177 protein-coding genes, 1 tRNA gene and 4 pseudogenes are annotated in these 180,938 nt (G+C 57.6%); 116 read left to right on the top strand and 66 right to left on the bottom strand.

Annotated features, from left to right (window positions below):
- The first annotated feature begins 193 nt into the window (after nucleotides 1–193).
- From IEQ42_RS18050 to IEQ42_RS18080, 7 genes are all read left to right on the top strand, one after another.
- Nucleotides 194–829: an alpha/beta hydrolase gene (locus IEQ42_RS18050; protein WP_228732003.1), complete on the top strand. Its 636-nt coding sequence runs from the start codon at nucleotides 194–196 to the stop codon at nucleotides 827–829.
- Between the two features lie 625 nt (nucleotides 830–1,454).
- Nucleotides 1,455–2,384 carry a hypothetical protein gene (locus IEQ42_RS18055; RefSeq protein WP_210704454.1) on the top strand — a complete coding sequence of 310 codons (930 nt, stop codon included), beginning with the start codon at nucleotides 1,455–1,457 and terminating at the stop codon, nucleotides 2,382–2,384.
- Nucleotides 2,385–2,473: 89 nt separating this feature from the next.
- Nucleotides 2,474–3,463: a 2-dehydro-3-deoxygalactonokinase gene (locus tag IEQ42_RS18060; RefSeq protein WP_047302547.1), complete on the top strand. Its 990-nt coding sequence runs from the start codon at nucleotides 2,474–2,476 to the stop codon at nucleotides 3,461–3,463.
- Between the two features lie 19 nt (nucleotides 3,464–3,482).
- The gene (locus IEQ42_RS18065; RefSeq protein ID WP_210704456.1) at nucleotides 3,483–4,103 is read left to right on the top strand and encodes a 2-dehydro-3-deoxy-6-phosphogalactonate aldolase; all 621 of its coding nucleotides are present in this window, start codon (nucleotides 3,483–3,485) and stop codon (nucleotides 4,101–4,103) included.
- 46 nt (nucleotides 4,104–4,149) lie between these two features.
- Nucleotides 4,150–5,298: a galactonate dehydratase gene (dgoD, locus tag IEQ42_RS18070; RefSeq protein WP_042560405.1), complete on the top strand. Its 1,149-nt coding sequence runs from the start codon at nucleotides 4,150–4,152 to the stop codon at nucleotides 5,296–5,298.
- A gap of 172 nt (nucleotides 5,299–5,470) precedes the next feature.
- Entirely contained in the window at nucleotides 5,471–6,781 is a 1,311-nt protein-coding gene (locus tag IEQ42_RS18075; protein ID WP_150593066.1) for an MFS transporter, read from the top strand.
- 60 nt (nucleotides 6,782–6,841) lie between these two features.
- Nucleotides 6,842–7,645 (top strand): IclR family transcriptional regulator, encoded by an 804-nt coding sequence (locus tag IEQ42_RS18080; RefSeq protein WP_210704457.1) that lies wholly within the window; start codon nucleotides 6,842–6,844, stop codon nucleotides 7,643–7,645.
- Here IEQ42_RS18080 and IEQ42_RS18085 read toward each other — a convergent pair whose 3' ends face one another.
- Complete coding sequence (locus tag IEQ42_RS18085) at nucleotides 7,646–8,698, bottom strand: NAD(P)-dependent alcohol dehydrogenase (protein ID WP_210704459.1); 1,053 nt, start codon at nucleotides 8,696–8,698, stop codon at nucleotides 7,646–7,648. It lies immediately after the preceding gene.
- A 190-nt stretch (nucleotides 8,699–8,888) separates the two neighbouring features.
- Here IEQ42_RS18085 and IEQ42_RS18090 point away from each other — a divergent pair, with 190 nt between their 5' ends.
- Complete coding sequence (locus tag IEQ42_RS18090; RefSeq protein ID WP_210704461.1) at nucleotides 8,889–9,779, top strand: AraC family transcriptional regulator; 891 nt, start codon at nucleotides 8,889–8,891, stop codon at nucleotides 9,777–9,779.
- Between the two features lie 183 nt (nucleotides 9,780–9,962).
- Here IEQ42_RS18090 and IEQ42_RS18095 read toward each other — a convergent pair whose 3' ends face one another.
- Nucleotides 9,963–11,627: an electron transfer flavoprotein-ubiquinone oxidoreductase gene (locus IEQ42_RS18095; protein ID WP_210704463.1), complete on the bottom strand. Its 1,665-nt coding sequence runs from the start codon at nucleotides 11,625–11,627 to the stop codon at nucleotides 9,963–9,965.
- Between the two features lie 550 nt (nucleotides 11,628–12,177).
- On the opposite strand from IEQ42_RS18095, the gene IEQ42_RS18100 reads away from it, so the two are divergent.
- The 10 genes from IEQ42_RS18100 (at nucleotide 12,178) to IEQ42_RS18145 (ending at nucleotide 21,606) form a co-directional block, all read left to right on the top strand.
- Nucleotides 12,178–12,927, top strand: a complete 750-nt coding sequence (locus IEQ42_RS18100; protein WP_007908338.1) for an electron transfer flavoprotein subunit beta/FixA family protein — start codon at nucleotides 12,178–12,180, stop codon at nucleotides 12,925–12,927.
- 2 nt (nucleotides 12,928–12,929) lie between these two features.
- Nucleotides 12,930–13,859 carry an electron transfer flavoprotein subunit alpha/FixB family protein gene (locus IEQ42_RS18105; RefSeq protein WP_042560399.1) on the top strand — a complete coding sequence of 310 codons (930 nt, stop codon included), beginning with the start codon at nucleotides 12,930–12,932 and terminating at the stop codon, nucleotides 13,857–13,859.
- A gap of 80 nt (nucleotides 13,860–13,939) precedes the next feature.
- Entirely contained in the window at nucleotides 13,940–14,761 is an 822-nt protein-coding gene (locus tag IEQ42_RS18110; RefSeq protein WP_210704465.1) for a substrate-binding periplasmic protein, read from the top strand.
- Between the two features lie 9 nt (nucleotides 14,762–14,770).
- Nucleotides 14,771–15,127 carry a DUF4398 domain-containing protein gene (locus IEQ42_RS18115; protein WP_042560397.1) on the top strand — a complete coding sequence of 119 codons (357 nt, stop codon included), beginning with the start codon at nucleotides 14,771–14,773 and terminating at the stop codon, nucleotides 15,125–15,127.
- Complete coding sequence (locus IEQ42_RS18120; protein WP_042560396.1) at nucleotides 15,124–15,936, top strand: OmpA family protein; 813 nt, start codon at nucleotides 15,124–15,126, stop codon at nucleotides 15,934–15,936. Before IEQ42_RS18115 ends, IEQ42_RS18120 begins: the two co-directional genes overlap by 4 nt.
- A gap of 201 nt (nucleotides 15,937–16,137) precedes the next feature.
- Nucleotides 16,138–17,577, top strand: a complete 1,440-nt coding sequence (locus tag IEQ42_RS18125; protein WP_042560395.1) for an aminotransferase-like domain-containing protein — start codon at nucleotides 16,138–16,140, stop codon at nucleotides 17,575–17,577.
- 78 nt (nucleotides 17,578–17,655) lie between these two features.
- Entirely contained in the window at nucleotides 17,656–18,132 is a 477-nt protein-coding gene (locus IEQ42_RS18130; RefSeq protein WP_210704466.1) for a translation initiation factor 2, read from the top strand.
- 165 nt (nucleotides 18,133–18,297) lie between these two features.
- A complete protein-coding gene (locus IEQ42_RS18135) occupies nucleotides 18,298–18,552 on the top strand; it encodes a YkgJ family cysteine cluster protein (protein ID WP_042560393.1) in 255 nt (84 codons plus the stop codon).
- Nucleotides 18,553–18,593: 41 nt separating this feature from the next.
- A complete protein-coding gene (locus IEQ42_RS18140) occupies nucleotides 18,594–19,199 on the top strand; it encodes an START domain-containing protein (protein WP_210704467.1) in 606 nt (201 codons plus the stop codon).
- A 313-nt stretch (nucleotides 19,200–19,512) separates the two neighbouring features.
- Nucleotides 19,513–21,606, top strand: coding sequence for an LTA synthase family protein (locus IEQ42_RS18145; protein ID WP_210704469.1), 2,094 nt, complete (start codon nucleotides 19,513–19,515; stop codon nucleotides 21,604–21,606).
- Between the two features lie 63 nt (nucleotides 21,607–21,669).
- Here the strand turns inward: IEQ42_RS18145 and IEQ42_RS18150 are convergent, their stop codons facing one another.
- On the bottom strand, nucleotides 21,670–21,828 hold the full coding sequence (locus tag IEQ42_RS18150; RefSeq protein ID WP_181818456.1) for a DUF3309 family protein: 159 nt from the start codon (nucleotides 21,826–21,828) through the stop codon (nucleotides 21,670–21,672).
- Nucleotides 21,829–22,150: 322 nt separating this feature from the next.
- On the opposite strand from IEQ42_RS18150, the gene IEQ42_RS18155 reads away from it, so the two are divergent.
- The 3 genes from IEQ42_RS18155 to csrA all read left to right on the top strand — a co-directional run bounded on the left by IEQ42_RS18155 (nucleotide 22,151) and on the right by csrA (nucleotide 23,696).
- Complete coding sequence (locus tag IEQ42_RS18155) at nucleotides 22,151–22,966, top strand: SDR family oxidoreductase (protein WP_210704471.1); 816 nt, start codon at nucleotides 22,151–22,153, stop codon at nucleotides 22,964–22,966.
- 63 nt (nucleotides 22,967–23,029) lie between these two features.
- Complete coding sequence (locus IEQ42_RS18160; RefSeq protein ID WP_003226957.1) at nucleotides 23,030–23,362, top strand: YnfA family protein; 333 nt, start codon at nucleotides 23,030–23,032, stop codon at nucleotides 23,360–23,362.
- 148 nt (nucleotides 23,363–23,510) lie between these two features.
- A complete protein-coding gene (gene csrA, locus IEQ42_RS18165) occupies nucleotides 23,511–23,696 on the top strand; it encodes a carbon storage regulator CsrA (protein ID WP_047302530.1) in 186 nt (61 codons plus the stop codon).
- A 4-nt stretch (nucleotides 23,697–23,700) separates the two neighbouring features.
- Here csrA and IEQ42_RS18170 read toward each other — a convergent pair whose 3' ends face one another.
- The 10 genes from IEQ42_RS18170 to IEQ42_RS18210 form a co-directional block, all read right to left on the bottom strand.
- The gene (locus tag IEQ42_RS18170; protein ID WP_003236706.1) at nucleotides 23,701–23,928 is read right to left on the bottom strand and encodes a YheU family protein; all 228 of its coding nucleotides are present in this window, start codon (nucleotides 23,926–23,928) and stop codon (nucleotides 23,701–23,703) included.
- Between the two features lie 168 nt (nucleotides 23,929–24,096).
- The gene (locus IEQ42_RS18175; protein WP_150596250.1) at nucleotides 24,097–25,287 is read right to left on the bottom strand and encodes an osmoprotectant NAGGN system M42 family peptidase; all 1,191 of its coding nucleotides are present in this window, start codon (nucleotides 25,285–25,287) and stop codon (nucleotides 24,097–24,099) included.
- 167 nt (nucleotides 25,288–25,454) lie between these two features.
- The gene (gene ngg / locus IEQ42_RS18180) at nucleotides 25,455–27,203 is read right to left on the bottom strand and encodes an N-acetylglutaminylglutamine synthetase (RefSeq protein WP_210704472.1); all 1,749 of its coding nucleotides are present in this window, start codon (nucleotides 27,201–27,203) and stop codon (nucleotides 25,455–25,457) included.
- A gap of 3 nt (nucleotides 27,204–27,206) precedes the next feature.
- The gene (locus IEQ42_RS18185; RefSeq protein WP_210704473.1) at nucleotides 27,207–28,979 is read right to left on the bottom strand and encodes an N-acetylglutaminylglutamine amidotransferase; all 1,773 of its coding nucleotides are present in this window, start codon (nucleotides 28,977–28,979) and stop codon (nucleotides 27,207–27,209) included.
- A gap of 38 nt (nucleotides 28,980–29,017) precedes the next feature.
- Nucleotides 29,018–30,145 carry a tyrosine-type recombinase/integrase gene (locus IEQ42_RS18190; RefSeq protein ID WP_338109821.1) on the bottom strand — a complete coding sequence of 376 codons (1,128 nt, stop codon included), beginning with the start codon at nucleotides 30,143–30,145 and terminating at the stop codon, nucleotides 29,018–29,020.
- Entirely contained in the window at nucleotides 30,040–30,384 is a 345-nt protein-coding gene (locus IEQ42_RS27565; RefSeq protein ID WP_338109819.1) for a hypothetical protein, read from the bottom strand. The genes IEQ42_RS18190 and IEQ42_RS27565 overlap by 106 nt, the downstream gene beginning before the upstream one ends.
- Nucleotides 30,385–30,428: 44 nt before the next feature.
- Entirely contained in the window at nucleotides 30,429–31,355 is a 927-nt protein-coding gene (locus tag IEQ42_RS18195) for a DHHA1 domain-containing protein (protein ID WP_228732004.1), read from the bottom strand.
- Between the two features lie 51 nt (nucleotides 31,356–31,406).
- Nucleotides 31,407–31,919, bottom strand: a complete 513-nt coding sequence (locus IEQ42_RS18200) for a hypothetical protein (RefSeq protein ID WP_210704669.1) — start codon at nucleotides 31,917–31,919, stop codon at nucleotides 31,407–31,409.
- 10 nt (nucleotides 31,920–31,929) lie between these two features.
- On the bottom strand, nucleotides 31,930–32,514 hold the full coding sequence (locus IEQ42_RS18205) for a hypothetical protein (RefSeq protein WP_210704477.1): 585 nt from the start codon (nucleotides 32,512–32,514) through the stop codon (nucleotides 31,930–31,932).
- A 42-nt stretch (nucleotides 32,515–32,556) separates the two neighbouring features.
- The gene (locus IEQ42_RS18210; protein ID WP_210704479.1) at nucleotides 32,557–32,844 is read right to left on the bottom strand and encodes a hypothetical protein; all 288 of its coding nucleotides are present in this window, start codon (nucleotides 32,842–32,844) and stop codon (nucleotides 32,557–32,559) included.
- A 70-nt stretch (nucleotides 32,845–32,914) separates the two neighbouring features.
- On the opposite strand from IEQ42_RS18210, the gene IEQ42_RS18215 reads away from it, so the two are divergent.
- The gene (locus IEQ42_RS18215) at nucleotides 32,915–33,424 is read left to right on the top strand and encodes a hypothetical protein (RefSeq protein WP_210704481.1); all 510 of its coding nucleotides are present in this window, start codon (nucleotides 32,915–32,917) and stop codon (nucleotides 33,422–33,424) included.
- Between the two features lie 82 nt (nucleotides 33,425–33,506).
- Complete coding sequence (locus IEQ42_RS18220) at nucleotides 33,507–33,980, top strand: hypothetical protein (RefSeq protein WP_210704485.1); 474 nt, start codon at nucleotides 33,507–33,509, stop codon at nucleotides 33,978–33,980.
- Between the two features lie 40 nt (nucleotides 33,981–34,020).
- Here IEQ42_RS18220 and IEQ42_RS18225 read toward each other — a convergent pair whose 3' ends face one another.
- The 10 genes from IEQ42_RS18225 to IEQ42_RS18270 all read right to left on the bottom strand — a co-directional run bounded on the left by IEQ42_RS18225 (nucleotide 34,021) and on the right by IEQ42_RS18270 (nucleotide 38,497).
- Nucleotides 34,021–34,386: a hypothetical protein gene (locus IEQ42_RS18225; protein WP_210704486.1), complete on the bottom strand. Its 366-nt coding sequence runs from the start codon at nucleotides 34,384–34,386 to the stop codon at nucleotides 34,021–34,023.
- A 75-nt stretch (nucleotides 34,387–34,461) separates the two neighbouring features.
- Complete coding sequence (locus tag IEQ42_RS18230) at nucleotides 34,462–34,926, bottom strand: hypothetical protein (RefSeq protein ID WP_210704487.1); 465 nt, start codon at nucleotides 34,924–34,926, stop codon at nucleotides 34,462–34,464.
- Nucleotides 34,923–35,636: a hypothetical protein gene (locus IEQ42_RS18235; protein WP_210704489.1), complete on the bottom strand. Its 714-nt coding sequence runs from the start codon at nucleotides 35,634–35,636 to the stop codon at nucleotides 34,923–34,925. The genes IEQ42_RS18230 and IEQ42_RS18235 overlap by 4 nt, the downstream gene beginning before the upstream one ends.
- A gap of 7 nt (nucleotides 35,637–35,643) precedes the next feature.
- Nucleotides 35,644–36,207, bottom strand: coding sequence for a siphovirus Gp157 family protein (locus IEQ42_RS18240; protein WP_210704491.1), 564 nt, complete (start codon nucleotides 36,205–36,207; stop codon nucleotides 35,644–35,646).
- On the bottom strand, nucleotides 36,204–36,929 hold the full coding sequence (locus IEQ42_RS18245) for a hypothetical protein (RefSeq protein WP_210704492.1): 726 nt from the start codon (nucleotides 36,927–36,929) through the stop codon (nucleotides 36,204–36,206). The genes IEQ42_RS18240 and IEQ42_RS18245 overlap by 4 nt, the downstream gene beginning before the upstream one ends.
- Before the next feature lie 42 nt (nucleotides 36,930–36,971).
- Nucleotides 36,972–37,292, bottom strand: a complete 321-nt coding sequence (locus IEQ42_RS18250) for a hypothetical protein (RefSeq protein ID WP_210704493.1) — start codon at nucleotides 37,290–37,292, stop codon at nucleotides 36,972–36,974.
- 155 nt (nucleotides 37,293–37,447) lie between these two features.
- On the bottom strand, nucleotides 37,448–37,648 hold the full coding sequence (locus tag IEQ42_RS18255; protein ID WP_210704494.1) for a hypothetical protein: 201 nt from the start codon (nucleotides 37,646–37,648) through the stop codon (nucleotides 37,448–37,450).
- Nucleotides 37,645–37,839: a hypothetical protein gene (locus IEQ42_RS18260; protein ID WP_210704495.1), complete on the bottom strand. Its 195-nt coding sequence runs from the start codon at nucleotides 37,837–37,839 to the stop codon at nucleotides 37,645–37,647. The genes IEQ42_RS18255 and IEQ42_RS18260 overlap by 4 nt, the downstream gene beginning before the upstream one ends.
- The gene (locus IEQ42_RS18265) at nucleotides 37,836–38,258 is read right to left on the bottom strand and encodes a hypothetical protein (protein WP_210704496.1); all 423 of its coding nucleotides are present in this window, start codon (nucleotides 38,256–38,258) and stop codon (nucleotides 37,836–37,838) included. Before IEQ42_RS18265 ends, IEQ42_RS18260 begins: the two co-directional genes overlap by 4 nt.
- 171 nt (nucleotides 38,259–38,429) lie before the next feature.
- Nucleotides 38,430–38,497: transfer RNA gene (locus IEQ42_RS18270), tRNA-OTHER, on the bottom strand.
- A gap of 850 nt (nucleotides 38,498–39,347) precedes the next feature.
- Between IEQ42_RS18270 and IEQ42_RS18275 the strand changes: the two genes are divergently transcribed.
- A complete protein-coding gene (locus IEQ42_RS18275) occupies nucleotides 39,348–39,665 on the top strand; it encodes a DUF1654 domain-containing protein (protein WP_210704497.1) in 318 nt (105 codons plus the stop codon).
- Between the two features lie 72 nt (nucleotides 39,666–39,737).
- Here IEQ42_RS18275 and IEQ42_RS18280 read toward each other — a convergent pair whose 3' ends face one another.
- The 3 genes from IEQ42_RS18280 to IEQ42_RS18290 form a co-directional block, all read right to left on the bottom strand.
- The gene (locus tag IEQ42_RS18280) at nucleotides 39,738–40,106 is read right to left on the bottom strand and encodes a hypothetical protein (protein WP_210704498.1); all 369 of its coding nucleotides are present in this window, start codon (nucleotides 40,104–40,106) and stop codon (nucleotides 39,738–39,740) included.
- Nucleotides 40,106–41,227, bottom strand: coding sequence for a hypothetical protein (locus IEQ42_RS18285; protein WP_210704499.1), 1,122 nt, complete (start codon nucleotides 41,225–41,227; stop codon nucleotides 40,106–40,108). The genes IEQ42_RS18280 and IEQ42_RS18285 overlap by 1 nt, the downstream gene beginning before the upstream one ends.
- A 73-nt stretch (nucleotides 41,228–41,300) precedes the next feature.
- Nucleotides 41,301–42,155, bottom strand: a complete 855-nt coding sequence (locus tag IEQ42_RS18290; RefSeq protein ID WP_210704501.1) for an XRE family transcriptional regulator — start codon at nucleotides 42,153–42,155, stop codon at nucleotides 41,301–41,303.
- Nucleotides 42,156–42,241: 86 nt separating this feature from the next.
- Between IEQ42_RS18290 and IEQ42_RS18295 the strand changes: the two genes are divergently transcribed.
- From IEQ42_RS18295 to IEQ42_RS18375, 17 genes are all read left to right on the top strand, one after another.
- Nucleotides 42,242–42,418, top strand: a complete 177-nt coding sequence (locus IEQ42_RS18295; RefSeq protein WP_210704503.1) for a Cro/CI family transcriptional regulator — start codon at nucleotides 42,242–42,244, stop codon at nucleotides 42,416–42,418.
- A 59-nt stretch (nucleotides 42,419–42,477) separates the two neighbouring features.
- Complete coding sequence (locus IEQ42_RS18300) at nucleotides 42,478–42,678, top strand: hypothetical protein (protein WP_210704505.1); 201 nt, start codon at nucleotides 42,478–42,480, stop codon at nucleotides 42,676–42,678.
- A 20-nt stretch (nucleotides 42,679–42,698) separates the two neighbouring features.
- A complete protein-coding gene (locus IEQ42_RS18305; RefSeq protein ID WP_210704506.1) occupies nucleotides 42,699–42,905 on the top strand; it encodes a hypothetical protein in 207 nt (68 codons plus the stop codon).
- An 84-nt stretch (nucleotides 42,906–42,989) separates the two neighbouring features.
- Nucleotides 42,990–43,835: a phage antirepressor KilAC domain-containing protein gene (locus IEQ42_RS18310; RefSeq protein WP_210704507.1), complete on the top strand. Its 846-nt coding sequence runs from the start codon at nucleotides 42,990–42,992 to the stop codon at nucleotides 43,833–43,835.
- Nucleotides 43,832–44,164: a hypothetical protein gene (locus IEQ42_RS18315; protein ID WP_210704508.1), complete on the top strand. Its 333-nt coding sequence runs from the start codon at nucleotides 43,832–43,834 to the stop codon at nucleotides 44,162–44,164. Before IEQ42_RS18310 ends, IEQ42_RS18315 begins: the two co-directional genes overlap by 4 nt.
- Entirely contained in the window at nucleotides 44,161–44,946 is a 786-nt protein-coding gene (locus tag IEQ42_RS18320; protein ID WP_210704509.1) for a DnaT-like ssDNA-binding domain-containing protein, read from the top strand. Before IEQ42_RS18315 ends, IEQ42_RS18320 begins: the two co-directional genes overlap by 4 nt.
- Entirely contained in the window at nucleotides 44,943–45,647 is a 705-nt protein-coding gene (locus tag IEQ42_RS18325) for a replication protein P (protein WP_210704510.1), read from the top strand. Before IEQ42_RS18320 ends, IEQ42_RS18325 begins: the two co-directional genes overlap by 4 nt.
- A complete protein-coding gene (locus IEQ42_RS18330) occupies nucleotides 45,644–46,018 on the top strand; it encodes a hypothetical protein (protein WP_210704511.1) in 375 nt (124 codons plus the stop codon). Before IEQ42_RS18325 ends, IEQ42_RS18330 begins: the two co-directional genes overlap by 4 nt.
- Nucleotides 46,015–46,344 carry a hypothetical protein gene (locus tag IEQ42_RS18335; protein ID WP_210704512.1) on the top strand — a complete coding sequence of 110 codons (330 nt, stop codon included), beginning with the start codon at nucleotides 46,015–46,017 and terminating at the stop codon, nucleotides 46,342–46,344. The genes IEQ42_RS18330 and IEQ42_RS18335 overlap by 4 nt, the downstream gene beginning before the upstream one ends.
- Nucleotides 46,345–46,432: 88 nt before the next feature.
- Nucleotides 46,433–47,248 carry a hypothetical protein gene (locus IEQ42_RS18340; protein ID WP_210704516.1) on the top strand — a complete coding sequence of 272 codons (816 nt, stop codon included), beginning with the start codon at nucleotides 46,433–46,435 and terminating at the stop codon, nucleotides 47,246–47,248.
- On the top strand, nucleotides 47,245–47,715 hold the full coding sequence (locus IEQ42_RS18345) for a NinB/YbcN family protein (RefSeq protein WP_210704518.1): 471 nt from the start codon (nucleotides 47,245–47,247) through the stop codon (nucleotides 47,713–47,715). The genes IEQ42_RS18340 and IEQ42_RS18345 overlap by 4 nt, the downstream gene beginning before the upstream one ends.
- Nucleotides 47,716–47,914: 199 nt before the next feature.
- Nucleotides 47,915–48,250 (top strand): recombination protein NinG, encoded by a 336-nt coding sequence (locus IEQ42_RS18350; protein ID WP_210704520.1) that lies wholly within the window; start codon nucleotides 47,915–47,917, stop codon nucleotides 48,248–48,250.
- Nucleotides 48,251–48,456: 206 nt separating this feature from the next.
- Nucleotides 48,457–49,053 carry a hypothetical protein gene (locus tag IEQ42_RS18355; RefSeq protein ID WP_210704521.1) on the top strand — a complete coding sequence of 199 codons (597 nt, stop codon included), beginning with the start codon at nucleotides 48,457–48,459 and terminating at the stop codon, nucleotides 49,051–49,053.
- Between the two features lie 1,120 nt (nucleotides 49,054–50,173).
- On the top strand, nucleotides 50,174–51,079 hold the full coding sequence (locus IEQ42_RS18360) for a DUF4214 domain-containing protein (RefSeq protein ID WP_210704524.1): 906 nt from the start codon (nucleotides 50,174–50,176) through the stop codon (nucleotides 51,077–51,079).
- A 44-nt stretch (nucleotides 51,080–51,123) separates the two neighbouring features.
- A complete protein-coding gene (locus IEQ42_RS18365) occupies nucleotides 51,124–52,008 on the top strand; it encodes a DUF4214 domain-containing protein (RefSeq protein WP_210704525.1) in 885 nt (294 codons plus the stop codon).
- Between the two features lie 224 nt (nucleotides 52,009–52,232).
- The gene (locus IEQ42_RS18370; protein WP_210704526.1) at nucleotides 52,233–52,838 is read left to right on the top strand and encodes a glycoside hydrolase family 19 protein; all 606 of its coding nucleotides are present in this window, start codon (nucleotides 52,233–52,235) and stop codon (nucleotides 52,836–52,838) included.
- Nucleotides 52,835–53,338, top strand: a complete 504-nt coding sequence (locus IEQ42_RS18375) for a lysis system i-spanin subunit Rz (RefSeq protein WP_210704527.1) — start codon at nucleotides 52,835–52,837, stop codon at nucleotides 53,336–53,338. Before IEQ42_RS18370 ends, IEQ42_RS18375 begins: the two co-directional genes overlap by 4 nt.
- On the opposite strand, the gene IEQ42_RS18380 is transcribed toward IEQ42_RS18375, so the two are convergent.
- Entirely contained in the window at nucleotides 53,319–53,675 is a 357-nt protein-coding gene (locus IEQ42_RS18380) for a hypothetical protein (protein ID WP_210704528.1), read from the bottom strand. The genes IEQ42_RS18375 and IEQ42_RS18380 overlap by 20 nt on opposite strands.
- A gap of 433 nt (nucleotides 53,676–54,108) precedes the next feature.
- On the bottom strand, nucleotides 54,109–55,884 hold the full coding sequence (locus tag IEQ42_RS18385) for a dermonecrotic toxin domain-containing protein (RefSeq protein WP_210704529.1): 1,776 nt from the start codon (nucleotides 55,882–55,884) through the stop codon (nucleotides 54,109–54,111).
- A 251-nt stretch (nucleotides 55,885–56,135) separates the two neighbouring features.
- Between IEQ42_RS18385 and IEQ42_RS18390 the strand changes: the two genes are divergently transcribed.
- Entirely contained in the window at nucleotides 56,136–60,968 is a 4,833-nt protein-coding gene (locus IEQ42_RS18390; protein WP_210704531.1) for an NEL-type E3 ubiquitin ligase domain-containing protein, read from the top strand.
- A gap of 3 nt (nucleotides 60,969–60,971) precedes the next feature.
- Here the strand turns inward: IEQ42_RS18390 and mnmC are convergent, their stop codons facing one another.
- The gene (gene mnmC / locus IEQ42_RS18395) at nucleotides 60,972–62,951 is read right to left on the bottom strand and encodes a bifunctional tRNA (5-methylaminomethyl-2-thiouridine)(34)-methyltransferase MnmC2/FAD-dependent 5-carboxymethylaminomethyl-2-thiouridine(34) oxidoreductase MnmC1 (protein ID WP_210704533.1); all 1,980 of its coding nucleotides are present in this window, start codon (nucleotides 62,949–62,951) and stop codon (nucleotides 60,972–60,974) included.
- Between the two features lie 196 nt (nucleotides 62,952–63,147).
- Between mnmC and pap the strand changes: the two genes are divergently transcribed.
- The gene (gene pap, locus IEQ42_RS18400) at nucleotides 63,148–64,662 is read left to right on the top strand and encodes a polyphosphate:AMP phosphotransferase (RefSeq protein WP_210704535.1); all 1,515 of its coding nucleotides are present in this window, start codon (nucleotides 63,148–63,150) and stop codon (nucleotides 64,660–64,662) included.
- A gap of 103 nt (nucleotides 64,663–64,765) precedes the next feature.
- On the top strand, nucleotides 64,766–65,950 hold the full coding sequence (locus tag IEQ42_RS18405) for a thiolase family protein (RefSeq protein ID WP_210704536.1): 1,185 nt from the start codon (nucleotides 64,766–64,768) through the stop codon (nucleotides 65,948–65,950).
- A gap of 137 nt (nucleotides 65,951–66,087) precedes the next feature.
- Here IEQ42_RS18405 and IEQ42_RS27345 read toward each other — a convergent pair whose 3' ends face one another.
- Nucleotides 66,088–66,282, bottom strand: coding sequence for a DUF6316 family protein (locus tag IEQ42_RS27345; protein ID WP_228732005.1), 195 nt, complete (start codon nucleotides 66,280–66,282; stop codon nucleotides 66,088–66,090).
- Between the two features lie 211 nt (nucleotides 66,283–66,493).
- Between IEQ42_RS27345 and IEQ42_RS18410 the strand changes: the two genes are divergently transcribed.
- Nucleotides 66,494–67,447, top strand: a complete 954-nt coding sequence (locus tag IEQ42_RS18410; protein WP_210704537.1) for a DMT family transporter — start codon at nucleotides 66,494–66,496, stop codon at nucleotides 67,445–67,447.
- 87 nt (nucleotides 67,448–67,534) lie between these two features.
- On the opposite strand, the gene IEQ42_RS18415 is transcribed toward IEQ42_RS18410, so the two are convergent.
- A complete protein-coding gene (locus tag IEQ42_RS18415) occupies nucleotides 67,535–68,929 on the bottom strand; it encodes a class II fumarate hydratase (protein ID WP_210704538.1) in 1,395 nt (464 codons plus the stop codon).
- Nucleotides 68,930–69,123: 194 nt separating this feature from the next.
- Here IEQ42_RS18415 and IEQ42_RS18420 point away from each other — a divergent pair, with 194 nt between their 5' ends.
- The 7 genes from IEQ42_RS18420 (at nucleotide 69,124) to IEQ42_RS18450 (ending at nucleotide 77,017) form a co-directional block, all read left to right on the top strand.
- A complete protein-coding gene (locus IEQ42_RS18420; RefSeq protein WP_210622839.1) occupies nucleotides 69,124–69,639 on the top strand; it encodes a DUF2059 domain-containing protein in 516 nt (171 codons plus the stop codon).
- A 12-nt stretch (nucleotides 69,640–69,651) separates the two neighbouring features.
- Nucleotides 69,652–69,951, top strand: a complete 300-nt coding sequence (locus tag IEQ42_RS18425; protein WP_042560376.1) for a BolA family protein — start codon at nucleotides 69,652–69,654, stop codon at nucleotides 69,949–69,951.
- Nucleotides 69,952–70,115: 164 nt separating this feature from the next.
- Nucleotides 70,116–71,057 (top strand): oxygen-dependent tRNA uridine(34) hydroxylase TrhO, encoded by a 942-nt coding sequence (gene trhO, locus IEQ42_RS18430; RefSeq protein ID WP_042560375.1) that lies wholly within the window; start codon nucleotides 70,116–70,118, stop codon nucleotides 71,055–71,057.
- Nucleotides 71,058–71,092: 35 nt separating this feature from the next.
- The gene (locus IEQ42_RS18435) at nucleotides 71,093–71,695 is read left to right on the top strand and encodes a DsbA family protein (RefSeq protein ID WP_210704663.1); all 603 of its coding nucleotides are present in this window, start codon (nucleotides 71,093–71,095) and stop codon (nucleotides 71,693–71,695) included.
- Entirely contained in the window at nucleotides 71,688–73,514 is a 1,827-nt protein-coding gene (locus IEQ42_RS18440) for an ABC transporter ATP-binding protein (RefSeq protein WP_210704539.1), read from the top strand. Before IEQ42_RS18435 ends, IEQ42_RS18440 begins: the two co-directional genes overlap by 8 nt.
- A gap of 202 nt (nucleotides 73,515–73,716) precedes the next feature.
- Nucleotides 73,717–76,176, top strand: a complete 2,460-nt coding sequence (locus IEQ42_RS18445) for an EAL domain-containing protein (RefSeq protein WP_210704540.1) — start codon at nucleotides 73,717–73,719, stop codon at nucleotides 76,174–76,176.
- A gap of 79 nt (nucleotides 76,177–76,255) precedes the next feature.
- Nucleotides 76,256–77,017 (top strand): iron-containing redox enzyme family protein, encoded by a 762-nt coding sequence (locus IEQ42_RS18450; protein WP_215729693.1) that lies wholly within the window; start codon nucleotides 76,256–76,258, stop codon nucleotides 77,015–77,017.
- A 136-nt stretch (nucleotides 77,018–77,153) separates the two neighbouring features.
- On the opposite strand, the pseudogene IEQ42_RS18455 reads toward IEQ42_RS18450, so the two are convergent.
- The 5 genes and pseudogenes from IEQ42_RS18455 to IEQ42_RS18475 all read right to left on the bottom strand — a co-directional run bounded on the left by IEQ42_RS18455 (nucleotide 77,154) and on the right by IEQ42_RS18475 (nucleotide 81,979).
- Nucleotides 77,154–78,079: pseudogene (locus IEQ42_RS18455) on the bottom strand (GGDEF domain-containing protein).
- 361 nt (nucleotides 78,080–78,440) lie between these two features.
- Nucleotides 78,441–79,181: a YciK family oxidoreductase gene (locus tag IEQ42_RS18460; protein ID WP_210704541.1), complete on the bottom strand. Its 741-nt coding sequence runs from the start codon at nucleotides 79,179–79,181 to the stop codon at nucleotides 78,441–78,443.
- A gap of 30 nt (nucleotides 79,182–79,211) precedes the next feature.
- Nucleotides 79,212–79,883 (bottom strand): N-acetylmuramic acid 6-phosphate phosphatase MupP, encoded by a 672-nt coding sequence (mupP, locus tag IEQ42_RS18465; protein WP_210622846.1) that lies wholly within the window; start codon nucleotides 79,881–79,883, stop codon nucleotides 79,212–79,214.
- A 4-nt stretch (nucleotides 79,884–79,887) separates the two neighbouring features.
- Nucleotides 79,888–80,586: a bifunctional 2-polyprenyl-6-hydroxyphenol methylase/3-demethylubiquinol 3-O-methyltransferase UbiG gene (gene ubiG / locus IEQ42_RS18470; RefSeq protein WP_042560367.1), complete on the bottom strand. Its 699-nt coding sequence runs from the start codon at nucleotides 80,584–80,586 to the stop codon at nucleotides 79,888–79,890.
- A gap of 58 nt (nucleotides 80,587–80,644) precedes the next feature.
- A complete protein-coding gene (locus tag IEQ42_RS18475; RefSeq protein ID WP_210704542.1) occupies nucleotides 80,645–81,979 on the bottom strand; it encodes a TRZ/ATZ family hydrolase in 1,335 nt (444 codons plus the stop codon).
- 108 nt (nucleotides 81,980–82,087) lie between these two features.
- On the opposite strand from IEQ42_RS18475, the gene mtnA reads away from it, so the two are divergent.
- The 22 genes from mtnA to IEQ42_RS18585 all read left to right on the top strand — a co-directional run bounded on the left by mtnA (nucleotide 82,088) and on the right by IEQ42_RS18585 (nucleotide 107,656).
- Complete coding sequence (gene mtnA / locus IEQ42_RS18480; RefSeq protein WP_210704543.1) at nucleotides 82,088–83,164, top strand: S-methyl-5-thioribose-1-phosphate isomerase; 1,077 nt, start codon at nucleotides 82,088–82,090, stop codon at nucleotides 83,162–83,164.
- 424 nt (nucleotides 83,165–83,588) lie between these two features.
- Nucleotides 83,589–86,363, top strand: a complete 2,775-nt coding sequence (gyrA, locus tag IEQ42_RS18485; protein WP_210704545.1) for a DNA gyrase subunit A — start codon at nucleotides 83,589–83,591, stop codon at nucleotides 86,361–86,363.
- 231 nt (nucleotides 86,364–86,594) lie between these two features.
- Nucleotides 86,595–87,680 carry a 3-phosphoserine/phosphohydroxythreonine transaminase gene (serC, locus tag IEQ42_RS18490; protein WP_210704546.1) on the top strand — a complete coding sequence of 362 codons (1,086 nt, stop codon included), beginning with the start codon at nucleotides 86,595–86,597 and terminating at the stop codon, nucleotides 87,678–87,680.
- On the top strand, nucleotides 87,680–88,774 hold the full coding sequence (pheA, locus tag IEQ42_RS18495) for a prephenate dehydratase (RefSeq protein WP_007908404.1): 1,095 nt from the start codon (nucleotides 87,680–87,682) through the stop codon (nucleotides 88,772–88,774). The genes serC and pheA overlap by 1 nt, the downstream gene beginning before the upstream one ends.
- 12 nt (nucleotides 88,775–88,786) lie before the next feature.
- On the top strand, nucleotides 88,787–89,899 hold the full coding sequence (gene hisC, locus IEQ42_RS18500; protein WP_210704547.1) for a histidinol-phosphate transaminase: 1,113 nt from the start codon (nucleotides 88,787–88,789) through the stop codon (nucleotides 89,897–89,899).
- A gap of 28 nt (nucleotides 89,900–89,927) precedes the next feature.
- Nucleotides 89,928–92,135, top strand: coding sequence for a bifunctional prephenate dehydrogenase/3-phosphoshikimate 1-carboxyvinyltransferase (locus IEQ42_RS18505; RefSeq protein WP_241865830.1), 2,208 nt, complete (start codon nucleotides 89,928–89,930; stop codon nucleotides 92,133–92,135).
- Nucleotides 92,132–92,821, top strand: a complete 690-nt coding sequence (gene cmk / locus IEQ42_RS18510; protein ID WP_047302446.1) for a (d)CMP kinase — start codon at nucleotides 92,132–92,134, stop codon at nucleotides 92,819–92,821. The genes IEQ42_RS18505 and cmk overlap by 4 nt, the downstream gene beginning before the upstream one ends.
- 119 nt (nucleotides 92,822–92,940) lie before the next feature.
- Nucleotides 92,941–94,623: a 30S ribosomal protein S1 gene (gene rpsA, locus IEQ42_RS18515; protein ID WP_007908431.1), complete on the top strand. Its 1,683-nt coding sequence runs from the start codon at nucleotides 92,941–92,943 to the stop codon at nucleotides 94,621–94,623.
- A gap of 193 nt (nucleotides 94,624–94,816) precedes the next feature.
- Nucleotides 94,817–95,095 (top strand): hypothetical protein, encoded by a 279-nt coding sequence (locus IEQ42_RS18520; protein ID WP_210704548.1) that lies wholly within the window; start codon nucleotides 94,817–94,819, stop codon nucleotides 95,093–95,095.
- 151 nt (nucleotides 95,096–95,246) lie between these two features.
- Entirely contained in the window at nucleotides 95,247–95,543 is a 297-nt protein-coding gene (gene ihfB / locus IEQ42_RS18525; protein ID WP_003189779.1) for an integration host factor subunit beta, read from the top strand.
- A 27-nt stretch (nucleotides 95,544–95,570) separates the two neighbouring features.
- Complete coding sequence (locus IEQ42_RS18530) at nucleotides 95,571–95,810, top strand: lipopolysaccharide assembly protein LapA domain-containing protein (RefSeq protein ID WP_210704549.1); 240 nt, start codon at nucleotides 95,571–95,573, stop codon at nucleotides 95,808–95,810.
- A gap of 221 nt (nucleotides 95,811–96,031) precedes the next feature.
- The gene (gene rfbB, locus IEQ42_RS18535; protein WP_210704550.1) at nucleotides 96,032–97,108 is read left to right on the top strand and encodes a dTDP-glucose 4,6-dehydratase; all 1,077 of its coding nucleotides are present in this window, start codon (nucleotides 96,032–96,034) and stop codon (nucleotides 97,106–97,108) included.
- Nucleotides 97,105–97,998, top strand: a complete 894-nt coding sequence (rfbD, locus tag IEQ42_RS18540) for a dTDP-4-dehydrorhamnose reductase (protein WP_210704551.1) — start codon at nucleotides 97,105–97,107, stop codon at nucleotides 97,996–97,998. The genes rfbB and rfbD overlap by 4 nt, the downstream gene beginning before the upstream one ends.
- Nucleotides 97,999–98,171: 173 nt before the next feature.
- A complete protein-coding gene (locus IEQ42_RS18545) occupies nucleotides 98,172–99,227 on the top strand; it encodes an LPS O-antigen chain length determinant protein WzzB (RefSeq protein ID WP_210704552.1) in 1,056 nt (351 codons plus the stop codon).
- Between the two features lie 227 nt (nucleotides 99,228–99,454).
- On the top strand, nucleotides 99,455–100,333 hold the full coding sequence (gene rfbA, locus IEQ42_RS18550) for a glucose-1-phosphate thymidylyltransferase RfbA (RefSeq protein ID WP_228732006.1): 879 nt from the start codon (nucleotides 99,455–99,457) through the stop codon (nucleotides 100,331–100,333).
- A 37-nt stretch (nucleotides 100,334–100,370) separates the two neighbouring features.
- A complete protein-coding gene (locus tag IEQ42_RS18555) occupies nucleotides 100,371–100,931 on the top strand; it encodes an acyltransferase (protein ID WP_210704554.1) in 561 nt (186 codons plus the stop codon).
- On the top strand, nucleotides 100,928–102,073 hold the full coding sequence (gene rffA, locus IEQ42_RS18560; RefSeq protein WP_210704556.1) for a dTDP-4-amino-4,6-dideoxygalactose transaminase: 1,146 nt from the start codon (nucleotides 100,928–100,930) through the stop codon (nucleotides 102,071–102,073). The genes IEQ42_RS18555 and rffA overlap by 4 nt, the downstream gene beginning before the upstream one ends.
- Nucleotides 102,057–103,352 carry an O-antigen translocase gene (locus tag IEQ42_RS18565; protein ID WP_210704558.1) on the top strand — a complete coding sequence of 432 codons (1,296 nt, stop codon included), beginning with the start codon at nucleotides 102,057–102,059 and terminating at the stop codon, nucleotides 103,350–103,352. Before rffA ends, IEQ42_RS18565 begins: the two co-directional genes overlap by 17 nt.
- Nucleotides 103,352–104,260, top strand: coding sequence for a glycosyltransferase family 2 protein (locus IEQ42_RS18570; RefSeq protein WP_210704560.1), 909 nt, complete (start codon nucleotides 103,352–103,354; stop codon nucleotides 104,258–104,260). The genes IEQ42_RS18565 and IEQ42_RS18570 overlap by 1 nt, the downstream gene beginning before the upstream one ends.
- A gap of 40 nt (nucleotides 104,261–104,300) precedes the next feature.
- On the top strand, nucleotides 104,301–105,395 hold the full coding sequence (locus IEQ42_RS18575) for an EpsG family protein (RefSeq protein ID WP_210704562.1): 1,095 nt from the start codon (nucleotides 104,301–104,303) through the stop codon (nucleotides 105,393–105,395).
- Complete coding sequence (locus IEQ42_RS18580) at nucleotides 105,392–106,351, top strand: NAD-dependent epimerase/dehydratase family protein (RefSeq protein ID WP_338109820.1); 960 nt, start codon at nucleotides 105,392–105,394, stop codon at nucleotides 106,349–106,351. Before IEQ42_RS18575 ends, IEQ42_RS18580 begins: the two co-directional genes overlap by 4 nt.
- 144 nt (nucleotides 106,352–106,495) lie before the next feature.
- The gene (locus IEQ42_RS18585) at nucleotides 106,496–107,656 is read left to right on the top strand and encodes a glycosyltransferase family 4 protein (protein WP_210704564.1); all 1,161 of its coding nucleotides are present in this window, start codon (nucleotides 106,496–106,498) and stop codon (nucleotides 107,654–107,656) included.
- A gap of 650 nt (nucleotides 107,657–108,306) precedes the next feature.
- Here IEQ42_RS18585 and IEQ42_RS18590 read toward each other — a convergent pair.
- The 3 genes from IEQ42_RS18590 to IEQ42_RS18600 form a co-directional block, all read right to left on the bottom strand.
- Complete coding sequence (locus tag IEQ42_RS18590; protein ID WP_210704566.1) at nucleotides 108,307–109,485, bottom strand: DegT/DnrJ/EryC1/StrS family aminotransferase; 1,179 nt, start codon at nucleotides 109,483–109,485, stop codon at nucleotides 108,307–108,309.
- 85 nt (nucleotides 109,486–109,570) lie between these two features.
- On the bottom strand, nucleotides 109,571–110,197 hold the full coding sequence (locus tag IEQ42_RS18595) for an acetyltransferase (RefSeq protein ID WP_210704568.1): 627 nt from the start codon (nucleotides 110,195–110,197) through the stop codon (nucleotides 109,571–109,573).
- On the bottom strand, nucleotides 110,194–110,790 hold the full coding sequence (locus tag IEQ42_RS18600) for a sugar transferase (protein WP_210704569.1): 597 nt from the start codon (nucleotides 110,788–110,790) through the stop codon (nucleotides 110,194–110,196). Before IEQ42_RS18600 ends, IEQ42_RS18595 begins: the two co-directional genes overlap by 4 nt.
- A gap of 924 nt (nucleotides 110,791–111,714) precedes the next feature.
- Here IEQ42_RS18600 and IEQ42_RS18605 point away from each other — a divergent pair.
- From IEQ42_RS18605 to fabF, 6 genes are all read left to right on the top strand, one after another.
- Complete coding sequence (locus IEQ42_RS18605; RefSeq protein ID WP_228732007.1) at nucleotides 111,715–112,701, top strand: UDP-glucose 4-epimerase family protein; 987 nt, start codon at nucleotides 111,715–111,717, stop codon at nucleotides 112,699–112,701.
- Nucleotides 112,698–113,714 (top strand): MraY family glycosyltransferase, encoded by a 1,017-nt coding sequence (locus tag IEQ42_RS18610; protein WP_210704575.1) that lies wholly within the window; start codon nucleotides 112,698–112,700, stop codon nucleotides 113,712–113,714. The genes IEQ42_RS18605 and IEQ42_RS18610 overlap by 4 nt, the downstream gene beginning before the upstream one ends.
- A 121-nt stretch (nucleotides 113,715–113,835) precedes the next feature.
- Nucleotides 113,836–115,824 (top strand): polysaccharide biosynthesis protein, encoded by a 1,989-nt coding sequence (locus tag IEQ42_RS18615; protein WP_210704666.1) that lies wholly within the window; start codon nucleotides 113,836–113,838, stop codon nucleotides 115,822–115,824.
- 110 nt (nucleotides 115,825–115,934) lie between these two features.
- Entirely contained in the window at nucleotides 115,935–116,270 is a 336-nt protein-coding gene (locus IEQ42_RS18620; protein WP_210704577.1) for a ComEA family DNA-binding protein, read from the top strand.
- A gap of 211 nt (nucleotides 116,271–116,481) precedes the next feature.
- The gene (locus IEQ42_RS18625) at nucleotides 116,482–117,276 is read left to right on the top strand and encodes an SDR family NAD(P)-dependent oxidoreductase (RefSeq protein ID WP_210704578.1); all 795 of its coding nucleotides are present in this window, start codon (nucleotides 116,482–116,484) and stop codon (nucleotides 117,274–117,276) included.
- 32 nt (nucleotides 117,277–117,308) lie between these two features.
- Entirely contained in the window at nucleotides 117,309–118,583 is a 1,275-nt protein-coding gene (fabF, locus tag IEQ42_RS18630; RefSeq protein WP_210704580.1) for a beta-ketoacyl-ACP synthase II, read from the top strand.
- Here fabF and IEQ42_RS18635 read toward each other — a convergent pair.
- The 3 genes from IEQ42_RS18635 to eat form a co-directional block, all read right to left on the bottom strand.
- Nucleotides 118,580–119,137: a TetR/AcrR family transcriptional regulator gene (locus IEQ42_RS18635; protein ID WP_210704582.1), complete on the bottom strand. Its 558-nt coding sequence runs from the start codon at nucleotides 119,135–119,137 to the stop codon at nucleotides 118,580–118,582. The two genes, fabF and IEQ42_RS18635, sit on opposite strands and share 4 nt — an antisense overlap.
- A 138-nt stretch (nucleotides 119,138–119,275) precedes the next feature.
- Entirely contained in the window at nucleotides 119,276–119,443 is a 168-nt protein-coding gene (locus IEQ42_RS18640) for a DUF2897 family protein (protein ID WP_100847753.1), read from the bottom strand.
- A gap of 131 nt (nucleotides 119,444–119,574) precedes the next feature.
- Nucleotides 119,575–120,939, bottom strand: coding sequence for an ethanolamine permease (gene eat / locus IEQ42_RS18645; RefSeq protein WP_210704583.1), 1,365 nt, complete (start codon nucleotides 120,937–120,939; stop codon nucleotides 119,575–119,577).
- A gap of 397 nt (nucleotides 120,940–121,336) precedes the next feature.
- Here eat and kdpF point away from each other — a divergent pair, with 397 nt between their 5' ends.
- The 7 genes and pseudogenes from kdpF to IEQ42_RS18680 all read left to right on the top strand — a co-directional run bounded on the left by kdpF (nucleotide 121,337) and on the right by IEQ42_RS18680 (nucleotide 130,269).
- A complete protein-coding gene (gene kdpF / locus IEQ42_RS18650; protein WP_007899818.1) occupies nucleotides 121,337–121,426 on the top strand; it encodes a K(+)-transporting ATPase subunit F in 90 nt (29 codons plus the stop codon).
- Between the two features lie 8 nt (nucleotides 121,427–121,434).
- Nucleotides 121,435–123,129 (top strand): potassium-transporting ATPase subunit KdpA, encoded by a 1,695-nt coding sequence (gene kdpA, locus IEQ42_RS18655; RefSeq protein ID WP_210704590.1) that lies wholly within the window; start codon nucleotides 121,435–121,437, stop codon nucleotides 123,127–123,129.
- Between the two features lie 10 nt (nucleotides 123,130–123,139).
- The gene (gene kdpB, locus IEQ42_RS18660; RefSeq protein ID WP_210704591.1) at nucleotides 123,140–125,197 is read left to right on the top strand and encodes a potassium-transporting ATPase subunit KdpB; all 2,058 of its coding nucleotides are present in this window, start codon (nucleotides 123,140–123,142) and stop codon (nucleotides 125,195–125,197) included.
- 227 nt (nucleotides 125,198–125,424) lie between these two features.
- Nucleotides 125,425–125,970: pseudogene (gene kdpC / locus IEQ42_RS18665) on the top strand (potassium-transporting ATPase subunit KdpC).
- A 130-nt stretch (nucleotides 125,971–126,100) separates the two neighbouring features.
- A complete protein-coding gene (locus IEQ42_RS18670; protein ID WP_210704595.1) occupies nucleotides 126,101–128,752 on the top strand; it encodes a sensor histidine kinase in 2,652 nt (883 codons plus the stop codon).
- Nucleotides 128,753–128,800: 48 nt separating this feature from the next.
- A complete protein-coding gene (locus tag IEQ42_RS18675) occupies nucleotides 128,801–129,496 on the top strand; it encodes a response regulator (RefSeq protein WP_210704597.1) in 696 nt (231 codons plus the stop codon).
- A 182-nt stretch (nucleotides 129,497–129,678) separates the two neighbouring features.
- Nucleotides 129,679–130,269 carry an Ig-like domain-containing protein gene (locus tag IEQ42_RS18680; RefSeq protein WP_210704599.1) on the top strand — a complete coding sequence of 197 codons (591 nt, stop codon included), beginning with the start codon at nucleotides 129,679–129,681 and terminating at the stop codon, nucleotides 130,267–130,269.
- Between the two features lie 98 nt (nucleotides 130,270–130,367).
- Here IEQ42_RS18680 and IEQ42_RS18685 read toward each other — a convergent pair whose 3' ends face one another.
- Nucleotides 130,368–131,405: a patatin-like phospholipase family protein gene (locus IEQ42_RS18685; RefSeq protein ID WP_210704601.1), complete on the bottom strand. Its 1,038-nt coding sequence runs from the start codon at nucleotides 131,403–131,405 to the stop codon at nucleotides 130,368–130,370.
- A 216-nt stretch (nucleotides 131,406–131,621) separates the two neighbouring features.
- Here IEQ42_RS18685 and IEQ42_RS18690 point away from each other — a divergent pair, with 216 nt between their 5' ends.
- The 3 genes from IEQ42_RS18690 (at nucleotide 131,622) to IEQ42_RS18700 (ending at nucleotide 133,728) form a co-directional block, all read left to right on the top strand.
- The gene (locus IEQ42_RS18690) at nucleotides 131,622–131,900 is read left to right on the top strand and encodes a hypothetical protein (protein WP_042560325.1); all 279 of its coding nucleotides are present in this window, start codon (nucleotides 131,622–131,624) and stop codon (nucleotides 131,898–131,900) included.
- 80 nt (nucleotides 131,901–131,980) lie between these two features.
- Nucleotides 131,981–132,745, top strand: coding sequence for a CHAD domain-containing protein (locus IEQ42_RS18695; protein ID WP_210704602.1), 765 nt, complete (start codon nucleotides 131,981–131,983; stop codon nucleotides 132,743–132,745).
- 188 nt (nucleotides 132,746–132,933) lie between these two features.
- Entirely contained in the window at nucleotides 132,934–133,728 is a 795-nt protein-coding gene (locus tag IEQ42_RS18700) for an acyl-CoA thioesterase (protein ID WP_210704603.1), read from the top strand.
- A 23-nt stretch (nucleotides 133,729–133,751) separates the two neighbouring features.
- Here IEQ42_RS18700 and IEQ42_RS18705 read toward each other — a convergent pair.
- The 3 genes and pseudogenes from IEQ42_RS18705 to IEQ42_RS18715 form a co-directional block, all read right to left on the bottom strand.
- A pseudogene (locus IEQ42_RS18705) lies at nucleotides 133,752–133,982 on the bottom strand (terminase); the annotation flags it as partial.
- Nucleotides 133,983–134,209: 227 nt separating this feature from the next.
- Nucleotides 134,210–135,691: a methyl-accepting chemotaxis protein gene (locus IEQ42_RS18710; protein ID WP_210704607.1), complete on the bottom strand. Its 1,482-nt coding sequence runs from the start codon at nucleotides 135,689–135,691 to the stop codon at nucleotides 134,210–134,212.
- A gap of 185 nt (nucleotides 135,692–135,876) precedes the next feature.
- Nucleotides 135,877–136,683 (bottom strand): TatD family hydrolase, encoded by an 807-nt coding sequence (locus tag IEQ42_RS18715; protein ID WP_210704608.1) that lies wholly within the window; start codon nucleotides 136,681–136,683, stop codon nucleotides 135,877–135,879.
- 235 nt (nucleotides 136,684–136,918) lie between these two features.
- Between IEQ42_RS18715 and IEQ42_RS18720 the strand changes: the two genes are divergently transcribed.
- From IEQ42_RS18720 to IEQ42_RS18730, 3 genes are all read left to right on the top strand, one after another.
- The gene (locus IEQ42_RS18720; RefSeq protein WP_210704610.1) at nucleotides 136,919–138,340 is read left to right on the top strand and encodes an MltF family protein; all 1,422 of its coding nucleotides are present in this window, start codon (nucleotides 136,919–136,921) and stop codon (nucleotides 138,338–138,340) included.
- A 107-nt stretch (nucleotides 138,341–138,447) separates the two neighbouring features.
- Nucleotides 138,448–138,882, top strand: coding sequence for a DoxX family protein (locus tag IEQ42_RS18725; RefSeq protein WP_047302390.1), 435 nt, complete (start codon nucleotides 138,448–138,450; stop codon nucleotides 138,880–138,882).
- Between the two features lie 247 nt (nucleotides 138,883–139,129).
- Nucleotides 139,130–139,438 (top strand): class I SAM-dependent methyltransferase, encoded by a 309-nt coding sequence (locus IEQ42_RS18730; protein ID WP_210704611.1) that lies wholly within the window; start codon nucleotides 139,130–139,132, stop codon nucleotides 139,436–139,438.
- Here the strand turns inward: IEQ42_RS18730 and greB are convergent, their stop codons facing one another.
- From greB to IEQ42_RS18745, 3 genes are read right to left on the bottom strand one after another with little or no spacing between them, the layout of a single operon-like run.
- A complete protein-coding gene (gene greB / locus IEQ42_RS18735; protein ID WP_210704613.1) occupies nucleotides 139,439–139,936 on the bottom strand; it encodes a transcription elongation factor GreB in 498 nt (165 codons plus the stop codon). It lies immediately after the preceding gene.
- 34 nt (nucleotides 139,937–139,970) lie between these two features.
- Nucleotides 139,971–142,475, bottom strand: a complete 2,505-nt coding sequence (locus IEQ42_RS18740; RefSeq protein ID WP_210704615.1) for an ABC transporter permease — start codon at nucleotides 142,473–142,475, stop codon at nucleotides 139,971–139,973.
- Nucleotides 142,475–143,158 (bottom strand): ABC transporter ATP-binding protein, encoded by a 684-nt coding sequence (locus IEQ42_RS18745; protein WP_150593137.1) that lies wholly within the window; start codon nucleotides 143,156–143,158, stop codon nucleotides 142,475–142,477. The genes IEQ42_RS18740 and IEQ42_RS18745 overlap by 1 nt, the downstream gene beginning before the upstream one ends.
- Before the next feature lie 10 nt (nucleotides 143,159–143,168).
- On the opposite strand from IEQ42_RS18745, the gene IEQ42_RS18750 reads away from it, so the two are divergent.
- The 3 genes from IEQ42_RS18750 to IEQ42_RS18760 all read left to right on the top strand — a co-directional run bounded on the left by IEQ42_RS18750 (nucleotide 143,169) and on the right by IEQ42_RS18760 (nucleotide 145,204).
- Entirely contained in the window at nucleotides 143,169–143,774 is a 606-nt protein-coding gene (locus tag IEQ42_RS18750; RefSeq protein ID WP_210704617.1) for an arylesterase, read from the top strand.
- Nucleotides 143,775–143,831: 57 nt separating this feature from the next.
- Complete coding sequence (locus IEQ42_RS18755) at nucleotides 143,832–144,125, top strand: hypothetical protein (protein WP_007908575.1); 294 nt, start codon at nucleotides 143,832–143,834, stop codon at nucleotides 144,123–144,125.
- 107 nt (nucleotides 144,126–144,232) lie between these two features.
- On the top strand, nucleotides 144,233–145,204 hold the full coding sequence (locus IEQ42_RS18760) for a L,D-transpeptidase family protein (protein WP_210704618.1): 972 nt from the start codon (nucleotides 144,233–144,235) through the stop codon (nucleotides 145,202–145,204).
- A gap of 124 nt (nucleotides 145,205–145,328) precedes the next feature.
- Here IEQ42_RS18760 and oprI read toward each other — a convergent pair whose 3' ends face one another.
- Entirely contained in the window at nucleotides 145,329–145,580 is a 252-nt protein-coding gene (gene oprI / locus IEQ42_RS18765; RefSeq protein WP_003183784.1) for an outer membrane lipoprotei OprI, read from the bottom strand.
- A gap of 636 nt (nucleotides 145,581–146,216) precedes the next feature.
- Here oprI and IEQ42_RS18770 point away from each other — a divergent pair.
- Nucleotides 146,217–146,498 (top strand): GNAT family N-acetyltransferase, encoded by a 282-nt coding sequence (locus IEQ42_RS18770; protein WP_003226804.1) that lies wholly within the window; start codon nucleotides 146,217–146,219, stop codon nucleotides 146,496–146,498.
- A 60-nt stretch (nucleotides 146,499–146,558) separates the two neighbouring features.
- Here the strand turns inward: IEQ42_RS18770 and IEQ42_RS18775 are convergent, their stop codons facing one another.
- Nucleotides 146,559–147,635 (bottom strand): 3-deoxy-7-phosphoheptulonate synthase, encoded by a 1,077-nt coding sequence (locus IEQ42_RS18775; RefSeq protein WP_042560279.1) that lies wholly within the window; start codon nucleotides 147,633–147,635, stop codon nucleotides 146,559–146,561.
- Nucleotides 147,636–147,764: 129 nt separating this feature from the next.
- On the bottom strand, nucleotides 147,765–148,208 hold the full coding sequence (locus tag IEQ42_RS18780; protein WP_200616728.1) for a PilZ domain-containing protein: 444 nt from the start codon (nucleotides 148,206–148,208) through the stop codon (nucleotides 147,765–147,767).
- Between IEQ42_RS18780 and IEQ42_RS18785 the strand changes: the two genes are divergently transcribed.
- The 5 genes from IEQ42_RS18785 to cysB all read left to right on the top strand — a co-directional run bounded on the left by IEQ42_RS18785 (nucleotide 148,207) and on the right by cysB (nucleotide 152,172).
- Nucleotides 148,207–148,593 (top strand): thioredoxin family protein, encoded by a 387-nt coding sequence (locus IEQ42_RS18785; RefSeq protein ID WP_210704620.1) that lies wholly within the window; start codon nucleotides 148,207–148,209, stop codon nucleotides 148,591–148,593. The genes IEQ42_RS18780 and IEQ42_RS18785 overlap by 2 nt on opposite strands.
- Nucleotides 148,594–149,547, top strand: a complete 954-nt coding sequence (locus IEQ42_RS18790) for a putative 2-dehydropantoate 2-reductase (protein WP_210704622.1) — start codon at nucleotides 148,594–148,596, stop codon at nucleotides 149,545–149,547.
- A gap of 30 nt (nucleotides 149,548–149,577) precedes the next feature.
- Nucleotides 149,578–150,483: a 5'-nucleotidase gene (locus tag IEQ42_RS18795; protein WP_210704624.1), complete on the top strand. Its 906-nt coding sequence runs from the start codon at nucleotides 149,578–149,580 to the stop codon at nucleotides 150,481–150,483.
- 97 nt (nucleotides 150,484–150,580) lie between these two features.
- On the top strand, nucleotides 150,581–151,084 hold the full coding sequence (locus IEQ42_RS18800) for a universal stress protein (protein WP_210704626.1): 504 nt from the start codon (nucleotides 150,581–150,583) through the stop codon (nucleotides 151,082–151,084).
- Nucleotides 151,085–151,197: 113 nt separating this feature from the next.
- The gene (gene cysB / locus IEQ42_RS18805; RefSeq protein ID WP_042560273.1) at nucleotides 151,198–152,172 is read left to right on the top strand and encodes an HTH-type transcriptional regulator CysB; all 975 of its coding nucleotides are present in this window, start codon (nucleotides 151,198–151,200) and stop codon (nucleotides 152,170–152,172) included.
- A gap of 9 nt (nucleotides 152,173–152,181) precedes the next feature.
- On the opposite strand, the gene IEQ42_RS18810 is transcribed toward cysB, so the two are convergent.
- Both IEQ42_RS18810 and IEQ42_RS18815 read right to left on the bottom strand, forming a co-directional pair.
- A complete protein-coding gene (locus IEQ42_RS18810) occupies nucleotides 152,182–152,664 on the bottom strand; it encodes a GreA/GreB family elongation factor (protein WP_210704627.1) in 483 nt (160 codons plus the stop codon).
- Between the two features lie 2 nt (nucleotides 152,665–152,666).
- The gene (locus IEQ42_RS18815; protein ID WP_210704628.1) at nucleotides 152,667–153,074 is read right to left on the bottom strand and encodes a hypothetical protein; all 408 of its coding nucleotides are present in this window, start codon (nucleotides 153,072–153,074) and stop codon (nucleotides 152,667–152,669) included.
- A gap of 124 nt (nucleotides 153,075–153,198) precedes the next feature.
- Here IEQ42_RS18815 and earP point away from each other — a divergent pair, with 124 nt between their 5' ends.
- Together earP and IEQ42_RS18825 are read left to right on the top strand one after the other, a co-directional pair.
- A complete protein-coding gene (gene earP, locus IEQ42_RS18820; protein WP_210704630.1) occupies nucleotides 153,199–154,341 on the top strand; it encodes an elongation factor P maturation arginine rhamnosyltransferase EarP in 1,143 nt (380 codons plus the stop codon).
- Between the two features lie 48 nt (nucleotides 154,342–154,389).
- A complete protein-coding gene (locus tag IEQ42_RS18825; protein WP_007908599.1) occupies nucleotides 154,390–154,959 on the top strand; it encodes an elongation factor P in 570 nt (189 codons plus the stop codon).
- A gap of 81 nt (nucleotides 154,960–155,040) precedes the next feature.
- Here the strand turns inward: IEQ42_RS18825 and IEQ42_RS18830 are convergent, their stop codons facing one another.
- The 3 genes from IEQ42_RS18830 to IEQ42_RS18840 all read right to left on the bottom strand — a co-directional run bounded on the left by IEQ42_RS18830 (nucleotide 155,041) and on the right by IEQ42_RS18840 (nucleotide 157,265).
- Complete coding sequence (locus tag IEQ42_RS18830; protein ID WP_210622892.1) at nucleotides 155,041–155,460, bottom strand: organic hydroperoxide resistance protein; 420 nt, start codon at nucleotides 155,458–155,460, stop codon at nucleotides 155,041–155,043.
- Between the two features lie 319 nt (nucleotides 155,461–155,779).
- On the bottom strand, nucleotides 155,780–156,235 hold the full coding sequence (locus IEQ42_RS18835) for a MarR family winged helix-turn-helix transcriptional regulator (RefSeq protein WP_210704667.1): 456 nt from the start codon (nucleotides 156,233–156,235) through the stop codon (nucleotides 155,780–155,782).
- 73 nt (nucleotides 156,236–156,308) lie between these two features.
- Nucleotides 156,309–157,265, bottom strand: a complete 957-nt coding sequence (locus IEQ42_RS18840; RefSeq protein WP_210704632.1) for a LysR family transcriptional regulator — start codon at nucleotides 157,263–157,265, stop codon at nucleotides 156,309–156,311.
- Between the two features lie 109 nt (nucleotides 157,266–157,374).
- Between IEQ42_RS18840 and IEQ42_RS18845 the strand changes: the two genes are divergently transcribed.
- Nucleotides 157,375–158,124, top strand: coding sequence for a sulfite exporter TauE/SafE family protein (locus IEQ42_RS18845; RefSeq protein ID WP_181818510.1), 750 nt, complete (start codon nucleotides 157,375–157,377; stop codon nucleotides 158,122–158,124).
- Here the strand turns inward: IEQ42_RS18845 and IEQ42_RS18850 are convergent.
- Nucleotides 158,114–158,968 carry a LysR substrate-binding domain-containing protein gene (locus tag IEQ42_RS18850; RefSeq protein ID WP_210704668.1) on the bottom strand — a complete coding sequence of 285 codons (855 nt, stop codon included), beginning with the start codon at nucleotides 158,966–158,968 and terminating at the stop codon, nucleotides 158,114–158,116. The genes IEQ42_RS18845 and IEQ42_RS18850 overlap by 11 nt on opposite strands.
- A 97-nt stretch (nucleotides 158,969–159,065) precedes the next feature.
- Between IEQ42_RS18850 and IEQ42_RS18855 the strand changes: the two genes are divergently transcribed.
- A complete protein-coding gene (locus IEQ42_RS18855) occupies nucleotides 159,066–159,287 on the top strand; it encodes a DUF1127 domain-containing protein (RefSeq protein WP_210704633.1) in 222 nt (73 codons plus the stop codon).
- Between the two features lie 64 nt (nucleotides 159,288–159,351).
- Complete coding sequence (locus IEQ42_RS18860; RefSeq protein ID WP_210704635.1) at nucleotides 159,352–160,578, top strand: winged helix-turn-helix domain-containing protein; 1,227 nt, start codon at nucleotides 159,352–159,354, stop codon at nucleotides 160,576–160,578.
- A 131-nt stretch (nucleotides 160,579–160,709) separates the two neighbouring features.
- On the opposite strand, the gene IEQ42_RS18865 is transcribed toward IEQ42_RS18860, so the two are convergent.
- Entirely contained in the window at nucleotides 160,710–162,056 is a 1,347-nt protein-coding gene (locus tag IEQ42_RS18865) for a class II 3-deoxy-7-phosphoheptulonate synthase (protein WP_007964815.1), read from the bottom strand.
- A 150-nt stretch (nucleotides 162,057–162,206) separates the two neighbouring features.
- Between IEQ42_RS18865 and IEQ42_RS18870 the strand changes: the two genes are divergently transcribed.
- Nucleotides 162,207–162,962: a spermidine synthase gene (locus IEQ42_RS18870; protein ID WP_042560263.1), complete on the top strand. Its 756-nt coding sequence runs from the start codon at nucleotides 162,207–162,209 to the stop codon at nucleotides 162,960–162,962.
- Between the two features lie 114 nt (nucleotides 162,963–163,076).
- On the opposite strand, the gene IEQ42_RS18875 is transcribed toward IEQ42_RS18870, so the two are convergent.
- Nucleotides 163,077–163,868, bottom strand: coding sequence for a crotonase/enoyl-CoA hydratase family protein (locus IEQ42_RS18875; protein ID WP_042560262.1), 792 nt, complete (start codon nucleotides 163,866–163,868; stop codon nucleotides 163,077–163,079).
- Between the two features lie 422 nt (nucleotides 163,869–164,290).
- Here IEQ42_RS18875 and IEQ42_RS18880 point away from each other — a divergent pair, with 422 nt between their 5' ends.
- A complete protein-coding gene (locus IEQ42_RS18880) occupies nucleotides 164,291–165,964 on the top strand; it encodes a DEAD/DEAH box helicase (protein ID WP_042560261.1) in 1,674 nt (557 codons plus the stop codon).
- 151 nt (nucleotides 165,965–166,115) lie between these two features.
- Here the strand turns inward: IEQ42_RS18880 and IEQ42_RS18885 are convergent, their stop codons facing one another.
- Nucleotides 166,116–166,883, bottom strand: a complete 768-nt coding sequence (locus IEQ42_RS18885) for a DODA-type extradiol aromatic ring-opening family dioxygenase (RefSeq protein ID WP_210704636.1) — start codon at nucleotides 166,881–166,883, stop codon at nucleotides 166,116–166,118.
- Nucleotides 166,884–166,984: 101 nt separating this feature from the next.
- On the opposite strand from IEQ42_RS18885, the gene IEQ42_RS18890 reads away from it, so the two are divergent.
- Nucleotides 166,985–167,641: a thiopurine S-methyltransferase gene (locus tag IEQ42_RS18890; protein WP_210704639.1), complete on the top strand. Its 657-nt coding sequence runs from the start codon at nucleotides 166,985–166,987 to the stop codon at nucleotides 167,639–167,641.
- A gap of 195 nt (nucleotides 167,642–167,836) precedes the next feature.
- Here IEQ42_RS18890 and htpX read toward each other — a convergent pair whose 3' ends face one another.
- The gene (gene htpX, locus IEQ42_RS18895; RefSeq protein ID WP_042560258.1) at nucleotides 167,837–168,724 is read right to left on the bottom strand and encodes a protease HtpX; all 888 of its coding nucleotides are present in this window, start codon (nucleotides 168,722–168,724) and stop codon (nucleotides 167,837–167,839) included.
- A 304-nt stretch (nucleotides 168,725–169,028) separates the two neighbouring features.
- A complete protein-coding gene (locus IEQ42_RS18900) occupies nucleotides 169,029–170,240 on the bottom strand; it encodes a pyridoxal phosphate-dependent aminotransferase (protein ID WP_042560257.1) in 1,212 nt (403 codons plus the stop codon).
- A 225-nt stretch (nucleotides 170,241–170,465) separates the two neighbouring features.
- Between IEQ42_RS18900 and msrB the strand changes: the two genes are divergently transcribed.
- From msrB to IEQ42_RS18915, 3 genes are all read left to right on the top strand, one after another.
- Nucleotides 170,466–170,861, top strand: a complete 396-nt coding sequence (gene msrB / locus IEQ42_RS18905; protein ID WP_150593161.1) for a peptide-methionine (R)-S-oxide reductase MsrB — start codon at nucleotides 170,466–170,468, stop codon at nucleotides 170,859–170,861.
- A gap of 186 nt (nucleotides 170,862–171,047) precedes the next feature.
- Nucleotides 171,048–171,533 (top strand): glutathione peroxidase, encoded by a 486-nt coding sequence (locus IEQ42_RS18910; RefSeq protein ID WP_210704641.1) that lies wholly within the window; start codon nucleotides 171,048–171,050, stop codon nucleotides 171,531–171,533.
- The gene (locus IEQ42_RS18915) at nucleotides 171,530–171,991 is read left to right on the top strand and encodes a MarR family winged helix-turn-helix transcriptional regulator (protein WP_210704643.1); all 462 of its coding nucleotides are present in this window, start codon (nucleotides 171,530–171,532) and stop codon (nucleotides 171,989–171,991) included. The genes IEQ42_RS18910 and IEQ42_RS18915 overlap by 4 nt, the downstream gene beginning before the upstream one ends.
- Here the strand turns inward: IEQ42_RS18915 and IEQ42_RS18920 are convergent.
- A complete protein-coding gene (locus IEQ42_RS18920; protein WP_210704644.1) occupies nucleotides 171,975–174,296 on the bottom strand; it encodes a hybrid sensor histidine kinase/response regulator in 2,322 nt (773 codons plus the stop codon). The genes IEQ42_RS18915 and IEQ42_RS18920 overlap by 17 nt on opposite strands.
- Nucleotides 174,297–174,461: 165 nt before the next feature.
- On the opposite strand from IEQ42_RS18920, the gene IEQ42_RS18925 reads away from it, so the two are divergent.
- Both IEQ42_RS18925 and IEQ42_RS18930 read left to right on the top strand, forming a co-directional pair.
- Nucleotides 174,462–175,352 carry an ATP-binding protein gene (locus IEQ42_RS18925; protein ID WP_210622902.1) on the top strand — a complete coding sequence of 297 codons (891 nt, stop codon included), beginning with the start codon at nucleotides 174,462–174,464 and terminating at the stop codon, nucleotides 175,350–175,352.
- On the top strand, nucleotides 175,349–175,831 hold the full coding sequence (locus IEQ42_RS18930; protein ID WP_210704651.1) for a GAF domain-containing protein: 483 nt from the start codon (nucleotides 175,349–175,351) through the stop codon (nucleotides 175,829–175,831). The genes IEQ42_RS18925 and IEQ42_RS18930 overlap by 4 nt, the downstream gene beginning before the upstream one ends.
- On the opposite strand, the gene IEQ42_RS18935 is transcribed toward IEQ42_RS18930, so the two are convergent.
- Together IEQ42_RS18935 and IEQ42_RS18940 are read right to left on the bottom strand one after the other, a co-directional pair.
- Nucleotides 175,832–178,777, bottom strand: a complete 2,946-nt coding sequence (locus IEQ42_RS18935) for an HD domain-containing phosphohydrolase (RefSeq protein ID WP_210704653.1) — start codon at nucleotides 178,775–178,777, stop codon at nucleotides 175,832–175,834. It lies immediately after the preceding gene.
- A gap of 48 nt (nucleotides 178,778–178,825) precedes the next feature.
- A pseudogene (locus IEQ42_RS18940) lies at nucleotides 178,826–180,286 on the bottom strand (ATP-binding protein); the annotation flags it as partial.
- 270 nt (nucleotides 180,287–180,556) lie between these two features.
- On the opposite strand from IEQ42_RS18940, the gene IEQ42_RS18945 reads away from it, so the two are divergent.
- The gene (locus IEQ42_RS18945; protein WP_210704655.1) at nucleotides 180,557–180,805 is read left to right on the top strand and encodes a PulJ/GspJ family protein; all 249 of its coding nucleotides are present in this window, start codon (nucleotides 180,557–180,559) and stop codon (nucleotides 180,803–180,805) included.
- The last annotated feature ends 133 nt before the right edge of the window (nucleotides 180,806–180,938 follow it).

Genomic DNA, 180,938 nt, shown 5'->3' on the forward strand with positions numbered 1-180,938 from the left:
AGCACGATCAGAGGAAAGAGCCGTGAATTAAAGACAAGAAGGGTCTGTTTTTCGGCCGACTTGGATTTTTTGAACCTCAAGCAGCGAGGGCCTCAAAAATCGGTGGGTACTTCAGACCTTCCCTAAAAGAGACGTAGGAAACGTTGAATTAACCAAGCCCGAAGATAAGTGCGCCAAAATCATTGCCATCAGCATGAAGAAGGTATTTATTTTATTTGTCGGTGGGGCTGGAGATCAGGAACGTTACTACATGAGCGGGCCGAACTGGAACGTGACCCATGTTCAAACTAAAGTAGTGGCTGATGCTGATGCTGATGCGCTTTGCTATTTTTCGAAATGCGATATGAAAGCATTGGCCTATAATAAGTTCTTGACGGATGACGATCTGGCGAAAAATGTATTGGTTGAAGCTCCTGATAAAACGACACCTGTTTATATCATCGGGCATAGTTTGGGCGGTTGGAACGGTGCACACCTCTCCAGTGTTTTGACGGATAAGGGCTACAAAGTCAGAATGTTGATCACGATAGACCCCGTGGGCCAGGGAAAGATCGTCTATGGTATTTCAACCATTTACAGGCGAAAACCTGAGCCAAAGGCGGAGTTCTGGATAAATATCCGCGCGGCGAAAATCCAGAATCGGGACATATCGGATACTGTTGCAGACTTTGGTGAACAGTGGGAGATAACTTCAGGTCCCAATGTCAGTGGTCGAGTCGATGTCAATCACGCAGATGCGGATATTATGTTTGATCAAAAACTGGAGGGTGGGAAGTCGGCTCGTCAATTGCTGGCGGACTCGATACTCGGTTATCTCAGGGAGAAATAGACTGTGAATAGAATTTTTTTGGCAATCGCCATATTGCTATGCAGTTCATGTTCCTCGAATCATGGCAGGCAAATAGCGGTGCTTGACTTTCAAAGCGTTTCAATTACGCCGAGCGGGAGTTCGTTTTTCGTTTGGTTCTCGAGTGATACGGATCTGTAAGGATTATTCCAGTCTAAAATCGGCGAGGAGTTGGTTTGTACTCTGGATGATGATCTGGATTTTTCTATTGGTCATTACCAGAAACGATACGGTAGCGGTATCGTTGAGGCGAGTGAGAACTCTTCGAAAGGAAAATATATCGCCCGAGTTATTTTTCGAGAGACCGGAGACGTGCAGGGCAAGGAACTTATTCTTGAGGGCGATAGGTTGCGCAGTGCCTTGAGGGCGCACCCATTTATCGTATGTACGTTTAGAGTGAATACAACGAAATATAAAACCTACTTTTCGGAGTTTATGCGCATCCCTTCAGAGGACTTTACAAGGGCACTCGGCAGGTGAGGACGGCTGGATAACATGTAGTAAGAGATGTCGGTTTTTCCAATGTGATGTACGTTTCTGATGATAGTGTTTTTCGTGCTCTGGCTGGCCGCAACGAGCTTGTGCGTGTTATCGAACAGAGGGCTAAATGTTGAGTTTGCGAATTTTTAAATGGCTTTTGGTCGGTGGTTTTTTATCGTGTGCGGCTTGCATGCATCTGGATGTCCCTCCCGCCAGGCTTGAGTTTGTCTCGATCGATCACCTGAGTTCTTCCTATTACGATCTGCGTTTCACATCCGACAGAAATCTGATCGACTTGTATAAGGTGCATGGGCGACAAGGTCAGATCGGCACCTCGATCCAGTGCTCGCTGGATGGCGATCTGGACTTTTCCGTCGAACATCAAATCGCGCTTGAAGCTGCCGGAACTGTCAGTGAAATGCGATTGATCGAAGGTGATCGTCGTTATGAAATGTTTGCAAGTATCCGGGTCGAGAACCATGTCATCAATGATGGTCATAACGAGATCAGGCCCGTTGAGTTGGTGCAGCTCCTCAAACCGCAGGAATACATTCCATGCAAAGTGGTGATTACTGCGTTTGCGTTCGTGGCGTATTACTCAAAGGTCATGTATTTGCCCACCTCGCGGTTTATCGCCGCTGTGGAAAACCCGCGGGTGGCGCCTTCACGCCTGACGCTCAAACCCTCTGATCAACCGCGAACGTGGGTGCCCTTTGCGCCCCTGTGCATTCTGCGCTGGCGCTATGAACGGTCGCCGATGTATGACCAGATCGACAGTCTCGGTTTATGTAGCGACGTGCCCTATGCCGGCATGCTCGCTTCATTCGCGCCATACAAGACCAAATTACGACTTGTTTCAGAGGTAGATGAAACTCCCGCGCCGCTGGCGGCGTACACCATCATCAGAGGGGATGGGCGCCTGGAGCCCGGTGTAACCGATCAGGAAGGGCGGACGCATGAAGTCGGAGCCAGCGAACATGAAGTACTGCGCGTCATCCTCGATAAAAAACTGCAACCCGTAAAGCGATGGACGCCGTGGATTGAATACGTCCCATAATATGGGATGCAAAATTACATATTGAGATTTTCAGCTTGAGAGGTCTATAGTCCGTCGCACTCACTGCCAAAAACAAAACAGGTGAAGCGATGCTGGCGCAATTGATCGCGCTCGATTGGGGGACGACCTCATTACGTGCTTACAAACTCGCGGCGGGCGGTGTGGTGCTGGAGCAGCGCTCGCTGTCGTCCGGGATCATGCAACTGCCGAAGACCCCGCGAGTCATCAACGGGCGCGAATGTGCCGACGGTTTTGAACTGGCCTTTGATGAGGCCTGTGGCGACTGGCTTGATGCGCAGCCGGATCTGCCGGTGATCGCTTGTGGCATGGTCGGCAGCGCGCAAGGCTGGCGCGAAGCCGCCTACTGCGACACGCCGGCGAACGTCGCCAATCTCGGAAACTCCCTACAAACCGTTATCAGTCTTCGCGGCGCGCGAGTGCATATCGTGCCGGGCGTGATTCAGCGTTCCCGTCTGCCGAACGTGATGCGCGGCGAAGAGACCCAAGTGCTGGGCGTTCTGCAGAACCTCCCGGTCGAGGCGGGCGGTGATCTGTTGATCGGCCTGCCGGGCAGTCACTCGAAATGGGTCGAAGTGGTCGATGGCTGCATCACCCATTTCGATACCTTCATGACCGGCGAAGTGTTCGCGGTGCTCAGCGAACACAGCATTCTCGGCCGCACCCAACAGCAAGGCGCCGCTTTCGATGGCCAGGCATTTGACCGCGGTGTGCAGGTTGCGCTGTCGGCGGACGGTGAACTCGGCGTGCTCTCTACATTGTTCAGTGCCCGGACCCTGGGCCTGACTGGCGAACTCAGCCCGACGGCGCAGGCTGATTACTTGTCCGGCCTGATGATTGGCCATGAACTGGCTGCACTTGCCGCCGCTCAGCGCCGTCGCCGCAACAGCGTGCATCTTCCCTCGATCATCCTCATTGGCAATGCGCAACTGTGCACACGTTATAGCCGTGCCCTGGACGCCTGTGGCTTCGCCAACGTGACGCTGGCCGAGCAGGCCACCGAGCGTGGCTTGTGGCAACTGGCGCTGGCCGCCGGACTGATCGATTCCTCATCCCGTTAACCCCGACTGGAGGCCTGACATGCTCAAGCAAGCATTGGCGCAAAACGGTCTGATCGCGATTCTGCGTGGCCTGCATCCGCAGGAAGCTGCTGCTGTGGGAGAAGTCCTGTATGCGGCCGGATTTCGCGTCATCGAAGTACCGCTCAATTCCCCTTCGCCGTACGAAAGTATCGCCATCCTGCGTAAGGCCTTGCCACCCGATTGCCTGATCGGTGCCGGTACGGTGTTGACCCCGGAACAGGTCGAATTGGTGAAGGAGGCCGGCGGCCAGGTGATCGTCATGCCCCACAGCGATGCCAAGGTCTTGCGTGCGGCAAAAGCGGCGGGGCTTTACCTGTCGCCGGGCGTTGCCACGCCGACCGAAGCCTTCGCGGCGCTGGAGGAGGGCGCGGACATTCTCAAGCTCTTCCCGGCCGAGCAGATGGGGCCGGCGGTCGTCAAAGCCTGGCTGGCGGTGTTGCCCAGCGGGACGATTCTGGCGCCGGTCGGTGGCATCACCCCGGACAACATGCAGGTGTTCATCGACGCTGGCGTCAAGGGTTTCGGTCTCGGCTCGGGGCTGTTCAAGCCGGGGATGAGCGTTGAGCAAGTAGCGGCGAATGCCAAGGCCTATGTGGCTGCCTGGAAAGCCCTTCGCTAAGACTTTTTGGCGCTGCGAGCGCTACCTCTACAAGAGAGACAACAAGATGAAAATCACCAAACTCACCACCTTCATCGTTCCGCCGCGCTGGTGCTTCCTCAAGATCGAAACCGACGAAGGCGTGACCGGTTGGGGCGAGCCTGTGGTTGAAGGTCGCGCACACACGGTGGCAGCGGCTGTTGAGGAATTGTCCGACTACCTGATCGGCAAAGACCCACGCAACATCGAGGACATCTGGACGGTGTTGTATCGCGGCGGCTTCTACCGTGGCGGCGCGATCCACATGAGTGCGCTGGCCGGTATCGATCAGGCGCTGTGGGACATCAAAGGCAAGGCCCTTGGTGTGTCGGTCAGCGATTTGCTCGGTGGTCAGGTGCGCGACAAGATTCGCGTGTATTCGTGGATCGGCGGCGACCGTCCGGCTGACACCGCGCGTGCAGCGAAAGAGGCCGTGAGCCGTGGTTTTACCGCGGTAAAAATGAACGGCACGGAAGAACTGCAGTTTCTCGATACCTTCGAAAAAGTCGATCTCGCCCTGGCCAACGTCGCCGCAGTGCGTGATGCGGTCGGACCGAACGTCGGCATCGGTGTCGACTTCCATGGTCGGGTGCACAAGCCGATGGCCAAGGTGCTGATGAAGGAACTCGACCCCTACAAACTGATGTTCATCGAAGAGCCGGTGCTCAGCGAGAACTACGAAGCGCTGAAAGAACTGGCACCTTTGACCAGCACGCCAATTGCACTGGGCGAGCGGCTGTTCTCGCGTTGGGACTTTAAACGCGTGTTGAGCGAAGGCTACGTCGACATCATCCAGCCGGATGCCTCCCACGCTGGCGGCATTACCGAAACCCGCAAGATCGCCAACATGGCCGAAGCCTATGACGTGGCGCTGGCGCTGCATTGCCCGCTGGGGCCGATTGCGCTGGCGGCGTGTTTGCAACTGGACGCGGTTTGTTACAACGCGTTTATCCAGGAGCAAAGCCTGGGCATCCATTACAACGAGAGCAATGACTTGCTCGACTATGTAAAAGATCCGCAGGTGTTCGATTACGACAAAGGCTTTGTGAAGATTCCGAACGGGCCGGGGTTGGGTATCGAGATCAACGAGGAATATGTGATCGAACGCGCGGCGGTCGGTCACCGCTGGCGCAACCCGATCTGGCGCCATGCCGATGGCAGTTTTGCTGAGTGGTGAGTCCAGCCTGACACACCACTATTCCCTGTGGGAGCTGGCTTGCCAGCGATGGCGGCGGCACGTCCAACACTGATGTGACAGACACACCGCAATCGCTGGCAAGCCAGCTCCCACAGGGTTCCGTGCAAGTCTTAAGACTGTCCTCAAATAAACATAAGAAGAGGCATCTCTCATGCAACCGCAAACCCTCACCGGGCAGGCGTCTTTAGTCACGCCTAGCCGAAAGCGTTTTTTCATCATGGTGTTGCTGTTTATCACCGTGGTCATCAACTACCTCGACCGCAGCAACCTGTCGATTGCCGCCCCGGCCCTGACCAGCGAGCTGGGCATCGATCCGATTCACGTTGGCCTGATCTTCTCCGCATTCGGCTGGACCTACGCTGCGATGCAAATCCCCGGTGGCTGGCTGGTGGATCGCGTGCCGCCACGCATTCTTTATAGCGTCGCGTTGCTGTTGTGGTCGATCGCCACGGTGATGCTGGGTTTTGCCGCCAGTTTCATCGCGCTGTTCGTCCTGCGCATGGCAGTCGGCGCGCTGGAAGCTCCGGCCTATCCAATCAACAGCCGCGTCGTTACCACCTGGTTTCCCGAGCGTGAACGCGCCACGGCGATTGGTTTTTACACGTCCGGGCAGTTCGTGGGTCTGGCCTTCCTCACGCCGGTTCTTGCGTGGCTGCAACACGAATTCGGCTGGCACATGGTGTTTGTCGCGACAGGTGCGGTGGGCATTATCTGGGCGGCAATCTGGTACGCGGTGTATCGCGAGCCCCGGGATTTCAAGGGTGCCAACGATGCAGAAATCGAGCTGATCCGCGAGGGCGGCGGGCTGGTGGATATCCAGGCCGACAGCGCCAAGGTCAAAGCCAAATTCAGCTGGACCGATCTCGGCATTGTTCTCACTAAACGCAAGTTGTGGGGCATCTACCTCGGCCAGTTCTGCCTGAACTCGACACTGTGGTTTTTCCTGACGTGGTTCCCGACCTACCTGGTGAAATATCGCGGCATGGACTTCATCAAGTCTGGCTTGCTGGCCTCGTTGCCGTTTCTCGCCGCGTTCGTAGGCGTGTTGTGCTCGGGGTTCTTTTCCGACTTCTTGATTCGTCGTGGTTACACCATTGGTTTTGCGCGCAAGTTGCCGATCATTGGCGGACTACTGATTTCCACTTCCATCATCGGCGCCAACTTCGTCGAGTCGACGCCGCTGGTGATTGCCTTTCTGGCTCTGGCGTTTTTTGGCAATGGACTGGCCTCGATCACCTGGTCGCTGGTGTCGACACTGGCGCCGGCACGCCTGCTCGGCCTGACCGGTGGAGTGTTCAACTTCATCGGCAACCTGTCGGCGATTGCAACGCCGATCGTGATCGGTTTCCTCGCCAGCGGGGATTCGTTCGCCCCGGCGATCACCTATATCGCGGTTCTGGCGTTGATCGGTGCATTGTCCTACGTGCTGCTGGTGGGCAAGGTTGAACGTATCGAGTTGTAGTGCTTAGCGTCGGGCGACCATAATGCCGCCCGTTCCCTCGCTCAACGGTAAAGGCTGGATATGCAGGAAGACGCCCCGGAAAAAATCAAGGACGCCGCACCCACCGGCACCCAGACGCTGCTTCGCGGGCTGGGTGTGGTGCAGGCCGTGGCCAGCGGCGCGCGTGATCTCAAGGAGATTGCCCGGCTGATCGGCACCACGCGCAGCACCACCCATCGGCTGGCCAGTTGTCTGGTGGATGAGCGCTACCTGCGCGTGGTGCCGCAAGTCGGTTATCTGCTGGGGCCGAAGTTGATCGAGCTGGGCTTTCAGGCGCGTGAAGAGTTGCCGCTGGTGACGTTGGCCGGACCTTATCTGGATGAGTTGTCGGCACTGACCGGGGACACCGTTCACCTGGGGATTCGTGAAGGCGATGAAGTGCTGTATCTGCTGAAGAACCCGGGCCGCAACGGACCGGAAATGCGTTCGCGGGTAGGCCATCGTATGCCGCTGGCACGCACCGGGATCGGCAAGGCGTTGATGCTCGATGATTCGCCGCAGGACTGGCAGCGTCTGTACGACATCAGTCTGCCGGCGGGTGGGAAAAGTCAGTTCTGGCCGCAGCATCCCCAGCAGTCGTGGGAACAGCTTGAACAACGCATGACCGATTACGTGGCCGGTGGCTACGCGTTCGATCTGGAAGACAACGAACCGTCGATCCGCTGTGTGGCGGCGCCGATTCGGGATGCGAGCAAAGGCATTGTGGCGGCAATCAGCATCGCCAGCACCGTGCCCTATATGCCGCTGGAGAAAATGGCCGAGCTGATTCCCCTGATCAAAGGGGTCACAGCCCGGCTATCGGCGGAGCTGGGTTTAAAGGTGTGATTAAACCTTGAGCGTTGCCATGTCGATCACGAAACGGTACTTCACGTCGCCGGCGATCATGCGGGCGTAAGCCTCGTTGATCTGGCGGATGTCGAGCATTTCGATGTCGCAGGTGATGTTGTGCTCGGCGCAGAAATCCAGCACTTCCTGGGTTTCGGCAATGCCACCGATCAACGAGCCGGCGAGTACGCGGCGGCTCATCACCAGTTTGCCGGCGTGTACCGGTGGATCAACCGGCTCGATAAGGCCGACCAGAATGTGCACGCCGTCAAAGCGCAGGGTATCGAGGTACGGGTTGAGGTCGTGCTGCACCGGAATGGTGTCCAGCAGGAAGTCGAAGTAACCCGCGGCAGCCTTCATCTGCTCGGCGTCGGTGGAGACGATCACATGATCGGCGCCCTGACGACGACCTTCTTCAGCCTTGCTCGCCGAACGGGTGAACAGGGTTACTTCCGCGCCCATCGCCTTGGCGAACTTGATGCCCATGTGGCCCAGGCCACCCATGCCGAGAATCCCGACCTTGTCGCCAGCCTTGACGCCGTAATGCTTGAGCGGCGAGTAAGTGGTAATACCGGCGCAGAGAATTGGCGCGGCGCTGGCCAGGGCGAGTTTCTCCGGGATGCGGACGACGAAGTGCTCGCTGACGACGATGCTGTCGGAGTAGCCGCCCATAGTGTTGCTGCCGTCGACCCGGTCCGGGGTGGCGTACGTCATGGTCGGGCCTTCGAGGCAATACTGCTCGAGGTTCGACTGGCAGGCTTCGCAACTGCGGCAGGAGTCGACCATGCAGCCAACGCCGACCAGATCGCCTACTTTGTGTTTGGTGACATTCGCACCGATTGCGGTGACTTTTCCGACGATCTCGTGGCCGGGCATCAACGGGTAAACAGCGATGCCCCATTCGTTGCGTGCCTGGTGGATGTCGGAGTGGCAGACGCCGCAATAGAGAATTTCGATGGCGACGTCGTCGGCGCGAGGGCTGCGGCGTTCGAATTTCATCGGGGCGAGGGGCGTGGTGGCCGATTGGGCGGCATAGCCGATAGCGGTATACATGTGAAACCTCGCAAAAGCAGTGACAAGTGAGGCGGCGCATTTTGGGCGCCGCGCCACTGTCCGGCCATGGCGATTCCTCCGGGTCTCATGCCTAATCCTCCGGCATGCAGGTTTGTTCAGTCGCATTGGCAAAAGGATCTGCGATGATGCTTTCATGCCTTTTTCCGTTACTTTTTTCTGAAGAACCTCGATGCAATTAACTCGTCACCTTGATGCCAATGCCACCCTGGTTTCGCTGATTGAACCGCTGGCACTGCGCGACGGTTATTCCCCGACCGGGCTGCCGGGCGTGCAGGTGCTGCGCGCCAGTTGCGATGTTGCCCGTGGCCCGCATATCTATGAACCGAGCCTGATGATCATCGCCCAGGGCAGCAAACTGGCGTTTCTCGGGCCGCGCACCATGGAATATGGCGCCGGACATTATCTGATTCAGGCGCTGCCGGTGCCTTTCGAGTGTGAAACCTTTGCCTTGCCGGATGCGCCGCTGCTGGGTGTCTCGGTGGCGATCGACCGGGTTTTGCTCGGCGAGCTGGTGCTGGCCATGGGGCTGGCGCCGGGGCGGCATATTCCTGCGCAGACGCCGGAGTCGATGACGTCGGTGGTGCTCGACGATGACATGCGCGGCTGTGTCGAACGGTTGCTCAGTTGTCTGCACGATCCGCTGGAGTGTCAGATTCTGGGCCCAGCGCGAATTCGCGAGTTGCTGTTCGTCGCGTTGCGCGGACCGCAGGCCGATGTGTTGCGCGCGCTGGTTGAGCAGCAGGGGCAGTTCGCCCGAGTGGCGGCGTCGATCAGTCATTTGCACGCGCATTACACCGAACCGTTAAATGTCGAGACATTGGCCAGTTGCGCGAACATGAGCGTGTCGACCTTTCATGAGCATTTCAAGCGCAGCACGTTGTTGTCGCCGGTGCAGTATTTGAAACGCTTGCGGCTGCTCAAGGCGCAGACATTATTGGTGGCTGAGGGATTGGGTGTGGCGCAGGTGGCGCATCGGGTGGGGTATCAGAGTACTTCGCAGTTCAGTCGTGAATATAAGCGCTACTTTGAGCGCAGCCCCGCAGATGAACGCGCTGCTTGAGGATTTACACAATCCCTGTGGGAGCTGGCTTGCCAGCGATGAGGCCGGCACATTCAACATAGATGTCGCCTGATCCACTGCCATCGCTGGCAAGCCAGCTCCCACAGGGTTTGATGTGATGCACTGAATGGCGGGCAACAAAAAGGCCCCCGTTTCGGGAGCCTTGTTGTTCAGCGGTTCGGCTTACATGTTCGGGTAAGTCGGGCCGCCAGCGCCTTCCGGCGTCACCCAGGTGATGTTCTGCGAAGGGTCCTTGATGTCACAGGTCTTGCAGTGCACGCAGTTCTGGGCGTTGATCTGGAAGCGTTTCTCGCCGTCTTCCTTGGTGATCACCTCGTACACGCCGGCCGGGCAGTAGCGCTGCGCCGGCTCGTCGTACAGCGGCAGGTTTTTGCTGATCGGAATGCTCGGGTCGGTCAGCTTCAAGTGGCAAGGCTGTTCTTCTTCATGGTTGGTACCGGAGATGAACACCGAGCTGAGTTTGTCGAAGCTGAGTTTGCCGTCGGGTTTCGGGTAATCGATCTTCTTGCAGTCGGCCGCGAGCTTGAGGCAGGCGTAATCCGGCTTGTTGTCGTGCAGGGTGAACGGCAGTTTGCCGGCGAAGATGTTCTGATACAGCCAGTTGAAACCACCGCCGAGGATCGCGCCGAACTTGTGGATCGCCGGGCCGAAGTTACGGCTGGCGAACAGTTCGTCGTAGAGCCAGCTCTTCTTGAAGGCGTCGACGTAAGTGGTCAGCTCTTCAGTACCGTCCTTTTCAGCGAACAGCGCGTCAGCCACCGATTCAGCGGCGAGCATGCCGGATTTCATCGCGGTGTGGCTGCCTTTGATCTTGGCGAAGTTCAGGGTGCCGAGGTCGCAACCGATCAGCGCGCCGCCCTTGAAAACCATCTTCGGCAGCGAGTTCAGGCCACCTTTGCAGATTGCGCGGGCGCCGTAGCTGATGCGCTTGCCGCCTTCCAGATACTGAGCCAGCACCGGGTGATGTTTGAGGCGCTGGAACTCGTCGAACGGCGACAGGTAAGTGTTGCTGTACGACAGATCAACGATCAGGCCGACCACTACCTGATTGTTTTCCAGGTGATAGAGGAACGAGCCGCCGGTGTTCTCGGTGCCCATGATCTCCAGTGGCCAACCGGCGGTGTGAACCACCAGGCCTGGCTGGTGTTTGGCCGGATCGATTTCCCAGATTTCTTTCAGGCCGATGCCGTAATGCTGGGCGTCGGCATCGCTGTCGAGGTTGAAACGCTTGATCAGTTGTTTGCCGATGTGGCCACGGCAACCTTCGGCGAACAGCGTGTATTTGCCACGCAGCTCCATGCCCGGGGTATACAGGCCTTCTTTCGGATTGCCTTCGCGATCGACACCGAGGTCGCCGGTGATGATCCCGCGAACCACGCCTTGCTCGTCGATCAGCGCTTCCTGAGCTGCGAAGCCGGGGTAGATTTCCACGCCGAGGTTCTCTGCCTGCTGGGCGAGCCAGCGGCACAGGTTGCCCAGGGAGATAATGTAGTTGCCTTCGTTGTGCATGGTCTTGGGCACAAAGAAGTCAGGAATTTTCTGCGCGCTTTCGGCGTTTTTCAGCACGAAAATGTCGTCGCGGGTAACCGGCGTGTTCAACGGGGCGCCGAGTTCTTTCCAGTCCGGGAACAGTTCGTTCAGTGCGCGGGGTTCGAATACGGCACCGGAAAGGATGTGTGCGCCGACTTCGGAGCCTTTTTCGACCACGCAGACGCTGATTTCCTTACCGGCTTCGGCGGCCTTCTGCTTCAAGCGGCAGGCGGCGGACAGGCCAGCGGGGCCGGCACCGACGATGACCACGTCGAATTCCATGTATTCGCGTTCCACAGGCTATCTCCTACTCAAGGCTCAACAGTTTTTTTTCTAATATGGAGGTTTGATGTCGCTTCCGCTACGCCTTTACGTTAACGTCAAGGGGATAAAGGAGAAGCCACCTTTCTCTCTAGGGGGCGCATTATATCTACACCACTCCTAGCGTCCAATACAAACGTTTGTTTGAATCGGCTCCAGGCCAGATAAATCAAAGAAGCGCGGCTTATGAATGGTCATTTTGCTGTATTGACCGGAATAGGCGTTCCGGTCAAGATACGGGCGGTTTTGCGCTCGCCGTAGGCAGACTGGCGGTTTCAAGAGCACCTCTAAAGACAGGGCGTAGGCAATACAAGGTGATGCGCAGCGCAGGTGCGACGCGCAGTTTACACACCGTGAAGAGGCATGACTCGTCGGTCACCACTGACGAACGGTCACAGCACTTCGCAGCGTGGAACCACCGCGTATACAGGCCGGCGTTTTTAGAGGTGCCCTTGTAGCCCGATGAGCATCAACCGCCAGGTTCGCCTAGGCGACTTTCTTTTCACCGGAGAGTAACGAGGAATCCATGAAGGTTCTTGTAGCTGTCAAACGCGTTGTGGATTACAACGTCAAGGTTCGCGTCAAGGCGGACAATTCCGGCGTAGACCTCGCCAACGTCAAGATGTCGATGAACCCGTTCTGCGAAATCGCAGTGGAAGAAGCCGTACGCCTGAAAGAGAAAGGTGTTGCGACTGAAATCGTCGTCGTCTCCATCGGCCCGACCACCGCTCAGGAGCAACTGCGCACCGCGCTGGCTCTGGGTGCCGATCGCGCCATCCTCGTCGAATCCGCCGAAGATCTGACTTCCCTGGCTGTTGCCAAACTGTTGAAAGCTGTTGTCGACAAGGAACAGCCTCAACTGGTGATCCTTGGCAAACAAGCCATCGACAGCGACAACAACCAGACCGGCCAGATGCTCGCTGCACTGAGCGGTTATGGTCAGGGCACGTTCGCCTCGAAAGTCGAAGTCTCCGGTGACAGCGTTGCCGTGACTCGCGAAATCGACGGCGGCGCGCAGACTGTTTCGCTGAAACTGCCGGCGATCGTCACCACCGACCTGCGTTTGAACGAGCCGCGCTACGCGTCCCTGCCAAACATCATGAAAGCCAAGAAGAAGCCTCTCGAAGTGCTGACTCCGGATGCTTTGGGCGTTTCCACCGCCTCCACCAACAAGACCCTGAAAGTCGAAGCGCCGGCTGCACGCAGCGCAGGCATCAAGGTCAAGTCGGTGGCTGAACTGGTCGAGAAACTGAAAAACGAAGCGAAGGTAATCTAATCATGACTATCTTGGTAATCGCCGAACACGACAACAAAGTGCTGGCTCCGGCCACGCTGAACACCGTGGCTGCTGCTGCCAAAATCGGCGGCGACATCCACGTTCTGGTTGCTGGTCAAGGCGCTGGCGCCGTGGCTGAAGCCGCTGCGAAAATCGCTGGTGTGAGCAAAGTACTGAATGCTGATAACGCCGCTTACGCGCATCAGCTGCCGGAAAACGTTGCTCCGCTGGTCGCAGAACTGGGCGCTGGCTACAGCCACATCCTGGCTGCTGCCACCTCCAACGGCAAAAACATCCTGCCACGCGTTGCTGCGCAGCTGGACGTTGACCAGATCTCCGAGATCATCTCGGTAGAAAGCGCTGACACTTTCAAGCGTCCGATCTACGCCGGTAACGCCATCGCTACCGTGCAATCGACTGCTGCGATCAAAGTCATCACCGTGCGCGCCACCGGTTTCGATCCGGTTGCTGCTGAAGGTGGTTCGGCTGCTGTTGAAGCTGTAGGCGCTGCACACGACGCCGGTACTTCGAGCTTCGTCGGCGAAGAGCTGGCGAAGTCCGATCGTCCTGAGTTGACCGCTGCCAAGATCGTCGTTTCCGGCGGCCGCGGCATGCAGAACGGCGACAACTTCAAGCACCTGTACGCTCTGGCCGACAAGCTGGGCGCTGCTGTAGGTGCTTCGCGCGCCGCAGTCGACGCAGGTTTCGTACCGAACGACATGCAGGTCGGTCAGACCGGCAAAATCGTTGCGCCACAGCTGTACATCGCGGTCGGTATCTCCGGCGCGATCCAGCATCTGGCCGGTATGAAAGACTCCAAAGTGATCGTTGCGATCAACAAGGACGAAGAAGCGCCGATCTTCCAGGTAGCTGATTACGGTCTGGTAGCAGATCTGTTTGAAGCAATCCCTGAGCTGGAGAAGCTGGTCTAATCCAGCGGCTTCACTTATAAAGAGCCCGACCTTTTGGTCGGGCTTTTTTTTGTCTCGGGTTTGAGTGGGAGCGTTTGGCTATGGATCTGCGCTGCGGATTGTTGTTGGGATTGGCGCTGTTGCCAGGATTGGCCTCGGCCGCGGGCAAGTGCGAGCGCCTCATCGTCACCGGCAGCCCGGATGCTCCGCCGTATCTGTGGCAGGATCCGCAAAACCCCAAGCAGTTGATCGGTGCCAGCGCAGACCTGTTGCAGCAAGTGGCCAAGGACTTGGGCATCCAGGTCGAGTTGCTCTACGCCGGCAAGCGCTCGCAGGCCCTCGATGAGGTGCGCAGTGGGCGCATGGACATGCTGGCCGACGCGTCGCTGACGCTCAATGAGCTGGAGAACCTCGACTACATCCATCCGCCGCTGCTGGAAAACGACTATCTGGTGTGGACGCGCAAAGGCTCTACGCTGACCTACGGCGAAGCCAGCGACCTGCACGGCCATGCCGGTGGCGTGTCGGAAAAGTCTCGAATGACCCAGGCATTCGGCACTTTCGCCGCTCAGCAATTGACCCTGACCCGGACAGCAAACCTCACCCAGGCCTTTCAGAAACTTCTGCTGGGTGAAGTGGAATATGTACTCGCCGGACGCTACTCGGGCATGGCCGCCGCGCAGGCGTTGGGCATGGCCGATGACCTGCTGGCGTTTGAACAACCGATCGACAGACCCGGTCTGTTCCTCGCGGTTTCCCACAACTCGGCGTGCAACGATCCGTGGTTGCGCGGACAGCTGGCCAAAAAGATGACAGAATTGCCCGCGTCCGGACTGACGGAAGCCGCGCTGCAACGCAATATCGAGCGCTGGAAGGCGCAGCAGCAACAGCCGCAACAGCCTGTCAGTGCCCCAAAACAGTAGGGATTCTTAGTGAGTATTCGACCTCTTTTCGCGGCTGTGGCCGTTCTGGCCATGGCCGGTTGCGCGACCGATCCGGCACCCATTGAACAAATGCGTTTGACCGAGCAGGCCATCGCCCAGGCCAAGGCCGTCGGTGCCACTGGCGATGACGTGCCGGAAATGAAACTGGCCGAAACCAAGTACAACCGGGCCAAAGGCAACATGGCAGACGAATCCTTTCGGAACGCGCGCATGCGTTCCGAACAGGCTGAACTCGACGCACGTCTGGCAGAAGCCAAAGTGCTGACCCAGAAAAGCGAAGAACAGTTGAATGTGCTGAACACCCGCATCGTCCGTCTGCGCAAGCAACTGGGAGATGCCCAATGAGCCTTAAATCCAAGGTCCTCGGTGGTCTGATTCTCGTCGGTTGCGCGAGCCTGTTCGGCTGCGCCGGTCAGCACAGTGAGTCCGCGTTGCAAGAGGCCGGCGCCGACTTCCAGAAGGTCAAGGAAGATTCCAACGTGCTGCGCATTGCGCCGAAAGACGTGATCCGCGCCGGTGAGTCCCTGGCCCGTGCCGATCGCCTGTCCACTTACTGGGGCAGCGGTTCGGACGTGGTGCACTACGCCTACCTGAGCCAGCGTTATAGCGCGATTGCCCGCGAACACACCAATCAAGTGCTCAACGAAGAGCGTGCAGCCAAGCTCGAACTGGATCGTCAGCGCCTGCAACTGGCCCTGCGTGAATCAAAACTGCTGAGCGTGCAGCAGCAGGGCAAGTGGCTCGAAGAGCAGATTGTTGCGCTGGCCACCACGCAGACTGATCGTGGTCTGGTGATGACCTTGGGTGACGTGTTGTTCGACACCGGTGAAGCGGAGCTGAAAAACTCGGCCAACCGCGTTGTTCTGAAGATTGTGCAGTTCCTGCAGTTGAATCCGAAGCGCGTAGTGCGTATCGAGGGCTACACCGACAGCACTGGCGGCAAACAGGAAAACCTCAAACTGTCCCGCGACCGCGCGCAGTCGGTGGCCGATGTGCTGATGGACCTGGGCATCGACGACAAACGTATTCAGGTCGAAGGTTACGGTGACGAATACCCGGTGGACGCCAACGCTTCCGAGCGTGGGCGAGCACAAAACCGTCGTGTGGAAATTGTGTTCTCCGACGAAAAAGGCCAGCTCGGCGCCGCCCGTTGAGGGTTGCGTCTCTGGAAAGCCCGGACTGTCATGCAGTGCCGGGCTTTTTTACGCCTGTCCAATAGCGCGCAAATCAGTACAGTTGTGGCAGACAACGCACTGTATGGTCGTCTATGGTGACAACTGTCCCAGTACACTTCTAAACTGTTCCGGTATTGTTTCACACAAGAATAAAATGCCCGTGAAATCGAGTGCTGCGTCATGACCAATCTCTTGCTCTACCAACGTATTGCTCAGCAACTGGCCGAGGACATCCGCCGTGGTGTCTATCAACCGGGGGAGCGCGTGCCCTCGGTGCGCAAGATGAGTTCGCAGCTCAACGTCAGCCATGCGACGGTGTTGCAGGCTTACGCCAATCTCGAAGACCAGGGCCTGATTCGCGCCAGACCGCAGTCTGGTTATTACGTGCACCAGACGCCCGCGCTTACGGCACCGACGCCGGATATCGCCCGGGTCGAGCGGCCAGGGCTGGTCACGCGAAGCAGCATCATTCAGCAGGTTCTGGTCGAGTCGCGCCGCGAAGGCGTTTTTCCGTTGGGCGCTGCAGTGCCGAGCGTGGACTATTTGCCGGTGCGGGCGCTGCATCAGCAACTGGCCAAAGTTACTCGCTTCCACAGCCCGCGAGCGTTCAGCTACATGTTCAGCCCTGGCTTCGAACCGCTGCGCCGGCAAGTGGCGATCCGCATGCGCGACGCCGGTGTGGTGGTCGACCCGTCTGAAGTGGTGATCACCCACGGTTGTGTCGATGCGTTGCAGATGTCGCTGCGCGTGCTGACCCGTCCGGGCGATCTGATCGCCGCCGAGTCGCCGACCTATTACGGACTGCTGCAACTGGCCGACCTGCTGGGCCTGAAAGTCATCGAGATCCCCAGCGATCCCGCCACTGGCATGAGCCTCGAAGCACTGCAGCTGGCCGCTAACCAATGGTCGATCAAGGCGTTGGTGTTGACCACGCGCCTGAGCAATCCCCTGGGCGGCACCATGCCTGAAGAGCGGCAGAAACAACTGCTGCGCCTGGCGTCGGATTTCGATATCCAGATCGTCGAAGACGACATCTATGGCGAGTTGATGTTTGAACAGGGCCGCACCAAGGCCCTCAAGGCGTATGACCGACTTGACCGAGTGATCTATTGCTCGAGCTTCTCCAAGACCTTGTCGCCCGGTGTGCGAATCGGCTGGATGATTGCCGGTAAGTACCAGCAGGAAATCCAGCGCTTGCAGACCTTCAGCACCCATTCGGCGTGCAGCGTGACGCAGATGGCGATTGCCGCCTATCTTGAAAACGGCGGCTATGACCGGCATTTACGGTACATCCGCCAGGAATACCGGAAAAACCTCAGCGCCTTCCAGTTGGCGGTGCAGCAGCACTTCCCCGAAGGCACGCAAATGACCCGGCCCACGGGCGGTTTTATCCTCTGGGTGAGTCTGCCGGGGCGGGTCAATACTCAGGAATTGCACGTGCGCGCGTTGCAGCAGGGCATCAGTATCGCGCCCGGCCTGATCTTCAGTAATACAGAGCAATTCAACCACTGTATCCGCCTTAACTGCGGCATTCCGTGGAACCGCGAGGCGGAGCGGGCGTTGATGACCCTTGGAATGTTGGCAACCCAACTGTGTCAGGAAACGGCGGTCGGTTTCTGAACGAAGGTACGGACAGGCTTGTCTTGTGACGCTCAACAAGCGAGCATATGGCCCTCTGCCGTTAGTGTCGTTGGGTTCATGAAAACGATTTTTTCTGCCGCCGGGATTGTCCTTTGCTTGCTGATGATCAGTCATTCGCCGGGTGTCATGGCGGCTCCGATCCAGGAAAAACCGGCCGCGGCGGCGCCCCAGAAGAAACCGCTGGCGAGCAAAAAAAATACGCCGGCCAATGTGCAGAAGAAGAAAGCTGCGCCGGTAAAGAAGCGTCCACCAGTGGCTTCCAAGTCGAAATCTGCCAGCGAAGTGGCGAAAACCAAACTGCCGTCAGCCAGACTCGACTTGAGCTTGCCCAAGGACATGGTTGAAGAGTTGAAACCACTCGGCACAGTCAATCTGCCCAAGCGCGAACCGATCCTGCCGCAAATGTTTGGCGAGAAAAACAGCGGGTTCCAGCTCAATGGCCGTTTACTCAGCAACGAAATGCAGTTGCAACTGCGCAATGACGAGCGTCGTGAAGTCGACGGCGCAGCCCTGGATTTTGAATTCAAGCAGTAAATCCAATGCATCTGTGAGCCCTGAACCAGACGCTTTGTCGGAGACTGGTCAGTCACATTCACTTATCCGTAAAAACCCCGGCGCAGGGAATTTTAAACAGCCGTTTTAGCGGTTACCCTGTCCGTGTCCCTTTCACACATTGCCCCTCGCGAGGATTTGTTCGTCATGAAATGCCGTGAAGGCTGTGGCGCCTGCTGCATTGCCCCCTCCATCAGCTCGGCGATTCCCGGCATGCCTGATGGCAAACCTGCCGGCGAACGTTGCGTGCAACTCTCGGTCGAAAACCTGTGCAGCATTTTCGGCCGCCCGGAGCGCCCGGCTGTCTGTTCGGGCTTTGCCGCCGATGTCGAAGTCTGTGGCGATAGCCAGGAAGAGGCGATCAAGCTGATCGGCTGGTGGGAGCAAATGACGGCGGCCTGATGTGTCAAACGAACGGAACTTCAACAATAAGGAAAAAGACTATGGGTTCGCTGCATCGTATTGCTGTGTTGTGTGGTTTGACCGCCGTACTGGCCACCTCGCTGGCGCAGGCTGAAGACTGGAAAGTCGCCAGGAACGAGGACGGCATCAAGGTTTCCCTGAGCGAAATCCCGGGATCGGACTACAAGTCCTATCAGGGCGTAACGTTGATGAAGACCACTGTCGCCAAGTTGCGTGCACTGCAGGACGATGTGACAGGCGCTTGTGCATGGATTTACGAATGCAAAACCCAGAAGCTGCTCAAGCACGAAGGTGATCAGAGTTGGACTTACACCCAGTTCAATACGCCGTGGCCCGTGACTCCGCGTGATTCGGCAACGCATGTCACCACCGTCGAAGGCGCCGATGGCAGTCTGACTCGCACGCTTGAAGGTGTGCCGACGTACATTCCGGAAGAAAAAGGTTTTGTCCGCGTGGCCCAGGTCAAGGGTTTCTGGAAGTTCGTGCCCAAAGGCGATCAGGTTGAAGTGACCTATCAAGTGCACACCGAGCCAGGCGGCAGTGTCCCGGCGATGGTTGCCAACAAGTTCGTTGTCGATGCGCCGTTCAACACCCTTAAAGCTCTTAAAGAGCGCGCCGAGAAGTAATTCCCGTCTTAATGAAACGCCCCGATCGATTCGGGGCGTTTTGTTTTGCGGTTTATATTGTGTTTCCAGATATGCGTTGAACGAAATTTTCACAACGCGTTCAAGACAATCCGCCCGCGCTGTTTCCATGCTGTCCCGTGGTCATTACTTCAAATGAATGTGTCTGGTGACAGGGCAGTAATCAATGGCAATGGTGCCGGTGATCATGCAACATTTGCGCACTGCGCACGCCCCGGGGTCTGGAATGACCAATAGAGGGCATGGCGCCGCTGTATTTTTTGCAACTTCAACTTCCAATGGGTCCTAAAACGACATGGCAAACCCGGACGCCCTGAATCAGCAGCGATCTTCCAGTCGCCTGCTGCAACCGACCGTCAAATCGCATCTGGCCTACACGCTGCTCTGTGCGCTGGTCATGATGGTGATGTTTTCCGTGCTGCGCCTCGCGCTGCTGGTCTACAACCGCGAGATGATCCTCGACACCCCGGCTGCGACGTTCCTCGAAGCGTTCGCCAACGGCTTGCGCTTCGACCTGCGCCTGGTGGTTTACTTGAGCATTCCGCTGGTACTGGCGCTGTTCAGTGCCCGCGCCATGGCGGCGCGCGGCTTCTTCCGGCTGTGGCTGACCGTTGCGTCGAGCATCGCGCTGTTCCTCGGTCTGATGGAAATGGACTTCTACCGTGAGTTTCACCAGCGCCTCAACGGTCTGGTCTTCCAGTACGTGAAGGAAGACCCGAAAACCGTGATGAGCATGCTCTGGTACGGTTTCCCGGTGGTGCGCTATCTGTTGGCGTGGGCTATCGGCACGGTGATTCTGACGCTGGCGTTCAAAGGCGCCGACCGTGCCACGCGTCCGCGCGGGCCTTTCAGCGGTGGCACTGTCAGCTCCCGTCAGGTGGCGCCGTGGTACACCCGTCTTGCGGTGTTCGTGGTTTGTCTGCTGATTTGCGTGGTCGCTGCACGCGGCACCCTGCGTCAAGGCCCGCCAATGCGCTGGGGTGACGTGTACACCACCGACTCCAACTTCGCCAACCAGCTCGGCCTTAACGCCACGCTGTCGTTGATCGCTGCCGCCAAGTCACGCATGGGCGAGGACCGCGACAACATCTGGAAAGCCACGCTGCCGCAAGAGCAAGCGCAGCAAATCGTCCGCGACATGCTGGTGCTGCCGCAAGACAAGCTGGTCGATACTGAAACCGCCGCTGTGCGCCGTGACTACACGCCGGACGCCGACAAGACCCTGCCAATCAAGAACGTCGTCGTGATCCTGATGGAAAGCTTCGCCGGTCATTCGGTCGGCGCTCTGGGAAGCCCTGGCAACATCACGCCGTACTTCGACCAATTGTCGAAAGAAGGCCTGCTGTTCGACCGCTTCTTCTCCAACGGCACCCACACCCACCAGGGCATGTTCGCCACCATGGCGTGCTTCCCGAACCTGCCAGGTTTCGAATACCTGATGCAGACCCCGGAAGGCAGCCACAAGCTGTCCGGCCTGCCGCAACTGCTCAGCGCCCGCGACTACGATGACGTGTATGTCTACAACGGCGATTTCGCCTGGGACAACCAGTCGGGTTTCTTCAGCAACCAGGGCATGACCAACTTCATCGGGCGTAACGATTTCGTCAATCCGGTGTTCTCCGATCCGACGTGGGGCGTATCCGACCAAGACATGTTCAACCGTGGTCTGGAGGAATTGAAGGCTCGCGACGGCAAGGACAAGAAACCGTTCTATGCCTTGCTGCAAACCTTGTCCAACCACACGCCATACGCATTGCCGACGCCGTTGCCGGTCGAGCGTGTGACCGACCGTGGCAGTCTCAACGAACACCTGACCGCCATGCGCTACTCCGACTGGGCACTGGGTCAGTTCTTCGAGAAGGCGCGCAAGGAGCCGTACTTCAAGGAGACGCTGTTCGTGGTCGTTGGTGACCATGGTTTCGGCAATGAGCAACAGATCACTCAAATGGACCTTGGTCGTTTCAACGTGCCGATGCTGATGATTGCTCCGGGGATGCAAGAGAAGTTCGGCCAGCTTGACCACACAGTGGGCACCCAGATCGACATCGTGCCGACCATCATGGGTCGCATCGGTGGTGACGTCCTGCACCAGTGCTGGGGCCGCGACTTGCTCAATCTGCCGGAAGGCGACAAGGGTTTCGGCGTGATCAAGCCGTCCGGCAGCGATCAGACCGTGGCTCTGCTTACCGCCGACCGCGTGCTGGTTCTGCCCAAAGAGATGCCACCGAAACTCTATCGCTACGAACTGGGTGCAAACCCGAAAGGCGAAGTGATTCCGGCGTCGGAAGATGAGGCGGCACTGAAGCAGAAACTTGAGTCGTTCATTCAGACGGCGACTAAAAGCCTGATCGACAACACCGCCGGTGTTGTTGATGGCAAGCCAGACTGATTTGTCCGCGCAATAAAAAAGAGGCCCTTTTTCAAGGGCCTCTTTTTTTGTCTGTCAGATCGTTTATATCCGACCGAGTAACAGCAGCACCAGCAGCACGACCAACACCACGCCGATAATGCCCGATGGACCATAACCCCAACTTCTGGAGTGCGGGAAGACCGGCAGACCACCGATCAGCAACAGGATCAGGATAATGATAAGAATTGTGCCCATGGTGATTTCCTTGTTGATAGCGTTCGAGAAGTCTTGGTTTTTCAGGGCGACTGGAAACTAACTAATTCCAGACGGCTTACAAATTCCGACTGGTATCAATGAAAGAAAATTCAATGTTTTTTTAAGATATTTGGATTGCTTGCTTATTTCCTTTGAAGCATAAGATCAAAAGATCGCAGCCTTCGGCAGCTCCTACACCTTTCCCTGTAGGAGCTGCCGAAGGCTGCGATCTTTTGATCTTGCATTCAGCAACTTGATGGAGCGTGGGTGGACACCGTTCCTTCGCTACACTCGGCGAATCTTTCCCGGAACAACAAGGCTGTCTGCTATGCAAAATCGCATGATGATCACTGGCGCGGGCTCAGGCCTGGGTCGCGAAATCGCGCTGCGCTGGGCGCGTGAAGGCTGGCAACTGGCCTTGTCCGACGTCAGCGAACCCGGTCTGCAGGAAACCTTGAAACAGGTCCGTGAGGTTGGCGGCGACGGTTTTATCCAGCGCTGCGATGTGCGTGATTACAGCCAGCTCACCGCGTTCGCCCAGGCTTGCGAAGAGAAGCTTGGCGGTATCGATATCATCGTCAACAACGCCGGTGTCGCTTCCGGCGGGTTCTTCAGCGAACTGTCGCTGGAAGACTGGGACTGGCAGATAGCGATCAACCTGATGGGCGTGGTCAAGGGCTGCAAGGCGTTCCTGCCATTGCTTGAGCAAAGCAAAGGCAAGATCATCAACATCGCCTCCATGGCGGCGCTGATGCAAGGCCCGGCCATGAGCAACTACAACGTCGCCAAGGCGGGTGTGGTGGCATTGTCGGAAAGCCTGTTGATCGAACTGGCACAACAGGAAGTCGGCGTGCATGTGGTCTGCCCGTCGTTCTTCCAGACCAACTTGCTCGACTCGTTCCGTGGCCCGACCCCGGCGATGAAAGCGCAGGTCGGCAAGTTGCTGGAAAGTTCGCCGATCAGCGCAGCGGACATCGCCGAGTACATCTATCAGCAAGTAGCGGCCGGCGAATTCATGATCTTGCCCCACGAACAAGGGCGCATGGCGTGGGCGATCAAACAGAAGAATCCGCAACTGCTCTACAACGAGATGACCTCCATGGCCGAGAAAATGCGCGCCAAGGCCAAACAAAACAACGGTTGATCTTGTCCGTAACACTTCCCGTCGTTAGGGTGGCCGCAATGGTCACCCTGTCGAGACGCGATAATGCTCAATTACTTGTGGTTCTTCCTCGCGGCATTATTTGAAATCGCCGGTTGTTTCGCCTTCTTCATGTGGCTGCGTCAGGGCAAAAGTGCGCTGTGGGTAATCCCGGCGCTGCTCAGCCTGACGTTGTTTGCGTTGTTATTGACGCGCGTTGAAGCGGCCTACGCCGGGCGTGCCTATGCCGCTTACGGCGGGATCTACATCGTGGCGTCTATCGGTTGGCTGGCCGTGGTCGAGCGGGTTCGGCCATTGGGCTCGGACTGGATCGGCGTGGCACTGTGCGTGATCGGTGCCAGCGTGATTCTGTTCGGGCCGCGCTTTTCTGCTGCTTGAGATGAGGGCTGTTTAACAATTTGCGGGAAATGTCTGAAGGGCGGCGCGCTGAAGGGTTGTAGGGCATTACTGATTTGCCCGCGATGCATTGAACCGGCGCCGTAAGCCGCGCATCTTCATTGCTCGCTAACCCTGAAGGACGAATCTCATGCTTGTACTCAGCCGTGTCGTTGGTGAGTTGATTTCAATTGGTGACGACATCACCGTGCGCGTTCTGTCAGTGAACGGTGCAAGTGTGCGCTTTGGCGTGGAGGCACCCAAGAAGGTCAATGTGCATCGCGCGGAAGTCTACGAGCGGATTCAGCGTAAACAGGCCTTGGAAAAGGCCCGTTGAGGTTTCAGTCAAACAGATGCTTGGGCACGTCATGCTTGAGCATCAATTGGCACTGCTCGCTGTCGGGATCAAAAACAATCAATGCCTGGCCCTTGGTCAGCGCCTGACGCACGCGCAGTACGCGGGTTTCCAGCGGAGTGTCGTCGCCGTTGTCGGTACCGTCGCGGGTGACGAAATCTTCGATCAGGCGGGTGAGGGTGTCGACTTCAAGAGCGTCGTAAGGGATGAGCATGGGCACCTCGGCTAAATCAATGTCGCGATGCTACGGCGATTGATCTTCGCCTGCCAGTTTTGTGTTGCCTGATACGGCCGCATCGCGAGCAGGCTCACTCCTGCATTGGAGTGCGTTCCCCGTAGGAGTGAGCCTGCTCGCGATAGCCATAGTCCAGTCAATAAAAAATCAGCTATCTGAACGCTGCCCCACCAGACTGTCCACCGGTGGCACCCGCGTATCGCTTTCCATCTGCGTGTCGTGCTCGATCTGATGACTGAAGCGGTCCAGCGAAGCATTCGCCGGCGCTGCGTCGCTGGCGAATACCGGCGGGCTCAGGATATACGCCCCGAGCAAGCGGCTCAGCGCTGCCAGGCTGTCGATGTGCGTACGCTCATAGCCGTGAGTCGCATCGCAGCCAAAGGCGAGCAGGGCGGTGCGGATGTCGTGGCCGGCGGTCACCGCCGAATGCGCGTCGCTGAAGTAATAACGGAACAGATCACGGCGCACCGGCAACTCGTTTTCACTGGCCAGGCGCAGCAAGTGCCGCGACAAGTGATAGTCGTACGGCCCGCCGGAGTCCTGCATCGCCACACTCACCGCGTGTTCGCTGGAGTGCTGGCCCGGCGCGACCGGTGCGATGTCGATGCCGACAAACTCACTGACGTCCCATGGTAAGGCCGCCGCTGCACCGCTGCCGGTTTCCTCGGTGATGGTGAACAGCGGATGACAGTCGATCATCAGTTCCTGACCGCTGTCGACGATGGCTTTGAGTGCCGCGAGCAGCGCTGCGACGCCAGCCTTGTCATCGAGGTGACGGGCACTGATGTGGCCGCTTTCGGTGAATTCCGGCAATGGATCGAACGCCACCACGTCACCGACGTTAATGCCCAGCGACTCGCAGTCGGCCCGGGTTGCGCAGTAGGCATCCAGGCGCAGTTCGACGTGATCCCAACTGATGGGCATCTCGTCAACGGCGGTATTGAACGCATGCCCGGAGGCCATCAGCGGTAACACGCTGCCGCGAATCACACCGTTGTCGGTGAACAGGCTGACGCGACTGCCCTCGGCAAAACGGCTTGACCAGCAGCCGACCGGTGCGAGCGTCAACCGACCGTTGTCTTTGACCGCACGGACCGCGGCACCGATGGTGTCCAGGTGCGCGGAGACGGCGCGGTCTGGGCTGTTCTTTTTACCCTTGAGCGTCGCGCGAATGGTGCCGCGTCGGGTCATCTCGAACGGAATGCCGAGTTCTTCCAGACGCTCGGCAACATAACGCACGATGGTGTCGGTAAACCCGGTGGGGCTGGGAATGGCGAGCATTTCCAGCAGAACTTTTTGCAGATAGTTGAGATCCGGTTCGGGGGTTTGGAGGGTCATGGAAACTCCTGATGGTTTGAGCACATCGATGGTTTCGATGAGAAAAGAATTTGTATTGCCTGATCGGGCCTCATCGCTGGCAAGCCAGCTCCCACATGTTTTGTGTGTACTTGAGAACCTGTGGGAGCTGGCTTGCCAGCGATAGCGTCAGTCCAGCAACCAAGCAATCAAGAAACAACCGGCTGACTGTGCGGAAACAACAAATCCACAAAGCGTTCAGCCGTGGGCTGCGGCTCATGGTTGGCGAGACCGGCCCGTTCGTTGGCTTCTATAAACACGTAGTCCGGCTGATCCGCCGCCGGCACCATCAGATCGAGGCCGACCATCGGAATGTCCAGCGCCCGCGCCGCCCGCACTGCTGCGTCGACCAGCGTTGGATGCAGAATCGCCGTGACGTCTTCCAGTGTGCCGCCGGTGTGCAGATTCGCCGTGCGTCTTACGAACAAATGTTCGCCGGCGGGCAAGATGCTGCTGTAGTCGTAACCCGCCGCATGCAGCGTGCGCTGGGTTTCGTGGTCCAGCGGGATTTTGCTTTCGCCGCCCGTGGCCGCTTGCCGGCGTCGGCTCTGGGCTTCGATCAGCGCACCAATCGAATGCTGACCGTCACCGATCACTTCGGCCGGTCGACGAATGGCTGCCGCCACCACTTCAAAACCAATCACCAGAATCCGCAGATCCAGACCTTCGTGAAAGCTTTCCAACAGCACACGGCTGTCAAACTGTTTCGCTGTTTCGATGGCCTGTTGCACCTCTTCGATGCTCTGCAAATCCACGGCCACGCCTTGACCCTGTTCACCGTCGAGCGGTTTGACCACCACCCGCTGATGCTCATCAAGAAACTCCAGATTGTCGTCAGCGTTGCCAGCCAATTGCTGCGACGGCAATTTCAGTCCCGCGCCTTTGAGCACTTTGTGGGTCAGGCTTTTGTCCTGGCACAGGCTCATGCTGATCGCGCTGGTCAGGTCGCTCAGCGATTCGCGGCAGCGTACGCGGCGCCCGCCGTGACTGAGAGTGAACAGCCCGGCGTCGGCGTCATCCACCTGCACATCAATGCCACGCCGATGGGCTTCTTCGACGATGATCCGCGCGTAAGGATTGAAATTGGCTTCCGGTCCCGGACCGAGGAACAGTGTCTGGTTGATGCCGTTCTTGCGCTTGATTGCGAAGGTCGACAGGTTGCGGAAACCGAGTTTGGCGTAGAGGCTTTTCGCCTGACGGTTGTCGTGCAGAACCGACAGATCCAGGTAGCTCAAGCCGCGACTCATGAAGTGCTCGATCAAGTGCCGCACCAGCACTTCGCCGACTCCGGGCCGCGAGCACTGTGGATCAACTGCCAGGCACCAGAGACTGCTGCCGTTTTCCGGATCATTGAACGCCTTGCAATGATTGAGGCCCATGACGCTGCCGATCACCGCGCCGCTGTCCTCGTCCTCGGCCAGCCAGTACACCGGGCCGCCCTCATGACGCGGGGTCAGCAGCGCGGCGTCGATCGGCAACATGCCGCGCGCCTGATACAGCTGATTGATCGCCTGCCAGTCCGCTTCGCTTTGCGCGCGACGAATGCGGAAGCCACGAAACACGCGAGTGGCGGGGCGATAGTCGCTGAACCACAGGCGCAGAGTGTCGGACGGGTCGAGGAATAACTGCGTCGGTTCGAGGCCAAGAATCTGCTGCGGCGCGGCGACGTACAGGGCGATATCACGCTCGCCCGGCTGCTCGTTGAGCAGTTCCTGGGCCAATGACGCAGGGTCGGGAAACGTGTGACCGATCAGCAACCGGCCCCAGCCGCAGTGCACGGCAATCGGGGCGGTGTTGAGTTCGCTGCCGTCTTCAGCCAGACGCGCCTGTAATCGTTCATACGACGGTGTCTGGCCGCGTAGCAGGCGTTGGTTAATGGCTGTGGCGTGAGGTTTCATCAATCAGATTCCTTGTTCACTGAGCCACAGGTTCAGGGCTGCCAGTTGCCACAGCTTCGAGCCGCGCAATGGGGTCAGTTGGCCCTGCGGATCAGTCAGCAATTTGTCGAGCATGGCCGGGTTGAACAGGCCGCGATCCTGACTTGGATCGAGCAGCAGTTCGCGCACCCAGTTCAATGTGTCACCTTGCAAATGCTTGAGGCCAGGCACCGGGAAGTAGCCTTTCTTGCGGTCGATCACTTCACTTGGAATGACTCGTCGCGCAGCTTCTTTCAGCACCTGCTTGCCGCCATCAGGCAGCTTGAACTTGCCTGGCACACGGGCCGAGAGTTCAACCAGTCGATAGTCGAGGAACGGCGTGCGCGCTTCCAGACCCCAGGCCATGGTCATGTTGTCGACACGTTTGACCGGGTCATCGACCAGCATCACCGTGCTGTCCAGACGCAGCGCTTTGTCCACCGCGGCGTCAGCACCGGGCTGGGCGAAATGTTCTTTGACGAAGTCGCCGGCAGCGTCATTGGCGGTCAGCCATTTCGGTTGCACAGTGGCAGCGTAGTCGTCGTAGCTACGGTCGAAAAATGCATTGCGATACGCCGCATACGGATCGGCTGCGCCATCCACCTGCGGATACCAGTGGTAACCGGCGAACAACTCATCGGCACCCTGACCGCTCTGCACAACCTTGCAATGCTTGGCCACTTCGCGGGACAGCAGATAGAACGCGATGCAGTCGTGACTGACCATCGGTTCGCTCATCGCACGGAACGCGGCGGGCAGTTGCTCGATGATCTCTTTCTCGTCGATGCGCAGTTGGTGATGCTGGGTGCCGTAGTGCCTGGCGATCAGATCGGAATACTGGAACTCATCGCCGCGCTCGCCACCGGCATCCTGAAAACCGATAGAGAAGGTCGACAGGTTTTCCACACCGACTTCACGCAGCAGGCCTACGAGCATGCTCGAATCGACGCCGCCGGACAGCAACACACCGACATCCACCGCCGCACGTTGACGAATTGCCACGGCTTCGCGGGTGCTGTCGAGCACGCGGTCGACCCAGTCTTCGAGGTTGAGGTTTTTCTCGTCCTCGTGTGGGCCATAAGGCAGGGTCCACCAGGTTTTCTGCTCTGTGGTGCCGTCGGCTTCAACACGCATCCAGGTCGCTGGCGGCAGTTTCTCGATGCCGGCCAGCAGGGTGCGTGGCGCGGGCACCACGGCGTGGAAATTCAGATAGTGGTTGAGCGCTACCGGATCGAGGATCGGGTTGATGTCGCCACCCTTGAGCAGCGCCGGCAGTGCAGAGGCGAAACGCAAGCGCTGGCCGGTGCGCGACAGGTACAGCGGCTTCACGCCGAGACGGTCACGGGCGATGAACAGACGCTGCGCATCGCGCTCCCAAATGGCGAACGCAAACATGCCGTTGAGTTTCGGCAGCAGTGCTTCGCCCCAAGCGTGATAACCCTTGAGCAACACTTCGGTGTCGCCACCGGAATAGAAGGCATAACCCAGTTCTTCGAGTTCAGCGCGCAGTTCCGGAAAGTTGTAGATCGCGCCGTTGAAGGCCAGGGACAAACCCAGTTGACTGTCGATCATCGGCTGCGCCGAGCCGTCCGACAGGTCCATGATTTTCAGGCGACGATGCCCCAGGGCAATCGGCCCTTGGGCATGGAAACCCCACGCGTCAGGGCCGCGAGGGGCCAGGTGATGGGTGATTCTCTCAATGGCTGCAAGGTCTGCAGGTTGATGATCAAAACGTAACTCGCCAGCTAATCCGCACATATTGCAAAAGGCCTTGTGTCTACGGGGCCTCGTCGCATTTACCTAGAATCAAGTACCAATTTCGTACCGTTTTTCGGCAAATCCAGCTTTTCAAGCTCCGCGAAATCGCTCGAGGAACTGATCCACTTGGCATAGGTTGAAAGCAGAACTTGGACGCTGTGTCCGAGTTGCGCGGCGATGAATGCCGGGTTCATTCCGGACATCAAACACATTGTTGCGTAGGTGTGCCTGGTGTCATACATCCGGCGATATCGAATCCCCGCCTTACGCAGCGCCGTCAACCAATAGCGCTTAGCCCCTGTTTCGGATCGGATGTACAGCTCTGATCTTTCACCCGAACCTTCCGGCGCGAAAACATAATCAGAGCGCGCCGCCGTAAGAGGTCTTGCTTTTTCGAGTGCCTGTAAAGCGCGATCGTTCAATAAAACTTCCCTCGACACCTTCGTCTTCGTCCTCTCCTTGATCTTGCCGTACAGTCTGATGCGGCAAACCTTGGCGCGCCTTGAGCGCGTATCAACTTCGCTCCAGCGCAGGGCCATCGCCTCGCCCGGACGCATTCCTGTATAGAAAGAAAACTCAAAAAAACACGCGTAAATCGACTGTAAACCGCTCGTCACTTCGTACAGCTTGGCGATGAGTTCGTCAGCTTCCTCGCGGCTGAAAGGGTCAATCTCACGCTTCACGACCCTTGTCGGCGGGATTGAGTTGGCCGGATTTCTCACGATTAGCTCGTCGTTCACAGCCTGGGTCAGCAGACTGGTGACAAGGCGAATCGCTCCCTTCCGACGGATCGGCGAAGTCCACGTAATGCTGTTGACGATTTTGCGCATCAGCACGGGCGTGATCTTGTCGAGCGGGTATTGAGCGAGGTGCGGCACCCAGTAATTCTGCATCGTGCTGCGGTAGTTCTTCCGGGTGCTGTCCTCGATCTGTAGGCTGTTCAGCCAGTCCTGGGCATAGTCGAAGAAGATCGGCATCTGCCCAGTTGAGTCGTTCCGGCTGTTCGGGAACAGTTCCCGATATTTCTCAGGTGTGAGCACGCCCAGCTTTGCCAGCTGGGTCACTTGAGCACGTAAAGCCTCGGCTGCTGCGATTCCTTTTGGGCTTTGCGGGAGGGCGAGCGTTTCGCAGTGCCGCTTCTTGTTCCAGGAGAACCGGATCCTGATCGATTTCCCGACAAGCTCAACTCCGGTGGGCAGCTCCATTGGCTCTCTAGCCATTCGTCGTACCTCCATTTGCTGTACATGATTCGTCCGTCGATCTTCGACCAGACGCCGGCCGGGATGATGTTACGTTCCCGCTTTCGCTGCAGGGCTTTAGGTGTGGTGCCCAGCAGTTCGGCCATCCGCTTTTCGGTGACCTTGTCATGGCCGGACTCATCGCCCAGCTTCTCGGCTGCTGCCATTGTGATGCTCCATGCCGCGCGTGGCGGCAGAAGGTGGTGATGGGTTACAGAGTCAGTTCGTGGCCGAACGGAACGCGAAAGCCGGAAGCGTTGCGGTGACCACCACCGCCGTACTGCTTGGCGATCTCGGACACGTCTAGGCCTTCATCTGTGCTTCGCAGGCTGAAGGAACGTCCGTCAGGAGTGTCCCAGTAGCATGCGGCGAACGGCTCGCCCTGTGCCATGAGGTGGCCGGCATCGCTAGTCAACGTGTAAGGCAGGCTGGCGGCCGGCACATCGTGTCCGCCGATTACCAAGCGGCGCTTCGTCACCGCGACCAGCTCGGCCACGTCCTTGTGGTGCTTTCGCTCAATCGCTGCGCCATCAGACCGAAGTGTTTGCACGTCGGCGGCCATCAACTGATCCCAGACTTCGAAGTCATATGGGTAGCTGAAGAGGTTGGCCTGAATTTCTCGGGTGCCGTCCAGCCTGAACAGCCACAAATCGCGGTCCTCGATATGTCGCAGCAGCTGTGGTGGCTCTTGGTCGGGGAAGTAATGATCCCAAGCCAGCATCGCCCCGCTCCGATTCATGTCGAAGCAGCAGGCAATGGCTGGACCATTTTGCGAGTGAGCCATGTCGTGCGCCGTTTTCCAGCCAAGCAGCCGAGAGCCGTTATCGTGGCTGGTATCCTCTTCGATCCCAGCATGGAATGGCTCGAAGCGGGCCAAGTCTTCAGCAGCGCTCTTATGGTGGTCGAGCACAATGATGCTGTTCGCCGTGTACGCGAGCGCGGCCAGCACGTCGTACTTGTAGCTGAAGTCGACGAGGATCACATCCTTGCCGGTGACGTCCGGCGGCTCCTGCCCATAAACGCCGGGCACAAACTCGACATCGCTGCCGAGAGCTTGCCTGACAACCCAAGCAGCGCCGAAACCGTCAGCGCAGTTGCCGTGGTAGATGCACATCGTTTTGCGTTCAATCTCAGACATGGGATTTCCTCGCCCGCCGTACACCGGCAGGCTGTTGAGTTGGGGGAGGGGTTACTGCGGGGTGTTGGCGATCAGATCGGTCTTGCGGTAGCACTCGGCAGGGAAGCCGTACTCTCGGCAGGCGCAAACTTCTCCGCATTCCTCGTTGCGAGGCTCGATACGCAGAAGGCCATGCTTCGCGGCGATGTCTTGGATGTCACCGCCGTCGAAGCTGCCACCCTCGAAGCTGGCATTGATCATTTCGTTGGCGAATGCCTTCAGAGCGTCCGCGGCGATCTGCTCAGCTGGGTGTCGGTAGAGCGGAACAATCTCAGATCCGCCTTCAGCTAAGACCTTGAGTCCTACCACCTCGCAATTGGACGACCAGCAGCGAATGTTTCCGTTATCTGCGAACGCTGCATACGCCACCGGTTCGCCCTGGCGCTGGGTCAGCTCATCAATCCGCTGATCCGCTGCGTTCAGGCGAAGCTGCAGCGCGTCACGTTCTTTGATCGCGATCGCATGCTTGTTGCGCCAGTGCAGCACGGCGTCCAGCTCTTCGATCGTTTGAATTACGTTGCTCATGTGCAGAACCTCAGTTTTCGTTGCCGGTGTAGGTGCGCCAAGGAACCTTGACGCCGCTGACCAGAAAACCCCAAGTGCCCTGGTAGGGTCCGCTGATGAATAGGGTGAAGGCGCCGCCGTCGACAACGCTGTCGATCCGGTGGTACTCGCCGTAGCTGAGTGAGGCGGTGTCGCCTGGGCGGCGGTCGATGTACTCGGTTGCCTCGAACGGCGCGTCGAACGATTGACGCAGTTCAGCGGTTTTCATGAGGAGTTGTTGGAGTGCAGGGTCATCAGCTTGGAGCAGCCGCTGCTCCGTGTAGCCGCCGCGCAGGATGATCGTGCGAGCATTCCAGGGATGGTCGTGCAGATCACGGTCATTGTCCGGACGCTTGATGTGGTGAATCCGCACTGACCACGGGCACCACCAGAGCCGCGACCTGTGACTGTCTCGGTCATACGGATTGAACAGCCACCAGCGGCCCATGTACATCTCGGCGCCGTCGGCTGACATGATGTGCAGATAGGGCGTGCGCTGAGCGCGGGCGATGAGCCAGTCAGAAACCGCCTGGCGTGCAAGCAGCTTGGCGAGCAGGCGCCAGAAGATATTGAGCATGAGAGCGTCCTATGCCGGGTCATGCCCGGGCGGTGGAAGGGTTCAGGATTTTTCGAATTGGCGGAAATGCGCGCATAGATTCTTGCGCTGCTGGATTCCGAGCATCAGCGTGCTGACCTTGGTGCCTTTGAGGAATACCGTGGCGGGAGGCAGCTTCACGTCACAGGGCAGCACCTGTTCGCCGCGTGCCAGCGATTCTTCAACGTGGCGCGCCATCTCTGACCAGACGTGAATCTCAATTCGAACCTCTGCACGCACGGCCTCGATGATCCACATTGGAAGAGTGACCAGGCGCTCGTCGCGGGAGGCCGGTGATTGATCTGTGGGCATGGCGATACCTCGCTAGATGGTGCAATCGAAGTGATAGGGTTACGCTTGGGCCAAAGTTTTGGAGCTAATAATGTTCACTGGAAAAATCGACAAGGAAATGCCTCAAAGGCTGCTCACCGTGATCTACAACATGTATCTGGAAAAGCACGGGCATGGAGTTCGTAACCTCGATGAATTCACCGTTTCACTTACTGCGCATGAGCTTTTCGCAATGCGTGTTCCTGACCTGTATGAAGAGATGGGGAACGTTGTGAAACCGTTGCTAGTCGAGAACTTCCAGGAACTAGAAGCGAGGGGCTATTTGAGAAAGGGGCAACCGCTGAGATACCACCTGACCGAGAAAGGCTATGACCACGCCTCAAAGGACAGATGGCAAAACTTTGTCGAGTATTGGAATTCGAACCCAGGTTTGAACACCCTTGTCGCAATCATCAGTGCTGCGATCGCGACGTTGAGTCTGGTGGTGGCTGCGATTGCGCTGGCGAACACTTCAGCGCCCATTCCCTACCCAGTTCCTACGTTTCTCTATAAAGCCGAAGCCCAGTTGCCAGTGCAGGGCCATGATCGAATCACGAATTGATAGGCTGACAATTTCGCCGGCTGGCGTGATTCGTTGAAGTGGGGTATTTGTTGCTGGGAATTAATTAGGGGATGGACGTTAAATGGACACGTTTTGGGCGCCGCTTATATTGGCGATAGTAGTCGCAGCAGTGGGCGCCTACTTTGCGGTTGTCAGGACCAAGAGAGAAAGGCTCTGGACGGAACGTTACGAGCGGATCGGATCAGCCTTACAAAAAACAGACATAATTCAGCGATACCTGGACAGTGAGGTGAACGGTGAGCATCAGATTCACGGGCTAACCAGGCATGAAAAATCTGAACTGAATGCCGGTTGGCCTATAGCGAGATACCAGCTCGGGACAGACATAATTATGTTGGAAATGCTTTTTACTGAGGAGGAATTTCAGCAAACCGCCAAGCGCTGGGATGGCTTGCAAAAGAAGCTTTTCGCACTTATTGAAGAATCATCTTCCCATGATGCTCCCGAGTACTACTCAGACGCGCGAGCTAAAGCCGAAAAGCTACGAGCTGCGCTCATTGGTCTATCCAGAGAAAAATGTCTAGGTTGGTTTTGAGGAAAGCCTTGCTCGACTAAATGCGCAACGAAATTAGTTTCTATTCCGGGGTTTCGATTTCATCGTCCGGCTCGGGCGGATCGTCGGCGAGCGACTTCAAGCCTGCCGCTTCAATGAGTTGAGACACCTTTTCACTAACAACGGTAGGTGTCGTGACACACGCAAGCATTTGTGCCGCTGTTTCAAAGTCGGCGGCGATCACGTTGCGCAGCAGGTTCTGATACACCTCCTGTTGGTTGTTGAAACCATGTTCTTTCATGAGACGCTTGAGGTCTGGCATGAAAACGCCGGCGACCTCAACAGTGAACCGGCCGATCCCTTTCTTGGCATCGTCTGCCGCTTTCTTTTCGCGCTTCTTGCGTTGCTTGATGGCTTCCGCCGTCGGCTCCTGCTGTTCTTCGGCCATGGCTTACCTCTTCTATTCCGCTGGCCGGGATTCCCAGCCAGGTCTGTCGTTTGCGTTGCTGGACTCGAAACCGTTTCACGCTGCTACCTTGACCTGATTCCATGCGCCGACCGCGCTGAAGATGCGGTAGGCCTGAGCCTCGTCGAGGGAAACAACATCAGGAATCGCGATCCAGCCCGAGGCAACCAAGTGCTGCGGGTTGGCACTGTCGCGAATCTCTTGGTAGCAATGCTCGATCACTTCTTCCAAGTGGTCAGAGAGGTACATGCCTTCCGGCGCGACCTCTACCGACTTCAGGTAGTGGTTGCCCATCTGGTCAAGGCAGAGCGCGCTGAGAAAGATGGTCCAGCGGTGAGTGATTTCACAGACGGCTTGGCCGATCTTGCCGGGAGCGATGTTCTTCAGGGACTTGTAATTGATCATCCCTTGCCGGCCGCTGGGGTCGATGTTGACCACCGCAACGTGATTCGTTCGCACCAGTGAGCGGCACGACCGTTCGACGCGGGCCTTGAGGTTGTTCGGCTTTCGAACCTTGCTCATGCTGCCTCCAGAGCTTCCCGTTGCAGGGGGTAGTCGATTTCGTATTCTGCGATCAGCCGCAGCAGCACTTTTGGATTAATCTCCAGCCTTCTGGCGCATGCTGCACGGGAGCAACCGATATCGCGAAGGGCTGTGATGCGCTCAACCAGAGCTACATCCTTCGCTCGGATTTTCTGGCGGCTGAACTTAAGGCCGTTTTGACTGGCGATGCGCTTGAGCGTTGTCCGTCCGATACTGAGCTTTGCGCACATCTGATCTTGCGTCAGGCCCTCGATAATCAGGTCTCGAATCACCGGCACCAGCGTCAGATCCTCCTGATGTGCTGCAGCGGACACCCGGCTGGCGAACTTGATGCCGTACTGGGCGGCGATGTGAATCGCGCGACGATTGCTGATGTGCAGATCTTTGGCAGCCGCAACGATTCCCTTGGTGTGGTAGGCCTTCATCTTTTCGGCGATGTCTGCCTCAAACGCCTGCGCCTTGGCTGTCTTCGCCATGCGCACTGCATAGTTTCGCTTCGCTGGGCATGGTTCAGACCCTGATGAGGGCACAATGCGTTCGCTGTTGAACGGGCCGGGGTTGAACTGGCTTCGGCTGATCGGCACGACGTCGATAACGCGGCCGGCGGCGAGATATCCGCCCACCGCATCGGCCAACCAGGCGCGGTCGGTGTTCTTCTGCTGGATGCTGCTGAGTTCCAAGCTGATCATGGCGTCCTCACTTAATCCGGATGGCGCTATCACCGCGCTCAAGGTGTGCCCAAGTTGGCTCGGGAAGAAGCTCATGCTCCGCGTCTTCTCCCGCATCCATCCGCTTGCGAACAGTAGCGTTGTGGTCGCGGATTTCCTTGAGCTTGGCGGCAATGGCGGTTTTGTCCGGCGCGATGCTAGTCTTCACCGCGGTCAGCTCGTCCGGCACCGCGTCCTCGTTGTCGACGATGACCTTCTCTTTGCCCAGCGCCAGGGTGATGGTGAACAACGGTCGCTTGATCGACTTGAGGTTGGCGGCTTCCATGTTGCGGCGCAGGTAGTCGCTGATTTGCGAGACGCTGTTGGTCTTGATGCGCTTGAGCTCAGCGAGCCGCTCGATCTCATTCTCGATCGCGCTTACGTCGCTTTCGATGTTCCGACGCAGCATGACGATGTTGTCGGCCTTAACTTCGAACTCGCCTTGGATCTCGTCCATCGCGTGCTGGAGGGCCTCCTTTAGGCCCTCATCATCGGTGTCGGCCATTTCCTGCAGTTCTGCCAGCTTCCCGGTGAGTGCGTAGAGTTGTGTCATGCTGCTGACTCCTGTTTCGGTTCAGAGAGTTTTTTCCATTCAAGGGAGATCCGCGCCGCGCCTTTCTCGTCCTTGCGGAGTGTGAGCTGGCGGACTGCAACGTCGTGGATCTTTTTGAGTTCGTGCGGGGTTTGGGCGCCCTGCATGGTGTCGATGACCGACTTGATGTAGTCGAGGCGGTCCTGCTGCTGCTTGGCGATCTCTGCGTCTTTGTCGACTGCCTGCTCAATAGCCTGCTCTTCTTGGCGCTGCTGGACGTAGTCGCGATCGTCGAACATGCCAAGGAACACGTCAGCGCTGAAGCCGAGCATCGACAGGGATTTCTTGATGGCGTCCGTTAGCGACTTTTTCGGGGCCTCACCATCAGTGGTCGTCCCGAACTTCGATTTGTAAAGGTAGGGCGTACACCCATATTGCTCGAGCTCGCCGCGCTCCCCGTCGAGCTTGAACCAGAACAGAATCTTGATCGTGTGGTTCAGTTCGAATCCCAGGCTGACGCGTTTGTCGCCTTCACCGCTGAACATCTCGGCGCCTTTGTCGAAGCGTTCCTCGGCGACTTTCCAACCGAATCCGATACCAACCGGGCCAAATACCTCAGTGGCCTTCATGATCATGGCCGTGCCGTTGAGGCTGGTGATTTGCTGGCCGCCGACCTTGGCGTCCTTGGTGTAGCGGGTGTCGGTCTTGTCGACCTGGTCCCAGATCCGCATATTTGTGGACATGAGTTATCTCCGCGCCACCGGAGAGGGGCGCTGTGAAGGTGGTTATTGGGTGGCTTTGGCGATGGTTTTTTCGAATCGAGAGGCTAGCCCTGCATTCACCTCAGCCTTCTCCAGGCTTTCGGTGGTGCCCTTGGCGCGGTGCAGCGCTTCATAGTGGCGAAGGGTTCCGGCGGCTACGATGAGATCAGCCAGAAGGCCAGGCGCCTGTGCGATTAGCCTCGCGTCGGCCTCTTCGTACACGAAGTCGACTACCTGCTCCTGATCCGCGTTGTAATCGATAGCCCAGCCACGCTGGCCGGGCCAGCCTTGGCCGCCGGCCTTGCGAGCAAACCAAGGTCCGGGCGTGTGCTTTTGTTCAGGCATGAGGAATCCTTGCCGCGATGCACGCAGCGTTGAAGGTGTGGGTTATTGGGTGATGCGATCAGCGAGGGCGCTGAGCAACATCAGGAGGGTGCAAACGGATAGGGCGGAGAAAGATCCGCGCCAGATGAGTAGGCGCCGGGTGCGCTGGCGGGTGGTCACAGTTCGACCATCCGACCCCTGAGATCGAAACCCCAGTCGCCTTCCATGAATGCAGCGTTGTCGCGGGCATGGAGCGGCCAGTCGCCTTTAACTGGGCATTCAAGTTCGCAGACAAGCGTTTCGCGTGGACGCTTGAGAATCCGGTCCAGCTGTTCAAGTTGCTCGTCGATCAGCGTTTTCACGATGGGCGTGCTCATGCCGCTCTCCCTGGCCGACGCGCAACCGCACGATTCAGCCTTTCGCAGTAGTGGTGGAATTCTTCGATGGATATCTTGTTCGCCTGCAGGAAGCTGGTGATGTTGCGCAGGACCAGCACCTCATAGAGAGGAGGGCAGGTTTCGCAGGCAAGCTCATCGAGATCGTTGTCGATTGCTATGTGCGGGCTCACAGCGCGTCATCCTCGGCCTGAGCCTTCAATGCATCGTCTGCCAGCGGCTCGAGCAACGTCTCGGCGATCTCGCCAAGCTTGCCCAGCGGGTGGTCGCTGTGGCCCAGCAGCTCGGCAGTGGCCACCTTGTCGGCTAGTCCGCGTTCTGCGGTGATGACCAGCCAGCCCAGCGCGGAGGTGTGCACCTCACAATCAGCCAGCCGAGCATTGATGTGCTCATCAACCGCCAGAGCGAACTGCGCAGCGGTGACGCCTTGAGGCTTGCGCATGCGGCGCTGGAAGGACACCCCACAGCCGCGCAGCAAGTCTTCGGCGGCGTTGTACAGCCACTCGGCCCGCGCATCATCCCGAGGGCTCTCGCTCACAGGCGGCGGCAGGCGGTTTTCGTAGGTCAACTGAGCAATCAGTGCTGCGTTCATGGTGTCGCCTCCAAGGCGAAAACCGCATTGGCCAGAAGCCAGGCGCGGGTGACCAAACCCAGCCGTGAGACTGGCCTGGCGTCTGCCGATTCGGTTTTGATTTAGGGGAGTTGATGCAGGGGGCCGCATTGCGCGGTGCTGTCTGGTCGTCCGCATCGGGGATTGATCTGTTCGGCTGAGCGGGATTTGAACCCGCGACCTCCCGTGCACTGGCCTCTACCGAACTGAGTTACCAGCCTCACAATCCATTGGCATGCCTGCCGCCGGTCTGTGCAGATCAATCCCCGATACGCTCTCATCGAGAGAATCGGGTGGGTTCAAGGCAGCTTTCAGCGTGACCACCCACGCTCTCAACCATCGCTGCATAAGGGCAGTTTTCGTCAGGCTGACGTGGCGCTGGTCCATGCATTCCGTTTCAAACGCTGCCAATGACAGCTACGCGGTTTGCAGAGGGGCCTGACGTTCTTTCAGCATCAGCTCGTGCTCAATGCAGAACTGAATCTCTGCGTCGTATCCAGCGCGGCTCAGAACCTGCTGTCCGCTCTGGTCGTAGATCGCTCGGTGGAAGCCAGAGCCATTCCGGCGCGGCGTCCGCTCAACCGTATACCCGTAGCGCTGGTAGCAGTCGTTGGGGCTGTTTGGATTTGGCATCGTCTTGCCCTCCGGGGCGGTTGATTTCCCGTCTGGCCCTGTCGCCAAGGCCAGCCAGTGAAATCTGTTCTCTCCACCACGCGCATCGCCTCGGTTTCCCCACCTGGCCGGGTCACACATTTCGTGTTCAGTGTTATTCCCGGCTGGCTTGCGTGGTTTCGCGTACTCACATCTGGTGAGCACGGCCAGTTCCAGAGCTGGCATGGCATCGACTATTTGTTGCTCGCGCTTACCGGATCGGGTCCGGGGTAGTCGATGGCGAGGATCCTGAGGTTTTAAAGAGCGACGGGTCTGTTGAGGCCCTGTTCCGCTGCACTTGGGTTTTAAGTGCAAGTCGGCTTGCATCTATAAAAGCATGCTGGTGTTTTGAATGCAAGCAAGCTTGTATATTTATTTTGTACTGTACGGACATACAGTAATCAAAAGGGAGGATTTCAGATGGCGAAGAAGCAGGCGAAACCAGCAGAGCGACGGGAAATTAGTGGGATTGAGCGGCTTGGCCTGAGGGTGTCGTCGATGATCAATCACCCGATTGCGCAGGATCAGCGCTGGGTAACGATCCATCGGCTCGACACTGATGGCGACCGAGAGTGGGATGAGGTGATGGGGTTGCTGGCCCAAACGGACGGCATAGAAATGACGTTCAACGATGAGGACGAGTCGGTGACGCTGAAATGGGAGGCGTCATCTGAGAACGATCACGAGGCCGAAGTGCCTGACGAATTCATGAAGGTGGAGGAGGTCGCTCCATTCTGACAGGCATTGAAAAGCCCGCTTGTATGGCGGGCTTTGTGAGTCAGGCGATGATTGTACGTTACTGCCCCGAAGTTATGGCTTAAAGAGCCAGTCGCGCGATTCCGCATTCGCCCTGAGGATTTTCGCTTTCTTTTCGATTTCCTTCTTTTCGAACTCACTGAAATCGATCAGAACGTGCTCCGGGAACTCTTCCGGATCAGATACCGCCGGCAATCCCAGCGCTTGGCATTCGGCTGTAGTTATAGAAACTACGCCCGCCGATCGGCAATCTTCCCTGGCAGTGAAGTGAGCGTATGAAGCCTCTGGAGTGATCAAGTCACCATCATAAGAAGAGAGCTTCTTGTCATCCTTCGGAGTCGGACGGAAAACCTGAGATGTAATTTTTCCGTCTTGCACAAAGCTTGGGTGAACCTGTCGCAGCAACTGAGTTTGATCGTCCATTACACTTCACCCTTTGCTGCTTTGGAAATGAAATCTATCAGCGAATCGACGTCAGCCCTAGCTTCGAGATTCAGCTCCATGTATGTGTCTGCGCCGTCCTTGATATTGAGGCCGTGCAGCTCAGCCGTTTTGTTCTGCGGAATAATTTCGAGGCTGAGATCCTGATTGCCGGTTCTCCATTCAAACTGGAAGCCACCTTCGGCAGTGGGATAAATAAATGGCGTGGGCAGAGTAGCTGGGTACTGATCTCTAAAAAATGACTCTATCCAGTCAAACTCTTCAGGGCTTGGGACCACGCCGCGACCGTCAAGCCAGCCGACTCGTAAAAGTCTGAGCTCATCCAATCGTGCGAGCGGATCATTCGATTCGATGATCACAGCGTCCTCAATAAGGTCCAGGGAGTGAAGCTTTTCCATGCGGTCAAATCGACCAACACCCGATACTGAAATTTTAAGCCCATCACGAAACCCGCGCGTAGCCTCAAGGATAGTGTCGAGGTGTATTGCATCCATCTTCGCGGTAATCTTTTTGCCATCAGGCAGGAGCAGCTCAAAACTCATTTTTGCTTGGTCTATTTCAGGCACCAAGCCGCGGACGGTGACTTCATCCGTGAGAATCTGATTCTGTGACGCTAGCAGAAGTCTCCGCCGAGTTAGTTTTGAGAGCCTAGCAGGTCTATCAGTTCCCGGTCGAAACTCCAATACCTCCCCATCACGCAAGCCTCTGCCGAATCTGTCGAAGTATCCAAGCAGCGTTGCGGGTACATGTTCGGTGATCGGAGTGCCACGCTCGGCGGCGTCTATCGCATTACCAATCGACTGCACCGCCTGGAAAAAATAGTCCTCGTTGGCGGCAGCAAAAAGGCCCGCAGTAGGATCATTGTATTCAATCACGATGTTGGGGACAGCGCTTCCCTCTCCGACCGAGGACAGGTTTATCGATAAGTGATCCGTAAATCCCTTTGGCGTCCGAACCCGGCCGTGCTGCTGAACAAATTTCCATTTAGCTACGGCCACCACGAACTCTTCCAGCGCTGCCAAATCCTTTAGCAGCTCGAGTGGGATCGTGTGGTCATCAAATCTTGCGCCGACGAGTCGAGGTGCGACAAATGGCTTCTTCATATGACTTCCTTATCTCAGGTGATGGCTCGGTTTTCGCGGCGCGAGCACACCGCACGCTAAAAACTGCCAGGTGTCAGGCCTTGCGACCATTCCATATGAACAGGACCTTGGCGTGAATAGTCACGTCGTCCACTCTGGCGGTTTGGTTTTCGTAATGCTGGTTATCGGAAATCAGCCGGTAATGCTCCTCATCCAGTCGCATCATCCGCTTGATGTACAGCTCCTGGTGCCAGGTCACCACGTAAATCCCTTCGCCGATGAACTCCTTCACACCTCGGTCAACGATCACCAGATCTTTGTCATTGATCGTTCCTTCCATGCTCTGACCCCAGCCGGTGATCATCGCCAATGCGGACGCTGCAGTGTAGGAGACGCCTTTCTCGCGCAGGATTTCCTCTCGAACAACTAGGTTCCGCACCGCCTCGTTGTAGTCGGCCGGAACCTGTCCATGCCCCATGGCGCCGCGCACGTCGTACTGCGGAATCAGGATCTCGTCGTTTTTCGGGCGAAGGCTCGCGAGGTTACCCTGCTGATATCCATCCGGCACGTCACCTGGCTCTTCGGCTGCAGCAACGATCCTCTCGCGGGCTTCATCTGACAGCCCCTTCACTTTAGTGAGCATCTGCCGGACAAGGTCAACGGATGAGGCGGAGGAGTTCTCGGCGCCAGAGTCGGATTCTGCCGCAACACTCTTTCTGCTGGGCGGCTCACCTTTCCCAGAAAGCAGCCAGTCGACAGTTGTGTCGTACCCCTCGGCTATCGAAACCAAATTCTCATTTCTGATGTTGCTCGTGTCACCAGCAAACCACTGGCGAACAGCCTCATAGCTGACCCCACAAGTGGTCGCAATGTCTCGCTTGAAGCTACGGGCGCTTACCTCTGGCCTTCTGGCTAAAACGAGTTTCGTAATTCGATCAGTAATTTTCATGCGAGCAATCTACAAGAGAGCTTGTCAAGCATGCTTGCCTTGCAAACACAAGCATGCTTGAATATGGGTAAGCAAAGGAGGTCGGCATGACCAAAACACAAGCAATTAAGCACTTCGGCTCCGTTTCGGCGCTGGCAAAAGCACTCAGCGTGACCTACGAGGCCGTACGCCAGTGGGACGACGTGCCCGAGTTGCGCCAGTACCAAATCGAGCGAATCACCCTGGGTGAGCTGAAAGCAGAGCTGAAAACTCAAGCCGCTTAATCATGCCGCCCCCATCACTCATCAGTTTCGATCAATTCAGAAGCCACAAGGAGCAACACATGTACGCCGACCAATCACACAAGCGTGACACGCCTCGGAAGGTGCGTTTCAACAAAACCCTTGACCGAATCCTGCACAGAGCAGCGGAGCGCGCAGAGATGCAGCACGCCACCTATCTGTACGAAATGATCGAGTGGGCTGTTGAAAACGGTGCAATCGAAGCGCTGAGCAAGGACGAGAAGAAGTCTAGCGCTGCATAGAGGCCCTTTGGAGGTGACCAGTGCCTGAAATTGACTACGAGCACCTGAGTGATGGTGCGAAGCGGCGAGTCGCGGCCTTTGCACTGAAGAAAGGCTTAGGCATCGACGAAGCACTCGAGGCGATTGCCATCGAGTTTCTGGCAATGGGAGGACCCTCACTTATGAGGCGACCCAAAGCCAAGCTGTACCAATTGACGCCCAAAGAGGGCCTCAAAAGTGACACTTAAAGATCCCAAATCACAGGCACAAAAAAACCGACGGATCAGGTCGGTTTCATGTGCAGCACTTAATACAACGTTCTGGAGCGAATAATGCACCACTCAAGCCTAACGAGCAATACCCCCGCGAATGTCGCGACACAATTTGCTGTTTCTGAAAATGTGTCGCGTACCGAAATCGTCAGCCTTATAGATGGCGAGGCGGTCACAACTACTCTCGCCATCGCTGCAGGATGTGAGGTGGATCACGCCAGCGTTATCAAACTGGTTCGCGCATACGAGTCTGATCTTCAAGAGTTTGGACTTCTGGATTTCAAATCCGAAAGTACAGGTGGGCGCCCGACAGAGTTCGCTCTCCTCAATGAGCAGCAGGCGACGCTGATCCTGACTTATATGCGCAACAGTACGATTGTTCGCGAGTTCAAAAAGCGCCTCGTTAAAGACTTCTGGCGCCTGGTTCATGCCAAACCTACCTTCGATTACATCGCCGCACTCAACGATCCGCGCACTTTGCTTGCCCTGCTCACCGACAACGTAAAGAAGGTCGTCGCACTGGAGGCTGACAACACCGAGCTTTCCTACGAAAACCTGATGCTTGAGCAGAAGGTCGCTGCAGACGCGCCCAAGGCAGCCTTTTTCGATGCCGTCACGGTCACACACGAAACCTATTCGGTGGCCGAGGCCGCCAAGCTGATCGGTACCGGCCAGAACCGCCTGATGGCATTTCTGCGTCAGCGCCGATGGGTAACCCTCCGTAAAAACGAGCCTATGCAGGGCCCTATTGAGTCCGGCTACCTGACAGCGAAGCTCAGCACTTTCGAGCATCCCGAGAACGGCAAGACCACCGTATCTACACCACGCGTGACTGGGAAAGGTCTGACGAAGCTTCAGGCTCTGTGGGCTCGCCGTGACGCCGATCTGTTGGGAGGTGCTCTGTGATTACCACCGACCGCCTCCAGCTCATGCTTCGTGTTGCCGATCGTGCGCTGGCTCACCAGATCGCCTTGGATGAAGTGTCCGAGGCGTCGCGCCGGCTTGCCCAGGGCTATGACGACTTCTTTGAAGAGCATGGTCGTCCATTTGAAGACAGCCGCCCAATCAATCCGGAAGTGGAACAGTTCCAGCCGGTGATTGGCGCGACTCGTCACCTCTATATCGCCCGCTGCAACGCCCGCCAGGCCGCCAACACAGCAAAGCGCAAGCTCAAGCTGGCCGTTCGTGCTGTCGAGCGTCACGACGCAGCCTCTACGTCTCAGGAGGCCGCATGATGGCCAGAATCCGTACTGTCAAACCCGAGTTTTGGTCGAGCGAGCAGGTTATGGCCTGCCGCCCATTGGCTCGTCTTCTGTTCATCGGCCTGTGGAATTTCTGCGATGACGGCGGAAACCATCCGTTGTCGCCGAGGACCATTAAGGCCCTTGTCTTCCCCGGTGATGACATCACCACTGACGAAGTGAGCGAGCTTCTCGGCGAGCTTGAAGGCTCTGAACTGACGAAAAGCTACACCGTAGCCGGGAAGCTTTACGTCCATGTTCTGGGTTGGAGACATCAAAAGATCGAGAAAAAGAACTTCAAGTACCCGGCATTCACGACCGAATTCGACGACCAGTCGGAGAGCGGTCGTCGACAATTCGCCGAGGAGTCGTCGACTGGTCGCCTACCGGTAGACCCCGGAAGGGAAGGGAAGGGAATAGGAGAAGATCAACACAACTCACTACACGCGAGCGAAACTGATTTTGCCGATCCGAGCCTGCCGACCGAAATGTCACTGGAGTGGGTGCCTGACGAAAAGCTGCTGAAGAACTATGCGCTCCGCATGGCCCTGCCGGTGACCCTGTTCACAGCTGAGGCAATCGGCGGATTCGTCTGTCACTACTCGGCCTCTGGTCGCGCCGAGACTCAGGCTGCCTGGGTGAGTCTTCTGGTGAAGTGGATCAAGCGTGACGTCGCGTCCGCCAGCAATGTTCGACAGTTCCCTGTTCGGCCTTCGGCAGCTGAACCTGACTTCGACAGCAGTGCGTGGGCCGCAGGCCTTGTGGTGAGCCCATGAAGCCAGCCAACCAACTGATGGCGACCATGGGCAACCTTCCGCCAGCCATTCACGCCGAGCCGCTCCACGTGACGACGGAGACGGTCGACGTGGTGAACGATCTGTTCCGCCGGCTGCGCGGGATCTTCCCGGCTTGGCGCCAAGCGTGGCCGTCCACTGAAGCGCTGGACGCCGCCAAGGCCGAGTGGATCAAAGAGTTTGCCGACGAAGGCATTCGCACGTTGGAACAGATCGAGTTCGGTATCCAGAAGTGCCGCAAGCTCAAGAAGCCTTTCGCGCCGAGCGTTGGTGAGTTCATCGCTATGTGCGTGCCCAGCCCTGAAGACTTCGGCATGCCTGCGCCGGCTGATGCGTGGATCGAAGCACTGATGGGCACCTACAGCCATGAAGCGGTGAAGATCGCAGCAGAAGCGACCGGCCTATTCGACCTGCGCGCAGCAAAGCAGGAAGACAAGGGCTTGCGCGCCAGATTCGACCGCAACTACGAGGTGATCCTACGCCGTGCTCAGGCCGGCCAATCACTCGACGGCAAGATCCTGACCGGCATTGGCCACGACAGCCAAAAATCGCAGCTGCAGCGGGCCGATGAATTGGCAGAGCGAGAGGCCAATGAGCGAATTATCCAGCAAGGAATCCCGGTAGACGGCGCCTCGGCGCGCGAGCTGCTGATGGCGAAATTCGGAAAGAGGGCGGCGCAATGAGTCTGACCAGAAGTCAAATTATCAACAGCATGTGCATGACCATGCGTCACGATTTTGGCCTGAGAAAGCCAGAAGGGGAGTCGCTATCGGCCCGCATAGCGTCCGGCATGACCGAGGACGAACAATCCGCCCTGTTGCGGGACATGACGAAGCTCTACAGCCACCACATTGCCCCGATCCTGGATGAGCTCGAAAAGGCCCGAGAGATCGCTGGGGAATTCGCTTCGCTGGCTGAGCGCTGGCGCGAAAAGGCTGTGGCCCGTGCCGCGTCTCCAGCGCAGCTTGAAGCTGGCCTGATGGCTCTAGCCCGATGCATTGGGCCGGATACGACGAATTCAGTACTCGCCGCCATGAAGGGGATGCCGCAATGACCGACAAGATGCGTGAAGCGGTTGCGAGAGCAATCTGGAACATCCGCCGCGAAGAGGAAGACCGGTGCGACATGGATCTTGAGGATATGGGCGCCGGTCATTCCGTGTGGACCGAGGCTGATGCCGCTATCGGGGCAATGCGCGAGGCTCTAGTAATTGAGCTGCCACAAATCGTTGCCTACGAGGCCGGGTACGACTCTCTGCGTGACAACGATTACGCCAGTAACCCGGATGAGCTCTTCGACGCTGATGAGGTGTTTGCCCTGCACCGCAGCATCGAGGTTCAAGAAGCCATCGAAGCAGCAGGCCTGAAGGTGAAGCCATGATCACTAAAACCCAACTCGGAGTCGCCTGCGGCGTTGCTGGCTTCTGCGTCGGTATCTATTGCGTCCTGATCACAATGGCGGTGGCGGCATGAGCGAATACAAGCGACTGAAGCACCTTGCTCTTGCTCAGCCAGTGCAGGAGTGGAGAAGCGAAGAGGGCGAGCCGTCGATGATGAACGGCGAGCGCATGTACTACGTGATCGGCCCCGGCGGCGTGAGCTGCTGGGAGCATGGCGCGCACGACCGGGTTTCGGCGTCCTACATTGCTGCCGCAAGCCCAGCGGTAGTGCTGGGGCTGATCGCCGATAACGAGCGGCTTCAAGGTTGCGAGGATGTATTGCGCCAACTTTCCAGCCACGTCGGTGCTGGAGGCTACAACGCGCCAGAAGTAGACCCTGAGACCTTTGCTCGCAAGATCATGGACGGCATCAACATCCTCAATGATCCGCTGGCCCAACTGGTGATTAAGAAGGGTGAGCAGATCGACCAGCTCCGCGCCGAAGTCGCCGGCCTCAAGACCGGCTACGAAGCCTACGAGCGGGTGAATGCTGAGCTGAAGGCTGAGAGCGAACGTCTTGAGCGTAACCGCGACATGTGGAAAGGCCAGGTAGAGCGGCAGGCCGAAGAGCTGACAATGCTGCGCAAGCGTATCGACGATATGTCGCCGTTCAAGGGCGCGCCGTTTACCGGTCCAGATACCAAGTGCCTTGCATGCGGTGGCTATCACTACGGCATGGGTGGGCTACCGTGCCCGAACATGCGCATCACGGCTCAGGCTGATCTTCCAGAGACTCGATCAGGCCAGATTGGCGCCGCCCTGGGCCAGGGAGGCCGTGGCGGGCAATCGACCTCAAAAACGTCTCAAAGCGCCGATCCAGAAGGGTCGAAGGGTGGCGGGCAATGACCGACAAGATCAGCGTCAACAGCGCCACAAAGCTCTCCGAGGCCATCAACGCTCTGACAGCCATGTACCGGGACAAGAAGTTCGTGGTGGTCTCCCTGCGCCCAGGCAAGGACCGGACCTTGGATCAAAACGCATTGTGGTTTGCGCTTTACCAGCGAATCGCCCAGATGACCCAGATCGGTGACGTGGAGGACGCCCGCAAGTACTGCAAGCTGCACTTCGGCGTGCCGATCATGCGCAATGCCGACGCCGACTTCCGCAACGGCTGGAACCTGATGTTCCTGCACCTGGACTACGAGACAAAGATCGAACTGATGGGGCCTTGCTCGCTTTTCGGCCCGGATGGCTTCCCAGTGACTCGCCTGTTCAATCGCGCCCAGGGCATCGCATACACGGACCAGATCGTTGCCGAGTTCAGCGCCAAGGGTGTGGTGTTCACTGATCTGCTGGGCGAGGTGGCGGCATGAGCTTGCTCAACTGCGAATGTCACCGCTGCATCGCCGAGTTCAAGCTGGGCTCAAAAGGTCCATTTGGCTGGCTGCCACTTTCATCCACAAAAATGATCCTTTGCCCTACCTGTGGCTGCAAGCGCTGCCCAAAGGCAAGTGACCATGACTTGGCATGCACGGACAGCAACGAGCCCGGCCAGCCTGGGAGCGTGTACCAATGACCATTGAGCGCAAACAACCCAAGCCCAAGACCTGCAAGAACCCAGCATGCAGGGCCTCATTCGTCCCGCAGCGCCTTGGGCAAGCGGTGTGCAGCCCTAAGTGTGCGCTGGCCACCGTAGAGGTGCAGAAGGCCAAGGAGAAGAAGTCGCTGGCCCAGGCCGGCCGCCGGGAGTTCAAGGTCCGCAAAGAGGCCCTGAAAAGTCGCGGCGATCACCTCAAGGATGCCGAGAAGGCGGTACGCGACTACCGGCGCACCTATGAGCTGAGCATCGGAAGCGGCTGCATCAGCTGTGGAGAGTCGCAGGAATCGATTCTGGCAGGCCAGCTTTGATCGGGAGGCTGAACTGCTCGGCGCAGTGGCCGACGGATCGATCACCGCCGAGATGCTCGAACGAGGGTGGCCAAGCCAGCTCCTATAACACGGCTGACAGTAGCGCTGTCCTGGGGACGTGAGAAAAATGACAGACAGTCGCAATATGACTTTCGGTTTTCAACTAGATATAGTGGCCCTATGATCTCACTAGGGAAGGGCGTTGAATGCCTCGCAAAGCAATTGGGAAAACGGTCACACGATTAAGTCGGTCTGAGATTCACAGCGATAAAACACTCGCGAAGAAAAAATACCAGTTTCTAGCGTCTGTGAAATTCACCAACGTTACCTCGGTGCTGCTTCCTGGCGATGTCAATCCTACGGATTTCATCGAGTTTACGTTCGCCTCGCTAAAGAAGCTGCTCAAACAGAATGAGAAAAACGCGATTGCCGCTGTAGAAGCCAGTGAGGAGCAGGAGAGGCTCGCGAGCAAAAAACTCCGCAGCGCCTCAACAAAATTGGCAAAGGCGGATGTGGCTCTCAAGAAATCTAAAGAGGCGGCTCAGCAATTTAGGGGCAGGGTAGAGGCTCTAGAACTAGTCAAAATAGAGCAAGAAGAGCAGATCTCAGAGCTACAGGGAAGGCTGCAGAGGCTAAGGGACGAAGAAAGTATCTTGCAGCGAAACTATGATCGATTGCTGAAAAATATTGAGGAGGAGCCAGAGCAGACGCATCGCCCTGCCGGCCTTCAAAGCCCAGATTGGAGCAGTATAACTAATCGTAAGCCGATGCCAGGCAGTTACAAAACAGGTAAACGCGGCTGACGAACAACGCGGCAAGAATCCTCGGAGAGCTACTCTTCTATCCCAGTGAGATTGTGGCTTAAGTTACACGGCAGTCTGGCACGCACGGGATTGGATTTTCTCGGTCAGCGTCCGACTGTACGGCCACTGGAAGTACACAAGGAACCCGACCCGTTCGGGGTTTTCTTCGTCTGGAGATTGAAAAGACGAAGCCCCGGCGAGCTGTAATCACCAGGGCTTCTATTTTCTGCGATGGGGACGCATCGAGAACGTCCGGCAATGCTATCAGCGGGAATCAAAAAGCAAAACCCCGGCGGTTCGCTATCGCCGGGGTTTCTATTTTCTCCTGCGCCCTTTATCGCGGAAGAACGTGAGGCAGATCCTAGCCCAAATATCTAGGTGTGGACAGGGTGCCCTGCAGTAATGTCACAATGATATGTCGTCGCTTGGAAAACCTACGCTCAAGGAATGAGGATGCACCGATATCTTGTTATTGCGCTTTCAACGCTGCTGTTGGCTATATATGGATTTACATTTTTAACCACGCCCTCAGGACTGAACGGTTTACCTGGGTGGGCTCCATATAGCCTCTAAACTAAATTCTTGAAATATGCCCGCCACGCGCGGGCTTTTTTTCGTCTGGAAACAACACATGGGGCTTGTACCTGGCCGCCTGCATCGCCCAGGAATCCAGGGGAACGTCGCTGAATTCGGAGTTAGAAAGAACGGATCGATCAAAAGGTGGGCAGGGTTTATACCTGCAGTTGCACTTGCGTTTCTATCCGCCGGACCTTGTCTCACTCCTCCAGCGGATCGATCAGATGTCGCACCTGATTTCTGATATTTCCCATATGAATTCACAGTGATTTTTCGTCACATTCATAGCTCCAGAAACAGCGAAGCCGGCACTGGGTGGGCTTCTCAGCCGTTTCGTATGGTGGGCCCAGGGGATTTGAGCCTCTGTCTTAGCCCTTCGATCGCCCGGCGTGTGGGAACTATTCCCATCGAGGGAAATCTATGATGTTCGTTCTACTTATTTGTATCACCCGCGATACAAGCTCAGCCTTTATGTTTCATGCTGCGCGATGGGGACTCCATTCCGCGTTCGAGCATGAAGGTCTGTCTCAACCAAGGAAGATTGATGGCAATCCTAAAACTTTATCAGCCCCTTGATATGAATACCCTTCAAGCGTGGGACGGCACCTTTCCGATCGTTGAAGCCGACCATATACAATCCACTGACGGGCTAAGAACTCAAGACTACTTCGGTTCGTTTCAATTCACTGATGGCGAAATGTCGGGGGGCGTACTGACCGCCACGACCGCTTATGAGAATGGCGCGTCTTACGAAGTAACCGGTTTGAATCTCGACGCAAGGGTTATGGCCGAATACATTGGAAACTTCGACATCAATGGAGCCATGGCTGAAATACTCAAAGGCGACGACACCCTCATCGGCTCTGCTGGAAACGATGTGCTCAAAGGCGGCGGTGGTAATAATGGGTTCGATGGCGGTACCGGCATAGACACAGTGTTTTACGGCGGTGGTAAACATGATGTCTCGATTCCGTCCAGCGGGAGTACCTACACCGTCAGTCATGACGGCGGCATCGACACTTTGAACAATATCGAGCGTATCGACTTCGGCCCAGGCTCTGTTTTGGCGCTGGATGTAAAGGCTGGCGAAAACGCAGGTTCGGCCTACCGCCTGTATCAGGCAGCGTTCGATCGCAAACCTGATATCAGTGGGCTGAAGTACTGGATCAAAGAGCTGGACACTAGCGCCAGCCTTCAACAAATTGCTAAAGGCTTTGTCGACAGCGCCGAATTCATGACGCTCAATCCCAGTAAAGATGTCACCTCAATCATCAACAACTTGTACCAGCACGTGCTGCACCGCAACGCCGACGAAGCGGGCGAGCAGTATTGGAAAAGTGCCATGGCCGAAGGCATGAGCACGCCAGAGGTACTGGTTTCGTTTTCCGAGAGCCAGGAAAACATCAGCAATACCGCTGCGGCACTCAACAGCGGCCTTTGGCTGGTCTGACACCTCAATGCATTTTTTTCTCTATTTGAGAATATGGAGTTCTCTTGGCAAGCGTTATCTATAATCAGCCGTTCACCAACTTTGATCCGAACAAAGCCGCCAATGTCGGCCTAACAGGTTCGGTCACGGACGCTACCAGCACTCACATTGGCATACGTGATGGCTCTTACTCCGTCGATATGAAAGGCATATTCATATACAGCGGTACCAAACTGATGGGGCGCGTCTCTGAGATATCGTATTCCAAAGACGGCTCGACTTACATGACCGCATCTGAATTGGGTTACAACCTGTCTGGCTCGGTTCCAGCGTCCTTCTATGAAGGCGATGACAAATATCTCGGTTCCAGCGGCAACGACCTATTCAACGCCTGGTTGGGCAATGACAAGTACGACGGTGGTGCTGGCACCGACACCGTTTACTACAGCGCGTCCAAGAGCGACTTTACCGTCAAGGCCAGCGGCAATGGTCTGATTCTGGACGGCCTGGGTAAGACTGACTCGCTAGTCAACATCGAACGCGTCAAGTTCGACGACGGCACCTTGGCGGTGGATATCAATGTTGGCCAGAACGCTGGTTCTGGATATCGCTTGTACCAAGCGGCGTTTGATCGCAAGCCTGACAATTACGGGCTCAAATACTGGATCAATGATCTGGACAATGGCCGCAGCCTGCAGCAAGTAGCAAAGGGGTTTGTCGACAGCGCTGAGTTCAAGGCCCTGAATCCGGGTCAGGACCAGAACTCTTTAATCAACAACTTCTACCAGCACGTGTTGCATCGCGACGCCGATGCTGGTGGCCTGCAGTATTGGAATGGCAAAATGAGCGGTGGCATGACTGCAGCTGAAGTACTGGTGTCGTTCTCTGAAAGTCAGGAGAACATTGCTAACGTTGCACCGGACCTGAATAACGGCTTGTGGTTGATGTAGCGCATAGGGCCTAGTCTGCTGGCTATAACGCACCCGGACTTATGTCGCAATTCCTTACTGCGTTGCCTGGGGCTGTCAGAAAGATGCGAGGCGGTAAGGGGCGTGATGGATTGGATCGCCCTTTGCCAGCCTGGCTTTTCTGGGTCGGCGTCAGGATAGGCGGCGCCAAGCAGTACACCGCAACCCCGACAACTTCGGGGTTTTTTACGTCTGGAGATCAATAAATGCCCATCACCGAGCAGCAGCTGCTGCAGATTCTCCCGAACGCCGGCCGCCAAGCCGGCGTTTTTGTTCCTGTGCTGAACACGGCCATGGGCAAATACGGAATTGTCACTCGCCTGCGCATTGCCGCTTTCATTGCCCAGATCGGCCATGAGTCTGGCCAGCTGACGCGCCTGGTGGAAAACCTGAACTACAGCGCTGAGGGCCTGATGAAGACTTGGCCAAGCCGGTTCGACCTGGTGCGAGCAACGGCAGCAGCCCGCAAGCCCGAGCAGATCGCCAACATCGTGTATGCCGGTCGCATGGGCAACACCGAGCCGGGTGATGGCTGGAAATATCGAGGTCGTGGTTTGTTCCAGGTGACCGGCAAGACGAACTATGCAGCGTGTGGCGATGCCCTGGGCCTGGACTTGGTCAATCGGCCGGAGTTGCTGGAGCAGACTCAATACGCCGCCCTGTCGGCCGCATGGTTCTGGTCGGTGAATGGCTTGAATACCCTGGCCGATGCCGGCGACCTGGCCAAAATTACCCGCCGCATCAATGGCGGGCTCAATGGTCAGGCCGACCGCCAGGGGCTGTACGACAAGGCGCTGAAGGTGCTGGCATGACGCCCGGTCAAGTCCTGGCCGCTATCCTGCTGGCGCTCGCCATCGGATTTGGCGGTGCCTGGCAGGTGCAGGACTGGCGCATGGGCGAGCGACTGGCCGTGCAGGACGGCTTGCACCAGTCGGACCTGACAGCTATCGGCAATGCCGCTTCCGCCCAGACCCGTATCGAGCAGGACAAGCGCCTGGGCCTAGAAGGCCGTCTTCAATCTATAGACGAAGCGCATTTCAAGGAATTTAGTGATGCACAGAAAAATATTTCAAGGCTGCGTGATCGCCTGGCTACTTCTGATCTGCGGCTGTCAGTCCTCCTTGCCGCGGATTCAGCCAGTGGCTGCGACGTGCCTGCCGCCCCCGGCGCCGCCAGCGTGGTTCATGCAGCCCGTCGAGCCCAGCTTGACCCAGCGCATGCTCAACGAATTATCGCCATCACCGACACCGGCGACCAAGGACTGATCGCGTTGCGGGCGTGCCAGGCTTACGTCAGGGCTTTGGCCCCCTGAGTACGGTCAGTTCCAGCAGCAACCGCTGATTCTCCCTGAGCAGGTGGTCGCGCTGCTCGGTAACCAGATCGATAGGGCGAAAGCTCAAGTTGTCAGGTTCCCGATCCCCCATGGCTGCCATGCGCTCAAGTGCTTTCGCGAGCGCCGCCTCTGCTGCTGCCTTGCCGGTAGCGAGCAGGTCATTCATCTGCACCAGTCCGGCGATATTCTTTCGCGCCTTGTTCAGCTGCGCCTGTGTTCCGCTGAGTTCGTCCTCAAGCAGAGCGCATTGATGTTTGTACATTTCCAGAGGCGTAGGGCAGCCAAGCCACGCCGAGGTGTCTTCGTCGATGTTCATGGTGGGGAAACTCAAATACTGTATGTGCGTACAGTAATCGAGTGCTTGCAGATTTGGGAGTGGTGTTCGTCGGCAGGACGCCGGGGAGGGTTTGGAGCTCGTACCACTTTTCGTACCAATCAATGTTCCCTTGAGGGACTCTCCGGGGTCTCAGAAGGCGCTGAAACCCCTTGCCTAGCGCCTTTGGAATACGCCAGCTAATCCACACATAAAATCCTTACCGGTTTTTCCGTTGGGGAGGGGGTCAAACGCTACCTCGCCAAAGGGCGGGTACTCAGAAACTGACCCGCCCCGGTATGTGGAGTTTTAGAACGATAAGTTATAAGCATACCGGTGAGACAAATGGCTGCCATCTTTCGAGCGCTGAAGCATGTGTCATCCAGCTCTGGTCATGGTTTGTTTTGACGAGTCGCCCGACCTGTACGGTGGAAGCTTATTTAGCCAATTCCCAGCCTCGGTACATGACGTACGGGCGATAAGCGCTTTTATTGAAGGGGTGGACGACTCGCCAATCCAGGAGGCTTGGCTTCACTTCATAGGCGCTGTCCTTGATCCAGATAAAGTACCTGCTGTTGAAGAGCAGGATCTGCGCACCGTCTTCATAAGGTTGCCCTGAAATCTTCAGTCGGCTTGCCACAACGTCTCGTTGCTGGTACCCGGCGAGATCGCGTTTCCATAGAAAAAGGCGTTTGTTTTCACGATTGCCTACCAGCTCGAACGCGTTGAAGTAATCCGGTAACCGGGTTTGAGCATCGGAGTTTTCTTCGTCTTCGGCAGCAGAGGACGTGGGCTGCTGATTTCGCAGCTCCTTCAGCTCCAGCAGTTGCAGCAATCCCTTCTTTTTTTCTTCAACTGTCCAGTCTTCTACCCCGGTAAACAATTCGCTCAGCAGAGCATCCACAGGGGATGACCGCAGGCGCATGCGGAAGGAATAAGTGAGTTGTTCGGACACCGGCGGGCGTGGGTGCAAATGACTATTTGCACGACGATTGGCATGGTTTGGCAGATTGACTTCATTGACGGGCACGGCAATTCGTTTGGTATCGGCAATAAATGTATTCAGGTTCAGGGTGGAAATATGGGCGAACAGGTTTTCGGCTTTCAACTTTGTCAAGGATACATATTCCCTGCCGGACAAATCGATGGTCGCTACGCTCCGTTCTTTCCTGTCAACTGTACCGGTATTCTTTGCTTTCTGTAATGCCTTTAGTTCAGCCAGGCAGGCCGCTTGGTCGACAAGGTTCATCTGGGATGCTAAAAATTTTGGCAGAGGTGTGTCGTTTTGCAGTAGATGTTCAAACTTCTCACGAAAATCATCCGGGCTGTTGTACACATAAAAGCCCGGTCCCCTGTCATTGGGTACATATAATATGTACTGGTTTTTCGTCGGGTCGTCTTTGCTCACTATCAGCATGACCGTGTTGGTGTCGTACTTGCCAAAAAGTTGAACGCTGTAAAACAGGATGCGTTCTTTTTCTGGGACGCTACCATTGGCAATGTCGACTTTTTTATCTGTCAGGTTCTTTAGCGTCGACCAGGTTTCTTCATCGATATCCTTGCTGAAGAATTTGGTGTATGCCGCCAGTTTCATGTTGAGCATGGCCAGTTGCACGGCATCTGCTCGGGCTTGCGCAGTATTGAATTTTTCCTCGATCATTTTCTGGTATTCGTTGCCTAGATCAAGGCTGCGGCTCAGCGCAGAAAATTCCTGGGCGGTGATTTTCTCCTTGGGAATTTCGTCATCAGGCGCGTCGTGAGGATTGAACACGATTTCGCTGTCGCTTGAGTAGTAATCGGCGGCGGCTTCGGTGTCCGTGAAGTTCAACATGGCAGCCTGCAGCAGGGTAATGCTGTAATCCGCATCATCGCTGGAAGTTTTGGGCTTGAGCTTGATTTTGTGTCTGGCCGTGACCCAGGAAGGGTATTTGGTTCGCATCATCATATTGAGCTTTCGCTTGCAGAAGATGCTGGGTGTCTCGAGTGTTGAAAGTGATTGGTCGACAGCGTTCTGAAGAATAAACGCCTCTTCCAGCGCCGCACGATATTCATCAATCTTGCTTTTGTGCGAAGGTTCAAAGTTTCCCAGAGATGTGGACAGGAAGTTTTCTACAGGCGTTTTCTTGTCCTGATCCGTGATTTTTTCTAAAGCGTTGTTGACGGCTTCAGCGGCGTGATCGTTATTTGTCGAGTTGTCTGTCAGTGATGTCATGTAAGAAAGCTCATCTATTGGGTGTGGAGCTAGCCTACGGATGTTTCATGGATAAATATAACTTCAATATTGAATGGTTTTAGGGTGTGTTTGTGCAAGACTTTGAAAGCTTGATATAGATATGTAGTGCACGATTGTTGTCGTTGTGTGCTGCATATGATTTATCTGCAATATATCGTTGTTGTCGGGTTGTAATTTTGTTTCAAGTCGATAGGTTTATTGGCTCCAACCTGCAATAAAGGATTATTGCCATGAAAACCGAAACGGAAAACTCCGGTCCGCAGCCGCCTGTTCTGAGCAATATTATGAATGTCTTGCTTGAAGCCACCGGCGATCTGGACAGCGCCGAAGCATTGCAAAAAAGCCTGCCTGACATTTTGCTCAAAGGCTCGGCCTCTACATTGATCGCTCTCGATCAAACCGCCCGCGACCTTTACACCGTTCAGCTCAAAGTCGAAGAGGATTTGCGTCAGCTCAAACCCTTGCATGATTTCTGTATCAGCGAATTGACCAACGCACTGAGCAGCAGGTGGCCGGCGGTTTTTGATGTTGAAAAAGATCTGTTCAGCCTGCCGGGTTACGAATGCGGTTGCTCGCCGACATCGACCGACGAGGCGGGTATCGAAACTTACCCGCATATCACACAAACCTTGCTGCAAGCTGCGATGCAGAACTTCACCAAAGACGAGGAGACTGACGATTATCCTCCCGGCAGCCAGGTGCGTGTTGTGAGTTCACCCTCGGGGGTGGCCGGGTTGACGCCGGCGACATTTGCAAAATTCTGCCGTGAGCTGGATCTGGGTAAACGTTACCAAGAGCATTTTCAAAAGGTGTTCGGCCTCGTCGACAGCGCAGGCAAGGTGGTGGCAACCAGCCCGATGACCCGCGACATCGCTACGATGAAAAAACACCTGTTGCAAATGGACACGCATCTGGCCGGGCTCAAGCAGCACATCACATCGGCAGGCCTGCAAACGGTGCAAAGGCTGATTACCGCTGACGGCGTGATATCCACGAAAACCCTGCGTTACAAGAACCGTCCACTGATCATGCAAGGCATCGAGATACTCGACAGTTGCATCTGGGGCGTCGTGGTGTTTTCCGAGCGTTCGTTCGAGTTGTATCCGCACGAATGGTGCCTGGTGTACATGGCAAACGAGCCGGAGCGCCCGTTGTACGAGTACGCGAGTTTTACCGCGTTCAAGCAGTACCTCACGCAAAAAATGAGCGAGAAAAGCTATCAGCAATACCTGGCCAACAGCCTTGACGAAGATGACAAGGCGGACTTTTCCAGGAAGTTTGCCAAGACCGCCGATCTGGGGCACATCAGGCAGTTGACGATCAGCGTCCCGTTGTTTGAATTCATGGTGCAAAGCCACGTAGGCAAGTTGCAGATCGATGCGCGCAAGCTCGCCGTGCCGACGGCTGATATTGATGAAGACGTGCGCAAAAAACGCCTGCTCGATTATCTCGAACTGGGTGTGACGTTGGCGACGGTTGCGGGTTTGTTCGTTCCCGTTGTCGGGCAGTTGATGATGGGCGTTGCGGTCGGGCAATTGCTGGCGCAGGTGTACGAGGGGGTCGAGGACTGGCAACGTGGCGATCACCAGGCAGCGCTGGCGCACCTGCTCAGCGTCGCGGAAAACATTGCGTTGATGGGCGTCTTTGTCGGGGGGCAGAAAGTGTTGGGGACATTGGCAGGTAAATTACAGCGGGCCCACCCGGAGTTTTTCGGCCAGTTCACCGCCATTCTCGATCCGAAGGGGCAGCCGCGATTGTGGAAACCTGCTCTTGAGGCTTACGAACATCAACTGCCCGCAGGGTTCACGGTGGCGGAGGACGCCGTGGAGCTGTACCAGATTCGCGACAAAAGCGTTGGTCGTGTCGATAACCAGATCCTGTCCGGTGTTTTCGACCCGGCCACGAAGCGCTGGCAACTCGAACACCCTGTACGCGCCCAGGCCTATTCCCCCGTGCTGGAGCAACACCTTGAGGGAGGCTGGCGACTCCCGGCTGAAGATCCCGAACAATGGAACAGCGCACCCTACACCCTCAAACGCATCGATCCACGGCTGAGTGAATTCGTCGATCAGGATCTGGACGTGATCCGGCGACTCGGCGGCTGCACCCATGACGAGTTGAACCGCGCCTATATCGATAATCTGGCGTTGTCCCCCCGGTTGCGAGACACCGTGGAACGCATGCGGATCGAGCGGCAACTGGATCAACTGATCCGCGAACTGGAGAACGGAGACACTCACTCCGGCCAGCCCTTGCCAGAACAACTGCACGACTTGCCGAAACTGCGCAGCTGGCCCACAGATCGTTACATCGAAGTCACCGATGCCGAAGGTGTTGTCAGCGCAACCTATCCGTCCAACGCTGCCCATGACGCTGCGCTGCGTTTGGTGGTCAGCCAGGCACAGCTGCAGGAAGGGCGGTTGCTTGAGACTGTGATCAAGGGGCTGCCCCCCAAAGAGGTCGAAACATTGCTCGGGGCCAAGGTCAGCGTCGGACGCCAGCGAGAGGCACTGGCGCAGACGCTGGGGGCGAGTTTCAAGGCTGATCGTCGTGGGGTTTTCGACCGCATGTATCAACGCTACGACCAGAGTGACGCTGACGAAGTGAGGAAGTTGCGCAGCGTATTTGCAGAGATCCCGGCGCGTTATGCCCAACGTCTGATTGATCAGGCGTCGAGTGTCGACCGTGTACATTTGCGAACGACCGGGCGGGTGTCTCTGCGCTTGGGAAGAAAAGTCCGCAGTGGCATGGCCGCGGTGCGGGTAGATCGCGCGCTGAGCGGGTTCCATGTGCCGCATGTCGCCAATCCCGACAGTGAAAAACTGGCCATCCAGTTGTTGCCTCGATTGAGTGGCTGGGATGCGGGGCTGCGTCTGACGGTGCGTGACAGGAGATTGACCGGGCCGGTTCTGGAAGCGATCGGCGATGAGTCGGCGCCCCTCTTGAACACGTGCACGCTGGTCAAGTCCAGCGCGGGCTATGAAGCGTTCGCCGGCGACGGTGAATCCCTCGGCCGTGTGGCGACAGGCCCTGACAGCCTCTATGCCGCTATCCTCAAGGCACTGCCACCGCGCCAGCGCCTCGCCGCCGGTTTTCCTGATCCTGTAGCCGCCGACAGTGCGCGGCTGCGTGCAAAACTGCTCGATGTCGGGCTGGATGACCGTGAGACCTGCGCGCAGATATTGGCCGACGGCAAGCTTGCGCCGCGGATCATTGAACCTGCCTGCCTTCAGGGCGATTCTGCGCCAGCGACGACGGCTCATCCGCGTGGGTTGCTGCGCAAGGTCAGAAAGCTCTACCCGCTATTCTCTGAGGCGCAGGCCCATAGATTTCTCGAGCAACTGGGCGACGACCTGCTGACCCGGGCGACCCGAGTGCGGGCGCTGCGTCGTGATCTGGAGCAACTGCGCGATGTGCTGGAGGTCTGGAGCAATGATCAAGCGGACATCAAGGCGCTGGGCGGCGAGCCGCTTGAAGTGCAGCGCAGCCGTTGGTATACCGCCGAATTGATCGAAGACAGTTTTCGGCGGATCTTTCAGGCGACCGATGAAAGTGGGGTATCCCGTTATGTGCTGGGTCTTGACGGGCTTCGTGTCGGGCGATTGCCCGAATTACCCGCCGGCTTGAACTTCGATCATATAAAGAAGCTGTCGCTGCAAAACATGGATCAGGGCGACAACATTACTTCGTTCCTCAAGTCCTTCAAGCATGTCGAGTCGCTGGAGCTGGACAGTAACAATCTCTCCCGTCTGCCTGAAGTGCTTTCGCACATGCCCGATCTCCGGCGCTTGAGCATGGCCGACAACCAGATCAAGCTGACTGAGTACACCTTGGCGAAGTTGAGCTACCTGCGTGATCTGCAAAGCCTGAACCTCAATGGCAACCCGCTGGGGGCGACGCCGAACGTGAGCAATATGTTCGACCTGCGTTGCCTGACCCTGCGCGACACTGGCGCCACCGAATTGCCCTTTGGCCTGGCGCGCCTGCCTTCGCTGGAGTGGGTGGATCTGCGTGATAACGCAATCAAGGTTCTGCCCAATTGGTTGTTCAGCACATCGCGACGTTTCAGCAGGGCACTCGATCTGCGAGGTAACCCCTTGTCGTTGAGCAGCCGCACGCATTTGCAGGACTGCCGAAATAATGTAGGCATCGGTATGGGCTTTCTGGAGAACGATATAGCGCGTCTGGACGAGCAGCAGGCGCGAGCATTGTGGTTCACCGATGGCGCGGGTGAAGATTGGGCGCGACGTGACCGGATCTGGGCTGCATTCAATGATGACCCGCGGGCCCAGGGCTTGTTTCATCTAATGGCGGAACTGGGCAGTACCGCCGACTCGCAACGGGTCAATGAAGATATGCGGCGTCGGGTCTGGGAGGTGCTGGAGGCCGCTGAATCCGATGAGACGCTCGGTGAACAGGTCCTGAGCCTGGCCGCCAACCCGATAAATTGCACTGACAGTGCTGCGGTGAACTTCAGCAATCTCGAAGTTGCCGTGGAGGTGAGCCGCGCACGGCGGCTGGCGAAGGGTGGGAATAGCGTAAAACCTTTGCTTGCCCTTGGCCGGGGCCTGTTTCGGCTGGACAAACTGGATCAGATTGCCCGTGAACATGCGCTCACCCACACGGCTGCCGATCCGCTGGAGGTAACCCTGGCATATCGTATCGGGCTTGCCGAAGAACTGGCGCTCCCGGGTCAGCCGGAACACATGCTGTTCAGCGGATTGGGCCAGGTCACTGAAGCGGATCTGACACTGGCGAAGGACAGGGTGATTACCGCTGAACTGTCTTCCGAATGGCTGACTTTCATGGTGCGCCAGCCGTTCTGGTGCGAGTACCTCAAGCGGACAATTCCCCGACAATTCGCCAGCCTCGACGAGGTTTTCATGCCCGCCATGGAAAAGCTGTTCGAAAACGAGAGCAAGCTGCCCTCCGCCGACTACCTGATCCAGATGGACGCGATCAAGCTCAAGCGCGAGCAGGCCGAAGAGGCGGTGCTCAAGCGCCTGACCAACGATGCGATACGCCTGGTGGATCTGGGCATCTGTGCGATGCCCGAGGGGTAACGGTCATTTGCCGCGAATCAGTTGGCGTAATGCAAAACGATTGGGATGACAGGCCTCGGCCACGCTGCGTGGCACCGGCAACGGCTCATTGTCCAGCCACGCGGCGAGCAGCTCACCCGACAGCGGCGCGGTGATCAGTCCGCGTGAGCCGTGGCCGCTGTTGACGTACAGACCGTCGAGCCATGGGCAGGCGATGTCCGGCACTTGCCGGGCATCCTTGCTCAGCGCGGCATACGCCTGAGTGAAGGCCTCACGGTCGGCGAGCGGGCCGACAATCGGCAAATAATCCGGACTGGTGCAACGAAAGGCTGCGCGCCCCTCAAGGTCTTCAGCATTGAGTTCGTTGATGGCCAGACGGGCAACCAGGTCGCTGGAGATCTCTTCAAGCATCGCCAGATTGCCCAGGTGTTCGGCGGTGGTCGGGGTCAGGTCATCGCTATTGAAATCGAAGCTGGCGCCGAGGGTATGTTCGCCCAGTCGCGCGGGCGCAACGTAGCCTTCGGCGCACACCACGGTGGACAACGCCTGACTTTGCCCGGTCTGCGCCAAACGGGTGATCTGCCCGCGAATGCGCTTGAGCGGTAACTCGGCGCTTTGGGCGAAACGCTTGATCTCGGCAGCGCCGGCCAGCACCACGACCGGCGCGCTGGCGAGCAAATGGTCACCGTCGAAGGCTTGCCACTGGTCATCGACCCTGCGCAGTTCGACAGCTTCCTGATGGCTGAGCAATTTGATCTTCGGGTGCGTCGCTTGTGTCTGGCACAACGCGGGCGGATGCACCCAACCCCCTTCGGGATAGTACAAGCCGCCATGGGCCAGACCGACACCGGCGCGGGTTTGCGCCTCGGGCTGTTCGAGCCACTGCAACAGATCTTCGGGGAACGCGGCGGCCAATTGCGCGTGGCGTTCGGCTTCCTTGGCGTTGAACGCCAGTTGCAGCACGCCGCAATCGTCCCAGTCGGTGCCGCGTTGCAGGGTTTCAAGCAGGCGTCGGGTGTAACCGAAACCGATGACGATCAGTTGCGACAGCGCGGTGCCATGGGCAGACAGTTTCAAATACAGCACGCCCTGGGGATTGCCCGACGCTTCTTGCGCAACGCCAGCATGACGCTCCAGCAAACTCACTTGCCAGCCGCGTGACGCGAGGCTGGCCGCCGTGGCGCAGCCGGCCAGACCGGCACCGATCACCAGGGCTCGCCGCTCACCGGTCAATGGCCTCGGCCGCGCAAACCAGGGTTTCTCGGCGGCGGGCGGCGCAACGCCTTCGGGCCAGCCGAGGAACTCACCGCGCAGGATTTCCCATTTGTGGCCGATGCCCGGCGTGCGCTTCATCTTGAACCCGGCGGCATTGAGCAAGCGCCGCACCCAACCGGTGCTGGTGAAGGTGCTGATGGTCGAGCCGGGCGCCGCCAGACGTGCCAGTTCGGCGAACAGTTCGGCCGTCCACATGTCGGGGTTTCTTGCCGGAGCGAAGCCGTCGAGGAACCACGCATCGATCTGGGCATCGAGCTGCGGCAATTGCTCAAGGGCATCGCCGATCAGCAGTGTCAGTGTGACGCGGCCATCGGCCAGCGTGATGCGCTGGAAGCCCTGATGAATGGCCACGTAATGCTTCAATAACTGCTCGGCCAGCGGCTTGAGTTCCGGCCACAGGGCCAGAGCACGGTGCAGATCCGCCGGACTCAGCGGGTACTTTTCGACACTGACGAAATGCAGCTGTGCACCTGCCACGGAATGCTGTTCGAACACTTGCCAGGCGCAGAGAAAATTCAACCCGGTGCCGAACCCGGTTTCGCCGATAACCAGTCGTCCACCTGCCGGCAGTGCCGCAAAACGCTCAGCCAGACGGTTCTGCTCAAGGAACACATAACGGGTTTCATCGAGCCCCGACTGATCGGAAAAGTACACGTCATCGAAGACTCGTGAACGCGGGCGTCCGTTTTCATCCCAGTCGAGTTGGGCGTGGGGCGATACAGGTTTCATGGCAGGCTCGGCAACGACAAGGCGGCCATTCTAGCCGATCAGGCGCAGGGCGCTTGATCCATGGCAATTGGCGTCTTGACGGAATCACGGAAGATCGCGGTCCTCCATAATCAGGAGGTCTGTGTGGCGTGGGAATTTGTGCCCTGTATCCGTGCCCAATCCGCTAGTCTTGCTGAATTCTGGAAGGAGCCGTCCAATGTTTGAATCCGCTGAAATCGGTCATGCCATCGACAAAGACACCTACGAGGCTGCCGTCCCTGCACTGCGTGAAGCACTGCTCGAAGCCCAGTTCGAATTGCAGCAGCAAAAGCGTTTCCCGGTGATCGTATTGATCAACGGCATCGAAGGCGCGGGCAAGGGCGAGACGGTCAAGTTGCTCAACGAGTGGATGGACCCGCGACTGATCGAGGTGCGCACCTTCGACCAGCAGACCGATGAAGAGCTGGCGCGACCACCGGCGTGGCGCTACTGGCGGATGCTGCCGGCCAAGGGACGGATGGGGATTTTCTTCGGCAACTGGTACAGCCAGATGCTCCAGGGCCGGGTGCATGGTTTGTTCAAGGACCCGCGGCTGGATCAGGCGATCGCCGGCGCCGAGCGTCTGGAAAAGATGCTTTGCGATGAAGGCGCGCTGATCTTCAAGTTCTGGTTTCACCTGTCCAAAAAACAAATGAAGGCGCGGCTCAAGGCCCTCGCCGACGATCCGCTGCACAGCTGGCGCATCAGCCCGCTGGACTGGCAGCAATCGCAGACCTACGACAAGTTCGTCAAATACGGCGAGCGCGTGCTGCGCCGCACCAGCCGCGACTATGCGCCGTGGCACGTCATCGAAGGCGCGGATGCCAACTATCGCAGTCTGGCGGTGGGCAAGATTCTCCTTGAAGGTTTGCAAGCTGCCCTGAAGCGCCCGGACGTTTATCCTCACGAAGTCAGCGCCGCGCCGCTGGGCACTGCGGTCGATCAATTGAACCTGCTCGACAGCCTGGACCTGAGCCAACACCTGGACAAGAAAGACTACGAAGAACAATTGATCACCGAGCAGGCACGGCTGTCCGGGCTGATGCGTGACAAGCGCATGCGTCGGCACGCCTTGGTGGCGGTGTTCGAAGGTAACGATGCGGCGGGCAAGGGCGGGGCGATTCGTCGGGTGGCGGCGGCACTCGATCCGCGCCAATACAGCATCGTGCCGATTGCCGCGCCGACCGAAGAGGAACGCGCGCAACCGTATCTTTGGCGTTTCTGGCGGCATCTGCCGGCGCGGGGCAAGTTCACCGTGTTCGATCGTTCGTGGTACGGCCGGGTTCTGGTGGAGCGCATCGAAGGTTTCTGCCCGCCGGCCGACTGGTTGCGCGCCTACAGCGAGATCAACGACTTTGAAGAGCAGCTCGCCGATGCTGGCATGATCGTGGTCAAGTTCTGGCTGGCGATCGACAAGGACACACAAATGGAGCGTTTCCAGGAGCGCGAAGAGATCCCCTTCAAACGCTTCAAGATCACCGAAGACGACTGGCGCAACCGCGACAAGTGGGACGCCTATCGCACCGCAGTGGGCGACATGGTTGATCGCACCAGCACCGAGATCTCGCCGTGGACGCTGGTCGAGGCCAATGACAAGCGCTGGGCGCGGGTCAAAGTGTTGCGCACGATCAACCTTGCGTTGGAAGAAGCCTTCGAGAAATCCGACAAGAAGGCCAAAAAGCACAAGGACTGAAACGATGGGCACGCATACGCGGGGTGAATGATTGTCGCGGTCGGTAATGGGGTGGACTTATGCTCAGGTCCACTCTCAACCGATAACAACAATGAGGTATGCCATGCGTGAAGTGGTGATCGTCGACAGCGTACGGACCGGCCTGGCCAAATCCTTTCGCGGCAAGTTCAACCAGACCCGTCCCGATGACATGGCGGCCCATTGCGTCAACGCGCTACTGACACGCAATGACATCGACCCGGCCAGTGTCGAGGATTGCATCGTCGGTGCCGGCTCCAACGAGGGCGCGCAGGGCTACAACATCGGTCGCAACGTCGCGGTGCTTTCGCGTCTGGGCACCGGCACCGCCGGCATGACCCTCAATCGTTTCTGCTCCTCGGGCTTGCAGGCTATTGCGATTGCCGCCAACCAGATCGCCTCGGGCTGCAGCGACATCATCGTCGCGGGCGGCGTCGAATCGATCAGCCTGACGATGAAAAGCGTCAACACCGATCACCTGATCAACCCGCTGCTCAAGCAACAAACGCCTGGCATCTATTACACGATGGGCCAGACCGCCGAAGTGGTTGCACGTCGTTATGGTGTCAGCCGTGAGGCGCAGGATCGCTACGCGCTGCAAAGTCAGTTGCGTACGGCTCACGCCCAGGCGGCCGGTTTGTTCGACGATGAAATCGTGCCGATGGCGGTGAAGTATCGCGTCGAGGACAAGAACACGGGCGAGGTGCAGATCCTCGATGGCGTCGTCGAGCGCGACGACTGCAACCGTCCGGACACTACTTATGAAAGCCTTGCCGGTCTTAAACCAGTGTTCGCCGACGATGGTTCGGTGACGGCTGGCAACTCGTCGCAACTGTCCGACGGCGCGTCGATGACGCTGGTGATGAGCCTGGAAAAGGCGCTGCAACTGGGGCTCAAGCCGAAGGCGTTTTTCCGCGGTTTCACCGTGGCCGGTTGCGAGCCGGACGAGATGGGCATCGGCCCGGTGTTCTCGGTGCCGAAACTGCTCAAGGCCAAGGGCTTGCAGGTGGCTGACATCGACTTGTGGGAGTTGAACGAGGCGTTTGCTTCACAGTGCCTGTACAGCCGTGATCGGCTGGAGATCGATAACGACAAATACAACGTCAATGGCGGCTCGATCTCCATCGGCCACCCGTTCGGCATGACCGGGTCGCGGCAGGTCGGGCATCTGGTGCGGGAGTTGCAGCGGCGTAACTTGCGTTACGGCATCGTCACCATGTGCGTAGGCGGCGGGATGGGGGCGACGGGGTTGTTTGAGGCGGTGCGTTAAGCCCTGAGATAGGTTTGGCCTGAAAGATTGCCATCGCGGGCAAGCCCGCTCCCACAGGTTTTGCCGGTGTTCACCAAATCAGTGTTCACTATAGAACCCTGTGGGAGCTGGCTTGCCAGCGATTGGATCGACACCGCTTACCTGTTGGAATCCTGAAATTGCATCCGCGCGATGTAGGCCTTTATCTCCTGCTCAGCCTTCTCATGGCTGTCAAACGGCCCTTCAAGGGTATTTTCCCGAGTGCTGAAAAACAGTTCGCCATTGACCCGACACACTCGGTCACTGCGAAAGTGCGTGGCGGGGGCGGGGTCTTGGGCGCGCATGCCTAACATGATCGGTCTCCCTGTTAAGGCAACTTGGGCTGGATCGAATGAGCTTATGTCTGAACCACTTGGCACGCCTGACCAGCCGATCAACGGCGTTGCGTCAACTTGATGCAGCGACCTGTACAGTTTCATTTGCGGCCCGGCTCTAACTGTCCCTGTGTTGCATCAGGCGCGAGGCCTAGAATGAGCGCTCCAGTCAGCAGGCTTTGGGGTTCGCATGCACATTTCATCTGGGCGCTGGGCCTACGGTTTGTTCCTGGCGCTGCTGACGGCGTTTCTGTGGGGCATCCTGCCGATCAAACTCAAACAGGTGTTGCTGGTGATGGACCCGGTCACGGTGACCTGGTTTCGTCTGCTGGTGTCCGGCGGCTGCCTGTTCATTTACCTGGCCGCGGTCAAGCGCCTGCCGAGCTGCAAGGTGCTCGGGCCCAAGGGCGGCTGGCTGGTGCTGATGGCGGTGCTCGGGCTGGTCGGCAACTATGTGCTGTACCTGATGGGGCTTAACCTGCTCAGCCCCGGCACTGCGCAACTGGTGGTGCAGATGGGCCCGATCATGTTGCTGATCGCCAGTCTGTTTGTGTTCAAGGAGCGTTTCAGCATCGGGCAGGGCATTGGTCTGGCGGTGTTGCTGATCGGTTTTGTGCTGTTTTTCAATCAGCGGCTGGCGGAGTTGCTGACCTCATTGTCGGATTACACCGCGGGCGTATTGCTGGTGCTGTTGGCATCGACTGTGTGGACGTTTTACGCCTTGGGCCAGAAGCAATTGCTGTCGGTGTGGAATTCGTTGCAGGTGATGATGGTGATTTACCTGTTTTGCGCGTTGTTGCTGACACCCTGGGTGCATCCACTCGAAGCGCTTGAGTTGAGCCCGGTGCAGGGCTGGCTGCTGCTGGCGTGCTGCATGAACACGCTGATTGCCTACGGCGCGTTTGCCGAAGCATTGGCGCACTGGGAGGCCTCGCGGGTCAGTGCGACGCTGGCGATCACGCCGTTGGTGACGTTCGTGGCGGTGGCGATTGCCGCCGGGATCTGGCCGGAATACGTGCATGCCGAGCAGATCAATGCGCTGGGGTATGGCGGGGCGGTGCTGGTGGTGCTGGGTTCGGCGCTGGTGGCGTTGGGGCCTTCGTTGATTGCCGGGCTCAAGGCGCGGCGGCTGCGGATGGCTTGAAGGTCAAAAGATCGCAGCCTGCGGCAGCTCCTACAGTTGGAATGCGTTCCCCTGTAGGAGCTGCCGCAGGCTGCGATCTTTTTGCTTCTAGCCCTTGGCGCCAGCCTCGATCATGTTCTCCGGCCGCACCCACGCATCAAACTCTTCATCAGTCAGATAGCCCAACTCCAGCGCCGCTTCGCGCAAGGTCAGACCTTCGCTGTAAGCCTTCTTGGCGATTTCTGCCGACTTGTCATAACCGATGTGCGGGTTCAACGCCGTCACCAGCATCAGACCGCGCTCCAGATGCTGGGCCATGACCTGCGCATCCGGCTCGAGTCCTGCAATGCAGTGCTGCTGGAAGTTGCTGCAACCGTCACTGAGCAAGCGGATCGATTGCAGCAGGTTGTGGATGATCACCGGTTTGTACACGTTCAGCTGCAAGTGGCCCTGGCTCGCGGCAATGCCGATCGTCACGTCGTTACCGAGCACCTGACAGGCGAGCATCGACAGCGCTTCGCACTGGGTCGGATTGACCTTGCCCGGCATGATCGAGCTGCCCGGCTCGTTGGCCGGCAAGCGCACTTCGGCGAAACCTGCGCGGGGGCCCGAGCCGAGCAAGCGCAGGTCGTTGGCAATTTTCATCAGGGCCACGGCGAGGGTTTTCAGCGCGCCGGACAGACTGGTCAGCGGTTCATGACCGGCCAGCGCGGCAAATTTGTTCGGCGCGGTGACGAAGGGCAGGCCAGACAACGCAGCGAGCTCTGCCGCAATGGCCTCGCCAAAACCGTGCGGCGAATTCAGCCCGGTACCGACGGCGGTACCGCCCTGTGCCAGTTCACACACCGCCGGCAGTGCCGCGCGGACCGCTCGCTCGGCGTAATCCAGTTGCGCTATGAAGCCCGACAATTCCTGACCGAAGGTAATCGGCGTCGCGTCCATCATGTGCGTGCGGCCGGTTTTCACCAGTTTCATGTGCCGTGCGGCCAGTTCAGCCAAGCCACCTGACAGCTCGGCAATCGATGGCAGCAACTGCTCTTGTACGGCTTTGACCGTGGCGATGCTCATGGCAGTGGGGAAGCAGTCGTTGGAGCTTTGCGAGCGATTGACGTGATCGTTCGGATGGACCGGGGTCTTGCCGCCGCGTGGATTGCCGGCCAGTTCGTTGGCACGACCGGCGATCACCTCGTTGACGTTCATGTTGCTTTGAGTGCCGCTGCCGGTCTGCCAGACCACCAGCGGGAACTGGTCGTCGTGCTGGCCGTCGAGAACTTCGTCGGCAGCCTGCTCGATCAGGCGGGCAATGTCGGCGGGCAGGTCACCGTTGCGGTCGTTGACCCGCGCGGCGGCTTTCTTGATCAGGGCCAGGGCGTGCAGTACCGGCAGCGGCATGCGTTCCTGACCAATGGCGAAGTTGATCAGCGAGCGTTGCGTCTGAGCACCCCAGTATGCGTCGTCCGGGACCTCGATCTGGCCCAGGCTGTCGGTTTCGATACGGCTCATCGTGCACACTCCTGTTGGTCTGTTTGCGCAGTTTAGGCCGGTGTCGGCTCTGGTGGTTCCCTTGAATCGATTGTTGACCGCTAAAACCCCGTCAATCAAGCGCGGCAAGGCTTTGGGGGTTGAGCCGCGATGAATGTTAGGCGCAGAATGAGCGCCCTTGGGGTTTTACCTCGCCTAGCTGAAAAGGAAACTCGATGACTCGTCTTCGTGCCATCTGCACCGCAGTAGCCCTGGTTTGCGCCAGCGGCCAGGCCCTCGCCGATACCGCCAGCCACAACGCCAGTGCCGAAGCTTTCCTGACTCTGGCGCACGCTGACAAACTGGGCACCCCGGTGTACATGCAAGTACAGCAAATGTTTGCCCAGCGTTTTGAGCAGACCAAAGCCCCGGAAGCCAAGAAAGCCGTGCTGGAAACCTATCAGGCCAAGGCCAACGCTGCGCTGGACCAGGCCATCGGCTGGAACAAGCTCAAGCCGGACATGGTCAAGCTCTACACCAGCAACTTCAGCGAGTCCGAGCTCAAGGACCTCGTCGCGTTCTACAAGTCGCCACTGGGCAAGAAAGTCCTGGAAAAAATGCCGCAGCTGACTCAGCAATCGGCCCAGATGACGCAGGGCAAGCTGGAAAGCGCCGTGCCGGTAGTCAACAAGCTGCTGGAAGACATGACCAAAGAGCTGGCCCCTGCAGCTCCTGCGGCCAAGAAGAAGTAAGCGGAGTTCGTGATGACCATGCAACAACGCATCGAATCCACGCTGGCGCTGCTTCAGCCTGAGCACCTGCAAGTGCTGGATGAAAGCCATATGCACAGTCGTGGGTTACAGACTCACTACAAGGCCGTGGTCGTCAGCGCGCAGTTCGAAGGGCTGAACCGGGTCAAGCGCCATCAGAAAGTCTACGGCACGCTCGGCGAGCTGATGGGCGAGTTCCATGCGTTGGCGCTGCACACCTACACCCCGCAGGAATGGGCAGAGACTGGCGCCGCCCCCGCGTCGCCAACCTGTGCCGGAGGAAAGCAGCGATAAGCTTCAAGCGGTAAGCTGCAAGGCAAACAGGTTTTGGCTTGTCGCTTGAAGCTCGCCGCTCGAAGCTGCTTTTTTGCTAGAATCCGCAACGCGCCGCTCACCCGGCGCGTTTTTTTTCGCATCCGGTTCACCCTTTACGAGGGTAGCCACCTGGAGAAATACCCATGACACAACCGATTGTCGTGGCGGCACTGTATAAGTTCGTCACCCTCGAAGATTACGTCAACCTGCGCGAGCCACTGCTGCAAGCGATGGTCGACAACGGCATCAAAGGCACCTTGCTGATTGCCGAAGAAGGCATCAATGGCACGGTTTCCGGCACCCGCGAAGGCATCGATGGCCTGCTCGCCTGGCTGAAGAACGATCCGCGCATGATCGACATCGACCACAAAGAGTCGTACTGCGACGAGCAGCCGTTCTACCGCACCAAGGTCAAACTGAAGAAAGAGATCGTCACCCTCGGTGTTGACGGCGTCGACCCGAACAAAAAGGTCGGCACCTACGTTGATCCGCAAGACTGGAACGCGTTGATCAGCGACCCTGAAGTGCTGTTGATCGACACGCGCAACGATTACGAAGTGTCGATCGGCACCTTCGAAGGCGCCATCGATCCGAAAACCACCAGTTTTCGCGAATTTCCCGACTACATCAAAGCGCACTTCGACCCGGCCGTGCACAAGAAGGTCGCAATGTTCTGCACCGGTGGCATCCGCTGCGAAAAGGCATCGAGCTACATGTTGGGCGAAGGCTTTGAAGAGGTTTACCACCTCAAGGGCGGCATTCTGAAGTACCTCGAAGAGGTGCCGCAGGAAGAAACCAAGTGGCAGGGCGACTGCTTTGTGTTCGACAACCGGGTGACTGTGCGCCACGACCTCACCGAAGGCGACTACGATCAATGTCATGCTTGCCGCACACCGGTCAGCGTTGAAGATCGCACCTCCGAGCACTACGTCGCTGGCATCAGCTGCCCGCATTGCTGGAACACGCTGAGCGAGAAGACTCGCCGCAGCGCCATCGACCGGCAGAAGCAGATCGAACTGGCCAAGGCCCGCAATCAGCCGCACCCGATCGGCTTTAACTACAAGCAAGCATCCACCGAGGCTTAACCATGTCTGCGCGCCTGCTCTATGTGATGGATCCGATGTGTTCCTGGTGCTGGGGATTTGCTCCGGTGGCCAGGGCACTGGTCGAGCAAGCGCAGGCAGCCGGGGTCGAGCTGCATCTGGTGGTGGGCGGATTGCGCACCGGCAGCGGTTCGGCGCTGGAGCCGACCACTCGCCGCTACATTCTTGAACACTGGCAAGCGGTCACCGAGGCCACGGGACAGCCGTTCAAGCTTGACGGTGCCTTGCCCGAGGGTTTTGTCTACGACACCGAGCCTGCCTGCCGTGCGATTGTCACTGCACGCAGCCTGGCGCCGGATTGTGCGTGGAAACTGGTCGGACTGATCCAGCAGGCGTTTTACGCTGAAGGTCGCGATGTCACTCAGGCCAGCGTGCTGGTCGAGTTGGCGGAGCAGGCGGGCGTGCCGCGCATCGAGTTCGCTGCGTTGTTCGACCATGCCGATCAACACAAAGCCACTCAGGCCGATTTCAGCTGGGTGCAGGACCTCGGCATCGCCGGTTTCCCCACGTTGCTCGCCGAACGCAACGGCCAGTTGGCACTGCTGACCAACGGTTATCAACCGCTCAGTGAGCTGTCGCCATTGCTGGGCCGATGGCTGGAGCGCGCAGCCTGTGCCTGACCGGGCCGATGACACGCCAGCCGCAAAGCGTATCGACCGGCTGAGCTGGGCAGAAGTCCGGCGACTGGCACTCACTCACAAAAAATCCCTGTGGATCGCCAACGGCGTCGCCGTTCTGGCCACGCTGTGCAGCGTGCCGATTCCGTTGCTGCTGCCACTACTGGTGGATGAAGTCCTGCTTGGCCACGGCGATGCGGCGCTGAAGGTGATGAATCACCTGTTACCGACGATGTGGCAGCAAGCGGCGGGCTATATCGGCCTGATGCTGGTGGTCACCTTGACCCTGCGTTGCGGCGCGTTGGGCTTCGGCGTGTTGCAGTCGCGGCTGTTTGCGCGTTTGGCCAAGGACATCGTCTATCGCATCCGCGTGCGCTTGATCGAACGGCTGAAGCGTATTTCCCTCGCCGAATATGAAAGTCTGGGCAGTGGCACGGTGACCACCCATCTGGTCACCGATCTCGACACCCTCGACAAGTTTGTCGGTGAGACCCTCAGCCGGTTTCTGGTGGCGATGCTGACGCTGGTCGGCACCGCGAGCATCCTGATGTGGATGCACTGGAAACTGGCGCTGCTGATTCTGCTGTTCAACCCGTTGGTGATCTACGCCACAGTGCAGCTGGGCAAACGCGTCAAACACCTGAAGAAACTCGAGAACGACAGCACCGCGCGTTTCACCCAGGCGCTGAGCGAAACCCTCGACTCGATTCAGGAGGTCCGGGCGGGCAACCGTCAGGGTTTCTTCCTCGGCCGGCTCGGTTTGCGGGCGCAGGAGGTGCGTAACTACGCGATCAATTCGCAATGGAAAACCGACGCCTCCAACCGTGCCAGCGGCCTGCTGTTCCAGTTCGGTATCGACATCTTTCGCGCGGCGGCGATGCTCACCGTGCTGTTCTCCGACCTGTCGATCGGGCAGATGCTCGCTGTGTTCAGTTACCTGTGGTTCATGATCGGCCCGGTGGAACAACTGCTCAACCTGCAATACGCCTATTACGCGGCGGGCGGTGCGCTGGCGCGGATCAACGAATTGCTGGCGCGGGCCGATGAGCCGCAGTATCCGGGCGGCGTCGATCCGTTCAAGGGCCGTGAAACTGTGGGCATCGAGGTGCAAGGCCTGAGCTTCGGTTACGGCGATGAACCGGTGCTGGATCAGTTGAACCTGTCCATCGCGCCCGGTGAGAAAGTCGCGATTGTCGGCGCCAGTGGTGGTGGTAAAAGCACCCTGGTGCAATTGCTTCTGGGGCTGTACACGCCGCTGGCCGGGACGATTCGCTTTGGCGGTTCGACCCAGCAGGAAATCGGCCTGGAGACGGTTCGGGAAAACGTCGCGGTGGTGTTGCAGCATCCGGCGCTGTTCAATGACACCGTACGCGCCAACTTGACGATGGGCCGCACGCGCAGCGACGAAGCCTGCTGGCAGGCGCTGGAAATTGCTCAGCTCGAACCTGCGATCCGCGCGTTGCCGGATGGACTCGACAGCATCGTCGGCCGTTCCGGCGTGCGCTTGTCCGGTGGTCAGCGCCAGCGCCTGGCAATTGCACGGATGATCCTCGCCGAGCCAAAAGTGGTGATCCTCGACGAGGCCACTTCGGCCCTCGACGCCGCCACCGAATACAACCTGCATCAAGCCATGGCGCGGTTCCTACATGGCCGCACCACGCTGATCATCGCGCACCGGTTATCGGCAGTGAAGCAAGCTGATCGGGTGCTGGTATTCGACGGCGGACAAGTGGCCGAAGATGGCGATCACCAGCAGTTGATTGCCGACGGCGGGCTGTACGCCAAATTGTATGGCCATTTGCAGCAGATTCAGCGCCCCTGAGTTTCTCGCCCTTTTTTGCCCTCAGTGTGTGAATATCATTGAGTAAACCTGCTCGGAAAGCCTCTAAAGATCAGTCGGTTGCACGATAAGCGTTGCAGACGGCCGAGCTGCCCCTTTGACATATCAAAAATTAGCCTAGGCTGAGCTGTCAGGAGCGGGATTTTACGGTTGTTCATCTGGCAGTACTTGCGCAAGGGATCTCATGGAGCAAAAGCGGACTTTCGCAACGCCACGATTGTTGGGCATCGTCTGGCCATTTATTGCCGTCGTGTTGTTTCAAGCGTTATTGGGGGGCGTGAGCCTTTACGTGCTGTCGGCCGTTCGCGGCTACGTTGCGGGAGAAAGTCTCTGGTCCAAGGGCCAGAAAGATGCCATCTACTACCTCAATCTGTACGCGGACAGTCGCGACGAAAAAATATTCCTCAAATACCAGGCCGCGATTGGCGTCCCCCAGGGCGGTCATCAGCTGCGTCTGGCGCTGGATCGTCAACCGCCGGATCTGGCCGCTGCACGCGAAGGCATCCTCAAGGGTGGCAACCATCCGGACGACGTCTCCAGCGTGATCTGGCTGTACCTCAACTTCCGTCATTTCAGTTATCTGGAGACTGCCATCGACCGCTGGACGGTGGGTGACGCTTATCTGATCGAGCTGGATGATCTAGCACGCGAGATGCACCGCAGTATTTCCGAGAATACCGCCAGCAGCGCCGATATCCTGCGCTGGAAGGCGCAGATCTTTGCGATCAATGATGCTGTGACTCCGGCGGCGAAAGCCTTCAGTGATGCCTTGGGCGAAGGCTCGCGGATGATCCTGCGACTGTTGCTGGCGATCAACCTGGCCACGGCACTGGGGTTGATCGTGCTGGCCTTGCTGCGCACCCAGAAATTGCTCAAGCAGCGCCACGCCTTTGCCGAGGCGCTGCAATTGGAAAAGGATCGCGCGCAGGTCACCCTGCAATCGATCGGCGATGGCGTCATCACCACCGACGTGACGGGGGCCATCGACTACATGAACCCCGCCGCCGAAGCCATGACCCACTGGAAAGCCGAACAGGCCGCCGGTTTGCCGCTGGCGGCGCTGTTCAATTTGCTTGATGACAACGCCCAGGCCGAAGGTCTGACGCTGATCGAACACATTCTCAGCGGTCAACTCGGTGGCGGCAGTGAACACTCAAAGCTGATCCAGCGCCTGGACGGCAGCACGTTGTCGGTGACGCTGGTGGGCGCACCGATCCGCAATGCGGGCAAGGTCAGCGGCACGGTGCTGGTGCTGCACGACATGACCCAGGAACGCCAATACATCGCCAATCTCTCCTGGCAGGCCACCCACGATGCGCTGACGGGGCTGGCTAACCGCCGTGAGTTCGAATATCGCCTGGAGCAGGCGCTGCACACCCTCACGCGGCAAGCGGGGCGGCACGCATTGATGTTCCTTGATCTGGACCAGTTCAAACTGGTCAACGACACCTGCGGCCATGCGGCGGGCGATGAACTGTTGCGACACATCTGCACGCTGCTGCAATCAGGCCTGCGCGAGGGCGATACGCTGGCGCGGCTTGGCGGTGACGAGTTCGGTATTTTGCTGCAGAACTGCTCGCCGGAGGCGGCGGAGAAAATTGCCGAGGTGCTGCGTCATACCGTGCAGAACCTACATTTTGTATGGAAGAGGCGACCATTCCAGACCACGGTCAGTATCGGCCTGGTGCATATCACGCAAATCCCGACGACCCTCGAAACCTCGCTGCGAGCAGCAGATATGGCCTGCTACATGGCCAAGGAAAAGGGCCGCAACCGGGTGCAGGTCTATCACGCCGACGACTCCGAACTGTCGCTGCGCTTCGGTGAAATGGCTTGGGTGCAGCGTTTGCACATGGCGCTGGAAGAGGACCGTTTTTGCCTCTTTGCCCAGGAAATCTCCCCCCTCAAACCAAGTGAGGGCGAGGGTGGGCACATTGAGATTCTCCTGCGTCTGCATGATGAAGCAGGGCGAATGATTCTGCCCGACAGTTTCATTCCTGCTGCAGAACGTTATGGCTTGATGAGTCAGCTGGATCGCTGGGTAGTGCAAAACGTGTTCAAGGTGATTGCTCAATGTATTGCGCAAGAACATGAAGGCCCATTAGCGATGTGTGCGATTAATCTGTCAGGCATTACTATAGGAGATGACGCGTTTTTGAACTTTCTGCGAGAGCAGTTTGTTATCTATTCAATACCGCCTGAAATGATTTGTTTTGAAATTACTGAAACCAGTGCAATTTCAAACTTGGGCAGTGCAATTAGATTTATTAATGAACTCAAAGGCTTAGGTTGCTACTTCTCGCTGGATGACTTTTGTGCCGGAATGTCTTCGTTCGCTTATCTGAAACATTTGCCTGTAGACTTCCTGAAGATCGACGGGAGTTTCGTAAAGGACATGCTGGACGACCCGATTAACCGCGCAATGGTCGAAGTGATCAATCACATCGGGCATGTCATGGGTAAGCAGACAATTGCCGAGTTTGTTGAAACAACTCAGATCGAGCAGGCATTGCTTGAAATTGGTGTGGATTACGCACAAGGTTATGTTATTGAGCGTCCGCAGTTGTTTACCTGTGACAGTTTGCAAAGTCGGCCCGCCAGACCGCAACCGCTGTTATTCAAAGCGCCTGGCACGTTCCGTTGAAATCTTTCGCCGATCCTTACAATCACAAATCAAAAGGAGCCGAACAGTGATCGACACATTCAACCGAACCGGACCACTCATGGAAGCCGCAAGTTATCCAGGCTGGGCACAGCAGCTGATAGATGATTGCAGCGAGAGCAAGCGCCGGGTTGTCGAACATGAACTTTACCTGCGCATGCGTGATAACAAACTCAGCGCCAAAACCATGCGCCAGTACCTGATCGGGGGCTGGCCGGTTGTTGAGCAGTTCGCCTTGTACATGGCGCAGAACCTCACCAAGACCCGGTTTGCCCGTCATCCCGGCGAAGACATGGCGCGGCGCTGGCTGATGCGCAACATTCGCGTCGAACTCAATCACGCCGATTATTGGGTGCACTGGAGTCGCGCGCACGGTGTAAGCCTTGAAGATCTTCAGGCCCAGCATGTGCCGCCTGAACTGCATGCCTTGAGCCATTGGTGCTGGCATACCAGTTCCGCCGATTCACTGATTGTGGCCATCGCCGCGACCAACTACGCCATCGAAGGCGCGACCGGGGAGTGGTCGGCGCTGGTCTGTTCCAATGGCGTGTACGCTGCGGCATTCCCTGAAGAGGATCGCAAGCGTGCGATGAAGTGGCTGAAGATGCACGCCCAGTACGACGATGCTCACCCATGGGAGGCGCTGGAAATCATCTGCACCCTGGCGGGCATGAGCCCGAGCGAGGCCTTGCAGATCGAATTGCGTCAGGCCATCTGCAAGAGCTACGACTACATGTACCTGTTCCTGGAGCGGTGCATGCAATTGGAAACGTCCGAACGCTTGCTGGTAAGCCGTGAGCGCAGGGCCGTGCTCGAAAACTGATTACCGGCTTCGCCAAAAGCTAATGTGGGAGCGAGCCTGCTCGCGAAGAGGGCGTGTCAGTCAGCACTCGGTTGACTGACACACCGCTTTCGCGAGCAGGCTCGCTCCCACACTGTTTTGTGCTGTCTGGAAGGATTCAGCCCGCCATTGCCAACCGATTACGCCCCTCACGCTTGGCCACGTACAGCGCACTGTCCGCGCGGCGCAACAGGCTTTCTGCCGATTCACCCGGTAGCAGGGTGGAGCAACCCAGGCTGACCGTCAGCTCGATCAGTTGACCATCGGCGTAATACTCCGCCGCTTGCGCCGCATAACGCAGACGCTCGCCGACCATCGCTGCCGCTTCCCGGCTGGTGTTGGACAGCATGATCAGAAACTCTTCCCCGCCATAACGAAAGACCATGTCGACGTTGCGCAACTGGCTCTTGATCGACGCAGCTACGGCTTTGAGCACGTCATCTCCTGCGCTGTGGCCGTGACTGTCGTTGACGCGCTTGAAGTGGTCGATATCCAGCATCAATACCGACAGCGGCTGCACATGCCGACGAGACATCTCGATCTCGCGTTGCAGCGTCTGCTCCATCGCGATGCGATTGCCGGCGCCGGTCAGCGGATCACGCAACGCGCTCTGGGTGGCCGCTCGGTACAGCAGGGCATTGCGCATCGGATATAGCAGCGACGACAGTAGCGATTCGAGATTGCCCTGATCCTGCTCGTTGAAGCGGTGATTACGGCGGAACACCACTTCGCCCATGTGCTCGCCTTCGTGGCTCAGGCTGTAGCTGACGGAATGGTGACCGCGGGCGCCGAACTCCAGGCGCAAGTCGCTGCCCTTGTGCTCGTAGCTCAAGGCGTCCAGCGGCACAAGGCGTTGAACCTCGCGGAAAAACAGACCGAGTATGCGTTGCGGTTCGAGACTGGTTTGCAATTGCAGGCTCATTTGCTGGCGCAATTGCGTCAGGCTGGTCGGGCGTTCCAGAAGTGGAGGAAGCTGACCGAAGCCCAGGCGTTGCAATTTGGCACTGTCAAAGTCAATTGATTGGTCTGGGAGGGTGATTTCATTTGGCGTGAGCCCCTAAGCAGTAAGTCTGTCTTACAGGCTGGGTGAGAGCGACTATGGGCTGCGCGTCGTACTGATCCATCAGTCCCGTAGGACGTTTGGCGTGAGTTTAGTCTGCCTGATGACGATTAGTAAGCTAGCGAAACAGGCGTTGTCCCATTGCCTTCACACGGCATGCTTTGTGGGAAATTAGAGCGAAAGTCGTGCCATTCAGTTCGGTTTTATTTAAACCCATATGAATCAATGGCTTGTGTAATCGCGAGGAGGGGAGGTGCTGGATATTTGACTTTATTGTGACGGCCGGTACCGGCAAATGACTGCCGCGGCAGTAATCCGCCGCGGCTACAAATGCGACGTATGGCATTACTGTGCGTTGAATGCCTGGCCGTTGATACCGGTGCTGTCGGGGCCCATCAAGTAGAGGTAGACCGGCATGATCTCCTCGGGCGTCGGGTTGTTCAGCGGGTTTTCCCCTGGATAAGCCTGGGCGCGCATGCTGGTGCGAGTGCCGCCCGGGTTGATGCTGTTGGAGCGCACCGGCGCCACGCCGTCGATCTCATCCGCCAGGGTTTGCATCAGGCCTTCGGTGGCAAATTTCGACACACCGTACGCGCCCCAGTAAGCACGGCCCTTGCGACCAACGCTGCTGGAGGTAAACACCACCGACGCGTCCTGCGACAGCTTGAGCAGCGGCAGCAGCGTGCTGGTCAGCATGAACATGGCGTTGACGTTGACCTGCATGACACGCATGAAGTTTTCCCCGGACAACTGCTCGATCGGCGTGCGCGGGCCGATGATCGAGGCGTTGTGCAGGAGGCCGTCCAGGTGGCCGAACTCGGTCTCGATCATCGCTGCCAGTTCATCGTATTGATGGGGCAGGGCGGTTTCGAGGTTGAAGGGGATGACTGCTGGTTGCGGATGGCCGGCAGCTTCGATTTCGTCGTAGACCTGCGTCAGATTGGCTTCGGTCTTTCCCAGCAGCAGCACGGTGGCACCATGGGCGGCATAGGTTTTCGCGGCGGCCGCACCAATGCCACGACCGGCACCGGTGACCAGAATGACCCGATCCTTGAGCAATTCGGGGCGAGCGGAGTAATCAAACATAAAAACCTCAATCCGTTAATAGCTAAAAGATCAGCAGCTGCAGAGCGCGCTATCCAGCACCTTGCGCAACTCCAGCGGATGATCCACCACCACATCCGCGCCCCAATGCCGCGGGTTGTCGTCCGGATGGATGTAGCCGTAGGTTACCGCGGCCGTTTTGGTCCCGGCATCGCGCCCCGACTCGATATCGCGCAGATCATCGCCCACAAACAGAACGGTCGATGGATCCAGATCAAGCATCTTGCACGCGAGAATCAGCGGCTCCGGATCCGGCTTGCTGTTCTTCACGTGATCAGGGCAGATCAGCAGCGCCGAGCGCTCGGCCAACCCCAGTTGCTGCATGATCGGCTCGGCGAAACGCACAGGCTTGTTGGTGACCACGCCCCAGATCAGGTTGGCCTTTTCGATGTCGGCCAGCAGTTCGCTCATGCCGTCGAACAGTTTGCTGTGCACCGCGCAGCCGACGAGGTAGCGCTCAAGGAACTCCAGGCGCAGTTCCTCAAAGCCCGGCGACTCCGGGTCCATCGAGAACGTCACCGCGACCATGGCTTTGGCGCCACCGGAAATCTCGTCGCGGATGTGCTTGTCGTTGATCGGCGGCAAGCCCCGATCCGCGCGCATCGCCTGGCAGATGGCAATGAAGTCCGGCGCGGTGTCGAGCAGAGTACCGTCCATGTCGAAAAGAACTGCTCTGATGGCCATCGGCTTATTCCTCGCGCAGGGTCTGGATCATGTAGTTGACGTCAACGTCGTTGGCCAGTTTGTAGTGCTTGGTCAGCGGGTTGTAGGTCAGGCCGATGATGTCCTTGACGGTCAGGCCGGCCAGACGGCTCCAGGCCCCCAGCTCGGACGGACGAATGAATTTCTTGAAGTCATGGGTGCCGCGCGGCAGCAGCTTCATGATGTATTCGGCGCCGATGATCGCGAACAGGTACGCCTTCGGGTTGCGGTTGATGGTCGAGAAGAACACCTGGCCGCCCGGCTTGACCATGCGGTAGCAGGCGGCGATGACCGACGATGGATCAGGCACGTGTTCGAGCATTTCCAGGCAAGTCACGACGTCGAACTGCTCGGGCATTTCCTCGGCCAGGTCTTCGGCGGTGATCTGGCGGTACTCGACGCTGACGCCGGACTCCAGTTGATGCAACTGCGCGACCGCCAACGGCGCCTCGCCCATGTCGATGCCCATGACGGTGGCACCGCGCTGGGCCATGGCTTCACTGAGGATGCCGCCGCCGCAACCGACGTCGAGGACTTTCTTGCCGGCCAGATTGACCCGTTCGTCAATCCAGTTGACCCGCAGCGGGTTGATGTCGTGCAGCGGTTTGAACTCGCTTTCACGGTCCCACCAGCGATGGGCCAGGGCTTCGAATTTGGCGATTTCGGAGTGGTCGACGTTGCTCATGGTTCAATCCTCTAAAACTTGAAAAAGGCTGTAGCCCCGCGGGTTGGCTGCGAGGTGTTTACGATTCGGTGTGGCCGCTGATGCGCTGGCCCCAGGCCCGGGCGGTGGCGCCCAGTTGCTGTTCATCCATGCGCGTCAGGCGCCGGTCGTCGAGCAGTTGCTTGCCGGCGACCCACAGGTGTTTCACGCAATCGCGGCCGGTGGCATATATAAGCTGCGAAACCGGGTCATAGACCGGCTGCTGCGCCAGGCCGGACAGGTCGAAGGCGACGATGTCCGCGGCTTTGCCGATTTCCAGCGAGCCAACCTGCGCCTCGATTCCCAGTGCGCGAGCACCGTTGAGCGTGGCCATGCGCAACGCACGATGGGCGTCGAGCGCAGTGGCAGAACCGGCGACAGCTTTGGCCAGTAGCGCTGCGGTACGGGTTTCGCCGAGCAGGTCGAGGTCATTGTTGCTCGCCGCACCATCGGTGCCGACCGCGACATTCACACCAGCCTGCCACAAACGCTCGACCGGACAGAAACCGCTGGCCAGCTTGAGGTTCGATTCCGGGCAGTGGATCACGCTGGTGTTGCTTTCTACCAGCAGCGCCAGGTCGTCATCGCTGATCTGCGTCATGTGCACAGCCTGGAAGCGCGGGCCGAGCAGGCCCAGTCGGCCTAGACGGGCCAGCGGCCGTTCACCGCGCTGCTCGACCGCTTGCTGCACTTCGAACGCCGTTTCGTGGACGTGCATGTGAATCGACGCGTCCAGCTCCTCGGCGATCACGCGGATTTTCTCGAGATTTTCGTCGCCGACGGTGTAGGGTGCATGAGGGCCGAAGGTGATCTTGATGCGCTCGTGATGCTTCAAATCGCCGAACAGCTCGACACCTTGGCGAATGGCCTCGTCGGCGCTGGAGGCACCGGGAATCGGGAAGTCGAGGATCGGAATGGCGATCTGCGCGCGAATGCCACTGTCATGCACGCGTTCGCTGGCGACTTTGGGGAAGAAATACATGTCCGAAAAGCAGGTGATGCCGCCCTTGATCTGCTCGGCGATGGCCAGATCGGTACCGTCACGAACGAAGTCTTCATCGACCCATTTGGCTTCGGCCGGCCAGATGTGGTTTTCCAGCCAGGTCATCAGCGGCAGATCATCGGCCAGGCCACGGAACAGCGTCATTGCCGCGTGGCCGTGAGCGTTGATCAGGCCGGGGCTGAGCAGGACATCCGGCAATTCGCGCACTTCAGCGGCGTTACACTTCAGTGCGTCGCTGCGCGGGCCGATAAACACGATGCGACCGTCGCGAATGCCCAGGCCATGCTCCTTGAGCACAACGCCTGCGGGTTCGACGGGTACCAGCCAGGTCGGCAGCAATAATAAGTCGAGCGCAATGGCAGGTTTCGGCATCGAGGGTCGGTTCCAGTGCTTTTGTAAAGGATGGCGAAGTATACCCGAGCGTCTTCGCGGGGGGATCGCTATAATCGGCGGCTTTTGTTCATGAGTGCGGGGTGTGGGATGCGCGATCGACTGTTGGCTGCGGAGAAAGTGAAGGCCATCGATTGGCGAGATGGCGCGCTCCACCTGCTGGATCAGCGTATTTTGCCGTTCGAGGAAACCTGGATCGCTTACACCAGCGCCGCCGGCGTGGCCGAGGCGATTCGTTCGATGGTGGTGCGTGGCGCCCCGGCCATCGGCATCAGTGCGGCTTATGGCATCGTTCTCGCGGCGCGTACGCGGGTGGCCGAAGGCGGCGACTGGTACGCCGCGCTGGAAGAGGATTTTGCCCTGCTGGCCGCTTCCCGGCCGACGGCGGTCAACCTGTTCTGGGCGCTGGGCCGCATGCACGATCGGCTTGATCGCCTCAAAGGCAATGCCGATCCGCTGGCGGCACTGGAAGCCGAGGCCATCGCCATCCACGAAAGTGATCGCGAGGCCAACCTGACCATGGCCCAGCTCGGCGTCGATCTGATCCGCAAGCATCAGGGCAACGCTCAGGCGATTCTCACCCACTGCAACACCGGCGCTCTGGCGACGGGTGGTTTTGGTACGGCGCTTGGGGTCATTCGTGCAGCATTTCTCGAGGGCATGGTCGAGCGCGTTTATGCCGACGAAACCCGGCCGTGGCTTCAGGGTTCGCGCCTGACAGCATGGGAACTGGCCAACGAAGGCATCCCGGTCACCCTGAATGCCGATTCTGCCGCCGCGCACATCATGAAAACCAAAGGCGTGACCTGGGTGATCGTCGGTGCTGACCGGATCACCGCCAATGGCGACGTGGCCAACAAGATCGGCACTTATCAACTGGCGGTCAACGCCATGCATCACGGTGTGCGTTTCATGGTGGTGGCGCCGAGTTCGACCATCGACATGAATCTGGCCAGCGGCGACGAAATTCCGATTGAAGAGCGCGATGGTGCCGAATTGCTGGAAGTCGGCGGCAAGCGTGTTGGTGCTGACGTTGAGGCGTTCAACCCGGTGTTTGACGTGACACCGGCGGATCTGATCGATGCCATCGTTACCGAAAAGGGCATCGTCGAGCGGCCGGACACGGCAAAAATGGCCCAGTTGATGTGCCGCAAGCGGTTGCATTGATTGGCTTGACGTCTGCGTTGACCTCTTCGCGAGCAGGCTCGCTCCCACTGGTTTTGTGCTCGCCGCCGATCCTGTGGGAGCTGGCTTGCCAGCGATGAAGCCCTAAAAGTCAATAAACATCCTCAAACCAAGCCCGAATTCTGCATTCAAAGAAGCTCTGAGCCTCTCTCGTCCCCGTTAAGCCTGTCACCAGTCAACTAACTATGCTCCATGCGCGTCTGGGGGATAGGTGCGTGGCGGCCTTTGTGATAACATCCGGCGTTTTCCGAGGCCGCTCCACGGAGCTGTCTTTACTGCGCAAATCCACTCTGCGGAATGTTGATTTGTCGTAAGTCGGCGCACGGCACTCTGCCTTGCCCGACGAGCTTCGTTGCTCCCACATGGATATGACGAAGTTTCACCAGAAAAAGGAATCAGGCTTCTCATGGGCGAACTGGCCAAAGAAATCCTCCCGGTCAATATCGAAGACGAGCTGAAGCAGTCCTACCTCGACTACGCGATGAGCGTGATCGTCGGCCGTGCACTGCCGGATGCGCGCGATGGCCTCAAGCCCGTGCACCGTCGCGTACTGTTCGCGATGAGCGAGCTGGGCAACGACTACAACAAGCCGTACAAGAAATCTGCCCGTGTTGTCGGTGACGTGATCGGTAAGTATCACCCGCACGGTGATACGGCGGTGTACGACACCATCGTCCGCATGGCTCAGCCTTTCTCCCTGCGCTACCTGCTGGTCGACGGTCAGGGCAACTTCGGTTCGGTGGACGGCGACAACGCCGCGGCCATGCGATACACCGAAGTACGCATGACCAAACTGGCGCACGAGCTGCTGGCCGACCTGCACAAGGAAACCGTGGACTGGGTGCCGAACTACGACGGCACCGAGATGATCCCGGCGGTCATGCCGACGCGGATTCCCAACCTGCTGGTCAACGGCTCCAGCGGTATCGCCGTGGGCATGGCGACCAACATTCCGCCGCACAACCTCGGTGAAGTCATCGACGGTTGCCTGGCGCTCATCGACAACCCTGAGCTGACCGTCGATGAACTGATGCAATACATCCCCGGTCCGGACTTCCCGACCGCCGCGATCATCAACGGTCGCGCCGGCATCATCGAAGCCTACCGCACCGGTCGCGGACGCATTTACATGCGTGCCCGCTCGATCATCGAGGACATCGACAAGGTCGGTGGTCGTCAGCAGATCGTTATCACCGAACTTCCTTACCAGTTGAACAAGGCGCGTCTGATCGAGAAGATCGCCGAGCTGGTTAAAGAGAAGAAGCTCGAAGGCATCACCGAACTGCGCGACGAGTCCGACAAGGACGGTATGCGCGTCGTGATCGAGCTGCGTCGCGGTGAAGTGCCTGAGGTGATCCTCAACAACCTCTACGCCCAGACCCAGCTGCAAGCGGTGTTCGGCATCAACATCGTCGCGCTGATTGACGGCCGTCCGCGGATCCTCAACCTCAAGGATCTGCTGGAAGCCTTCGTCCGTCACCGCCGCGAAGTCGTCACCCGCCGTACCGTGTTCGAACTGCGTAAAGCCCGTGAACGTGGCCACATCCTTGAAGGTCAAGCGGTTGCCCTGTCGAACATCGACCCGGTCATCGCCCTGATCAAGGCTTCGCCGACCCCGTCGGAAGCCAAGGAAGCGCTGATCAAGACCGCGTGGGAATCCTCCGCCGTGGTCGCGATGGTTGAGCGTGCTGGTGCTGATTCGTGCCGTCCTGAGACGCTCGATCCGCAATACGGTTTGCGTGAAGGCAAATACTTCCTGTCGCCAGAGCAGGCGCAAGCCATTCTGGAGCTGCGTCTGCACCGTCTGACCGGTCTGGAACACGAGAAACTGCTGGCCGAGTATCAAGAGATCCTCAACCAGATCGGCGAGCTGATCCGCATCCTCAATAGCGCCGTGCGCTTGATGGAAGTGATCCGCGAAGAGCTGGAAGTGATCCGTGCCGAGTACGGCGACGTGCGTCGCACCGAAATTCTCGATGCGCGCCTCGATCTGACCCTGGGTGACATGATCCCGGAAGAAGAGCGCGTCGTGACCATTTCCCACAGTGGCTACGCCAAGACCCAGCCATTGGCTGCGTATCAGGCTCAGCGTCGTGGCGGTAAAGGCAAATCGGCGACCGGCGTCAAGGATGAGGACTACATCGCTCACCTGCTGGTTGCCAACAGCCACACCACGCTGCTGCTGTTCTCCAGCAAGGGCAAGGTTTACTGGCTCAAGACCTACGAGATCCCGGAAGCGTCCCGCGCTGCCCGTGGTCGTCCGCTGGTCAACCTCTTGCCATTGAGCGAGGGCGAATACATCACCACCATGCTGCCGGTCGATCTCGAAGCCATGAAGCGTCAGGCTGACGAAGAAGAAGCCGAAGGCGCCGAGGCTGATGTAGACGAAATCGAAAACAGCAACGAGACCGACGAAGAGCGCCGCGCGCGCATCAAGGCTGCCGACCGCAAGAAGGCACCGTTCATCTTCATGTCGACCGCCAACGGTACGGTCAAGAAGACCCCGCTGGTGGCCTTCAGCCGTCAGCGTAGCGTTGGTCTGATCGCGCTGGAGCTGGACGAAGGCGACATCCTGATTTCCGCGGCTGTCACCGACGGCGAGCAGGAGATCATGCTGTTCTCCGACGGCGGCAAGGTCACTCGCTTCAAGGAATCCGAAGTTCGCGCCATGGGCCGTACCGCGCGCGGTGTGCGTGGTATGCGTCTGCCGGAAGGTCAGAAGCTGATTTCCATGCTGATCCCGGAAGAAGGCAGCGAGATTCTCACCGCTTCCGAGCGCGGTTATGGCAAGCGTACCGCCATCACCGAGTTCCCTGAGTACAAGCGTGGCGGTCAGGGCGTTATCGCCATGGTCAGCAACGAACGTAACGGCCGTCTGGTCGGTGCGGTTCAGGTGCAGGACGGCGAAGAGATCATGCTGATCTCCGATCAGGGCACGCTGGTGCGTACCCGTGTCGACGAAGTGTCGAGCCTGGGTCGTAACACTCAAGGTGTCACGCTGATCAAACTGGCCAAGGATGAAACCCTGGTCGGCCTGGAGCGGGTTCAGGAGCCTTCGGAAGTCGAAGGTGAAGAGCTCGAAGGTGAAGAGGGCGAGGAGTTCGAAGGCAATGTCGTGATCGACGACGCAGTCGAAGACCAGCAGCTCGACGCCGCAGCAGACGAAGAACCGCAAGAATAAGCGGACAAGCGAGGGGGCGGATGAGAATTCGCCCCCTTGTTATTTGTCCGGTATGAATTTTCGACATCATGGAGATCCCCTGTGGGAGCGAGCCTGCTCGCGAAAGCAGGCGCTGCGGTACCTTCGAAGCACCGCGGTGATGCGTTCGCGAGCAGGCTCGCTCCCACAGGGCCGTGTTGATCAATAGTGTGATTTATTGCGTGATACCACCAAATCAGAGCGAGATTGGATGTGAGCAAGCGAGCCTATAACTTCTGCGCCGGTCCTGCGGCGCTTCCTGAAGCTGTCCTGCAGCGCGCCCAGGGTGAACTCCTTGATTGGCATGGCAAGGGCTTGTCGGTCATGGAAATGAGCCATCGCAGCGATGAGTTCGTGTCCATCGCCACCCAGGCCGAGCAGGATCTGCGTGACCTGCTGAATATCCCGTCGAACTATAAAGTGCTGTTTCTGCAAGGTGGCGCCAGCCAGCAATTTGCACAGATTCCACTGAACCTGCTGCCTGAGGGCGGCTCGGCCGACTATATCGACACCGGTATCTGGTCGCAGAAAGCCATCGAAGAAGCCTCGCGTTACGGCCATGTCAACGTCGCCGCCACCGCCAAGCCTTACGACTATTTCGCCATCCCCGGCCAGAACGAGTGGAACCTGTCGAAAGACGCCGCTTACGTTCATTACGCCCCGAACGAGACCATTGGCGGTCTGGAATTCCAGTGGATTCCGGAAGTCGGCGACGTGCCGCTGGTCGCTGACATGTCTTCGGACATTCTGTCGCGTCCAGTCGATGTCTCGCGTTTCGGCATGATCTACGCCGGCGCACAAAAGAACATTGGTCCGAGCGGTATCGTCGTCAACATCATTCGTGAAGACCTGCTGGGCAAGGCCCGTGCGCTGTGCCCGACCATGCTTGACTACAAGGTCGCGGCCGACAACGGCTCGATGTACAACACGCCGCCGACGCTGGCCTGGTATCTGTCCGGTCTGGTGTTCCAGTGGCTCAAAGAGCAGGGTGGTGTCGAAGCCATCGCCAGGCTGAACGATGCCAAGCAGCGCACGCTGTACGACTTCATCGACGCCAGCGGTCTCTACAGCAACCCCATCAACAAGTCGGATCGCTCGTGGATGAACGTGCCGTTCCGTCTGGCCGATGATCGTCTCGACAAGCCGTTCCTGGTCGGTGCCGAAGAGCGTGGTCTGCTCAACCTCAAGGGCCACCGCTCTGTGGGCGGCATGCGCGCCTCCATCTATAACGCCGTCGACATCACCGCCGTTAACGCGCTGGTGGCGTACATGGCTGAATTCGAGAAGGAACACGGCTGATGTCCGAGCAAGAACTCAAGGCACTGCGCGTTCGCATTGACGCTCTGGACACCAAAGTCATGGAGCTGATCAGTGAGCGTGCGCGTTGCGCCCAGGAAGTTGCGCGAGTAAAGATGGCCTCGCTGGCCGAAGGCGAAGTGCCGGTGTTCTATCGTCCTGAGCGCGAAGCCCAGGTGCTCAAGCGAGTGATGGAGCGCAATCAGGGGCCGTTGGGCAACGAAGAAATGGCGCGGTTGTTCCGCGAAATCATGTCTTCGTGCCTCGCGCTGGAGCAGCCGCTGAAAGTGGCTTACCTCGGCCCTGAAGGCACCTTCACTCAGGCTGCGGCCATGAAGCACTTCGGTCACGCGGTGATCAGCAAGCCGATGGCGGCGATCGACGAAGTGTTCCGTGAAGTGGCGGCCGGTGCGGTGAATTTTGGCGTGGTGCCGGTGGAAAACTCCACCGAAGGCGCGGTCAACCACACCCTCGACAGCTTCCTCGAACACGACATGGTGATTTGTGGCGAAGTCGAGCTGCGCATTCACCATCACCTGTTGGTCGGTGAAAACACCAAGACCGACAGCATCAGCCGCATCTATTCCCATGCTCAGTCGCTGGCCCAGTGCCGCAAGTGGCTGGATGCGCATTACCCGAATGTCGAGCGCGTGGCGGTGTCCAGCAACGCCGAGGCGGCCAAACGGGTCAAGGGCGAGTGGAATTCGGCGGCGATTGCCGGCGACATGGCTGCCGGTCTGTATGGCCTGACGCGTCTGGCCGAGAAGATCGAAGATCGTCCGGACAACTCCACACGCTTCCTGATGATCGGTAACCAGGAAGTACCGCCAACCGGCGACGACAAGACCTCGATCATCGTGTCCATGAGCAACAAGCCCGGCGCGCTCCATGAGCTGCTGGTGCCGTTCCATGACAACGGGATCGACCTGACCCGCATCGAAACCCGGCCGTCGCGCAGCGGCAAATGGACCTACGTGTTCTTCATCGACTTCGTCGGTCACCACCGTGATCCGTTGATCAAAGGTGTGCTGGAAAAGATCAGTCAGGAAGCAGTAGCACTCAAAGTGCTGGGTTCCTACCCGAAAGCAGTTCTGTAAGGGGCGGTAGTAATGAGTGGCAATTTCCTCGCTCTGGCACAGCCGGGCGTGCAACAACTTTCGCCTTACGTTCCGGGCAAGCCTGTGGATGAGCTGGCGCGCGAGCTGGGTCTGGACCCGGCAAAAATCGTCAAGCTGGCGAGCAATGAAAACCCGCTGGGTGCCAGTCCCAAAGCCTTGGCGGCGATCCGCGAAGAGCTGGCCGAGCTGACTCGTTATCCCGATGGCAACGGCTTTGCGCTGAAGTCCTTGCTGGCCGAGCAGTGCCGCGTCGAGCTGAATCAGGTCACCCTGGGCAACGGCTCCAACGACATTCTTGAGCTGGTGGCGCGTGCCTATCTGGCGCCAGGCCTTAACGCCGTGTTCAGCGAACATGCGTTCGCGGTGTACCCGATTGCTACTCAAGCGGTCGGCGCTCAAGCCAAAGTGGTGCCGGCCAAGGATTGGGGGCATGACCTGCCTGCGATGCTGGCGGCCATTGATGCCGACACTCGCGTGGTGTTTATCGCCAACCCGAACAACCCGACCGGCACCTGGTTCGGCGCTGAAGCGCTGGACGAGTTCCTGCAGGATGTTCCGGAGCATGTGCTGGTGGTCCTGGATGAGGCCTACATCGAGTACGCCGAAGGCAGCGACCTGCCGGATGGTCTGGATTTCCTCGCGGCGTATCCGAACCTGCTGGTTTCGCGCACCTTCTCCAAGGCTTATGGTCTGGCGGCATTGCGCGTTGGCTATGGTCTGTCGACTCCGGTTGTGGCGGACGTGCTGAACCGTGTTCGCCAGCCATTCAACGTCAACAGCCTGGCCCTTGCGGCAGCCTGTGCGGCGCTGAAAGACGAGGAGTACCTGGCGCAAAGCCGTCAGCTCAACGAGTCCGGCATGCAGCAGTTGCAAGCGGGTTTCCGTGAGCTGGGTCTGGGCTGGATCGAGTCCAAAGGCAACTTTATTTGCGTCGATCTCGCTCAGGTGGCGGCTCCGGTGTTCCAGGGTTTGCTGGCCGAAGGTGTGATCGTGCGTCCGGTGGCCAATTACGGCATGCCGAATCACCTGCGGATCACCATTGGTCTGCCGGCCGAAAACAGCCGTTTCCTTGAAGCGCTGCGCAAGGTTCTGGCTCGTGGGTGATGTCACTGCGCTGCAATCTGCTGCACCTATGATCGGTCGCCTTGTGGTGGTTGGTCTGGGGTTGATCGGTGGTTCGTTTGCCAAGGGTTTGCGTGAAAGCGGTGTTTGCCGCGAAGTGGTCGGGGTCGATCTTGATCCGCAATCGCGCAAGCTGGCGGTTGAGTTGGGTGTGGTGGATCGCTGTGAAGACGATCTGACGGCTGCCTGTCAGGGCGCTGACGTGATTCAGTTGGCGGTGCCGATTCTGGCCATGGAAAAAGTCCTCGCGCGTTTGGCGAGCATGGATCTGGGTCAGGCGATTCTGACTGATGTCGGCAGCGCCAAGGGCAATGTGGTGCGCGCGGCGACCGAGGCGTTTGGCGGCATGCCTGCGCGGTTCGTGCCGGGCCATCCGATTGCCGGCTCCGAGCAGAGTGGGGTGGAAGCCTCCAATGCCGAACTGTTCCGTCGTCATAAAGTGATCCTGACGCCGCTTGAGCAAACCGATCCGGCTGCGCTGGCGATCGTTGATCGGTTGTGGCGCGAATTGGGGGCTGACGTCGAGCACATGCAGGTCGAGCGTCACGATGAAGTGCTGGCTGCAACTAGTCATCTGCCGCACCTGCTGGCCTTCGGTCTGGTCGACTCGTTGGCCAAGCGCAATGAAAACCTTGAGATCTTCCGTTACGCTGCCGGTGGTTTCCGCGATTTCACAAGAATCGCCGGAAGCGACCCGGTGATGTGGCACGACATCTTCCTCGCCAACCGCGAGGCTGTTCTGCGCACACTCGATACATTTCGCAGCGACCTCGACGCCTTGCGCGACGCGGTCGATGCAGGGGATGGGCACCAATTGTTGGGCGTTTTCACTCGCGCCCGGGTTGCCCGTGAGCATTTCAGTAAAATCCTGGCCCGCAGGGCCTATGTGGACGCTATGAATTCCAACGATCTGATCTTCCTGGCTCAACCTGGTGGCCGCCTGTCCGGTCGGATTCGCGTACCGGGCGATAAATCCATTTCCCACCGCTCGATCATGCTCGGTTCGCTGGCCGAAGGCGTCACCGAAGTCGAAGGTTTCCTTGAGGGCGAAGACGCCCTGGCAACCTTGCAGGCGTTCCGCGACATGGGCGTGGTCATCGAAGGCCCGCATCATGGTCGCGTGACCATTCACGGTGTCGGCCTGCATGGCCTGAAGCCTGCGCCGGGCCCGATCTATCTGGGCAACTCCGGTACATCGATGCGTCTGCTGTCCGGCCTGTTGGCGGCGCAGAATTTCGACAGCACCCTGACCGGCGATGCTTCGCTGTCCAAGCGTCCGATGAATCGCGTGGCCAATCCGCTGCGTGAAATGGGCGCCGTGATCGAAACTGCAGCTGAAGGTCGTCCACCGATGACCATTCGTGGCGGACACAAACTCAAAGGCCTGACCTACACCATGCCGATGGCCAGCGCTCAGGTGAAATCCTGCCTGCTGCTGGCGGGTCTTTACGCTGAAGGCAAGACCACTGTCACCGAGCCTGCACCCACCCGCGACCACACCGAGCGCATGCTGCGTGGCTTCGGGTATCCGGTGAGCGTTGAAGGCGCGACGGCTTCGGTCGAGTCCGGCGGCAAGTTGACCGCAACTCATATCGAAGTGCCGGGCGACATCTCGTCTTCCGCGTTTTTCCTGGTGGCGGCTTCGATCGCCGAGGGTTCCGAGCTGGTGCTTGAGCACGTCGGTATCAATCCGACCCGTACCGGTGTCATCGACATCCTGCGCCTGATGGGCGCGGACATCACGCTGGAAAACCAGCGTGAAGTCGGCGGCGAGCCAGTGGCTGACCTGCGCGTGCGAGCAGCTAAGCTTAAGGGTATCGAGATTCCGGAGGAGCTGGTTCCGCTGGCCATCGACGAGTTCCCGGTGCTGTTCGTGGCCGCTGCCTGCGCCGAAGGGCGTACCGTGCTGACCGGCGCCGAAGAGCTGCGGGTCAAGGAATCGGATCGTATCCAGGTCATGGCGGACGGTTTGCTGGCGCTGGGCGTCAAGTGCGAACCGACCCCGGACGGCATCATCATCGACGGCGGCCAGATCGGCGGCGGCGAAGTGCATGGTCACGGCGATCACCGCATTGCCATGGCATTCAGCGTGGCTTCGTTGCGCGCTACTGCACCGATTCGCATCCATGATTGCGCCAACGTCGCGACATCGTTCCCGAACTTCCTCGCGCTCTGCGCTCAGGTCGGCATTCGTGTGGCACAAGAGGCTCAGTCGTGAAAAACATTGCACCGGTCATCACCATTGATGGGCCAAGCGGCTCGGGCAAAGGCACTGTAGCCGGGATTCTGGCCAAGCGTCTTGGCTGGAATCTGCTGGATTCCGGTGCGCTTTACCGCTTGCTGGCGTTTGCTGCGCACAATCACGGTGTCGACCTGACCAATGAAGAGTTGCTGAAGAAACTTGCCGCTCATCTGGATGTGCAATTCATTGCGGCGACCGACGGTCAGCTGCAGCGCATCATTCTGGAAGGTGACGAAGTCAGTGATGTCATTCGCACTGAAAGCGTCGGTTCCGGCGCCTCTCAAGTGGCTGCATTGCCCGCCGTACGCGAGGCGCTGCTGCAGCGTCAACGCGCGTTCCAGGAAGCGCCGGGTCTGGTGGCCGATGGTCGCGACATGGGCACGGTGGTTTTTCCGACCGCACCGCTGAAGATTTTCCTGACCGCCAGTGCCGAGGAGAGAGCGCGCCGTCGATATTTGCAGTTGAAGGGCAAAGTCGAGGGTGTTAGTCTGTCGAGTCTGCTAGATGAGATCCGTGCACGCGATGAGCGTGATACCCAGCGCGCAGTAGCCCCGCTCAAGCCGGCGGCTGATGCCATACAGCTGGATTCCACGGAGTTGTCCATCGATCAGGTGCTTGAACGCATCATGAGCGAGATCGCCATTCGCGATATCGCCGGGTGACCAAGAAGGTCGCAGGGGACCAGTCATAGTCCTGCGGCGCTTCTTCTATATGAAACTAACCCACACCGTCTGGGGTGTGGAGATGGGCGTATCCTTCGCCCTCATTTACAGGAATTAAAATGAGCGAAAGCTTTGCGGAACTCTTTGAAGAAAGCCTAAAAACCCTGAACCTTCAGGCAGGCTCCATCATCACCGGTGTTATCGTTGATATCGATTACCAAGCTCGCTGGGTAACCGTTCACGCTGGCCTGAAGTCTGAAGCACTCATCCCGCTTGAGCAGTTCTACAACGACGCTGGCGATCTGACTATCAATGTCGGTGACGAAGTTCACGTTGCTCTGGACTCGGTTGAAGACGGTTTCGGTGAAACCAAGCTGTCCCGTGAAAAAGCCAAGCGCGCTGAATGCTGGATCGTTCTGGAAGCTGCCTTCGCAGCCGAGGAAGTGGTCAAGGGCGTTATCAACGGTAAGGTTAAAGGCGGCTTCACTGTCGACGTTAACGGCATCCGTGCGTTCCTGCCAGGTTCCCTGGTTGACGTCCGTCCAGTGCGCGACACCACGCACCTGGAAGGCAAAGAGCTGGAATTCAAGGTCATCAAGCTGGACCAGAAGCGCAACAACGTTGTCGTTTCCCGTCGCAGCGTCCTGGAAGCCGAGAACTCCGCCGAGCGTGAAGCTCTGCTGGAATCCCTGCAGGAAGGCCAGCAAGTCAAAGGTATCGTCAAAAACCTCACCGATTACGGCGCATTCGTCGATCTGGGTGGCGTGGACGGCCTGCTGCACATCACCGACATGGCCTGGAAGCGCATCAAGCATCCTTCCGAGATCGTCAACGTTGGTGACGAAATCGACGTTAAGGTTCTGAAGTACGATCGCGAACGCAATCGTGTTTCCCTGGGCCTGAAGCAACTGGGCGAAGATCCATGGGTTGCTATCAAAGCCCGTTACCCAGAAAGCACTCGCGTTACCGCTCGTGTAACCAACCTGACCGACTACGGCTGCTTCGCTGAGCTGGAAGAAGGCGTTGAAGGTCTGGTACACGTTTCCGAAATGGACTGGACCAACAAGAACATCCACCCTTCGAAAGTCGTACAAGTCGGCGACGAAGTGGAAGTTATGGTTCTGGACATCGACGAAGAGCGTCGTCGTATCTCCCTGGGCATCAAGCAGTGCAAATCTAACCCATGGGAAGATTTCTCTGGCCAGTTCAACAAGGGCGATAAAATCTCCGGCACCATCAAGTCGATCACCGATTTCGGTATCTTCATTGGTCTGGACGGCGGCATCGACGGTCTGGTTCACCTGTCCGACATCTCCTGGAACGAAGTTGGCGAAGAAGCTGTTCGTCGTTTCAAGAAGGGCGACGAGCTGGACACCGTTATCCTGTCGGTTGACCCAGAGCGCGAGCGTATCTCCCTGGGTATCAAGCAACTGGAAAGCGATCCGTTCTCCGAGTACGTTCAAGAGAACGACAAAGGCGCCATCGTTAAAGGCACTGTGAAAGAAGTTGACGCCAAAGGCGCCATCATCGTTCTGGCCGACGATATCGAAGCGACTCTGAAAGCCTCCGAAATCAGCCGTGACCGCGTTGAAGACGCGCGCAACGTTCTGAAAGAAGGTCAGGAAGTAGAAGCCAAGATCATCAGCGTTGACCGCAAGAGCCGCGTAATCCAGCTCTCCATCAAGTCGAAAGACGATGCTGAAGAGAAAGAAGCTATCCAAAGCCTGAAGGCTGAAGAAGCTCCTGCTGGCGACACCACCATGGCGGCACTGCTGCGCCAGGCAATGGCCAAACAGAACTAAGTTCTGCTTGATCATTAAAAAGGGCGACTTCGGTCGCCCTTTTTTGTGCCTGCGATTTGATGCGACGCTTCAGCGCGTGAAACCATTTCCTTTGCTCGTGGGTCTGTTTCTTTAATCGGATCAATCGTCTATTCACGACTAAGCTTGGTCTTAAGCGTGTAGTCGTCGGGCATGGCCTGGCATAAGGAAGTGGATGAACAAGTTTATTGTCGTTGCAGTGGTGCTGGCGTTGGCAGGTTGCACCACAAGTGCGAAGACCCATGCCGTGCGCGGCGTCAGTGGTATCGAGATCGACTGCTCAGGGCTGGGCTCTGGCTGGGAGAAGTGCCAGAAGCGTGCGGCGAAGGAGTGCAAGGGAGCAGGCTACAAAGTGATTACACGATCCGACGATGCCAAGGATGAGGATGAATACCCGTTCGGCTTCAACCCTGCGGGCTTCGTGACTCGAACCATGCTGGTGATCTGTCGCTAATCTCGCGCTGGGCCGGTGTGGTGTTGATGCCCTGGAAAAGGGCGTTTCAACGCCGGGAAAGATATGTCAATCCCTGGGCTGTTCAAAATCTTCCGGGCGTGCTAAAACCTTTCAAGCGCTGATCTAGCTGCTTGAAAAAGAAGGGAAAAATATGACGAAGTCGGAGTTGATCGAACGAATTGTCACCCATCAAGGGCTGCTCTCATCCAAGGATGTGGAGCTGGCCATCAAGACCATGCTTGAACAAATGTCCCAATGCCTGGCCACTGGTGATCGCATCGAGATCCGTGGGTTCGGCAGCTTCTCGCTGCACTATCGTGCCCCGCGTGTGGGCCGCAATCCGAAGACCGGCCAGTCGGTGAGTCTGGACGGCAAATTCGTTCCGCATTTCAAGCCGGGTAAGGAATTGCGCGATCGGGTGAACGAGGAAGAGGAGGAGGGGGTTTGACAGTCGCTATCTCTCAGGGAGCTACTCATGCGTAACTTCAAGCGCATACTTCTTGGCGTTTTTATTCTTTTGCTGGTGTTGGTGATCCTGGCTTTTGTGCTTGAGAACCAACAGTCGGTATCGTTATTGTTTCTGGGGTTGTCTGGCCCGCAGTTGCCAGTGTCGCTGGTTGTTGTATTGGCGTTGCTCATTGGCATGTTGATAGGGCCTGTGCTGGGCTGGTTCTTGGGGCGTTCGTCCAGAGTTGCACGTAAACGGCTGGTCTGAAGCGGCAGGTCAGGGCGTCTGTCGAGATTGCATCTCTGTCTGTCTTTATCCATTAGTAAAACGTTCGTTAAGCTGTAAAATGCGACCCTTGTTCGATAGTGCCTTATTGCATGTCGTTTCAGACTGACTTTGACGGATGCCACTGCTTAATGGCTTCTGCATTCATGGATTAGACAGTGCTCGTTGTTGGCTCTGTCCGCAGCTCAAGGGTATCGTTTCGCGTGAAAATTCTAGTTACCGGCGGCGCCGGGTTCATCGGCTCGGCAGTCATCCGTCACATCATCTCCAATACCACCGATTCTGTCGTTAACGTCGATAAGCTGACCTATGCCGGTAATCTTGAGTCCTTGGCAGAAGTCAGTCAGGATTCGCGCTACGCATTCGAGCGCGTGGATATCTGCGATCGCGATCAGATCGACCGTGTTCTACGTGAGCACCAGCCGGATGCAATCATGCACCTGGCCGCGGAGTCTCACGTCGATCGTTCGATTTCCGGCCCGTCAGAGTTCATCCAGACCAACATCATCGGTACTTACACTTTGCTGGAAGCCGCACGCCACTACTGGGCGGCGCTGGATGATGCGCGTAAAGCCAACTTCCGCTTCCACCACATTTCGACTGATGAAGTTTACGGAGACCTCGAAGGTCCGGAAGATCTCTTCACCGAAACCACGCCGTATCAGCCAAGCTCGCCATATTCGGCCAGCAAGGCCAGCTCCGATCATCTGGTTCGTGCCTGGGCGCGTACCTATGGCTTGCCAACGCTGGTCACCAACTGTTCCAACAATTACGGCCCCTGCCACTTCCCGGAGAAGCTGATCCCGCTGATCATTCTCAATGCGCTGGAAGGCAAGCCTCTGCCGGTCTATGGCAAGGGCGACCAGATTCGCGATTGGCTGTATGTGGAGGATCACGCCCGTGCGCTTTACAAGGTTGTCACCGAAGGCAGCATCGGTGAGACGTACAACATCGGTGGGCATAACGAAAAACAGAATATCGAAGTGGTGCATACCCTTTGCGCTCTTCTTGATGAGCTGCGTCCGGATTCCGCTCACCGCCCGCATGCAGGTTTGATCACCTACGTGCAAGACCGCCCTGGGCACGATCAGCGCTACGCGATTGATGCGAGCAAGATCCAGCGTGAATTGGGCTGGACACCGGAGGAGACTTTCCAGACCGGTATCCGCAAGACCGTTGAGTGGTATCTGAACAATACCGAGTGGGTAGAGCATGTCAAAAGCGGCAGCTATCAGCAGTGGATTGATCAAAACTATACAGGTCGCGCTCCTAAAGCATGAAAATTCTACTTCTGGGGAAAAATGGCCAAATCGGTTGGGAATTGCAGCGTGCGCTCGCTCCGTTAGGAGAGTTGGTCGCCTATGGGCATAATCCTGCTCAAGGGTTGGCTGTTGATCTTGCCGATGCTGAGGCGCTGCGTGCGGTAATACGCGCAGTCGAGCCGGACCTTATCGTTAACGCTGCCGCGTACACAGCTGTCGATAAAGCGGAGTCAGACAAGGAGCAGGTTGATCGCGTAAACGCTCGATCTTGCGAAATCATGGCACAAGAGGCGAAGGCGCTGGGCGCCTGGCTTGTCCACTACTCAACGGATTACGTGTTCAGCGGTCTGGGTACCGAGCCTTGGAAAGAGACTGACTCTGTTGCGCCATTGAATCAGTACGGAATGAGTAAAGCGGCTGGTGAGCAGGCAATCGTTCAGTCGGGCTGTCGATATCTGATTCTTCGCACCAGTTGGGTCTATGCCCGGCGAGGCAACAATTTCGCGAAAACGATGTTGCGGCTTGCCGAAGATCGCGAGGAGTTGAGCGTGGTATCCGATCAGGTAGGCGCGCCAACGGCAGCCGATTTGATTGCTGACGTCACCATGCTGGCGATACAGAAGGCTTTGGTCGATCCCGCTCTGATGGGTATTTATCATCTAGCGGCGCAGGGGGAGACTACTTGGTATTCCTATGCCCAGTATATCTTCGATTTTGCCCGGGCAAATGGCGAGAATCTAGCTGTTTCAAAGGTCAATCCTGTTGATTCCAGTTCTTATCCCACACCAGCGCGCCGACCGATGAATTCCCGCCTGGATACCCGAAAGCTCCGGGAGCGCTTTTTCATACACTTGCCATCTTGGCAATCAGGTCTGGATCGAGTGCTAGGAGAGATCTTGGGGAAATGAGTAAATTACGAATGTATAAATGATTTTTTATCGGCTTAAGTGATTGCAGTAATCACTTAAACCACTAACAAGAGTCGCGTTTGTCAGATTCAATTTAACGCGAGCCGGGATGATGCGAACTCGGTGGTCACGCTATAAAAGTCATTAAATTTTCTATTCAAGGGCATCAGGATATGCAAGTCAATTCCCGAAACGAAGTTGCTGATGAAGGGCTTGATTTTTATGCCCTCGTTTCTACAATTTTGCGGCAAAAAGTTGTTATTTTGTGTTTTGCTGCATTGGGAGTTGCCATTGCGACTGCCTATGCATTTGTTGCACAGCCAATTTATGAGGCAAGATCTTTCATAACGCCGCCTACACAGAATGACATCCAAAGTCTGAACAAGGGCCGTGCCACGCTCAAGCTTCCGCCATTGGCTGTAAAGGATATTTACTCGGTATTTCTGAAAAACTTGCAGGCCGAATCCTTACGTCGCGAGTTCTTCGACACGACCTACCTGCCGGCCCAAGGGCAGAGCGATGATCCTAAAGGCAAGTTTTATGAAAGGCTGAACAAGGACCTTACGATCGCGCCGGTCGGCAAAGAGGTGAATGATCGATTCAAAGTTGTGATGCAGGATCCGGACGCACGGCGCGCGCAGCAGTGGGTAGATCAATATATCGCCAGAGCGCAGGAGCTGTCCCTGCAAGAGATCAATAAGAACCTTGCAGGTGAGTTTGACGTCGCTGCACAGGATTTTAATCAGAAAATAAGCCTGCTTCGAGACGAAGGCGAGAGGGCCAGACAGGATTCGCTGGCGAAACTACGCGAGGCACTGATCGTCGCCAAAGCCATTGGTCTGGAAAAGCCGCCTATTGTCAGCGGAAATCTAAATCAGTCGCTCAATATCGCGGGTAACATGGACGGTGAACTTACCTACATGCGCGGCACTAAGGCCCTCGAAGCCGAGATAGCAAATCTGCAAGTGAGAAAGTCTGACGATCCATTCATCGAGAAGCTGCGTGGTTTTGAAGCGAATTACAAATTTTACAAAAAATTGTCCCAACAATTTCGGAAGGTTAATACATTCCGCATGGATGGTGATGTTCAAATTTCCGGAGAGCCTGTGAAACCGAAAACTGCTCTGATCGTTCTGGGCGGTCTGATTGTCGGCCTCATGCTGGGAATCGTCGTCGCACTACTCCGCAATGCGCTTCTGATCAATCGGAAAGAACTGGCAGGCGTATAGGTTGGCACTAATCGATAGTTTGTATCTATCGGTTTTTTAGTTTGGGTTTTTTTGTCTATGAATCATGAGTTTCTGAGCCGTTCAATACTGGTTCAGAAGCCAAGGAACAACATGCTTTGCATCTGCTTCCGGCCATTCATCATTGAAACAAATGTACAATTGTGCACGGTCAGATGATTAATGTTCCAATGTTAGTGAAAGCCTAGGATCAGGCGAGAGGGTTGAAAATGAAAGGCATCATTCTGGCGGGTGGTTCAGGTACACGTTTGTATCCGCTGACAAAGGGAGTATCCAAGCAGCTGCTGCCTATCTACGACAAGCCGATGATTTTTTATCCGCTTTCGGTGCTAATGCTCGCCGGTATTCGCGAAATCCTTGTCATTACCACCCCAGACGATCTCGCCGGTTTTCAGCGCTTGCTGGCTGACGGCGCTCAATTCGGTGTGAGTCTCAGTTATGCAGTTCAGCCTAGTCCAGATGGCCTGGCCCAGGCATTTCTTATTGGCGAAGAGTTCATCGGCGAAGACTCCGTATGCTTGGTTCTTGGCGACAATATTTTCTATGGCCAAGGCTTCACCACGATGCTTCAGGATGTTGCTACCCGCAAGAGTGGCGCAACCGTGTTCGGCTATCAGGTAAAAGATCCTGAGCGATTCGGTGTAGTGCAGTTTGACGATGGTCGAAAGGCAATATCCATTGAAGAAAAGCCCCTGAAGCCGAAGTCCAGTTACGCAGTTACGGGCCTCTATTTTTACGACAACGATGTCATTGAAATTGCTAAAAATGTAAAACCGTCGGAACGAGGCGAGTTGGAAATTACCTCGATCAACCAGGCCTATCTTGACCGTGGTGATTTGCAGGTAGAGCTCCTTGGCCGAGGCTTTGCGTGGCTGGATACGGGAACACACGAAAGCTTGCTGGAAGCTTCTCATTTCGTTGAAACCATTGAAAAACGTCAGGGATTCAAAATCGCCTGCTTGGAAGAGATCGCGTTCAAGAACGGCTGGTTAAGTACTGCCGAACTGTACAAAACAGCGAATGAGCTGAAGAAAAATAATTACGGGCAATACCTGCTCGGACTCATCAAAGAACATGATGAACAGTGATTTTTTCGGTATTGATGCTCTTTATTGCAGGTGAGTCATGGCGTACTTGAATGCAGCACAGCTAGAAGAAATGGGTTTCAAGAAACTCGGCAAAGGAGTCAAAATCAGCGATAAGGCCAGTATCTATAACCCAGAACTGATAGAACTAGGCGACCATACGCGAATCGATGATTTCTGTGTGGTGTCAGGTCGTGTGATATTTGGTAACTACAACCATATTACTCCGATGTGTTTAGTAGCGGGCGGGGAGCCTGGGATAGAGTTTTCGGATTTCTGCACATTGGCGTATGGCGTAAAAGTATTCTCGCAATCAGATGACTACAGCGGCGCCACCTTGACCAACTCGCTCGTTCCGAAAAAATTCAAGAACGAGAAGTTTGAGAAAGTGACGCTCGAACGGCACGTCATAGTGGGGACGGGAGCTGTAATCATGCCCGGCGTAATTATCAGAGAGGGCTGCTCTGTAGGTGCAATGGCCTTACTGACTAAAAGTACCGAGTCATGGGGTATTTACGCAGGCATTCCGGCCGTTCGAGTGAAAGAGCGCAAGCGGGATCTTTTGGATCTGGAACAACAGTTTTTGGATGAATCAAAATGACAGTACCATTCAACAAGCCACCTTATACTGGTAACGAAGACCAGCATGTCATCACCGCAATGCGAAGCGGAAAGATGTCGGGTGATGGCGATTTCACGCTTCGTTGCCAGGCATGGTTCGAGGCGAGGGTGGGTTGCAAGAAAGCGCTGCTGACACCTTCCTGCACTCAGGCACTCGAGATGGCGGCGTTGTTGATCGATATACAGCCAGGTGATGAAGTCATTATGCCTAGCTATACATTCGTAAGCACAGCGAACGCTTTTGTCTTGCGCGGAGCAAAGATTGTCTTCGTTGATGTTCGTGCCGACACCATGAACATTGATGAATCGTTAATTGAAGATGCAATTACTGACAAGACGAAAGCCATTGTTCCGGTTCACTACGCTGGCGTGGCCTGCGAGATGGACACAATCATGTCCATTGCCAAGCGGCATAATCTGTTCGTGATTGAAGACGCTGCCCAAGGCATGATGTCGACCTATAAAGGGCGAGCATTGGGCACAATAGGCCACATGGCGGCCTATAGCTTTCATGAAACAAAAAACTACACCAGTGGTGGCGAAGGCGGCTTGCTTCTGATCAATGATGATCAGTTTGTTGTCAGAGCCGAAATCATCCGTGAGAAAGGCACCAATCGTAGTCTTTTCTTCCGCGGAATGATTGATAAATATACTTGGGTCGATGTCGGCAGCAGCTATCTTCCAGGGGAACTTCAAGCAGCTTACCTTTTTGGTCAGCTCGAAAAAGTGGATCAAATCAATAAGGCCAGGCATGTTGTTTGGAATTATTATTACCAAGCATTGCAAAAAGCATCGAATGATGGCTGCATTGAACTTCCTAGTCTTCCGGATGGATGCGTCGGCAATGCGCATATGTTTTATATAAAAGTCCGGGACATTGGAGTTCGAACTCAGGTTTTGGATATTCTAAAGAACCAGGGTGTTGGCGCTGTTTTCCATTATATCCCGTTGCACTCTGCACCTGCCGGACTGAGATTGGGTCGCTTTCATGGCGCAGATGTACATACTACTATTGAGAGTGAGCGCCTGATACGTCTGCCAATCTGGTATGGCATGCACGAATCGGAAATGGAGCAAGTAGCTGCGGCTGTGATCGGTGCGGTAAATGCAACTTTCCAGTAAGGTTGCATTGGGTGCTTCTGACAAAAAGCGTGCGCTCACCAGCGCCGCTTTTACCACCATTGCTCAGATTTCCAAGATCGGGGTGGGTTTCGCCTTTATTAAACTTATCGCGGTTTATCTCGGTGCCGGCGGTATGGGGCAACTTGGCCACTTCATGAGCGCAGTAACACTTCTGTCGTTACTTGCGGGTGGAGGGATTGTCAATGGTCTGATCAAATATGTTGCCCAGTATAAAAAGCAGCCGAAAAGACTGATGGACACAGTTGCAGTGTCAAAAGCTTATTCTTTGATATTTTGCATACTTATCTGTTTGTTGGGGTGCGTGTTTTCCAAGTTGTTATCGGAATATATATTTAAAACTCCGGACAATTACTGGATTATTATTTTTCTTTCTGTCGCTCAATTCGGATTTGCATTCACGAATCTGGTGACGGGGGTGATCAATGGGCTGCGGGACACCAAAACGTATGCAGTTATTCAAATTGTTGGGAATGTACTAGTACTGCCTGTGAGCTGGATTCTGATCAAGAATTTTCACCTTATCGGTGCTGCGCTATCGATGGTGTTTTTTTTCTCGTTTTACACGATACCGGCATTGTATTTTTATCGGCGGTCTATCTTCTTTAAGTTTTCGATCGGTTTGAAGTACGAGGCCGAAGGATTCAAGCGGCTACTGGCGTTTACATTGATGGCAGTGGTAGGTGCAGTCAGTGTCCCACTGATAGAGATAGTAATTCGCGAACGCATCATTGAGAACGTTGGTTTTGTAGCGGCTGGCATATGGCAGGCATCCATCAAGCTATCAAGCGCTTATATGGGTTTCTTTACCATTTTTCTTGCCGTTTATTTCATGCCAATGGTGTCAGAGAAGGCGGAAGTTGCTCATATTACGCCTTTGGTTTTAAAGTTTATGAAACTAGTCATGGCGATTTTTATATCCGGGGCGTTGGTTTTTTATGCTTTGAGACAATACCTTATACCTTTACTGCTTTCTGCAGAGTTTGTAGATCTTGAAGCCTTGATAAAATATCAGTTGTTGGCTGATTTTTTCCGTATTTCAACCTATGTCATAAGTTTCGTTGTGGTCGCAAAGGCTGCTCTGAGGATTTACCTGATAAGTGAATTGACTCAAGGTTTGGTTTTTTGCGGATTAAGCCTCTCTTTTCTGCACAGCGGACTGGGGGTTAAAGGAGTTTTTCTCGCTAATTTGATAATGAATATTGTGTATTTTGTGGTTTCGATTATTGGGTTTATGATTTATAGGCGGAGGAGTGTTTGATGTTGACCGGGAGCGTAGTGGTATCCTGCTATAATCAGGAAGATTATATAGAAGAGTGTCTGGATAGCATACTTTCTCAAGAAATAAACTTTGACTGTGAAATCATAGTTTCGGATGACTGTTCAACTGATCGCACTCAGGAAAGGCTTCGCGCCTACTCTGATAGGCATCCGGGTAGAGTCAAACTTCTGCTCAGAGATAAAAATGTTGGCGCGGCGTTGAATTATCACGGCGTGCATAAAATGGCATCCGGCGATGTTGTTTACCACTTTGATGGTGATGACGTCATGCTGCCAGGGAAGCTACAGCAGCAATATGATGTTTTTAAGAATAACTCAGACGTGAATGTCGTATTTCACAAGGCAGTTTATTTTTCGGACGATAATTCGTATACGTCAGAAACACAATTCCCTGAGACTGCTACAGAGATGGTGTCGTTGATCTCGCTGGAAGAAATGGCTCGTTGGGGGGCTATTGCGGTTCACAGCTCTTACGCCTATCGACGGAGTTCCAGGCGTGCGGTGATCGATCGTGAATTTATGGAATGGTTTTTTGTAATAGATTCTTTACTTCCCGATAAAAAGGCCGCTTATATAAATGCGCCGTTGGTAAGATATAGATGTAACCTGTCAGCAGGTTCTTACTTGTCTACAACTGCCGGTAAGATTAAGTCCTATACAATATATCTTAATGATTTGTATGGCTATTTTGATTCGCGGCCGGAATTAAGGGGTGATCTTTACTCTAATTTTCTCGTCACCTTCTTAGCAATGGCAAGGTCAACTCATAAATGTACCGCCAAGAGCATGATGTTTTTATTGCGGAATTTACATTGTTTTCGACTACACAAAATTGTTGAGACAGTAAACGTCCGAAAACGTGTCGGGCCGGAGAACAAGGTGCGGTGATGGATGTGCATTGTGGGGCGGCAGCAATTGAGGCGATGGGATGTTAAGTCTAGATCTTTACGGTACGGCGTTTTATTTGGTTAGCGCTTTTCTGTTCCTGTTTGCTGCGTTCCAAACTCTAGTGCGGAATCGTAGCGTTGTAGATGTCAATCGAGCCATTGAGCTCTTTGCTGTGTTTTTTGCAATCGCCATCGTTTCTCATGATGTGTCTAATCGACCGTTTGATATGGAGGGTGATACGGCGGTTTATATAAATTTTTTTAATGATTTGAATTCCGGCCTGGAAAATCCCTTTCAAACATTTGAGCCGGGATTTATTGGGGTTGTGCGAGTTTTTGGGTATTTGTCACTCGACTACCAGAGTTTTTTCTATCTCATTACATTTATGTTTTTGTGGTCGTATTATTTTCTGATCAAAGCAGTATTTGGTGCTCAGTCGCGTTGGTCGTTGCTTGTTTTTGCAGCGGTTTTGTTTTACCCGTTTTTCTTTTCGTTGACTGCTAATGTTATTCGGCAAGGCTTTGCCATGTGTTTTATAAATTTATCACTATACTGTACTGCGAGAGGGTACTGGAATCGTGGTGTGATCTTTACAATGATTGCGACTCTATTTCATAAATCATCCATCGTCTATTTTCCAGTCATTCTATTTCGACGGTTGGTCCTTAAGATTGGGGTTTCTGGTCTAGTTATATTGTGGCTCGGTTTCTCTTTGGCTTCATATCTAAAGTTGTTTGTTTTGTTGGTTGCGGCATTGTTTGATTTGTCGTTCAGTTATGGTTTGGCTGTTAACTATAATGATGTTGGTGATATTGATTATATTACTGGGTTCAGATGGGATTTTTGGGCGTTTTCGTCGGTTGCTGTAGTCTTGCTGGTGGTTCTGAAAATGCTTGGAGGGGAGCTAAATAAGCGAGAGACGTATATTTTCTATGTCTGCGCTTTGCTTTCCTGTCTTCATATCGCAATGTTTGATGTGGCTTATAATGATAGATTTGGTGTCTACTCCTGGATCTACTATCCGTTGGAGCTGGCGTATGTCATTCGTGCGATCAGCAATAACTTTGCGAAAGGTCAGCGACGTTTTTACGCTGAACAAAAGTCTATCACTATCAAACAAGGAGAGAAATTGTGATATTGTTGACAGGTGCTAAAGGATTCATTGGAAGCTCATTGCTTTTGCGTCTCTGTGAAGCTGGCCATAAAGTTAGAGTGGTGACCCGTTCCTCCTTCGAATGCGAGCTCGATAACGTTGAAATCATCTGTGCTGATTTGACCAACCCCGATACCGATTTTAATGCCTTACTCTGCGGCTGTGATGTGGTTTTTAATTGTGCAGGTGAAATCCACAAAGAAGAGTCTATGCGCTCTCTTCATGTTGATGCTACGGAGCGATTGGTCGCAGCTGCAAATCAAGTGGCGCAGAAAGAGCATCCCATACACTTTGTTCAATTGAGCAGTGTAGGCGCGTACGGGCCTGCAAGAGGAATGACGCGAATCGTAAACGAACTTACGCTCGAAAATCCACAAGGTGTTTACGAAGAAACGAAAACCGCCGGGGACTCGCGAGTAACCGAAAATAGAAACAATCAGTTTTTTAGTTATACTATTTTGCGACCCTCCAATGTGTTTGGCCCGAGTATGACTAATAAGTCCCTTAGGCAGTTGGGTGAAGTTGTGCGGAAAGGGTTGTTTTTTTACATCGGTTCCGCCAAAAAAGACTCGGTGGCCACCTATATACACGTTGACGATGTTGTCTCTGCGTTGATGCTGTGTGGGTTCGACTGCAAGGCAAAAGGTGAAATATTCAACCTCTCCAATGATTGTGCTTTATCCGATCTGATAAATGGGATGGCTGACGCGCAGGATGTTTCGAGACCTCACAGGAGTGTCCCCGAAGCCCCATTGCGTCTGATGGCCAGCATTGCCAATCGTTTTCTACGACTGCCTGTTACTCAAGCCAGGATCGACACGCTGGTAGCCAAGACTTCTTATCCGTCGACCAAGCTGCAAGAAATCCTTGGTTTTGTCCCTGAAAGAAATGTGCCTGCCAGCATTGGTGAACTTTTCCCAGAAAAACCAGTAGCCTGATCAGGGGCATATTGATTGTTTTACGAGACCGGTTGCCTCAGAATGTAAGCTATAATTCTGGGCATGTCTTAAGACTACAAGTATTGGAATTTGCTGGGTTTACGTGGGTATGGTCGGCGCCAAGTCATTGAAGGGAGATTTTCATTGCAAACTAATGAATTAAAGATTGCTCGAGTTTCGACAGTTCCGCTCTTTGTGGTCGCCCACCTACAAGCTCAGATCCAAGCGTTGAGCGCTGCCGGTATGGCGGTCACGGTCATTACCAGTCGCGACGAAATGAGTGATGAGCTTACGAAAAATAAGAACTTGACCTATGTGCCTGTAAATATTGAGCGAGAAATCAATCTCGTCCAGGATTTTTTAAGTCTCGTCGCTCTGATTCGTATTTTCAGAAAAAACAAATTCGATATCATTCATTCAACTACTCCCAAAGCCGGATTGCTTTGCGCGATTGCAGGTGTTTTTTCGGGTACGAAGATTCGATTGCATACGTTTACAGGGCAGCCGTGGGCTACCATGACTGGTGTCAAACGATCAATATTGAAATTGTGCGACAGAATTATCGGTTTGTTGAACACTCATTGTTATGCTGATAGTGAAAGTCAGAAAAATTTCCTCATTTCCTGCGGGATAATCAACGCTAAAAAGATCTCGGTAATAGGTGTGGGTTCTATTGCCGGTATCGATTTGAATCGGTTTGATCCATCCCGGTACACTTCGGAACAGCTAAGTCTGTTGCGTGCCGATCTGGATATTCCAGAATCGGGTAAAATTCTTTTGTTTGTTGGTAGAATTACACCTGACAAAGGCATTAAGGAACTTGTTTCTGCATTTGCCGAGATCGTGAATAAAGACAGCAATATCTATCTTGTGTTTGTTGGGCCATTCGAGTCTGCCGGAGAGAATATCATCGCGCAGATTGCAGATGTGAACGTGCGGAAAAATATTAAGACAGTTGGCTATTGCAATGAGCCGGAAAAATATATGGCGCTCGCCGATCTGCTATGTCTCCCAAGTTATAGGGAAGGATTTGGCACAGTCGTTATCGAAGCCGCAGCCATGGGAACGCCCACGATTGGTACCGATATCTATGGTTTGTCAGATGCAATAGTCGATGGTGAAACGGGGGTTTTAGTTCCAGTCAGAGACGCTGTTGCGCTTGAGGCAGCGATTCTGTCTACTCTGAACAATGCCCCGTTAATTTCGGCGATGGGTACTGCTGCCCGAGATCGTGCGTGCAGCGATTTTGGCGCGAACAATTGTTCAGATTTGTTGATCAATGAGTACAGGGGCTTTTCAAGCTGACTGTTGATGTACGTCGAGTGCCTAAGCGAGTCTTGCTTTCTGAAGCGACCGGGTTCGTTGGGTCGGCATTGGTCGATGCAATGAGACCGTGCCGTGCAGGAGTTGTACCCAGGGAAATCGTCGGCATCAAGTAGCCGCGATACCGTTCGAGCAGACGCAACCGAACGTCCTGGGCTCGCCTGGTTGAGCAGTCGAATAGGATTACCGTCGGATTAGGCGCCCCGCCGAATTTTACGCGCGTAGAGGTGGGCTGGTCGATGCTCGATCAGGCTCTGATTCCGCCGGAATTCAGAGTGTCGGTGGGTGCGTTTGGTATCGATGCGACGTGAATTGATACGCATGCCTCCGAAGTGCTCGTGAACTGTTTTCCTCTATTCAGATGTCGAAACAGGGCACATGTCGCGTCAACGAAACAATACCTAACAGGTCCAGAGTCGCTGTGGCGAAACCCACGCCACCTCGATCGAGATTACTGCCAGCGTCACCCTCATAAATGCGCTTCCGGAATCCCAGATACAAAAGCACGATGTTGAGAAATTCGACGGTGTAATCGGGCCAGGTTCAGGGAAATAACACAGTTCTTCGCAACACCCGAACCGGCAGTAAGCCGGCCTGGGAGACCCGATAGAAGTTCCAAGGCCGAAGTAGCGCTAGGGCTTACTGGCTTGCTGCATTACGCTGCAAATCACGTCGCAGGTCTTATCGATTTCGGCTTCAGTCAGCGTCGGATGCACCATGAACATCAGGCTTGTCTCTCCCAACTCTTTCGCTACAGCCAGTCGTTCCTCTGGGCGCCAGCCGGTATCATCAAACGCTTTCTCGAGATACACCTCAGAGCAGGATCCAGAAAAACATGGGACTCCAAGCTCGGAAATAGCGGACAGAATCCGGTCGCGGTTCCAGTCGGCCTTCAGCTGCTCTGGCTCTACGAACACATAACATTTATAAGCAGCGTGAACGCAGTTTTCAGGAACCACTGGAGCACGCAAACCTTTAAGCTCACGAGAAACCGACCAAATGCGTTCCGCATAATTGATTCGGCTGGCACGCCACTCGGCCATGCGCCGCAGCTGAATCCGGCCTATGACTCCTTGCACTTCTATCATTCGCCAGTTCGTACCGAAGCTTTCATGCAACCAACGGAAGCCTGATTGATGCTCGCGTTCGTAAATGGCTTCCCAGCTCTTGCCATGATCCTTGTAAGACCACATTTTCAACCAGAGACTACGATCATTCGTCGTAACCATCCCACCCTCACCCCCGGTGGTCATAATCTTGTCTTGGCAAAATGACCAGGCACCTATATGACCAATGGAGCCCACAGGACGCCCGTTATACGTAGCACCATGTGCTTGGGCGCAGTCTTCGATTACCTTGAGGTCATGGAGGGCTGCAAGCTCCATGATCGGGTCCATATCGCATGGCCAACCAGCCAGATGCACGCAGATCACACCGCGGGTACGGGGAGTCAGTACAGCCTGGATTGTCTGCGCGGTAATGTTCTGGGAGTCGCGGTCGACCTCGGCAAAGACCGGGATTGCACCGGCATTGACGATGCTGGAAACCGACGCCAGAAAAGTCCGGGGGGTGACGATGACTTCGTCTCCGGGCCCGATTCCCAGACCATTTAAAGCAAGATCAAGTGCAACAGTACCGTTCGCCAGGGCGATGGCGTATTCCGTGCCTGCCCAAGTGGCAAACTCCTTCTCAAATTCGCGGCACTCTTGCCCGGTCCAATAGTTAACTTTATTGGAAAGAATCAGATCGCGAACGGCATCGGCCTCTTCCTCTGTGAACGAAGGCCAAGGAGAAAATGGGGAATTCAACACGGTTTTTACCTGCCATCCGTAATTTAAAAAGAACCGTCGAAAATTCGAACGGCTAATCAGTCACATTTATCCGATGCCTGGACATTCAGGACCTGACAATCGCTCGAGCGGGAACCCCAGCCACAGTGCTGTTATCAGAGATATCGCAGACCACTGCGGAACCGGCACCAACCATCACGTTGGAGCCTATCCTGAGCATCTGCCTGACGCAGGCGCCGATACCTATCCAGCTGCCGTCACCTATGTTCACGAAGCCTGCCAAGCGAGCCCCTGGACTGATATGCACGCACAAACCAAGAATGCAGTCATGATCAACGCTGCAGCCCGTGTTCAGAATCGCCCCTTCACCGACTGTCGCATAGGCATTGACCACTGCCGATGCAAACACCACGGTTCCAGCCCCAATCTTAGCGTATTGGCTTATGACCGAAGAGGGGTGGACCAGCGAAGGAATTTGCGCACCTGAAGCCTTCAGTTCGTCAATTTTGCTGCGGCGGACACTGTTGTTGCCAATTGCTACCAGGACACCGTCGAACTCTTGCGCGCGGCGGAGCAAGTCCTGGGTTGTTCCAACTACCGGCCACATCCCGATGGATGAAACCTGAGGCCATGCATCATCAAAGAACTCGATGCCTCGCCATCCACAACATTCAGCCGTGTCGGCGACAACCTTGCCGTGACCACTAGCACCGAGAATAGCCAATCTCTTCATTTTTTGGACCCGGTGAACTTGGTCATTGTGACTTCACCTTGAGCACTGATCCCATCCCTGATCAAAACTTTTTTGACAGTGAGAAAGATAATCTTGAGGTCGAGCCAAAGTGACTGATTATCTACATACCACACATCCAGTTTGAACTTTTCCTCCCAGGACAGTGCGTTGCGGCCATTTATCTGAGCCCACCCAGTGACGCCCGGGCGTGCGTCATGCCTACGAACCTGTATTGTATCGTACAGAGGCAAGTACTCCATCAACAGTGGACGAGGCCCAACCAGACTCATATCCCCCTTTAGGACGTTCCACAACTCAGGCAACTCATCCAGGCTGCTGGATCGAAGAAAGCTGCCAAAACCCGTCATTCGCTGCGAGTCGGGCAAGGGGTTACCGTTGGCGTCCAGCGCGTCCCGCATCGTGCGAAACTTGACCATTTCAAAGGGTTTACCACCTAGACCCGGCCTGACCTGTCGAAACAAAATCGGTGATCCCAATCGCTTGCGAATCAAGTATGCGACTATCACGATCACGGGAGACAAGACAATCAACCCGGCCATGGAGGCCACAATATCGAATAAGCGTTTTGACATCGGAGATCCTTGAAAAACATATTATCGTTGGAGAAAAAAGCGTTGGAAATCATTTCATCAAACGCTTGAAATGCTCGCCGGAAAGCTCGAAACCGATTTGAAATGACAGTTCTTTTTCGATAGAACTCAGCCCAATTCTCAGCCATGGTGCTGCGTCTCTCAATCGAGACATCCAGCAACGCCGGGATCGCATCCGCAAGTGCCTACGGATCATCCGACTTGCTACAACGCCACAACCAGCCTAGCGCACCGGATCTGCGGCATCGCCGTTCACAGCTATTAAAATCGGCTTCCTGTCTGCAATGTATGCTTGGGTTCTGGGGGGATCGTGTTGGTGAACACACGAACCGAAGCAATAACTTGATCGTCGCCACGCTGCTGGCGGATCAGGCTCAGCGGCTCAGGTCTGCGCATCGCCAGCCGGCAGGCGACGAATTTCGCCGCTTATGATGCCACACTGAGGCGTTTTTTTGCCCCTCCGTTTAGCTGCCACACGTTTTTCACCCTAGCGACTTTGCTACCATCCAGGCTCATTGGCCATTCGCCTCCCAGGCTCACGAGAAAATGCCAAAACCAAAAGGCCCCCCGGTCACGGTTCGAGAAACTTCAATACGCGCGGAGTCCTGGAGAACCTCCAGAATTTTAATTCGTTGGTAGAGCAAATGAAATTCGAACACTTGCAGATTCAGCGGCAAAACCATGGACCTATACATAGGGTGGCGCCCAGGAATGCGCTACTGGCCATCAATACCATGGCTTGAGCCCATGCATGAATGCGTGGCTACTCTCGACACGAATAAGACTCGCGGGGTCGATGGTTTCTCGCTGTACGATCGTGCGCTTTGGCTTGTAAAAACATAAAAATAGTTTGTTGTTCCGATGAGCCGAAAAATACGTGGCTCTCGATTACGAGGAGGTTTCAAATTGACTGTTGATATAGATCACTTACCTCTGCGAGTCCTGGTCACCGGGGCAAATGGCTTCGTTGGATCTGCATTGGTCAGAGCTCTGGATAACCACTCGGGTTTTTTGCCGGTTTCCGTCGTGCGTTCAAAGGTAAATTCGCCTGTAGCAAACACCCAATCATTCTGTATCCCCGATATCTCATCCTCAACCGAATGGGGGAATTGTTTAAAGGGCGTAGCGGTTATCGTTCATGCTGCTGCACGGGTGCATGTGATGAAGGAGGTCGCCGTGGATGCGTTATCCGAGTTTCGGAGGGTCAATGTCGAGGGCACGGTCAATCTTGCCCGGCAAGCTGCGCAAGCCGGGGTTAAAAGGTTTGTCTTTATCAGTTCCATTAAAGTGAATGGCGAGGCGACGGAGCCTGGTCACCCGTTCACTGCTGACGATGTTCCGGCGCCATCCGACCCCTACGGCATTTCCAAGAAAGAGGCGGAAGAGGCGTTACTCGCCCTTTCGCGCGAAACGGGGATGGAGGTTGTAATCATTCGCCCCACCTTGATTTATGGTCCGAGCGTCAAGGCAAATTTTCTGAACATGATGACGTGGCTCAAAAAAGGCATACCTCTGCCTTTTGGCGCCATTAATAATAGGCGCAGTTTGGTTTCACTCGAAAACTTGGTCAGTTTGATTTTGGTTTGCCTGACGCATCATAATGCCGCCGGTCAAATATTCTTAGTCAGCGATGGCGTTGACCTGTCTACGACTGAGTTGCTGACCCGCACCGCCGAAGCTCTAGGTGTCAAAAGTCGTTTGCTTCCCGTGCCTGAACGATTGTTGATTTTCTGTGCAGCTGCTTTGGGGCGGCGAGCATTGTCTCAGCGGTTGTGCGGATCACTGCAGGTTGATATCAGTAAAACCCAAACTTTATTGGGTTGGAATTCGCCAGTTTCGGTACAAGATGCCTTGAATAGAACGACTAAAGATTTTTTGGAATATCGTAGATGACTAACTTGTATTGGATTTTATCGTTGGCGCTTGCTGGTGCACTCATTGGAACAGCTGCATTGCGTCGATATGCCCTCTCCAATAGTCTGATAGATATTCCGAATGCGCGAAGTTCTCATGAACTACCTACCCCAACGGGGGGCGGTGTGGCCATTGCCGTCTCATTTGTATTGAGCGCGGTTTTGCTTGCACTGACAGGATTGGTTCAATGGTCCCTCATAGGGGCAATCGCGGTGTCTGGGGGCGGAGTCACTATCATCGGTTTGCTCGACGATTACTCCCATACTCCAGCCCGTTGGCGGTTATTTTGCCATTTTGTCGCTGCGATCACGGGATTGATTATTATCGGCGGATTGGCGCCTATTCCCGTATTCGGGATGTCGTTGGATTTGGCTTGGGCCGGTTACGTGTTTGGAAGTTTTTATCTTGTCTGGTTGTTGAATCTTTATAACTTCATGGACGGTATAGATGGATTGGCAAGTATGGAAGCCATATTTGCTTGCCTGGGCGGGGCGCTACTTTATGTTGTTTCCGGACACATCGAATTTGTGTGGGGTCCGATAGTGCTGTCCTTGGCAGTGGCGGGTTTTCTGTATTGGAATTTTCCCCCGGCGCGTATTTTTATGGGGGATGCGGGTAGCGGGTTCCTGGGGCTTACGCTGGGTCTCTTGTCTTTGCAAGCAGCGTGGGTCGACCCTGCATTATTATGGGGGTGGCTCATCCTGCTGGGCGTATTCATCGTCGATGCGACCTCTACCCTTGTTGTCCGACTGGTCAAGGGTGACAAGGTTTACGAGGCTCATCGCAGCCATGCCTACCAATATGCATCACGTCAGTTTGGTGGGCACTTAGCCATCACTTTGTCCGTTACCTGTATCAACCTGATCTGGCTGTTACCGGTTGCCATTTTGGTGGCCCTTGGAAGTTTGGAGGGGGTTGTCGGTTTGTTGATAGCCTACGTACCGTTGACTCTTTTGGCCTTGCGGTTCAAGGCAGGTCAACGCGAAGGTTGAGTCGGTTCTTCTTCCCGGTGCGATTTTCAGGGTGCGCAGGGTAAAGAGCCTTGATGTCAATTGAGATAAACCCTCTTGAGCTTTAAGCTTGTCGCTTGATTATTTTGAAAAGGATATTGAAATGCTTCGCCAATGGCTACTTCAGCTTCCTCGGCGGCAAAAAAGGCTGATGCAGGTTGCGACCGATGTAGTGTTGGTCTGGATTGCGCTTTGGATGGCCTTTGTCGTTCGTCTTGGAATTGACGAAATGATAAATCCGGTGAGAGATCACACGTGGTTGTTCCTGTGTGCTCCTGTCATCGCGATTCCGCTCTTCATTCGTTTCGGTCTGTACCGCGCGGTTCTACGTTACTTTGGTAACGATGCGCTGATCGAAATCGTAAAGGCCGTAAGCCTGTCAGCGCTCATACTCGGGCTTGTGGTCTATTGGTATAGCAATCATGAGCAAGTTGTACCCCGCTCAATCATTTTCAATTATTGGTGGCTCAGTCTGCTGACGATTGGTGGTCTGCGGCTGGCGATGCGTCAGTATTTCCTCGGTGACTGGTTTACCGCTGCTCAGCACGTACCGTTCACTAACAGAGACAATGGTTTGCCCAAGGTTGCCATTTATGGCGCCGGTGCGGCAGGCAACCAGCTCGTTGCGGCGCTGCGCATGGGGCGAGCCATGCGTCCGGTCGCCTTTATCGATGACGACAGCACTATTGCCGACAGGGTTATTTCGGGATTACAGGTTTACAAGCCCAAGCATATCCAGCGGATGATCGAGGCGACTGGCGCTCAGGAAATCCTCCTGGCCATACCCTCCACCAATCGTGGAAGACGTCGTGAAATTCTGGGATATCTGGAAGGTTTTCCGTTGCATGTGCGAAGTGTTCCCGGTTTCATGGATCTGGCGAGCGGTCGTGTGAAAGTCGATGACATTCAAGAGGTGGACATCGGCGACCTGCTTGGCCGTGATGCCGTACCCGCACAGGCCGACCTGCTTGAACACTGCATCAAGTCACAAGTGGTTTTGGTGACCGGCGCCGGTGGTTCTATCGGCTCTGAACTGTGTCGGCAAATCCTCGCCCTGCGGCCCACTACGCTTTTGTTGTTTGAACACAGTGAGTTCAACCTGTACAGCATCATGTCGGAGCTGGAGCAGCGGATCGCGCGCGAATCGTTGCCTGTAAAGTTGCTCTCTATCCTTGGCTCTGTGCGCAACCAAGACAAACTGCTGGACGTAATGAGGACATGGCGAGTCGATACGGTGTATCACGCCGCGGCCTATAAACACGTTCCGATGGTTGAACACAATATTGCCGAAGGCGTACTCAATAATGTCATCGGTACGCTGAACACCGCGCAAGCCGCATTGCAAGCCGGCGTTGCCAACTTCGTACTCATTTCCACGGACAAGGCAGTCAGGCCAACCAACGTGATGGGTAGTACAAAGCGTTTGGCTGAAATGACGCTCCAGGCCCTGAGCCGCGAGCTGGCCCCTGTCTTGTTTAACGATACCTCGAATGTGTCCCGCGTCAATAAAACCCGTTTCACGATGGTACGTTTCGGGAACGTGCTGGGATCTTCCGGGTCGGTTATTCCGTTGTTCCATAAACAGATCAAGTTAGGTGGGCCCCTCTCGGTCACTCATCCGAAGATCACCCGCTATTTCATGACTATCCCTGAGGCCGCCCAACTGGTGATTCAGGCAGGTTCAATGGGGCAGGGCGGTGACGTTTTCGTTCTGGATATGGGCGAGCCGGTGAAGATTGTCGAGCTGGCAGAAAAGATGATTCGCCTTTCTGGTCTGAGTGTGCGATCGGAAAAGAATCCCCATGGTGATATCGCCATTGAATTCACGGGGCTTCGTCCTGGTGAAAAACTTTACGAAGAGTTGCTGATTGGCGATAACGTGGCGGCGACTCTGCACCCCATGATCATGACTGCCAGCGAGGATTACCTTTCCTGGGATTTACTCAAGGCAAAGCTGGTTGAGTTGTTGGCGGCAGTCGATCAAGACGACTACACCCGAGTCCGCCAACTCCTGCGCGAAACCGTCTCCGGCTACACCCCCGACGGCGAGATCGTCGACTGGATCTACCAGCAACGCCGCCTCGAGCCTTGATTGTTTCACATTCTGTAACGCACGCATTTTTGACTTGAGCCCGTCATGACCTACATTTGGAGAGCAGCTTCGGAAAAGCTGCTTTCTCAAATGATGATGGAGCGTCACTAATGCGTACTGGTTATTTCTATTCCCTGATGTTTGCTCTGCTCACTAGCGCCTCTATTGCCGTGGTTGCGGCGCCTGTCTCGCCGCCTGTGCCGCCAGAAGCGTCGATCGTGATCGACACTGCGGCGTCTTCGAAAAGTGCAAAAATCAATCTCAACGACGCCGACTCGGCAACGCTGCAAAAAGAACTGTCTGGTGTGGGCGAAGCCAAAGCCAAAGCGATTGTTGCATATCGTGAAACAAACGGGCCGTTCGCATCCGTGGACGAGTTGCTTGAAGTCAAGGGTATCGGCAAGGCGATCCTGGATCGTAATCGCGACAAGCTGGAAGTGAACTAAGCTTATTGTTCAACGCCAAGGGGCCGGTCATTGACCGGCCTTTTTGTTTTTCTGGTAAGGCGTTTGACTGAGGAAACCAAGAGCACGTCTGTCGGACAGCTGAAAATTATGGCTATCATATTATATTGAGATTATGCCTATAATAATTTCCACGCGCTCTGTATCAACGAGATCCAGAGGTCTATCTCTCAAGCTTTTCAGGAGTCCGGTCATGAATTCTGTTGCGTCCCAAGGTACAGCTCTCGTCACTGGCGCATCGTCTGGTATCGGAGCGATTTACGCAGAACGCTTGGCATCGCGCGGTTTTGACTTGTTGTTAGTGGCCCGCGACCAAGAGCGTCTGGAAAGTGCGGCAAGCAAGTTGCGTGACGCCTATGGTGTTCAGGTCGAAGTGCTCAAGGCGGACCTGACGCAAAAGGATGACGTGCTCAAACTCGAGCAGCGTCTGCGCAGCGATTCGAGCATCAGCCTGCTGGTCAACAACGCCGGCGTTGCGGCTGACGGTCTGTTGGCCAATGCAGATTTAGAGAATCTTGAGCGGCTGATCCAGCTCAACGTCACCACGGTCACTCGTCTGGCATCGGCCGCTGCAGCGAGTTTTGCCAAGGCGGGTCGCGGCACGATCATCAACATAGCCTCGGTCGTGGCGCTGTTTCCGGAGCGTTTCAACGCCACTTATAGCGCCAGTAAAGCCTATGTGCTGAGCCTGACCCAATCGCTGAACGCTGAACTCGACGGCACCGGTGTAAAAGTCCAGGCGGTACTGCCCGGCGTTACCCGCACTGAAATCTGGGAGCGTTCCGGAATCGATGCCAGCGGCATCCCGGCTGAAATGGTCATGGAGGCTGGCGAGATGGTCGATGCCGCGCTGGCAGGTCTCGATCAGGGCGAGCTCATTACCATCCCGTCCCTTCCGGATGCGGGTGACTGGCAAGCCTTTGTGGCTGCGCGGTTGGTGATGGCGCCGAACCTGTCCCGCAGTTCGGCTGCCAGCCGTTACAAGTAAGATTTTCTGAATCAGTTGGAGGTACATGCGGTATGGATCAGCGTCGAATAGTCGTCACGGGCATGGGCCTGGTTTCACCCTTGGGCAGCGGTGTCGAGGTTGTTTGGCATCGTTTGCTGCAGGGGCGTTCGGGGTTGCGCAATTTGCCTGAAGCAGTGGTCGCTGACTTGCCCACGAGTGTTGGCGGCCAAGTGCCGACCCTGGAAGAGGACGCCGAGGCCGGTTTCGACCCGGATCGCGCCACCGCGCCGAAAGAACAGAAGAAGATGGACCGCTTTATCATGTTTGCCATGGAGGCCGCGCGGCAGGCGTTGGAGCAGGCTGATTGGCATCCAGCCGATGCGACGGATCAAGAGCGCACCGCGACAATCATTGGTTCCGGTGTTGGTGGTTTCGGTGCGATTGCTGATGCCGTGCGTACGACTGATAGTCGTGGCCCGCGTCGTTTGTCGCCGTTCACCATTCCGTCGTTTCTGGTCAATCTGGCAGCCGGGCACGTATCGATTCAGCACCACCTCAAAGGACCGTTGGGGGCGCCAGTGACTGCTTGCGCTGCCGGCGTTCAGGCGATTGGTGATGCGGCGCGATTGATTCGATCCGGTGAAGCCGATATCGCCGTGTGCGGCGGGGCGGAAGCCTCGATCGATCGAGTCAGCCTTGCCGGTTTCGCGGCTGCGCGGGCGCTGTCCAGTGGTTACAACGACACTCCGCAGCGAGCCTCACGTCCATTCGACAGTGGACGTGATGGTTTTGTCATGGGCGAGGGCGCCGGCCTGTTGGTGATCGAGTCTCTTGAACATGCCTTGGCTCGTGGCGCGCAGCCCCTGGCGGAACTGGTCGGTTACGGCACCACGGCCGATGCCTATCACCTGACCGCTGGGCCGGAAGATGGCAGTGGTGCACGGCGGGCAATGGAGCTGGCTTTGACTCAGGGCGGTATCACGCCGGATCAGGTCCAGCATCTGAATGCTCACGCGACGTCCACGCCGGTTGGCGACCTCGGCGAGTTGGCGGCGATCAAGGCGTTGTTCGGTACAGAGAACAAAATTGCCGTGACCTCGACCAAATCCGCCACCGGTCACTTGCTGGGTGCTGCGGGCGGACTTGAGGCGATCTTCACGTTGTTGGCAATTCGCGATCAGGTGGTGCCGCCGACGCTCAACTTTGATAATCCGGACCCTGCCAGCGAAGGCGTGGACATCGTCCATGGCCAGGCCCGGCCGATGCCGATCGAGTATGCGTTATCCAACGGGTTCGGCTTTGGCGGTGTGAATGCGAGTGTGTTGTTCAAGCGTTGGCAGGCTTAATATTTGGCTTGTTTGAGGTGCTCGCGGGTGACATCGAGAATGCGTTGAGCGAACTCGGTATCCGCGACACTGCGTGACAGCAGTAAAGCGCCAACCAGGGTCGACATGATGACGATGGCCCGGTCGGCGCCATTGTCACCTTCGAGGGTTTCTTCGATCTGATTCAGTCGTGCGTTGAGCACGGCGTCACTGGTTGGACTGGGTTGTCCGCGCAATCCCAGTTCCGCAGAGATGGTCAGCAGGGGGCAACCTTCTTGTGGCGATGTCTGATGCCATTCGGACAGGTAAGTGTCGATAAACACTTGCAGCGGATGTTCCTGGGCAAAGATTTCAGCGCATAGCCCATCAACCTGGTCGCCTGCCTCTTGCAGTGCCTTTTCGACCAACTCGTCCTTTGATCGGAAGTGCGAGTAAAAACCGCCGTGGGTCAGCCCCAGCGCTTTCATCAACGGCTGAAGGCCGGTCGCACCGATTCCATCCTTGCGGAATCGCGCCGAGGCTTCCTTGATTATTCGTTGATGTGTCTGGGCTTTATGGTCCTGCGAGTAACGCATCTGGATCTCTCCGCAACAATACCCGCATATTAACCATGGAAAATTAAATGGCGAGTGTACTTCTACTTCTAAAAAACACGCAGAAGGGCAGATACGGATCTGAAAAACAAACCCCGCCAGTTAGGCGGGGTTTTTTCTTTAGCGGTCTTGGGCTTCTTTCGCGTCCGCTTCGGCATTGCGTTGCGCGACGCGCTTGCGTTCTTCATCGGTCAGTTCGACCTTGTTGGCGGTGTCTCGCAACATCATCAACCCGCCCACAATCGAGCCGATTGCAACGACAAGAATCAACCAGGCATACCAAGGCATAACGGCTCTCCTTAAAGGCAGATCGGTGGGCGAGGATTTCGCCGTTAACCGCTGCATACAACTTTTGAGCGAAGTGAACTCGCAGTGGTTCCATTCTAGGCCCGTTATGCCCGGTGCACCCGATCAATCCCTCAATGACCCGTGAGCATCGCGTCGGCTGGTGCGTTGGCACGCAGTTGGCCAGTCAGCATGAAATAACCAAACCCCACCGCCATGAAACCGAGGAATATCAGCCCGATCAGTGTGTTGAACCACGCCATCGCCACCAGACACACCACCGCCAGTACCAATGCAATCATTGGGATCAACGGATAGCACGGCGCACGGAAGGTGCGCTCAAGGTTTGGCTCGGATTTACGCAGTTTGAACAGGCTGAGCATGCTCATGATGTACATCACGATCGCGCCGAACACCGCCATGGTGATCATCGCGGCAGTAAGGGTCATGCCGCCGAGGTTGATCAGGCCGTCGCTATAAATAGCTGCGATACCGATCACGCCGCCGGCAATGATCGCCCGGTGCGGCGTCTGGAAGCGCGACAGTTTCGCCAGCGATGCGGGCAGATAGCCGGCGCGGGCGAGGGCGAAGAACTGGCGTGAATAGCCAAGAATGATCCCGTGGAAACTCGCCACCAGACCGAACAGGCCGATCCATACCAGCATGTGCAGCCAGCCGGAGTTTTCGCCGACCACGGTTTTCATCGCTTGCGGCAGTGGGTCGTTGATGTTGGCCAAGGTGCGCCAGTCGCCGACGCCGCCGGCAAAAAACATCACGCCCATGGCCAGTAACACCAGAGTCAGGATGCCGCTGATGTAAGCCTTGGGGATCGTGCGTTTCGGATCCTTGGCTTCTTCGGCGGCCATGGCTGCGCCTTCGATGGCGAGGAAGAACCAGATAGCGAACGGAATCGCGGCGAACATCCCGGCAATCGCTGGCGCACCGAAAACGTCCGAGCCGGCCCAGCCATTGAGCGCGAAGTTACTGAAGCTGAAGGCCGGAGCGACGACGCCCATGAACACCAGCAATTCAGCGACGGCGAGCACGCAGACGATCAACTCGAAGGTCGCCGCCAGTTTCACCCCAAGGATGTTCAAGCCCATAAAGACGATGTACGCACCGACTGCCGCGTGTTTCGGATCGAGCGCCGGAAATTGCACATTCAGATAGGCACCGATGGCCAGCGCAATCGCCGGTGGAGCGAAGACGAACTCGATGAGCGTCGCCAGCCCGGCGATCAATCCGCCTTTTTCACCAAACGCCCGACGGCTGTAGGCAAACGGCCCGCCAGCGTGAGGAATCGCGGTGGTGAGTTTGGTGAAGCTGAAGATAAAGCAGGTGTACATGGTCGCGACCATGAACGAGGTCACCAGAAAACCCAGCGTCCCGGCCACGCCCCAGCCGTAACTCCAGCCGAAGTATTCCCCGGAAATCACCAGCCCCACGGCGATACCCCACAAGTGCAGCGTGCCCAGCGTGGGTTTGAGTTGTGTGTTCATGCGTTTGCTCCCTGAACGGTTGGAAAGCTCGGGGGAGGGCGTGTGCAGTGGGCGTGCCATTTTGTATTGGCGGGTCGTAAAGGGCTGAAAGCTGTCGTATCGGGGATGTTCGTTGCTGAATGTGCAAGGTTTATGCGCCAGTAGGGTGCGATGTTGCCCGTTCTGCCGTCTTCGCGAGCAGGCTCGCTCCCACAGGGGGAATGCATTTCAATGTGGGAGCGAGCCTGCTTGCGACAAGGCCAGCCCAGCCCCGGCAAAACCTGGCCGTAACGCGAGCATAAACCCACTCTTTACGCTTTCTTTATGCCCCGCGCTCACCCTCGCTCTCGTTCCTTTACAGCCTCCTTCCCGACAATCACTGCACACGCGGCAATACGCCGTAACACGGAGATCTTCCATGAGCGTTCTGGACGGGGTGTCACTGCTATTGGCAGTGGGGCTGTTCATTTATCTGTTGGTTGCGCTGTTGCGCGCGGATCGGAACTAGGAGCGGCTATGCACAGTTATGACTATTGGCTGATCCTCGCGTTCTTTGCGTTGGTCTTGCTGCCGGCGCCGTTCCTCGGGCGCTTTTACTACAAGGTGATGGAAGGCCAGCGTACCTGGCTGACGCCGATTCTCGGTCCGGTCGAGCGCGGCTGTTTTCGCGTGGCCGGGGTCAATCCGCAGGATGAGCAGAGCTGGCAGAAGTACACGCTGGCGCTGCTGGCCTTCAACCTTGCCGGTTTCCTGCTGCTGTTCGCGATTCTGCTGTTTCAGGATCACTTGCCGCTGAACCCGCAGAACCTGCCGGGCCAGGAATGGACTCAGGCGTTCAACACCGCGGTCAGTTTCATGACCAACACCAACTGGCAGTCCTACAGTGGTGAAGCGACCCTCAGCTACCTGAGCCAGATGGTTGGCCTCACCGTGCAGAACTTCGTCAGCGCCGCCACCGGCCTCGCCGTGTTGGTCGCTTTGTGCCGTGGCATCGGCCGCAAGTCGAGCAAGACACTGGGCAACTTCTGGGTCGACATGACCCGCGCCACCCTCTACGGCTTGCTGCCGCTGTGCCTGCTGCTGGCGCTGTATCTGGTCTGGCAGGGCGTGCCGCAAACCTTCGCGCAGTATGTGAATGCGGTGACCCTGCAGGGCGTTGATCAAGTGATCCCGCTCGGTCCGGCTGCCAGTCAGATTGCGATCAAGCAACTGGGCACCAACGGTGGTGGCTTCTTCGGCGTCAACTCGGCGCATCCGTTCGAGAACCCGACCGCGTGGAGCAATCTGTTCGAAGTTGCCTCGATCATCCTGATCCCGGCGGCGCTGGTGTTCACTTTCGGCCATTACGTGAAGGACCTGCGTCAGAGCCGCGCGATCATCGCCTGCATGTTGGCGCTGTTCCTGATCGGCGGCGCGACTTCGCTGTGGGCTGAGTACCAGCCGAATCCGACCCTGAACAACGCTGCCGTCGAACAGACCGCACCGCTGGAAGGCAAGGAAGCGCGTTTCGGCACCACCGCCACTGTGCTGTGGTCGGTGACCACCACGGCGGCGTCGAACGGCTCGGTCAACGGCATGCACGACAGCCTCAATCCGCTGAGCGGCATGGTTGCGCTGGTCAACATGATGGTCGGCGAAGTGATCTTCGGCGGCGTCGGTGCCGGGCTTTACGGCATGTTGCTCAACGTGTTGATCGCGGTGTTCCTCGCCGGTCTGATGATTGGCCGTACGCCGGAATACCTGGGTAAAAAACTCCAGGCGCGAGAAGTGCAATTGCTCGTGGTCACGCTGCTGGTGATGCCGGTCGGCGTGCTGGTACTCGGCGCGATCGCCGCCACCCTGCCAGGCCCTGCGGCGAGCATCAGCAACCCCGGCCCCCACGGTTTCAGCCAGTTGCTCTACGCCTACACCTCGGCCGGTGCGAACAACGGTTCGGCGTTTGGTGGTTTGAGCGCGAACACGCCGTTCCACAACCTGATGCTCGGCCTGGGCATGTTGATTGGTCGCTTCGGCTACATCCTTCCGGTTCTGGCCTTGGCCGGCAGCCTGGCAATGAAGAAAACCGCACCGATCGGCCAGAACAGCTTCCCGACCCACGGCCCGCTGTTCGTGACCCTGTTGACCGTGACCATTTTGCTGGTGGGCGGCCTGACCTTTCTGCCGGCTCTGGCGTTGGGTCCAATCGCTGAACACCTGAGCCTGGGCTTCTAAGGAGTCAATGATGAATATGCCCGCAATCAAACCCGCTGCCGCCAAAGCACCGGAACAAGCGAAAACCGCGATCTCGGCCCTGTGGCGTCCGGCGCTGGTGCAAGCCTTCGTCAAACTCGACCCTCGGCAACTGAAGCGTTCGCCAGTGATGCTGGTGGTCGAACTGACCGCGATTTTCACCACGGTGCTGTGCTTCATTCCCGATGCTGATTTGCCGACGTTCGTCGCCGCGCAAATCGCCCTGTGGCTATGGTTCACCGTGTTGTTTGCCAACTTCGCCGAAGCCTTGGCCGAAGGCCGCGGCAAGGCCCGCGCCGACAGCCTCAAGGCTGGCAGCGAAGGCTTAAGCGCTCGACGCAAACAGGCTGACGGCAGCTTCCAGGTTGTGCCGGCGACAAGTCTGCGCAAGGACGATGTGGTTCGCGTCGAAGCGGGGGAGATGATCCCCGGTGACGGTGAAGTCATCGAAGGCATTGCTGCGGTCAACGAAGCGGCGATTACCGGTGAATCGGCGCCGGTCATTCGCGAGTCCGGCGGCGACCGCTCGGCGGTCACCGGCAACACCCGACTGGTGTCTGACTGGCTGCTGGTGAAGATCACCGCCAACCCCGGTGAATCGACTCTCGACCGCATGATCGCTTTGGTCGAAGGCGCCAAACGCCAGAAGACCCCTAACGAAGTCGCGCTGGATATCCTGCTGATCGGTCTGACGCTGATCTTTCTGCTGGTGGTGGTGACCCTGCAACCCTTCGCCCACTTCGCCAACGGCAGCCTGCCGTTGGTGTTTTTGGTGGCGCTGTTGGTGACGCTGATTCCGACCACCATCGGCGGCCTGCTGTCGGCGATCGGTATCGCCGGGATGGATCGTCTGGTGCGCCTGAACGTGATAGCCAAGTCCGGTCGCGCGGTGGAAGCCGCGGGCGATGTGCATGTGTTGCTGCTCGACAAGACCGGCACCATCACCTTCGGCAACCGTCGGTGCAGCGCGGTGTATGCCGCGCCTGGCGTGACGGGCCGTGACTTGGCCGAAGGTGCGTTGCTTGCGTCGCTGGGTGACGAAACCGCCGAAGGCAAATCCATCGTCGAGTACCTGCGCGGCCTGCATCCGCAACCTGAGCCTTCGCCGCAAACCCTGACTGTTGTGCCGTTCAGCGCTGAAACCCGCTTGTCCGGTGTCGACTACCAGGGCCGCATCTATCGCAAAGGTGCGGTGGATTCGCTGCTGAGTTTCATCGGTCAACAACGCGCCGATCTGGCGCCGGCACTGTCGCGGGAAATCGACAAAATCGCTCAGAGCGGCGGCACACCGTTGCTGGTCTGTGTCGACGGCAAATTGCTCGGCGCGATCCACCTCAAGGACGTGGTCAAACCGGGCATCCGGGAGCGTTTTGCCGAGCTGCGCAAACTGGGGATTCGCACGGTGATGGTCACCGGTGACAACCCGCTGACCGCTGCTGCGATTGCGGCTGAAGCGGGCGTCGATGACGTCCTCGCCGAAGCCACTCCGGAAAAGAAACTGGCGCGTATTCGCCTCGAGCAGAACGACGGTCGTCTGGTCGCGATGTGCGGTGACGGCGCCAACGACGCCCCGGCGCTGGCCCAGGCCGACGTCGGCATGGCGATGAATGACGGCACGCAAGCCGCACGCGAAGCGGCGAACATGGTCGACCTCGACAGCGATCCGACCAAGCTGCTGGACGTGGTGCAGATCGGCAAGGAATTGCTGGTGACCCGTGGTGCGCTGACGACCTTTTCCATCGCCAACGACATCGCCAAGTATTTCGCGATTCTGCCGGCGTTGTTCGCCTCGATCTACCCGCAACTGGGCGTGCTGAACATCATGCACCTGAGCAGTCCGCAGAGCGCGATTCTGTCGGCCATTGTGTTCAACGCGTTGATCATCGTAGTGCTGATTCCGCTGGCTCTGCGCGGTGTGCGTGTTCAAGCGGCAAGTGCGGCGGCGTTGCTGCGACGCAATCTGCTGATTTATGGCGTGGGCGGGATTCTGGTGCCGTTTGTGGGGATCAAGGCGATCGACATGCTGCTCACGGCGTTGCATCTGGTGTGAGGCTGAAGAGCCCCTCACCCTAACCCTCTCCCGGGGGGAGAGGGGACTGACCGAGGCGTTTTGGCGAGTTACGCCGACGTGAGATACCGAGCCGAAATCAGGTCTTGAAAACACAAGGATCGGCTCCCTTTCCCCTCGCCCCCTTGGGGGAGAGGGCTGGGGTGAGGGGGAAGAAATTTCCCTGACACGCCACCAAAAGTTTGCCCAACGAATTCGAGGATTATGAAATGTCCACAATGATACGTCCGGCCCTGAGCCTGCTGGTGCTGATGACCCTGGTCACCGGCGTTGCCTATCCGCTGGTCGTCACGGGCGTCGCGCAGGTCGCGTTTCCCGAGCAGGCCAACGGTAGCCTGGTGCACGACGCCGCCGGCAAAGTCCGCGGTTCATCGCAGATCGCCCAGGATTTCGTCGGCGATGCATGGTTCCATCCGCGCCCATCGGCCGGCGCCTTTGCCACTGTTTCCAGTAGCGCAAGCAACCTGGCGCCGAGCAATCCGGCACTGGCCACCCGCGTAATCGACGACGCGAACAAGTTGCAGGTTCCAGGTCAAGGCCCGGTGCCGCTGGCGCTGCTGACTACTTCCGGCAGCGGCCTCGATCCGCACTTGCCTCCGGCGGCAATTGCCTATCAACTGGCGCGTGTCGCGCAAGCACGTAACCTGCCGGTATCGACCGTGCAGTAACTGCTTGATGCGCAAATCGAGCGGCCGCTGGTGGGGCCGCCGGTGGTGAATGTGCTTGAGTTGAATATGGCACTGGAAAAACTCTGAATCGGCGGCGCGGCCATTCGCGAGCAGGCTCGCTCCCACAGGGGACTGCATACTCCTCGTGGGAGCGAGCCTGCTCGCGAAGAGGGCCACTAGAACACTGCATAACCATCAGCAAGAGAGAACTTCAAGCATGAGCGACTCCGGCCGCGCCGACGCACTGTTAGCAGACCTGCCCCGCGACGGCCGAGGCCGGCTCAAGGTTTTCCTTGGCGCCGCGCCCGGTGTCGGCAAGACCTACGCCATGCTCCAGGCCGCCCATACCCAACTGCGCCAAGGTGTGAAAGTCATCGCCGGCGTCGTTGAAACCCACGGCCGTGCCGAAACCGAAGCGTTGCTCGGCGGCTTGCCGCAGCAGCCTCTGGTGCGCTCGGAATACCGTGGCGTGATGCTCGAAGAAATGGACCTCGACGGCCTCCTCGCCGCCAAACCGAAGCTGGTGCTGGTCGATGAACTGGCCCACAGCAACGCCCCAGGCAGTCGTCATGCGAAACGCTGGCAAGACATTCAGGAACTGCTCTCGGCCGGCATCGACGTTTACACCACGGTCAACGTCCAGCACCTCGAAAGCCTCAACGATCAGGTGCGCGGCATTACCGGCGTGCAGGTGCGCGAAACCCTGCCGGACTGGGTGCTGCAAGAAGCCTTTGAGTTGTTGCTGATCGACCTGCCGCCGCGCGAATTGCTCGAGCGGCTGCGCGAAGGCAAGGTCTATGTGCCGGAGCAGGCGCGGGCGGCGATCGATGCATTTTTCACCCAGACCAACCTCACCGCATTGCGCGAACTGGCGATGCAAACGGCAGCGGCGCAAGTCGATAACGACCTCGCCCAAGGCTATCGCCAAATGGGTCAGGCCGCGCCGGCGGTGCGCGGGCGTTTGCTGGTCGGCATTGATGGTGATGCCCAGGCCGAGCGTCTCGTGCGTCACGCCAGTCGCGTTGCACAGCGTCGGCATCTGCCTTGGAGTCTGGTGCACGTCGACAACGGCAGCGTGCGCGACGAGCAATCACGTTTGCGTCTGCAAAGTGCTCAGCAACTCGCCGAACGCCTCGGTGGCGAAGTGGTGTTGCTGCGCGCCGGCGAGGTGGCGAAAACCCTGATCCAGCATGCTTCCGAGCGCCGCGCGAGTCTGGTGCTGGTGGGCCAGTCCCGGCCACGACTGCGCCGTCGTCTGTTCGGGGGAGGGCTGGCCGCGCGGTTGTTGCGTCAGGCTCATGGGCTGGAAATCAACGTCCTCGACAGCGATCAACAACAGGATCAACCGCGTACTCGAAATCCACTGACACTGGTTTGGTTCGACTACATGCTGGCGCTGGTTGCCACTGTGTTGGCCACTGCACTGGCGTGGGCAGTGTCGAGTGTGTTGCCGCTGCCGAACATCTCGCTGGTGTTCCTGGCGGCCGTGTTGCTGGTGGCGGTGCGCAGCAGTCTCGGCCCGGCGCTGGCCTGTGCGGCGTTATCGTTTCTGACCTACGATTTTTTGTTCATTCCGCCAAATTTTTCGTTCAGCATCCAGCGCGAAGAAGACGTGCTGACCTTGCTGTTCTTTCTGTTGATGGCGGCGCTCACTGGCAATCTGGCTGCTCGTCAGCGTCGGCAATTGCAGGCGTTGCGCGACACTCAGGAAGAAACCTCCGAGCTGCTCGACCTGTCGCGCAAACTCACCGCCGCCACCGACCGCCAGGCCGTGGTCAATGCTGCCGCGCAGCACCTCAATGGCTGGAGCGATCTGCAAATCTGCTTGCTCAATCGCGACGGGCAGGCTGGCTGGAAAGTTGAAACCGGTGGGCCGCTGCAATTCACCGAGTCCGAACGCGCTGCCGCCGATTGGGCCTGGCAGCACGATCAACCGGCCGGTGTGGGTACCGGCACGCTGCCGTTCGGTCGCTGGTGGTGGTGGCCGCTGTCGGTCGAGGACGGTCCGCTGGCGCTGCTCGGGGTGTGCGCCAAAGAGGGCCAGACCTTGAGCGGCCAGCGTCGCCGCTTGCTCACCGCGCTCAGTCAGCCACTGGCACAGGCGTTGGCTCGCGCGCAGTTGGCGGATGATCTGGAAGCGGCGCGCTTGCACGGCGAAACCGAGCAATTGCGCAGCGCGCTGCTGGCCTCGGTTTCCCATGATTTGCGCACGCCGCTGACGTCCATGCGTGGCAGCATCGACAGCCTGTTGGCCCTCGGCGAAGCGATCCCGCTGGAGGATCGCCGCGAGCTGCTCGAAGGCACCCGTGATGAAGCCGAACGCCTCGACCGCTACATCCAGAACCTGCTCGACATGACGCGCCTGGGCCATGGCGCGCTGAAACTCGCGCGCGACTGGGTGTCGCCGGCCGATATCGTCGGCAGTTCGCTCAATCGTCTGCGCGCAGTGCTCGCGCCGTTGCAGGTCAGCACCGAGGTGCCGGCCGAGTTGCCGTTGCTATACGTGCACGCGGCGTTGATCGAGCAGGCGCTGGTCAATGTGCTGGAAAACGCCGCGCGTTTCTCGCCACCCAACGGCCGATTGCAGTTGAATGCCGGCGCGAACGACAACGAAATTTACTTCTCGGTCAGCGACGAAGGACCGGGGATTCCCGAAGACGAGCGGGCGAAGATTTTCGATATGTTCTACACCGCCGCACGCGGTGATCGCGGCGGCCAGGGCACCGGCCTCGGCCTGGCGATTTGTCAGGGCATGGTCGGTGCGCATGGCGGACGAATCAGCGTTGCCGATGGCATTGACGGGCGCGGCACCTGCATCACCTTGCACTTGCCATTGCAGGCGCAACCGGGGATGGACGATGAAGCCTGAATCCGACTGCGCTACTCTCTTGCCAATCTTTTGTGTTGATGTGAATTCATGAGCCAGACCGCGACCATTTTGGTCATCGACGACGAACCGCAGATCCGCAAGTTCCTGCGCATCAGCCTCGTTTCACAAGGCTACAAAGTGCTCGAGGCCGGCACCGGCGCCGAGGGTCTGGCGCAAGCCGCGCTGAATAAACCGGACCTGCTGGTGCTCGACCTCGGCCTGCCGGACATGGACGGCCAGCAAGTGCTGCGCGAATTTCGCGAGTGGGCCACGGCGCCGGTGCTGGTGCTGTCGGTGCGCGCCAGCGAAGGGCAGAAGGTCGAGGCATTGGACGGTGGCGCCAACGACTACGTGACCAAACCGTTCGGCATTCAGGAGTTTCTGGCGCGGGTGCGCGCGTTGTTGCGTCAGGCGCCAGTGGGAGAAGCGCAGCAGGCAGCGCTGAATTTCGGCCCGCTGACGGTGGACCTGGCCTATCGACGGGTATTGCTTGATGGCGTCGAAGTGGCCCTGACGCGCAAGGAATATGCGGTGCTGGCACAACTGGCGCGGCATCCGGGGCGGGTGATCACCCAGCAGCAATTGCTCAAGGATATCTGGGGGCCGACGCACACCGAGGACAGTCATTACCTGCGGATCGTGGTCGGGCATTTGCGCCAGAAACTGGCGGATGATCCGACGCGGCCGCGGTTTATTGTGACGGAGGCGGGGGTTGGTTATCGCTTGATGGAGGGAGCGAACTGACTCTGTACTGACGGTTGGCAGATTTCATCTGCGTGCTTTTGGCACATACCATTGGTCGGGACTGTCATTTCTATCAGGTGCCAAGGGGCAGCCAGCGACTGTAGGTTTCTTTGGCCGAGTTCGCCAACGAAAGCTCCCTGGAGACTCGGTAATCAACTTTCGGTTATCGGCACGGAGTGCTTATGGACAACCTCAAAAAATTCGAAATGGATGAATCTTCTGTTTCCATTACTGGATCAGCTCATTCGTTACAGGCGCATTCCGCTTTAATGCCTGAAGCTTCGGCAGATACGACTTATCAGCGTCAGCCTGTCGTCGGTAAAAAACCCTATAGCTTCAAAGTCGATAACTCTCGCGTTGCTCATGTCGATGATCAAGGGCTGGTCACTGCCTTGAGTGCGGGACAGGTGACGGTGACCGCCACTGATGCGAATGGCGAGCAGAAGAGTTACCTGGTGAGCATCCCCAAGGGTAATCGCTATTTCTTTTTCGGCTCCGGCCAATTGAGCAGCTTGCAAGCTGATGCGAACCGCGAAAGAGTCAGGCTGGCAGATATCAATGAGTTAAGAATTCTTCACCAGCGCTTTGGCTATGCGTGGCCATTGAATAACGGACAGTTCTGGTCGACGACGGGATCTGCGGATAATCCAGAGCCTCCTCCTCCTCGTCCCATTGAAACTGGAATCAACGTGTACACGAAGAATATGAAAAACGGTGCTGAGCAGACAAATGACACGGGTCACGTCTTTGAAGCACTGGGTAGGAATCTTTAAAGGTTTGGATTCAGCGCACCGAGGCTGATTCAGGGAGCTGATTACCAGCTCCCTGCGCGCTGCATGCATCGAGGATATCTACGCTGATGTGGGCGCACTCAGCCTTGCTCGCTTTCATACCGATCCAAAGTATCCCGAGCAATTTCCCTTCCCAGCGCGATCAACTCCGGCGCCTTGTAAAACTCGAAAAACCGGCACACCCGCTTCGGCACGTTGATCAGGATGTCCGGCGGATACCCGGCAATCTTGTACTGCGCCAACGAGGTCTGCATCACCTCGAAACTCTGGTTGATCAAGTCCAGCAATGACGCCGGCCCCACGTTATCGATGATGAATGAACCGGTCGCGGATTTCGGTGCGCCTTCACGCTCCGGGGCGGCTGCCGGTTGCTGGTTTTCCGGTTCGGCGCCTTCAATCCAGGGATTGATTTCAGCGGCCTGCGCGCGCAGCGCTTCCTGTTCCAGTTTCAACATTTTCTCGGCCTGGGTGCGACGGAACGGCATCTTCGAACCGAGCGAATTGATCAGGCTGTCGAACCGCGAGCGGAAGGCCGGCGGGCGCTGGATCACCGGTAACTTGTAATGCCGCTGGTTGGTCGAGTTGAGATTGACCGCGATGATCAGATCGCAATGACTCGACACCACCGGCACGATCGGCAGCGGGTTGAGAATCCCGCCGTCAACCAGCATCCGGTTGCCTTGCATCACCGGGGTGAACAGGCTGGGAATCGCCGCCGAGGCGCGCATGGCCTGATGCAGGCAGCCCTCCTGAAACCAGATCTCCTGCTGGTTGGTGAGGTCGGCGGCGACTGCGGTGTAAGGAATACGCAGGTCTTCAATGTTGATATCGCCGACGATCTTGCGGATCTGGCCGAAGACCTTTTCACCGCGAATCGCGCCGAGACGGAAACTCACGTCCACCAGGCGCAGCACGTCAAGGTAATCCAGGCTTTCGATCCAGTTCTTGTATTCATCGAGCTTGCCGGCGGCGTAGATCCCGCCAACCACCGCGCCCATCGAACAACCGGCAATACAGGCGATGTCATAACCGCGTCGTTCGATCTCTTCAATGACTCCGATATGGGCGTAACCCCGGGCGCCACCGGAGCCCAGCACCAGTGCGACACGCTTTTTCATCAAACTTCCTCCCGACAAGGTTGCACAATGCACCCATCGGGCAGGGGGCTCAATCGCCGAGGTCGTTCAGCGCGCCGATGACGTCGTTTTTTCGATACTGTTTGACCACTCGGCGCTATCCTCTGGCCATCGCCTATTCATGGGGCGGCAAGGCACTTTTTCGCAGCCTTATCGTCTTACCTGCACGACTGTTGACCTATCTTTGAGGTGTGAGTGATGAAAGCCTGGATCTGTGTACCGTTGTTGGCCCTGGCATTGGCCGGTTGCGCCGGTAAAACCGCTTACCGCGACAGCTGCGGCAGCCAGCTCGACACCGCGTGGCATGAGCTGGACCTGGCCAAGGCCGAAGGCTTTGCCGGCACCGTGAGTTATTCCAAAGCGCTGTCATTGCTGACGGCCGCCAAGACCCAGCAACAATTCGAAGGCTTCGAAGGCTGTGCGAACAAGGCCGAGAAGGCGCGTTTCTATATTCGCGAATCCCGCGCCGGCCGCTAAGCTGCTGACTTGGCACAAGTCGGCTGAGGCTGTGACATTGCAGACTCAGTCGACAGGCTTTTTGAATCAGGGAGCAAGTGATGTCTGCGTTGGTTGACGGCTTGGTGGCTCATGTCCTGAGCCTGGAAGTACGATTGCTGGCCTGTCAGGCGCGCCTCACCGCGCGTACCGACCCTGAGGCGCTGCACGATCTGCGCACCACAGTGCGACGCTTGCGCAGCCTGTTGCGGCCGTTGCGCGGCTTGCCGGGTGTCGAGCAACTGGAAGACGCAGCGTCGGCGGTCGGCCAGTTGACCACGCCGTGGCGTGATCGCGAAGTGCTGGCGGCGTATCTGCTCGAACACGATCAACCCGAAGCCGCCCAGCGACGCATGGCGCAGATGGCCGAAGCCTACCCGGCGCTGGCGGCGAGCCAGGAAGTGGCCTCGCTGCTGATGATCCTCGACGCTTTCCCGCGCTTCTTGCGTGCCTCGCAGCGTCAGGGCCTGCTCAAGCGTCTGGGTAAGCGCATCGAAAAACGCCTCGGCAAACAATGGGAAAAACTCGACGAAGCGCTGCACGATCCGGCCCATGACCGGCATCGTCTGCGCCTGCTGATCAAGCGTGTGCGTTATGGCATCGAAGCCTATCCCGAACTGGATCGCTTGCCCGAGTCAACGCTGGAACGGCTGAAGTCCGCGCAAGGGGCTTTGGGTGATTGGCACGATTGCTGGCAGTGGCTGGCGCGGGCCGAGCTGGAACCGGACCTGCAGCCATGTGTCGCGACCTGGCAGGCGACCATGATCAAGTCTGAAGCCAAGGCCGATCGGGTGCTCGAAAAGCTCAGTTCTTCCTGCTTTAAATAATCCCGCAATCTCCCTGTAGGAGCTGCCGAAGGCTCGGGCCGCGATCGGCAGCTCCTACAGGAGTTTTTCATTGTGTTTGAAATCAGTGTAAGGCCTATCTGTCTGCCCATTTGACCGGAATAGACGCTGCGGTGCTCTGCGTGGCTGGTTAAGATCCCCGCATTCATTTTTCGTTTTTTGAGGTTGTCATGCGCTTTAGCGATCTGCTTGATGCGGTCCGTCGTGACTCGACGCTGACTATCCCTGCCGAATGGGGTCAGGGCCGCGCGAGTTTCGGTGGCCTGGTGGCTGCGCTGCAATACGAGGCCATGCGCGCCAGGGTGCCGGCGGATCGCCCGGTGCGTTCGCTGGCGATCACCTTTGTCGGCCCGGTCGAGCCCGAAGTGCCGGTGCAATTCGAAGTTGATGTTCTGCGAGAAGGCAAAGCCGTCAGCCAGGTGCTGGGCCGGGCGATGCAGAACGGTCAGGTGGTGACGATCGTCCAGGGCAGCTTTGGTGCCTCACGACCATCAGAGGTAGCGGTTGAAGCGTATCCCGCGCCGCAAATGAAGCACTGGGACGAATGCCAGGAGTTGCCGTACATCAAAGGCGTGACCCCGGAGTTCATGCGCCACCTGGCGATGCGCTGGACCAACGGCGGCATGCCGTTCACCGGCACCCCATCGCGGCTGATGGGCGGTTGGGTACGTCTGCGTGGGGATGTGAAAGAAGAGCCGGTCAGTGAGGCGCATCTGCTGGCGCTGGTGGATGCGTGGCCACCCGCGCTGTTGCCGTATCTGAAGAAGCCTGCACCGGGCAGCACGTTGACCTGGACCATCGAATTCGTTCAGCCGCTACGCGACTTGAGTACGCTGGACTGGTGCCAATATCTGGCAGACATCGAGTACGCCGCAGACGGTTACGGTCATGTCGCCGCCAAGCTGTGGAGCGCGCAAGGGGAACTGATCGCCATGAGTCGCCAGACTGTCACGATCTTTGCCTGACTCGATGCCGACGGTGGCGCTCACGCTTCCAGGTGGTGGCCGTGGCGCTGTAAACCCAGCGCCGCGACGATGCCAATCACACCGATGGCCACGCTGACCAGGCTCAGACTGAACACGCCGGAAACGATCAACAGAAACGCCACGATGAACAACGGCACTGCGATCAAGTGCAGCACCTGATGGGTCGGATGCTGGTGATTGCCCGGGTGCGCGCGCCATTGCCACGCGGGAAGGTTGGGGTGACGTTTGCCCATGTCTGCTACTCCTCGATCCGTGTTGAACACATGGCTGAAGAATAGGCCGGGGCGTGAAGGGCGGCGAATCAAGCTTGGCTATGAACGCGATAGGCTTCATCGCAGGAATTGATATTGACCGGGCTGACGCCATCGCGGGCAAGCCCGCTCCCACAGGATTGAGCGATGCCCACTAATTTGTGTCCGCTAAAGACCCCTGTGGGAGCGGGCTTGCCCGCGATGGGCCCTCAGAGTTTCAACTGTCCAATGGCTTTGCTCAACTCGCCAGCCAACGTCGCCAACTCATTGCTGGTCGTCGCCGAATCCACTGTCTGCTGCACGGTGTTCTCGGTCACGTCGCGAATGCTCACCACCGCCCGATTCATCTCCTCGGCGACCTGACTTTGCTGCTCTGCCGCCACGGCGATCTGCGTGTTGCTCTCACGCATCTGCGCCACCGCTCCAGTGATTTCCGCCAGTGCCTCGCCCGCTTCCTGCGCCTGCTGCACACAATCGTCAGCCTTGTACGAACTCTCCTGCATGAAATCTACCGCATCACGCGTGCCGGCCTGCAACGCCGACACCATGCTGGTGATCTCGTCGGTGGAGGTCTGCACGCGTTTGGCCAGGTTGCGCACCTCATCGGCGACCACCGCAAACCCACGGCCCATCTCACCGGCGCGGGCCGCCTCGATGGCAGCGTTGAGCGCGAGCAGATTGGTTTGTTCGGCGATGCTGTGAATCACGCCGACCACGCCGTTGATCTTCTGGCTGTCCTCGGCCAGCCGTTGAATCATCTGCGCGGTCTGTTGCACGCCGCTGGACAGGCCGGTAATCGAATGCTGAACCCGTGCCACCACTTGCTGGCCGCTGCCGGCGAGGGCATCGGCGGTTTGTGACAGATCGCGGGTGGCGCCGGCGTGCTGGGCGATGTGGTAAACGGTGGCGGTCATTTCGTTGATCGCCGTGGCCGCCTGATCGGTTTCACTCTGCTGGCCGAGCATGCCGTGACGCACTTCGTTCATGCTCGACGCCAGGCGCGCAGCCCCGACATCCAGTTGCCGTGCGGTATTGGCGACAGTGGTGACGACGCGCTGATAACCGGCCTGCATCGCATTGAACGCATTGGCCATCTGCCCGACTTCATCCTTGCCGGCCAGCGGCACGCGGGCGCAGAGGTCGCCGCTTTTTTCAACGTGCAGCATCACGTCTTTCAACGTGTTCAGTTGGCTGAGCAGGAAGCGGATCAGCAGCTGCGAAGCGCCAAGCATGGCAAGCATCAGGATGAACACCGCCACCGCGTAATTGGCGAAGCGTTCTCCGAACACTTGAGTCAGGCTCGGGCCATAAGCGACGACCGCGACTTGCTGACCGTCGGCGCGGCTGAAAACTTCGGCGCCGATCAGCAGGTTGTCGCCGAACAGTGGCAGGTGATTGATCTCGTGCCAGCCATTGCTTTCGGTGATTTCCAGCAGCGGCTGATTGTTGAGGCGCGGTACTTCGCCGCGTTTAAACGTCAGCACTTGCTCGGCCTTGGGCAGCGGTTGCCCGGCAGGCCAGGCCTTGAGCAACTGCGCCTGAGTTTGCGCCGACGATTGGGCTGCGTGACTGCGCGCCTGCTGTTCGAGTTGAACGGCATACAACACCAGCAGCAGGGTGGTGACGAAGGCGACCGCGTTGACCGCCCAGAATTTGTATTTCAGCGAGATGTTGCTAAGCCAGGCACCCATGGAGGTCTTCTCTGATAGCGGAAACAGTTTTGGCAAGGTGCCAGCATTGTGCCGCTATGCAGGGGAGCCGATTTGATGTGGGTCAACAGATCCGGTGGTGAAAGAAAAAGATCGCAGCCTCGGGCAGCTCCTACAAGGGAATGCCGTCCATGTAGGAGCTGCCGAAGGCTGCGATCTTTTGATGTTCAGGCCAATTCAGGGAGACCAAAAAATATCCGGCTGCAAGCGGTCGTGTGCGCCGCCAGATCTTCCTCGGTCTCACCCCGATGCAACGCCACCTCACGCAACACCTCAGTCAGATACGCCGGCTCATTGCGTCCGTTCTTCGGTTTCGGTCGCAGGGTGCGTGGCAGCAAATACGGCGCGTCACTCTCGAGCATCAGCCGCCCGCGCTTGATCTCCTTGACCAGCGGATGCAGATGCGTGCCTCGGCGCTCGTCACAGATCCAGCCGGTAATGCCGATGTGCAGATCCAGGTCGAGATAGCTGAATAGCGCCTTTTGTTCGCCGGTAAAGCAATGCACCACGGTGGCGGGCAGTTGATCGCGGAAATCCTTGAGAATCTCCAGCAGGCGCTGACTGGCATCGCGCTCGTGCAAGAACACCGGCAATTGCAGTTCAACGGCCAGTGCCAGATGTTCTTCGAGGACTTTTTCTTGCTGCGGGCGCGGCGAGAAATCGCGGTTGAAATCCAGCCCGCATTCACCCACCGCGACCACATTGGACTCCTTCAGCAAACTGCGCAGGCGTCGGGCGCTGTCAGCGTTCCAGTCACTGGCCGAATGCGGGTGAATCCCGGCGGTGGCGAACAGTCGTTGACCGCTTTCATCCAGATGCTGACAGAGTTCCAGCGCCTGCTCGCTCCCCTCGACGCTGGTGCCGGTCAGCACCAGTTGGCAGACCCCGGCGGCATAGGCGCGGTCGAGTACGGCCTGGTGTTTGTCGGCGAAACTTGGGTTGGTCAGGTTGACGCCGATATCGATGAGTTGCATGGTTGCTACCTCGGGCCGAAGGCCGGAAAGCATACCAGAGCTGTAGATTCATAAGAAAAGCCAAGAACTACAAAGAGTTATCGCTGTCTTTTGATGCCGCGAAACAGCTTGGGTTGGCAGCATGCCATCACTGTGCCAGTCTCTCGCACGTTGCCAGCGCTCCAGGCGCTCTGTTTTCGTCGGTGATTTCAACCGTTGCGCGGTGATTTCGCCCCATATCCTTTCCGGAGAGTGGATGATTCGTCCCTCGGTTTTGCTGCTGTTGTGTGCATCTTTGCTACTGCCAATGACGGCGGTTGCGCGTCTGCCCGGGCCGCTACAAGCCGTGCCCGCCGCCAAAGTCCGCGATCTTTCGGAGATTCGCAGCAGCCGCGTGTTGCGGGTGCTGGTCAACCAGAGCCGTAACAGTTCCGGTGAAGTCCAGGGCCAGGCCATCGGCGTCGAATACCATCGCCTGCGTGCCTTCGAGCAATACCTCAATGGCCACTCCCGGGATGGCCAGGAAATTACCCTCAAGATCATTCCCAAAGCCAAGGATCAACTGCTCGGCGCGTTGCAGCGTGGGGAAGGTGACCTGGTGGCGCCCGGGGAATTGCTCGAACTGCAACCGGGTTATGCGGTGGCCAGCAGTGAACCGATCGCCAGCAACGTGCCGTTGGTGCTGGTGGGCATCAAAGGCCAGCGGCGCTACACCAAGGTCGAGCAACTCGCCGGTAAAACCCTGGCGCTGCCCACAGGTAGCGCAGCAGGGGAGGCGATCAGTCAGCTCAATCAAAAACTGGCGTTGCACAAACTCGCGCCGATCAAGATCGAATGGGTCGATCCGACGCTGGCCGTCGAGGATGTGCTGGAGATGGTTCAGGGCGGCATTTTTCACCTGACCGTCGTTGAACTGCCGATCGCCGAGCGCTGGGGCAAGATCCTGCCCAAGCTGCGTGTTGATCGACAACTGGTGATCAGTGAGCCGGGTGAGGAAAACTGGTTCGTGCGCCGTGATGCGTCGATGTTGCGGGCCAGCGTCGACCGCTTCATCAGCGGTTACAAGAAACCGGCGAACGAAGACGCAGCGTTTCTGCGCATTTATCGCAGGCTCTATAAGGTTCACTATCCGTTGGCCAAGGCCGACCGTCAGCGTCTGGAAAAACTGCGTCCGACCCTGCAAAAACACGCTGCTGCACAAAATATGGATTGGTTGAACCTGGCAGCGCTGGCGTTCAAGGAATCGGCGCTGCGACCCAACGCCCGCAGCGGCAGTGGCCCGACCGGGCTGATGCAGATCACGCCATCCGCCGCCCAGCGCGTCGGCGTGAACAATATCCAGAATCTTGATGCAAACGTGCAGGCCGGGGCCAAGTACCTGGCGCTGATCCGCCGCAAGTTCTTCAACAGTCCCAAACTTAACGAGCGCGAACGCATGGCGTTCACGCTGGCGGCCTACAACATCGGCCCTGAGCGAGTGCAAGGCATGCGCGCCGAAGCGCGGCGCCGTGGACTCAATCCCAACCAGTGGTTCTTCCAGGTCGAGCGTATTGCCATGGAGCAGGTAGGAATGGGTGCCGTCAGCTATGTTAATAGCGTGAACAAGTATTACTTGGCGTTCGATCGGGAGCGGGAGTCGTTGGAGCCCGGTGGACAGAAAGTTGTCTCACGGAAATAATCAAATAAATCGATTGTTATGGCGAAATATTTGCGCTTTAAACATGAAAATAACTGATTAATATAGCGGCCAAACCACACACACTTTCGCAAAACAAGGAACGCAGCATGAGCTCTCTGATCAACAAGGTACTGTTCACCCGCGCTGGCTACGGCCTGACCATCCTGCGCATCGTGGTCGGCGTGATTTTCGCCGCACATGGCGCACAAAAACTCTTCGGAATGTTCGGTGGGTATGGACTTGCCGGCACTGCGCAGTACATGGAGAGCCTGGGTTTGACGCCGGGTTACGCCATGGCCGTTCTGTCGGGTGGCACCGAGTTTTTCGCTGGCCTGGCGCTGATCATCGGCCTGCTGGTCCGTCCGGCAGCATTGGGTTTGACCGTCCTGTCGCTGGTGGCGATCTTCACCGTGCACATCAGCAACGGTCTGTTCATGGCCAACAACGGTTACGAGTTCGCCTTGGCTTTGCTCGGTGGCAGCCTCGCGGTGCTGATCGAGGGCGCCGGCAAGCTATCGGTGGACCGCGCCATCGCCGGTTGACCGCTCTGGCTCAAGCAAAAGGCCCGCATTGTGCGGGCCTTTTTTGTTGTGGCTGATTCTTGACACTGATCGGTCACGTTCTCTAGGATGTTGCCCATGCGCCGATTTAAACAGCTACTTGCGGGGCGCCAGGTGACTCGATCAGTCACTGTCAGAAGCCGGAACAGGGCTTCGAAATACCGCTAAAGCGCTGGTTCGGTGTTGCCTCTCACCTGCCATGCAGACTTTTGAGGCAGAGACACGACCAATGAATGCATTACGCCCTCCAGCACGTCCCGCGCCGATCACGGCACATATCACCCAGCGCAATCCAAAAATCCTCCTTGGCGGTAAACATCAGCCGACGCTGTTGCGTTATCTCGATGGCTGGCCACGGCGCAGCGGCGGTCCTGCCGCGTTCCTGATCCAGTTCGTTGAGGACGGCGAGTCGCTGAAGCGTTTTGCCAGTGACAGTTTCGATCTGGCGGTGATTCAGTCGCCGAGTCAGGAAGAGGCCTCTGAAATGATCAGGCAACTGGTGCGTGTCGCGCGGCAGGGGCTGATTACCCGCCGCTGATTACGGGTAATCGATCGCCACGATGTAAACGCATTGTTCGCCGGTCGGGGTCTGCACGCGCACTTCGGCATCCAGCGCCTTGCCAATCAAGGCGCGGGCCAACGGCGAATCAATGCTGATCAGGCCCAGCTTCAGATCCAGTTCATCCGGGCCAACGATGCGGTAGCGCGATTGCTTGCCTTCTTCGTCCTCGATGGTGACCCAGGCGCCGAAGTAGACCTTGTTCGGATCGCTGGGTTTTTCGCTGACAACCTTGAGTGCTTCCAGGCGTTTGGTGAGGAAGCGCACACGACTGTCGATTTCGCGCAGCATCTTCTTGCCGTAGGTGTATTCAGCGTTTTCCGAACGATCCCCCTGAGCCGCCGCCTCACTGACCGATTGCGTCACTTGCGGGCGGCGCACGTGCCACAACTCATGGAATTCGGCGCGCATCCGCGCTTCACCCTCAGGGGTGATAAGCGCGGTGCCGGCGGTGCGGGGAGGGCGATAACGGCTCATGGCAACTTCTTGTGGTGACGAGCGCTTGAGTCTATCAACCCTCGCGCAACACTGTCAGCGGACTTGCATTGAGTGCCCGGCGCGTGCCGAACACGCCAGCGCCGCCAATCAGCACTGCGCCAATCAGCGGTAGCACCAGCAGCCACGGATGCGGATGCCACGGCAGATCGAACGCGTAGCGATACAGCACCAGACTCACCACTTCCGAGCCAATTGCCGCGAGCAAACCGCTGACCGCGCCGAGCAGGCCGAACTCGATGCGCCGCGCCTTGATCAGCAATTGCCGCTCCGCACCCAATGCACGCAGGAGCGCGCCTTGGCGGATGCGTTCATCCAGCGTCGCTTGCAACCCGGAAAACAGCACGGCCATGCCCGCCGCCAGGACAAACAACAGCACGTATTCCACCGCCAGAGTGACCTGGGCGAGGATGCTGCGCAGTTGCTCAAGCAAGGCTTCGACCTGAAGGATGGTCACCGCCGGGAAGGCGCGCGACAGTTCGACGATCTGCTGGTCGTGACCCGCGGCCAGATAGAAACTGGTCAGGTAGGTCGCTGGCAGATCCTTCAATGTGCCGGGCTGGAAGATCATGAAGAAGTTCGGCTGGAAGTTGTCCCAGTTGATATCGCGCAGGCTGGTGACTTTCGCTTCGCGATTGACTCCGCCAACACTGAACACCATGTGATCGCCCAGCTTGAGCTTGAGACTCTCGGCAACTTTGCCTTCCACTGACACACCCGGTACATCACCGGTTGGCTGATCGGTCCACCACGATCCGGCGGTCAGTTTGTTGCCGGCCGGCATATCCGCGGCCCAGGTCAGGCTGAGGTCACGTTGCACCGCGCGGTCGCCGGCAGAATCCTTGCTGACGATTTGGCGCACCGGCTCACCGTTGATGCTGATCAGCCGCCCCGGCACGACCGGGTACAGTGGCGCCGCTTGCGCAGACACCTTGATCAGGTGATCGGTGAAAGCCTGCTTGTCCGCCGGCAAAATATTCAGGGCAAAGTAGTTCGGCGCGTTTTTTGGCAGCTGGTTCTGCCAGGTGTCGAGCAGTTCACCACGCAACAGCGCGATCAGCGCCATGGACAACAGGATCAGTCCGAAGGCCAGCGATTGACCCGCTGCGGCCAGTGGGTGGCGCAAAAGTTGGCCGAGGCCAAGACGCCACGGCAACGATGCACGGGCGAGCATCCGCCGCAGGCTTTGCAGCAACAACAGCAGCAGGCCACCCAGCACCAGCGCAGCGACGACGCCACCGCCGAGCAGTGCGAACGTCAGCAGCAGATCAAGGCTCAGGCGCCACATGATCAGACCTAGAGCGCCCAAAGCGGCGCCGTAAACCATCCAGGTACTCGATGGGATCGGCAGCATGTCGCGGCGTAGCACGCGCAATGGCGGTACACGACCCAGCGCGGCGAGCGGCGGCAGGGCGAAACCTGCCAGCGCCACCAACCCGGTGCCGATCCCGGCGATGGCCGGAAACAGGCCGCCCGGTGGCACATCACTCGGCAACAGATCATGCAGCAGCGCAAACAAACCCAACTGTGCCAACCATCCAAGCAAAGCGCCGCTGAGGCTGGCGAGCAGACCCAGTACCGTCAGTTGCAGGCTGAACAACACCATGGTTTCGCGGCGTGACAAGCCGAGGCAACGCAGCAACGCACTGGCATCGAAACGACGGCTGGCGAAGCGATTTGCCGACAGAGCGACGGCCACCCCGGCCAGCAATACCGCGACCAGGCTGGCCATGTTCAGATAGCGTTCGGCTTTGCCCAGCGCACCACCAATCTGTCGGTTGCCGTCGCGGGCATCCTGAATCCGCTGGTTCGCCGCGAGTCCCGGTTTGATCAACTGTCGATAGGTTTCCAGCGCTTGCGGCTCGCCGCGCCACAGTTCGCGGTAGCTCACCCGACTGCCGGGCTGCACCACTGCGGTGGCGGCAAGATCGTCGAGATTGATCAGCACCCGTGGCGTCAGGCTGTAGAAGTTGCCGGCGCGATCCGGCTCGTAGGTCAGCACCCGGGTCAGCTTCAATGTCTTCGAGCCGACATCGATGCTGTCGCCGATCTTCAGATCCAGCGCAGTCAGCAGACGTGCCTCGACCCAGGCTTCGCCCGGTTGTGGTTCGCCGCCGGTCTCTTCAGTGGCGAAGGGCGCCGGGGCGCTTTTCAGTTCGCCGCGCAATGGGTAAGCGCGATCAACCGCTTTGATACTCGACAACTGAATGCCGTTGTCGGTGGCGATGACGCTGGAGAACTCCACCACTTGCGCATGGTTCAGACGCAGCTCGGTGCCGCTCCTGATCTGCTCCTCACGGGCCGGCGAGCTGCCTTCAAGCACCAGGTCTGCGCCGAGAAACTCGGTGGCACGCAACATCATGGCGCCGTTGAGGCGAGCGCCGAAATACCCGATGGCGGTACTCGCGGCCACCGCCACGACGAGGGCGAAGAACAAAACCCGCAATTCTCCGGCGCGGGCATCGCGCAGCAGTTGGCGGAGGGCGAGGCTGAACAGACGCAACATCGGCAGACGTGCCATCAAGGCTCCAGGGGGGCGACCAACAGCCCGGCTTCAAGACGGATCAGACGCCGGCAGCGATGGGCCAGGCGTTCGTCGTGGGTCACCAGCACCAGAGTGGTGCCACGTTCCTTGTTCAATTCGAACAGCAAGTCGCTGATGCGCTCGCCGGTGTGGCTATCGAGGTTGCCGGTGGGTTCATCGGCGAACAACACGTCAGGTTCGGCAGCAAACGCCCGGGCAATCGCCACGCGTTGTTGCTCGCCACCGGACAATTGGCGCGGTGAGTGCGTCAGGCGCTGGCCGAGGCCGACCCGTTGCAGCAATTGGGTGGCGCGCTCACGGGCGTCTTTGCGGCCATCAAGCTCCAGCGGCAACATGACGTTTTCCAGGGCGTTGAGGCTGTCGAGCAATTGGAATGACTGAAAGACGAAACCAACGTGCTCGGCACGAATGCGCGCGCGCTGGTCTTCGTCGAGACCGCTCAGAGCCTGGCCGGCCAGCGTGACTTCGCCGCTGCTGGGCAAGTCGAGCCCGGCGAGCAGGCCCAGGAGGGTGGATTTGCCGGAACCGGACGCGCCAACGATGGCCAGGCTGTCGCCCTTGTTCAGTTCCAGGCTGAGTTCGTGCAGGATAGTCAGTTCACCTTCCGCGCTGGAAACCACTTTGCTGAGGTTCTTCGCGGTGAGAATGCTTGCGCCCATGGAGAATCCGATGCGTGTATGGTTTTTGAGTGCTGGCCTGGCCTTGATGTGCATGGCCCAGAACGCAGCGGCGGGTACTGTCCTGATCGTTGGCGATAGTATCAGCGCCGGTTTCGGCCTGGATACCCGTTTGGGGTGGGTGTCGTTGCTTGAGCAACGGCTTGAACAGGAGGGTTTCGACGATAAAGTGGTCAATGCCTCCATCAGCGGCGACACCAGTGCCGGAGGCCTGGCGCGGCTGCCCGCGCTGCTTGCAGAGCATAAGCCTGATCTGGTCATCCTCGAACTGGGCGGCAATGACGGCCTGCGCGGAATGCCGCCAACGCAATTGCAACAAAACCTTGCGGCGATGATCGACAGTTCGCGACAAAGCGGCGCGAAGGTGCTGCTGCTGGGCATGCAGTTGCCGCCCAACTATGGCAAGCGCTACACCGATGCTTTTGCCGAGGTTTACGGCAAACTCGCCGACGACAGGAAAATCCCGCTGGTGCCGTTTTTCCTCGACGGCGTGGGCGGTCATCCGGACCTGATGCAGGCCGATGGTCTGCACCCGGCGGCCGGGGCTCAAGGCAAGTTGCTGGAAAATGTCTGGCCGACGCTGAAACCGCTGCTTTGAGGCTTTTCTAGCGGCAGGCTTTCGGCTAATGTGGCGCCCCCTTAATCGGAGGCCCCGATGTCGCGTTCTGCCTGGTCCCTTTTTGCCTATCAACTGATCGAGCCTGACGAGCAGCTGGATCTGTTCGCCTGCCAGGAAGTGCGGGTGCATCTGGTGACCCGTCAACTCGAACTCGGTGGCTCGGCCGATCGCACCTTGTGCGGCAGCCTGCTGCCGGCGCAACCGCGCTGGTCGAGCGTTGATCGCCGGGTGTTTCAGGACCAGCGCCTGTGCTCGCTGTGCCGGGCGATCCTTGAGTCGCAGAAGCGCGGCACTTCGCCGATCTGGCCCGAGTTGCGTTTCGAGCTTTAAGAAAAAAGAGCGCAGGCACGGTCTATCGGCCTGTCTCCCCGAATATTCCAAGTGCAGTGTACAATCGCGCTCTTATACCCTTGTTGATCACGCGAAGGATTTTCCGGATGTTGCCGCGCTTTCCTGCCGTCACCCGCTGCCTGTCACTTGCCGCCCTGTGTGTGGCCGGTCCCGTTGCTGCATTGGAGCTTCCCTTGCCACCACCCGGTGAAGACATCGTCGGCCAGGTGCAAGTGATCAAAGCCAAGTACGAAGACACCTTCGCCGATCTGGGCACCACCTACGATCTGGGCTATTCGGAAATGGTCGCGGCCAACCCGGGCGTCGATGCCTGGCTGCCAGGTGCCGGTACCGAGATCGTTCTGCCGACGCGTTTCATTCTGCCGCCGGGCCCGCGTGAAGGTATCGTCATCAACCTTGCCGAATACCGCCTCTATTACTACCCCAAAGGCCGGAACGTGGTGTACACCTTCCCGCTGGGTATCGGCCGTGAAGGCTGGGGTTCGCCGATCGCGCACACCACCATCATCGCCAAAACCCCTAATCCGACCTGGACGCCTCCGGCGTCGATCAAGGCTGAACACGCCGCTGATGGTGATCCGCTGCCAAATGTAGTGCCGGCCGGCCCTGACAACCCGCTGGGCCCGTTCAAGTTCACCCTGGGCACGCCGGGTTACCTGATCCACGGGTCGAACAAGAAGTTCGGCATTGGCATGCGCACCAGCCACGGTTGCTTCCGCATGTTCAACAACAACGTGCTGGAAATGGCTGGCATGGTGCCGGTCGGGACTTCGGTGCGCATCCTCAATGATGCGTACAAGTTCGGTCGCAGTGGCGGCAAGGTCTATCTGGAAGCGCACACGCCGATCGACGACAAAGGCAATCCGTCAGTGGTCGACAAGCACACGGCGGTGATCAACGCGATGCTCAAGCGTGAAGACATCACCAACAACCTGCGCATGAATTGGGATGTGGTGCGCGATGTAGTTGCAGCCGAAGATGGCCTGCCAACCGAAATCGGTACGCCTGGCACCTCGGCGCCGATGGTCTCCAGCGCCCCGATCGATCTGCAGCAGTAAGCTCAGACAAAGAACCCGCCGATGCGTGAGCGTCGGCGGGTTTTTTATTGTCCGGACAAAAGCATCCGGCACAAAAAAGCCGACCCAAAATATGGGTCGGCTTGATAACAATCCCGAAGGACTATTACTTGCGGCTAGCTTTTTCCAGCATGCGCAGAGCACGCTCGTTAGCTTCGTCAGCAGTCTGTTGTGCTTTTTGAGCAGCAGCCAGAGCTTCATCAGCTTTACGGTAAGCTTCGTCTGCACGAGCCTGGGAGCGAGCAGCTGCGTCTTCAGTAGCGGTCAGACGTGCTTCGGTTTCTTTCGATGCGCTGCTGCAACCGGTAGCCAGAACTGCGGCCAGAGCCAGAGCAGAGAATTTCAGAACGTTGTTCATCGTGTTCCCCTTCAAGGACTTTCAATTAAGTGGCTGTCTCCTCCGATTGAGGAAATAGCCGGCGTACATACTACCCATTACTTGTAGTAAGTAAACTGACGTAGAGCAAGAAGCAAAAAAATTGTAGGCGCTGATTCTTTTTCGAGCAACTTTTAACTGGTCTGTTTAAAAAACAACCAGCTGCAAGCCCCGCGCTGAGCGAGTCAAACAGAAAAAGTTCCCGTCGAAGCGTGTTGTTTTTGCAGTGTTGGCTAAAGTCTTTCTAGATGGATTCGTCCACACTTTTGTTCTGATTTTGCGTGCTGCTTCGCTTATCTTTGTCCATGTTGAGGTGACTTTAAAAAAGGTTGCACGTCTTAAGTCTCAACATCCGGCAATGTTCAGGTAAGCGGCCCGGGAAGATCTTCTCCCAAACCGTCCCTGCGTCCATCGGAGCAACCCGCGTCAACCCGCTTGATGACGAGCGTACCTTGAGCAATTTTGCCAATGGTGCCTACTATTTATCAGGTGCTCGGTTGTACGAGATCGGTGTGTCTCTTCTCGGTGTCGATCCGGCACGGGGTGGCGTAGATGTTCCTTCGCCGGAAAAACATCGGTAAGGTAGGGGTCAGAATCCAAGACCCGCGAGGAGTAGTGATGAGCGAGGCGTTGTCCATCCACCATGACCAGGCTGGTCATCAGTTCGAGACCAATGTGGACGGTCATCGTGCCTACCTGACCTATATGGATCTGGGGAAACAGACCCTGGATATCTATCGCACATTCGTGCCCAACGCCTTGCGCGGTCGTGGCATTGCGGCGGCGCTGACCGAAAGCGCGCTGCAATATGCCGAAGAAATGGGCTACACGGTGATTCCATCCTGCTCCTACGTCGAGCGTTACATGGAGCGTCACCAGCGCCGCGCCGCAAAGATCTGAATCGCACACACAAAAACGCCGGGCAATGCCCGGCGTTTTTTTATGCCTGTAAAACGCGTATCAGCTGCGCTGGCGTTTTGGCAGAACATCCTTGAGCTTGGCGTGCATGCTGCGCAGGGTGTTTTCGGTAGCGGACCAGTCGATGCAGGCATCGGTGATCGACACGCCGTATTGCAGATCGGCGAGGTCTTTCGGAATCGCCTGGCAGCCCCAGTTCAAGTGACTCTCGACCATCAGGCCGATGATCGACTGGTTGCCTTCGAGGATCTGGTTGGCGACGTTTTCCATCACCAGCGGTTGCAGGGCCGGATCCTTGTTGGAGTTGGCGTGGCTGCAGTCGACCATGATGTTGGGCTTGATCTTCGCCTTGTTCAACGCCTGCTCGCACAGCGCAACGCTGACCGAGTCGTAGTTCGGCTTGCCATTGCCGCCACGCAGCACCACGTGACCGTAAGCGTTGCCTTTGGTGGTGACGATCGACACGCCACCTTCCTGGTTGATCCCCAGGAAACGGTGCGGGCTGGAGACCGACTGCAAGGCGTTGATCGCCACGGTCAGGCCGCCATCGGTGCCGTTCTTGAAACCGACTGCCGAGGACAGGCCGGAAGCCATTTCACGGTGAGTCTGGGATTCGGTGGTACGCGCGCCGATGGCCGACCAGCTGATCAGGTCCTGCAGATACTGCGGGGAGATCGGGTCGAGGGCTTCGGTCGCGGTCGGCAGGCCTTTTTCAGCCAGGTCCAGCAGCAACTGACGACCGATGTGCAGACCGTCCTGGATCTTGAACGAGTCGTCCAGGTACGGATCGTTGATCAGGCCTTTCCAGCCGACGGTGGTCCGCGGCTTTTCGAAATACACGCGCATGACCAGATACAAGGTGTCGGAGACTTCCGCGGCCAGCACCTTCAGGCGCTCGGCGTATTCGTGGGCAGCCTTGATGTCGTGGATCGAGCACGGGCCGATCACTACGAACAGACGGTGGTCGGTGCCATCAAGAATGTTGCGAATGACTTCGCGGCCCTTGGTGACGGTGCGCAGGGCGGCGTCGCTCAGAGGGATATCACGCTTGAGCTGATCAGGTGTGATCAGGGTCTCGTTAGAGGCGACGTTTAGGTCGTTGATCGGTAAATCAGCCATCGTTTACTCGTCAGGTCACGGGTGCCGGCCGCCAGCGATCCCCGCGCGGCGGAGCACAGCGGATTTAAGCGCGTCGGGGAGCGGAACCTTAGCGCGTCAGGCGCTGCTCGACAATGGGCAAACGCCGCTTTAATCCAGCACTGGCAGGGTAAAAGCCTTGCTCACGCTGTCGTGGGAGAACTCGTCGGCGTGTTGTTCGACCCATTGCAGGGCCGCCGCTTGAATATTCTGCAGGCCATCGTGGGCGTCGTTGATGCGGCAGTAGCGTTCAATCTGACACACCTGCTCACCCATTCGTGCACTGAACAGCGTTTGTTCGTCGGTGAAGGCGATGCCCACCAGATAACCTTTTTTGCGGCGCAGACACCACGCCACATAGCCCGGAAAACACATGTCGGCGTTGAGTGTCGGCAGGCGTACTTGCAGCGCCGTGCCATGGCGCCAGGCACGGTGGTAATTGCAAGCGATGCCGCCGAGGCTGATAGTGTGCAGCTGTTGCCTGGAAATACATTCGGGCGTGAGCAACGTCAGTTCAACCGGCACTTCGTCCGGATGAGGAATGAAACGTCCCATGAGCACAGACTCCCTGTGTCAGCCATTTGACATTGTTTCCCCCAGTATAGTGGTCGAATCCGAACTGACCGATTTCGACGCCGACCAAAGGCTGTTGGCGATGAGCGGCGTTTCGCTGGTGATTTTCACCAGCGTCGGCTGCGCCAGTTGCCGCTTCGCCCGCGAAGTGTTGCCGGGATTCGCATTGGCGGTGGATCGTCTGTGCTGGATTGATGCGGGCAACAACGGCGGTCTGGTCGAGCGTTATCAGGTCTTTCATTTGCCGGCGCTGTTTGTAGTGCGCGACGGCGAGTTCTTTGGTGCGTTGCACACGCGCCTGACAGCTGACGCACTCAACACGGCAGTGGCGCAGGCACTGGGTCGAATTGCAGAGGAGTTGCCATAAATGGGGACAATCAACAAACCGGTGGTGGGGATTATCGGCACCGGTGCGATCGGCGGGTTCTATGGGTTGATGCTGGCGCGGGCGGGGTTCGATGTGCACTTTCTGTTGCGCAGCGAGTTTTCTGCCGTCGCCGAGCGTGGCTTGCAGGTGGACAGTGCGGTGCATGGCCCGCTCAAGCTCGATCCGGTACAGGCCTATTCTGCAGCTGACGACATGCCAAAATGCGACTGGCTGCTGGTCGGCGCCAAGACCACCAGCAATGCCGGGCTGGCGCCGTCGATCATTGCGGCGGCCAAGCCAGGCGCGAAAGTGCTGGTGCTGCAAAACGGTCTGGACGTCGAAGACAGCCTGCGCGAATTGTTGCCGGACTCCCTGCATCTGCTCGGCGGTCTGTGCCTGATTTGCGTGCATCGCGACGGCCCGGGTCTGATCACCCATCAGGCGCTCGGCGCAGTCAACGTCGGTTATCACAGCGGGCCTGCTACTGATGATGCGGCGCGCATGGCCATCGTCGAAGAGGGTTGCGAGTTGTTCCGTGCCGCCGGCATTGATTCTCAGGCGATGCCCAATCTGCATCAGGCGCGTTGGCAGAAGCTGATCTGGAACATTCCCTACAACGGTCTCTCGGTGCTGCTCGGCGCGGGCACCACGGCGCTGATGGCCGATGCTGACAGTCGCGCGCTGATCCAGGCGTTGATGGCCGAGGTTGTGCAGGGCGCCAAGGCGTGCGGCCAGGACGTGGCGCCCGGTTACGCCGACTTCCTGTTTACGATGACCGAGAAACTGCCCGACTATTGGCCGAGCATGTACCACGATTTTCTGCACAAGCGACCGCTGGAACTGGAGGCCATCTACGCCCGGCCCCTGGCGGCGGCGAAAGCGGCAGGGTGTGAATTGCCGCGCATCGAAGCGTTGTATCGAACATTGAGTTTTATTGACCGACGCAACACGTGAGTCGGTTTTCTGCGCAGGGCGGGGGAAGGCATGGCGAAAAACATTGATGACAAACTGGTGCTGGCGATTTCGTCGCGTGCCTTGTTCGACCTGAGCGAGAGCCACAAGGTTTACCTGTCGAGCGGCGTCGAAGCCTACCGGCAATATCAGATCGAACACGAAGACGAGATCCTCGCGCCGGGTGATGCGTTCCCGCTGGTGGAAAAACTCCTGAACCTGAACAGTCGTCTCGGCCGTGCACGGGTAGAAGTGATTCTGGTGTCGCGCAACAGCGCCGACACCGGATTGCGCGTCTTCAATTCGATTCACCATTATGGTCTGGCCATTTCCCGCGCGGCGTTCGTCGGTGGGCGCAGTCCTTATCCCTACCTCAAAGCGTTTGGTTGCGACCTGTTTCTCTCCACGCATGCCGAAGACGTGCGCGCTGCGCTGGATGCCGGTTTCGCGGCGGCGACGATTTTGTCCGGAGGCGCCAGTCGCGCGGCCAGCGATGAATTGCGCATCGCCTTTGACGGTGACGCCGTGATTTTTTCCGACGAGTCGGAGCGGGTTTATCAGTCCGGTGGGCTCGAAGCATTCCAGGCCAAGGAACGAGAGTCGGCGCGTGAGCCATTGCGTGGCGGGCCGTTCAAAGGCTTTCTGGCGGCGCTCAATCTGTTGCAGCGCGAGTTCCCTGACGACGACTGCCCGATCCGCACGGCGCTGGTCACCGCGCGTTCGGCGCCGGCCCATGAGCGGGTGATTCGCACGTTGCGTGAATGGGACATCCGCCTCGACGAATCCCTGTTTCTCGGTGGCCTGACCAAATCGGCGTTTCTCGAAGCGTTTGCCGCCGACGTGTTCTTCGACGATCAGGCCGGTCATTGCGAACTGGCCCGTGAAGTGGTCGCCACCGGCCATGTGCCGCATGGCATCAGCAACGAGCCGACGATCTAAAGCCCCGTGCTTCAAGACGTTGCGTCGCCCGTCGTACTCGTCAAGGCACTGCTAAGCTGAATCAAATCTCCGCCATGTTGGCTTGCGAGGAGGTCATATGATTCGTTCGATGCTGTATGCCACTGACCTCGGTCTGTACGCACCGTTAGTGATGCAGCATGCCTTGGCGTTGGCTAGGACGTTCGATGCCGATCTGTATGTGGTTCACGCGGTGGAGCCGATGGGGCTGTTCGCCGAATCGGTGTTGCAGAGTTATCTCGACGAGCAGGCGTTGAACGAATTCCATAGCCAGGGTCTGAGAACAGTCATCGCCAATATCGAGCAGCGCGTACTGGAGAGTTTTCGCGAAGAGCTGGGGGAAGAGGGCGAGCAGGACTTGCAGCGGATTCGTGCCGTGCGCGTGGTGCAGGGTGATCCGTCACAGGTGATTCTCGACCAGGTGCAGAAACTCTCTGTCGACCTGCTGATCGTAGGAAGTCACAGCCACGGGGTAGGCGCGGAAACACCATTGGGGCGCACGGCGGCGCGGGTCCTGCAATTGGCCAAGGTCCCGGTTTATCTGGTGCCGTTGGTGGAGCGACGGCGGCGCGAAGATCGCTGAGGCAGGAATAGTGGCGATTTGACAAAAAAGTTCTAGATTTATTATTTAAACCATTAATATAGTTATATATCGTCGCTGATGCCCGTGGCGTCTACCTGCTTTGAGGGATACATATGAAGCTTCAACAATTGCGCTACATCTGGGAAGTGGCGCACCACGACCTCAACGTTTCCGCTACAGCCCAAAGCCTTTACACCTCGCAACCGGGCATCAGTAAACAGATCCGACTGCTGGAAGACGAACTCGGCGTTGAAGTATTTGCCCGCAGCGGCAAGCACCTGACCCGCGTTACCCCCGCCGGTGAGCGCATCATCACCACCGCCGGTGAGATTCTGCGCAAGGTTGAAAGCATCAAGCAGATCGCCCAGGAATTCTCCAACGAGAAGAAAGGCACCCTGTCGATCGCCACTACCCACACTCAGGCACGTTATGCACTGCCGCCGGTGATCAGCAATTTCATCAAGCAATACCCGGACGTGGCGCTGCACATGCATCAGGGCTCACCGATGCAGATCGCCGAAATGGCGGCTGACGGCACCGTCGATTTCGCCATCGCCACCGAAGCGCTGGAACTGTTCGGCGATCTGGTGATGATGCCGTGCTACCGCTGGAACCGCTGCGTGGTCGTGCCACAGGGCCATCCGCTGACCAAGCTGCCGAAGCTGACCCTCGAAGCGCTGGCTGAATACCCGATCGTGACTTACGTGTTCGGTTTCACCGGCCGTTCGAAACTCGACGAAGCCTTCAGCCATCGTGGTCTGACGCCGAAAGTGGTGTTCACTGCCGCCGACGCCGACGTGATCAAAACCTACGTGCGTCTGGGACTGGGCGTGGGCATCGTCGCCAAAATGGCGGTCGATACCAAACTCGACAGCGACCTGGTGGTGCTGGATGCCAGCGAGTTGTTCGAATCGAGCGTCACCAAGATCGGGTTCCGTCGCGGCACCTTCCTGCGTGGTTTCATGTGCGACTTCATCGAGAAGTTTGCCCCGCACCTGACCCGCGAAGTAATGGCCAAAGCCATCGCCTGCCACAACAAGCAGGAGCTGGAAGAGCTGTTCGACGGCGTCGAACTGCCGGTCCACTGATCGCCTGCCTCAGAGCACCTCGGTAACAGCAAATTGTTGCCGGGTGCCCGCCACCTGAATCTCCACCTCATCCCCCTCGAACTTGCCCAGCAGGCTTTTGCCCAGCGGCGAGCGCGGCGTGATGACGGTAATCGGTTGACCCACCACATCGATTTTCAAGCCTGCAGCGTCCGGCGCCAGAAACAGCCATTGCTCGCGGCCCTTTTCGTCTTCCAGGCCGAGAAGGGCGCCAACCTCGATGCCACGGTTTTCGTCATAGGGGCGCAGCGTCAGGTTCTGGCACAGCGCCAGTGACTGTCGGATTTCCTCGACGCGTTTCGCTTGCCCCGCCGCCAGATAAGACGCCTCAAGTCCAAGCGTGTCGTACTTGTTCTCGGCGATGTTCTCTTCGTGGGTCGCGGTTTCGTAAGCGGTTTGCGCGGCGCGTTCGGCTATATCGAGGTCGATGCGCAGCTTGTCGAGGATCAGTTGGTGGACGCTGTGTTTGTTCATGATCAATCGCAGAATTGCAAAACGTTGGCGCGGCTTTTTTCGCTGGGCGCGGTTTGGTCCTGTTGCAACCAGAACTGACATTTCGGGTTCGACAGATTGCGGCGGCTTTCGCGTGCCTGATCCAGACGATTCTGTTGCTCGTTCTTGCGCAGGTTTTCTTCGTACTGGTCGAACAGCGGACTCTGCGGCGCAACGTCCGGCACCGGTTGCACGACAGGTGGAGTAGCCATTTGCTGGACTGCCTGAGCCACCGGCGCCAATTGTTCGTTGAACACAAAACGCGAGAGCAGCCAGCAGGTCAGTGCGATCGCGAGGAAACCCAGCCACATACCCAAGGCAATACTGCCGGTCAAATGCAGCGCGCTAAGCTGAACAGGCAAGGGGCGACGCGGGTTGGGACGATAGGGCATGGCTGCCTCCTGGCGGATGGTTGCGGGCAAGGGGCGATTGTCGCACGAAGATTAATCGCCGTCGGCTCTTCTGCATCAGCTCATTAATGCGGACAATCGGTGCTTTTGCCAACGGGAGTCTTGAATGCCGTCACTGAATACCCGCTGGGATATTTTTTGCACCGTCGTCGACAACTACGGCGACATCGGCGTGACCTGGCGTCTGGCCCGCCAATTGGTGGCCGAGCATTCGCTGGCCGTGCGGCTGTGGGTTGATGATCTGCGTGCGTTCGAACGTATTTGTCCAGAGATCGATATCAACGCCGCGCAACAATGGCAGCAAGGTGTAGAGGTGCGGCACTGGCCGAGCGAGTGGTTGCCCATCGACGCCGCTGACGTGGTGATCGCAGCGTTCGCCTGCCAGTTACCGAGTGCCTATATGGACGTCATGGCCGAACGGGAGAAGCCACCGCTGTGGTTGAACCTCGACTATCTCAGTGCCGAAGACTGGGTCACCGGGTGCCACGGCCTGCCGTCGGTCAAATACAAGTCGGTGCAGAAAATCTTCTTCTTCCCGGGGTTCCGCCCCGGTACGGGTGGACTGCTGCGCGAACGCGGTTTGCTTGAGCACCGACGGAAGTTTCAGCGCGATGCCCAGGCGCAGCGACAATTCCTGCAAGGTCTGGGCATCGAGCGCGCGCCCGACGCACAGTTGATCTCGTTATTTGCCTACGAGAACGCCGGGCTGGCCAGTTGGCTGGACGTGTTGGCGGCTAGCGCGACGCCCACCCATTTGCTGGTGCCGGAAGGACGGATTCTCGGTGACGTTGCGCGATGGCTCGGGGTGGAATCCCTGGCCGTCGGAGCGATTGATGTCCGTCAGGCGCTGACCGTGCAGGTGCTGCCGTTCATCCGTCAGGATCAATACGATCACCTGCTCTGGTGCTGCGATTTCAACGCGGTGCGCGGTGAAGACTCATTTGTCCGGGCGCAGTGGGCGGGGCGGCCGATGCTGTGGCACATCTATCAGCAGGACGAAGACATCCATCTGGACAAGCTCGATGCCTTCCTTGCCCTGTATACGAAAGGCCTCTCGCCGGCAGCAGCCCATGCGATGAACGGTCTATGGCAGGCGTGGAGTGCGGGGCAGCCGATTGGCGATCAATGGCTCAGCGCGCGTAAACACTGGCCAGAACTGCAGGAAAATGCCGAAGCATGGTGTCTGGAACAAGGCTTGCAGGCCGATCTTGCCGCAGCGCTGGTACAGTTTTACCTAAATTGGATATGATACGCGGCCTAGATTTATGTAAATCCCATCCAAATTCGGATATTCGCAATGAAAACTGGTAAAGAACTCAAACCCGGTACCGTGATCCGTCTCGAAAACGATCCTTGGCTGGTTCAGAAAGCTGAATTCACCAAGTCGGGCCGTAACAGCGCGATCATGAAGACCAAGCTGAAAAACCTGCTGACCGGTTACAAGACCGAGATCGTTTACAGCGCTGACGACAAACTGGACGACGTGATCCTCGACCGCAAAGAAGCGACCCTGTCCTTCATCAGCGGCGACACCTACACGTTCATGGACACCACTGACTACACCATGTACGAGCTGAACGCTGAAGACATCGAAGCCGTTCTGCCTTTCGTTGAAGAAGGCATGACCGATGTTTGCGAAGCGATCTTCTTCGAAGAGCGTCTGGTTTCGGTAGAACTGCCGACCACCATCGTGCGCGTCGTTGACTACACCGAAGGTTCGGCTCGTGGCGACACTTCCGGCAAGGTAATGAAGCCAGCCAAACTGGCCAACGGTACCGAGCTGCAAGTTGCTGACTTTATCGAAATCGGTGACAAGATCGAAATCGACACCCGCGAAGGCGGTTCCTACAAAGGCCGTGCCAAATAAGCACTGTTTTTTGCGGAAAGAAAAAGCCCGACCATTGAGTCGGGCTTTTTTGTGCCTGCAGGTTACGTTGTTTTGCCTTGTTTACACGGTGACGTGCAGACGTACTTCGACATTGCCACGCGTGGCGTTGGAGTACGGGCAGACCTGGTGAGCAGCGTCGACCAGGCTTTGTGCGTCGACCTGTTCAAGGCCTGGCAGGCTGATGTGCAAGTCGATGTCCAGACCGAAACCACCAGGGATCTGGCCGATACCGACATGGGCGGTGATCGAGGCGTCGTCCGGGATTTTGCGTTTGGTCTGGCTGGCGACGAATTTCAGTGCGCCGATGAAGCAGGCCGAATAGCCGGCGGCGAACAGTTGTTCAGGGTTGGTCGCCGCGCCGCCAGCACCACCTAGTTCTTTCGGGGTGGCAAGTTTGACGTCGAGGACGTTGTCGCTGGAGATCGCACGACCGTCACGGCCGCCGGTGGAGGTTGCGATTGCAGTGTAGAGAGTTTGCATGGTGTGGTCCTCGTTGGGTGTGTCGAATCGCGCTAATTATTTGTGCGCTAATTAAGTTCGGGGTGAATGTAGCTCGCTAATATTTAGTGCGCAAGATAAATTTTCGGAAATAGTTGGCTTCATTAGTCCGGGAGGAGCGCCAAGAGCGTCAGAACCCTTGATCCAGAGCAGTTATCAGCATTGAGCGGGGAGGGGGAAATGCACAGCGCAGGGTTCAACTGCAGGAGCTGCGGCACGCTGCGATCTTCTGATCTTTAAAAACAACATCAAAAGATCGCAGCGTGCCGCAGCTCCTACACGGATTCGGTCCAGCCCGGGTTCAGTTCAGGCTCTCTTGCAGGTGACTGCGCAATGCCTGCAACTCGGCTTGCAGGCTCTGCAAACGCTCCAGACTGAAACCGCTGGCGCCGAGGATGCATGGCGGGATGCTTTGGGCTTTGTCTCGCAGAGCGCGGCCCTGCGCAGTCAACTCGACAATCACCACGCGCTCGTCTTCACGGCTGCGCGTGCGACTGAGCAAACCCTCACCTTCCAGCCGTTTGAGCAAGGGTGTTAGCGATCCCGGATCCGTCAGCAGGCGCGTGCTGATTTCTCCCACGGTCAGACCATCCTTCTCCCACAGCACCATCATCGCCAGATATTGCGGATAGGTCAGGCCGATCGCTTGCAGCATGGGCTTGTAGACTTTGGTCATCATCAGCGAAGTGGAATGCAGGGCGAAGCAAGCCTGATTATCCAGCAGCAGGTCATCGCAGGTGTCGCGTTCGGTGGTCATGTCAAAGCCTTGATCAGTAATGCTCATGAATCTAGCGTTCGAATGTTTAATGCGCCAGATAATTTTCCAGACGTCAGAGTCTGCCTAGATCCCGTTGCAATGCCAGATCCCACGGCGGCACCGGGCTGAAGCGGGTCTTGAGGTATTCCAGCAACAAGCGGCTGCGCGAGTTTGTCTGCTGCTCCATGCGCAAGGCGTAGATGCCGGTGCTTTCGGGTTGCGGCAGACCGTTTTCGCAAAACAGTGGCAGAAGTTCGCCGCGCAGCAGATATTCGCTGGCCAGCCACGTCGGCAGGTGCGCGATGCCCAACCCGGCCAACGCGCCGCACACCAGTGCTTCAGCGTTATTGGCGCTCATGCGGATGCGCGCCGGGCGGTGCAACTGCATCTGCCCGTCCTGCTCGAAGCGCCAGGCGAAGGGCGGGGCAAGGCCATCCCAGTCGAGGCCGTCATGTTCGCTCAACTGCGCGGGATGATTCGGTACACCGCGCCGCTTGAGATAGTCGGGGCTCGCGCAGGCGATTCGCACCATGCTCGCCAGTGGAGTGGCAACCAGTCGGGTGTCGGCCAGTTGCCCGGCGCGCAGCACCAGATCGACCTTGCCCAGATTCGAGCCGTGCATGTCGACGAAACTGTCGATCAGGTGCAGTTGCACATCCAGGCCCGGATACAGCACCAGAAAATCGGCAATCACTGGCGCCAGATGCCGGCGTCCGAAGGCTGCCGGTGCATCGATGCGGATCAAACCTTCCGGTGCGCTGCTCAAGGAAACGGCTTCGGCGCGGGCCAATTGCAGTTCGGCGACGATCCGCCGCGCCCGTTCGGCAAAGGCCAGACCTGCTGGCGTGGCGCGTACGGCATGGGTGCTGCGAATGAACAACTGGCTGCCCACCGCGCTTTCCAGACTGTCGATGCGTCGCGCGACAGCCGAAGGCGTCAGTGGATGGCGACGAGACGCGGCAGAAAAACTGCCGCTTTCCAGCACGTCGAGAAACAGCCCGAGTTGATCGGTCAACTGATTGGGATTCATGTTGTTTAACGCTTGTGCGAATTCGGCACAGCCATTGTGCGTTGCTATGCGTTTCCCCGCCAGCCGTGACTGCGTAGGATGAGTCGCCTGACGTAAGAGGAATTCGGCTGTGATGGAGTTTTTGTTGTTCCTGCTATTCGGCGCCGCGCTTGGCACATTGGGTGGCATCTTCGGCATCGGGGGTGGCTTGATCGCGATCCCGCTGCTCGGCGTGTGGTTCGGGCTTGATCAACAGATCGCCCAAGGCACGGCGCTGGTGATGGTGGTGCCGAACGTGATGTTGGCGCTGTGGCGCTATCACCAGCGCAATCGCATCGAACTGCGCCACGCGTTGCCGCTGGCGGTGATGGGGTTTTGCTTTGCGTGGATCGGTTCGATCCTGGCCGTGGGCATTGACGCGCAGACCATGCGCATCGGCTTTGTCGCGTTTCTCGTGGTGCTTTCGGTTTACAACCTGCTGAAAATGTTCGGCAAGCGCCCGGCGCCGACGGCCGAGATGCGTTATTCCTGGCCATGGCTGGGCGTGCTCGGCGCAGCGTCGGGGACCATGGGCGGGTTGTTCGGTGTCGGTGGGGCGGTGGTCGCGACGCCGGTGCTGACCAGCCTGTTTGGCACCACGCAAGTAGTCGCCCAAGGCTTGTCGCTGGCGCTGGCATTGCCGAGTACCGGCGTCACTCTGGTGACGTACGCGGTACACCACGAAGTCGACTGGATGATCGGTTTGCCGCTGGCCATTGGCGGTCTGGCCAGCATCAGCTGGGGGGTGAAAGTCGCCCACGCCATGCCGGAAAAACTCCTGCGTGGGCTGTTCTGCGGTTTCCTGGTGCTGTGCGCGGTGATGCTCGCCTTTAAAGTTTGAAGCCGTCGACGATGTGTTCGGCCAGGCATTCGGTGATCGGCGATGGATTGTTCAGATTGCGGATCAGCATGATGCTGGCCTCGGGCAGCAGCGGCAGATCTTCATCGGCACCGAGAATGCGCATGTCCGGGGTGATCAGGCTTTCCAGTTGCGCGGTGATCGCCAGACCCGCGCTCACCACGGCCATCAGCGCCGAGAGGCTGGTGCTGTTATAGGCGATGCGGTAATCGCGGCCCATCGCGTCCAGCGCATTGCACGCCCACAAGCGGCAGAAACAATCACTGTTGAACATCGCCAGCGGCAACGGCGTCTGCTCGTGGGCGCTGAAGTTTTGCGCCTCGGCCCAGACGAAACGCTCCTTGCGCAGCAGTTGACCGATCTCGTTACCTGGTTCGCGGGTGACGATCGACAAGTCAAGATCGGTGCGCTGCAACAACTGTTTGGTCGATTCGCAATGCACTTCGATCTGGATCAACGGATAGAACTGCGCAAACCGCGACAGAATTCCCGGCAGAAAACGCATCACGTAATCATCCGGCGTGCCGATCCGCACCGTGCCGACCATGTGTGGCTCGCGCAAGGTATTGAAGACTTCACTGTGCAGTTTGAGGATGCGCCGTGCGTAGCCGAGCAACACCTGGCCCTCCGCAGTCAGGCGCACCTGCCGCCCGTCACGCTCGAACAATTGGCGCTGCAACACGTCCTCTTCGAGGCGCTTCATCTGCATGCTCACCGCTGATTGCGTGCGGTTGACCATTTCGCCGGCGCGGGTAAAACCGCCCTGATCGGCTATCGCGACAAAGGTGCGCAGGACATCGGTATCGATACTGGGGTAGGCCGACAATTGATGAATCTCCGTGATGCATACCATCAGAAACATTCGTTGGATTGATCTTAGCGCTGGCGCGAGACTTGAGCCATCCACAACGGAGAGCAAAACGATGAAAGGTCAAAGAGAGTATGTAGAGGAAGAAAAATTTTCCGGCCATGGCCACATGGTTTCTGACTTGCTGCACAAGTTCAGCCGCTGGTACGAGCTTCACCGTGAGCGTGAATTGCTCGCCAGCCTGAGCGACGAAGCGTTGAAAGATATCGGGGTCAGTCGTGCCGACGTCGAGCACGAATCAGTGCGGCCGTTCTGGGATGATCCGATGCATAAATGATCAGTCCATCGCTACACAAAACCTTCTGGACTGAGGTAGGTTGCGAGCAGACAAGGAGATGCTCATGCCCGCGACACTGTCCTTTTCCCTCAAACAGGCTCGACGTCTGGCGCTGGCTGCCCAAGGGTTCAACGGGCGCCAGCCGCCGACCGTCAAGGCGCCCCACATCAACCGGCTGATCGAACGGCTGGGCCTGCTGCAAATCGACTCCGTCAACGCTGTAGTGCGCTCGCACTATCTGCCGCTGTTTTCCCGTCTTGGTTCCTATTCTTCCGATCTGCTCGACCAGGCTGCCTGGAGTTCGGGGCGACGTCGTTCGCTGTTTGAGTATTGGGGACATGAGGCGTCGTTGTTGCCGATGTCGATGTATCCGTTGCTGGCTTGGCGCATGCAGCGAGCCAGGCGTGGCAAAGACATCTATCAACAGTTGGCGAAGTTCGGTCGTGAGCAGCAGGAAACGGTACGTCGAGTGCTGGCTTTGGTCGAAGAGCGGGGCGCACTCGGTGCTGGCAGTGTGTCGACTCGCCAGGACAAAGCCGGTTCGTGGTGGGACTGGAGTGCGGAAAAGCATGCGCTGGAATGGTTGTTTGCCGCCGGCGAAGTGACCGTCGCCGGGCGGCGTGGCTTCGAGCGTTTGTATGATTTACCGGAGCGGGTAATTCCTGCGGCGATCCTGCAACAACCGTTGCCTGATGAAGCGCAGGCGCAGCGTGGATTGTTGTTGCATGCGGCCGAAGCGCTGGGCGTGGCCACCGAAAAAGACCTGCGTGATTACTTTCGCTTGAACCCCGCCGATGCACGTCCGCGACTGTCCGAGCTGGTCGAGGCGGGGCAATTGCAGATGTGCGAAGTCGCCGGTTGGCGGCAAATCGCGTACTGCCTGCCGGAGCCGAAAGTCCCGCGCAAGGTCGCGGCCAGTGCACTGCTGTCGCCCTTCGATTCGTTGATCTGGGAGCGTAGCCGCACTGAGCGTCTGTTCGATTTCCGTTATCGCCTGGAAATTTACACACCGCAGGACAAGCGCGTGTACGGCTATTACGTGTTGCCGTTCTTGCACAACGAGCGGATTGCCGCGCGGGTGGATTTACGTGCCGAGAGAGCATCGGGACGACTGGCGGTGCATGCGGTACACGAGGAGGAACCGGGGCTGGATGAAGAGGGGATGTTGGCGCTGGCGGTGAATTTGCGGCGAATGGCGGATTGGTTGGGACTGGCGCAGGTGCAGCTTAATTGTCAGCGCGAGAGTGCGGGGCGGTTGCGGGTGGCGTTGGCTCAAATCGGTGTTGTCTGAGCTGACGCTATCGCTGGCAAGCCAGCTCCCACAGTGACCGAGTCGTACTCCAATTTTGTATACGACACAGATCCCTGTGGGAGCGGGCTTGCCCGCGATGAGGCCAGTTCAAACGATACAAATTTAAGATCTCAGCGCCGAACCTGCTTCAGGGTTTCAGCAATCAAAAACGCCAACTCCAGCGACTGATCAGCATTCATCCGCGGGTCACAGTGCGTGTGATAGCGATCCGACAAGCCATCTTCAGTGATCGGTCGTGCGCCACCTATACACTCGGTGACATTCTGCCCGGTCATTTCGATGTGAATACCGCCGGCATAAGTGCCTTCCGCTTCGTGCACCTGGAAGAACTGCTTAACCTCGCCAAGGATCTGCGCAAAATCGCGAGTCTTGTAGCCGCTGCTGGCCTTGATGGTGTTGCCGTGCATCGGATCGGAGCTCCACAGCACCTGCTTGCCTTCACGCTGCACCGCGCGGATCAGCGCCGGCAGGTGATCGCCGACCTTGTTCGCACCCATCCGCGCGATCAGGTTCAGGCGCCCGGGATCGTTGTCCGGGTTGAGCACGTCAATCAGGCGGATCAGGTCGTCGGGGTTCATGCTCGGGCCGACTTTGACCCCGATCGGGTTGTTCACCCCGCGCAGGAATTCGACGTGAGCGCCGTCGAGCTGACGGGTGCGGTCGCCGATCCACAACATGTGCGCCGAGCAATCGTAGTAATCGTTGGTCAGGCTGTCGCGGCGCACGAACGCTTCTTCGTAGTTCAGCAGCAGCGCTTCGTGAGCGGTGAAGAAACTGGTTTCACGCAGTTGCGGCGAGCTGTCCATGCCGCAGGCGCGCATGAATGCCAGGGTTTCATCGATGCGATCGGCGAGGTGACTGTACTTCTCGGCCAGCGCGGAGTTGGCGATGAAATCGAGGTTCCACTTGTGTACCTGGTGCAGATCGGCAAAGCCGCCCTGGGCGAAGGCGCGCAGCAGGTTCAACGTCGCAGTGGACTGGTGATACGACTGCAGCAGGCGTTCCGGGTCCGGCACGCGGCTCTTTTCGTCGAAGCCGATGCCGTTGACGATATCGCCACGGTAGGCGGGCAGGGTCACGCCATCAATGGTTTCGTCGTTGGCCGAGCGCGGTTTGGCGAACTGGCCCGCCATGCGTCCGACCTTGACCACCGGGCAACCGGCCGCGAAGGTCATGACGATCGCCATTTGCAGCAACACTTTAAAAGTGTCGCGAATCTTTGCAGCGGAGAATTCGGCAAAGCTTTCGGCGCAATCGCCGCCCTGCAACAGGAACGCGCGGCCTTGAGTCACTTCGGCAAATTGACGACGCAGTTCCCGCGCCTCGCCGGCAAACACCAGTGGCGGATAACTGGCCAGGGTTTGCTCGACCTGGCGCAGGTGCGCGGCGTCCGGGTATTGGGGTTGTTGCTGGATCGGCAGGGCGCGCCAGCTATCAGGGCTCCACGGTTGGCTCATCACGGTCTCTATGGTTCTACGCACGGAAGGCCATGTTAGCAGCAATTAGTGCGTGACCTGTTCCCGCCCCTTCGTCGACAATCGCCGCTTTGCCACGGCACAACTGCGGTGCCATCGCGTCACCGCGCCCGGTGACCACCAGGAGACAAGATGACTGAGGAGCGCGTCGAGCATCTGCTCGCCGAAGTACAGGATGAGTTCGGCGTGATTCGCGTGCTGGAAGTGGCCGATTACCGCTTTCTCGAATTCGGCGATGCGATCGAGCAGAGCTGCGTGTTCACTGCCGATCCTAGCTGGCTGGAATATGACTACACCCGGGCGATGCTGATTGGCGCGTTGTGTCACGAGCACCCAGAGAGTGCGCTGTTCCTCGGGCTCGGCGCGGGTACGCTGACGCAGGCGTGCCTCAAGTTTCTGCCGCTGGAAGATGTCGAGGCAATCGAACTGCGCCCGGACGTCCCGCGTCTGGCCATTGAATACCTTGGCCTGGATGACGATCCACGCTTGTACATCCGCGTCGGCGATGCCCTTGATTTGCTGCCGACTGCCGAGCCTGCGGACCTGATCTTCGTCGACCTCTATACCGACGTCGGCCCCGGTGTCGGGCATCTGGCCTGGAGTTTCCTCGGTGACTGTCAGAAACGCCTGAATCCGGGCGGCTGGCTGGTGATCAACCAGTGGGCCACCGATGATGGCAAACCGTTGGGCGCGGCACTGTTGCGCGGGCTTTATCACCGGCATTACTGGGAGCTGCCGGTGAAGGAGGGCAATGTGATTCTGCTGGTGCCGGCGGATCTGGATCAGACGTTGGATATGGAAGCGGTCGCCGCCCGGGCAGAGGCATTGGCGCCGAGGTTGGGTTACTCGTTGCAGTCGCTGATCAAGGCGATTCGCCCGGCGACATAAATGGCGAATTGAGCCTCTGTAGGAGCTGCCGAAGGCTGCGATCTTTTGGCTTTGATTTTTCAAGATCAAAAGATTGCAGCCTGCGGCAGCTCCTACAAGGGTTTGTACAACGGCTCAGATCCCTTTGAATATCCCGGGCCGTCGCTCCACCAGCGACCGCACCCCCTCCTTGGCATCTTCACTGGCCAGCAACTTCTTCACCAGCGGCGGCAAGCCCTGCGCCGCTGCTGTCTCGCCTTCATACCGCGCCTGTCGCGCCGACAGCAACGTCGCCTGCACCCCCAACGGCGCCTGTCGCGCAATTCGCTCAGCCAGTTCAATCGCGCGGGGCAGCAGATCCTCGCTGGCCATCACTTCCTGGACCAATCCCAGACGCAACGCATCGTGCGCATCGAACTCGTCCCCGGTCAGCAGCCAGCGCATCGCGTTGCCCCAGCCGGCCACCTGATGAAAACGTAAAGTCGCGCCACCAAAAGGAAAAATCCCACGCTGTACTTCCATTTGTGCGAAGCGGGTATTGCTCGCGCAGAGGTTGATGTCAGCAGCCAGCATCAATTCGATGCCGATGGTCAGGCAGTAACCCTGTGCCGCGACAATCACCGGTTTGCTGACCCTCGGCCCAACGAAAACACCCCATGGATCGCAACCGCCGGTCGGCACCTGCCAGCCTTGGGCGAGGGCGGAGCTTGCATTCACCAGATCCAGACCGGCGGTAAAATGCTCGCCATGGCCGAACACCACCGCCACCCGCGCCTCGCTGTCAGCCTCGAATTCGCCATAAGCCAGGCTCAGCTCATTCAGCAGGTCGAGGTCGAAGGCATTGCGCTTGGCCGCTCGATCCAGGCCGATCATATGCAGGTGACCACGGCGCTCCCGGCTGACGCGACCAGGACAGGACTGATTCATGGGAATTTCCTCGAGCGGGGAGGGAGGGGGCCGCGACCACATGCCGCACGTCGGTGAAGCGTTTAAGCAGTATCTTCAGCAGGGCCGGGCCCTTGGAAAATAGACCTTCGCACGATTATCCGCAAAACCCCGTTACACAACGGTGACGGACGGATTCAGGCGATAAAAAAAGCTCCCTTTTTCGGTAATTTCCGGTATAGTGCGCGCCGGCCTTTAGCCAGGCCGCGTCAAGGTAGCGCAATTCCCCGAAGTCAGCTTCGGCTGCATGTCCGCACTGCGGGCTCTTCCTGGACGTTTCTTTTTTTCTTTCATTCGTTTTCGCAAATCCCCGCCGACAAAGCTGCCAGGGCGACTCTTGAGTCTTACACGGCATGCGCAGCTTTGGAGCATGGGTCTTTGCGGATGCACTTAGAGGCAGACCCATGACCCAGGAAACCGGCGGATTCGCCGCTTTTAATCTTAATCCGAACATTCTTGCAGCCGTCATCGCGACTGGCTACGAAGAGCCTTCGGCTATTCAGCAGCAATCGATCCCGATCATCATGGCCGGCCAGGACATGATCGGTCAGGCGCAAACCGGTACGGGTAAAACCGCCGCGTTCGCTCTGCCAATTCTTCATTGCATCGATCCTGCCAAGCGCGAACCGCAAGCCCTGATCCTGGCGCCAACCCGTGAGTTGGCGCTGCAAGTTGCAACCGCTTTCGAAACCTACGCCAAGCAAATGCCGGGCGTTACCGTTGTGGCCGTTTACGGCGGCGCGCCTATGGGCCCACAACTGAAAGCAATCCGTAATGGCGCACAGATCGTTGTCGCCACTCCGGGCCGTCTGTGCGACCACCTGCGTCGTGACGAAAAAGTGCTGTCGACCGTGAACCACCTGGTTCTCGACGAAGCAGACGAAATGCTCAAACTGGGTTTCATGGACGACCTCGAAGTCATCTTCAAGGCTCTGCCAGCTACCCGTCAGACCGTTTTGTTCTCGGCGACCCTGCCGCAGTCGATCCGCGCCATTGCCGAACGCCATCTGCGCGATCCGCAACACGTGAAGATCCAGACCAAGACCCAGACTGTTACCGCGATCGAACAGGCTCACCTGTTGGTTCACGCTGACCAGAAGACTTCGGCCGTTCTCAGCTTGCTGGAAGTGGAAGATTTCGACGCTCTGATCATGTTCGTGCGCACCAAGCAAGCGACCCTTGATCTGGCCAGCGCGCTCGACGCAAAAGGCTACAAAGCCGCTGCGCTGAACGGTGACATCGCCCAGAACCAGCGTGAGCGCGTAATTGACTCGCTCAAGGATGGCCGTCTGGACATCGTTGTAGCGACCGACGTTGCTGCTCGTGGTCTCGACGTTCCACGTATCACTCACGTGTTCAACGTTGACATGCCGTACGACCCAGAGTCCTACGTGCACCGTATCGGCCGTACTGGCCGTGCCGGTCGCGAAGGTCGTGCACTGCTGCTGGTGACTCCACGTGAGCGCCGCATGCTGCAAGTGATCGAGCGTGTAACCGGTCAGAAAGTTGCCGAGGTTCGCCTGCCGGACGCTCAGGCAGTTCTCGATGCGCGCATCAAGAAACTGACCAACAGCCTGGCGCCGCTGGTTGCCGATGCTGAATCGACTCACGGTGAGCTGCTGGATCGTCTGACTGCAGACATCGGTTGCACGCCGCGTGCTCTGGCTGCTGCTCTGCTGCGCAAGGCCACCAATGGTCAGGCGCTGACGCTGGCTGCGATCGAGAAGGAACGTCCACTGGTGCCTAACAACGCACCGCGTGGCGACCGTCCTGAGCGTACCGGTGACCGTCCGGACCGTGGTGATCGCGAGCGTCGCGCGCCAATTCCTTTGGGCGAAGGCCGTGCTCGTTGCCGTACCGCGCTGGGTGCGCGTGACGGTATCGCCGCTAAAAACCTGCTGGGCGCCATCCTCAACGAAGGTGGTCTGGCCCGTGAAGCGATCGGTCGCATCCAGGTGCGTGACAGCTTCAGCCTCGTTGAGCTGCCGGAAGATGGTCTGGACAAACTCCTGACCAAGCTGAAGGACACTCGCGTTGCCGGTAAGCAGCTGAAACTGCGTCGCTATCGCGAAGATTGATCCGCCCTTGGCTGATTGATCGAACATAAAAAATCCCCGACTGGTTCGGGGATTTTTTTGCCTGCTTTTCAAGGGCAAAGATCAAAGATCAAAAGATCGCAGCCTTCGGCAGCTCCTGCAGTGGGGGAGTGCGATCTTTTGATCTGGCTGTTTAACCGAAACGATAAATATCCATGCCCAATGCGCCCATGGTGAATCCCTTGTGCGCCACGCTGAACGCTCCCTCGGCACCCCGCGCAAAATACAGCGGCAATAAGTGCTCATCACTCGGATGGCTGCGCACCGCGTTCGGAGCCTGCTGGCGGTAGTCATGCAGCGCTGCCTCATCACCGGCCGCCAGTTTGTCGATCACCCAGTCACGGAAGTCCTGGGCCCACGGCTCAACGCTTTCCGGGCCGGCATGCCAATCCAGTTCGCGCAGGTTGTGGGTGATGCTGCCGGAGCCGATCAGCAGAATCCCTTGCTCGCGCAACCCCGCCAATGCTCGGCCGACGCGGGTTTGCAGCGCCGGACCGCCACGGCTCGGTAGCGACACCTGCACCACTGGAATATCCGCCTTCGGGTACATCAGCGACAGCGGCACCCACACACCGTGGTCGAACGGTCGTTGCGGATCAAGGCGCGTCGGCAGGTCGCTGGCGGTCAGCCGATTGGCGACTTCAGCGGCCAGTTGCGGATCGCCCGGCGCCGGGTACTGCACTTCAAACAGTTCGCGGGGGAAGCCGCCAAAGTCGTGCCAGGTTTCCGGCGCTGGATGGCTGCTGACCAGTAGCTCGTGGCTCTCCCAGTGCGCGGAGACAATCACGATGGCTTTTGGGATGGGCAGTTCGGCGGCCAATCGTGTCAGCGCCGGGCCGCTGGCGCCGGGCTCCAGGGCAAGCATGGGAGAACCATGGGAAATAAACAGGCTGGGAAACATGATGGGTTCCTGAGCGTTAAGATGGCCCATCTTCAGTCAGATCATTGATCTAAATCTAATATAAGTTTTAACGCTTTTTGATCGAATTTTTGGGGGGGTTTATGCAGCATGAGTTCTGGCACAAGAAGTGGGCGTCGAACCAGATCGGCTTTCATCTGCCGCAGGTGAACCCGCATTTACAACGGCACTGGCCGGATCTGAACATTCCCGCATCGGCGCGGGTACTGGTTCCGCTATGCGGGAAAAGTCTGGATTTGCTGTGGCTGGTCGGGCGTGGTCATCAGGTGCTCGGGGTTGAGCTGTCTTCGACGGCTGTTGAAGACTTTTTCACTGAGCATCAACTACAGCCACAGATTTGCGAGAACGGGGCGTTCAAGGTCTATCGCGCTGACGCCATCGAGCTGTGGTGCGGCGATTTCTTTGCCCTGACGGCAGACGATGTGGCGGAGTGCACGGCGCTGTACGACCGTGCAGCCTTGATTGCCTTGCCACCGCTGATGCGCGAGCGCTATGCGGCGCAGCTCCAGCAGATTCTGCCGCAAGACTTGAAAGGGCTGCTGATCACCCTCGATTACGATCAGGCGCAGATTCCAGGGCCACCGTTTGCGGTGGGGGATGATGAGGTGCAGCGGTTACTGGGTACTGGCTGGCAGGTACAGACGCTGCAAGTGCAGGATGTGTTGCAGGAAAGCGGGAAGTTCTTGCAGGCGGGAGTAACGCGGCTGGAGGAGCGGGTTTATCGGGTTTCGCCTCGTTAGTTTGTGTTGGCTGTTCCGGCCTCATCGCTGGCAAGCCAGCTCCCACAGTGTTCCGTGGTGCTATCCCAATCTTCGATACACCGCAATTCACTGTGGGAGCTGGCTTGCCAACGATGAGGCCTGCATGAACAGCCAAGTACATGGCCCCCACAAAAAAGGCCCGCATCTCTGCGGGCCTCTTTGTTTTTACCCCAGTTAACCGAGACGACGCAGGGCGTCGATACGATCTTCCAATGGCGGGTGGCTCATGAACATGCGGGCGAAGCCCTGTTTGATGCCACCGTTGATGCCAAAGGCATTCAGGGTGTCGGGCATGTGCACCGGCAGGCCCTGTTCGGCGCGCAGACGTTGCAGGGCGCCGATCATTGCGCTGGTGCCGGCTAGGCGTGCGCCAGCTTCGTCGGCGCGGAATTCGCGTTTGCGCGAGAACCACATGACGATCGAGCTGGCGAGAATGCCCAGGACCAGTTCGGCGAAGATGGTCGCCACGTAGTAAGCAATGCCCTGACCTTCTTCGTTCTTGAAGATCACTTTGTCGACGAAGTTGCCGATGATTCGCGCGAAGAACATCACAAAGGTGTTCACTACGCCCTGGATCAATGCGAGCGTAACCATGTCACCGTTGGCGACGTGGCCGATTTCGTGGGCCAGCACGGCTTTCACTTCATCGGGCGAGAACCGCTCGAGCAGGCCCTGGCTGACCGCGACCAGTGCGTCGTTCTTGTTCCAGCCAGTGGCGAACGCGTTCGCTTCGTAGGCCGGAAAAATACCGACTTCGGGCATCTTGATCCCGGCTTCGCGGGACAGTTGCTCGACCGTTTGCAGCAGCCATTGCTCATGCCGGGTACGTGGCTGGCTGATGATCTGGGTGCCGGTGCTCATTTTCGCCATCCACTTGGAGATGAACAGCGAGAACAGTGAGCCGGCGAAACCAAAGACCGCACAGAAAACCAGCAGCTGACTGAGGTCGAGATCAACCCCGTTGGCCGCCATGAACCCGTTGAAGCCGAAAAGGCTCAGGGTGATGCTGGCTATCAGCACGACCGCCAGGTTAGTGGCCAAAAACAGCAGGATGCGCATCATGGTTGTAGAAATCTCCTCAAGCTAAAGATGTAGCGTACTGCGGGGTATATAAGGTGCTGCACCGGGCTATTCAACTGGGTGACTATTTCAAACTGTGTCCTACAGCTGATTCTTCGTCACATAACACCATTTCCCACAGCAGACACCGACACGGATGACGAACACTCGCGACCCGTCGCCATTGCGTCAGACGCACGTGATCGGCATGAATCGCAAGTGTAGAAGGAGAGCGGAAGCGGGGATTGCAGAAGTGTTGCTGAATCAGACAGTGCGCAACGTTAGGTCGTTGCGCACTGCTGGCCAGTTACTGGCGGTAAGACTTGAGGAAGTTGCCGATGCGGCCGATGGCCATTTCCAGTTCATCGACCCGGGGCAGGGTGACGACGCGGAAGTGATCCGGCCATGGCCAGTTGAACGCCGTGCCTTGCACCACCAGCAGCTTCTCGGAAAGCAGCAGGTCGAGGACGAATTTTTCGTCGTTGTGGATCGGGCAGACTTTCGGGTCGATCCGCGGGAACGCGTACAGCGCGCCCATCGGCTTGACGCAGCTCACGCCCGGAATGTCGTTGAGCAACTCCCAGGTGCGATTGCGCTGTTCCAGCAGGCGACCCTGCGGCAGCACCAGATCGTTGATGCTCTGATAGCCACCCAACGCGGTCTGGATCGCATGCTGGCTCGGCACGTTGGCACACAGACGCATGTTGGCCAGCATGTCGATGCCTTCGATGTAGCTCTGGGCATTGTGTTTCGGCCCGGAAATAGCAATCCAGCCAGAGCGGAAACCGGCTACGCGGTAGGATTTCGACAGACCGTTGAAGGTCAGGCACAGCAGGTCAGGTGCCAGCGATGCGGTGCAGATGTGCACGGCGTCGTCGTACAGGATCTTGTCGTAGATCTCGTCGGAGAACACCACCAGATTGTGCTGGCGGGCCAGCTCCAGCATGCCCAGCAGCACTTCTTTCGAATACACCGCGCCGGTCGGGTTGTTCGGGTTGATGATCACCATCGCCTTGGTGTTCGGCGTGATCTTGGCCTTGATGTCGGCCAGGTCAGGGAACCAGTCGGCACCTTCGTCGCACAGGTAATGCACGGCGTTACCGCCGGCCAGGCTGACGGCTGCGGTCCACAGCGGGTAATCCGGCGCCGGTACCAGCACTTCGTCACCGTTGTTGAGCAGCGCCTGCAGCGACATCACGATCAGCTCGGAGACGCCGTTGCCCAGGTAGATGTCTTCGATACCGACACCTTCGACCTGCTTCTGCTGGTAATACTGCATCACGGCCTTGCGCGCGCTGAACAGGCCTTTGGAGTCACTGTAGCCTTGCGCGGTCGGCAGATTGCGGATCACATCCTGAAGGATTTCGTCCGGCGCTTCGAAACCAAACGGCGCCGGGTTGCCGATGTTCAGCTTGAGGATGCGCTGGCCTTCCTCTTCCAGACGTTTGGCGTGCTTGAGCACTGGGCCGCGTATGTCGTAGCAGACGTTGGCGAGCTTGTTCGATTTGCTGAACTGCATGGCGATGTGATCCCGAAAATGAACGATCCAGGCGGCGGATGGACAACCGTACTGGGATTCCTGCGTTTACACACAGACGGACGTCTTGAGCGCGTGGCTCCAAGAATCCGTTTGAATGCGCCCGGTCTGGCTGCCAGACTGGCGCGTAACGAGGCGCAATCATACGTGCCGCCCGATCCGTGGAAAAGGTACAGATCGGGCTTTTTCAGCCGCTGAGGTGTGATGATGGAAAAGTTGGAAAAAACCCTGGAAGAATGGCAAGCCATGCTCGACCCCGAGCAGTACAACGTGTGCCGCCTCAGTGCGACCGAGCGGCCGTTCTCCGGCAAATACAACGCCACCAAAACCGACGGTGTTTATCACTGTGTCTGCTGCAACGAGCCGCTGTTCGATTCCAAGACCAAATTCGATTCGGGCTGCGGCTGGCCGAGCTTCTATGCGCCGATCGGCGAAAGCGCCATGACCGAGATTCGCGATATCAGCCACGGCATGATTCGCACCGAAGTGAAATGCGCCCGCTGTGATGCGCACCTTGGTCACGTTTTCCCGGATGGCCCGCCACCGACCGGTCTGCGTTATTGCATCAACTCGGTGTGCCTGGATCTGGTGCCTCGCGAATAAGTTGCACAGTCGAGCGGTTTGATTGATGTTTCTGTAGGAGCTGCCGAAGGCTGCGATCTTTTGATTTTAAAGATCAACAGATCGCAGCCTTCGGCAGCTCCTACACGGGGTAATCCCATTAATTAAATTGCACGCAATTTAATTGCTCGCTATGTTTGCCCTTCGACTATCTGCGGAGACTTTTTCATGAGCGACAACCTGCTGAATATCCCGTGCACCACCATCAAAGGTGAGCAGAAAACCCTGGCCGATTACGCCGGCAAAGCCGTGCTGGTGGTCAACACTGCCAGCAAGTGCGGTTTCACTCCGCAATACAAAGGGCTCGAGGAGCTGTGGCAGACCTACAAGGATCAAGGTCTGGTGGTGTTGGGCTTTCCGTGCAATCAGTTCGGCAAGCAAGAGCCGGGCAACGAGGGCGCGATCAGCGAGTTCTGCGAACTGAATTTCGGTGTCAGTTTCCCCCTGTTCAAAAAGATCGACGTCAACGGCGCTGACGCCCACCCGCTGTTTGTGCAATTGAAGAAACGTGCCCCGGGCGTACTCGGGTCCCAAGGCATCAAGTGGAACTTCACCAAGTTTCTGATCGGCAAGGATGGCCAGTTGGTCAAGCGCTTCGCCCCGGCGACCAAGCCGCAGGATCTTAGCCGCGAGATCGAAGCCCTGCTCAAATGAACAGCCAGTCCCTTGATTCGCTGAAGCTCGACAGTCAGTTGTGCTTCAAGTTGTATGCCGCGTCTCGGGCGGTGATTCGTGGCTACAAGCCGATGCTCGATCAGCTCGGCCTCACGTATCCGCAGTACCTGGCGATGCTGGTGTTGTGGGAATGGCAGCAATCCGCGCCGGAGCAGCCGACGGTCAAGGCCTTGGGTGAGCGTCTGGCGCTGGATTCCGGCACGCTGACGCCGCTGCTCAAGCGTCTGGAGCAGTTGCAACTCGTGCAGCGTCAGCGCTCGGCGCGCGATGAGCGGGAAGTGCATCTGAGCCTGACGCCGCAAGGCCAAGCGCTGCGTGATCAGGTCGGGCCGCTCAAGGCCCGATTGCTCTGCGACAGCGGGGTGGACCTGGACCGGCTCAACGAACTGCGCAACGGTCTTGATCAACTGCTCGTGCAGATCAAGGCGCTGTCCTAGTCGGGATCCACTGATCCAGCAGCGCCGCCAATTCTTCACGGCGAAACGGTTTGGCCAGATAGTCGCTCATGCCGGCAGCCCGGCAGCGCTCGCGTTCCTCGGACATGGCATTGGCGGTCAGCGCAACGATCGGCAGGTTTGGCCAGCGGCCGCTCTGGCGAATCTGGCGGCTAGCTTCGTAGCCGTCCATCACTGGCATGTTGCAGTCCATCAACACCAGGTCGAACTCGTGGTACTCCAATTGATCCAGTGCTTCGGCGCCATGTGCGGCGACGATGACATCGCAGCCGAGTTTGCCGAGCATGCCTTTGGCCACCAGCTGATTGACCGGGTTGTCCTCGACAAGCAACACGTTCGCGCGTTTGACCAGTGTCGACGGTTCGAGCTGCGCGGCGTTGAGGGTAGCGACTTCAGGTTGCAGGGTGCGCCGCAGGTTCTGGTAGAGCGCATTGCGCGCCAGAGGCCGCGCTTGTTGTTGCAATGGGGCGAGGGCCGCCGCCTCTTCACTGGGCAGGAAACTGCCGTAGGCGGTCACCAGCAGGATTGGCGCGACCAGTGTCGGACGCAGCCCGAACAGGCACTCCGGGCAATCGGTGATCACCACATCGGGCGTAACACCCAGCAGCGAATCGTCGATGGTGCGTTGTTCGTAGGCCAACCCCCACACCGGCAACAGACTCTTCAGCAACTCCGCCAGACCGCTGCTGGTAGCGGTGATGGCGAGAATTTTGCCGTGCAGGGGCGGCTGGGCCAGCGCTCGGGTATGGCAGGGCAAAGGCAATTCAGCGCAAAACTGGCTGCCGAAGCCGATCTCTGAGCTGATGGTCAAGCGTCCCTGCATTGCTTCGCAGAGGTTGTAAGTGAGCGCCAGTCCCAGCCCTGTGCCGCCGTATTGGCGGGTGATGCCGGCGCCTGCCTGGGTGAATGGCTGGAAGATACGCAGCTGGGCTTCCTGCGCGATGCCGATGCCGGTGTCGCAAACTTCTATACGCACACCCTCCTTGTAAGCCGACAAACGCACATCCACCCGACCGAAACGGGTGAATTTCAGCGCGTTGGACAGCAGGTTGCTGACGATCTGCCGAACCCTTGTCGGATCGCCCAGAACCAGCGCCGGAAAATGCGGATCAATCAGGCACGTCAGCTCGACGCTCGGCGCCGCGTTTTGCGACAGCAGGTTGGCGGTGTCCTCGATCAGTGAGCCGAGATCGAACGGAATGTGTTCAAGTTCGAGTTGCCCGGCATCGAACTTCGACAAATCGAGAATATCGTTGAGCAATTCCACCAGCACCTTGCCGGAGTCGTGGGCGATCGACAGCTGTTGCTGCTGTTCGGCATTCAGCGGTCCGTCGAGCGACAGGGCGATCATCCCCAGCAGGCCATTGAGCGGCGTGCGGATCTCATGGCTCATGTTGGCGAGGAACGCCGAGCGGGCTTCGGCCATTTCCAGTGCGGTGCTGCGGGCGACTTCGAGTTCTTCGTTGGACTGACTGAGTCGGGCATTGATCGTCTTGAGCTCGACGGTGCGCGCCGAGACGATGTTTTCCAGTTGGCCGAGATAATCGGTCAGACGGTTTTCGGCATTGCGTCGCTGCTGGATCTCGGTGGCGATGTTCTCGAATTGCTGATTGGCGACTTTGACCAGCACGCCGATTTCATCGTTGGCGTGCCCGGTCGGGCATTCCAGTGTGGTGGGCTCGACACTGCGCGGATCACGCCCGCTGAGTTCACGGATCACCCGCACCAGTGGTTTGGTCAGCATCACATAGAACAGCGCCAGGAGGATGCCGGTCAGGAGCAGGCTGCGGGCGAAGCCGTTGAGCAGAGTGACTTCGGCGCGGCGCAGAAAGCGGCTGCCGAATGCATAAGTGTCGACCTCAAGTTTGAGGGTGCCCAGTGATTCGTTGGGCAGATGATCCAGATACAGGCGATCTTCGAACCGGCGCTTGGCGCCGAACAGATAGTCACTGATGACCCGATAGCCGCTTTGCAGCTCCGGGCGCTTGACGCTGGCGAGCACCGTATTGTTGTTGTCGGTCAGTTGCGCAGAAATGATTGCCGGTGAGCGCAACAGCCCCAACGTCAGTTCCTGAGCCAGTTCGGCATCGATGTTGTAGGCGATGCGTGATGCCGGGTTGTGGCTGATTTCCAGCAAAGACAGGATTTCACGGTTGATAGAGGCGTCTTCGCTGGCATAATCGATACCGATTTGCAGCAGGCTGAGCAGCGTGCCCAGAATGAACCCGACCAGCACGGTAAGCCTGGCTTGCTTGTACGACAGCCGGTGGGTGAATTTGATATCCATGGGGTGTTGAACCACTTTCGTTTCCCTTCGCTGCTCAAGCATAGTCGATCATGCATCGATACCGAGGATCCCGAATCGCCTTGTAACAAGGCACGGAGCGGGAATTTCATCTGCGTGTCGTCGCTGTATCGCCATCATCACTGTGAACGTGCCCGAGGAAAAGACGTGGATTCCCGATTAAATGCTTTTCTTGAACGCGCCGAGTCGGTTTTGGCGCGTATCGAACCCTTGTTGCCGGCAACGCGCCCGATAATTGACTGGGGCACTTGCCTGGCGGCGCGCTGGCAGCGTGACGGACGCAGCGGGTACCTGCTGCCGCTGGAAGTCAGCCTAGACATGCGCTTGTCCGATCTGATCGGCGTCGACCGTCAACTGGAACAGCTGGGGCGCAACACCCGGCAATTTCTCGATGGCATGCCGGCCAACCATGCCTTGCTCTGGGGCTCGCGTGGCACCGGTAAATCCTCGCTGGTGCGCGCATTGCTCGCGGAACACGCTGAGGCGGGCCTGCGCCTGATCGAGATCGAACGCGACCATCTGGCCGACTTGCCACGGGTGGTCGAGCAGATCGGCAAACTGCCACAACGTTTTGTGCTGTTCTGTGATGACTTGTCGTTCGAATCCGGCGAAGGCGATTACCGCGTCCTCAAAAGCGTGCTCGACGGTTCGTTGGAGCAGGCACCGGACAACGTCTTGCTTTACGCGACGTCCAACCGTCGCCACCTGGTGCCGGAGAAGGAGAGCGACAACGAAAACTGGAAGCGCGTCGACGGCGAACTGCACCCCAGCGAAGCGGTGGAGGACAAGATCGCGCTGTCGGACCGGTTTGGTCTGTGGCTGTCGTTTTACCCGTTTACGCAAGAACACTTCCTGAACGTCGTCGAGCACTGGATCGGCCAGTTGGCCGCCAAGGCGGGCCTGAACTGGCAACGCGACGAGGAACTGGAGATTCTCGCCGTGCGCTGGGCCACCGGCCGCGGCAATCGCAACGGACGTTGCGCGTACCAATTCGCCCGATACTGGGTGGGACTGAAATTGTTGGAGCACAAGGCATGATTGATTTGCAACAGAGCGGCCAGGGCCTCGAAGGCTATGGCATGTTGGCCGCACAACTGGAATCACTGCTGGCGGACGAACGCGACTTTATCGCCAACGCCGCGCAGTTTTCGGCGTTCCTGTTCAACCAGCTCGATGATTTGAACTGGGCCGGCTTTTACATTAATCGCAACGAAGAGCTGGTGCTGGGGCCGTTTCAGGGGCAGATCGCTTGCGTGCGAATTCCGTTTGGTCGCGGTGTGTGCGGCGCTGCTGCGGCCACTCTGCAGACGCAGCGGGTTGAGGACGTTCATGCGTTTCCCGGCCATATCGCTTGCGACAGTGCGTCGGAGAGTGAACTGGTGGTGCCGTTGGTCAAGGACGGTCGCCTGATCGGTGTGCTCGATCTCGACAGCCCCAAGCTCGCCCGTTTTGGTGTGCACGATCAGGCCGGCATCGAGCAACTGGCGGCGATTTTCCTGCGCTTGACCGACTGCTGATCATGCGTCGAGGCCAGCCTTGTGCAACAGGCTGGCCGGGTCCACGGCATCAATCTGCTGTGGGTCGAGAAAACGCACGGCGTACTGCATGTAGACGCCTTCGTTGATGAACAAGCCAAACAGCTGCGCATCGATGTGTGCCTCGCGGCTCATGGTCGCCATGATTCCCAGGGCTTCGCTTAAAGTCTTGGCTTTTTTGTAGGGGCGATCCGCAGCGGTCAGCGCTTCGAAGATATCGGCAATTGCCATCATTCGCGCCGGCAGGCTCATTTCTTCGCGTTTCAGACGTTTCGGGTAGCCGGTGCCGTCCATTTTTTCATGATGGCCGCCGGCAATTTCGGCAATGCTGTCGAGGTGGCCGGGGAAGGGCAGATGGCTGAGCATCATGATCGTCTGCACCATATGGTGATTGATGATGTAGCGCTCTTCGCGGGTCAGCGTGCCACGGGAGATGCTCAGGTTGTACAGCTCGCCACGATTGAATTTGTAGCGCGGTACATCCAGCTTGAAGCCCCACGGATTGTCTTCGGGAATCAGCTCGTTTTCGTCGCGTTCAAACAAATGCGCGGGTTTGTCCGCCAGCAGTTTTTCGCTGACCGGTAACGTCGGCGCGGGCGTGCGTGCCTGACGCTTGTTCTCTTCCCATGAAACGCCCAGACGGTCATCCAGTGTGCGCATCCAGGTGATTCGGGAAAGCTTGTCGAGCCGTTGCAGGTCGGCCTCTGCCATCGCCTCACTGCCCAGATTGCAGCGAGCGATAAAGGCGAAGTCTTCGTCCAGTGCCGACAGGTTCGTATCGCGCAGCTCAGCCAGTGAGGGTTCGTCGCCGCCCAGGGCCAGCGCCTGCCAGTAACTGATCCAGGCATCACGCTTGAGCACTTCGAAGCGGGTGCGAATCTCGTGGATCCGGTCGTTGATGGTTTCCAGTTTGGTGGCCTTGTCGACCACGTACTCCGGCGTCGTGACCTTGCCGCAATCGTGCAACCACGCGGCAATGTGCAGGGCTTCCCATTCATCCTCGGTGGGCTGATAGGTGCTGAAGGCGGGGGCGTTACTCGCCGCTGCGGCCTGGGCGAGCATCAGGGTCAGCTCTGGTACCCGCTGACAATGCCCACCGGTATAGGGACTTTTGGCGTCGATGGCGCCGGCGAGTAGTTGAATGAACGCATCAAGCAATTGCTTCTGTCTGTCTTGCAGGCGCTGACTCTCGATGCTCACTGCAGCGGCGCCGGACACCGCTTGCAAGAAGGCGATGCGGTCGGGCCGCAGTTTTTCCATGTCGGCCGGCGTGCCGCTGTCGTTGACCAGCAGGATCAGCAAGCCAATGGTTTCGTTGTGGCGGTTGTGCAGGCGGATGCCGATCAGATGAACGCGGGGTGAGGCCATTGCCAGCAGGATTCGCTGCAGGTCACCCGCCTGATCGACACCGAGATTGCTCACCACATTGTTGGCGCTGACCAATTGTTGGAACCACGCCGGGCCGCTGCTTGTTTGCAGGTCGTGGCCGTGGATATCGAACGTTTCCAACAACTGCGGTGCGCCATCGATGATCAATCCATATGGCTCCACGCGACTGCTGTCGTTATCACGCAAATAGATCAGCCCGGCCTGAGCCTGGGCGATTTGTACCGTTTCAAACAGCACCCGTTGCAGCAGCGGGGCAAAGCGCGTTTCGGCGCCCAGGGTATCGGTGATGCGGAAGAAGCTCGCCAGGGTGTCTTTCATTCGTGCCATCGACACGCTCAGTTGGTCGACTTCCAGCACCGGTGAGCGTCGGGTCATGGGGAAATTGAAATCGAAACTGCGGATCGCATCGGCTTCCTTGACCAGGGCGTGCAGTGGTTTGACCAGAATCCTCGAGATCAGCCAACCCAGTGGCAGGCACATCAGCAGCGTAGCCAGGGTGATCAACGCGCCTTGCCAGCGCATGCGATAGGCATCGACCAGCAGTTCGTCTTCCGGCACCAGCAAGGCCAGTTGCAAACCTTGCGGCCCACCTTCCTGAATGCTGCTGCGGGCGACAATCCATTGCCGGCCATCGGCTTCAAGGCGATTGGCGGTGGGGGCATCGGACAGCAGCGCGTGCAGGCTCGGGCTCAGGTCGGCGGCTTTTACCAGGTGCGCGGTACTGTCATCGACGATCAGACGACTGCTGTCGGGGTAGGCCACGGCGTTGCCTTGCGCATCGAACAAGGCAATTTCGGTGGACGGCGTCACCACATGTTTGCTCAGGGTGGCAGACAGCGCGGCCAGCGTCATGTCGGCGCCGATTACCGCGTGTTCACCGCTGCGTCGGGCCAGCGTGGTGCCGACATTGCGGGTTGAAAAAAATACGTAGGGCTCGGTGGTGATCTGTTCGGTTTGCTGGCGGGCATTGACGAACCACGCTCGGCTGCGCGGGTCGTAGGAGTCTTCGGGATTATCCTTGCGGCTGAGCTGAGTCAGTGTTTGATCAAAGAACAGCGATTGCGAGTGCGATGCGCCCTGCAAGTCATGCTCAATGCTCCATACCTGGTACGCCGCGGCGTCGGGGGCGTTGAACAGCGATTTCAGGGCCGCAGTGCGTAGCGGACGGACCATGAAAAAATCGCCATTGGCATAACCCAGATAGAGCGAAGCCAGACTCGGGTTATCCGTGAGTGACTGGCTGAACGGCTTGAGCAGCGGCAAGCGTTGGTCAAGGTTCAACGCCTGAGTGGCTGGGTAGTCCCCCAGCAGGCTCAGCAGGTGCCGGATCGGTTGATAGGTGGCGGATATGTCCAGGCGCACGTCCTGTTCGATCCGGTTGAACAGCTTCTCGCTGCTCGACAGAATGATGTGCGTGGTCTGGCGATAATTGAACAACCCCAGTACCACGCCGGTGAGCAGCAGGAGAAACGTGAACATGACGCTGATGTGCACGTGCAGCGGGAACCGGCGTTGTTCCGGGCGCAGTGGGCTGGGCATTTCCGGTTCTCCATGACGTTTAACTCACTGCTCAGCGCCTAAGCATAGTTAAGGCAAGCTCATTGCGCCTTGATCGAACAAAACCAATTGTTGCTGCAGGGCTTGCTCCAGTTCGAGGATTGCCTGGTTGCTCGCCTCGCAACGACGTTCAATCTCTTCTCTTGCCAATGCCTGCGCGCAGGCGTGTTCGAGGGCATCGCAGCATTCGATCACACGTGATGCCTGGGCAATGCGCGCGGCGCCTTTGATTTTGTGGGCGACCACCGCCAGTGCGTCGCGATCATGTTCCAGCGCCAGCGTGAGTAACTCCTGACGATCGAGGCGGCTGCTCTTGAGCAGTTCCACCAGCAGACGCCGAGCCTGCACGGGGCTTCCGCCGGTCAACATGTTCAGGCTTTGCAAACTGAATGCCGGTGTCGGTGATAACGGGGTGATGCCGTCGACCCACTGTCCAAGCAGACTCAGGCTCAAGGGTTTGAACAGGCAGTCATCCATGCCGGCCTGTTTGCAGCGTTGTACTTCCTCGGGTTGCGCGTTGGCGGTGAAGCCCAGCACCGTGCAGGGTGGGCAGCGATTCTGCAGCTCGTGCTGGCGAATGGCGCGGGTCATGTCATAGCCGTTCATCAAGGGCATGTTGCAGTCGACGATCACCAGGTCGAAGCCGCCATCCTTCCACAGCTCCAGACCGCTGCGACCATTCTCGGCGACGCTGAAGTGATGACCGAGAAACTCCAGTTGCTGACACATCAACAAGCGATTCGCCGGGTGGTCGTCGACCACCAGCACGCGCAAGGGTGTCTGTGAGGTCTTGATTGAGGGTTCGGCCCTGGCGGTGCTCGCCTGCGCCGGAAAAGTTTCCAGCGGCAGTGAAACGCAAACCTGAGTACCGATGCCGGGCTGGCTGCTCAGTTGCAGCTGGCCGCCCATCATTTCGCAGAGGTTGCGGCTGATGACCAGCCCCAGACCTGCGCCGCTACGGGCTAGTTGATGGCTGTTCTCCGCCTGGGCAAAGGGTTCGAACAATCGCTGCTGATCCTCCGCACTGATACCGACGCCGCTGTCCTGTACCGTCAATTGCATCAACGCAGGCGCAGGCGCGTCCGTGCTCATGAGGTCCAGGGTAATCCTGATGTGTCCGTGCTCGGTGAACTTGATGGCATTGCTGACCAGATTCGACAGCACCTGCTTGAAGCGCAGGGGGTCCAGATGCACATCGACTGCCAGATCCGGCGGGTTGAATATGACTTGCAGGGCGAGGTTCTTTTGCCGGGCCAGGCCGTCGAAGATTCTTGCGACAGACGTCACCGTATCAACCAGATTGACCCGTTCCGGGCACAGGCTCAGACGCCCGGATTCAATCCGGGCGATGTCGAGAATGTCGCCGATCAGCCCCAGCAGATCCTTGGCCGAATGGTAGGCGGTGTCTATCGAGGCGCGATCCGGATGCTGCTGGTCCATGCGCCTGAGGGTCAGTTCGAGCATGCCGATCACGGCAATGAACGGAGCTTTTTGTAGAAAATCCTTGGCAGTCTGCCACGCTGAATGTTTTTTGACCAGTCAAATGACTTTGAAGGCAGAATGCGGAACGAAAAAAACCGCCATAAGGCGGATTTTTCAAACAACTATTAAATTTAATAACAACAAAAAACATTATAGTTGGCGTTTAATAACAACACTAAACAATATCAATTTAGCATTTTGTTGTTGGGTGTCAAGCTAAAGCGTGAATTTATTTGAAGTTATATGTTAAATTAAACAAATAACATTAAACATAAATACATGAAACTAAAATACGCATCAAAAAATAAAGGATTAACACTGATTGAGGCTTTAATATGGTTTGCCATCTTTGCCGCCGTTGTAGCTGGGATATTTGCACTTTATTCAAGTACACGCAACGCAAACAACGCCTCAACTGTCAATAAAGAATTATCTACAATTTTTTCTCAAACCGAACAATTGTTTGCAAGCGAAGATACTGAGCAACTAGCCACTGGCGGAAACGCACTTGCCCTAAGGAAACTCTGAAAAAGACTTCCAGATTTGGTGAAATACCCGCCTCACAGGAATCGAACGGTTGAGTCCCGATGAAACAGATGTCCTTCGCCGATGCTGAGTACGCCGGCAAACGTAAGCAGACCCGCCGTGAGCGCTTCCTGAT

The organism is Pseudomonas iridis, from assembly GCF_017980685.1.
Lineage (GTDB): Bacteria > Pseudomonadota > Gammaproteobacteria > Pseudomonadales > Pseudomonadaceae > Aquipseudomonas > Aquipseudomonas iridis.

What these genes read in the sequence shown, in the direction of transcription:
- ubiG (WP_042560367.1), bottom strand. Translation starts at nt 80,586, where the DNA reads ATGAGCAACGTCGACCACTCCGAAATCGCCAAATTCGAAGCCCTGGCC.
- IEQ42_RS18265 (WP_210704496.1), bottom strand. Translation starts at nt 38,258, where the DNA reads ATGAACGCAGCACTGATTGCTCAGTTGACCTACGAAAACCGCCTGCCG.
- kdpF (WP_007899818.1), top strand. Translation starts at nt 121,337, where the DNA reads ATGAGCGTTCTGGACGGGGTGTCACTGCTATTGGCAGTGGGGCTGTTC.
- IEQ42_RS18355 (WP_210704521.1), top strand. Translation starts at nt 48,457, where the DNA reads ATGCCTCGCAAAGCAATTGGGAAAACGGTCACACGATTAAGTCGGTCT.
- gyrA (WP_210704545.1), top strand. Translation starts at nt 83,589, where the DNA reads ATGGGCGAACTGGCCAAAGAAATCCTCCCGGTCAATATCGAAGACGAG.
- IEQ42_RS18815 (WP_210704628.1), bottom strand. Translation starts at nt 153,074, where the DNA reads ATGCCCTATCGTCCCAACCCGCGTCGCCCCTTGCCTGTTCAGCTTAGC.
- IEQ42_RS18410 (WP_210704537.1), top strand. Translation starts at nt 66,494, where the DNA reads ATGCACATTTCATCTGGGCGCTGGGCCTACGGTTTGTTCCTGGCGCTG.
- IEQ42_RS18220 (WP_210704485.1), top strand. Translation starts at nt 33,507, where the DNA reads ATGGACACGTTTTGGGCGCCGCTTATATTGGCGATAGTAGTCGCAGCA.
- IEQ42_RS18275 (WP_210704497.1), top strand. Translation starts at nt 39,348, where the DNA reads ATGGCGAAGAAGCAGGCGAAACCAGCAGAGCGACGGGAAATTAGTGGG.
- IEQ42_RS18415 (WP_210704538.1), bottom strand. Translation starts at nt 68,929, where the DNA reads ATGAGCCGTATCGAAACCGACAGCCTGGGCCAGATCGAGGTCCCGGAC.
- IEQ42_RS27345 (WP_228732005.1), bottom strand. Translation starts at nt 66,282, where the DNA reads ATGTTAGGCATGCGCGCCCAAGACCCCGCCCCCGCCACGCACTTTCGC.
- IEQ42_RS18175 (WP_150596250.1), bottom strand. Translation starts at nt 25,287, where the DNA reads ATGACCCTCCAAACCCCCGAACCGGATCTCAACTATCTGCAAAAAGTT.
- IEQ42_RS18910 (WP_210704641.1), top strand. Translation starts at nt 171,048, where the DNA reads ATGAGCGACAACCTGCTGAATATCCCGTGCACCACCATCAAAGGTGAG.
- IEQ42_RS18185 (WP_210704473.1), bottom strand. Translation starts at nt 28,979, where the DNA reads ATGTGCGGATTAGCTGGCGAGTTACGTTTTGATCATCAACCTGCAGAC.
- IEQ42_RS18680 (WP_210704599.1), top strand. Translation starts at nt 129,679, where the DNA reads ATGGACAACCTCAAAAAATTCGAAATGGATGAATCTTCTGTTTCCATT.
- IEQ42_RS18215 (WP_210704481.1), top strand. Translation starts at nt 32,915, where the DNA reads ATGTTCACTGGAAAAATCGACAAGGAAATGCCTCAAAGGCTGCTCACC.
- IEQ42_RS18065 (WP_210704456.1), top strand. Translation starts at nt 3,483, where the DNA reads ATGCTCAAGCAAGCATTGGCGCAAAACGGTCTGATCGCGATTCTGCGT.
- hisC (WP_210704547.1), top strand. Translation starts at nt 88,787, where the DNA reads ATGAGTGGCAATTTCCTCGCTCTGGCACAGCCGGGCGTGCAACAACTT.
- IEQ42_RS18170 (WP_003236706.1), bottom strand. Translation starts at nt 23,928, where the DNA reads ATGCTCATCCCTTACGACGCTCTTGAAGTCGACACCCTCACCCGCCTG.
- IEQ42_RS18880 (WP_042560261.1), top strand. Translation starts at nt 164,291, where the DNA reads ATGACCCAGGAAACCGGCGGATTCGCCGCTTTTAATCTTAATCCGAAC.
- rfbD (WP_210704551.1), top strand. Translation starts at nt 97,105, where the DNA reads ATGAAAATTCTACTTCTGGGGAAAAATGGCCAAATCGGTTGGGAATTG.
- IEQ42_RS18725 (WP_047302390.1), top strand. Translation starts at nt 138,448, where the DNA reads ATGAGCTCTCTGATCAACAAGGTACTGTTCACCCGCGCTGGCTACGGC.
- IEQ42_RS18685 (WP_210704601.1), bottom strand. Translation starts at nt 131,405, where the DNA reads ATGAAAAAGCGTGTCGCACTGGTGCTGGGCTCCGGTGGCGCCCGGGGT.
- IEQ42_RS18780 (WP_200616728.1), bottom strand. Translation starts at nt 148,208, where the DNA reads ATGGGACGTTTCATTCCTCATCCGGACGAAGTGCCGGTTGAACTGACG.
- IEQ42_RS18230 (WP_210704487.1), bottom strand. Translation starts at nt 34,926, where the DNA reads ATGAGCAAGGTTCGAAAGCCGAACAACCTCAAGGCCCGCGTCGAACGG.
- IEQ42_RS18385 (WP_210704529.1), bottom strand. Translation starts at nt 55,884, where the DNA reads ATGACATCACTGACAGACAACTCGACAAATAACGATCACGCCGCTGAA.
- IEQ42_RS18325 (WP_210704510.1), top strand. Translation starts at nt 44,943, where the DNA reads ATGAAGCCAGCCAACCAACTGATGGCGACCATGGGCAACCTTCCGCCA.
- IEQ42_RS18390 (WP_210704531.1), top strand. Translation starts at nt 56,136, where the DNA reads ATGAAAACCGAAACGGAAAACTCCGGTCCGCAGCCGCCTGTTCTGAGC.
- IEQ42_RS18350 (WP_210704520.1), top strand. Translation starts at nt 47,915, where the DNA reads ATGACCATTGAGCGCAAACAACCCAAGCCCAAGACCTGCAAGAACCCA.
- IEQ42_RS18875 (WP_042560262.1), bottom strand. Translation starts at nt 163,868, where the DNA reads ATGAATCAGTCCTGTCCTGGTCGCGTCAGCCGGGAGCGCCGTGGTCAC.
- IEQ42_RS18330 (WP_210704511.1), top strand. Translation starts at nt 45,644, where the DNA reads ATGAGTCTGACCAGAAGTCAAATTATCAACAGCATGTGCATGACCATG.
- mnmC (WP_210704533.1), bottom strand. Translation starts at nt 62,951, where the DNA reads ATGAAACCTGTATCGCCCCACGCCCAACTCGACTGGGATGAAAACGGA.
- IEQ42_RS18420 (WP_210622839.1), top strand. Translation starts at nt 69,124, where the DNA reads ATGACTCGTCTTCGTGCCATCTGCACCGCAGTAGCCCTGGTTTGCGCC.
- IEQ42_RS18810 (WP_210704627.1), bottom strand. Translation starts at nt 152,664, where the DNA reads ATGAACAAACACAGCGTCCACCAACTGATCCTCGACAAGCTGCGCATC.
- IEQ42_RS18745 (WP_150593137.1), bottom strand. Translation starts at nt 143,158, where the DNA reads ATGGGCGCAAGCATTCTCACCGCGAAGAACCTCAGCAAAGTGGTTTCC.
- IEQ42_RS18600 (WP_210704569.1), bottom strand. Translation starts at nt 110,790, where the DNA reads ATGTCAAAACGCTTATTCGATATTGTGGCCTCCATGGCCGGGTTGATT.
- IEQ42_RS18130 (WP_210704466.1), top strand. Translation starts at nt 17,656, where the DNA reads ATGAAAACGATTTTTTCTGCCGCCGGGATTGTCCTTTGCTTGCTGATG.
- IEQ42_RS18210 (WP_210704479.1), bottom strand. Translation starts at nt 32,844, where the DNA reads ATGCCCACAGATCAATCACCGGCCTCCCGCGACGAGCGCCTGGTCACT.
- csrA (WP_047302530.1), top strand. Translation starts at nt 23,511, where the DNA reads ATGCTTGTACTCAGCCGTGTCGTTGGTGAGTTGATTTCAATTGGTGAC.
- IEQ42_RS18545 (WP_210704552.1), top strand. Translation starts at nt 98,172, where the DNA reads ATGCAAGTCAATTCCCGAAACGAAGTTGCTGATGAAGGGCTTGATTTT.
- IEQ42_RS18720 (WP_210704610.1), top strand. Translation starts at nt 136,919, where the DNA reads ATGATTCGTCCCTCGGTTTTGCTGCTGTTGTGTGCATCTTTGCTACTG.
- IEQ42_RS18345 (WP_210704518.1), top strand. Translation starts at nt 47,245, where the DNA reads ATGACCGACAAGATCAGCGTCAACAGCGCCACAAAGCTCTCCGAGGCC.
- IEQ42_RS18795 (WP_210704624.1), top strand. Translation starts at nt 149,578, where the DNA reads ATGGCGAAAAACATTGATGACAAACTGGTGCTGGCGATTTCGTCGCGT.
- IEQ42_RS18155 (WP_210704471.1), top strand. Translation starts at nt 22,151, where the DNA reads ATGCAAAATCGCATGATGATCACTGGCGCGGGCTCAGGCCTGGGTCGC.
- eat (WP_210704583.1), bottom strand. Translation starts at nt 120,939, where the DNA reads ATGAACACACAACTCAAACCCACGCTGGGCACGCTGCACTTGTGGGGT.
- IEQ42_RS18255 (WP_210704494.1), bottom strand. Translation starts at nt 37,648, where the DNA reads ATGAGCACGCCCATCGTGAAAACGCTGATCGACGAGCAACTTGAACAG.
- kdpA (WP_210704590.1), top strand. Translation starts at nt 121,435, where the DNA reads ATGCACAGTTATGACTATTGGCTGATCCTCGCGTTCTTTGCGTTGGTC.
- IEQ42_RS18890 (WP_210704639.1), top strand. Translation starts at nt 166,985, where the DNA reads ATGCAGCATGAGTTCTGGCACAAGAAGTGGGCGTCGAACCAGATCGGC.
- msrB (WP_150593161.1), top strand. Translation starts at nt 170,466, where the DNA reads ATGGAAAAGTTGGAAAAAACCCTGGAAGAATGGCAAGCCATGCTCGAC.
- IEQ42_RS18110 (WP_210704465.1), top strand. Translation starts at nt 13,940, where the DNA reads ATGGATCTGCGCTGCGGATTGTTGTTGGGATTGGCGCTGTTGCCAGGA.
- IEQ42_RS18715 (WP_210704608.1), bottom strand. Translation starts at nt 136,683, where the DNA reads ATGCAACTCATCGATATCGGCGTCAACCTGACCAACCCAAGTTTCGCC.
- rpsA (WP_007908431.1), top strand. Translation starts at nt 92,941, where the DNA reads ATGAGCGAAAGCTTTGCGGAACTCTTTGAAGAAAGCCTAAAAACCCTG.
- IEQ42_RS18450 (WP_215729693.1), top strand. Translation starts at nt 76,256, where the DNA reads ATGGAAGCCGCAAGTTATCCAGGCTGGGCACAGCAGCTGATAGATGAT.
- IEQ42_RS18200 (WP_210704669.1), bottom strand. Translation starts at nt 31,919, where the DNA reads ATGAGCAACGTAATTCAAACGATCGAAGAGCTGGACGCCGTGCTGCAC.
- IEQ42_RS18675 (WP_210704597.1), top strand. Translation starts at nt 128,801, where the DNA reads ATGAGCCAGACCGCGACCATTTTGGTCATCGACGACGAACCGCAGATC.
- IEQ42_RS18930 (WP_210704651.1), top strand. Translation starts at nt 175,349, where the DNA reads ATGATTGATTTGCAACAGAGCGGCCAGGGCCTCGAAGGCTATGGCATG.
- IEQ42_RS18360 (WP_210704524.1), top strand. Translation starts at nt 50,174, where the DNA reads ATGGCAATCCTAAAACTTTATCAGCCCCTTGATATGAATACCCTTCAA.
- IEQ42_RS18320 (WP_210704509.1), top strand. Translation starts at nt 44,161, where the DNA reads ATGATGGCCAGAATCCGTACTGTCAAACCCGAGTTTTGGTCGAGCGAG.
- pap (WP_210704535.1), top strand. Translation starts at nt 63,148, where the DNA reads ATGTTTGAATCCGCTGAAATCGGTCATGCCATCGACAAAGACACCTAC.
- IEQ42_RS18800 (WP_210704626.1), top strand. Translation starts at nt 150,581, where the DNA reads ATGATTCGTTCGATGCTGTATGCCACTGACCTCGGTCTGTACGCACCG.
- IEQ42_RS18915 (WP_210704643.1), top strand. Translation starts at nt 171,530, where the DNA reads ATGAACAGCCAGTCCCTTGATTCGCTGAAGCTCGACAGTCAGTTGTGC.
- cysB (WP_042560273.1), top strand. Translation starts at nt 151,198, where the DNA reads ATGAAGCTTCAACAATTGCGCTACATCTGGGAAGTGGCGCACCACGAC.
- IEQ42_RS18120 (WP_042560396.1), top strand. Translation starts at nt 15,124, where the DNA reads ATGAGCCTTAAATCCAAGGTCCTCGGTGGTCTGATTCTCGTCGGTTGC.
- earP (WP_210704630.1), top strand. Translation starts at nt 153,199, where the DNA reads ATGCCGTCACTGAATACCCGCTGGGATATTTTTTGCACCGTCGTCGAC.
- IEQ42_RS18760 (WP_210704618.1), top strand. Translation starts at nt 144,233, where the DNA reads ATGTTGCCGCGCTTTCCTGCCGTCACCCGCTGCCTGTCACTTGCCGCC.
- IEQ42_RS18090 (WP_210704461.1), top strand. Translation starts at nt 8,889, where the DNA reads ATGCAATTAACTCGTCACCTTGATGCCAATGCCACCCTGGTTTCGCTG.
- IEQ42_RS18710 (WP_210704607.1), bottom strand. Translation starts at nt 135,691, where the DNA reads ATGGGTGCCTGGCTTAGCAACATCTCGCTGAAATACAAATTCTGGGCG.
- IEQ42_RS18945 (WP_210704655.1), top strand. Translation starts at nt 180,557, where the DNA reads ATGAAACTAAAATACGCATCAAAAAATAAAGGATTAACACTGATTGAG.
- IEQ42_RS18445 (WP_210704540.1), top strand. Translation starts at nt 73,717, where the DNA reads ATGGAGCAAAAGCGGACTTTCGCAACGCCACGATTGTTGGGCATCGTC.
- IEQ42_RS18245 (WP_210704492.1), bottom strand. Translation starts at nt 36,929, where the DNA reads ATGTCCACAAATATGCGGATCTGGGACCAGGTCGACAAGACCGACACC.
- IEQ42_RS18835 (WP_210704667.1), bottom strand. Translation starts at nt 156,235, where the DNA reads ATGACCACCGAACGCGACACCTGCGATGACCTGCTGCTGGATAATCAG.
- kdpB (WP_210704591.1), top strand. Translation starts at nt 123,140, where the DNA reads ATGAATATGCCCGCAATCAAACCCGCTGCCGCCAAAGCACCGGAACAA.
- IEQ42_RS18555 (WP_210704554.1), top strand. Translation starts at nt 100,371, where the DNA reads ATGGCGTACTTGAATGCAGCACAGCTAGAAGAAATGGGTTTCAAGAAA.
- IEQ42_RS18935 (WP_210704653.1), bottom strand. Translation starts at nt 178,777, where the DNA reads ATGCCCAGCCCACTGCGCCCGGAACAACGCCGGTTCCCGCTGCACGTG.
- IEQ42_RS18865 (WP_007964815.1), bottom strand. Translation starts at nt 162,056, where the DNA reads ATGAGCCAACCGTGGAGCCCTGATAGCTGGCGCGCCCTGCCGATCCAG.
- IEQ42_RS18240 (WP_210704491.1), bottom strand. Translation starts at nt 36,207, where the DNA reads ATGACACAACTCTACGCACTCACCGGGAAGCTGGCAGAACTGCAGGAA.
- IEQ42_RS18335 (WP_210704512.1), top strand. Translation starts at nt 46,015, where the DNA reads ATGACCGACAAGATGCGTGAAGCGGTTGCGAGAGCAATCTGGAACATC.
- IEQ42_RS18460 (WP_210704541.1), bottom strand. Translation starts at nt 79,181, where the DNA reads ATGTTTGATTACTCCGCTCGCCCCGAATTGCTCAAGGATCGGGTCATT.
- IEQ42_RS18205 (WP_210704477.1), bottom strand. Translation starts at nt 32,514, where the DNA reads ATGCTCAATATCTTCTGGCGCCTGCTCGCCAAGCTGCTTGCACGCCAG.
- IEQ42_RS18295 (WP_210704503.1), top strand. Translation starts at nt 42,242, where the DNA reads ATGACCAAAACACAAGCAATTAAGCACTTCGGCTCCGTTTCGGCGCTG.
- IEQ42_RS18770 (WP_003226804.1), top strand. Translation starts at nt 146,217, where the DNA reads ATGAGCGAGGCGTTGTCCATCCACCATGACCAGGCTGGTCATCAGTTC.
- IEQ42_RS18885 (WP_210704636.1), bottom strand. Translation starts at nt 166,883, where the DNA reads ATGTTTCCCAGCCTGTTTATTTCCCATGGTTCTCCCATGCTTGCCCTG.
- IEQ42_RS18755 (WP_007908575.1), top strand. Translation starts at nt 143,832, where the DNA reads ATGTCGCGTTCTGCCTGGTCCCTTTTTGCCTATCAACTGATCGAGCCT.
- IEQ42_RS18870 (WP_042560263.1), top strand. Translation starts at nt 162,207, where the DNA reads ATGACTGAGGAGCGCGTCGAGCATCTGCTCGCCGAAGTACAGGATGAG.
- IEQ42_RS18840 (WP_210704632.1), bottom strand. Translation starts at nt 157,265, where the DNA reads ATGAATCCCAATCAGTTGACCGATCAACTCGGGCTGTTTCTCGACGTG.
- IEQ42_RS18425 (WP_042560376.1), top strand. Translation starts at nt 69,652, where the DNA reads ATGACCATGCAACAACGCATCGAATCCACGCTGGCGCTGCTTCAGCCT.
- IEQ42_RS18790 (WP_210704622.1), top strand. Translation starts at nt 148,594, where the DNA reads ATGGGGACAATCAACAAACCGGTGGTGGGGATTATCGGCACCGGTGCG.
- IEQ42_RS18505 (WP_241865830.1), top strand. Translation starts at nt 89,928, where the DNA reads ATGATCGGTCGCCTTGTGGTGGTTGGTCTGGGGTTGATCGGTGGTTCG.
- IEQ42_RS18635 (WP_210704582.1), bottom strand. Translation starts at nt 119,137, where the DNA reads ATGCGTTACTCGCAGGACCATAAAGCCCAGACACATCAACGAATAATC.
- IEQ42_RS18085 (WP_210704459.1), bottom strand. Translation starts at nt 8,698, where the DNA reads ATGTATACCGCTATCGGCTATGCCGCCCAATCGGCCACCACGCCCCTC.
- IEQ42_RS18900 (WP_042560257.1), bottom strand. Translation starts at nt 170,240, where the DNA reads ATGCAGTTCAGCAAATCGAACAAGCTCGCCAACGTCTGCTACGACATA.
- IEQ42_RS18435 (WP_210704663.1), top strand. Translation starts at nt 71,093, where the DNA reads ATGTGTTCCTGGTGCTGGGGATTTGCTCCGGTGGCCAGGGCACTGGTC.
- IEQ42_RS18055 (WP_210704454.1), top strand. Translation starts at nt 1,455, where the DNA reads ATGTTGAGTTTGCGAATTTTTAAATGGCTTTTGGTCGGTGGTTTTTTA.
- IEQ42_RS18145 (WP_210704469.1), top strand. Translation starts at nt 19,513, where the DNA reads ATGGCAAACCCGGACGCCCTGAATCAGCAGCGATCTTCCAGTCGCCTG.
- IEQ42_RS18620 (WP_210704577.1), top strand. Translation starts at nt 115,935, where the DNA reads ATGCGTACTGGTTATTTCTATTCCCTGATGTTTGCTCTGCTCACTAGC.
- IEQ42_RS18135 (WP_042560393.1), top strand. Translation starts at nt 18,298, where the DNA reads ATGAAATGCCGTGAAGGCTGTGGCGCCTGCTGCATTGCCCCCTCCATC.
- IEQ42_RS27565 (WP_338109819.1), bottom strand. Translation starts at nt 30,384, where the DNA reads ATGGCAGCAGCCGAGAAGCTGGGCGATGAGTCCGGCCATGACAAGGTC.
- IEQ42_RS18830 (WP_210622892.1), bottom strand. Translation starts at nt 155,460, where the DNA reads ATGCAAACTCTCTACACTGCAATCGCAACCTCCACCGGCGGCCGTGAC.
- dgoD (WP_042560405.1), top strand. Translation starts at nt 4,150, where the DNA reads ATGAAAATCACCAAACTCACCACCTTCATCGTTCCGCCGCGCTGGTGC.
- IEQ42_RS18405 (WP_210704536.1), top strand. Translation starts at nt 64,766, where the DNA reads ATGCGTGAAGTGGTGATCGTCGACAGCGTACGGACCGGCCTGGCCAAA.
- rffA (WP_210704556.1), top strand. Translation starts at nt 100,928, where the DNA reads ATGACAGTACCATTCAACAAGCCACCTTATACTGGTAACGAAGACCAG.
- IEQ42_RS18100 (WP_007908338.1), top strand. Translation starts at nt 12,178, where the DNA reads ATGAAGGTTCTTGTAGCTGTCAAACGCGTTGTGGATTACAACGTCAAG.
- IEQ42_RS18640 (WP_100847753.1), bottom strand. Translation starts at nt 119,443, where the DNA reads ATGCCTTGGTATGCCTGGTTGATTCTTGTCGTTGCAATCGGCTCGATT.
- pheA (WP_007908404.1), top strand. Translation starts at nt 87,680, where the DNA reads ATGTCCGAGCAAGAACTCAAGGCACTGCGCGTTCGCATTGACGCTCTG.
- IEQ42_RS18700 (WP_210704603.1), top strand. Translation starts at nt 132,934, where the DNA reads ATGCGCTTTAGCGATCTGCTTGATGCGGTCCGTCGTGACTCGACGCTG.
- IEQ42_RS18080 (WP_210704457.1), top strand. Translation starts at nt 6,842, where the DNA reads ATGCAGGAAGACGCCCCGGAAAAAATCAAGGACGCCGCACCCACCGGC.
- IEQ42_RS18610 (WP_210704575.1), top strand. Translation starts at nt 112,698, where the DNA reads ATGACTAACTTGTATTGGATTTTATCGTTGGCGCTTGCTGGTGCACTC.
- IEQ42_RS18920 (WP_210704644.1), bottom strand. Translation starts at nt 174,296, where the DNA reads ATGGATATCAAATTCACCCACCGGCTGTCGTACAAGCAAGCCAGGCTT.
- IEQ42_RS18565 (WP_210704558.1), top strand. Translation starts at nt 102,057, where the DNA reads ATGCAACTTTCCAGTAAGGTTGCATTGGGTGCTTCTGACAAAAAGCGT.
- ngg (WP_210704472.1), bottom strand. Translation starts at nt 27,203, where the DNA reads ATGAAACCTCACGCCACAGCCATTAACCAACGCCTGCTACGCGGCCAG.
- IEQ42_RS18475 (WP_210704542.1), bottom strand. Translation starts at nt 81,979, where the DNA reads ATGCCGAAACCTGCCATTGCGCTCGACTTATTATTGCTGCCGACCTGG.
- IEQ42_RS18740 (WP_210704615.1), bottom strand. Translation starts at nt 142,475, where the DNA reads ATGGCACGTCTGCCGATGTTGCGTCTGTTCAGCCTCGCCCTCCGCCAA.
- greB (WP_210704613.1), bottom strand. Translation starts at nt 139,936, where the DNA reads ATGAGCCGTTATCGCCCTCCCCGCACCGCCGGCACCGCGCTTATCACC.
- IEQ42_RS18060 (WP_047302547.1), top strand. Translation starts at nt 2,474, where the DNA reads ATGCTGGCGCAATTGATCGCGCTCGATTGGGGGACGACCTCATTACGT.
- IEQ42_RS18125 (WP_042560395.1), top strand. Translation starts at nt 16,138, where the DNA reads ATGACCAATCTCTTGCTCTACCAACGTATTGCTCAGCAACTGGCCGAG.
- IEQ42_RS18370 (WP_210704526.1), top strand. Translation starts at nt 52,233, where the DNA reads ATGCCCATCACCGAGCAGCAGCTGCTGCAGATTCTCCCGAACGCCGGC.
- oprI (WP_003183784.1), bottom strand. Translation starts at nt 145,580, where the DNA reads ATGAACAACGTTCTGAAATTCTCTGCTCTGGCTCTGGCCGCAGTTCTG.
- IEQ42_RS18380 (WP_210704528.1), bottom strand. Translation starts at nt 53,675, where the DNA reads ATGAACATCGACGAAGACACCTCGGCGTGGCTTGGCTGCCCTACGCCT.
- IEQ42_RS18280 (WP_210704498.1), bottom strand. Translation starts at nt 40,106, where the DNA reads ATGGACGATCAAACTCAGTTGCTGCGACAGGTTCACCCAAGCTTTGTG.
- IEQ42_RS18695 (WP_210704602.1), top strand. Translation starts at nt 131,981, where the DNA reads ATGTCTGCGTTGGTTGACGGCTTGGTGGCTCATGTCCTGAGCCTGGAA.
- IEQ42_RS18670 (WP_210704595.1), top strand. Translation starts at nt 126,101, where the DNA reads ATGAGCGACTCCGGCCGCGCCGACGCACTGTTAGCAGACCTGCCCCGC.
- IEQ42_RS18300 (WP_210704505.1), top strand. Translation starts at nt 42,478, where the DNA reads ATGTACGCCGACCAATCACACAAGCGTGACACGCCTCGGAAGGTGCGT.
- IEQ42_RS18625 (WP_210704578.1), top strand. Translation starts at nt 116,482, where the DNA reads ATGAATTCTGTTGCGTCCCAAGGTACAGCTCTCGTCACTGGCGCATCG.
- IEQ42_RS18235 (WP_210704489.1), bottom strand. Translation starts at nt 35,636, where the DNA reads ATGATCAGCTTGGAACTCAGCAGCATCCAGCAGAAGAACACCGACCGC.
- ihfB (WP_003189779.1), top strand. Translation starts at nt 95,247, where the DNA reads ATGACGAAGTCGGAGTTGATCGAACGAATTGTCACCCATCAAGGGCTG.
- IEQ42_RS18195 (WP_228732004.1), bottom strand. Translation starts at nt 31,355, where the DNA reads ATGTCTGAGATTGAACGCAAAACGATGTGCATCTACCACGGCAACTGC.
- trhO (WP_042560375.1), top strand. Translation starts at nt 70,116, where the DNA reads ATGACACAACCGATTGTCGTGGCGGCACTGTATAAGTTCGTCACCCTC.
- IEQ42_RS18285 (WP_210704499.1), bottom strand. Translation starts at nt 41,227, where the DNA reads ATGAAGAAGCCATTTGTCGCACCTCGACTCGTCGGCGCAAGATTTGAT.
- IEQ42_RS18750 (WP_210704617.1), top strand. Translation starts at nt 143,169, where the DNA reads ATGCGTGTATGGTTTTTGAGTGCTGGCCTGGCCTTGATGTGCATGGCC.
- rfbA (WP_228732006.1), top strand. Translation starts at nt 99,455, where the DNA reads ATGAAAGGCATCATTCTGGCGGGTGGTTCAGGTACACGTTTGTATCCG.
- IEQ42_RS18570 (WP_210704560.1), top strand. Translation starts at nt 103,352, where the DNA reads ATGTTGACCGGGAGCGTAGTGGTATCCTGCTATAATCAGGAAGATTAT.
- fabF (WP_210704580.1), top strand. Translation starts at nt 117,309, where the DNA reads ATGGATCAGCGTCGAATAGTCGTCACGGGCATGGGCCTGGTTTCACCC.
- IEQ42_RS18140 (WP_210704467.1), top strand. Translation starts at nt 18,594, where the DNA reads ATGGGTTCGCTGCATCGTATTGCTGTGTTGTGTGGTTTGACCGCCGTA.
- mupP (WP_210622846.1), bottom strand. Translation starts at nt 79,883, where the DNA reads ATGGCCATCAGAGCAGTTCTTTTCGACATGGACGGTACTCTGCTCGAC.
- IEQ42_RS18775 (WP_042560279.1), bottom strand. Translation starts at nt 147,635, where the DNA reads ATGGCTGATTTACCGATCAACGACCTAAACGTCGCCTCTAACGAGACC.
- IEQ42_RS18530 (WP_210704549.1), top strand. Translation starts at nt 95,571, where the DNA reads ATGCGTAACTTCAAGCGCATACTTCTTGGCGTTTTTATTCTTTTGCTG.
- IEQ42_RS18250 (WP_210704493.1), bottom strand. Translation starts at nt 37,292, where the DNA reads ATGCCTGAACAAAAGCACACGCCCGGACCTTGGTTTGCTCGCAAGGCC.
- IEQ42_RS18860 (WP_210704635.1), top strand. Translation starts at nt 159,352, where the DNA reads ATGCCCGCGACACTGTCCTTTTCCCTCAAACAGGCTCGACGTCTGGCG.
- IEQ42_RS18595 (WP_210704568.1), bottom strand. Translation starts at nt 110,197, where the DNA reads ATGAAGAGATTGGCTATTCTCGGTGCTAGTGGTCACGGCAAGGTTGTC.
- htpX (WP_042560258.1), bottom strand. Translation starts at nt 168,724, where the DNA reads ATGATGCGCATCCTGCTGTTTTTGGCCACTAACCTGGCGGTCGTGCTG.
- IEQ42_RS18075 (WP_150593066.1), top strand. Translation starts at nt 5,471, where the DNA reads ATGCAACCGCAAACCCTCACCGGGCAGGCGTCTTTAGTCACGCCTAGC.
- IEQ42_RS18730 (WP_210704611.1), top strand. Translation starts at nt 139,130, where the DNA reads ATGAATGCATTACGCCCTCCAGCACGTCCCGCGCCGATCACGGCACAT.
- IEQ42_RS18520 (WP_210704548.1), top strand. Translation starts at nt 94,817, where the DNA reads ATGAACAAGTTTATTGTCGTTGCAGTGGTGCTGGCGTTGGCAGGTTGC.
- IEQ42_RS18690 (WP_042560325.1), top strand. Translation starts at nt 131,622, where the DNA reads ATGAAAGCCTGGATCTGTGTACCGTTGTTGGCCCTGGCATTGGCCGGT.
- mtnA (WP_210704543.1), top strand. Translation starts at nt 82,088, where the DNA reads ATGCGCGATCGACTGTTGGCTGCGGAGAAAGTGAAGGCCATCGATTGG.
- IEQ42_RS18375 (WP_210704527.1), top strand. Translation starts at nt 52,835, where the DNA reads ATGACGCCCGGTCAAGTCCTGGCCGCTATCCTGCTGGCGCTCGCCATC.
- IEQ42_RS18615 (WP_210704666.1), top strand. Translation starts at nt 113,836, where the DNA reads ATGCTTCGCCAATGGCTACTTCAGCTTCCTCGGCGGCAAAAAAGGCTG.
- IEQ42_RS18310 (WP_210704507.1), top strand. Translation starts at nt 42,990, where the DNA reads ATGCACCACTCAAGCCTAACGAGCAATACCCCCGCGAATGTCGCGACA.
- IEQ42_RS18855 (WP_210704633.1), top strand. Translation starts at nt 159,066, where the DNA reads ATGAAAGGTCAAAGAGAGTATGTAGAGGAAGAAAAATTTTCCGGCCAT.
- IEQ42_RS18050 (WP_228732003.1), top strand. Translation starts at nt 194, where the DNA reads ATGAAGAAGGTATTTATTTTATTTGTCGGTGGGGCTGGAGATCAGGAA.
- IEQ42_RS18225 (WP_210704486.1), bottom strand. Translation starts at nt 34,386, where the DNA reads ATGGCCGAAGAACAGCAGGAGCCGACGGCGGAAGCCATCAAGCAACGC.
- IEQ42_RS18290 (WP_210704501.1), bottom strand. Translation starts at nt 42,155, where the DNA reads ATGAAAATTACTGATCGAATTACGAAACTCGTTTTAGCCAGAAGGCCA.
- IEQ42_RS18340 (WP_210704516.1), top strand. Translation starts at nt 46,433, where the DNA reads ATGAGCGAATACAAGCGACTGAAGCACCTTGCTCTTGCTCAGCCAGTG.
- IEQ42_RS18105 (WP_042560399.1), top strand. Translation starts at nt 12,930, where the DNA reads ATGACTATCTTGGTAATCGCCGAACACGACAACAAAGTGCTGGCTCCG.
- IEQ42_RS18825 (WP_007908599.1), top strand. Translation starts at nt 154,390, where the DNA reads ATGAAAACTGGTAAAGAACTCAAACCCGGTACCGTGATCCGTCTCGAA.
- IEQ42_RS18160 (WP_003226957.1), top strand. Translation starts at nt 23,030, where the DNA reads ATGCTCAATTACTTGTGGTTCTTCCTCGCGGCATTATTTGAAATCGCC.
- IEQ42_RS18785 (WP_210704620.1), top strand. Translation starts at nt 148,207, where the DNA reads ATGAGCACAGACTCCCTGTGTCAGCCATTTGACATTGTTTCCCCCAGT.
- IEQ42_RS18575 (WP_210704562.1), top strand. Translation starts at nt 104,301, where the DNA reads ATGTTAAGTCTAGATCTTTACGGTACGGCGTTTTATTTGGTTAGCGCT.